The sequence below is a fragment of the Sediminibacterium roseum genome, assembly GCF_009939005.1.
GTDB lineage: Bacteria > Bacteroidota > Bacteroidia > Chitinophagales > Chitinophagaceae > Sediminibacterium > Sediminibacterium roseum.
In genome coordinates this window covers 1,572,437-1,803,122 of sequence record NZ_JAACJS010000015.1, presented here as the reverse complement: position 1 = coordinate 1,803,122, position 230,686 = coordinate 1,572,437, and the positions used below count along the sequence as shown (strand labels likewise).

Sequence of the window (230,686 nt, the reverse complement as noted above, 5' to 3'; positions counted from 1 at the left end):
TTGGGCGGCAACCATTGGGTTTGATATGGGTGCAGAACAAAAAGCAAAAGGTTCATCCGCTACAAACACATGGTACAGTCCTGTATTGATCGTTAAATATGCAGCAGGTAGCAGGTCCACGCTGGCCGCGCGGGCAGAATATTATCAAGACAAAAACGGGGTGATCATTGCTTCGGGTACGCCAAACGGCTTCCAGACCTGGGGTTTTAGTGCGAACTTCGATTATGCAGTTGCGGAAAACGCAACATGGCGTATAGAGGCCAGAACATTGCACAGCAAAGATCAAATCTTTGAAAAAAGAAACAATGGTTTAACAGCTGGCAATGCCAGTCTTACTACCACACTTGCGATAAGTTTTTAAACATGGAAAACAAACCGGCTGACGAGTGGTTGGAAACACCTGACCGGGAAAAAAAGGGCAGGCTGAAAATTTACATCGGTATGAGCGCTGGTGTGGGTAAGACCTACCGCATGCTGCAGGAAGCACGGCGGTTGATGGATGCGGGTGTAAATGTCAAGATCGGTTATGTTGAAACCCATAACCGCAAAGAAACCCATGCGTTACTCGACGGCCTCCCACTGGTTCCCCGAAGGGAAGTTTTCTACAAGGGTAAAAGGCTCGAAGAACTGGATGTGCAACGCATCCTCCTGTTGCAACCTTCTGTTGTGATCGTGGATGAACTGGCGCATACCAATATCCCGGGCAGCAAGAATGAAAAAAGATGGCAGGATGTGCTCGATATTGTTGATGCAGGTATCGACGTGATCACCGCTGTTAACATCCAGCATATTGAAAGCATCAACCAGGAAGTAAAGAAGATCACGGGTGTAGAGGTGCAGGAAAGAGTGCCTGATAAAATCTTGCAATTGTCGAACGAAGTGGTTAACATAGACCTTACCGCCGACGAACTGATCACCCGTTTGAAAGAAGGGAAGATCTACGACTCCACAAAAGTGCAGCAGGCGTTGCAGAATTTTTTTCTTCCCGAAAAGATCCTCCAGTTGCGCGAACTGGCTTTGAAGGAAGTGGCCGGGCAGGTAGAACGAAAAGTGGACCATGAAGTAACCCGGGACAAATTGTTGCGGCACGAAAAATTTCTCGCCTGTATTTCGAGCAATGCAGAAACATCGCAGCACATCATACGAAAAACAGCGCGGCTTGCGAGTTATTACAACAGCAACTGGTATGTTTTATATGTTCAGACGCCAAAAGAAAGCCTGGACAGGATTCCCCTTGCAGCCCAACGGCATTTAAGTAATAACTTTAAGGCGGCAACCGAGGCAGGGGCGGAGGTGATACAGGTGAAGCATACCAATATCGCGGAAGCCATCATGCAAACCTGTATAGAGAAAGAGATCACAACGGTTTGCATCGGCAAGCCACATCTCAGTCTTTTCCAGGTGATCCTGAGCACAAGTGTGTTCAATAGATTGCTGAAGGAGTTAAGTGTTAATGACATCGATTTGATCATACTATCGTAGCGGTAATGAAACTGAAAACAAAAATTACGCTTGGGGTGATGTTTCTCTTTACGTTGCTGCTGCTGGTGGGCGGCACCGGTTTCTTTTACCTGAACCGATCCACTTCGGAACAGCGCGATATACTAAAGGAAAATTATGAAACACTCGACTATACCAAAGGTATGCTCGAAGCGATGGACAACCGCGATACCGACCCGGAAGGAAAGAAAGCAATGTTTGAACAAAACATGCGCGGGCAGGAATCCAATATTACCGAACCCGGTGAAGAATATGTAACACGTAAACTACGGCGCGACTTCAACGCGCTGCAGGATCATCCCGGATCATTGGAACATGAAAAGGCTGTGCGCAACGACATCAGTGCGATCATGCAGATCAACCTGTTGGCGATATCCGAAAAGAACAAGATGCTCAATCACAGTTCGGACAGCGCAAAATTCATCATAACCCTTTTGCTGACCTTGTGTGCGATCGTGGGCCTTGTGTTTGTATACAATTTCCCCGGGTACATTGCCAACCCCATCGTTACATTAACCGAAGGTATCAAAGCGATCGCCGGTAAGAAATACTCCGAACGGATACACCTGAACAGGAAAGACGAGTTTGGCGAAATGGCCGCGGCCTTTAACAACATGGCAGAAGAGCTGGATAAATTTGAACACAGCAATCTCGCCCGGATTTTGTTCGAAAAACAAAGGGCGGAGGCGGTCATCAATTCTTTGCAGGATGCCAGTATTGGCATAGGTAAAAATGGAACGATCCTTTTTGCAAACCCGCAGGCGCTCCAATTGCTGAATCTTCCCGAAACAGCCGTGATCGGGAAAAAAGAAAAACTGTTGCGGGAACAGAATGACCTGTTCAGGTTTTTGATGACCGAAGAAAGCGACCAGCCTTTTAAAATTGTAGTAGATACAAAGGAACAGTTCTTCACAAAAGAAACCATCCCCATCAATAACAGTGAAGGCACCATCGGGCAAATGACTGTTTTGAAAAACATCACGCCCTACAAAGAGCTGGATGTGGCCAAAACCAATTTCATGGCCACGGTATCTCACGAACTGAAAACACCACTTGCAGCGTCTGATTTTAGTTTGAAACTGCTGGAAGACGAACGCGTGGGCCCCTTGAACACCGAGCAGAAAGAACTGGTGCAAAACCTGAAAGCCGACAATCAAAGGCTGCTGAAAATTTTGAGTGAGTTGTTGGATTTATCCCAGGTAGAAAGCGGGAAAATACAACTGCATATCAAAGAGATCGATGCTTCTGTGCCCGTTAAGAGGGCGGTGGAAGCGGTTACCGCTGCGGCACAGCAGAAACAGGTTTTGATAGACACGCTGCTTGCGCACCAACCCCTGCTTTGCAAAGCGGATGAAGAAAAAGTAGCCTGGGTGCTGACCAATCTACTGACCAATGCAATTAAATATTCTCCTGCAGGCAGTACCGTTACCGTTCAGGTTTCAAGGGAAACGGACACCATGGTGATAAGTGTAACCGACAGGGGCAAAGGAATCGGGCATGAGCACCTGGCCAGGATCTTCGACCGGTTTTACCAGGTGCCGGGCACCGAAAAAACGGGAACGGGCCTGGGGCTTTCAATCAGCAAAGAATTTATTGAAGCCATGGGTGGTAAGGCTTGGGTAGAAAGTGAATTGGGGCAAGGGAGCCGTTTTTATTTTAGCCTGCCATTGGCATGACCACTTTCAAGATCGCAAACCCCGCACCGATACAATATTTGTTTCTGAAGTGAGAATAGTGGATGGGCTGCTCACGCTGTGTATTCCATTTCAATTAATTCAGGTTCAACCCCACACCAAGCCCTATCCAGGGTTTTCCCTGGTAGATCCAGAAGCGGTGATTTTTGTCGATCAGATGATCCACACCGTATGTGAGGCCGAAGGTAAATTTGTCTACGGCCAGAATTGCTGCCAGGCCGGAAGGGTTCACCAATCCGTCGTATTCAATGCTGAGGGCGCCTTGCGAGGGGTCGATCCTTGAGGCACCCAACCCTGTAAATACACCAAAACTGAAACCGTAATGCGTAACGGATCTTCGATAAGCACCAAAGGGCGTTTCATTGTAGTTGATCTTATAAAGGTCGGTCCGGTATCCGAGAAACAAGGCGCCGTTCAGGATCGAGGTATTTAACTGGTTGGGAAATCCGGAAATCGCGGGCCGGTATTTAAATAGTATCGACAGGATGTCAATATCGAACGTACCCTGTTTGAGAAAGTAATCCTGGGGTTTGACTGCCCGGACCACCCCGGGAAAAGCAATGAATAAAGATCCCGTGGAGTCAGTTGCATTGAAGTGCGGACTTTGCTTGCGGTATACTTTTATAGAATCTTCATCGGGAAATAAATATACGGGCACCGCATCACCTCCTTTTCTTTTAGCGGTGTAGTATCCTTCTGTAAGACCAAACTTGGACGATTTCTTAATGCTCTGGCACGAAAAAATACCGACCATAATCAAAGGCACAACAAGGCGTGGGTAAATCTTATTCATGCAGATCAATTTTTTTACAATACGAAGGTATACCCCACCCCAATAACGGGACGGTTTTTGTTGCGGATTTGTTTAGCTTTCCATCAGTTAATTCAATTGATGTGCCTGTTCAGAAATGCAGCATTGCCGGGCGAATGTGTTGCCCCATGTGTTGCGAATGGCCAATACGTGATATTGAATTGCTAACCACCGCTAAAAAAGCAGCCTAAACATGGCAAAAATCATAACACTTACGCTCAACCCCGCCCTCGATAAAAGCATTACCGTACAGGCCCTGGTTCCCGAAAAAAAGTTGAAAGCAAGCAATGTAAAGACAGAACCCGGTGGTGGTGGCATTAACGTATCCCGGGCATTGCATAAGCTGGGACAGGAAGCCGAAGCATTCTACCTCGCCGGCGGCTATACCGGCAAGGAACTCTCGAAACTTTTGGATGAAGAGCATGTTACCAGCCGCCCGGTTGAGATCAAAGGAAACACGCGTGAGAATTTCATTGTGCTCGACACCACCTCAACCAAACAATACCGTTTCGGTATGGATGGCCCAAACGTTGAACCGCTGGAGTGGCAGGAGCTGCTTAACAAAATCGGTGATGAAAAAAATGTTGATTATATAGTGGCCAGCGGAAGTTTGGCCCCCGGTGTTCCGCCGGCGTTCTATACAAAACTCGCCGCACTGGCGCGCGAAAAAAAAATTAAATTGGTCGTAGATACTTCCGGGCCGGCACTACAGGCAGTTGTTCAGGAAGGTGTGTTCATGCTTAAGCCCAACCTCGGGGAACTGGCCTCCTTAACCGGCAGTAAAGAAGATCTGAATCTTGAAGATGCGGTCAGCGCCTGTAAAAAACTGATTGAAAACCATGGCTGTGAAATGATCGTGGTTTCTATGGGTGCCGATGGAGCGGTACTCGTTACAGGCAATGGACATCATCACATCAAACCACCAAAAGTGGAAGTGCTGAGCACGGTAGGCGCCGGCGATAGTATGGTGGCTGGATTGCTGTACGCACTTGTTAACGGCTATTCCGAAAAAAACATGCTTGCCTATGGCGTTGCTGCAGGCACTGCGGCTACGCTGCATCCGGGCACGGAGTTGTGTAGTAAGGCGGATACGGAGCGGTTGTATAGCGTGATAGGGCAAGGGGGATGAATCAACCTGTAAAAAGCATCATCTTTTAAACTTATTCGGTATATTTGAAACACTGAAAAAGGCAACCGCGATATCATTTTTGCTCGTTTTCCTGTTTGCGAATACGGAACTGAAGCAGCTATTAAAGCTGCCTGTACTGATCCATCATTACATAGAACATCATAAGGATGATGCAGGTAAATCCCTGCTGGCTTTCCTGCATGAACATTATGCCGAAGAGCACACGCCATCCACATCTTCCCAGCATCATGCCAATGATCACCAGAACCTTCCTTTCAAATCTCATCACACGGGCATTTCACAGATACCTGTTTTTTGTTCCCTATCAACAGGGTTTGATTGCACCTTAGAGTCCATTTTACCTGTTACTGTAAAGAATCATTACACAGAGCAATCACATTATCCTTCCGCTCTTTCCAGGATCTGGCAACCTCCCCGTGCTTGTTAATCACTCTTGATTTTTATTCATTACCGTAAAGCGATGCCTTTACTGTTGCTGTTTATAGTACCCCATTGGCAGGGTGCTGTTCACTGTGCTTTCATGATTAACAAGATTTAACTATGCTCAAAAAAATAATTGAGTTTTCTGTCAAACAGAAACTCATCATCGGGCTGTTTATCATCGCCCTGATTGGATATGGTGGCTATGAAGTTACCAAACTACCCATTGATGCCGTGCCTGATATCAGCGACAACCAGGTACAGGTAATAACGATCACTCCGGCGCTCGGCGCACCCGACGTTGAACGGCTGATCACCTTTCCGATAGAACAGGTCAACAACAATATACCCGGCTTAAAAGAGATCCGGAGTTTTTCCAGGTTCGGCCTGTCGGTTGTAACCATTGTGTTTGACGATAAAACGGATGTCTATTGGGCGCGTCAGCAGGTTGCCGAACGCCTGCAGCAGGCACGGGACCAGATCCCGAACGGATTTGGTACGCCTACGCTGGCACCCGTTACCACAGGGCTTGGTGAGATCTATCAATATACGGTTCGTACCAAAAAAGGCTACGAAGGAAAATACGATGCCATGCAGTTGCGTACCATACAGGACTGGATCGTTCGCCGGCAATTGTTGGGCGTACAAGGTGTTGCAGAGGTAAGCAGCTTCGGAGGTTTTTTAAAGCAGTACGAGATCGCGGTTGATCCTGCCCGGTTGCTGGCCAATAACATCACCATCAATGATATTTTCAAATCCCTCGAAAACAACAACCAGAATACGGGTGGTGCCTATATTGAAAAAGGCCCGACCGTACTTTTTATCCGAACGGAAGGATTGGCCGGAAGCATCGAAGACATACAGAATGTTGTTGTGAAGAACATGAAGAACGGAGCGCCGTTACTTATTCGCGACGTAGCCACGGTTCAGTTCGGAAGTGCAACAAGGTATGGCGCAATGACGTACAACGGCGTACAGCAGGTTTCCGGTGCGGTGGTGATGATGCTGAAGGGAGCCAACAGTAATGAAGTGATCAGGAACATCAAGGATCGCATCGCGCAGATACAAAAAACATTGCCGGAAGGTGTGATCATCGACCCGTTTATCGATCGCACCAAAATGGTAAACCATTCCATCAGTACCGTTAGCAAAAACCTGATGGAAGGTGCATTGATCGTGATCTTTGTACTGGTTCTTTTTCTTGGAAACCTGCGCGCCGGGTTGATCGTAGCTTCTGTTATACCATTGGCATTGCTTTTTGCCATTATACTAATGAATCTCTTCGGGGTCAGCGGTAACCTGATGAGCCTGGGCGCGCTTGATTTCGGCCTGATCGTTGATGGTGCGGTGATCATCGTTGAATCCGTGATGCACAAACTCGCGTACAGTAAAAAATTTCAACTGCGCAATAAATTGTCGCAGGGCGATATGGATACCGAGGTTCAATCCGCAGCAAGCAGGATGATGAACAGCGCGGTGTTTGGGCAGATCATTATCCTCATCGTATATCTCCCGATCTTCACCTTGCAGGGCATCGAAGGAAAAATGTTCAAGCCAATGGCGCAAACGGTTGCCTTCGCATTGCTTGGTGCATTCATACTCTCATTGACTTACATCCCGATGATGAGTTCACTTTTTCTTTCAAAAAAGATAAAACACAAGAAGGTCTTTTCAGATCGAATGATGGAACGCGTGGAGCGTTCGTATAGGCATACACTGGAAAACGTTTTGAAAATACCCAAACTCGTCATTGGCGTTGTGATTGCCTTGTTTGCAGTTGCGGTATTTACATTAACCCGTTTGGGAGGTGAATTTATTCCGTCGTTGCCCGAAGGCGATTATGCGGTGGAAACCCGTGTGCTTCCCGGCAGTAGTGTGAATACTTCTATAGATGCTGTTTCCAAAGGTTCGAGGATCATACTTTCCAAATTTCCCGAAGTTGAAAAGATCGTTGGAAAAACAGGGAACAGTGAAGTGCCCACTGATCCGATGCCGATAGACGCGACCGACATGATGATCATTTTAAAGGACCGCAAAGAATGGACCTCCGCACATACGTACGAGGAGCTTGAAGCGAAAATGGCCAAAGAACTGGAAGCCGTGCCGGGTGTCACTTTCGGATTTCAGTATCCTGTTGCCATGCGTTTCAATGAACTCCTTTCCGGTGCAAGACAGGATGTGGTTTGTAAAATATTTGGTGAGGATCTTGATACACTCTCGATGTACGCCGGCAAGCTCGCTGACATCTGTAACACGGTGAAAGGAGTAAGCGGGATGTATGTTGAGGCCGTTACCGGAATGCCACAGGTAGTGATCAAATACAACCGGGCGCTGATTGCGCAATACGGTCTTAACATCAGTGATGTAAACAAAATTGTAAACACAGCCTTTGCAGGACAGAGCAGTGGTTTTGTTTACGAAGGCGAGAAACGTTTTGAACTGGTGGTCCGGTTGAGTGGCGAGAAGCGCAAAGATGTTACCGATATACAAAACCTTTTGATCGAAACACCACAAGGCTCGCAAATACCGCTCAATACCATTGCTAAAGTAGACGTGGTAGAAGGCCCCAACCAGATCCAGCGGGAAAACGCACAGCGGAGAATTATTGTAGGCTTTAACGTGCGCGGCCGCGATGTGCAAAGTATGGTTGAGGAACTACGGTTGAAAGCGGATCAACAACTCAAACTCCCTCCGGGTTATTACATCACATACGGCGGAGCATTTGAAAATCTTGTAGCGGCGAAAAAAAGATTGAGTATCGCGGTACCTGTTTCCCTGCTGCTCATTCTGCTGATGTTGTATTTCGCTTTCAAATCAATGAAGCAAGGACTATTGATCTATTCGGCCATTCCATTGTCTGCTATCGGAGGCATATTTGCACTTGCCATACGTGGCATTCCATTCAGTATTTCAGCGGGTGTCGGTTTTATTGCGTTGTTTGGTGTTGCGGTATTGAACGGCATCGTACTCGTTGCAGAATTCAACAGGCTGAAACGGGAAGACGCAGCGCGCGACCTGGGATCGATCGTCAAAGAAGGAACGGCTACGAGGTTGCGCCCGGTGTTAATGACGGCATTTGTGGCATCGCTCGGGTTCCTGCCCATGGCGCTGAGTACCGGCGAAGGTGCAGAGGTACAGCGGCCGCTTGCAACGGTTGTGATCGGTGGTTTATTGATTGCAACTTTCCTCACTTTGTTTGTATTACCAATCCTTTACATCATGTTTGAAAATGGCTTTTCATTCAGAAAAAAGAAACCGGTTGTTGTAGCAGCAGTGCTTTTACTCATTTCGGCAAGCTTTCTGCAACAGGCCCATGCACAATCAACCATTGGTTTCAATGCGGCAATCGATACTGCGTTAAAAAATAACCTGTCTGTAAAAAATGAAAGGTTGCGTTCGGCTTACAGGGAGCAGATGATCAAAACGTCTAAGGTTATCCCGGCAGCAGGATTGATGGGTGATTTTGGCCAGATCAACAGCGCCTACATCGATACCAAATTTGGCATCGCTCAAACCATAAGTTTCCCAAAAGTGTACGCCGCGCAAAAAGCATTTCTCACAGAAGAATGGAAAAGCAGTGTGCTCAATGTTAACGTAACGGAAGCCGTTTTGAAAAAGAAAGTGGCGCAAGTGTATTACAACCTGGTATACCTGCAGCAAAAGAAGAACCTCATGCAAAAGAACGACAGCCTTTTTGCGGAATTTTTAAGAAGGGCGACGCTCCGGTTTGATAAAGGAGAAAGCAATGTTCTTGAAAAGGCCACAGCCGAAAACCAACGCGGGCAGATCGCGCTGCAGCTATCGCTGTTGCAGCACGATATTGACCTGCAGCAATTGCAGTTCCAGGTGTTGCTTAATACGGATGTTGTTTTTGTACCGGATGAAAAAGAGTTCAAAGCAACAATTATTACAGCTGTTGACACCGCAGTACTGCGATCGCATCCTGCCTTACAATACTTAAAGCAACAGGAGCAGATCGCAATGGCCGCCACGGAGGTGGAAAGATCGAAGCTCTTACCGGATATCACGATCGGTTACAACATTACAAGTATCCGCGGTGTTGGTGCAAACAACAAAACATACAACGGTGTGCCGCAATTTCAATCTGTTCAGGTGGGTTTGGGACTTCCCATTTTTACCAGCGGTCAGCGCGCAAAGATCAATGCCGCGAAAACCAACGAGGTGCTTGTTGCCAATGATTACCAGTTAAAGGCCAAAGAGATGGAGTCGGCATACCGGTCGGCGTTCAGCCTTTACCAGAAATATGCCGAAGCCGTTCGCTATTTTGAAACCACCGGGTTGAAGAATGTGGAAGTGATCACCGGCACCGCAAACAAACAGTTTCTTGGCGGCGACATCAGTTACCTCGATTGGGTAATGCTGATCAACCAGGCCACGGCCATCCAGAGCGATTACCTGGAAGCGGTTAGAAACAGGAACGAAAGTATTATCGAGATCAATTCTTTTATCATCAAATAACAAAAACACAGATGAAACAGGTATTTATTATTTCAACGATGGCTTTGCTCTTATCATCCTGTGGCGGTGAAAAAAAAGAAGAAGCAAAAGAGCCGGATATAAAAGTAAATGGAAACACCGTTACACTCACAGATGCGCAATTGCAGAATACGGGCATACAGACTGCTAAACTTTCAACGCAATCGTTGTCTTCTGTATTGAAAGTGAGCGGAAAGGTAGACGTGCCTCCTCAGAACATGGTTTCGGTCAGCGTTCCGCTGGGCGGTTACCTCAAATCAACCAAACTCCTGCCGGGAACCCATGTGGTAAAGGGAGAGGTGTTGGCTGTGATAGAGGACCAGCAATACATCCAGATCCAGCAGGATTATCTAACGGCAAAATCACAATTTGCCTACAACGAAAGTGAATACAACCGCCAGCGTGAGCTGAACCAAAGCAAGGCTACGAGTGATAAGGTTTTTGAACAAACCAAAGCAGCGTACCAATCGCAGAATGTTTTGATGAAAGCATTGGAAGAAAAATTAAAACTGATTGGCATAAATCCGGCTAAGATTACCGCTAATACCATTTCACGAAGCATCAATATTTATTCACCGATAGCCGGTTATGTTTCTGCAGTAAACGTCAATATCGGGAAATACGTAACACCGTCGGACGTGTTGTTTGAACTTGTCAATCCAACGGATATTCACCTGGCGCTTACGGTTTTTGAAAAGGATATCGATAAGCTTTTCATTGGTCAAAAGCTGCTGGCGTATACAAATACGCAACCGGAAAAGAAACATCCCTCTGAAATATTGCTGATCAACAAGGACCTGTCGGCTGAAAGGAGTACGATGGTTCATTGTCACTTTGAGCAGTACGATAAAACGCTTTTGCCCGGCATGTTTATGAATGCAGATATTGAAGTTAAGAACAACAATGTAAAAGCGCTGCCCGAAGAATCAGTTGTGCGTTTTGCAAACAAGCAATATGTATTCATTGCGAAGAGTAAGCATCAATTTGAAATGGTGGAAATCCAGGCAGGTGTTACCGAGAAAGGGTTTACTGAAATCATTATTGATCCGAAGCACGAAAATGAGTCTTTTGTAACGAAGGGTGCGTATACTTTGTTGATGAAGATGAAGAATACGGCGGAGGAGTAGCGAGATGTAAAACACATTGTATTACTTCTCTGCAAAGCGTCGCCTTCATAAAAAAACGAGTGAACTGTTCTCCGCAAAGTCAACATTGGGAAACATTTGCGGAGAACGGTCATGTCCTGTTGGTTATGGAGGACACTGTGCGGAGACCAAAGTTTGGATTCATACCTCGGATCAACCTTGAAAAAAGATAATTATCTTACGCAACCGGAACCATCGCCGGAACCCATCTCAAGAAACAACCATCTATGCGTCTACTTTTCTTTTCTCTCTGTTTTATAGGTACACTGCAAGCACAAACCAAATGGAACAACCCTGCTGCTGCCGGCTTCCCGGTACTGCAAAACCAGGCCTGGGGTGCGGAAATCGGCAACCGCTTCGAGCGGTTTCCGGAACGGGCGGAGAAAACCGTTCGTAAGGCGGTATGGGAGCTGTCGCACCACACCGCAGGACTGGCCATTCATTTTTACACCAATTCTCCTGAGATCGTTGTAAGGTACAAAGTGAAAGGCAGCTTTGCCATGAACCATATGCCGGCCACCGGTGTTTCGGGTGTAGACCTGTACGCGGTAACCCCGGGCGGCGCCCTGAAATACGCTGCGGGAAGTTATCGTTTTGCAGACACGGTTCGCTACAGGTACCAACAACTGGTAACCAGCGCCGCATTGCCGAAAGGGTTTGAATACAGGTTGTTCCTGCCCTTATACAACTCGGTTGAATGGATGCAGATCGGTGTGCCCGACAGTTGTTCTTTTGAGTTCATCCCTGCGCGCAAAGAAAGGCCCATTGTTGTGTACGGCACATCCATTGCGCAAGGCGGTTGTGCATCGCGGCCGGCAATGGGCTGGACGAATATATTGTCGCGCAAACTCAATTACCCGGTGGTGAACCTTGCTTTTTCCGGCAATGGGCCATTTGAAAAAGCGGTGGTGGATCTCATCCAGGAAATAGATGCGAAGGTTTTTATTTTTGATTGTCTCCCCAACATGGGCAGTCTTTCCGATGAGGAGATTTATAATCGGGTGTTGAATGGCGTGCAAACGATCCGGTCGAAACATACCGCACCCATCATCCTGACCGATCATGCCGGCTATACCAACGACCAGACGGATACGGCGAAAGCAACGGCCTGGCAACGCATGAACCTGGCCCAGCAAAAAGCGTATCAGCAGCTGCTCAAAAACGGCGTTGCCAACCTGTACTACCTCGATCATGCCACCATCGCATTTCCCTCAGACGGCACGGTAGACTATACCCATCCAACCGATCTGGGTATGCAGGCTTATGCGGATGCGTATGAGAAGTTGTTGGGGAAGTTGTAAGAATTTATAAATGCCGGATGGTTTCCGGAGACAAAAAATCCGGTCGCGTTGATCAGGGCCAGGAATTCTTCAAAATCACGCAGAGGCAACGAAATGGATTTGGTATGAAATGCCGACTTGGGAGTTGGTAAAATCACTTTACATCCGTTTTTCAAGAAAATGCGGCGAATAAACGCAGTATTCGCCGCATCGGCGCGGCGAATAATTTTGATTATGCGGCGAATAAATGGTATATTCGCCGCAGAAAAGCGGCGAATAATGTATATCCATGAACACAAGGACTGGCCCAAATTCTCCTGGAACAGCGAAGCCCTGGCAAATCTACTGGCAGATGTACGCCACCGGCAGGGCAAAATGCTGGGCAGGATGGAGGCTTTGGGTTTTTCGGTTAGGGCAGAAGCGGCACTTGAAAACCTGACCCAGGAGGTGGTTAAATCGAGTGAAATTGAAGGCGAGATCCTTGATGTTGACCAGGTGCGCTCATCCATAGCAAGGCACTTGGGAATGGAAGTAAGCGGACTTGTACCCTCGGATCGTAATGTGGATGGCGTGGTTGAGTTGATGCTGGATGCCACCCAACATTTCGATCAGCCTCTTACAGAAGATCGTTTATATGGCTGGCAAGCGGCCTTGTTCCCAACCGGGCGAAGCGGTCTGTTCAAAATTACCGTTGGCGCGTGGAGAACCGGTCAAAACGGCCCGATGCGTGTTGTATCCGGCGCCATAGGCAAAGAAAAAGTCCATTTTGAGGCGCCCGATGCCAGGGCGCTTCCAAAAGAAATGGCCGCGTTTCTGGATTGGTTCAATGGTGAACAGAACCTTGACCCTGTTTTGAAATCGGCGATTGCTCATTTATGGTTCGTAACCATTCACCCTTTTGAAGATGGCAACGGCCGCATTGCGCGCGCAATTGCCGATATGCAACTTGCCCGCGCCGAGAAAACAACGCAAAGATTTTATAGTATGTCAGCGCAGATCCGCATCGAGCGAAACGATTATTATAATATGCTGGAGAAAACGCAGAAGGGCGCGTTAGATATTACCGAATGGCTTGAGTGGTTTCTTAATTGTCTCGGACGTTCACTTGATAAAGTAGAAAGCACATTGAAAGACGTAAATCGCAAAACGAAGTTTTGGGATCATGTGAATGATGCTGAGATCAATAATCGACAAAGGCTCATGTTGAACAAATTACTCGATGGCTTTGATGGAAAACTGAATTCATCGAAATGGGCAAGCATTGCAAAATGCTCTACTGATACAGCCTTGCGGGATATTCAGGATTTAATGGACAAAGGAATCCTTGTAAAAGAAGATGCAGGTGGTAGAAGTACGAGCTATGTGTTGAGGGATAATAACGAAAGGTAAATCCACAATGATCAACTGATTCGGATTCGGTCTGTATTTTATATCCACAAACATATTTGCCAAAGAAGTAAAACCAATAGGGACGAAGGGGCTTTTACTCTTAGTAAATTCACGAATATTCAGTAACGGATAAATGTTTCGGCGGCGGAATTCAACAACCAGCAAATATTTGTCAATAACAGGTAAAAGGATGTTACGGAAGAGTTGTAGTGCAAAAAAAAGCAGTTATGAAATCAATCTTCATAACTGCTTTTTTTCTGCGTGGGCCTACCCAGGCGCGATCCCGGAGCCCCCTGATCATGAGCTCCAGGATGTCACAGATAATTCCACTCCGATGACGGATGTGAAACCTGCAGCTGGTGAGCCTGAAAGCATCGGGCATTTACCGCTCTTGCGTTTCGGGAGTCGACAGTGCACACTGTGCTGATCTCTTTTCATTTGATGATGGCAATTGGCTATTTGGCTTTATATAACAACAGCATATGTTCCATCTCAAAGTGCGTGGACGCAGTAAATTCCTACTTGAACATCGCATTATTGATAATGATGGCCGGTTTGGCGCCCGGCAGAAAGCCAATAACCGCAATGGAATTATCACCGTTGGCCATCCTGATGTTTATTGTGTTTCCTTTGATTACATAAGTGCCTTTTTGTGCACTACCGGAAGCCGTCGCTCCTGCGGCGCCTGTGTTAATAGTAGCCTGCCCTGACAGCGTTAGCGTGCCATCATTATTGAATGTATAGGTTTGTTGTTTGCTGACATAGCCAATATGAAAGTTTGCAGAAAATTTTCCTTCCAGTTTGTAATTGGCCGGCAAGCCTGTTTGCGGGGCAACAAACCAGCCATCGATGGTATTGAGTTTGCCTTTGTCGTATTCCATGGCCCAGTTTTCTTTTTTACCGCTGTAATAAGTTACCGCTATAACATTGCCGTTTTTGGTGTAAGTGCCGGCATTGGCGGCATTGTGTTCTTTTTCCATCGCGGTGTTTACGGGGTCAACGCCAAATTTTGGATCGCGAACAAAAGTTCCATCATCACCCAGCCACAACCAACCAATACGGAGCCCACCCACGATATAGCTCTGCAGATAGAGTGTACCTTTGGAAGGAGCGGGTGCCTTGGATGCGCTTGAAGAGCAGGAAAAAAGCAGAATGCTTATACAGAATAAACCGAGCACTTTCATATGTAACAGTTTGTGTTAATTCAGTTATTAATTAATTACCGCCACCTGCAGCCACCATGTTGCCTCCCCCGGCTGCTACCATATTACCGCCACCTGCAGCCACCATATTACCGCCGCCGGCAGCCACCATATTACTTCCGGGGGATGATGTAAGCCCGGTTGCAATTCTCGCCTCTGCAGCAATACCTGCCGAAAGCGCAACTACAGAAAGATAACCAGAGCTGGATGATATCTCAGTCTTGCCGGATGTTTTCTGCGCACTGGGTGGATTTTTCTTTTTCCAATCCTCATGGCAGCCCACCAACATGGCGTAAGAAAGTACGCCTTGCCCCTTCCAATAGGTAATCTCTGCAGAAGACGGCTGTCGGTTCAGAACAAACTGGTATGAGTTTTTAATTACTTTCTCATACTCGGACGGATTACTGCTAAGCCATTGTACATGGTTTTTCATGAGCTCAGTATAAGTCTGGTTGTAGGCCGACCAGTATTTAATTTCATCGGCAGAAGGGTTGCGGCCTATTGCATCTATGTATGCCCTCCGTATAGCTGCGGTGCGGGTAGTAACGTCCTGGCCGATATAGGTTTTATGACTCCTTAAAAGATCGGCAATGCTGTTGGATTCATTTCGGCCTTGCCAGTAAGAAATCTCGCCATCCTGCGGTGCGCGGCCGAAGGCCAGCATGTACGCAGCCTGAATACGTTCGCGGCGGAGTTGGGTTGCATCCTGTGCGAAGGAAGCGACTGTGATAACAACAGTCATTAAACTAAGGATCATTTTTTTCATATGTGCGGTTTGTTTTAACACGGTAAACTAACGGCACAGCAGGGCAAGTCCCTCGGCCGTCATTATTAAATTGGCTATGTATAAATGGATATGTGGAAATCAGGAAAAATTCAGAATGCGGCACAGGAGTGCCAAAAAGTTTCCGGTAACTAAGCTATTGAAAGGAGCTGAATGGAAAAAATAAAGTTTAGTCATAGCAATACCCGCTGGCACTGGAATATTTTGAAACGGCTGGGCCCACCAAGGCATGATCCTGTGAATCGTGATAACGGGGGCTAAGGAGTGACGTAATTAATTGAATATTGCAGGACTCATGGCGACTTTTAGTGTGTTTATCATTATAGATTTATCCGGCAACCGCCTATCTCCCGCTTTAAAATTCCAGGATAAAACCAACCGACGGAATAAACGACGCATCGCTATTCGTAATACGCACGGGAATACCATTGCTGCCATTCGTTTTTATGGGCTGCCCATCGGAGGTTAGAAAACCACTGTTGTCTGCAGTGCGTTTAAACGCATAACTATCCGGTTCAGAACTTTTGGCACGGTACCAGTTGGTTACATCCAGGAAGAGATCGATTGTTGTTTTCCGAAAGTTCCATTTTTTATCAATGCGGATATCGCTGGAGTTGAAACTGTTCAACCGCAACGTATTCAGCTTGCTGTAATCTAAAATGCCCTGGCCCCGTGACAGGAAATTTGCCCGCGAAGCGGTTTCGTCAAAAGGTGTGTAAGGCGCTCCTCCCTGGAACCGGAACTTCAAGCCGATTTCCCAATTACGGCCCAGTTTGTATCCCATCGTGGCGCTCAACAGGTGCCGGTTGTCCCAACTGCTCGGAACATAATTCCCGTTCCGGCCACTATACTCCGAACGATAATACGTGTAGGAAAGAATACCAAAAAAACGATCGGACAGTTTTTGCTGTGCAAAGAATTCAAAGCCAAAAGCCCGTCCCCTGCCATTGGTAGTTACTGCTTCATTGCCCAATACGTTGAAGTCGGACCCAAGATTGGAAAGGGAGATTCCATTGCGTACCGATACGGGCACGTTGTCGTAATTTTTGTAAAAAAGTTCGGCGGTAAAACGTAAATCCCTGCTGGGTAAAAATTCAACACCAACAACATAATGATCACTGCGGAGATACTCGCTGGCCTGGTTAACCAGCAACCCATTGTTGTTGGCAAAACCTAAAATAGTATAAGGAGATATTTTGTAATACCGGCCAATAGAGGCATTGGCTGTCCAGCGTTCTGCCAATAAGTAGCTGAAAGTCACCCGGGGAGAAAGTGTTTTAAAAGGATCGTTCCCTCCTTTTGTAAATGTATTGATATCTGTACGCACACCTGCACTGATCCCCAAACGCGAGTCAAAAAAACGTTGGCTTACCTGCGCAAAACCGCCGAACCGCCAAAAATTTTTAAGCGGGCTGTTGAAGATGGCGCTTTCTTCGGGCTGTATAACGTTTCCTGCATTGTCCTTTAATTCGCGGCGTATCACACTGAACGTATTATTGCCGTATTCTGTCAATTGCGCAGACGCTCCATAGGCCCATTTCAAACCATTCCGGTATTTGTTCACATCGATCCGTAGTTTATTTTCGGTTTCGCGCGAGCGGTAATCCAATGTTTTTTCACTGGGCAATCTGGTTTCATTGTTTTCGTATTGCTGGATGTCGTTGTCGAAAGTGTTGCGGCTGATGGCCATGTTGATAAACCCGTTGTTGATCAGTCTTTTCAAAGTAACGCCAGCAGTATAGTTCCACTGGTTAATGAAAGGGTTTGAATTGAGAACATACAATTTTTCGGGGGTGGTATTTTTTAGCTTTGCAAAACTGAACTGGTCAATGGCCCCGAGCCCGATAAAAGAGATCGTTGTTTTCTCATTGACCCTGTGTGTAACCCGGGTTTGAAAATGCCAGTAGTTGGGACGTATGGGCAGGTCGATCAACGTAAAAAGCAATTGGAGATACGACCGCCGTGCCGAAGCGAGGAATGTTGTTTTTTTATTTTTTGATAAAGGCCCTTCAAGTGTAGTGGAAAGGTCGGTGGCGCTGAGGCGAACATTCCCCTGCAAGTGATCAGAATTGCCCGTACGCTGGCGAAACTGGAATACGGAACTCAAGGCATTATCGTAGCGGGCTTCAAAAGCAGAAGAGCTGAGTTTTACATCTTCGATAAACGAGATGTTCAGTATACCCTGTGGCCCCCCGGAGCTCCCTTGTGTCTGAAAATGATTGATCACCGGAATTTCAATACCATCCAGGTAGAAAACATTTTCATTGGGCGCTCCACCCCGTATGATGATGTCATTGCGAAAGCCACCGCCACCAATTCCGCCGCCTACGCCAGGTAAAGCCTGGATGACTTTGCTGATGTCGAAATTGCCGCCTGGATTGTTTTTGATCTCTTCGGAGGTTAAACGTTGTACGCTCAATGGCGACTCGATCGTAGCCGCCGCCGCAGTGCGGCGGTTGGAGCGAACCACCACCTCATCAAGCGATTTGATGGCGGGTTCGAGTTCGATGGTCAGGCTCGTTTCATTACCCGCATTGATGACAATATTGTTCCTTGTTTCCGATTGATAGCCTACACCAGTGAAGTTAATATTGTACGATGCAGGTAGTAACGATGCAAAACGAAAAGAACCCGAAGAATCGGTGGTTGTGCCAATAGCGGTGCCCTGCAACGAAACACTGATGCCCATTAATGGCATTTGCGTTGTACGGTCAATTACCCTGCCTGACAAACGGCCATTTGCCTGGGTATACGCCAGCAGGGCGTTAAAAAGTAAAACCAGCGTTAGCAGCAGTCGTGGTAGCTTAGTGATCGCGTGTCTCATATATTATTTTCAACCTGCAACGGCAGAAGTTTGGATGTAAAGGGCGATGATGATGGATAACACCCAAAGGGGTAAATTGTTTAACCGTATGAATGTTAACCAATCCTTTGTTCTGAAACCGTTTATTGCAGGTTTTATTGCGATAGCGGAAAAACAAAAGGATCCTAATTGCTTAGAATCCTTTGTACCGTTTGTGTGGGCCCACCAGGGCATGATCCTGGGACCCGTGATTATGAGTGGCTTATGAGTCATCTAATCAATTGGTTTAATGCCTTCTTTTTTAGAAAGATCATCAAAACGGCCAATAAACGAACCTGAACATTGCGACATTCGAACAAATTTGAATATTGTTGTTGATATATTAGATGTTTATCAACTTAAATAGTTAATCTGCAAATGGACAGTCACGAGTTAATTTGGGCATTTCAAAAAAAAATTATTGAGATATATAAGGAGCAACATCTTATACCATTAAGAGGAGAAAACGATGATTATAAAATTAGTGGAAGAGAAATTTTGACATGGTTTCATGAGGTTACAAAATCTAATGCTATAAAGCATAATCTACATAATACCTATTTCGACCTCCAAAATGATTTGTTCATCTGTTCTGATGAAATGATTTATTTCACCGCGCACTTATTCTTATACAAACCGCATATAAATAATCCTCTTAACGAGGGCCATTCATTCTATGGACGAGAAATATTTCCTAATCGCCAAAATATAGAAGCTAAAAGATATAACATGTTTGCCGACATAGTTAGTCAAAAGACTTATAACTTTTGGGACAGAATCGGTGATTTAATTGCCTCCTTTTTCCCTGACAGAATTAAATCACATCAAGTTTTTTTTGCTAAAGCACTTGACTGCGTTCCCGATGAGTTTCGTACAAGCGAACAGTTCATTTGGCTAAATGAGTTCAAAAAAACCGATTACGCAAAATTAAATTCGATTCGAAAACAAATTGTTCATTATACAACGACTGATACAGAATACAGACAAAAACATTTGCAAGTAAAAACGAGAGAGGAAATGGAAAGATTACAAACTGAAAGAGAAGCGCTTCCCGAGTACTACAAAACCCAGGTACAACTAACTCTTCAAGGATTTGAAAAAGCGATGTTTCTGCTGGAAAATTTTAATAGGACTTTATTCCCAAGTTGAGAGTCTTCTCAGACTAAATCGGAATCATTGATCAATTCAATCGGATTTTGCAACGCGTTAACTAACCGATTTAGATTTTATCGCTTCTTCAAAGGCAAACGTTGGAACAGAATGGACGGATTCGTCCGTATAGTTGGTTAAGATTTCAGGAAACCAATGCTGAAAGAGAACTCCGTTATGCTTAAACTCAACGAGCAATCCTTTCTCTGTTTTGTGAAGGACTTTTCCGTCTGCAACGGTCGTCATTTTGACCACATATTGTGAAAAGTCAATAGCCATGAGTTTGTCTTTACTTGATTCGTATAAGTTCAATTTACAAAATCTCAATTAAAATTCCTTTCGGGCCAATAGCTCAATTGGTTAGAGCACCTATTTGTCCCATTGCAAAAGCTCATTTCGGCCAAATCAGTGGACAAGTCTATTGAACCTGTTTATTGCGATAGCCTAAAAACAACAAGCGTCTCATTTTACTGAAACGCTTGCTATTATTGAAGTGGGCCCACCAGGGCATGATCCTGGGACCCCCTGATTATGAGCGCCAAAATTGCCCTTTTCTCAGGTTTATCCAACTTTACCTAAATTCAATGAAACTCTTTACTAGCAAGGGTTTTAGCGAAATTTTAGCATCGCATCAATACTCTTCGAAAACTGCCTTAATGTACTTTTGTTTGCAAATTGTTTGCACACTTTTTGGCATGCTTCCCTACGCACGACCACCGAATAAGGCTTTTTTGTTTGCAAATTTCACCCGTTTCTATTCACAAACCCATAGTCAAAAATCAGGGGGTCATGATTACAGTCAAATTATTCCACGATGCCAGGCGTAAAAAAGTGGCAGGTACTTACCCGGTCAAGGTCAGGATTACATACGATCGCCGTTCAAAATATTATGAAACCGGCGTAAGCCTTACAGAAGAAGAGTTTAAACGAATCTTTATGAACCGCATACCGGCGGACTTACTGCAAAAGAAAGAAATTCTTGCAGAAGCCGAGGCGAAAGCAGTGCATCTCTTAAAGGAAATCAAACCGTTCAACTTCCCGGTTTTCGAGCGGCGCTTTCTACAAAAATCTTTTGACGGGTCTTTTGTAGAGACCATATTTAACGAGGTGATGGACAGGTTTAGGCAACAAGACCGGATAGGTACCGCGGAGAGTTATAAAGTAGCCTTGCGAAAACTATTAAAATTTAAACCACGACTGAGATTTGAAGATGTGGATGCAACATTTCTCTACAAATTCGAAGAGTGGATGCTTGAAAAAGGTAACTCGATAACTACCGTAGGCATTTACACCCGTTGCCTTAGGGCTATATTTAATGAAGCGATAGAGAGAAATCTAATTTCGAAAGAGTATTACCCTTTCACAAAAAGACGCTACCAGGTTCCAACCGGAAGGAATGTCAAAAAAGCATTGGCATTAGTTGATATCGGAAGGATATACTATTACGAACCCAAGACACCGGAAGAGGCAAAAGCAAAAGCATACTGGCTATTTAGTTATTTCGCTAACGGCATGAATATGGCAGACGTTGCACGTTTAAAGTATAATGATATTTCAGGAGACTTTATTCATTTTGAAAGAGCCAAAACAATCAGATCCATGAGAGGCAATCCTAAAATTATCAGTATTGTTATGAATGATGACATCAGGGCTATCATGAAGAAATGGGGTAACTGGAACAAGGCAAAGGAAAACTACATATTTCCGGTGCTTGAAACTGGATTAACCTCACCGCAGGAACGAGAAAGAATCAAAGATCTGATCTGGCGGATCAATAAGGGGTTGAAAACGATCGCCAGCGAACTGAAATTTGAAAAGCCTCTAACAACCTATTCCGCCAGGCATTCATTTTCTACAGTATTAAAACGATCGGGCGCGAGCATTGAATTTATTTCTGAATCTCTTGGCCATAGTTCGGTTCAAACCACAGCGCATTATCTCGATAGTTTTGAAGATGACATGAAGAAAAAATATAGTGCGAATTTGCTGGGCTTTATAAAGAAAGAAGCTGTTGCAGGCGTTGAGAATGACAAAAATCTCGATGCGAGTTGACGCTGGCAGCAAATTGAAATTATTTTATTCCTTACTCAAAAAACAACATAGAATTTGCCGATGAATGAGTAAGCACCCTACCTTTGCAAAAAAACAATCGTTTTGCTGTTCAAACAATTCCTTTCTGCTATTGTCCTTCTGGCGATCTGCTGCCAGTTGTTCAACCGCACTGCGATTGTGACGAGCTATTACACCAATACCGCCGCGTACGAAAAAAATTGCGAGAACAAAGCCAAGCCGCAACTGGCCTGTCATGGCAAATGCCAGATGATGAAAAAATTGAAAGCGCAGGAACAGAAAGATCAGCAGAATCCGGAGCGCAGGTCTGATAATAAAAATGAAGTCGTGCTTTCTTCAAAATCTTTTTACCTCTCGGTAGACTTTATTGTTGCTGAGCATATTTTATTACACTCTGTTTACCAGCCTGGTAAAGAATCAAAGATGCCTCGTTCGGTATTTCATCCGCCATCCGTATAGAATACTTTTTGATGATTAATTGTCGTAACCATCAGGTTTCGATAGTGTATTCTATTGTCCCACCTTATTAAATATAAAAAATGAAACGCATTCTTTTTGCGTCTGTAATTCTTTTTGCCTCATGCAAAAAAGAAACAGTCGATACATATAAAGCTAATCTAACGGGCAACCTTTCTGTTGAATTTGATAATACTGCCGGTTCAAGCGATCTGCAACTCAATACAGCAACTTATACAAATGCTGCAAACGAAAGTTTTAAGGTTACTAAATTGAGATATTATGTAAGCAATTTTACAGTTACCAAAACAGACGGCACTGTCTACACCGTTCCGCAAGACAGTTGTTATTTTCTTATCGATGAAAGTGTTGCCTCATCTCTCAAGCCGGTCTTAAAAGTGCCGGAAGGTGAATACAAGACATTAAGTTTTGTCTTGGGCGTAGACAGTCTCCGCAATACAATGGATGTTTCAAAACGTATAGGTGTACTTGATCCTACCGCAGCGGCCTCTGATATGTATTGGGGATGGAACAGCGGTTACATTTTCTTTAAAGTGGAGGGAACGAGCGCATCAGCAGCAGGCGGCAGTTTTGCTTATCACGTTGGCGGATTCGGCGGATATAACGCTGCAACCGTAAACAACTTAAAGAAAATCACACTTGACCTGACTGCACGTGGAACTGCCAAGGTGGTCTCAACCCGTAATGCGAATATTCACCTGTTTGCAGACGTGTTGAAAGCATTCAACGGCAGCACCAACATGAGCTTTGCTTCTGTGACAATGATACATTCGGCTGCTGCCGGTACACCGGTTGCAAATAATATTGCAGCTATGTTCACGCACGATCATACTGAAAACTAACAGTATGAAACGCAACCATATCATCATTATATTTTTCCTTGCTGCGGCGCTATACGCCTGCAGCAAGGATGTTGTTGCAGATGCGTTCGCGGGCTTTACCCGGCCTGAAGGATTTCCAGAGCCTGCCTATCATTTCGCTTCCAACCCCGTAACCAAAGAAGGTTTTGAACTCGGGCGGAAACTTTTCTATGATCCCATATTATCAGCTGACAATACCATCAGTTGCGGGAGTTGTCATATACAAACTTCTGCTTTCACTCACCACGGACATATCGTAAGTCACGGTATTGCCGACAGAATGGGAACGCGCAACAGTCCCCCGATCATGAACATGGCATGGAACAGATCCTTTATGTGGGATGGCGGAATTTTCGATCTCGACCTGCAGGCGATAGCACCAATTACCAATCATGTGGAAATGGATGAAACGATGGACAATGTTTTAAAGAAAATAAAGGCAAGCCCGTCTTATCCTCAACTGTTTTCAAAAGCATATGGCGATCCAGAAATTAACGGGGCAAAGTTTCTGAAAGCACTTTCCCAATTCATGCTGATGTGTGTCAGCAGTAATTCCCACTATGACAGCGTAATGCGTAAGCAGGCGGTATTTACTTCCACCGAAAGTAAAGGCTACATTTTGTTCGCAGCCAAATGCGGTTCATGTCATAAAGAACCGTTGTTTACCGATAATTCATTCCGCAACAATGGACTGGTTCCTTCTTTGGTCAATGACGAAGGCAGGTATCTTGTAACACAAAAAAACGAAGACCGGTATCGCTTTAAAGTACCCTCGTTGCGCAACCTCGCGTTCACCGCTCCTTATATGCATGATGGCAGATTTCTAACGCTTGATGCGGTACTGGATCATTACAGCAACGGAATACAGGCTTCGGCTACACTGGACGCTTCTTTAGGAGCCGGAATCAGTCTTACTACGGATGAAAGGTCAGCCATTCTTGCTTTTCTGAACACGCTGAATGACCATGTTTTTGTAACCAACAAATTATTATCAGAACAATGAAGCATTGTTATAAAATAATAGTCTGCGTATTGATTATACTGTTGCCGGCCTTGGGCTTCGCCTGCGATATCTGCGGTTGCGGGGCGGGCAACAATTACATAGGCATTTTACCTGAATTTCAGAAGCATATTTTTGGGTTCCGTTACCGGAGTAATTCGATGTTAACCCACGTGGGCATAGGAGGCACAACAAGCTATCTTACCACCGAAGAACATTACAACACGCTTGAGGCCTGGGGCGGTTGGAATATTAGCAACCGCTTCCGGCTTATGGCTTCGGTTCCTTACGCATTCAATGAAAAATATAACCAGGGCGTTACCCAAACCAAGAGTGGCTTAGGGGACATCAGTGTTTCAGGATTGTACGAGCTTATTAATAAGCGCCACACTGTTTCAACCAAATTGGTTGTACAAAGTTTATGGGTTGGTGCCGGACTCAAATTTGCAAGCGGCAAGTATAGCCCAACTGATAAAGCAGCTGGTGGCCAAAGCACTAATCTATTCCAGCTGGGTACAGGTAGTTTTGATCTTAACCTAAACGCAATGTATGATCTAAGGATCCAGGATTTTGGCGTGAACCTAAATGCTGCTTATAAGATCAATACGGCAAACCAGCACCATTATCAATATGGCAACAAAGTAAATGGCAGTCTCCAGGGATATTACAAGTTCCGCATACAGAATAAATTACTGCTTGCACCCAATGCCGGTTTGCAATACGAACGCTCAGACCTGGACCGTGATGAAAACCTGTTGGTGAACGTTTCCGGAGGTAATCTTCTTTTGGGTACGGTCGGTCTTGAAAGTGGGATAGGCAAATTATCCTTCGGAATTAACTGGCAGACGCCTTTGAGCCAGAACCTTGCTAATGGAATTGTGCGGGCGCAGAACAGGGCTATGGTACATTTGGCAATAAGCCTGTGATCAATAATCAGTCGACGATTCCAAAACTGTAAGAGGCCCAAAAACTTTCCCAATCGCTGTCGGATTTATCTGGACATGGAATCATATGTGTTGCATGCAATACCCAGTCGCCCTTGCGAGTTATTTTGAAAGTACAATTGCCGTTTGCATCTGTTCTACCTGTAACTACGCTCGCCGGCTCGCTTCCGATCCGGTTTCTTGCAGTAATGATTTTACCTTTTATCGGAGATCCGTTAAAATAAGCCTTTGCGTGTAAGGTGCCGCCAACTGCGAGCTTATACGGGTTGTCGAGTAATACGATTTCAAATTTTTGGCCAATTACGGTTTTGTACATAGTGTCCGAATAATCCTTTTCACTTTGCACCAGTGATTTAATGTAGCGGGTATATCTTTCTTTCTGCTCCTTTTTTGTTTTGTCAACTTTACCCGCAATACCGTCAAGATGGTCCTCTATCAGGTAGTCAAAAAACTTATCTGTTGCCAGCGAAATGCGTGCATAGTTACGCTCGCTATGCAAAAGACCACCACCGGTGAAATCAACTTTCCTGGTCAAAATTGGCAACGTTCCGTTTTCCGAATTACTCAGATCCGTTTTTCCATTTTTGGTCAGTAACTCAAAACTGAGGGTTTGAGGTTTTTGGTATGGTCTTTCTATTTGAATGTTCAAGCCGTCTGCAACGAATAAATGCATCTCAAGAATGTCCCCTTCATTAACTCTGAACTTGGCGGCAAGTAATATGTACTCATGCGCAAAAACTGAGACAATCATAATACAGAATGCGATAGCTATCAGATACTTTTTCATTTTACGAATTCAATTGTTAAATATTATAGGATCAAAAAGAGTGCTGAAAGTAAAACACTTTACTCGATTTGCCGTCTCTTTACTTTAATTACCGCCAGTCAATTTCATTATCAAAAAATTTATCCATCAATTGTTAATGAATCAATATTTTGTTGTTGAAAAGTTGATTTTTGCAACTTTTTGTTCTAACGGGCCACTTATCTTTACTGGTCGATTGTGATTTTTTGATTGGATATAACGTGTAGAATGGAAACGACAAAACTGAACTGGTTTAATCCTCTTGCCATACCTGGCATTTATTTTATCTCCCTACATCCATCTGTATTACATCTTCACTCCGGTTATGGAACCGGCTTGGAAACTCCGGCTTTTTTTACTGGTAATTTGATCCATAATATTCAGCTATCCTTTAGTGAACAGATAAATCGTGATGTATGCAGGAAACCCCTATGTTATTTCCGGTAGCTCCTTCGGAGTTTTGGAAACAGATCAAAGTAGTCGTGTCGGAAGTTGTAGATGCCAAACTCGCCACAATGCAGAATGGAACTCCACAGTCTTGTATCGACATGCCGGAAAAAACCCTTCTCAAAGCAACGGAAGTCTGCGAAATTTTCCGGGTATCCAAGCCAACGCTGTATGCGTGGATCAGGCAGGATAAACTACGCAGTTTCAAGATCCGTTCCCGCCGGTATTTTTCCCGCGCAGACATTGAACTTGTCATCCGCCAAATGCAACCGCCTGTTAACCCGTAAAAAGCTGTCGTATGAATTGTCAACAAGCCAATCAAATTGACATGGTTGATTATATGGCGACCCTTGGATTCAAACCGGAGAAAATACGCCAGAACAACTATTGGTTCCTGTCACCCAACCATGCGGAGAAAACTGCCTCATTCAAAGTAAACCGCAATAAAAATATATGGTACGATCATGGAACTGGTCAAGGTGGAAATCTGGTAGACTTTGCGATGCTGTATTTTAAATGTGGCCTTACAGATGCATTAAGTAAAATAGAATCAGGAAGCATCCACCAACCCGACCCCATTTTCCAAGCGCATGTTACATCCCAGGTCGATGCCTCAAATTCCATCCAGATTATCCGTGTCGATCAATCGATCACCGATATGTTTCTTTTGCGTTATTTAAACCGACGTCAGATTGACAAATTAGTTGCTGCAAAATTCTGTAAGCAGGTGCTATATGAAAACGCCGGGAAACGGTTCGCCGCAATTGGTTTTAAAAACAATTGCGGTGGTTACGAATTGCGCTCCGAAAACTTCAAAGGAAGCAGCGCACCAAAATATGTAACCTGGTTTAATAATGTGGCTGATAATATTTCGGTGTTTGAAGGCTTCTTTGACTTTCTAACATGGCGCTCCATGCAGACCCCGCAACTCGTAAAACCAACGAACATTCTTGTACTGAACTCCCTTTCTTTTTTCACTCGCAGTTTATTGCTCCAGGAGAAATACGAACGAATTCATTTGTATCTGGATAACGACGCTGCCGGTAGAAAATGTGTACAGGCGATAGAGAAAAGAAGTCAAGGAAAAGTAATTGATGAGAGTCGCAGTTACAAAGATTATAAGGATCTCAATGAGTGGTATGTGAGCAAGATTCAGTCTCAGCATCAAAGCCAGTCAAGAAGAATAGGCAGATAGTTATTTTTTAAAGCAAGCGGTGTTTTTGTTGCACAAAAACGCTTCCGCTTGCTTTTTCTCCCGTTGGTCGCAAAAGAGAAATGACGCAGAAAACTGTGAGTAAAAATGGGTAACGGTAAAGGCGGTAGACCTAAGAAGGTAATAAAAAGAGAGGCAGCTACCGGTGTGAGATTTACGAAAGCCGAGTATTTTATTGTGAAACAAAAGGCAACAAAAGCCGGAATGAAGATCACTGTATATGTCCGGACAATGGCCGTTGAAGGATATGTAAAAGCAAGGCCACATCCAGTTGACAAGCAACTGGAAAAACAATTGGGAGGAATGGCTAATAACATCAATCAACTAACCAAACTCGCCCATCAAAAGGGCCTACTTACTGCGTTGCTATTTTTTGAAAAAGTGAAGGGTGAATTGCACCATATTTTAAACAGATTGCGCGATGATCAGTAAGGTAATTAAACCGGGTAAATCATTCGCTGGCGCTTGCAGGTATTTGTGCAGTAACCGCGAACGGGCAGAAGTGATATTTTCGGAAGGAGTCAGGGATTATGATCATGTCCTAATGGCTGAAGATTTGGAATCTCAGCGGCAATTAAATCCGGGTCTAAAATCACCGGTCCAACATATCATATTATCCTGGTGTGCCGGTGAGGACATCCAAAACGAAAAGATGTCTGAAATCGCATTAGAATATTTGAAAAGGATACAGGTTTCGAACACACAGTTTGTTGTGGTAAGGCACAATGATCGGAACAACCCACATGCACATATTTTGTTCAACCGGGTAGACAATGAAGGGCGTACAATCAAGGATAATTTTTTGGGACTTCGGGGAAAGAAAATAGCCCAACAATTGACACAGGAATACGGACTAGTTCCCGCGATTAAAAAAGATCTGGAACGGACACAGATGGAACGCATGAACGATTTCGATGCTACCCGTTATGAAATATTTCAGGCCATTACCGAATTGCTTCCCAAATGCAGATCGATGGATGAGTTGGCTGTGCTGTTGAAAGTAGAGAAAATCGGGCTGGTATATAAGTTCAAAGGCCAAACAAATGAGGTGCAGGGAATTAGTTTCACCAAAGGTAAATTCAAGTATAAAGGTTCAGAAATTGATCGTTCGTTTTCTTACGGAATGCTGAGTAAGAAATTGGAACAATCCAAGGCGAAAAAACAAATTCTTAATATGAGCCACTCAGGAACTAAGATTGATCTCAAAGCATGGGCTGTCGCACGTGCGATGGATATGGCCAGAGAATTGCTGAAACCTGAAGAGGAATACAATCAACTTCCTTCCGAGTTTTTGAAAAAGAAACGCAAACGACACCGATTATAATATGGATAAGAATGAATTAAAAATCAGGGATGATGATACGCAGAATTTACTTATGCAATCCGTAGTGGAAAGGTTTGAAGGAATGGAAATATTATTACATGCAGCCCTAGACCAAAGACCACAAATAGACTACTCAGCTATCACTAATGAAATAGCCAGCTTAAAAAAAGAGATACTCGCGAAGTTTTTGTTGGATAGAAATGTGGTTAAAGAGTTGAGCCAAAATATCGCAAGGCTGCATGAGGAGATATCAGCAATTAAAGACAATAAAATTGAACACAAGCACGTACTTCACAAAGGTGTTTGGTTATCCGTAGGTCTGGCTTTCATTACGCTATTGTTCGCCGGTGGTTGGATGCGTACATACGATAGATTAAGTTGGTATAATGAAAACAGTATTAAATACCGGTATCTAAGGGCGTTCGGTAATGAAGGTGTCGTAAAGTTAACCTACCGAATCGATAGTCTGTTTAATATAGATAATGACAATTTTAGAAATAACGTTGTGAGCGCAGAAAAACAGCTTCAACTTCTAACTGATTCAGTTCGGCTAAGCCTCCAAAAGAATGGAAAAAGTAAGCCGAAAAATAGAAATTAGGGGATATTTATTTATATTTGGGGTAAATTATTTCCAAAACGCAGACTTATGGGGTAAATTATTTCCATTTGCGTGGCTTGGTTGGGTTTTAGGAGACAAATATTACCATGAACAAATTGAAAGAAATACTTATCGGAACTGCCGAAAATTCGAAAGAAATCGGAAATCTGGAACGTGAGGGGTTGGTAAGAAAAATCGCACCAAGAATATATACCTCGAATCTTACTGATCCACCGGAAAAAATTATCCGGCGCAACTGGTATCACCTGGTCTCAGAATTATTTCCCGATGCGCAGTTGAGCCATCGCAGTGCATTGGATCATATACCGACTTCAAACGGGCATCTTTACCTTACCCGTAAAAGTAAAAATAGTATAGAGCTTCCAGGTCTCACTTTACACTTTATCAGCGGCCCAGGTCCATTACATGAAGATTCGCTATTCTTTGGAAATTTACGAATCTCCAGCCTACCACGAGCCTATCTTGAAAATCTTCAAAGAACCAAAGGAACTGGTGAAGAATCCAAAGCCCTGCCACGCCAGGAGCTGGAAGAAAAAATCGAAAAATTCATCCGGGTCAAAGGGGAAGAAGCACTCAATCAAATAAGAGACAAAGCGAAAGAAATTGCGCCAAAACTGGGCATGGAAAAAGAAGCGGAAGAATTGACCCGTTTGGTATCCGCCATGCTCGGCACCGGGATCTCTAAAAATCTTATAAGTCCCATCGCAAAATCAAGAGTGTTGGGCGAACCGGTAGATCCCGATAGAGTCGAATTGTTTGAATCCCTTTACCATGAACTGATTAAACGAGAATACCCAGATTATCCGGAAGAAAATCGAACAACGCAGGCATATCATAACTTTGCATTTTTTGAAGGCTATTTCTCCAATTATATAGAAGGAACCGAGTTTACGCTGGATGAAGCAAAAAAGATAATTACAACCGAAATGCCGATTCCGGCGCGCGATGAGGATTCGCATGATATTTTGGGAACTTACCAGATTGTTTCGAATCAGAAGGAAATGGCGGTAACCCCGACATCCCCCGATCATTTTCTCAATCTGCTAAAAGAAAGGCACGCAATACTTTTGAGCGCGCGAGCGTCAAAAAATCCAGGTGAATTCAAAGACAAGAATAACCGCGCAGGTAATACAGAATTTGTAGATAAAGAACTCGTACGAGGAACGCTTAAGAAAGGCTATGAGTGGTACAGTATTTTACGCCACCCGTTTGCCAAAGCAGCGTACATGATGTTCCTTGTAAGCGAAGTGCATCCCTTTCTGGATGGAAATGGAAGAATAGCGCGTGTAATGATGAATGCCGAACTCAGCTCACAACAACTGGCAAAAATCATTATCCCAACAGTTTATCGTGAAGATTATATGGGCGCGATAAAAAAACTGACCAAGCTGAGAGAAGGGGATGCTTACATAAGAATGCTTCAGAAAGCTTGGACCTTCAGCAGCCAGGTAAATCAGCAAAAATTCGATCAAATGGAAAAATTCTTAACTCAAAGCAATGCGTTTTTAACACACAAAGAAGGATATCTGAAACTCGATGAACAATCTCAAAAGCAAAGACGTTCACTTAGGCGATAACACTGCAATTAAAAAACCGCTATACAAGACTGAAAGCAAAGTGAATCCTTATTTATCCATGTTTTTTTGCTGGTGAAAAGAAAGCATCCCTTACTGGGCGTTATCAAACTGAAGTTTATCCTCCGGCTTTTTGATCAGCTTTCCAAAACGGTAACTCACTCCTAAATAAATCACTGGTTGATCTGCTCTGCGGATGCTGATTTGCTTCAAATAAGTAGTATTGAGTTCTGATTTCTGTTGCTGTGATTTGAGAACATCAGAGACAGCGAGGATGATGGAAACTTTTTTCTTAAAAACATCCTGTCGTATGCCCGTATTCATTACGAAGGAGGGATAGTTCTTGCCTTGCGGTGTCAGCCGCGCCGAACGGTAATTGGCGCTGAGTTGAATCATTGTTGTCGGCGTAAGCGTAAATGTACTGTTGAAGTTCGTGCTGAATGAGATAATCGTTTTTTTATCAAAATACCCTAAGTTAGAAGCATTGATCTGGTTGTAAAAAAAATTGGTACTAAGGTTGGAAGAAAAGAATTTACCGGCTTTTGCTGAAAAAATCAATTCCAGTCCAGCAGACTGATCGTTTGAAAGATTTTGCTGTGTAGTGAGTAGTACGCTGTCATTTAATGCAACAGTTACCTGCGTAAATCCATTTTGTTTATAGCGATAGTATAGGCTTGGTACAAAGGAAAAATTCTTATTCTGCCATTTGTATCCGAATTCAACAGAATGAATAATCTCTGGTAACAACTTGGCGTTACCCGCTCTTACATTATATGGATCCTGGTACTCAGGAAAAGGATTGATGTCATCGCCTTCGGGACGGTGTACCCTCCGGCTGTAGTTCAACTGCAGCTGACTTGTGCCGGTTAATTCGTATGCGAGGTGAATAGTCGGATACAATTTCAGGTAATCGTTTTTGATTGAAGTGTCTTTAGTAACCTGGTATCCTTTAACGATGGCTTCCTCCAGGCGCAAACCAAGTGAATAGCCAAACTTATTATAGTTCTTCTGATAAGTTCCATACAGGGCATGGATTGACTGGTTAAAAAGAAACTGGTTGGTTTTAATTTTATCCGCAAGGAACTTGCCGGCATTATTATCGTAATTTTCAAAATAGAAATTAAAGTCCTGCTGATTGAAGGAACCGGAATAGCCGGCTTCCAGTTTGGAGCTTTCATTGATAACATGAGAATAATCAACGGTTAATTGCTGCTGGTCATCGCCCTGGAAAATACGGTTGTTGTCAAGCGAGGTACTGTTACCCGGCGCATGATAAATATTTTTGTACGCATTGTTTTCCACTTCTTTAGAAGAAGACACATTAAACTCTACACGTAAGGTATGATCCTCACATGGAAAATTGTGCTCGTAAAATGCTGTAGCATCTTTTTCTTTTTCTGTTTCGGGATCTACGCGTAAGCGATCGAAGTAGCTTGTGTAAACGTGATTTTTATCAGAGAAAATCTTAGTGTTAATATCGTTCTTTAACTGATCGCGGTTCTGGTAGTTACCAGACAAACCGAAACTGTTGTTTTTATCCGGTGCATAAGTAAAACCCAATGTTGCCAAGTGTGTTAGCGGATTGGTAACCGAGCTTCCATCTTCAGAATAATAACCTGTTGTAGCATGCGTTGTAGCGTCAAGATAATCCCTGCTGGTAATGATGGTTCTGAGCCTGTTATCCTGCCTTATTCCATAATTGCCGAAAATATTCAGTTTGCCGGGTTTGTAATTCAGGGTTGCGCTAGCGTTATATCGGTCGCGGTTTCCAGCGTTGGCAGTTACACTGCCGTTCCATCCGCCTTTTACCGTTTTTTTCAAAACTATATTGATGATGCCGGAAGTGCCATCGGGTTTGTAACGTGCAGAAGGATTGGTGATTACTTCAATTCTTTCAATTGTATTGGCAGGAAATTGCTGAAGCACTTCCGCTTTATTTAGTTTGCCCAGCAATGGTGAAGTGCGTCCATTGATCAGGATCATCACATCGCCCGAACCGCGTAGGCTAACATTTCCTTCGATATCAACCTCAACAGATGGCACGTTTTTTAGCACGTCACTTGCCGTTCCGCTTTGCGCCATAATATCTTTTGTAACATCGTAAGATTTGCGGTCGATGGATGTATTGAGAAGCGGTTTACTTGAAGTAACAGTCACATTATTCATTGCCACGTTGAGCAAGGTAATGGGTAATGATCCGACATTGATTCGCCCTTTGTCAGCGGTAACCGCAATTACGGTCTTTTCATAACCAATGAAACTATAGCGGATCAGATAGGTGCCGTTTTTTACCTGATCAAATGAGAACTTTCCTTTATTGTCCGTAACCATCCCTTTGATCACCATACTGTCTTTGGGATTCAGCAATTCCACATTGGCAAATTCTATAGGAGATTTTGATGTTTTATCGACAATAGTTCCCAGCACAGTTGAAGTAGATTGTTGTGCTTCAACTGAAAGAACACTAAAGCACAATAATAAAACAGCGAGTAAATTTCTGGTATTCATATATTAATTTGTCGCACGAAAGTAAATGGTGAATCTGGAGAGAATTTGAATTGTTATCCATTATATAATAATGGACCAACGCGCTTCACATACATTTCACGTGCAGCCAAGACATCATAAAAGGGGCCCGTATTTACGGAACCCCTTCGTTTATCAAAACTACCTGTACATGAGACTATTTTTCATAAACAAGCACCTGGAAAGAACCTGGAATCATTTTGGCCCTGGTGTTCTTAGGTGCATCTGCCGGTACTGGCTCGTAATCGGCAGTTGGTAAATACAACCTGTGCGTTTTTTCATCAATTGTAATGGTGCGTGCACCTTTTTTTGTTTTCACTGTTTCGGTCACTTTGTATTCGTTTGCGCTGACTTCGCTAACTACTGTCATAGTACCCTCACCGTTAGAAGCAAAAACCGTTTTGGTAGCAGGATCGAAAGCGGCACCATCGCAACCATCACCGATGGGAACCTGCGCAACTATTTTTCCGTTGGTGCAATCCATCACCACCATTACTTTGTCGCAGGTAGCAAACAGCCTTTTTGTTTTTGTATCGATAGCAAGACCCGTCGGTCCTTCTGCAGAACCAAGTGACCAATGGGCGATCACCTCGTTCTTTACAATGTCCACCGCAACGATCTCGTTTTTATCTTCCACATTCACAAACAATTTACCTGCGTTGTCGCTGGCGATAGTTTCCAGGGTACCGGGAACAATGATAGTTGCCACCACTTTATCTGTTGCCGGATCAATCACCGTGAGACTTCCCGCAGAATGATCACTGGTAATGATCTTTTTTGAAAATGCATCATACATGATCCAGTCCGGATTTTTTCCCGTGGCAACCTGTCCCAGCATCGCATGTGTTTTCAGGTCGAACACGGTTACATTGTTGGTCCTTCCATTACTGGTGTATCCTTTGCCAAATGCATTTGCGAAAGCAATACCATGAACACCGGTAGTGCCTGTTATTACACCTACTGAATCTCCGGTTGTCTTATCCACGATGTTAACCTGCGAACTGTGGGAGAGAAATAGTTTATTGGATCCCGGATCAGAAGCAGGGTAGTCCCAGCCGCCGGGACTTGCAATATGAATGGTTTTCACAAGGTGGTAACCACTTTGGGCATTAACGGATGCAGTCAGTAAAGACAGCGCGAGTAAACAGAAGGTGCTGCGTTTCATGGTAGTAGTTGATTTAGGTGATATGAATGTGTTTAATCTTTTGCTTCCTTCAAAAATTTACCATTCGCGTCAAAGAGTACATCTTTTCCTTTTACTGCCGCTTCATAATTCACGCTGCCGTCTGCCTTGGTAATTTTGGCAGCACCTTTTACTGTAATGCCTTTGTAGTGTTCTTTCATGTAGGTCATAATGGCTGCAGGCAATTCATTTACTTTCATTTCCTGTTCTGATTCCTGCAATACACCTTTCGGGTTGTAGATAGCTGATAGTTCATTTCCACCCTGTACAAAAGAAACTTCATAATTTCCATCTTCTTTTTCCCATTTCACTTTTGTTGCATTTGGATATGCTTTTGCGAAAGCTGCTTTGGCTGCATCCGGAGCGCCGCCTGTTTTCTGTGCGATCACTGCGATGGTAACGATGAGGGCGAGTCCTAAGAAAATCTTTTTCATAATAGTATTTTTTTATTGTTTCTCAAACCTAAGTATCCATTTTGTAGAGATTCTGAATTTTACGTTTATAGGTCAATCTTATTAAACTCGGTAGTACAATCAATAGCAATGGCAGTGCAACAATGAACCCACTGATCACGGCAATGGCGAGCGGCTGGTGAAGTTGTGCACCCGTACCAATACCCAACGCAATGGGCATAAGCGCGATGATGGCGCCGAGGGCAGTCATTAGTTTGGGCCTGAGCCTGGTGGAAATGGAGTAGATGATGGATTGATCTGCGTCTCCCGATTCAGCCAGGGATTCCCTGAATTGCAGGAAGGTGAAAATTGCGTTTTCCCCAATGATCCCAACGATCATGATAAGGCCTGTATAACTGCCCACATTCAATGGTGTATTGGTAAAATACAAACCCATGTAACTTCCGCTGATACCCAGCACGGCGATAAGTAAAATGATACACGCGATCCTGAAATCTTTAAAAAGAAATAGTATCACACCGAATACCAATAAACTAGACGTTATCAAAATCATCAGCAATTCTTTAAACGACTGTTGTTGTTCCGCATAAGCGCCGCCATAAACAATTGCGTAACCTTGCGGCAATACTACTTTCTTAGATACTTCTGCCTGTATGTCTTTGATCACGCTGCCTAGGTCGCGGTTCTCAAGACGTGCGGTAACTACGCCCATTGATTGCAGGTCTTCACGTTCCACTTCAGCTTCACCAGTGTTGATGCGTACGTTTGCGAGTTGGTTGATCGGCATCAGTCTGCCGTTAGGCAAAAACACGGGAATCTTATCAATGTCTGCAACACTTAATGTTTTGTTGCCAGGGTACACCAGACGGATATTACTGAGTTGTTCCCGATCATAGACCGATCCCACAATATTTCCCTCTAGTGAAGACTGCAACTGGTACTGAAGAGCAGAAGGCGTAAGACCATACTGCGCCAGTGCCGTAGCATTGGGTTCAATATTGATGGACGGGCCCGCGATCACGATGCCATCGAACACATCTGCTGCACCTTCCACATGGGTTACCACATCGGAAACCTGTTTGGATAGTTCCTGTAATTTTGAAATGTCGTTACCGAATATTTTTACTTCAACCGGCTGCACTGATGTCATGAGATCACCGAGCATATCACCGATAACCTGCCCGAAATCTATACGGAGTGCGGGTTGCGAAGATTCAACTGCTTTGCGGATATCGGCGATCACATCGTCCGTTGATTTATCCCTTTCTTTTTTTAACTGTATAAGATAATCGCCGCTGTTGGGTTCAGTGATAAAGAAACCCATCTGTGTGCCTGTTCTCCTGCTGTAGGCCTCCACTTCTGGGATAGTGACAAGGATTTTTTCAACCTGTCGTAACATCCGGTCGGTTTCTTCCAATGATGTACCGGGCGGCGATGTGTAATCCAGAACAATGCTTCCTTCGTCCATTTCCGGTAAAAAACCTGTTTCCAGTTTTGGATAGATGAACCAGATCGAAAAGATGAGACCCAGTATCATCACCAAGCTGATCCATGGACGGCGTATAAAAAATCCAACCCAACGCTGGTTCTTTACATTATGCGGTTTGGCTTTCTGTTTAAATGAATTTACAATACCCGCTTTGCGTGTAAAGAAAATGTAGATGACAGGCAGTATAAGCCAGGTAACAAAAAAAGAACAGACCAAAGTGATGATCATCGTATCGGTCATTACTTTGAAATATGCGCCTGCAACGCCGCTCATGAGTACAAAAGGAAGGAAGATTACAATGGTGCTCAAGGATGAACCGACCATTGCCGGCAATAAATATTTGATTGCCTTTTGCACAAGTGTTGTAGTAGGTTCTCCCGGATGTTCTTCATGTGTCCGGTGGATCTGCTCCACAACAACGATCGCGTCATCGATGATGAGGCCAATGGCAGCGGCCAATGCGCCAAGTGTCATGATATTTAAAGTCTGCCCGTATGCAAAGAGGCATATAATGGACAGGCATAGGATAACAGGGATCGTGACCAGGATCACCGCACTGGCTTTGAAAGAACGCAGGAAGATGATCGCTACAATAATCGCAAGTGCGAGGCCGATCATCAAACTGTCTGTTACACTTTTGATCGAGTCTTTGACAAAAGCAGCCTGCTCATAAAAAGGGTTAATGGTAACATCTTTCGGGAGGATCTTTTTTAAGTCAGCGAGTTTGGCATCCATCTGATCACTTAATGCAACCAGGTTCGCATTGGGCTGCTTGATTACTGCAAGTAATACACCTTCTCGGCCATTTGCATTGATCTTGATGTATTCTTTCGCTTCCTGGATCTGCAGGTCCGCGATATCTTTTAGCAAAATCACGCGCCTGCTGTTGTTACTGATCACAAGATTGGCAAGCTGATCTTTGGAAGTAACTGCAGCATCTGTTACAGTGAGATACAGCAAACGGTAATCAGATAAATATCCGTTGGATTTAATAAAATTAGTCTGGCTGAGCGCTGTATTGATCATGTCCGGGGTAATACCGAGTGTGTTCATTTTCTGTACATTCAACACAAGCCAATATTCTTTTTCTTTTCCTCCGATCACGCGTATTTCAGATACGCCATCCACCTGCGATAAAAAAGGTTTGATGGTATACATCGCCAGTAATTTCATTTCTATTGGCGAACGTGTTTTGCTTTCAAGTGAAAAACCTGTGATAGGCAGGATAGAAGGATTCATCCGCTCCACTGTGATCTGTATGTCCGGTGGAAGCGTGTTTTTTATTTCATTGATCTTTGATTCAATGCGTTGCTGGCTGATATCAATGTTCGCGTTCCAGTCCATGTACGCTGAGATTTCACAGCTGCCGCGACTGGTGATGCTGCGGATCTTTTTTAAGTCAGGCACCTGCTTCACTGCATTTTCCAGTTGCCGTGTAACGGTGATCATCATTTTTTTTACCGGCTGCTGTCCCGCATCAGCGATGATCTTGATCTTCGGAAAAGTGATCTCAGGAAAAAGTGCCGTTTGCATTTTGCTGTAGGCAAATAATCCACCCATGATGATGATCACGGCCATCACGCTTAACGGGTTCTTGTAGGAAGTAAAGAAATTACGCATGTGGATTATTTGATGACGGTTACTTTTGCTGTGTCTCCTAAACCATAGTTACCGGTAAGTAGTATTTTATCGGTCGGCAATAATTTGGGAGAGAGGATCTCAACCTTATCTACTGATTCCATTCCCTTTGTTACGGGAACTTTTACTGCGGTAACACTGTCTATCATTTTCATGATCCAGAACTGGCTCTGAACTTCATCAGTTAGTACTGCTGATTTCAATAAGGAAACTGTATGCAGCCTGGATTGCTTAACGATATTTACTTTTGCGATCAGGTTCTCAGGAATCTGCCTTTCAGTATTCACCCTGATCACAAAATTCTGTGTCTGTGATACTGAATCTACCGTCGGCATCGCCATTTCCACATAACCATTCAGCAGGGTTTTATCCGGAAGCGTTAATTGTAAATTTTTATTGGAAGCGAGGTATGGCCGGAGTTCATAAGGAAGCGAAAGAATGAATACAAAGCTTTTGGTGTCGGTAATCGTAAGTAGCTGTTCTCCATCCTGCACATAATCGCCAGAGCGATAATTGATCTGCGTGATAAAGCCTGTGCCAGGTGATTTGATATGAATGGAGCCGTCGAAATGTAAGGATGTATCCAGTTTGGTAATGGTGTTGCCCAGGCTTTGCGATTCTTTCGTTCTTACGACGAAGAGTTCCTGCCCCTTAATAACGTAGCGCCCAACTTCTGCATTTACTAATTGCAAGTAACCGTTGGCACTTGATTTTACAAATGTCTTTAATCGATAGGAAGATACAGCGTTGAGTTCAACACTGTCCGACATATCGCCTGTCTCTGGTTCGGTAAGTGTCACAGGCGTTGCACCTCCTGCTGCGGCTTCTTCTGCCGCAGGTGCCGCTTCTTTTTTATCGCCGGATTTACAGGCAACCAAAAAAAGTAATGAAATAAAAACCGCCAAAGCATGTTTTACTAATCTCATGTTCTTTTATTTTTTATTCCAGTAATTGATCTGGTTAATGATCTGTAATTTGTTGGTATTGTTTTGCCTGATGGTGTTTTTCGCGTTGAGATAATTGCCGATGGCCAGGATATAATCCGCCATACGTGCATCGCCCGTTTCGAGTAATTTTCTATTCGCTTCCACCAACGTTTCGGTGTATTTGATCTGGCTGTTCAACTGGTCAATAAGAGCCTGCGTATTTTTTAACTGCTGGCTGAGTTGTGCAAGTTGTTGATCGTATTGTTTCCTGAAAAAATCACGATAGCCCTGTCTCGTTCTTTCGGAGATCGCAATTTTATCATGTTGCATTTTTCTTTGCCTACCATCGTAAATTGGGATCGCAATATTTAGTCCTACGCTAACACCGAAATTTTTATAAAAATCTGAAGGGAATGCGGTCAGGTAGCCTCCATCAGCATACGCGCTAATTTTTGGTTTGTAGGTATAGTCGATCAAGGCATCACTGTTACGCAATTTCAAACTGTCGATTGTGTATTGCTGGTAGAAGACAGTGCTTTGTGCATCAGGCAAGAGGGCCAGTTCAATTGACGGCGCAGGCAAGGGAAGCGTAGTGGTATCCGTGATGCCAGCGAGATAATTCAAGGTCGCAAAATCATTTTGGTATTGCAGTCTCGCCTGCGCAATCTGAATTTCCTGAGCCTGAACGGTGACCAGGAAACTTAAATAATCTGTTTGCCTGTACACACCTTTTTCGGTCAGATTTTTTAAGATCAATTCCTCTTTTTTGAAGAGGGCGAGCATTTCCGAATTAAAACTTACCTGCTGCCAATCACCGTAAGCGGTGATGTATTGTGCAGTTACGGATTTGATCAGATCCTGCGCAGAAATCTTACCCGTGATGGTTAATGATTCATTCAACAGGCGGATTGCTTCATATTGGCTGTTCAGGTAATCTTTTCTTGTAAAGTCTTTAGAAACTGTGATCAGTTGACTGAAATTTGCACCATTGGTTACAGCGCCATCATACCCGAAGCCGCCGAATGAAGGCGCGTAGCTGTTGGTACTATTGGCCGTGACCTGCGGCTTTGTTGCTGCCTGGATGCGTAAGCTATCGATCAGGTTGGCTAATTTCTGGTTGTTATAATCATTAAGAAGGGGACTGTTCTGCGCAGCCGCATTCAGGTAATATTCGAGCGAACGGTCTTGTGCATTTGCCAAAAGCGAGAATGATACAAAACAGATCGTGAAAAAAATATAATTCAGTTTCTTATTCATATCCTTGTTTAAAATAAATGATGAACTCGTGTTCATGGAATGCATAATTGTAGGCGATTGTAAATCCGGCAAGCGTACAAATTTCTTTTACAATTGCCAGCCCAAGGCCAGTACTTTCCGCTAATTGCTCTTCCTTGTAAAAACGCTGGAATATTTTTTCCTTATTCAGTGGGCCATCAGCTGCATAATTTTTGATCGAAAGTGAATAGTCATTCAAGCTGATGGCGACTGTTCCATGCATCGGTGTGTAACGGATCACATTGTTAAGCAGGTTATTGATCATTATCTCTGCCAGGTGCTTATGAAAACTTAAACAAACTTCGTCTGCTGTGACAGCTACGGTCAGCTCCTGCGCCTCGATCAACTCTTCCCTCTCCGCAAGTTTGGCCTGTAGTATTTGTGTCAGGTTGATGTTTTCGCTTAATTCAAACTGCCTGTTTCCCAGTTTGGTTAGCAGTAACAGTGACTGGTGAAGTTTTGATAATTTTAAGGTAGCATCTTCTATTGTAAGTAATTGCTGAATGAATAACTCTTTACCCTCTGCAAGCTGCAGCATAGATTCTACTTTGGACCGGATCACGGCCAGCGGTGTCTGCATTTCGTGGGAGGCGTTCTCTGTAAACGTTTTTAGGGCCACGTAGTCCTGGTAAATTCTTGTGGTCATTTTATTCAACGAATCGTTGAGGAGGTCCAGTTCATCAATGTCTTGCTTTGAAAGCTGCAGCGGTGTTTTTACAGCAAGCTGGTAATCTTTGATAGTGTCGATGGTCGTATAAAAAGGCTTCCACAGCCGCGTGATGAGTTTGCGGTTAATGAGGTAATTAGATAACAGGATAAATGCAATCATGCATACGGTTACAAGTATGATCAATTGCAAAAGATCCTCTGTTTCTGTTTTAGACTGATTGACAGAAACCATATATAGTTTGCCACCGGCATTTACTGTAAAAGACAATTGGCGTATGGGCTCTTTTTCATCTTCTAATTTATTATACGCTTTCGAAGTATGGGGTTTTGGATTTTCGATGGGTCTATTCGTTGGAACAGCTTCTATCCATTGATGCCGGGAAGCAAGTAATTCAGGTAACTGGTTATGTTCTTTCACAAAGTCAATTACCTCTTGTTGTTCTACCCGTAAGCCACGGTCAAGTTGTCTTGTCAAAACATAATCAAGCACAAAATAAAATGCCACGCTACCCACAACAAAGGTCAGGATCGTAGCTGTGATGTTGACACGGTTATACTTCGTAAATAATTTCATGGCAACTGCATTTTATATCCTTCACCGTACATCGATTTAATGGAATCTTCACCGCCTGCCGCAAGTATTTTTTTGCGCAGGTTCTTGATATGCGAATATATAAAGTCGTAATTGTCGGGGAAATCCATCTGGTCACCCCAGAGATGCTGCGCGATCGAGTTTTTAGAAAGGATGCGGTTGCGATTCACCACAAGGAACAGCAGGAGTTGAAACTCTTTCTGAGTAAGGTCGATGCTTTTCCGGTTAATAAGGACGGACTTGCTGGTGGTGTCTATTTGTATGTCACCTGCTGCAACAATAGACTGCCCATTGTAACTCTTGCGCCGAATGATGGCTGCGATCCTTACACTGAGTTCGGCGAAGTGGAATGGTTTGATGAGATAATCGTCCGCGCCTAGTTGTAGCCCTTCTATTTTATCCTCCAGGGATCCGCGCGCGGATATAATAATTACCCCATCATTTTTCTTATCCTGTCTCAGGTAGTTCAGCAGGTCGAGACCTGAGCCGCCTGGTAACATGATATCCAGCACAATGCAATCGTAACTATGGTAATCAATCTTTTCGAGCGCATCCTTGTAGGTGAATACAGATTCACACAGGTATCCTGCCGCCGCCAGGAAAGCTGCCATGCTCTGATTAAGGGCTGGTTCGTCTTCAATGATGAGGATCTTCAAGTGTAGCTGGTTTACAATAGCGAAGTTGCTCTATAATATTGGAGAGATTCTGTAGAAGCGGTATCTTTTTTCGAATTCAGAATTTCCTCAGAATCGGGGGTTTATTTTACATATGGCTATACCGCAAATCCGTTTGTTATTTGTGCTGTTGTTTATTTTTTGCACTGCGACCTGTATCTCACAGAACCTTGACATCAATATTTTAAAAGGGATCAATCCCGATGTGCCCAACAGTGGTGTCTGGCGCGGGTTTAGTTCTTCCGTATCACCGGTCATCATTGGCCTGCCGGTGGGCATGTACCTGGTCAGCCAGCTTAAACGCAATCAAAATGGTAAGGTCAAAGCCCTTCATATCGCAGGCGGGATCCTTACCTCGATGTTAATCACCCAAGCGACTAAATATACTGTTAATCGCGACCGCCCCTTTATTACCTACCCATTGGATGTTCATCCTTTTGATAATAGTGAGACTGGGTTGTCTTTCCCTTCACAGCATACTTCATTTGCTTTTGCTACGGCTATGACTTTGAGTATGCATTATAAGAAATGGTATGTTATTGTACCAGCTTTTGCATGGGCTGCTGGCGTTGGATATTCGCGCCTCTACCTCGGCCAGCATTACCCAAGTGATGTGGTAGCCGGTGCCGCACTTGGTACTGGCAGTGCCATTCTTTCTGAATGGTTGTGTAAAAAAATATGGCCCAAGAGTCACCAATCTTTGTGAGATAAGGAAATGGATTAGTATCTTTTTATTGCTTTTTTATTTACAAAACTTAACTTAGATAAACCGATGTTATCCGCGCATAACCATATCACACAAAATGAACCCTCAAGCGGTTTTGTTTGCAAATTGTTTGCACAACAAAAAAGCAGCTATGAGGTTTCCCTTCATAACTGCTTGATTATTAAGTGGGCCCACCTGGGCATGATCCAGGGACCCCCTGATTATGAGTCAGGTGCTCTAACCAACTGAGCTATAGGCCCATTGATCTGAAGCATCAGATCAACAAGGCGGCAAAAATAACAAAATCGGGCACACATTCAAAACCATTTCTCCTCGCTTACCTTTGGGGCTATGCTGAATCCTAAGAACATCATCTTCGACCTCGGCGGGGTCTTGCTCGATATCGACTTCGCCCGCACCGGCCAGGCCTTTGAAAAACTGGGCGTTCACAATTTTCTCTCGCTCTACAACCAATACCACGCCGATGCTTTTTTCTCCGATTTTGAAAAAGGCAAACAGTCAGACGAAGCCTTTTTCAACCACATCCAGGAAATCTGCAACTGCAGGCACCTCAGTCACAGCCAGGTACGCGATGCCTGGAACGCCCTGCTCATCCGCTTCCCGGAAGAACGGGTGGAATGGCTGTTTTCGATCGCGGAAAAGTACAGGATCTTTCTTTTTTCAAACACCAACCAGGTTCACTACAAATGGTTCGCTGCGGCGTTTGAAAAACAAACCGGTAAAGTTTTCAATGATGTTTTTGTAAAAGCCTATTACTCCCACGAAATGGGGCTCCGCAAACCAGACCCGGCATCTTACCAGTTGATTCTCGACGAGCAGGAGCTGGTTCCTTCTGAAACCCTCTTCATCGACGATACCGAAAAAAACACGATCGCCGCCGCCGAACTGGGCATGCAAACGGTTTTCCTGGAGAAACCAATGTCTGTGATGGAACTGGGCCTTTGAGTTTCTTTCCTGGGGGGCAGGATGGCTATTTCACCTCCTCAAATTCAATATAATCGCCTTTCGATGGCGCCGTAGAGGCCTGCTGTTGCTGCGCACGCGCCTGTTGCTGCTGCTGTTGCTGAAACTGCTCCTGCTGGCGTTGCTGCATCTGCTGCATCTCGCGCATTTTGTCTTTCACCTGCGAAGTGGCTTTGCCCACAGGAATAACCAGTTCGAAAATGAACTTGTACAGGAAATAAATAAGAAGGCCGTAAAAGATGTATTTCAGTAACATGGGTCAAAGATAATGGCTGATGATGGTGTTTTTTGTTAAGGTTGACGATCGGTTGGTCGTAATATTTTGACCAATATTAGCCAGGCACTGTGCCCTTAACAACATTTTGACAGTTTTGTTGGGTGAATACGGGCCCCAAATCTCCCTTGGCTTTCTTGGATTTCTGAAAAAAAGACCTACATTTGCAACATACAATGAATCGAAAGAAGGGAACGGAAGCGTTCCCTTCTTCTATTTTAACATGGCAAACGAAGCACAGATACAACAATTGGAGGCCTTTGTGGGCGAGATCCTGGCGGAAGAACCCGAGTTCTTTCTCGTATCCCTGCGCATCAAACCCACCAACAATGTAAAAGTGTTCGTGGACGGCGACCAGGGCATCACCATCGAAAAATGCGTGCGCATCAACCGCAGGCTGTATAAGGCGATCGAAGAAAGCGGGATGTACCCCGACGGCGATTTTTCGCTCGAAGTCTCTTCGCCCGGCCTGGATGAACCGTTGAAACTCACGCGGCAGTTTACCAAAAACATTGGCCGCGACCTGGAGATCACCTTCAACGACGACACCAAAAAAGAAGGCAAACTGCTCTCTGTAACCGACGCAGACATCATCCTCGAACACACCGAAGGAAAAGGCAAAAAAGCGGTAACCCAGCAGATCGTGGTTCCGTTTGCGAATATCAAGACAGCTGTTGTGCAGGTGAAGTTTTAAGCTTCGGGCACCGGCTACCGGAAGATCGAAAAAAAACAATTCAATCAATAGGTAAATCAGCCAAAGCGCGATTTGCCGCAAAACAAACATTCAATACCAAACTGGCTTGCAGCCGGGGAGCATTAGGCCCGCAGCTAAAACAGCCAACATAAAGTAAAAACAAAAACTATGGCCAGTATCAATCTCATTGAGGCGTTCCAGGAGTTTAAAGACGCAGAAAATATCGACCGCCCCACGATGATGAAAGTCGTTGAAGACGTATTCAAAACCTTGCTCCGTAAGAAATTCGGGAGCGATGATAATTTTGACGTGATCGTGAACGCGGAAAAAGGTGATCTCGAGATCATCCGCCGCAGGATGATCGTTGATGATGGTGAAGTGATGGACCCCCTGGCCGAAGTTGCCTACACCCAGGCCTCCAAGATCGAACCCGATTTTGAAGTGGGTGAAGAACTCTACGAAGAAGTAAACATTTTCGATTTCGGCCGCCGCGCCATCCTCGCCGCCAAACAAACACTGGCGAGCCGCATCAGCGACCTGAAGAAAAATGTACTCATACAGAAATACGGCGCACGCATCGGCGATATCATCTCCGCTGAAGTGTACCAGGTATGGAAAAAAGAAGTTTTGCTGCTCGATGAAGAAGGCAATGAGCTCATCCTTCCAAAGTCTGAACAGATACCGCAGGATTATTTCAAGAAAGGGGAGAACATCCGTGCCGTGGTGGCCCGTGTTGACCTGAAAAACAACTCGCCTGTCATCATCCTTTCCAGGACAAGTCCTTTGTTCCTTGCCAAATTGCTCGAGATCGAGGTTCCCGAGATCTTCGACGGGTTGATCGCCATCAAAAAGATCGTTCGCGACCCGGGAGAAAGGGCGAAAGTGGCCGTGGAATCTTACGACGACAGGATCGACCCGGTGGGCGCCTGCGTAGGTATGAAAGGAAGCCGTATCCATGGCATCGTACGCGAACTGAAAAACGAGAACATCGATGTGATCAATTTCACATCCAACATACAATTGCTGATCCAGCGTTCGTTAACACCGGCCAAGATCAGCTACATGGAGCTGGATAACGAGAAGAAACATGCTGAGGTTTACCTCAAGGCAGACCAGGTTTCACTCGCCATCGGCCGCCGTGGCGTGAACATCAAACTCGCCTGTGAGCTTACGGGTTATGAGATCGATGTGTTCCGCGAAGACGAAGAAGTGGCAGATGAATTTGACATCGATATGGATGAGTTCAGCGATGAGATCGAACCATGGATCATCGAAGAATTCAAAAAGATCGGTTGCGATACCGCCCGCAGCATCCTGAAACTCTCTGCAGAAGAACTCGAAAGAAGGACCGACCTCGAGAAAAATACCATCGACGAGGTAAGAAGGATCCTCCAGGAAGAGTTTGACAGGGAAGAATAGCAGGGTGAAGGGTTTGGAGCGGTTAGGGGATGTTTACTTCAAACTCCATACACCTAACGCCCCAAAGCAGCTTATAAGAGCATATCTTTGTCCGAGGGCTGAGGAATTTGCCTTTGGGAACGATTTTTGAAAAGAATACCGTCCATGAGCCATTGTCCATAGTTCATGAACGCCGACCCTAAAAGATGGACTAAAAAATACTGAATGTCAGAACTGAAATTACCGAGACTGTTAGCAGCCGCCAAAGAATTCAACATTGGCCAGGATACCCTGGTCGAATTTTTGGTGAAGAAAGGATTTAACCGCGATGACCTGAAGCCCACCGCCAAGCTCCAGGAAGACCAATACTATGCGCTGCAGGCAGAGTTCCAGAGCGATAAAGTTGCGAAGAACAAGGCCGACCAGGTAGAGATACCCAAGGGTGCGCAGGCAGAGAACAAGAAGAAAAGAGACGAGGAAGAAATCACTTTCAGGAAAGAAGAGAAGAAACCGGCCCCGGCCAAAGAAGAGCCCAAACCGGAGGTTGCTCCCGTTCCTGAACCACCCAAGCCAGAGCCGGTGGCAGAAAAACCTGCACCAACTCCTGATCCGGGCATCGTTAAAATAGAGGCGCCCGAACTGGAAGGCACCACGGTGATCAATAAAATCGACCTGTCGGCCATCGATTCTTCCACGCGTCCGAAAAAGACCGCGAAGAAAAAAGAAGAGCCTGCCGAAGAAACGCCTGCGGCAGAAACAAAACCTGCGGCCAAGAGCAAAAAGAAAGAAGCAGAACCCGTTGCAGAAGCACCGGCGCCTCCTCCTGCACCGGCTCCCGCGCCTGTTGTAGCCGCTCCGGAAGAAACGGCTCCCGTGATCACCAACATCCGGGCAGAAAAACTCGAAGGGCCAAAGATCCTCGGAAAAATAGAATTACCTGTGAACAGCGATACACGCCCCAAACCAATGGGCCGTGATGAAAAACGCAAACGCAAACGCATTCCTGTTGACAAGGCAGGCGGTCCCGGCCAACCCGGCGCGGCCCAGCCTGCACGCGATGCAAATGGCAAACCGCTTACAGGTCCGAACAGGCCGATCGTTCCTGCAAACAACAACACCGGTGGACGCGACAACCGCGGACAGGGTGGGTTTAACCGTGGCGGACAAGGCGGTCCAAACCGTGGCGGCAACCGCAGCGGCGGTCCGGCACAACGGCGCGAAGACAAAGAGATCGATCAAAAAGCGATACAGGAGAAGATACGCGAAACCCAGGCTAAGCTTGCCGGAACGGGTGGACGTGGTAAGAGCCTCAAGGCAAAATACCGCCGCGCCAAACGCGACGAAGCCGCTGAGAATATGGGCGATGAGGTGGTAGACAACAAGCTGCAGGTAACCGAGTTCGTTACCGTTAGCGAACTTGCCAACCTCATGGATGTAAGCTTTGCAGACATCATCGGGAAATGTATGAACCTCGGTATCATGGTATCCATCAACCAACGCCTCGATGCGGAAGTGATAGAGCTCGTGGTAAGTGAATTTGGTTACGAAGTGGAGTTCATTGGTATAGAAGACGCAGATGAGATGGACGACGATGATTACGAAGACAGCGAAGAAGAACTCGTGCCAAGACCACCGATCGTTACCATCATGGGGCACGTAGACCATGGTAAAACATCATTGCTCGATTACATCCGTAATGCGAACGTGGTAGCCGGTGAGGCCGGTGGTATCACGCAGCACATTGGTGCGTACGAGGTTACCTTGCCAAACGGGCAGGCCATCACCTTCCTCGATACACCGGGCCACGAAGCGTTTACCGCGATGCGTGCAAGGGGTGCCAAGGTTACCGATATCGCGATCATCGTGGTAGCGGCAGACGATGCGGTGATGCCGCAAACCAAAGAGGCCATCAGCCACGCACAGGCAGCGGGTGTTCCGATGATCTTTGCGGTGAACAAAATAGACAAAGACGGAGCCAATCCGCAGAAAATATACGAACAGCTTTCGCAGATGAACATCCTCGTGGAAGCATGGGGCGGTAAATACCAGAACCAGGAACTCTCTGCAAAACAGGGATTGAATGTTGACCTGTTGCTGGAGAAAGTATTGCTCGAAGCAGAAGTGCTCGACCTCAAAGCCAACCCGGAAAGGGAAGGCAACGGAACGATCATTGAAGCCTCGCTTGATAAAGGACGCGGTTACGTAGCAACCATTCTCGTACAGAACGGAACACTCCGCCAGGGCGACCTGATCGTATCGGGCCAGCATTACGGACGTGTAAAAGCAATGTTCAACGAACGTAACCAGCGCATCGAAGAAGCACCGCCATCAACACCGGTAGTAATATTGGGATTGAACGGCGCGCCGCAGGCCGGTGAAAAATTCCGCGTTTACGAAGACGAAGGCGAAGCAAAAGAAGTGGCCACCAAACGTGCACAGTTGCTGCGTGAGCAGGGACTGCGTGCAAGAAAACACATTACGCTTGATGAGATCGGCCGCCGTCTCGCACTCGGTAACTTTAAGGAACTCAACGTCATCATCAAAGGAGACGTGGACGGATCCGTAGAGGCTCTGAGCGATTCATTGCAGAAACTCTCAACAGACGAGATCGCGATACGCGTGGTACACAAAGGCGTAGGACAGATCTCCGAAAGTGATGTATTGCTGGCAACGGCATCGGATGCGATCATCATCGGGTTCAACGTTCGTCCGTCTATGCAGGCCAACAGGCTCTCGGAAACCGAAGGCGTGGAGATCAAGCTGTACTCGATCATCTACCAGGCGATCGACGAGATCAAGAGCGCGATGGAGGGTATGCTTGAACCGAAGATCCAGGAAAAGATCACGGCCAATGTTGAGGTACGCGAGGTCTATAAATTCGACAAGGCAACGGTTGCCGGCTGTTTTGTACTCGAAGGAAAGATCGCCCGCAACAGCAAGATCCGCATCATCCGCGATGGTATCGTGGAATATCCGAAAGGCGAGGGCCAGTCGGGCGAGCTGGGCAGCCTGAAACGCTTCAAAGACGACGCCAAAGAAGTTGCATCGAACATGGAGTGCGGTTTGACCATCAAAAATTACAACGACATCAAAGTTGGCGATATAGTAGAGGCTTTCGAAGAAGAGGAAGTGAAGAGAACGCTCTAGCAGCTACCGGCTGCGGGCGGGGCCATGGGCTTTTGAGGGGTATAAGCATCCGGTGTTTATACCCCTCTTTACAAAAAAGCCATATTCCAAAGCATGTGGGGACAGCCAAACAGCTAACACCTTGTTAAAAGCCATCCCCAAATAATATAACAAACTACTTTTGAGATTATGAAGAAACTGGTTTTACTCCTTATCGTGAGCTGTGCGGCTGTGGTTACGGTGTCGGCACAGGTAAAAAAAGTGTTGGCCGACGGGATCGTTGGGCAGGTTGGTGATAAGATCATTCTCCGCTCGGACGTTAGAAATGCGATCGAAGATATGAAACGCCGCGCGGCACAATCCGGACAGGAAAACGCGGTGTTGCCAACAGAGTGCCAGGTTATGGAAGGACAACTCATCCGCAAGGCGCTGGTATTGCAGGCCCAGAAAGATTCGCTTCATGTGAACGAAGATGAACTGGATGGAGAACTCGATAACAGGATCCGTTACTACATACAGGCTTACGGCGGTAAAGAAGTGCTCGAAGAGATTGAAGGAAAGACAGTATACCAGATCAAGGAAGATTTCCGCGAAAGCTTACGCGAGCAGAAACTGGCCGACCAGATGCAGCAGAAAATTGTGGAGCTGGTAAAGATCACACCAACAGAAGTAAAAGCGTTCTACGCAAGAACACCCAAAGACAGCCTCCCTTTTTATGAAAGCGAAGTAGAGGTAAGCGAGATTGTTGTGCATCCAAAAGCAAACAAGGATGTGGAAGAGTACGTTGCCAAACAAATGAGCGATTATAAAAAACAGGCAGAGGCACAGGGACCGAAAAAATTTGACCAACTCGCAAAAACATACAGCGAAGACCCTGCAGTAAAAGAGAACGGCGGCCAGTATACCTTGAACAGGAACGATAAAAATACCTGGGACCCTACTTTTCTTAAAACAGCATTCAGTTTGAAAGAAGGACAGATCTCCGCACCGGTAAAATCAAAATTCGGCCTGCACATCATTATGATGGTGAGCCGCGCGGGCGATGAAGCCGTGGTAAAACACATACTCCGCATACCGCCGATCGCAGACATAGAGATCAATGAAACAAAGAAGATGCTCGATTCGGTGCGCAAGAACCTTATCGATGGAACCATCAGTTTCGGCGCCGCAGTGAGCAAGTACAGCGATGACGAACAGAGCAAATTCACCGCCGGCTCAAAAACCGGCAGGGATGCCAATGGCCAGGCAACCACATTTCTTACCATCGACCAGCTCGATAAAGACATGGTTGTATTGCTGAAAGACCTGAAGCCAGGGAGCTATTCGGCACCACAGGTAACAAAAGATGAGCGCGGTTCAACAGTGGTAAGACTCGTATACCTCCGCAACCGCACAGAGCCACACCGCGAAAACCTGAAAGAAGACTACGACCGCGTTGCAAAAAGAGCGCTGGAAGAGAAAAAAACAGGTGCGCTGGAAAAATGGTTCAAAGAGCATATTCCAACTTATTTTGTTTCGATTGACAAAGACTTTGCATCCTGCAGCAGCCTGAACGAATGGAGCAAGGCGGCGGCCAATGCGGCACAGGCAAGAAACTAGGAAAAAAGAATACCGGCAAAAGGGTAAACAGGACGGGCAACCGGCACATCCTGTTTACCCTTTTTTTATTGCCCGCACCTTTCCCCAAAAAAAGATTTGGAAAATTACATGTATGTACATACATTTGTATTGTGAAATTAGAAAAGGCCATACAAAGTACAAAATTCAGAAGCGAAGTGCAAAAAGCGGGATTGAATATACTGTACACAGCCTGGTGGTTGAAAACAGTAATGAGCAGGGAAATGAAAGAGTTCGGGTTAACACATGAGCAGTACAATGTGTTGCGCATTTTAAAAGGCAAGTACCCGGAGCAGATGTGCGTAAAAGACATTGCCTGCAGAATGATAGAGAAAAACTCTAACGTGCCTCGTATCATAGACAGGTTGGAGCTGAAAAAACTGGTGAAACGCGCCACTTCAGCCATCGACAAAAGAGAAACGGTGATTACGCTTACGCAGAGCGGCATAGCCATTTTAAATGCAACAACAGCGGTGGTAGACAAACTCATGGACAGCATGCTTTCCATCAACGAAAAAGATGCAGCCGAACTCAACCACCTTCTTGAAAAAGTACGGACAACCGAAGACTGATTTTTTTTGAATAAATAGGTGTATATACACGCATTAAAAAGATAATTATGAAAACGATATTACACAAAGCAGATACAAGGGGCCATGCCAACCATGGATGGCTCAACAGTTACCACAGTTTCAGTTTCGCAGGCTATTACAATGCCGAGCGCCACAATTTTGGAGCGCTGCGTGTGTTGAACGATGATACGGTTGCCGCAGGAATGGGTTTTGGAAAACATCCGCACGATAACATGGAAATCGTTTCCATTCCATTGTCTGGCGACCTGCATCACAAGGACAGTACGGGCAGGGACGAGATCATACGCCAGAACGATGTCCAGATCATGAGCGCCGGCAGCGGTATCGCGCACAGCGAAACCAATGCAAACCGCGACAGGGAAGTAAAATTTTTACAGGTGTGGGTCTATCCGAAAGAAAAAAACATCGAACCCCGCTACGAGCAGAAAAATTTTGCGCCCGAAAACAGGCAGGACAAGATCGTGACCGTTGTTGCTCCCGATGATGCAAACGCAGTGTGGATCAACCAGGACGCATGGTTTTCGCTGGGCAAGCTTTCGGAAGGTCTCGCTGCAAACTACCAGCTGCACAAAGAAGGAAACGGTGTGTATGTTTTTGTACTCAACGGCACCGTTACCGTAAACGGCCAGGTTCTTGAGGCGCGTGATGGTTTTGGAATTTCAGAAACGGGTTCCATCAGCATAACCGCAACTACCGCCGCAGATATTTTACTCATCGAAGTTCCTATGCAAACACAAGGAGAATAATTATGAAAAACAGAACGATCAAAAGCATCTTGTACGCAACGCCAATGGATATGGGCGGAATGCCCATCAGGCAGCCGTTCCCTTCTGCAAAGGCCGAACAGATCGATCCGTTCCTGCTGCTTCACCACGCAGATATTAAAGTACCCACGCATGTTGAAACAAGGCATGCCGGTGTTGGTCCGCACCCGCACCGCGGCTTCTCGCCCGTGAGTTTTATTTTTAAAGGCGGTGTGCATCACCGCGACAGTCGCGGCAACAACAACATTGTTTACGCAGGCGGCACACAATGGATGAACGCGGGAATGGGTGTGATACACAGTGAGCGCCCGCCGGCAGACATTCATGAGATCGGTGGCAGGCAGGAGTTGATCCAGCTTTGGGTAAACACACCCGCCAAACACAAAATGGATGCGCCGCAATATCAACCGCTCACGGCTGAAGAAACGCCTGTTGTAAGATCGGGAGATGGATCAACATCCATCAACGTGATCGCCGGAGAACTGGATGGGGTGAAAGGGCCAATCAAAACATTGTCTGACGTGAACACCTTTACGGCAACCATCCGCAAGGGTGGGAAATATTTCTTCAACATTCCTTCATCACACAACGCATTTATTTATGTGATGGATGGAAAGCTCACCGTAACAGGCGATGGCGAAGTAGATGCGAAATATGTTGCCGTATTCAACAACGATGGCGATGGCTTTGAACTTGAGGCCACGGAAGACACACGCCTCTTCATCGGAACCGGTGAACCGCTGAACGAACCGATGGTTTCGCACGGGCCGTTTGTAATGAACAACCAGACAGAACTGATGGAAGCGTTCAGGGATTACCAGTTGGGAAAAATGGGCGTACTGATAGAAGACTGAGATACCGTATTTATTCAAACATCAATTATAAATTTTAAAAACCAATTTTATGTCAACTTACAAAATCGATGCAGCACACAGTGAGATCACTTTTAAAGTGAAACACTTAATGATCACCAATGTAACAGGTAGTTTTACCAGGTTCGATGCCACGCTTGAAAGCGATGCAGATGATTTCAGCGATGCAAAGATCACTTTTGAAGCAGATGTGGACAGCGTTACCACCAACAACGAGCAACGCGACGCGCATTTGAAAGGCGATGATTTTTTTGCGGCAGATAAATTTCCGAAACTGAGTTTTGTTTCGAAAAGCTTTACTAAAAAAAGCGATGACCAATACACGCTTACGGGCGATCTTACCATCCGCGACAATACGAAAACAGTTGAGCTCGCCGTTGAATACGGTGGAACGGTTACGGATCCATGGGGACAGGTAAAAGCCGGTTTCGAGATCAACGGGAAGATCAACCGCAAAGATTTCGGCTTAACCTGGGGCGCGGTAACAGAAGCCGGTGGTGTTGTGGTGAGTGATGAGGTGAAACTGCATTTTAACATAGAGATGGTCAGGCAATAAGTTGATGTAGGAATAAATACCGATCCCTGGTGTTGCCGCAGCCTGCGGGCAGCGGTAACACCTGAGGGATTTTGAAAGAATGTTCTTTTTCGATTTCCATGGTCGATATTCGTTCCTGATTCTTACCTAATTATTTACGATGACCACAGCCACGATCGGATCAACCAGCTACACCGTGTCTTTACAGAACGGGCGACACGAATTCTTATCAGACGAGCCACTTGAAAAAGGCGGTGCAGATGCCGGTCCTGACCCCGACGAATTGCTCGAGTCGGCGCTCGCAAGCTGCACCGCGGTAACGTTGCGGATGTATGCCGACCGCAAGAAACTGGCGGTGGCGGGTATAGAAGTAACCGTAAAGCTGCAACGCGTGGATAAGAAGACGATCTTCACCAAATCGATAAAAATACACGGGAACGTAGACGATGCCCAGCGGAAACGCTTACTGGAGATCGCGGAGCTTTGTCCCGTTTCGAGAACACTGATGAACGAGGTAGAGATCGCCGGAACAATATCCTGATGGGCGAACAAGGAGCGGGATTGTGTGTTATAGATGTTAGTGGTTGGATTGTTAAACGGTTACCATGCAGTACTGGTAACCGGTAAAACACCGGCCCATACAGGCAAATCAATCAACAATGAACATAGAGATCATATCAGGAAGCCCTAAAAAAGACAGCATATCCTTCCGGATCGCTGTTTTTCTGAAGCGCTTTCTATCAGAAAAAACGAATCACAACGTAGGCATCATAGATGTGCGTGAATGGAACCTGCCTTTGTTGCAACAGGTATTTTCATCCGATGAAAAAACGCCGGACCCGTTCAAGCCGCTGGCCAAACGCATGTTTGCGGCCGACGCATTTATACTGGTTTCGCCGGAATACAATGGAAGCTATTCGCCGGCGCTCCAGAATTTACTTGACCATTTCCCGAAGCAGTCGCACAAGCCATTTGGCATTGTAACCGCATCCGCGGGATCGATGGGCGGGATGAGATCAACACAGCAGTTGCTGCTTTTGGTACCGGCCCTGTTCGGCATCGCATCGCCGCATATGCTGGTAACCCCGTTTGCAGACAAGAAATTTGATGCGGATGGCAATCTCCTCGACGAGGCCTTCCAGCGAAACATAGATATTTTTGTTAATGAGTTTCTGTGGCTGGCCACAGCGCTCAGGCCGGAACTTGAAACAGCGTATAATTAACGAGTATAAAACGTGGCGGAGTTGTAACTTCGCCACTTCTTTTTAAACACCACCATGAGCGAAGACATCAAGCACGAGTGTGGCCTGGCCTACATCCGTTTAAGAAAACCCTTCTCCTTTTACCAGCAAAAGTATGGCGCAGTAACCTACGGCCTCAACAAGCTGTACCTGCTGATGGAAAAGCAACACAACCGCGGGCAGGATGGCGCCGGTATTGCAGCCGTTAAACTCAATGTTGAACCGGGCAATCCCTTTCTTCACCGCATGCGCAGTTGCGCGCCGCAGCCGATCGCCGATATTTTCTTTAAGATCGGTCAGGAGATAGCGGAACTGGAGAAGTACCAGCCAGACATCAAACAACACCCGGGGCTGATGAAAGGCCATCTTCCGTTCCTGGGCGAATTGCTGCTGGGGCATTTACGCTATGGCACGCAGGGTAAGAACAACGCTGAGTTTTGCCATCCTTTTATTAAAAGGGACCTGATGCCCGGAAAGAACCTCGCACTCGCGGGTAATTTCAACATGGTAAATACAGATGAGCTGTTCGACCTCATTAACATGGCGCCCGGAGATTTTCAGAAACAGAGTGACCTGGCGGCGATGATGGAAGTGTTTCATCATTTCTTATCCAAAGCCGACGAGGAGCACCCGAATGCCGCGGATATTATTCATGTACTGAAAAAGGCTACACCGTTGTTCGACGGGGGCTACAGCATCGGCGCATTGCTCGGCAACGGGCATAGTTTTGTGATGAGGGATGCGCATGGAATACGCCCGGCCTACTATTATATCAACGATGAAGTGATCGTTGCCGCGAGCGAACGAGCGGCCATCCGAACAACATTCAATGTGGGTGAGAACGAAGTGATGGAACTTATGCCGGGCACCGCACTGATCGTAGACGACACAGGTAATTACCGCATAGAACAAATTCTCGAACCAAAAGAAAGAAGGGCCTGCAGCTTCGAGCGCATTTATTTTTCACGCGGCAGCGATGAAAAGATCTACCGCGAACGGATCGCGCTGGGGCACCACCTCAGCCAGACGGTGCTCGACAGGATCAATTACGATCTTAAGAATACCATCTTCTCTTACATTCCCAATACCGCAGAAGTTGCTTTTTACGGGCTGGTGAAAGGCATGGAAGAATACCTGAACAAGATCAAAGTGGAGCGCATACTCAGCTGGGGCAACGATTTTACCCCGGAGAAACTGGAGGAGATGGTAACGAGAAAGATCCGCCAGGAAAAGATCGCTATCAAGGATGTGAAGCTCAGAACATTCATAACCGAAGATGCGAACCGGAACGAAATGGTTCAGCACGTTTACGATGTTACTTACGGAACCGTTCGCCGCAATGAAGATACGCTGGTGGTGATAGACGACAGCATCGTTCGGGGAACAACGCTCAAAGAAAGCATCATCCGTATGCTGGCCCGTTTGCAGCCGAAAAAGATCATCGTGGTTTCGTCGGCACCGCAGATCCGCTATCCTGACTGTTATGGAATAGACATGAGCAAGCTCGGCGATTTCATCGCGTTCCGCGCGGCCATCGCATTGCTGAAAGAACGCAACATGGAACACGTGATCACCGATATCCAGGAAAAAATAAAGGAATTGCAGCGCAACAACCAACTGCACACAGAAAATATGGTGCGCCATATCTACAAACCTTTTACTACGCTTGAGATCTCAGACAAGATCGCACAACTCATCACGCCTTCAGAACTCAATATTGATGTGGAAGTGATCTACCAGACCATCGAAGACCTTCACGATAGTTGCCCTACCAACACCGGCGACTGGTACTTTACCGGCAACTACCCGACAGCGGGTGGAAACCGCGTGGTGAACAAAGCCTTTTTGAATTACATGGAAGGAAAGAATGTGCGGGGATATTAGCGCAACATCGGACACTAAACACCGGGTTGAAGACCGATATTGTTTCAATAACAGGAAGACCGATGATTTCAGCATCGGTCTTCCTGTTTATAGTATGTAGGTCAGGTTTTACAGTTTGGTTTCGCTGTTGGTTATACCCTGTAGCAGATCGCATTGATGTTCATTCCCGCGCCCACAGAGGCAAACATTACGATATCGCCGGGTTCAAGTTCGTGGGAGCCAAAGCATTCGTGCTTAACCAGGTCGTAGAGCGTAGGAATGGTTGCCACAGAGCTGTTCCCGAATTTATGAATGCTCATGGGCATGATGTCTGTGGGAACATCCCTGAGGCCGTAAAGTTTATAAAGCGCTTTTACAAAACCTTCATCCATTTTTTCATTCGCCTGGTGGAGAAAGAATTTTTTTACGTCTGTTACGTGCAGCCCGCATTTATCGAGGCAGGCCTTCATCGCAAGCGGTACATTCCTGATGGCGTACTCGTATACTTTGCGGCCCTTCATTTTCATATAGCGAACATCGGGATCGGCGCCGGGGAAGTTTGATTTTCCATAACTGAGGTAAAAAGCTTCGTCTACACAATGGCTCTGCACACTGGCGGCAAGGATTCCGCTGCCTGTTTCATCGCCCTCTACTGCTTCTATCACCGTGGCGCCCGCACCATCGCTGAAGATCATGCTGTCGCGGTCGTATTTATCAATTACACGGCTGAGGGTTTCGGCGCCTATTACCAGGCATTTCCGTGCAATGCCGGCTTTGATGTATGCGTCGGCCTGTATCATGCCCTGGATCCATCCCGGGCAGCCGAATAAAATATCGTACGCCACACAATCGGGATTGCGTATCCCCAAAGATTGTTTTACGCGTGATGAAAGCGCGGGCAATGCATCTGTTTGAATGGTGTTGCTGAGAACGTTTCCAAAATTATGGGCAACGATAATCTGGTCGAGCGTTTCAGGATCAACACCCGAATCCGCAATGGCTTTGCGTGCGGCAAGGGTGGCCATGTCGGAAGTGTTCATGTCGGCATCGGCATACCTTCTTTCTTCAATACCGGTGATGTCTTTGAACTTGTCAACGATCTCGTTGGGTGGTGTAACAATGGGTTCATGGTCCTCGCCAAAAAACGGCTGGTCAATAAAATCCCTGTTTGTTTTTATGTTGGGGGGGATATAGCTTCCGGTACCGGTGATAACAGTTCTTATCTGCGACATGTTGCTCTCTGTAGTTATTCCACAATGTAGTAAAAAACGGGCAAGCGATAATCAATGTGTTTCAGCATAAAGATCGGGTAACTAACAATAGTTATTTAACGGGCCCGTACAACTTACAAATAACGATCGCCTTTACTGCGTTTTACTTCCGCCACGTATTCTTTGATCTGTTGTTCTTTTTCTTTTTTACAGATCAGCAGCACATCTTTTGTGTCTACTACGATAAAATCGTCCATACCCTGCAGCACAACCAGTTTTTCGTTGGGTGCGGATACCATGCATTTGGTAGCGTCTATCACCACTACATTTTCGCCTGCAACGGCATTGCCGAGGTAGTCTTTTTCGAGGTTATCGTATGCGCTGTTCCAGGTTCCGAGATCGCTCCAGCCAAAGGAAGAGGGGATCACGTATACATTCTCGGCTTTCTCGAGAATGGCAAAATCGATAGACACGTTTGTGCACAAGGGATAGATGCGGTTGATGGCCTCTTTCTCCCGCGGTGTGTTGAAGTTTTCTTTCTCGCCATCGAACAGCTCAAACATTTCAGGCTGGTGGTTCTCGAAGGCTTTCACTACGGTCTTCACTTTCCAGACAAAAATACCTGCGTTCCATAAAAAATCGCCGCTGGCGAGGAAGGTCTTGGCGAGTTCGAGGTTAGGCTTTTCGGTAAAGGTTTTTACTTTATAAATGCCCTCTGCAACGGCCAATGGCTCATGCTGGATATAGCCGTAGCCGGTATTGGGATGGGTGGGTTTGATACCCAGGGTTACAAGCGATTTGATGTGTCCTGCAAAATCAAGGGCCTGCATGGTTATTTTGCGGAACGCTTCATTGTCAAGGACCATATGATCACTCGGCGCAACGATCAAAGAAGCTTCGGGATCTTTTTGCAGGAGCTTGAAAGAAATATAGGCCACGCAGGGCGCCGTGTTTTTGCGGCTGGGTTCTGCCAGGATATTTTCGGGGTTGATCTGCGGCAGCTGTTTCTGCGTAATATCGATGTATTCTTCAGAAGTAACGATGTAGATATTTTCAACAGGGATGAAAGCAGCAAAACGATCGAAGGTCCATTGGATGAGCGATTGCCCGGAATTCAATATGTCAAGAAACTGTTTTGGAAAACCTGTGCGGCTGCTCGGCCAGAAACGGCTGCCGATACCACCTGCCATGATCGCTACGTAGTGATGCTTGTTCATTACTTCAATTAATTAAGAATGGCTGTTGCGCTGCAATATTACAGGCTTATTCATTGCCAACCGCTATTTCGCCGTTAAACAATTCCCTCCCTTACAAGATCATGTATGTGTAGAATTCCCAGGTATTTGCCGTTTTCAGCCACCACCAGCTGGCTTATGTTGTGGTTGCGCAGCATATCCAGCGCCTCTACCGCCAACACGCCGGGCGCGATGGTTTTCGGGTTTGCGGATAAGATGTCTTTTGCCGTAACGGAGCCCAGCTCCCCGCTTTTTTCCAGCATGCGCCTAAGGTCCCCATCTGTAATAATACCTGTTACCTGTTCGTGCTCATCGGTTACTGCCGTTACGCCCAGCCGTTTTGCCGTGATCTCTACGATCACTTCTTTGAGTGTGGCGCCGGCGCGCACCTGTGGTTTCTCATTGCTGGTATAGAGATCGGCCACACGCAGGTACATCCGTTTGCCCAGGTTGCCGCCGGGGTGGTAACGCGCAAAATCCTTACCGGTAAAGCCGTTCAGCTCCATCAGGCAAACGGCAAGCACATCACCCATCACCATCTGCGCCGTAGTGCTGCTGGTGGGGGCCAGGTTATTGGGACAGGCCTCTTTGCTTACCGTGGTATTTAAGACGATATCTGACCGCGATGCGAGGAAACTCTCCGTATTTCCTACCATCCCTATCAATGTATTACCAAAATTCCTGATAAGAGGAACCAGTACCTTGATCTCCGGGCTCTCGCCGCTTTTGCTGATGATCATCACCACGTCTGCTTCCTGTATCATACCCAGGTCGCCATGAATGGCATCCGCCGCATGCATGAAAAGCGATGGCGTTCCGGTAGAATTGAGGGTAGAAACGATCTTTTGCCCCACGATGGCGCTTTTACCAATGCCGCTGATCACCAGCCTGCCCCTGGATGCATGCACAGTAGTAACGGCTTTTTCAAAATCTGCGTCTATAAAAGCGGCAAGTCCCGACACTGATTGCGCCTCCAGTTCAATGGTGCGCTGTGCGGTTTGATGAATGGATGAGCTCATGGTAAACAAAGGTAAACTTTAACAGCAAACCGGGGGTATTGCGCGCATAATCGTTAACTTCGCTGTCCTTTTGTAAGGCTTCCCGCTGACCGGGGAACGTGAATCGTGCGTGTTCTGGGGTGAGAGATGCGTTGTGCTTTGCCGGGTTACCTGCAAAACACTCCACTGGCTGCTTGCCGCCACCACGCCAAATTCACGATTGACGATTTACGATTACGATCGATCTGCCCGCATTTTCCGAACCGGCCTGGATTTTAGCTGACCGTTTCCGGTAAAAGAAGTAAATTATTACGTGTTTGAAAGTACTCCCGCCTGCGGGAAGAAAATTGATTTTTAATACATGGCTACAACTGCAAAAAAAGCGGCTCCTAAAAAAGCGGCTTCCCCTAAAAAATCCACCGCCGCCAAAACTGCGGCCCCGGCAAAAACCGCCGCACATACGTATGATATATACGGATCACTGGAACAATATTTCGGCTTCCGCGAATTCAAAGGCACACAGGAAGAAGCCATCAACAGCGTACTCAACGGGCAGGATACTTTCGTGATCATGCCAACCGGCGGCGGCAAAAGCCTCTGCTACCAGCTTCCCGCTATGATCATGCCCGGCTGCGCCATCATCGTGTCGCCACTCATCGCTTTGATGAAGAACCAGGTTGACCTTGTAAGAGGCTACAGCGAAAATGATGAGGTGGCGCACTTTCTGAACTCTTCGCTCAACAAAGGACAGATCAAGGCCGTTAAAGACGACCTCACCAGCGGAAAAACAAAACTGCTGTATGTGGCACCCGAAACATTGACCAAACAGGAGAACCTCGAATACTTCAGCGATCTGAAAATTTCTTTCTTTGCCGTTGATGAGGCACACTGTATCTCGGAATGGGGCCACGATTTCAGGCCCGAATACCGGAGATTGCGCGAGATGATGGACATCATCAATCCCGATGTTCCGGTTATAGCGCTTACCGCAACCGCAACACCCAAAGTAAAAAGCGATATCGTAAAAAACCTCGCGCTCCGCGAACCCAATATTTTTCTTTCTTCATTCAACAGGTCCAACCTGTATTATGAGATCCAGCCCAAGATCGAAAAAGAACAAACGATCAAGAGCATTGTAAAATTCATTACCGGTCACAAAGGGAAAAGCGGCATCATCTATACACTCAACCGCAAAACCACAGAAGAACTTGCGGAAATACTGATGGCCAACCAGATAAAGGCAGTGGCCTATCATGCAGGGCTCGACCAGAAATTGCGCGCAGAAAGACAGGACCAGTTTTTGAACGAAGACGTGCAGGTGATCGTTGCCACCATTGCGTTTGGAATGGGTATCGACAAACCGGATATCCGTTATGTGATCCATTTCAACATCCCCAAATCCATCGAAAACTATTACCAGGAAACAGGCAGGGCCGGCAGAGACGGGATGGAAGGCATTTGCGTGTTGTACTATTCGCACAAAGATGTTTCAAAGCTGGAACACCTCATGCGCGACAAACCCCTCAGCGAACGCGAGGTGGGAGCACAGCTCATCGACGAAACCGTGGCCTACGCAGAAAGCGCGGTATGCAGGAGGAAAATATTGCTCCACTATTTTGGAGAAGACTGGGAAACGGCGAACTGCGGTAACTGCGACAACTGCAAACATCCCAAAGAAAAAATTGAAGCGAAGGACGACGTGGTTAAAATGCTGAAAGTGATCAAGGCGCTGGATGAAAGGTTTACTACGGATTATGTTGTGAACGTGGTAATGGGCAAGCTCACCCCACAGATCAACCTGTACCGGCATGATGCGCTACCGGTTTTTGGCATCGGCAAAGACAAGGAAGCGCATTTGTGGAACAGCCTTGTAAGACAAATGCTGCTCGAAAACCTCATCAAAAAAGACATTGAAGAATACGGGCTCCTGAAGCTTACCGATAAGGGGGAGAAGTTCATCAAAAAACCGGCATCGTTTAAAATTGTGCTGAACAATCTGTTTGAAGATGCGCAGTTTGATGAAGATGAGAACGAGAACGCAACACAAAGCGGCGCAGCGGCAGACGAAAAATTGTTCGAGATGCTGAAGGAGCTTCGCCAGAAAGAGGCGAAGAAAAAAAGCCTGCCGCCGTTTGTGATCTTTCTTGAAAACTCGCTGCAGGATATGGCCACCATTTACCCAACCACGGTAGAGGAAATGGAGCGGTGCCAGGGGGTGAGCAAAGGGAAAGCGATCAAATACGGCCGCCCGTTTGTAGAGCTTATTGCCAAATACGTAGAGGAGAACGACATAGAAAAGCCCGATGATTTTGTGATGAAGAGCGTGGCCAACAAAGCCAATAATAAGATCTACATCATCCAGAACGTAGACAAAAAAATACCGCTGGAAACCATCGCCAAAAACAAAAGCCTGCGGCTCGATGAGCTCCTGGAAGAAATGGAAACCATCGCCGCCAGCGGCACCAAGCTCAACCTCGATTACGCTATAGACGAATGGCTTGATGAATACGACCAGGAAGAGATCATCGAATACTTCAAAGGTTGCCAAACCTCGTCACTGCAGATTGCACAGGAAGAACTGAGTGAGAACAATTATACCTGGGAGCAGTTGAAGATCATGCGCATCAAATTTTTGAGTGTGTATGGGAATTGATTGATCAACACAGACGTTGAATTAAAACATAAACCGCGATCCGGTTGGTTATAAAACCAGCCGGATCGTTTGTTTTAAGGGGTCAACCATCCAACAAAATTTCATTTCAAACATGGTGGAGCGATACTTATCAAAAGGGCCGGGGATGAATTTTTTCAAACTGTCGTTTAACGACGTAATTCACTATTACGACACTAAAAACAGGAAAAAATGTAATGATAGTTCAACAAAAGCTATTTAAACGACGATAACTGTACTTTCAGAATAGTAAAATATTTTTAAATGTTATGAATTTTGTCATGTGAAAAAACTCATCGGAACGCGGATCAGAAAGCTCAGGGAAAGCAAGGACCTCACGCAGGAGAACATTGCATCGGAGCTTGACATTACCGCCGGTGCGTATGCCAAGATCGAACGTGGTGAAACCGATCCTTCCATTACCCGGATCAAACAGATCGCTGATATTCTGAAAGTGGATGTTACCTTTTTCTTCCAGGAGCAACCTGCAGGGCTAAGCCTGGTGGCCGAACCCGAAAGCAATAAATACAGTACCTACGCCAGCAGGGAGGATGTAGAAAATCTTGCGCAACTCATCCGCCAGATCAATACCAAACTCGAAAAACTCGAGTCGCAGATCGAAAACAAAAACACAGGCTCCGGCCGGTAATTTCCCCGCCCACTCCACAATCGTTCCTTTCCCTTATGGAATTTCAAGGTGCCGCGTATCTCATTGAAAAGAACGCTTATGGCCGAGATCCAGCAAAAGGACAACCGCAACAAGAGGGGCGGTATCCAAAGCAAAAAATTATCTACCCGTGTTGATCTTACGCCGATGGTTGACCTCGGCTTCCTGCTCATCACTTTCTTCATCTTCACCACTACCATGACGCAGCCAAACGGGCTGGGCCTTGTGGTGCCGGCAGATCCGGAAGACAACGATGCGGATGTTACAGCGGAGAGCAAAACGCTTTCGCTTGTATTGAGTGGTAACGATGTAATTCATTATTACGAAGGAATGGATCCTGCAACATCGAAACCCACCCATTACGCGGTGGGCGGTTTGCGCGCAGTGATCCGGCAAAAGCTACGGCAGGTACAGCAGCGTTCGGGTAAGAACGATGCCGTTGTACTCATCAAGCCCACCGACCTGGCCACCTACAGGAACGTGGTGGCTGTGCTGGATGAAATGCGCATCAACGATGTAAGGAAATATGTACTGATGGATGCATCCCCGGCCGAAAAAACCCTGTAACCACCACGGGAAATTCCCCGTTTCTGGGCTGGCCCGAAATTTTATGGCATCATAGTTGTGATATTTGAGCAGCGATCACTACAATTAACGTGTCTATTCACTACCCGGTGCACAGGCATATTAAAACAGCTTAAAAGAAACAACTATGTACATACAGAATTTACAACCGGGCCTGGTAGACAATCTTAGTTATGTTACCGTAATGGCAAACAAAACAGGCAGGCTGATCCTGAAAGTGCTGGATATTGAAGGCCGCATTGCAAAAACGGTTGTGGCCAACATCAACGAGGGCAAACAACAGCTCGAACTGCAGATGGGCGACCTCAACAGCGGCCGGTACGTAATGAACGCCTTCAGCGGCGACACCTTCATCAAATCGATAAGATTTGTGAAGCAGTAATTCTTGTTTTCAATTGGGGGTATATAACGGGTCTCGTCGGTTTCGGCGGGACCTACTTTTTTAAGGGAACCGGGGCGTTGATCCGTTTGTTTCCAGGTTGATAAAAAGCGGTAAGAACCTCATCTTATCTACACCCAGCCTCAATTCCAACATCTTTCGTAATTTTCCAAACGGATCAGGCGCCAGCGTTATCATTTGTGGCCTGTTCCTTCACATTTAAATCTAACGACTATGTCAATTCCAGTTGTTGACCTCGCCGATTTCCTGAGCGGGGATCAGAAACGCAAAGAAGCTTTTGTTCAGTCATTGGGCAAGGCCTACGAAGAAGTAGGTTTTGTTGCCGTTAAGAACCACGGTGTGCCCGATGAACTGATCGCCAACCAATACGAATACGTTCAGCAGTTCTTCGCACTTCCTTTGGAGAAAAAACTCGAGTACGAGATCCCGGGTCTTGCCGGCCAGCGTGGCTACACCAGCTTTGGCCGCGAGCATGCGAAGGGAAGTGATGCACCGGATCTGAAAGAATTCTTTCAATACGGGCAAACGGTGGAAGACAATGACCCCATCAAGGCAGAATACCCGGATAATGTTTCTGTTGACGAGATCAAGCCCTTCAACAAAACACTTTTCGATGCGTACCGCAATTTTGAAAAAAGCGGAACGGCATTGCTCCAGGCCATTGCATTGTATTTAGGATTGGATGAGCACTATTTTGACCAATACGTGCACAATGGAAACTCTATCCTGCGTTGCATACATTATCCACCCATTACCAATGAACCCAAGAGCGCGATCCGTGCAGAACAACACGAAGACATCAACCTCATTACCTTACTGGTGGGCGCCTCTGCAGATGGATTACAGATATTGACCAAACAGGGCGAATGGGTAAACGTAACCTCGCTGCCCGAACAGATCGTGGTAAATGTGGGTGATATGTTGCAGCGCCTTACCAACAACAAGCTGCGCAGCACCACGCACCGCGTGGTTAACCCGCCGAGAGAATTGTGGCATACCAGCCGTTTCTCTATGCCCTTCTTCCTTCACCCGCGCAGCGAAATGAACCTCGCCTGCCTCGAAGGATGCATAGATGCCGAACACCCGAAAGCCTATCCCGATGCAACCGCAGGAGAATACCTGGACGAAAGGTTGCGGGAGATAGGGTTGAAGAAATAGATAACTGTCATTTCAGCCATCTCAAAAACACAAGTTTAGAATTTACATAGAGGGACGTACTTAGGGGTATGTCCCTTTTTTATCGCCACAATCCGCAGCACCGAAGGGCGCTGCGCTGCAGCTTAAAAGACCGCACATAAATTTTTTTCACTAATTTCAATTAAACCAAACCGCCCCCTTGGTTCTAACGCGCCATATCCCATTTTTGCGGGCAGTGTTCCTGCATAGTATTACTGCCGTGGGCGGTCCGCAGGGGCATATGGGCATGATGCTGAAAACGTTTGTTCAGCAGCGCCGCGATGTTACGGAGAAAGAGCTGATGGAGTACAATGGTTTTTGCCAGCTTCTTCCCGGCGCATCATCTACCCAAACACTTACACTGATCGGCTACAAACGGGGCGGGCTATGGCTTGCCGTGCTTACGCTGCTCATCTGGATCACACCGGCATGTGTGCTTATGGGCGGCATTTCTTTCCTGCTGGATTATATGGATGATATGGGTTTGAAAGCCGGCGTATTCAAATTTGTACGGCCGATGGCGATCGGTTTCATTGCCTATTCAACGTTCCGCATTTTTAAAGTGGCGGTCAACAATACCATCACCAAAGTGATCATGGTAGTGGCCACGGTAGGCACTTTCCTGTTTTTTAAAACACCGCTTGTTTTTCCCGTTGTTATTGTTGCGGGCGGGATTGCCACCAATTTCAGCGACAGGCGCATCCCGCAGAAAGATGTTCCGCCGAAGAAGATCAAGTGGGGCAATATCCTCATCTTTTTTGCGCTGTTCGGTCTTGCGGGTTATCTCTCCGAAACCGCCAGCGCCAACGACTGGAAGAACCGCAAACCCATCAACCTCTTCGAACACTTTTACCGTTTTGGCAGCCTTGTGTTTGGCGGCGGCGATGTATTGATGCCGTTGATGTACGAACAATATGTAACCCACCCCGAGAACCGCAGTGTTAAAGAAACCAAACGCGAGGTGCTGCGCATGAACAAAGAGGAATTCCTGACGGGGTCAGGAATGGTACGCGCCATCCCGGGGCCCGTGTTTTCCATCGGGGCCTTTACAGGGGGAATGGTTCTGCGCGATGAAGGGCCGGCCATGCAGTTGCTCGGCTGTATCATCGGTTCGATCGCTATTTTCCTGCCAAGCGCATTGCTGGTATTGTTCTTCTTTCCCGTGTGGCACAACCTGAAAAAATACGCCGTTATTTACCGGTCGCTCGAAGGCATCAACGCCGCTGTAGTAGGTATTATGGCCGGCGCCACCTGTTACCTGGTGCAGGATACCTTTCTTGCCAATCTTATCGATATGCAGGCGATCGGCTGGTGGGACCTGCTCATCGTGGTGGTTACCTTTCTCCTGCTGGGAAGCAATAAAGTTGCGGCGCCTTTTATTGTACTGGGCTGCCTGTTGCTGGGATGGTTTGTTTAGCGTACCAGGCAGGCAAGCGCACATCGGAGTTCTATACCCTTAACAAATTCCATGACCCCGGTCCCCGGCGGTTTACAACTAAATACGTATATTAGACTATGGTCACACTATCACTTTACAACCTGAAAGGTGGAGTAGGTAAGACGGCTGCCACCATAAACCTGGCGTATTTAGCTGCCAAAGAAGGCTATAAGACCCTGATATGGGACATGGACCCGCAAGGTTCCTCTTCCTTTTACATGGGTGCCAGGGCGGGATCAAAGAATGAATCCCGAAAATTGCTCAACAGCGAAATGGAACTGCTTGATGCTGTTCAGCACTCGCCCTATGAGAACCTCGATATCATTCCGGCCGATCTTTCTGCACGGCAGGCAGATATATTGCTGAACGAGATGAAGCAGTCGAAGAAAAAGATCTCATCCCTGTTGTCGACCCTTAAAAAAGACTACGATATCGTGATCCTCGATTGCCCGCCCGGTATTTCGATATTGCACGATGCGATATTCAGTGGTGTGGACTGGATATTGATGCCCAACATCCCCACAACATTGTCCATCCGCTCTTACGAAACCGTGGCAGCCTATTTTAAAGAAAATGGGTTGGATCTTTCCAAGGTAAAATGTTTCTTCAGCATGGTAGACCACAGGAAGAACCTGCACCACGAGGTGATGAACGAGTTTTACAAGGATAAATATTTCCTGAAAAGCTATATCCCCTACCTGAGCGATGTAGAAAAAATGGGGATCAACGAAGCACCCCTCGAAACATTTGCCCCCAGCAGCTATGCAGCGCAATGTTACAGGGATCTTTGGAAGGAGATCAAGAAGAATTGCATTGAATAACAACAGTTGGGAATATCTAACACATTCTAACGCTCAAACCTGCGCATGAACAGAGAATTAACTTCCTGGTACAGTCCCGCATTGGGAAAAGAAATGCCGATCGCTTCTTATGGGCATTTTGGTTTTGCCCTGCTGCTCATCCCTACGGCTGCGGCAGATTACCTGGAGTATGAGCGGTTCCAGATGATGGATTCGCTTGCGCCTTACATAAACGGGGGAAAGCTGCGGGTGTACAGCATCGACAGCATGAACAAGGAAAGCTGGATGAACAACGAGATGGAACCTGCGCACAAAGCCATTCGCCAGAACCAGTTTAATGAATATGTATTTAATGAAGTGATCCCTTTCATACGCAATTCAACCAGCGACGATATCATGATCTATACCTGCGGCGCGTCGTTCGGCGCCCTGCATGCGATGAACCTGTTCCTGAAGCGCCCCGACATCATCAATGGGGCCATCAGCATGAGTGGCGTATACGATCTGACCGAATACACAAAGGGGTTCTTCGACGACCAGGTGTATTACAACAGCCCGGAACACTACCTTCCCAATCTTACCGACCCCTGGTACCTTGAAAAGATCAAGGCGAGCCATCACATTCATATTTATACCGGCAGCGGTTCTTACGAGGATCCCAACGCATCGAAACGTTTTGCGGGCGTGCTTTACAACAAAGGCATCTGGTACGATCTTGATGTGTGGGGTGCAGACATAAACCACGACTGGCCCACATGGCGCACGATGTTGCCCTATATAATCGATACGAAATTTTAGGTATTGTCCGTTCCGTTTTTGGTCCGGGGTAGTTTGCAAAAGCCGCGTTAATTCCAACCACATCCCTTGTACTCTGCGCGTGCTGTTATAATATTACAGCCTAAATCATGGATTTGAGAAAAAGGTTACCTATCGTGGTTCTTGTACTGGCGCTTGTGGGAGGGGGCTTACTGCAGAAAGTGAGTGCGCAGCAGGTTACCATCAGCGGTACCGTTTACGACATCAGTGCAAAGCGGCCGCTCGAGGCAGTGGGTGTGATCAGCACATCGGGCAGGGGCGTGATTACAGATTCGCTGGGTAAATACACCATCACCGTACATCCCAAAGACTCCATCTGGTTCACGCTCATCGGCAAGACCACGATGAAATACCCGGTGGATACGATCAGCAATCTTGAGAATTTTAACGTGATGATCCATGTTCGCGCCAACGAACTGCCCGAAGTAAAAGTGCGCAACAGTTACTACAAACTCGATTCCATACAGAACCGCCAGGATTATGCGAAGGTGTTCAATTTCAAAAAACCGGGGATCGGTCTGAGCCGCAGCTCGACTGGTTACAATCCCGGTGGCCTTACCGTTGGTTTCGACCTGGATGAGATCATCAACATGTTCAGGGTAAAAAGGAACCGCAGCATACTCAACTTACAGAAACGGTTGCTCGACGAGGAGCAGGAGAAATACGTGAACCGCAGGTTCAGCAAGGCTTTTGTGCGCAAGCTCACCAAGCTGCAGGGGCCGGAGCTCGATACGTTCATGACACGTTTCCGCCCGGATTATGCGATCGTAACCTTGCTGAGCGATCTTGAGCTTGGCTACTACATCCAGCAAAACTTCATCGAATACCAGGCGCAGCGCTACAATTGGAAAGGGGCTTTGCGCAAACGGGAGTAGCAGCCGCTGAAAGAGACCGTTACGGTCAAATATTCATTAAATCTCACGCTACGGTATGCTCATCATTTGCCTGTGAAGGATAATTGACCGTTGTTTTACATTGCCCTTCAACAATATTCCCGAAAACAGCTCTCTGCCGATCCAGATTTCGTTCTGCCCGATTAAATGATTGTGTAGCGGCAGATGCTAAATATTTTTATCTTTAGCAGCCTTTAAAAATCAGCCTTTGAAACCTCTCTATTTCCTTCCGCTTGCTTTGCTTTTGATGACCGCATGTAAGAGCAAAAAAGAACAACCCGCTAACGCAAAAAAAGACGGCGGCCAGCAGGCCGTGGTGGTTGATGTATTGATAGCCGCCGCACAGCCCATTACCACATCCATTGAAGCCAACGGAACCGTTGTGGCCAATGAATCTGTTGAGCTGCACCCCGAAGTGAGCGGTCGCATCACTTACCTCAATATTCCCGAGGGAGGAACGATCAAAGCCGGTACCGTGATCGCCAAACTGAACGATGCAGACCTGCAGGCGCAGCTGAACAAATCGAAAGTGGCGCTCGACCTGGCGGAGAAAACGGAGACAAGGCTCAAGAAACTGGTTTCTATACAGGGCATCAACCAGGCAGATTACGACCTGGCGGTGAATACCGTAAATGGTTACAGGGCCGACATCGCCTATACCCAATCCCTGATCGACAAAACGGTATTGCGCGCGCCGTTTACCGGCGTGGTGGGATTGCGCCAGGTAAGCCTCGGGGCGTTCGTATCGCCCACCACCGTACTGGCCACATTGCAGCAACTCGATAAAGTGAAGATAGATTTCACCGTTCCCGAAGAATACAGCGAACTGATACAGAAAGGAAAAACGGTGGATGTACAGATAGACGCCAACAAACAGACAACAGCAAAAGCCGTGATCATTGCCACGGAACCTACCGTTAACCTCACCACACGCAACCTCAAAGTGCGCGCGGTTTTGCAAGACAACCGCGTGAACCTTGGCGCTTATGTAAAAGTAACCGTTCAGTCGGGCAAAGATGCCAAAGGCGTTCTCGTTCCAACCAATGCGATCATACCAGACGACAAGAACAAGCAACTCGTCCTGGTTAAAGGAGGCAAGGCTTCCTTCGTAAACGTGGAAACCGGGAAACGCCAGGCGGGCAACGTAGAAGTGACCAAAGGCGTGAACGAAGGCGATACCGTGGTGGTTACCGGGGTATTGTTTGCAAAACCCAAGGCCGCACTCAAGGTACGCAGTGTGAAAACACTCGACCAGTTAGCGAATTAATTTGTTGCAACGGATCTCAAAAAGAACAGAAGCCCAGTATGAATATTTCCGAACTATCGTTGAAGCGCCCGGTATTGGCCACGGTGATGAACCTGATGATCATCCTCTTTGGCGTGGTCGGATTTACATTTCTCGCTGTGCGCGATTATCCAGCCATCGATCCGCCGATCATCTCCATCAGCACCAGTTATACAGGTGCGAATGCAGACATCATCGAGAGCCAGATCACAGAACCGCTGGAAAAACAGGTGAACGGCATCCCGGGCATCCGCTCTATCTCGTCTTCGAGCTCTCTTGGAAGCAGTAACATTACCGTAGAGTTCGACCTGGGTGTTGACCTGGAAGCGGCGGCGAGTGATGTGCGCGATAAAGTAGGACAGGCACAAAGAAGTTTACCGCAAGACATCGACGCCCCACCCATTGTTTCAAAAGCAGATGCGAACAGCGATTTTATCCTGATCCTTGCCGTACAGAGCCATACCAAAAGCCTGATGGAACTGAGCGACTACGCCGAGAACGTTTTACTGCAGCAATTGCAAACGATCAAGGATGTAAGTTCTGTAAACATATTCGGGCAGAAACGCTATTCCATGCGTTTGTGGCTGAACCCTGATAAACTGAATGCGTACAATGTTGCCTTCACCGATATCAGGACCGCCATCAGCCGCGAAAACATAGAATTACCGCCGGGAAAAATTTATGGGAACAACACAGAGCTCATCATCCGGGCGCTGGGGCGGTTGCAGACAGAAGAGCAGTTCCGCGATCTCATCATCCGCGAAGATGAAAACGGGATCGTTCGCCTGGGCGATGTGGCCAAGATTGAACTCGCGCCCGAACAACTGGAGCAGTCGTGGAAATACAATGGCGTAAACGCCGTGGGCCTCGCCATCGTTCCGCAGCCGGGTGCGAACAACATCGAGATCGCCAATGAGTTCAACAAGCGTCTTGAGCAGATCAAAACAACAAACAAGGCCGATATCGATTTCAAGGTGCTGATCGATAACACCGTTAACATCCGCCGTTCATTGAGTGAAGTAAAAGAAACATTGCTCATTTCATTCGGGCTCGTGGTATTGGTGATCTTCTTTTTCTTCCGCAACTGGCTCGTGGCATTGAGGCCATTGATCGATATCCCGATCTCGCTGGTGGCCACGTTCTTTATCATGTACATAGCGGGTTTCTCCGTAAACATCTTAACACTGCTCGGTATCGTACTTGCCACGGGACTGGTGGTGGATGATGGGATCGTTGTTACGGAAAACATATTCAGGAAGCTCGAAGAAGGGTTGCCCATACACAAGGCCGCGCTCGAAGGAAGTAAGGAAATTTTCTTTGCGGTAATTTCTACTTCCATCACATTGGCGGTGGTTTTCCTGCCGGTGATATTCCTTGAAGGATTTGTAGGAAGGCTTTTCCGCGAGTTTGGCGTAACGCTTGCCGCGGCTGTATTGATATCGGCATTCGTATCACTCACCATTACCCCGGTACTGAACGTTTACCTCAGCTCTAAAAATGTACACGAAGGATGGTTCTATAAAAAAACAGAGCCGTTTTTTGTTGGCATGGAAAACGGTTACAACCGCATGCTCAAAGGGTTTATGAAGGTAAGATGGTTTGCCTGGATCATTGTGCTGATCTGCGGTGGTATGATCTGGTTCATCATCGGCGGCTTGAAAAGCGAGATCGCGCCGCTGGAAGACAAGAGCAGCATCCGTTTTTCCATTACCCCGGCAGAAGGTACCAGTTTTAATTATTTATCACAGCTCACAGATAAAGTATCAAACTATCTCTACGATTCTGTAAAAGAAAGGGATTTCGTTTTTGCACGTGTGGGTGGCGGTTTTGGCGGCGCCAACTCTTCGCAGCCGAGGATCGGGTTGGTAGATCCTTCCGAACGTACGAGGAGCCAGAACGAAATTGCACAGGACCTGCAGAAAAAATTATCGCGGTTTAACGATGCACGTATTTCCGCCATACAGGAACAAACCATTTCTGTGGGATTGGGATCGCGCGGTTCATTGCCCGTACAGTTCATCCTGCAGAACCAGGACCTTGCGAAACTAAAAGAAGTGATCCCTAAATTCCTGGATGAGGCGCGCAAGGACAAAACATTTTCTACCGTAGACGTTAACATCAAATTCAATAAACCCGAGGTTCAGCTTACGGTTGACAGGATGAAGATCAAAGACCTGGGACTTTCAACAGAAGATGTGGTGGCCACGATACAGGCTGCCTTCAGCGGCGGGCGTCTTGCCTATTTTATCATGAACGGTTTCCAGTACCAGGTGATCGCGCAGGTTGAGAGAGAGAAACGGAACAATCCCGACGACATCAAAAACCTTTACGTAAAAAATGCTTCCGGCGAGAACATACCGTTGGATGCGGTGGTGCATTTAACGGAAAGCAGCAATCCTTCTACACTCTATCACTTCAACCGTTATAAGGCCGCTACCATTTCTGCGCAGCTTGCAGAGGGTAAAACGATCGGCGATGGTATTGATGCGATGAATGCGATTGCCGCAAAACTGCTGGATGAAACTTACCAGACCTCACTCAACGGTCCTTCGCGCGATTACGCAGAGAGCTCATCCAACATCATGTTTGCATTTGGCCTTGCATTGATACTGATCTACCTCGTACTTGCCGCACAGTTCGAAAGTTTCCTTGATCCGTTCACCATCATGCTTACGGTGCCGCTTGCATTGGCGGGTGCGTTGTTGAGCCTGTATGTGTTCAACCAAACCTTGAATATCTTTTCAGAGATCGGTATGATCATGCTCATAGGGCTCGTAACCAAGAACGGTATCCTCATTGTAGAGTTCGCCAACCAGAAACGCAAACTGGGCATGAACAAACGCGAAGCGGTGGTAGAAGCCGCCACACAAAGGCTGCGCCCGATCCTGATGACGAGCCTTGCAACATCGCTCGGCGCCCTGCCCATTGCCCTGAGCCTCGGCGCCGCAGCTACAAGCCGCATCCCACTGGGTATCGTGGTGGTAGGCGGAATCCTGTTCTCACTTATCCTCACCTTGCTGGTGATCCCCGCTGTGTATACGTTTGTATCGGGAAAGCATAAGAAGAATGAGCTGGAAATAACCGAATAATTAGGAATTAGGAATTAGGAATTGTTGGCTTCTTCTTTGTATTCATCGCTGAAAGCGCATTGCCAATTGCTTGGGTTCCGGCGCTGCATCTACACGCGTATCCGTGAGAACCAAATAATTCCTAATTCCTAATTACTAATTCCTAATTGTGATTGCTAGTTCCCAATTATCTCCGATTTTTGCACTCAACCTTTCACTATGGTTCCATCCATCGCCGATATACGTATTGATTACCGCTTGCGGTCTTTGAATGAAAATGAGGTACACGCAGACCCGGTTGTCCAGTTCAAACACTGGTGGGATGAAGCCGTCAGAAGCGAGATCACCGAAGTAAATGCGATGACACTGGCAACCGTTACACCGGAAGGCCGACCATCGGCGCGTATTGTTTTGCTGAAGGGGTTTGATGAGAACGGTTTTGTATTCTTTACCAACTACCAGAGCCGCAAAGGAAAAGAACTGGAGGAAAACCCGCACGGCGCCATTGTTTTTTTCTGGAAGGAACTGGAAAGACAGGTGCGCATTGAAGGCGGTATTGAAAAAGTAAGCGAACAGGAGAGCGACGAATACTACCATTCACGCCCCACAGGAAGCCAGATCGGTGCGTGGGCATCCCCGCAAAGCGACGTGATCGCAAGCCGCAGCGTGATCGAAAACAACTACAGCGCCCTCGAGCAAAAATTCAGTACAGGCGAGATACCAAGGCCCGGCCACTGGGGCGGATACGTGTTGCGCCCCTCCATGTTTGAATTCTGGCAGGGGAGAAGCAGCAGGCTGCACGACCGCATTTTGTATTCTTTGGAAAACGGCAACTGGAACATTTCACGATTGGCGCCTTAGCGCACTGCGTGGAACGAAGCAATGTATCAATCGGGCACTTCTTACGTTCGCTCCTAAGCAGAACTGTACCTTCTTAATAAATTGCTTCGGCCTCTGCAGGCTTACCATTGTATCGTGGCGCTGTCTTATCTTATTTACCGGCAACGCGGTATCTCACCTGTTTCGCATCCATCACTTCTTCGTAATAGACATTGTCTGCAGACAGGAAATATTTCTTGTTGTTGATCACAATGGTTTTGCAACCCGCCGGTAATGTATCAAACACTTCACCAATGGAAGGACGCGTATCCGCAGGCGGGGGTGTCGGATAGTTGTTTGCGTTGGTGTTTTTGTCTGTGTTTAATACGCCGTGTTTACCCTCAACCGTATACCACAATTCGCCATTTGGTTTGATGTAGTCTTTGAAATACGTTCCATTGTATTCATAATATTTTTCTCCATCGATCACCATTGCTTTTGCATCGCGTGGTATGAAGGGCACTTCTGCGCCAACAGGCGCCTGCACCACTTCGTAATCGCGGTTGGTTTGGCGGTAAAAAATTCCATTGTGGTAGTAATACGGGTAGTTGCCCATCCGCAAAGGCCAATAACCCCTTGGCAAAACGTTTACATGAAGGCCGAACGGCGGTACGGTTACAGAAAAGTACGCACCATAGGGACGGTAATACGCTCCTCCTGAATAATAATAAGGGTTGCCGCCAAAGTTCAGGCTTAGGAACATGCCCGGCAAACGGCTGAAGAATTGCCCGCGCACCGGGTAATAACCGCCGCCATAGCTGTAATGACGGCCACGTTGCGCCTGCGTGGCAACGGAGACAGAAAGGCACAGGATCAGGCAAACTTTCCAATAAGTAGATTTCGTTTTCATGGTTGCTGATTGAAATAAACAATACATTTCTTTACACTTCTCAGCAAAACTCATGCTGTTTTTTGGAATAACGGGGTTAAAATCGGTGAATCCGGGGATGGTGGTCCACTGGCTGTTTACATGGGCAGGTAAATATCAAACCTCGCGCCCTTCCCAATTTCGCTGGTAGCCGAAATGGCGCCGTTGTGGTTGTCTACGATCTTCTTAACGATGGCAAGGCCAATGCCGGTGCCGGAGTATTCGTCTTTTCCATGCAGGCGCTGAAACACTTCGAAGATGCGGTTGCGGTATTGCGGATCGAAGCCGATGCCGTTATCCGTAACCGTGATATGGCAATAGGTGAGCTTCGGGTTTAATTTTTCTGTTTTAACGTCTGTGCCCTTCACCGTTTTGCTGCTGATCACCACATGTGGCGCCACGCCCGGTTTGGCAAACTTGATGGCATTGCCCACCAGGTTATAAAGCAACTGCCTTATCTGGAAAGGGATCACACTCACCTCACACATATTGCTTACGTCGATCGTTACATTTTTTTCAGGATTTGTTTCCTTGATGTCCATTTTTACTTCTTCCGCGATCTTGCCAAGGTCCGTTTTTTCAAACACCCTGTCTGTAGTGCTGGTGCGTGAATAAGCAAGAAGATCCTGTATAAGGGTCTGCATTCTGCCGGCGGCATCCTGCATGCGTTTGAAGTAATCTTTGGCGTTTTCCGACAGGTTCTGTGCCTCTTTCGAAAGAATGCGTGACGCAAAGGTTTGAATCTTCCGAAGCGGTTCCTGGAGGTCATGGCTCGACACATACGCGAACGATTGCAGTTCTGCGTTCATTTTTTCAAGATCCTTGTTCTTCTGCGCAAGCTGCTCTGCATTGAGCCTGATCTTATCTTCGGCCGCTTTTTTGTCTGTCAGGTCGTGTGTAACTTTTGAAAAGCCGATCACGTTTCCTTCGTCGTCGTGCACAGCTGTGATGGCAACACTTGCCCACAACAAGGTTCCATCTTTGCGTATGCGATAGCCCTCGTGCGTGGCCTTGCCTTCTGAGGCGGCGCGTTGCAGCAATGTTTCCGGCAGTTTATTGATGCGTTCCTGTTCGGGATAAAAAATGCTGAAGCTTTTTCCAATGATCTCTTCTGCCTGGTATCCTTTGATCTTCTCCGCTCCTTTGTTCCAGTTCTCCACAATGCCTTCGCGGTTGAGGTAGAGGATGGCGTAATCTTCTACTTCCTCTACCATGAGGTGGTAACGCTGCTCGCTCTGCGCAAGCGTTTCATTGAGGTATACAAGTTCGCGGGTGCGTTCCTCCACCTGTTTCTCCAATTCAGATGTAAATATTTTCTGGTCCTCAATATCGGTACTGGTACCTACCCACATCTGTATGTTCCCTTTCTCATCACGCTGCGGTATTGCGCGGCTGAGCTGCCAGCGGTACTCGCCATCGTGCCGGCGAAAACGGTGTTCGAAAATAAAATCGTTGCCTGTGCTTATGGCTTCGGTCCATGCAGCTATATTGGCGGGGCGGTCGTCCGGGTGAACGATGTCGAGCCACCCTTTTTTCACCATTTCGTCCTGCGTAAAACCTGAATAATCAAAAACAGATTTGTTGAAATAATTGAGATTGCCCTCCGTATCTGCCGTCCATATGTGTTGCGGCATTGAATCTGCAAGCAGGCGAAAACGTTGCTCGTTCTCGCGAAGCTCCTGCTCCCGGTTTTTATCGTTGGATATGTCGCGGATGGTGCCGATCATTTTTACCGGCTTTCCTAACGCATCGTAAAAAACCTTTCCTTTTGCTTCCATCCAGTGTGTTGAGCCGTCTGCCCAGATGATGCGCGCCTGGTACTGCAATGCGCCTGTTTCCAGCGCAACACGCATTGCTTTCTCGCGCGTTGGTTTATCGTCGGGATGAATGTGCGCCAGGTGTTTTTCGTGCTGAACCATCGATGGATCATCGTGGTAGTTGAATATTTCCAGGTATCTTTTTGAGTAGGTCATCTCGTCTGTAACAAGATCCCACTCCCAGGTACCCAACTCGCTCGAGTCGATCACTATGTTCAGCCGCCGTTCGTTCTCTTCTATTTTCAGCCTGGCTTCTACGCGTTCGGTTACGTCGTTTACGGTAATGATCAATCCCGCCACTTTTTTCTCCGTATCGAACAGAGGGGCGTATTCAAAATCGAGGTAGAACTTTTTCAAACCGTCGTTGCCCTGGATATAGGCAACCGATTCTATTTCGGTATGCGCCTTGCCTGTTGTATAAACCCTGTTGAGCAGTTCTTCGTACTTCTGGGTTTTCAGTTCAGGAAATACTTCCAGTATCGATTTGCCGAGTACTTCTTCTCTTTTCTTCCGCCAGATTTTTTCGAACATGATCGAGTTGGCCATTTCAACCGTAAAATCCGGCCCCATAAAAATGGTCATTGGTATGGGCGATTGCATCACGAGGTTGCGGAACTGTTTCTCGCTTTCTGTGAGCGCATGTTTTGCTTTCACAGATTCCGTTACCTCGGTTGCTACCACCATAATACCGGTCACCTCGCCGTTCTCCTCTCTTAAAGGGTGGTATACAAGGTTGAAATAACCCAGCGCTTCCTGGCCGTATCTTTTCAGGCTTACCGAAAGTTCCGATGCATGAAACGTGGTACCCGTATCCATTACGCCGTTGAGCAATGGCTCAACAATGTCCTTTACTTCGGGGAGCGATTCAAACAGGGGTTTGCCTACGAGTTCTTTTTCTGTTCTATCAACCAGTTGCAGGTAGGTTTCGTTGGCCAGCTCGGGAACAAAATTCCTTCCCCGCAAAATGGTAATGCCAAGCGGCGCCTGCTTTACGGTGTTGCGGAAACGTTTATCGCTTTCTTCCACCTGGTGAAGTGCATCGGTCAGGTTTTGTTCACGCTCCGCGGCCTGGCTCAGTACACGCACTTTTTCGGTGGTTTCGTTGCAGGTTACCAATACGCCGGCAACCTGGTTGCTTTCGTCGTTCACCGGGCTGTAACTGAACGTCCAGTACACGTCTTCCAGTTGGCCGTTCCGGTAAATGGGAATGAGCTGGTCTTCGCTCCAGGTGGCTTCTCCGCCCTCGAGCACCTGGTCTATCAATGGTTTGATGATCGGCCATATTTCGGCCCACGCTGTTTCAGCGGCTTCCCCGAGTATCGATGGGTGCTTTCCGTGCTTTCCCAGGCTGGGCCTGTAGGCATCGTTGTAAAAACAGGTGAGCTCTTTTCCCCACCACAAAAACATCGGGAACTTTGAATGCAGGATGATGCTGAGCGTGGTACGCAGGCTTTGCGGCCAGGTAGAAGGATCGCCCACAGCAGTCTGGCTCCAGTCTTTTTCGCGCATGAGCCTGACCATCTCCCCGCCACCGGAAAGAAACTGCAGGCCAGGAATTGTGTTGCGCTCGCTCATTCAGAAAAGGTCTTTTAAGATCGCAGCTCGAAATTTTCTCGTTGCGGTTGGATCGTATCGTTTTGTGCTACCGAAGACAATGCCTGGTGAATCACGTCCTTCAGTTTATCAAACTCGTTTGGCTTGCTGATGTAAAAATGCGCGCCTTTTGTATATAACAGGTTAACGATGTCGCGATCATATGAAGTGGAAAAAATAACCACGGGAAGATCTTTCAATGCGTCGTTTTTTTTTATCTCTGAAAGACATTCAAACCCGTTTTTCCGCGGCATGTTCAGGTCAAGAAAAAGCAATTGCGGGAGCGGGTTTTTTTTAGAAAGCAGCTGCATCAATTGCTCGCCATCATGTACCGTCGACAGATCTGCCGTTACCGGAAGTTCATCCAATGCCTCCCTGAAAAGATCGCAATCGTCTTTGTCGTCATCAGCCAGTAAGAGTTGGATCGTTTTTTTCATGCAAAAAAAATCGGGTCAAAATGGCAATAAATATACAAAAAAAGCCGTGAACGTTGGTATAATTGAGATTGGACAACGATGGGTGATCAGAAACTGTGCCGCTTCGTTTATTCTTTCTTCTCCGTTTTCAAAACTTCCAGCAAGTTCTCGATGGAGCACGGTGAGAAAAACCTTGCGCCGGTGGCCGGGTCTACCGTGCTGTTCGACACAAGTCCCACAAGAAGGCCCTGCCCGTCTACAACCGGCGCGCCACTCAATCCGCCGAAAGTTTCGGGAACGATCTTTTCTTTGAGGAGCATGCGGTGGCCGATGGTTTTGTAATACTCAAACTCGTACACCCGCTGCGCACCTCCTTCCATTTTGCGCGTCCAGCCGATCACGTATAATTTTTCACCGGGCTCAAGCGGCGTCGTTCTCGGTTCCAGGGGCGTTACGGTGCTTTGGTTGCGGTGGATGGAAAAGACAAGGAAGTCGTTTTCGTAGATAGATTTGTCCGATAACAATTCACCTGCGTTTTCATTGATGAGTTGGTGCATGGTCACCGTTTCGCTGTTGTTGTCTGGGCGGAACATCGTCCATAGCCTGACCCTATTTTCAAATACTACCGTTTTCATTTCCTGCGGGTGAATGATCTGCAGCAGGTGCTTGGCGGTAACGGCAAATGTATCTTTCTGGTATTTTAATAAGAACCCGCAGCTGAATCGGGGTTGATCAAACTTTTGGTTTTCAAACCTGATGTCGTTCATCAATGCGATCGCAGGAAATTTCTTGTCCGCGGTTTTTTCCTGCGCCGCAGCCTGGAGGCAAAACAGCAACGCCAACACATAAACAGTTTTCATAAAAGAAAATAAAGGGTTTGCCACGATCTTCGACTTTACTTTTCCGTCACCGATCCTTCAAACAACAAATTACAATTGGGGTCGAGCCTTATGCCTGTTGGTTTTGTGGCCGAAGAAAAACGAAAGTTCCATTTCCTGTTGTCTACCCTTGCCTGGTGTATGGTGGAAGTTCCATCCGCTCTGCGCGATTCCACTTCGAGCGGGAAGACAAAGGTATGGGCCGTTTTTTGTTCAACCGTTACCGAAACCATCCGGGTTGCTTCGTTGTAATTCCAGCTTACATCAAGTGTTGGGTTTTCGGGTTGGTACAACCATTGGTTGAAAAATACTTCCAGGTTTTTGCCGGATGTTTTTTCAAAAATGTTCTGAAGATCTTTTGTATATGCGTTCCTGTTGCGGAAGCTTGCATAATATTCGCGTATCGATCTCCAGAAAACATCATCGCCCAGTTCGCGGCGCAGCATGTGCAATACCCATCCGCCTTTCTGGTAGGAGTTGGTGTTGAGCAGTTGCATGATGTTGGTGCCGGCGCTGGTATCTACCACGGGAACTTTTTTCTTTTTTGTGAATTCGATCACCGCTTTCCTGTCGGTCTGCAACGATTTTACAAGCGTATCGATGCCATACCTGCTTTCGAGGTAGAGATGCGTCATCTCTGTTGCAAACCCTTCACTGAGCCAGATGTGTGGCCAGTCAGCTTCGGTGGCCGCATCGCCAAACCACTGGTGGGCGATCTCGTGTGCGAGCAATGCCTCTGATTTCCGGGTGCCGGTAACGCTTCCCTCGTAGTAAAAAATAGCGCCCGCATTTTCCATTCCGCCGAATATGGTTTTGGATTGAACATTCGCTAATTTTTTATAAGCATACGGCCCTACATTTTTTATAAAATAAGGAAGGATCTCCAGCGCCTGCGCGTAATCCCGGAACCCTTTTTCCTTTACTTCGGGAAAGATCCAGCTTGAAACCGGGATGCCATCAACGGCACCGGGATGATCAACCGCAAAATCCGCAACGCCGATCACCATTACTTTTGTAGGCAGCGGCGCCTCTTCTTTCCAATGCGTCTGGTGTAAATGACCGGGCAGATCTTTTTCCCCGGTTTTAATTCCGTTGGCCACTACTTTGTAATGATCGGGTGCGGTTACGATAAAATCAACGGCGGCCTTATCAGACAGGTGGTCTTTACACGGCAGCCAATTGCGTGCGCGGTTGGGCCAGTTGTCGCCAAAAAAGGTCCTGCTGCCCCATTTGTTTTTGCTGATGATCAACCCGTCTGCGGGCACGCCCTTGTAACTGATCTCAAATGCGCGGACCTCATTCGCCAAAGCGTTTTTATCCAGCCTGATCGTAACCACATCGCCCCGGTGTGTGAACGATAGTGTTTTGCCCTTCTCTTTTACACCTGTAACCATCATTCCACGCGTAGTATCGGTATTGTTGATGAGGTCGAAATAAACCGCATCCGATGGTTTTGTAAAACGAACGGTGATCGTTGCGCGGCCAAAAAGGCTGTCGTTCGCATCAGAGATCTCCAGGTTGAAACCGTAATGCTGAACATCAATGGCCGGGTTGTAAGGCGCCTTTTGCGCAAAAGCCGCTGCTGTTACAAAAAGAATAAGCGCAGTGAAGATGGTTTTTTGCATGCGATGAAGATACGGCGCTTAGCTGTAAGCTTTCAACACTTTTACCGGATTGTAGCGGGTGGGCAACTCAATAAAAAGCCGCCGGTCTTCCGATCGGCGGCTCTCCATTGCCCGGTATATGGCCGTTACATTATTTCGTAAAGGTATGCGCCATCCCGTCTGCGACATTGTAATCGGAGAGCACAAGTTTGCCGTTGCTGACCGTTGCGCTCACTTCTGCGTTCATCGCGAAATTATCAACTGTGATGGCGCTTTTGAATTTGATCACCTGGACGTTGTTTTCAACCCTGCTTTCGAAGGAATCGCTTACCACGGTTTGCCCGTTCTTCTCTATCCGGTACGTATTGTTGTTCGACAACACCAGTACCACGTTCGTATTGGCCTGTGGTAAAACCGTAGTGGCGCCAACGCCACCGAAAGATTTTTCCCATAGCCAACGGTCGGTCAATTGACCGGGATCGTCCTTTTCGCACGAACTGAAAATGGCAACACATAGGAGCGACACAAATAAGATCTTTCGCATGTTTTCACGTTTTGTTTTACATGGATATTACACGCGAAAACAAATTTTCGTTGCATGCAAAGCGTTATTTTTTGAAGGTCAGCCCCTTTTCCTGCAATGCTTTTTTCAATACCGGGATGGCTGCCGGCCCGACGCCGTGCAACGCAAGGATCTCTTTTTCGGTGCATTGCGACAACTGTTTTTCGGTCTGTATGTTTTTTGAAGCGAGGGCCCGCCTGGCAGGCGCGGATAACAACGACAGGAATCCGCCTGCAGGTTTTTTCACTGCTTCGCAAACCGGGCAGGTGGGGCAGTCGCTGGTTTTGTAATAGGTGTGCCCGTTCGGGCAGGTGCGTTGGGATCGCATGGTGGTCGGGTTGAGTGCAGCAGGTTTTTTGTTCAGGATAATGGAGCGTTGTGTTTTTGGAACGTTCGGAAGAAGGCGAAGGTTATCCATTCCCATTTTTCTCATAAGACAAAACAACAACGCCGCTCTTGAACACTTTAGAGTTAACGAGTTTTAGTTCCAGCGGTTCTTTGAGGCCGTTGAACATAGGGGTGCCGGAACCGATGGCGATGGGGTCGATCATGATCTCGTATTGGTCTATCAATCCTGCATCAGACAATTGAGTAACGAGGGAGCCGCTGCCCAGGATGGTGAGGTCATTGCCGGGTTGCTGTTTTAGTTTTTTGATCTCCTCAATGAGATCGCCGCTCACCAGGGTTGTGTTGTTCCAGTCGGCTTTTTCAAGCGTTCTGGAGAAAACGATCTTTTCCGATTCGTTCATGCTTTGGGCCATTTGTGGGTTTTGCCTGGCCGCCTCGGGCGAGGGCCAGTACCAGGCCATCATCTGGTAGGTAACGCGGCCGAACACCAGCACGTGTTGTGAGCGGGCTGCGTTGCTCGTGTATTCTTTTTCGTCTTCACCGGGGTCCATTTGTTTGTGCCAGCCGATGTTGCCATTTTCATCATTCAAGAAACCATTAACGGTTGTGAAGTTGAATACCGTGAGTCTGCGCATACAATAAATTTGATACAAATTAGAATTTGTATGGTAAAGAAAGGTTGGTTTGCTGGACAAATCGCGGGCCGGATCAGACATTTTACCACTGTCCGTAGTTCCATTTGACTTTGAGTAACAGGTATGCCCAAACAAAAACCGCAGCCAAAAGCTGCGGTCAGGTAAAAATATCAATGGGGTCTTATTTTCTTTTGATCACTTTCTCTACCGCCTCAACTATGAATGGCGTATCCAGGCCATATTTGGTAAGCAGTTCGGTTGGTTTACCGCTCTCGCCAAAGGTGTCATTGGTGCCGATGTATTCGATTGGAATGGGAAGATGTTTCGCCGCTACCTGCGCAATGGCATCGCCGAGGCCGCCGATCACGTTGTGTTCTTCTACGGTTACGGCACATTTTGTTTTGGTGATGGATTTGAGAACGGCCTCTTCATCCAGCGGTTTGATGGTATGTATGTTGATGAGTTCTACGCTGATGCCTTTTGCTTCCAGTAACCGTCCGGCTTCTATGGCTTTCCAGACCATGTGGCCGCAGGCAAAAATAGAAACATCGGTTCCTTCGCTGAGTTGCTGTGCCTTACCGATCACGAAGTCGCTGCCATCTTCTTTTGTAAAGTTGGGCCATTTGGGCCTGCCGAAACGCAGGTAAACGGGCCCCTCATATGAAGCGATCGCCTTGGTGGCTGCTTTGGTCTGGTTGAAATCGCAGGGAACGATCACGGTCATGCCCGGCAACATTTTCATCAGGCCGATGTCTTCGAGGATCTGGTGCGTGGCGCCGTCTTCGCCCAGGGTAAGGCCGGCGTGCGATGCACAGATCTTTACATTCTTGCCGCTGTATGCAACACTCTGGCGGATCTGGTCGTATACCCGCCCGGTACTGAAGTTTGCGAAAGTTGTGGTGTAGGGCACCTTTCCACCAATGGTCATACCGGCAGCAATACCGATCATGTTTGCCTCGGCAATACCCACCTGTACAAAACGGTTTGGAAAATCTTTGATAAAGGGCCCGAGTTTCAATGAGCCGGCGAGATCGGCGGTGAGTACCACCACGTTCTCATTCTCTTTCCCGATCTCATGGATGCCTTCGCCAAAACCACCGCGGGTTTCTTTTTCATTCAATACCTGGATATCAGTCAGTTTCATTGCGTGTTTATTAGGAGTTGCAAAGTAAGGGAAAAGTCGTGAATGGTGCGTGGGCCATTCCCTATTGGCTATAGACTTCTTAAGCAGCCTCCATCCCTATATCCCTCACATTACCGGTTCTCTTCAACACCCCCCAGTGCTGCAGTTCGCCTTTGATGGCGCGTTTATAGGAGCGGAAAAGAACGATGAGCATGAGCCAGCGGTAGATCAAACGCTGTGGTATCAGCCAAAGCAGTTTCCACGGCCGTTCCTTTTCGAAGAAGAAGGCCACCCCGGCGATCATTGCATCGAAGATCAGGAAAACAAGATAGTAGAGCCCGATCTTGCCCCGGTTTTCAGTAAACAGGCCGAGAACCATGAGCAGGTCGCCTATCGGGCTGAAAAACGGGATGATGTATTTAAACAACAGGATATCCGGCAGGGCCACCCATGCCAGCGCCTTGTACCTGAGGTTGAACAGCGCGTCTTTGTGTTTCCAGAAGGTTTGCATAACCCCGAAGGTCCAGCGGTAACGCTGTTTAAAGAACTGGCTGAGTTTTTCGGGGGCTTCCGTATAGGCAAATGCGTTGGGCTCGTTGGCAACGGTGTAGCCGGCGCGCAGGATGCGTATGGTGATGTCGCAGTCTTCGGCCAGCGTATCGCTCGTAAATCCACCGGCTTCTATGATCACCTCTTTTCTGAATGCGCCGATCGCCCCGGGTATAACGGTGATGGCATTGGGATAGGCGAATCCTTTCCTGTCGAAATTCTGGCTGATCGTATATTCTATGCTCTGCCATCTGGTGAGCCAGTTCACTTCGTTGCCCACTTTTACCATGCCCGCAACCGCACCGGTTTTTTCGTTGCCGAAATTTTTCATCAGTTGCGAAACGGCATCGGGCAGCAGTTTGGTGTCGGCATCTATGCATACAACAAACGAAGCATCGGTTTTATCGATGCCAAAATTGAGGGCCGAAGATTTTCCTCCGTTCGCCTTGGTAAACACTTTTACTTTCGGATGAAATTCAAATGCGGTAAATACTTTTTTGTAAGTATTGTCGGTACTTCCATCATCCACAAAAATGATGTTGAAGTTCGGGTAATCGCAACGCAGCAGGTTTTCGAGCGAGCTCACCGCATTCACTTCTTCGTTGAATGCCGGTACGATGATGGATACCAGCGGATCGCCGGGCAACGGCTGCTTTTTCAACAGCCGTTCCTTTTTTCTTTGTTTGAAGGCGAAGAAGCCGAGCACAAAGATGCGGATCGCGCCCAGGATCATGAATACAAGGAACAATGCATACAGCAAATGGCTTACCACGTAACCCGACGCTGCCACAAAATAATTGAAGTTGAGCAGCGCATAGCCCATACCGGGTTCTACCGGTGGCATCATGTCTTCGGGCTTTTTGTTGAGCAGCCCCGCAACCGTAACAAACTCGTAACCCTGCGCCTGGAAATAACGGATGATCTTGCCCGTGGCCTCTACGGTTGCACTCCTGTCGCCCCCGGCATCGTGCAGCAAAATAATATTGGCGCTGTCGTTGTTGCTTAAATGAAAATTATAGATCCGGATGATGCGGTTGAGGATGCTGTCTCCATTCAGTTCAGGAATATCGGCCTTCTGCCAGTCTTCGGGATCAATGCTTTCGCCGATGGTGATGTAGTTTCTCGTTCTGCTTAATGCCACCGGCACCATCTCTTCCGATTTTTCGGGGTCGCTGTCTGCGTTGTAAGGCGCGCGGAACATGACCGTACTCCTGCCGATGATGCATTCGATCAGCAGGCGCGTTGCATCGATCTCCAGCAACGCGCGCTTGCGGCTCACCTCGGCCATATTGGGATGCGTAAACGTATGGTTGCCGATCTCGTGCCCTTCCCTGAAGATGCGTTTTACCAGCGGGATGTTGTTCTCTGCCTCAATGCCCACAAGAAAGAAACTCGCGGGCACCTTGTAATATTTGAGTGTATCGAGGATCTGTTTGGTGTACAAAGGGTCGGGGCCGTCGTCATAGGTAAGCACCAGTTTTTTATCTGAGCGCTTGCCATATTTTTTTACAACGTAGGAGGATGGGAGCTTTTCATAATCCTGCTCGGCAATCAGCATGTCTACGGTGTCTATCTCTGTAATGATGTGCCCGTCTGATGGCGTGGCCAGCATATCGAGCACCTCGCCTTCGCCGATAAAATCGGGGGTGCTGCGACTTTCCACTTTATCAAATTCCTTGAAGTTGAATTTTTTCAGCGCGTCTTTCGTCATTACAAGGTTGTAAAAATCCCAAAGGCGGTCGTCTTCGCTGCCCAGGCGCCAGATGGCTGTTCCCGCCAACCCGTATTCGGTTGCAAAACGAAGTGTGTTGAAATTGGTGGCGGCATCGGTAAAATAAACATCGTGAATCTTATCCTTCCCGTCGTAGTAGCGGTAGTTGAGGTTGTAAGTGTCGTTGTCGAACTTCACTTTCACTTCGCTCTCCCGTGCAACCGTAAGCGCCTCCTGGTAGGTGAGGGTTTCGGTGGTGTCTTTGCTCCAGTCGTAACCATACGCCGCCAGGTTCAAAACGATCTTTTGCGGCGGCACTTTTGCGGCGAGGTGGTTTACCGCGGTCTGAATCCAGCGTTGGTCGGATATAGGGCCGGGCTTGCTTTCTTCGTGGTGCTGGTCGTAAGCCATCAGGAAAATATAATCGTTGTACTTCGCCAGCTCCGAGTAATTATAATCGCTGTTGAAGGGAGAAACGTTCTGTGTTACCAGCATTCCATATTTGTGCAGCGAATCGTAGAGTTTTCTTTCGAAGTTGATGAGCACTGCGTCGTTGTCTTCCTGCAGTTCTTCAAAGTCTACATTGATACCGTTGAAATTGTGTTTCCTAAGAAATTTTACAACATCGCTGATGAGCCTGTCTGTTTTTTTCGGATCGTTAAAAATGCGGTGCAGCGCGGCGCCATTGAATTTGCCGTTGTCGCTGTTCGATAGCATAGGCATCACACGCACACCCGATGCTTTGATGAGATCGTATGCGCGCTGGTCTTTTTCCATTTTTGAAAGAAGGGTATCGGCCTTGGGATCAACAAACAACCATTCGGGCAACACGAGGTTCATTTTGGAAATGTTCTTGCGCAGCGAGAAAAAAGACTGGTTGTCCCATGCCACGTAAAAAGCTGCGCGTATCCCGGTTGAATCGCTGAAGAGGGCCGAGTTGGAAAGATTGAGCACGGCGTTGTTCTGCCCGATGCCCCTTCCGCGGGCCCAGCGATCCTCGATCTGTTTGCGGAACCCCCGGTATTTTTTTCCCAGCTCGCTGGCGCGATATTCGGGCTGGTCCTCGTTGAGCACTTTCTTCATGGCCCTGCCCTCAAGGGGAACATCCGGGTTTTCCATGCTCGAAATGGTAATGCCCACCACCACGATGGCCAGCAACAGCAATACCCCAAGTACACGGAAACCCCACTTGACACGTTGCCAACGGGTGGGGGTGCTGGTCTGGAATACTTGCGAACGCATGGATGAGTTAATAATTGGTAATTAATAATTAATAATTAGTAATTGTTGGTGCGTGGACTTACAAAAATAGAATAAAAGCTTTGTTAGTGCAGAAGGTTAACTGTTATTTAAGTGGTGCCTTTGCACAATAGCTGAAGGAATGCGATTCCACTTTTTTCGTGGCAGTACATGAAAAAGGCTGTCCCGAACCTTTGAGACAGCCTCTTCCAAATTATTAATTCCTGATTACTAATTCCTAATTCTCAAACGTGCTGTAGAAGTAAGGTGTTTTTGCTTCAAACTCAGCGCTGCAGGTATCCACCATTTTGTAAACGCGTGTGATGCCGAGTGCCTTGCGTTTTTCATATACCTGGTCCTCTGTGCAGTTGCCATCGAGAATGCGCGAGATCTGCAGATCGCCGAAGCCGTTTTTCTTGGCTTCTTTCAGCAATTGGTCGGGAATGGTTTCGAGGGTGTATTTCATCATCTCTTTTTCCATGTTCGCAATGATCTGGATCTGGTAGATGAACCACCGGTCGATGCGCGTTGCCTGTGAAATTGATTTTACGGTAGAGCCCTGCATCAGCGCATCCTTGATGCGGAAGATGCGGTCCCATTTCGGGGTCTTTATGTATTCAACAAGCTCTTCGCTTTTCATCAGGCTCTTTCCATAATAGCCGAGGCCGATGGCTTCGTTCTCAAGGCTCTGGCAGGCTTTCTGGATCGCTTCGGTAAAGCTCCTTCCAATCGCCATCACCTCGCCAACGCTCTTCATCTGCAGGCCGAGTGTGTCGTTTGCACCTTTGAATTTATCGAAGTTCCAGCGTGGTACTTTTACAATCACGTAATCGAGCGCCGGTTCGAAGTAGGCCGAGGTGGTCATGGTGATCTGGTTCTTCAGTTCATCCAATGAATAACCGATAGCCAGTTTTGCTGCAATTTTTGCGATCGGATAGCCTGTTGCTTTAGAAGCAAGCGCCGAAGAGCGGCTCACGCGCGGGTTGATCTCCACGGCAATCAGTTCTTCTGTTTCGGGGTTCTGCGCAAACTGGACATTGCATCCACCCGCAAAATTTCCGAGTGAGCGCATCATCAGGATGGCTTTGTTGCGCATGTCCTGGAACGATGTATCGCTCAGTGTCATTGCCGGCGCAACAGTAATGGAATCTCCCGTGTGAACACCCATCGGGTCGAGGTTTTCAACGGTACAGATGATCACCACGTTGTCGTTCTGGTCCCTCAGCAATTCAAGTTCATATTCTTTCCATCCCAACACAGCTTTTTCAACAAGCACTTCGTGAATGGGTGATGCTTTCAATCCTTTATCGAGTGCGGCATCCAGATCGTCTTTGGTATGAACAAAACCGCCGCCGGTACCGCCTAACGTGAACGACGGGCGAATCACCAGGGGGAAACCGATCTCCTGTGCAAACTCCTTTCCCTCTAGAAAGCTGTTTGCCACGCGGCTCGGCGCAACCTGGATACCGATCTTTACCATAAGCTGGCGGAATTTCTCCCTGTCCTCCGCAGTATCTATCGCAGCCACATCCACACCGATCATGCGGCAGTTGTATTTTTCCCAGATGCCCAGCTCATCTGCCTCTTTACAGAGATTGAGCGCGGTTTGTCCGCCCATGGTAGGCAATACGGCATCGATCTTGTTCTCTTCCAGGATCTGTTCGATGCTTTCTACGGTAAGGGGCAGGAGATAAACACGGTCGGCCATCATGGGGTCGGTCATAATGGTGGCCGGGTTGCTGTTGATCAATATCACCTCGATACCCTCTTCGCGCAGGCTTCTGGCGGCTTGTGAACCTGAGTAGTCGAATTCGCAGGCCTGGCCGATGATGATCGGGCCTGAACCAATGATCAGTACGGATTTGATGGATTTGTCTCTGGGCATAGTTGCAAAAAAATAAATTGTGCAAATGTAAGGCTGATGAGGGATAACGCTTGTTATTTTTTGAAAAAATGTGATCCCTGTTTTCCCCAGCCCGCACGCGCCGGGAGAAGAGCGGTTGAGTTTTTGTAAGTTTGCCTGTTTACAGGCCACCATAGCAATAATTCATCATACTTACACAAACGAACAACATGGCAGTTCTAAAGGAAGGAAGCAAGGCGCCGGTTTTTAAGGCGGTTGACCAGGACGGGAAAGAGGTTTCGCTGGCAGATTACAAAGGCAAAAAACTGGTGCTCTATTTTTACCCGCAGGATGATACCCCTACCTGCACGGTGCAGGCCTGCAACCTGCGCGACAACTATTCTTTATTGAAGAAAAAAGGCTACCAGGTACTGGGCGTGAGCCCGGATTCGGTAAAAAGCCATAAAAAGTTCGGGAACAAATTCGACCTGCCTTTTCCCCTGCTGGCCGATGAGGATAAAAAGATCATCAACAAATACGGCCTCTGGCAGGAGAAACAACTCTTCGGCCGCAAATACATGGGTGTTGTGCGCACTACTTTTTTGATTGATGAAGAGGGGAAGATCTTTAAGATCATCGACAGGCCGGTGAGTAAGAACCACGCGGAAGAGATCGTGGAGGCCTGGGAATCCTAATCAAACCACGCATGACTTAGGTAAGGGAACCAATAAGAAAAGCCGGTCTGCTAAACCGGCTTTCCTGTTAAAATAATATCCTTTAGTTTTTTATTTCTTCGTCTCGAGCAATTTAAAGAACTGGTCCAGCTGCGGCAGGATCACGATCCTTGTTCTGCGGTTGGCTGCGCGGCCCTCGGCGGTGCTGTTGTCCATTAAAGGAGAATACTGGCTGCGGCCGGCGGCTGTCATCCTTTTTGGATCGAGGCCATAGGTATCCTGCAAGATCCTTACAATGGTGGTTGCGCGTTTTACGCTCAGGTCCCAGTTATCGGCAATGCCCGCACTGCGTATCGGCAGTGAATCGGTATGGCCCTCCACCATGAATTCGATCTCCGGCTGCGCATTCAATACTTTGGCCACTTTGCCGAGCACTTCCTTCGCGCGGTCGGTTACCTCGTAGCTGGCGCTTTTGAAAAGGAGCTTGTCGGAAATGTCTACGTATACCACACCTTTGTCTACCTTGATGTTGATGTCCTTATCGTCGAGGTTCCCGATGGCGCCTTTCAGGTTCATCACCAGGGCCATATTCAAAGAGTCCTTGCGTGCGATGGATCCCTGAAGGTCCTTGATGTAAAGGTCTTTTGCCCCGATGTTTTCCAATGATTTCTTAATGCTCTCTGCCTGCGATCCCGTTACCACGGAAAGGTCCTTCAATTGGTTCAGCACCGTATTGTTGTTGGCTTTCAGGTAATCGATCTGTTTGTTCAGGTCGGCGATCTGGCCTTCCAGCGCGGTTTTCTGGTTATTGAGGTTCACCATATCACCCTTGCCTTTGTCAACGGCATTGTTACATCTTTTCAATTCATCTTCCAGGTCGCGGTACCTTTTCTGAAGATCGAGATAGGTATTGCCGAGTTCCGCATATTTCGCTTTCTCTGCTTCCAGTTTTTTAGGGCTCACGCAGGAAAATACAGCGAGCGAAACAAGGGCAATGCTTAGGTAAACATTCAATTTCATAATGATATGATTGGGAGTTGTGTAAAATCCCCCTTTGAACGCTGTAAGAAACTAAAAAATTGTGTGGCAGCTGAATTTTGCCTGTTCTCGGTGCTGAAAAATAATATTTACAATCGCCGGGGAGCCGGGTTTACACAAAAATGACCGTCTCTGTTCTTTTGATCCATGCTTCGTAATGTTCCCCAAACCTTGCATCGATCATTTTCCGTCTGATCTTGAGCGTGGGTGTGAGCAGTTCGTTTGCAACCGTCCATTCTTCTGCAAGCACAATGATTTTTACGAGGTGCTCATGTTGCTCCAGGTTGGTGTTTACGGTGTGAAGCATTTTTTTCAATGCGCTGTGACGTGTTTCGGGATCGTGTTGGGTTGCCATTTCGGATAAATTGCAAAGCGCCATGGCGCCCGGCATTCCCGAACCCACCACGCAGACCTGTGCCACAAGGCCGGTTTCGAGCAGGCGCGCCTCTACTACAGCGGGCATGATGTATTTGCCCTTGCTTGTTTTGAACTGGTCTTTGATCCGTCCCGTGATCGTGAGATAGCCATCGGCGTCTATCGATCCCTCATCACCCGTTTTCAAAAACCCATCTTCAAAGCAGGCTGCGCTCATCGCAGGCTCTTTGTAGTAGCCGATCATGGAGGCAGGACTTTTTACCTGTACTTCGTTGTCTTTGCCCAGGCGAACCTCAACACCCAGGTACGACTGGCCAACCGTGCCGAAACGAACCGCGTTTTGCCGGTTTGAGTGGGAGAGGGCAAGGTTCTCCGTCATGCCATAAGCCTCCTGTATTACAATACCGATGCGCGCGTACCATTGCAGCAAAGAAAGTTTGATGGGAGATGCGCCGGTATAAATAAACCTGGCACGGCCCAGCCCCAGTTTCTTTTTGATCATGTGTTTGATGAGGGAAGAGACCACTGGTATTGATAAAAGCCGGTCGAGTTTTTTCTGCGGTATTTTTTTGAGGATGTTTTCCTGGATCTTTTCCCAGATCCTTGGTACAGCGAGGAACACGGTTGGTTTTGTATCGGCGAGGTTCTTTGCAAACGTTTCCATTGATTCAACAAAATAAACCGAGCTGCCGGTGAAGATCGTTCCGCATTCCACCAACATACGCTCCGCAACATGGCAAAGGGGCAGGTAAGAAAAAAAGACCTCTTCGCCAACAGTAGGATTGGTAAGCAGGAACGCCTGCACCGCAAAGCCGATGGCATGAAAGGTATGCATCACGCCCTTGGGTTGCCCGGTGGTTCCGGATGTATAAACGATACAGGCGAGTGAATATGGGTCGATGGCAGGTTTGCCTGTAATGGGCGCATGCGCAGCCACCCATTCGTTCCAGTTGATGCAATCCTTGTTGGGATAAAAGGGAAAAGTGATGCGTACCAGGTTGCCGGGAACGCCTTTGCATGATTCTTCGGGATTGTCGAGCTTGCCGATAAATACCGCTTTGCATTCGCTGTGCGCAAAGATCTCGCGCAGCGCATCTGTTGTTACATTGGGGTAAAGCGGAACGCAGATGCAACCCGCCATCGCGATCGCGAGATCGGCCATCACCCAGTGTGCGCAGTTCTTGCTGAGTATGGCAACCTTATCTCCCTTTTGCAGCCCGTTTTGTTGCAGCGCGGCGGCCATCCGCCTGATCTGGTTTCCGGCCTCGCCCCAGGTAAAACGCTGGTAAACGCCCTTTACGGGTTCGGCAAGAAAAAGCTTACCCGGACGTTCTGCTTCGAACTCGCAGAATTTGTCGATGATGGTGGCAACATTTTCGTTCATAAGCAAGCCAGTCTTTTAATGGTCTCTCCTCAAAATCTTATCCGTTCAATATTCAAATGCGTTGTTACTGTCCGTTGTACAGGTGCTGCATTCCCTGGGATGGATTTTTACCTCTGATATGGGCATAAAAGCGGTGAATGCGTTCCAGGTCGGCCCGCTCATCGGCCGTAACAAAAAAGGGTTCGGAGAAGGAGGCCTGTTTTTTTTCAAAATCCATTCCTGCCATCACGATCGGAACATTGGCCTTGCGCGCAATATGGTAAAAACCGGTGCGAAGGCGGTCCACTTTTTTCCGGGTGCCTTCGGGCGAAAGCGCCAGCACAAAAGAATCGTGGCTGTTAAAAAGCGCCACTACCTGTTCAACCATATTGTGTTTCTCAGACCGCTCCACCGGGAAACCTCCCAACTTCCTGAACAGGAAGCCGAACGGCGGCCTGAACAATTCTGCCTTGCCGAGGTACTTCACATGGCCCAGGTTGAGTTTGCTTCTCCAGGCCAGTCCGGTTACAAAATCCCAACTGCTCGTATGCGGGCCCACCAGCAGTATGCATTTCTTCAGCTCATACGGAAACCGGCCCTTGACGGTCCACCCAAGCAAATGAAGATACAGGCGCCAGAACAATTTCATAACAGTAAGGTAATAAAATTTAAGAACCCGTGGCAGTGGCGGCGGGTAAAGCAATTTTCTAAATCGAATCAGCGTTATTATAAAAAACCAACCCTCATGGCTTCTTTCCGGAGTTTTGTTGCGAGCGAATTGATGTCTATCAAACAGAATATTGCAGCGGTACGCAATATGGTGCCCAACAACATAAAACTGAAGCCGAGTGAGCGGAGAAGCATGTTCAAGCTGAATACAAAACGGCATGAGTTCGTGGAAAAGGCCGTTCAGTTCATGCGCAAGAACCCAAACACGGTACCTTCTTTTGTGGATGTGATGGAATGCAACAACTATGTTCACCTCTACGCCCAATATTCGGAACTGATAGATGAGATAGACCAGGTAAAGACCAAGCTCGAAGATGCCAAGCTGGTGATCGGCAACGAGATCCTGAAACAAACACGGGCCTATTTTCAAAATTCAAAGAATGCTTCTGAATCGGGCAATGAACTCCTGGGTAATATTTACAGGGAGTTGAAACCCCATTACGCAGTGGGCAGGAACAGCAAGAAGAAAGCGGAATAAGGTGCACGCGCGGTTGCTACTTCAGCAATCCTATCGCATAATCTTCCACCAGCTGGAACAGCATAAAAAATGCTACGGTCAGGAAGATGTTCTTAACAATAACTACCCCGCGTTTGGAATCGTTGTAAAAATGCACCGCCGTAAAACTGCTGTACAGCACAAACAAGGGCAGGTCTATATACGCCGTGTCGAGCGTGTGAAAGATAAACTTCAGCAAAGGGATCACTGCAGTTGCCGCCAGGAGAAAAGAAAGCATATACAACTGCATCACCCCTGTTTCTGCATAATTGTATTTCCTGCTCCTGAACACGAGCCATGCCAGCAGTGTAAGTACCGGCACCAGCATCACGAAAGAAACAAACTGGAGCTCATGGCGAAACCGCGCCTCTGCCGCAAGTCCGGGATCATTGAAGAACCTGATGAGCAGTTCGTCAATAAAATACCGCAACAGCCCGTTGAACGTTAAACAAACAAAGAACATGGAGAACGGTTTCTGGTAACGGTGCCGGTTGCCTTCCACGTATTCTCTTTGCATGGTGCCCGGGGCAGTTACCAGTCGTTTGAGCGTGTAACCAAAACCCTTTTCAAGGTGCGTGAAAAAATGGAACACATCATGCAGCAGGCCTTTTACCGTTATGCGTTTTACATCATAGGACTGCCCGCAGCTGCCACAGAATTTTCCTGTGCCCGCTTTGCCGCATGATTTGCAATACCGGATGGCTTCGTTTGTTTGCATGTGCAGGGTTCGTTTTGCTAACTTATATTAAATCGGCTAAATTATTGCCGGAGATTTGCTTTGCTGTATTTTGCTGCCGATGACCGCTCCCTTCCCACATACCTATCCCTGCGGCGATTCGGCCCTTACGGTTGTATTGGGTGATGGGATCAGTGCAGACACCCATCAAAAGGTGATGGCGCTGTTTGCCTGTATTAAAAAGGATCCGCCTGCGGGATTGCGTGATGTGATCCCCGCCTATCATTCCCTCACACTTGTGTACGATGTGGTTGTTTTGAAAAAGAAAGACCCATCGCTGCATGCGTATGAACAAATGCGCAGCTACGTTGATGCGGCATTGCAAAAGACAAGCGATGTGAATCGTACGTCACGAACGGTAAATATTCCTGTTTGCTACGATGCTTCGCTTGCGCCGGATCTTGGCTCACTCGCAGCATCGCACGGAATTGCCGTGGAAGAGGTGATCAGGCTGCACACATCAAAAACATACCGTGTTTACATGATCGGTTTCCTTCCCGGTTTTGCCTATATGGGTTCGGTAGATGAAAAGATCAATACGCCGCGCAAAACAACACCCAGAACACTGGTGCCGGCAGGAAGCGTTGGTATTGCCGGCGAACAAACAGGCATCTACCCGTTCGATTCGCCCGGCGGATGGCAGCTCATCGGGCAAACGCCATTGAAGATGTTTGATGCCGGAAAAGAAATGCCCTGCTTTCTGCAGCCCGGCGACGAAGTGTGTTTTCATCCCGTTCCCCTCCATGAATTTTATAAAATCAAGAACGCATGAGTATCCGGATACTGAATAATGGGGTGTTGGATACGGTGCAGGACGCTGGCCGGGAAGGATACGCACACCTCGGCATCAACCCCGGCGGCGCAATGGATGTTGCAGCGATGAAGGTTGCCAATATTTTAGTGGGCAACGATCCATTATCCGCGGTAATGGAAATGCATTTTCCCGCGGCAGAGATCCTGTTTGAAGAAACAGCAATGCTGGCGCTGGCCGGGGCAGATGTGGCTGCGTATGCAGATGGCGAAGAAGTGCCGGTACTTCACCCCTTCGTCATCAGGGAAAACACAACACTCTCTTTCAAAAAAATAAACAGGGGCGCGCGGATTTACCTGGCGGTGAAAGGCGGTTTTGCCCTAAGCAAATGGCTCAACAGTTACAGCACCAACACAAAAGCAAAAGCGGGCGGATACCACGGAAGGCAGTTGCGGAAAAACGACAGGCTCTTTTTCAAACAGCAATACAAACATGAATTCTCAAACGCGCAATGCGTTTCTGTTCTCCCATGGTCTGCAAACCTTGCCGGGTTATACACAGGAAACACCATCCGCTTTGTACCGGGAGAGGCATTTGCGTTGTTGCGCGAAGCCTCAAAAACGGCACTCGCCACAAAACCGTGTACCATCAGCCGGGAGAGCGACCGCATGGGTTTTCGTTTGCAGGCCGAAAACTTACAATTAACGGAACAAAAAGAAATGATCTCTGCTGCGGTAACACGCGGCACAATTCAATTGCTGCCCTCCGGGCAAATGATCATACTCATGGCCGATCACCAGACTACCGGCGGTTACCCGGTGATCGGTTATGTGATCAGCGCTGATTTTCCATCGCTCGCGCAATTACAGCCCGGCGAATCTTTCCTGTTGCAGCAAACCGATCTTCAAACGGCAGAGGCAGCCATGCTCAAACAACAAATGAACCTGCAGGTGCTGCGGGATGCGTGTGAATTGCGGGCGAGCGGGAGTCAGGAATGGAACGTGTGAGAGGCAGCGAAAAAGCATTTGACCAAAACCATCTACATTTAATCAATTATTACTCCAAACCACTTACTATACTTTATGGATCTGAACTGCGACGTGGGCGAAGGGCTTTCAAACGACGGGTTGCTTATGTTCTACATCAGCAGCGCCAACATTGCCTGCGGTTACCATGCGGGTGACGAGGATACCATGAAAAGAACGGTTGCGCGCGCCGTAGGGCACGAAGTGGCGATAGGTGCACACCCGGGGTTTGCTGATAAAGAGAATTTCGGAAGAACCGAGATGCATCTTTCTGCGGAGGCAATCAGGGAACTGCTTTCTGAGCAGATCTTTTCCCTGCAGACGGTTGCGGGCACATTCGGGGCCAGGATCAAACATGTGAAACCGCATGGGGCGCTGTATAATATGTCTGCACGGGATGAACAACTTGCCGCAATCATTGCACAAACGATTTACAACATCGATCCTTCCTTATTGCTTTATGGCTTGAGCGGGAGTTTTTCCATCAGTGAAGCAAGGAAGGCGGGGTTGCAAACGGTAAGCGAGGTGTTTGCAGACCGCACGTATCAAAGCAACGGCTCACTTACGCCTCGCTCACAGCCAGGTGCACTGATTGAAACAGAGGAGCAGTCTATACAACAGGTATTGCAGATGATCAACCGGCAAACGGTAACCAGTGTCAGCGGTGAGGAAGTGCCGATTGTTGCCGAAACCATTTGCCTGCATGGAGATGGGGATCATGCCGTTCGTTTTGCAAAAAAGATATTCAACACGCTTAAGGAAAATAATATTGAGATCAAAAGTTTCTAAATACGGCCTTTTCAGCGGCGCTTCGCTGGGCGCGGCATTCCTGATGGCAAACTCGTCTATCGGCCCGGGCTTTCTCACACAAACAACTGTGTTCACGCAGCAGTTAATGGCGAGTTTCGGGTTTGTGATACTGGTTTCTTTTCTGCTCGATATAGGTGCGCAACTCAATACCTGGCGCATTTTAACCGTGAGCGAACTGCGCGCGCAGGACCTCTCTAACAAATTATTACCGGGCCTTGGTTATCTCATCGCTGCGCTGATCGTAATGGGTGGTTTTACATTTAATATCGCCAACATAGCGGGTTGCGGGCTTGGTGTTAATGTACTTACGGGCTTGTCGTTCCAGTCGGGCGCCATCATCAGTTGCATCGCGGCGCTGCTGCTTTTCTGGATAAGGGAGATGGACAAAATGCTGGATAATTTTACGCGCATCGCCGGCACTGCAAAAATAATATTGACCCTCGTCATCGCCATCAGCTCGCACCCACCGGTGTTGCAGGCGCTGCATCATACCTTCGTTCCCGAAACGTTGAGCACACAGGCCATCGTTACGATTGTGGGCGGTACCGTGGGCGGATACATTACTTTTTCCGGTGCACACCGTTTGCTCGATGCAGGCATCAAAGGAAAAGAGAACATCAAACAGGTGAACAAGAGTGCCATCAGCGGGATCGTGATATCAGGACTGATGCGTTTTATTTTGTTCTTCGCTGTGCTGGGTGTGCTAACACAAGGTGCTGTGCTGGATCATGATAACCCGCCCGCCAGCGTGTTCCGTTTTGCAGCGGGCGAATTCGGTTTTAAAGTTTTCGGGATCGTTTTGTGGAGCGCCGCCATTTCATCCGTAATAGGGGCGGCCTATACATCTGTATCATTCCTGAAAACATTTCATCCCCTGTTGGTAAAACACGAGCGCTTGTGTATTTCAATCTTCATCATCATCTCAACACTCGTTTTTGTTTTCATCGGCAAACCCCGACAGCTCCTGCTTTTGGCGGGGATGGTAAACGGGTTGATACTACCGCTTGCACTCGCTGTGCTGCTCATCGCCTCTACCAAATCCCGCCTGATGAACGGGTACCAACACCCGCGCTGGATGCAAATGGCCGGCTGGATCGTTGTATTGGTGATGGGATGGATGGGATCGGTGGCAATTGTGGAATGGATGAAAGGATAGGAGATGAACCATCAGCGAACGGGAATCATTTTCCGGCATTTTATTTGGATAACTTTTTACACTTAACAAAATTGATGGCTTACAACTAAAAAATATGAAACAACTACTCATCATCCGTCACGCAAAAAGCAGTTGGGCCGTGGCCGGACAAGACGATTTTGACCGCCCCCTCAACGAGCGCGGCATGCGCGATGCGCCGGTGATGGCGCAGCGGCTGATCGATAAAGGTTTGCAGATCGACGCGTTTATTGCCAGCCCCGCAAAAAGGGCGCTTACCACCGCAAATCTTTTTGTTGAAACCTTTGCCGCACCGGGAAAACTCAAAACGATGCAGAAACTTTACCACGCCGCGCCACCGGTGTTTTATGAAACCATTGCCGCCATCGACGATGGCGTTGAAACAGCAGCCGTGTTTTCGCACAACCCCGGCATCACTGCGTTTGTAAACGAGCTCACGGCCACACGTATTGATGACATGCCTACCTGCGCAGTGTTTGCCGTACAGGTAGCCATCGACCATTGGAAAGATTTTAAACAAGCCCAAAAAACGGTCTGGTTCTTTGATTACCCCAAGTCCTGATCGGCCTGTTTCCTGAAATTGGCAAGGTATACACCGGTAAAGATCAAAATGGCGGCGATGAGTTTTACAAGACTGAACTGCTCGCCGGCAAAAATGATGGCAATAACGGCGGCAAAAACCGGCTGCGTGTAAATATATGCCCCGGTGGAAGAAGCGCCGATCACCGATATGCCATACACATTGAAGAGATACGCCAGGAACGTTGCACCCACGCCAACAAATGCAAGCGCCAGCCATTGTGTAAGGTGAAAAGCCTGCCAGTCGGTAGCCAGGAATTTGTTCATCCCGAAGGGCAATATCACCAATGCGCCGAAGGTGAAGATCCAGCGCAATACCTGTATGCCGGTATAGGTCTTCATGAGCGGCCTCACCAATACCAGGTAGAATGCATAAGACACTGCGTTGATCAGCACCATCAGGTCGCCCAGTAGAATATTATTGCCGCTGTGCGTGCTGTCTTTCAGCAGCACCAATATGGCAGCCCCTGCAATACCGAGCACAAGACCGGAAAATTTCAAAAACGTAAACCCTTCTTTCAGCAGCCATGCAGCAATCAGTGTAATAAATATCGGTGTTGCAAGCGAAAGCAGCGAGCTGTGAATGGGCGTGGTAAGCGATACGCCGGTAATGAAAAAGATCTGGTTGATCACAACCCCCGTTAAGGCACACAACAAAAACCGCGGAAGGTGTTTGCGCTGGATCTTTGTTACGGCGGGTTTGAAAAGAAAAAGGATCCAGAACAAAGAAAGGCTCACCAATATCCGCACCACATTCAGTGCAAACGGATGCAGGTAACCGGGTGCAATGTATTTTACCAACGCATAATTCGTTCCGAAGATAAAATTGGCGGAGAGAACGGCGGCATGGGCTTTGGTGTTGCGGGTCATTCGTTTTTTTGCTGCAGGCCCTGGGGCTTGGTTTGTGAATGGAAGTTGTGGAATCGAAGTCACAAAGATCGCCCGATCAGGTTTACCACATCACTTTCATCAAAACATTTGAATTGTTTTGCCTGGTAAGGGAACGATCTCGCCTCTTTGAAATGTTTTGCGCAATCTATTTCGTTTTGCGATACGCTCATGCAAATATTTTCCTGCTGCAGTTTTTGTGCAAGGTATTCCTGTTCTGTTTGCCCGGGTGTGGGAATAAGGATTGCTTTTTTCTGCAACGCAATGATCTCCATCGCCGTTGTATAGCCGCTTCTGCATACAATGTATTCGCTTTGCTGAAGCGCCTGCTCCAGCTCGTTGCCGGGCAAATGATTTTTAATGGTGATGTTTGGGCGCGATGGAAGTACATCCTCACTTCCCGGCTTTCCCCTCACCAGCAATATTTTTCCCTCAACATTGCTAAGGCCGGCGAGCAATTTGTTTTCCAGCATGGTTCTTTGTGGCTCGGGCCCCGATAACAAAATGCAGTAATCGTATTCCTGCACAACCGCTTTCTTTTCAAAACGCGAGAGCAGTCCAATGTATTCCAGTTTTGTTTTGGGAAGCAGGGCGGGGTGCGACAAAACGCCGGCGATGTTTTGTTTACCGGCTACATCCGGCACCCAGCAGCAATTGTAGGTGTTGATGTACCGGTACAATGTTTTCCGGATCATTTTTTCTGCCCAGCCAAACGGCGCCTTAACCGTAAGCTGGTGCGTGATGAATATGCAGGGAACATTTGGGGAAGAAAATCCATACCGGTTATCAGAGATCACAAGACCGGGCCGGTGTTCTGAGATGATCTTTTCGAGCCATCGTTTTTCGTTCTTTATTATGCTGCGCAGTCGCGGCAGCTGCATCAACAGCCGTAATGCGAGCGTCCATTTGTTTTTACTGTACCGCACCCGGTAGCCTTCCAGTGGTATGATCTGCAACCCGGGAAACTCCTTTTGCAGCAAATGCGCCTGCGCACCCTCCGCGGCCACCAGCACCTCGCAACCATTGGTTTTCAGCGACCGTATGATGGGAATACAGCGTGTTGCATGGCCCAACCCCCAATCAAGCGGGGCGAGGATCACTTTTTGTATGTTAAAATTCAGGGGCAATCAACAGGTTTGTTTACAGATAAACCGTAAAGTAGTACTTTAGTTTACGATATGAAGCTGAAAATAAACCAAATAATCGTTTTGTTGTTACTTGTTGCCATGGTAGGCACCACTTCCTGTGGTGTGTTCCGCAAGAACAACGGCACTAAATTTTGTGGTTGCCCCAGTCACAAATAACAAAAAATAAGGCATATGCCTGGTGCGAACAGAGATTTATTGGTGCTTACAGATGCCGGGCAACTCAGCCCCGCCGCCCTCGAACGCGAGCTCCTGTTTTTAGATTCCGTACTTTTTCACGTAGAGAACTGGGAGGCTTTCTCCATTGCAAATGAGGTCATCGACATCAACCGCAGGAAAATCGTGCGCAAAACCTTCCTGATCCAAAAGATCCTCAGCGAGCGGAAGGTGAAATCGTTTGTGTTTGTTTCCAACAAAAATTGAAAGATGCGCCGGAGGCGCTTCGATAGTCGTCACTCGGCGGAGCCGAGCGACTGCTTCTTTGCGTTGCCACATACCAAAACCTCGTTGAACCTGGCAGTGTGACTTACATGATCAGTCGCTCGGCTCCGCCGAGTGACGACTATCACACCGCCTCCGGCGACCGCTGCTGACTGCTTCTTTGCGTTGCTCTAACGAACCCTCGTTGAACCTCGCAGTGTGAATTACACGATTAGTCGCTCGGCTCCGCCGAGTGACGACTATCACACCGCCTCTGGCGGTCCCTGCCGGTAAGCTTCAAAATTCAGCAACCAATGATTCCCAAACTTATCTTCCAGATCGCCAAACAAAGCGCCCCAGAAAGAAACCTCAAGCGGATGCGTTGCCTCGCCGCCTTCTGACAGTCTTTCGTAACAGGCCCTGATCTCTTCTTCACTATCGCAATCGAGAACCATCGACACATTGTTTCCCTTGTTGAGCCCTTTGTCGCCAACCATGTCAGAGCCCATCAGCACCAGCTTATCCCTGGAAAGCGTTCCGTGTAAAATATATGCTTTCATTTCTGCGGGCATTTTTTCCGCCAGCGGCGAATCGCCGATGGTTTGAAGGGTAAGTTCGCCGCCGATACAATCTTTGTAAAAACCCATTGCCTCGCGGCAGTTACCATTGAAGGTTAAATAGGTACTGATCTTCATAGCTGTGATTTACAATTTGTTGACCGGGAAAATAAGAAACCGGCATCGCGGTTCCCCGGTTACAAAACTCCGGCTTAATAACGCGTCAAACACGGTGCAAATACGACATTTCGGGGGGTTGATTGCGACTGTAACGTTGCTTATCTTTAGCCAATGAAAAACGTATCCATACTGGTTCCCGAAACCGCGGTTATCGAAGCCGTTGCCGATCCGCATTACATGTGTAAGGCCGTAAACCAGTTCCTCGAGGCATCGGGCAAACAGGCTTTGTTCAACGTGGAGCTGGTGGGTTTGTCGCGCGAGATCAGGTTGGAGAACAGTTTGTTTTCTGTTCATACAGACAAACTTTTGAACGAGGTAAAGAAGACCGACCTTATTTTCATCCCCGCCATCAGCGGTGATATTAAAACTGCGCTGGAGCTGAACAAAGAAGCCCTTCCGTGGATCGTTGATCAATACAACAACGGCGCCGAAGTGGCTTCACTTTGTATCGGGGCATTTGTGCTGGCATCAACAGGATTGCTCGAAGGAAAAAAATGTTCCACACACTGGTTGCATTCGGGTTTGTTCAGAACAATGTTTCCCGGTGTTGAGCTGGTAGATGGAAGCATCATTACCGAAGAACAGGGACTCTACTCCAGCGGCGGCGCCAACTCCTACTGGAACCTTTTGTTGTACCTCGTAGAAAAATACACAGATCGCGATACGGCCATCCTCGCATCCAAATATTTTGCGATCGATATAGACCGCGACAGCCAATCTGCCTTTATGATGTTTGAAGGGCAGAAAGACCACAGCGACGATGAGATCCGCAAGGCGCAGGAATTCATTGAAGCGAATTACATGGAGAAAATGACCGTGGATACACTTGCCGATATGTTCAACATCGGCCGCAGAAGTTTTGAAAGGCGTTTCAAAAAAGCGACAGACAATACCGTTGTAGAATACATCCAGCGCGTGAAAATAGAAGCCGCAAAACGCAGTTTCGAATCAAGCCTTAAGAATGTGAATGAAGTGATGTTCGATGTAGGATATACCGATACCAAAGCTTTCAGAACCATCTTCAAAAAAATAACGGGCCTGACGCCGGTTGAGTACCGCAACCGCTACAACAAACAGGCGGCGTAGCAAAACATCGCATACCTCACCTGTTAGCGAAGTGCCTCCAGGGCGGCTTCCAGTTTGCCCAGCATCTCGCCGATCTCTTCTTTCCTGCTCGTTCCTACGCTCAGGCGGTACCACGGGCTTTTGCTTCCTGCGCCAAAGGCAGAGAACGGCACAACCGCCAGTTTTGCTTCGCCTAAAATATAAGAAGTAACATCAGCCTGGGTGGCCAAAGCATGCCCTTCTGCGGTTGTTTTTCCAACCAGGTCGATCTTGATGGTGAGGTAAATCGCCGCCTGCGGTGAAACAGAATCCACACGGTATCCTTTTTCTTTCAACGCAATGAAACCTGCATGAATGCTGCGTAACCTCTCTTCGATCTCTGATTTGAAATGCACCAGGTATTTTTTGATGGCATCTGTCTGCAAAAGGTATTTTGCCACCGCTTTCTGTTCTGCCATGGGCGCCCAGGCTCCGAGGTGACTAAGGATCGCTTTCATTTTTGCGATCACGGCTTCCGGCCCCAGGGCCCAGCCCACACGAACGCCTGTTGCTGCAAACACTTTGGAAATACCATCCACGAAAATCGTGTACGCTTTCATTTCAGGCCGCAGCGAAATGGGGTTGTAGTGTATGGTGCTGCCAAAAGTAAGTGTCCAGTACATCTGGTCAAACATGAGGTACAACTTCTTCTCATCTTCGCCCCGTTGTTTGTTCTCTTCTATGATAAGATCGCAGATCTGCGTAAGCGCATCCTTTGAAAGCGTTGTGCCCGTTGGGTTTTGCGGTGTACAGATGCAGATGAGCGTGGCGCCTTTGATGTTTTTCCTGATGTCTTCGGGTGTTGGCATGAAATCATTTTCAGGCGCACAATCGATCACGCAATGCTCGCCGTCGGTCATGTGCACGTAGTGATTGTTGTTCCACGATGGCACGCCGTAGATCACTTTATCGCCTTTGTCAACGATGGCTTTGAAAATCGTATAAATAAGCGGCCGCCCGCCGGATGCGATCTGTATTTCGTTGGGCGCGTATTCGATCCCTTCCCATTCTTTGATAAAGGAACTTACAGACCTGCGCAGGTCAAGCACACCTTCAGCCGCAGGGTAGCTGGTGTTTTTTTCCTGGTAAGACTCGATGACCAGGTTTTCCAGTTCTTTGGGAATAGGGAAAACATGCGGGTCAAAATCCCCGATGGTAAAGTTGTATATTTTCTCGCCGTTGCGGATGCGTTCGCTGATGGCGTTTCCGAGTTTAACGATCTCACTGCCAATCAGTGTTCCTGCGAGGTGGCTAAGTTTGGGTTGGTTCATATAAAGGGAGTTCAAAAATGGATGCGGCTGCAAAAGTATCGCGGATTTTACAGATTTACGTATGATTTACAGGATGATTGTTGCGATTGCAGTTGTTTTTCTATTTTTAAACAGGATATCCGGGAAAATACATCGTACTTGTTGTGCGGGAAACACCTGTGGTGTTAGTTTTTTCTTTTTGTAAATACGGCAGCATCAAAACTCATCTCATACCAATCATACTGAATCAGTGAAATCAACGATCAAGACCGGGCTCTACGCAGCCGTTGCCGCCTTTCTCACCTACACCATGATCTTCGGTTTCAGGAAATCGTATACGGTATGCACGTTCGACGGGCTGCGGTTTTTCGGGATCAATTATAAGATCCTACTCGTGCTGAGCCAGATGATCGGCTACCTCGCGGCAAAATTTTACGGCATCAAATTTATCTCTGAGCTGCAGCGGTTGGGCCGTTACAAGATCATCCTGCTGCTGGTTGGAATTGCGTGGGCAGCGTGGCTGTTCTTTGCCATTGTTCCTCCGCCTTACAACGCCGTATTTTTATTCATCAACGGCTTTCCGCTGGGCATGCTATGGGGCGTCGTGTTTTCTTACGTGGAAGGAAGAAGGAGCACCGATTTCATAGGAGCCGCGCTGGCAGTGAGTTTCATCTTTGCATCGGGGTTTGTAAAATCGGTTGGCGCCTGGCTGCTGCAGGCATTCAGCCTGTCTGAATTCTGGGTGCCGTTTGCAACCGGGCTCGTATTTGCAGTACCGCTTTTGTTTTTTATATGGCTCATCGAACGCATACCTCCACCCGATGAACAGGACATTGCCGCACGCATGAACCGTACACCCATGGATGCGGCCGACCGTAAAAAATTTGTGCGTAGTTTTTTGCCGGGGCTCGTTGCCTGCATCATCATCTATGGTTTTGCAACGATCTTCCGCGACATACGCGATAACTTCAGTGCAGACATGTGGAAGGAGATGGGCTATCTGAACCAACCCGCCATTTTCGTAAAAACAGAAACGACCATCACCCTGATTGTACTGGTGTTGATAGGCAGCATGGTGCTCATCAAAAACAGTTTCAAAGCGCTGATGGTTGCGCATGGGTTTATTGCAATTGGCTTTGTGCTCGCAGGTATCTCAACTTTTTTCTTCGTGCAGCAAAAACTGGATCCTGTGTGGTGGATGACGATGGTGGGACTGGGATTGTATATGGTTTACATTCCTTTCAACTCCGTTTTTTTTGAGCGACTGATCGCCGCGTTCCGTTTTACAGGCAATGTGGGGTTTCTTATTTACCTCGCGGATTCATTTGGTTACCTGGGAAGCGTGGGCGTTTTGCTGAGCAAAGAGATCTTCAAAGTAAAACTGAACTGGGTTTCTTTCTTTTCGAACAGCGTAATGGCGCTCTCGGTGATCGGCGTAATGGCAACGGTGTTTTCATTGGTCTATTTCAAAAAGAAAAAAGCAACACAGGAACGCACCGCATAACCTTGCGCTGCATCTTAAAGAAGCCGGGTAAGGACCACGCAAAAAAAATCGCGATCATCGTACCCGTACAGATACAACAACCACGACTTTCTGCTTTGTAAATCTTGTATAACGAAATACTGTTCCAGCCCGGCGCCTATTTACCGCCGGAATATTTTTTCTCCGCCTCTTTTGCTTTTTCAAAATCCAGCACTACGCCGTTGATGCAATAACGCAGACCGGTGGGTTTAGGGCCGTCTTCAAATACATGACCCAAATGGGCCTTGCATCTTCCGCATTCTACTTCTGTTCTTTTCATGCCATGCGAATTATCAGGCAGGTAGATCACGGAACTTTTGGAAATGGGTTCGTAAAAGCTGGGCCATCCGCAGCCGCTTTCAAATTTTGTATCGCTTTTGAACAACGGGTTACCACAGGCCGCACAATAATACGTGCCTATCTCTTTCGAGGTCTCGAACTTGCTGGTAAAAGGGCGCTCCGTTCCTTTCTGGCGCGCGATCTGGTAAACCTCGGGCGAAAGGCGTTGTTTCCATTCTTCATCGGAAAGTACAAGTCTGGAAGAATCGGTCCTGGAGTACGAAGGATTGTTTTTTTGTTCCATGCTGTCTGTTTTCTGGGCTTTTGTGTCAGATTTATTATTATAACAACCATACCACAGGAAGGTTGAAACGAGAAATGCGACCGGAAGTATTATATTAGTTTTTGTCATATCCATTGGTTTTTTATTAAAACAAGCTAAAATGAGCACGGGTTACGGGTTGGAAAACACCTTTTAAACTTACAGGCGATCGTTTCTAAAGGTTTTCCGCGTTTGTTAAATGTTTTTTAAAGTCAACGTCTTATATTTGTTCTTCACTCAAGGTAAGTAAGTACATGTTTAATATTATTCTGTTTGGTCCCCCGGGCAGCGGGAAAGGTACGCAAAGTGAAAAACTCATCGCGGCGTATGGATTAAAACATTTATCTACCGGTGATATTTTGCGGAGTGAGATCGCGAAACAGACTGCATTGGGACTCGAAGCAAAGAGCATCATGGACCGCGGGCAACTCGTTCCCGATGCCGTTGTGGTAGGAATGATCGCTTCTGCGCTCGATGCCAACCCGCAGGCCAAAGGATTTTTGTTTGATGGCTTCCCCAGGACCGTGGCCCAGAGCGAGGCACTGGATGCCCTCTTGAAAGAAAAAAATACCGAGATCGGCATCGTGCTTGCACTCGAGGTAAGCGAAGAGGAACTGGTTAACCGCCTGCTCAACCGCGGCCTCACCAGCGGCAGAAGCGATGATACCAACGAATCGGTGATCAGGGCGCGCATCAAAGAGTACCAGGACAAAACAATGGTGGTTTCAGACCACTACAACCGCTTCGGCAAAGTTGTGAACGTAAAAGGTGAAGGAAGTGTGGATGAAATATTTGCCTCGCTTTGCAGCGAAATAGATAAAAGGATGTCTTAATTAATAGCCACAACGTATTACAACCAACAACCAACTGCGAATCCCGCTTTTTTTTGCGGGATTTTTTTATGCCCCAAGCCAGGGAGTTCTTTGATTATTGGCAGGTAAATAGCACCCAATAAACCAAAAACAGTTCTACATTTAAGCCATGAACGATTTCAGGTCCTTTCTGCAGAACGATTACATCCCTTTGCTGCAAACACTGCAACCGCACCAGCAACCCAAATGGGGCAGGATGGATGCGCAGCAGATGGTAGAGCACATGCGTGATATTTTTAAACTGGCCAATGGCAGCATCAAAATGCCGTTGATGGACAAGAATCCGACGCACGTTGAAAAAAAGCGGGCGTTCCTGCTCACAGACCTGCCCTTTCCGCAACTGGCAAAGGGGCCAGGATTACCCGAAGACCCCATACCTCACCGCGCCGCGGGTATGGAGGAGGCATTGAAAAAATTAAAACCGGAAATAGATGCCATGTTTGCGGCATACGATGCCGATCCAGCCCTGCAACTGATGCATCCCGCATTTGGCGAGCTGGATTACGATCTGCAGATGCGGTACATGCAGAAACACGTGTTCCATCATCTCCGGCAATTCGGCCTGATAGATTAACTACCAATCGTTAGCTTTGTGTTTCATCCTCCGGGTTTTTGACGGCTGCGGTTGCCGCACGCCATTCCGGGATCTTTCAATTAAAAAATGAAATAGTCACATGCCCGCTCTAGAAAATTATATCCTCGGCAAATGGATCAAAGGTGATGGCGAAGGGCAATCGCTCTACAACGCAGTTACCGGCGAAGCGATCGCAACGGCTTCTACAAAGGGGCTCGACTTTGCCGCCATCCTGCAATACGCAAGAGAAAAAGGAAACCCCGCCTTGCGCAACATGAGTTTTCACGAACGCGGTGTAATGCTTCGTGCGCTCGCACTTTATTTGCGGGAGCATCTCGAAGAATTTTATAAGATCAGTTACCAGACCGGTGCAACAAAAGCAGACAGCTGGGTAGACATTGAAGGCGGCATCGGCAACCTTTTTTCCTACGCATCGCTACGCAGGAAATTCCCGGATACGCCGTATTGCCTGGATGGAGAAAACCACCCGCTTGGCAAAGCGAATACTTTTATGGGACACCACCTGCTTATCCCGAAAGAGGGCGTGGCGGTGCACATCAATGCATTCAATTTCCCGGTATGGGGCATGCTTGAAAAGATTGCAGTGAATTTACTCGCCGGTGTTCCGGCTGTGGTGAAGCCGGCAAGCGTTACTTCCTTTTTAAGCGAAGCAGTTGTAAAAAAGATAGCCGCATCGGGCATTCTACCCAACGGCGCGCTGCAGCTGCTTTGCGGGAGCGCAGGGGATATGCTCGATCATGTAACCTCGCAGGACGTGGTTACGTTTACAGGATCCGCTTCAACGGGCCTGATGCTCAAATCAGGCAAGCGCATCCTGGAAGAGAACGTGCCCTTTACCATGGAAGCAGATTCGCTCAACTGCATCGTATTGGGCCAGGATGTGGTTCCCGGTATGCCCGAGTGGGATCTTTTTATCAAAGAGGTGCGCAAAGAAATGACCACCAAATGTGGGCAGAAATGTACCGCCATCAGGAGGATCTTTGTTCCGGAAAACAAGATCGAAGACGTACAGATCGCATTGGGCAAGGCCCTTGCGCAAACAACCATCGGCAACCCGCTCAATGAAAAAGTGCGCATGGGATCGCTCGCCGGCGAATCGCAAAGGACGGAAGTAAAAGAACAGGTACAGAAACTGCTCGCATCATCGCAAATCATTTACGGCTCGCTCGACAGTGTTGAAGTAATTGATGCCGACGCACGCAAAGGGGCTTTTATGAGCCCGCTGCTCTTGCTCAACCATGATCCCTTCAACACAACCGAGGCGCATGAAGTAGAAGCGTTCGGCCCTGTATCAACGCTCATGCCTTACCGGTCCACAGCAGACGCCATAGCGCTTGCAAAAAAAGGGAAAGGCTCACTGGTGAGCTCCATCGTTACGGCAGACCCATCCATCGCCAAAGAATATGTGCTTGGCGCAGGTATGTACCATGGCCGTATCCTGATACTGAACGATCAGTGCGCCAAAGAAAGTACGGGCCATGGCTCACCGCTTCCTTTGCTGGTGCATGGCGGCCCTGGCCGTGCGGGCGGTGGCGAAGAAATGGGCGGCCTGCGTGGGGTAAAACATTATATGCAACGGGTGGCCATCCAGGGTTCGCCCGATATGATCACCGCGGTGAGCAATGTTTACCAGCCGGGCGCCACTGGAAAGAAAGACGGTAAACATCCGTTTAAAAAATATTTTGAGGAACTGGAGATCGGAGACCAGTTGGTAACAGAAAAAAGATTGATCACATCAGAAGACATCAACCGGTTTGCCGACCTGAGCGGCGATCATTTCTACGCCCATCTCACCAGCACCAATTTTGAAGGCACCATGTTTGAGCGCCAGGTGGCGCACGGCTATTTTATAATGAGCGCAGCGGCGGGATTGTTTGTTGACAGTTACGAGAAGAACCCGGTACTGCTGAATTATGGCATCGATGAACTTCGTTTTACAAAACCGGTATATCCGGGCGCAGAGATCTATATCCGTTTTTCATGCAAGGAAAAAATAGGACAGGAACAGAAACTCGACACCGATATTCCACGCGGTATCGTAAAATGGCTGGTGGAGATCTTTGATGAAACAGATGAAACGGTTGGTGTGGCCACTATTCTTACAATGGTGCAGAAAAAAGACGCGTAACAAAACGGCCGCGTCAGGGGCGAGGGTCCGCCGTACCGGAAGATCGCTGCACAAACGATGCAACCGCGATCAAACTCACGAACGAAGAAGTGTAAAACAAATACAGGTAAGGCACATCAATAAAACAATAAAAAACCACCAGGCTCAATTTGAAGACCGCGATGGGTAGATTGCGATCAGGAACTTTGTATTTCTTCCGCGCAAGAAGCCCTGAAATCATTGCCAGTAATGGCAGGCAGAAGGTAAGCACGATCAACAGGTAATGCAGCGTTTCTATTTTACCCGGCCCGAAAAACTTTGCAAGCCCGGGGCCCGTTGAAAAAACTTCGGGAGAATCGTTCCAGACGCGTGCGGTAAATGCTATGTAGGCGCCGGGTAATCCCATCATCGAATGAACAACAGCCGTTCCGAAAGGAAGCAGTACCAGCAATAAAAAACAAGCCAACCCCGTGAACGTAAAACGCAACAGGTTCTTCCACTCTTTTCTCCAGGCAAAATAAAGAAGCATCGCCGGCAACCAGCCGATCAATGCATACCTGCTCAGAACGCAAAGCGATGTGCAGATCCCGAGCAACCATATGTTTTCCTTATTTCGAAGCAGTACCATCGTAAGCAGCACGTAATAAAACACCACGATGCCTTCTTCGGTGTAGGCAACCAGTCCGGGTTTCTCATCAGTAAACAAAAAACAGAAAAGAAGGAACCCGCATAAAAAAACGAGCCAACTCGTTTTTTGCCTGAACGACACGCGCCACAGGAAGCATCCCAGCACAATAAAAAACAACAGTACGGTGAGCCAGCGCAGGTCTACCCGTAAAAATTCGGGCAAGCTGAAAGGCAGCCACATGGCCGGCAGGTAGATGGGAACCGTTCCGTTCCAGATCTCCTGTATGGGTGCGTAAACCTGCAACCAGTGGCCTGCTAAAAACCGCTGGCACATGACCTGTATGATGGGGAGCATGTCTGCAGAACGGTAGTCGGGCGGCTCTTCCGCCATTGTTTTTGCGCCGGCGTAACACATGGCCACCAATGCTGCGATGAGGATGACCCAGCGATAGCGGTTGGCCGTTGTTTTGAAATCAAAAATACGGCCCGTGTTGTTTTCATTTCCGGGTTTGGTGAACAGCAATACATACGAGATCGCAAAACCCGCAAGCGTATGTACCACGCTTGCCACTGCAACCAGCCATGGCAGGTGCAATGCATAGGTAACACAAAGCGTCTCCAGCAAAAATGCGGTCAGCAGGATGTTCTTTGTATTTTTCATTCAATACTAAGATAAGGAGTTTGGATTTGTGCCTGCAACACGGTGCATGCGTTAAGGCTTCTATAAAACAACGGATCACTTTTAACGGTTGCGTTCAAACGCCTAACTTAGTCGCATGCTTCAATTCAACACCGTACAAAAATTTTACGGAGATTTCCTGGCGATGGATATTCCCTCTTTATCCATTCCCAGCGGCGTGTATTGGTTGAAAGGAGAGAACGGATCGGGCAAAACAAGTTTCCTGAAAATGATCGGGGGACTTCATCCTTTCAACGGCGATATTTTACTGGATGGAACGAGCATCAAACGAAACCGTGTTTCGTTTTTACAAAAAGTAAACTATGCAGAGGCGGAACCTTTGTACCCGCAGTTTCTTACCGGAAAAGACATGGTGAATCTATACTGCAAAACGAAAAAGGCAGCTGAAAAAGATGCACTGCAGCTGCTTGAGCAATTGCATATTTTAGACGCCTGTCAAAGGCCCGTTGGCACTTACTCAAGCGGTATGCTGAAGAAACTGAGCCTGGTGCTTGCCTTCATCGGTAACGCCGAATGGATCTTGCTCGATGAACCGCTGATCACCGTAGACAAAGAAGCCGTTGCCGTGATCTGCAAGCTCATCAACGACCTGCATGCGGAAAGAAATACCTCGTTCATCATTACATCCCACCAGCCTTTCCAGCACGATGCATTGATGCCAACGATACCCATGATCGCTGCCAACAAAACGATACTGATCGGGCATGAATAAAATTGTATTGTCCATATTGCAACGCGTACTCGTCAATCATTTTTATAAGATCAATGCGGGATTCTTTCTTTTCTGGTTTTTTGTTTTGTTTGGTGTGGTGAGCGGCGGACAACTCATCAGCTATCATCTTTCCCTGATGCACGGCATGGTGCAGAGTCCTGTTTTTCTTGCCTGTGTTGTTGTGATCTGGTTGTTGTATACATTGAAATGTGTGAACTACATCACCAACCAGCTCAATAATCCTCGGCAACATTTTTTAGCTGTACTCAACAGGTTGCCGGATGGGCGGCAGTTTCTCTATATGCTTTATGTACACGCAATGGTGTACCTGCCCGTGCTGGTATACGCCGTTTCGGTAGCGGCTGTGGCGGCCAAAGAAAAATATTTTGTTTCGATGGCCGCGATTGCTGTATCAAACCTGCTGATGATCATTGGCGCTGCCTGGGTGTACTTTTCCTGTCTGCGGAAAAAAAATACCGGCATCCGCATTCGCCTCCCGCGCATACCGGTGCCCCGGCCGTTTTTTTCATTGTCGCTTTGGTTTATCCTGGATGAGAGAAAGCAGATGCTGCTTGTAACAAAGATCTTCTCTTTCCTGCTGCTGTATGCATTCATCGGTTTATACGAACCCGACAGGCCGGATCTGCGCCCGTTGTTGCTGATCATGTCTGTGGTAGCGGTGGCGCATGCGGCCATTGTTGCGCAGATCAGGGCGTTCGAAGAGGAGCGGCTCGTGTTCATCAAAAACCTGCCCGTAGCTTTCCTGCGGCGGCTGGGTATGATGTGGCTGCAGTATTTTGTACTTCTTCTCCCCGAATTCGTTTTTATGTGGAAGGGCTTCCCGGTTCATTTTCAAGCCGCAGATGTTCCCCAGGTAATGCTGCTTTCCATTTCCATACTTGCTTTTTTTCATGCTTTGTTATTGATGAAAGACACAGACATGGAGTCTTACTACAAGACCGTATTTGCAACCTGGGCGGTTTTGTTTTTTGTGTTGTTGTATGATCCGGGCATCGGTTTGGCCCTTTTGCTGCTTGTTGTTTCATCGGCCATTTATCAGTCGCATTTATACGATTTTGAGAAAAAAAGCCAATGACTTGTTGCCGATAGCTAACGGCTAACAGCTACATTTGCAACAAAACCACACACATGAAATTACTTGCAGGAAAAGTATCCATTGTAACCGGTGCCGCCCGTGGGATCGGCGCAGCCATCGCTTTAAAACTGGCGGAACATGGCAGCGATGTTGCCTTTACCTATGTGAGCGAAAGCAGCGCCGAAAAAGCAACGGCACTGGAAGCGCAGCTACAGCAGCTCGGTGTAAAAGCCAAAGCGTACAAAAGCAACGCCGGTATTTTTGAAGAGTGCGAAACATTTGTAAACGATGTGCTGAAAGAATTTGGTAAAATAGATGTATGCGTTAACAACGCCGGCATCTCTAAAGATAATCTCCTCCTCCGCCTCACGCCAGAGCAGTGGGATGAAGTGATGGACATCAACCTCAAAAGCATTTTCAACATGACCAAGCAGGTGATCAGGCCCATGATGAAAGCAAAGAGGGGGAGCATCATCAACATGAGTTCGATTGTTGGCGTGCGCGGCAATGCGGGGCAAAGCAGTTATGCAGCGAGCAAAGCCGGGATCATCGGTTTTTCAAAATCAGTGGCGCTCGAGCTGGGCAGCCGCAACATCCGTTGCAATGCGATTGCTCCCGGGTTTGTTGAAACAGACATGACACATTATTTGAAAGACGGCGATGGCGCAACCGAGTTCCTCAAAAAAATTCCGCTTGGCCGTTTTGGTAAAGCAGAAGAGATCGCCGATACCACGTTGTTCCTTGCCAGCGACATGTCGTCGTATGTTACGGGCCAGGTATTGAGCGTTTGCGGGGGGCTGAATATTTAAGCCTGCACTTATTTGGCCATAATCCTTTTTAATATTTTCCTTAAGCCGTCGACCGAAAGTTGACGGCTCTTTTTTAACCGTAACACAGTCCCGCCTCATTTCTCCAGCAGCAGGGTTTTGCGCGCAGGCGAGGCAATTGTTAAAGATTTGTTTACTTGCATTTCAAATAATCAATCCACTTATTTTTGCGTTCGTTCACCCTATCAATCAAGTAGATTTGGATGGACGGACTGAAAAAACTATCTTCACGCAAATGAGAGCACGGCGCAAAAAAGACCTTACGGCCCGTTATATTTCCTGCATCTTTATGATGCTGGCGCTCGCATGGCTTACCATCAGCTTACCAATTGTTTACTCCGCACAACAGATCACGCAGGAGAAAACATCAAAGACACAGCAGACTACGCAGGACGAAGAGTCTGACAACCCGCTCACCAACACCACCGAAGAAAAGACGCCAGGCAACTCAAATTCTTTTTCCGAAGAGTACCTGCACGATTCAAATCATACGGACCATTTTACCACAGAGCTTTCTATCAAGTACCATATAGAGCACTACGCTACTTATGTCGCATTTTACGGCGACCTGGAAACACCTCCACCCGACCAGGCTTAATTCCATCGGACATTACCATTTGTTACATGTTTAATTGTGCCATCGCGTTAGCGTGATGCATCATCCATGTGCCTCCGCATGTTCATGCATTGAACACTGCGTATGTAATGCCCGTGAAATAATCCTCCTTTACAAAATTTATTCAATGATGTACTGTAACGATGCCGTGTGCAATGCGCATACGTGTATCAATGCAGTGCCATAAATTATCAGTATATGAAATCGACATATGAAAAGCTTTTTGACGGAAACAGGAAATGGGTAGAAGACATGCTGGAAATGGATCCGGGGTTTTTTGAAAAACTTTCCAAAGGACAAAAACCGCCTGTATTGTGGATCGGTTGCTCCGACAGCCGTGTGCCTGCCAACGAGATCACCGGAACATTGCCGGGCGAAATATTCGTGCACCGCAACATTGCCAATATGGTTGTGCATACGGACCTGAGCATGCTCAGCGTGGTAGACTATGCTGTAAATGTATTGGGCGTAACAGATGTGATCGTTTGCGGCCACTACGGTTGTGGCGGTGTGATGGCGGCGCTGGGCAACAAACCAAACGGGCTGGTTGACAACTGGCTGCGCAACATCAAGGATGTGTACCGCCTTCACCAGCGTGAAATGGATTCGATCAGGGACGTTGATAAAAGAGCGGCGCGTCTTGTTGAATTGAATGTGATCGAACAGGTTTTCAACCTTACCAAAACAACCATCATCCAGAATGCATGGAGCAGCGGCAAACAACTCGCGGTTCACGGACTGGTATACGATATCGCGAACGGTGTTCTCAACGACCTGAAAGTTTCTGTTTCAGACAAAAGCGAACTGCCCAAGTTTTACGTAATGGACCCTGTTGTAAACTAAACCGTAAGCATCGGTGCACATGAAACGGTAAGGTTGTTTGATAAAGCGCAATGTCCGGCACGAATAAAAAAATTGTTTCTCCACAAAAGAGATAAAATATTCCGCGCCTTTCAAACTTCTTATTCCCTTCGTGTGCCGTAGTGGAATGTACAGACTTCGTGTGGATACGGACTTTCTAGTCCAACCTCTCCCGTCCAAGGTTCTTAGTAGTTACTTGGACCAGGGAATCCTCTTTCGGGGATTCCCTGCCGGAGATGGTTTCTGCACTTTGAATAATATCAACAACAAACGTTTAAAAAAACACGAAGACGCCAGGCGCGGCTGTTTGCCGGATGCCGGGTGAAAAACTAAAAACTAAAATGAAATCAAATCATCTTTTCAAAGAAATAAAAAGCGATCTGCCCGCGAGCATCGTGGTATTTTTTGTTGCGTTGCCATTGTGCCTCGGCATCGCCCTTGCATCGGGCGCCCCATTGTTTTCAGGGATCATTGCAGGCATCATCGGCGGAATAGTAGTAGGCGCAGCAAGCGGATCCAGGCTTGGTGTAAGCGGCCCCGCAGCGGGTTTAGCAGTGATTGTTCTGGGAGCGATCAATGTAACATTCGGCGGCGATTACAAAACTTTTTTACTCGCTGTTGTTTTATCCGGCGCAATACAAATGGCGCTCGGCTTTTTAAAAGCGGGTTTCATAGGGTACTTTTTCCCTTCTTCTGTGATCAAGGGCATGCTTACAGGTATCGGTTTGCTCATCATTTTAAAACAGATACCGCATGCATTGGGCTGGGACAAAGACATTGAAGGCGATGATGAATTTTTCCAGGCAAACGGGGAAAATACTTTTTCTGCCATAGGCAAAGCCTGGGAGTTTGTAACGCCGGGCGCTGTTTTGATTGCGGCGATCTCCCTTGCCATCTTGATCTTCTGGGATAAAGTGCTCTCCAAAAAACACAGGTTCTTCCAGATCTTACAGGGACCGATCGTTGTTGTGGGACTTGGTATACTGATGAATTATCTTTTTCAGAACGGCACGCTCAATTTTTCGCTGAAGCCCGACCAGGTGGTGAAGCTTCCCGTTCCCGGGAGCGTTGCGGATTTCTTCGGCCAATTCACTTTTCCTGATTTCACGCAGTTTACAAACCCGGCCGTGTACCAGGTGGCGTTTGTGATCGCCATTGTGGGAAGCCTTGAAACATTGCTGAGTGTAGAAGCAACAGACAAACTTGACCCGCTGAAAAGGATCACGCCAACCAACCGCGAATTAAAAGCCCAGGGACTTGGAAACATCATCTCGGGTTTGATCGGTGGACTTCCTATCACACAGGTGATCGTTCGCAGTTCGGCCAACATCACCTTTGGTGCAAAAACAAAAATGTCGGCGGTTATGCATGGTTTCTTCCTGCTCATCAGCGCCATCTCCATCGCTGGTGTGCTGAACATGATACCGCTGGCGAGCCTTGCCGCCATCCTGTTGATGGTGGGATACAAACTTGCCAAGCCATCCCTCTTCAAACAGATGTACAAACTCGGGTGGGAACAGTTTGTGCCGTTCACTGCAACGGTTGTGGCCATTCTGGCAACGGACCTGTTGAAAGGAATTACGGTAGGTATACTTTTCGGGATCTTCTATACACTCCGTCACAGCTTCCGGAACTCGCATCATATGAAAGATGTGGTTACTACACAAGACGGGCAGGAGCAACACCACATCGTACTCGCGGAAGAAGTTTCGTTCTTTAATAAGGCGAGCGTTATGAATGCGCTGGATAAAATTCCAAACAATTCAAAAGTGGTGATCGATTGCAGCAATTCAAAATCGATCGCATACGATGTTGTTGAACTGATACAGGAATACAAAACCAATGCGCTCAATAAAAACATACAGGTGCAAACCATCAATTTTATTGAACCCGGTTTCGCGGCATCTCCGCACTAGCGTTGGACCAAAGATGTTTGTTTAGGCGACATGCCCCCCCCGGTTGATTGAAACGTCCCTGCGAAGGGGCGTTTTTTTTGTGTATTGAAAAGCGCCAACAGGCTCGAAAACAGAGGGCTGGCGGAAGGATCTGCGGGGTAAGGTTTAAAAAGGCTTCCGGCCTTACGGTAAACATGCTACCTTCATGTATCATGAAAACATACGAAGTACTTCTCCAGGAAAACAAGGAATGGGCCAAAGGGAAAACCGATCTCGACCCGGAATATTTCCAAAGGCTGTCGCTCCTGCAAACGCCCGAGTTTTTATGGATCGGTTGCAGCGACAGCCGTGTGCCTGCCAATGAAATAACCAATACGCAACCCGGTGAGATTTTTGTACACCGCAATGTTGCCAACATGGTGGTGCATACCGATGTGAACCTGCTCAGCGTTCTTGATTACGCCGTATCGTACCTGAAAGTAAAACACGTGATCGTATGCGGCCACTATGGATGCGGCGGTGTAAAAGCGGCCATGACCAACCACGATTACAGGCAGGTGCTCAACATGTGGCTGCGCAACATCAAAGATGTTTACCGGTTACACAAGGATGAGCTCGACAACATCGGCGATGAGGAAAAAAGATGCGACCGCCTCGTGGAGTTGAATGTAAAGGAACAGGTACAACACCTCGCTAAAACATCCATCATCCAGCGCGCGTGGAAAAACGAACAGCGGCCCGATCTGCATGGATGGGTATATGGCCTGAAAGACGGTATCATCAATCCCGTATTTGAAATGAAGGCGGGAACGCATATTGACCCGTTGTATGAATACGATGACCTGTAACTGGTTGAACTGCTGCCATCTTCTCCGCCTAATACCTGCCGGGAATAAACGAGCAGGATCTGCGAAGGAATTCAATAATTGATGTTCTTCCGTTTGATATACGCGTGCCAGAATACAAATGCCGCTACCGTCCTGTTTGGCCGCCACGCCTCTGCGAGCGCAAGGATCTCATCGCGCGTGGCATTGGATATTGTTTTTACATGACGTACACTGTTCATCAGCGCAATATCGCCCGTAGGAAAAAGATCTGTGCGGTGGAGCACCATCATCAGGAAAACATCTACCGTCCAGTTGCCGATGCCCTTGATCTTTGTAAGCGCCTCGCGGATCTCATCGTCGGGGAGATGCTGTAATTTTTTCAACGACAGCTCCCCGTTCTCTATTGCAGTTGCCAGTGCGCGGGCATAGCTGGTTTTCTGGCGACTGAAATAGCAGGCCTTTAATTCTGCATCAGACAATCCCAGTAATTTTTTGGGTGTTACCGTTCCGATCTTTTCTTTCAGTTTTACCAGGGCCGCCTTTGCTGAGGCGAGCGAAACCTGCTGCTCGAGAATGATGTGGATCAATGTTTCAAAACTGGCTTTCCTGCTCCATACCGGCGGATAGCCATATTCTTTGAGAATGGCGGCGATGTGTGCATCTTGTTTGGCGAGATGATCGCACAACAAATAAAAACTGGTTTCATCGAATGAAGCAGGCCTGCGTTCGGGCATAAAACGGTTATGGCTTTTTTGCCTTGAATTTTTTGATGAATTCCCTGCTGAAATCACTCAATATCAGTTTGCCGCTGATGGCCGCCCTTTCCGGCAACAGCTCGTCCCAATGCTCTGTTCCTTTCCACAACACCTGTTTCAGTTCGTGCATGGCAGCCGGCGATGAGTGGGAGAGCGTGTTCGACAACCGCGCGATCGAATCATCGGCCCCTGCAATATCTGCGTGCAGCTCCGCGAACAATCCTTTGCGCCGCGCCCAGTCTGCCGATCTCCACATGGAGGCATCTATGGCGAGTTGTGAGAATGCAGAGAGCCCCAGTTTTCTCTCCACCGCGGGCCCTACCACAAACGGGCCGATGCCTACGGCGAGCTCGCTCAGTTTTATGTCTGCGCCCTCTGCCGCGATCGCATAATCCGCAGCAGCGGCGAGCCCCACGCCGCCCCCGATGCATTTGCCCTGTATGCGTGCAATGATAAATTTGGGGGCCTTGCGCATTGCATTGATCACATCGGCAAAGCCGGAGAAAAATTTCAGTCCCTGTTCTTCCGTGCCGATGGCAGCAAGCTCATCAAACGAGGCCCCCGCACAGAATATTTTCTCGCCGGCGGAGCGCAGGATGATCAGTTTTGTGTCTTCGTTCAACCCCTCACTGTGGATCGCTTTGGCGAGTGCATTCAATAGTTCGCCCGGAAGCGAATTGCTTTGCGGGTGAAAAAATTCTATCGTGGCAATGTTGCCGTTTCTTTCGGTTTTTACGTAGCCTTCTTTGCGTTCTTCGATCATCCTGCGAAGTTATTGAATCGTTTGCGAAGGAGTTTAAAAGCGGCCCATAATTATGCGGCGGATATTCCGGCCAACCTTTGATAGAAATGGGATATTTTATTTCACGAAGGAAAGGATCTCTTCCAGGTAAGTGCGGTCATTGCTCAACCGTGGAATTTTATGCTGTCCGCCCAGCTTGCCCTTGCTTTTCAGCCAATCGCGGAAAACGCCTTTGTAAAGGGAGCGAACGTGCGGAAGTGTGAGTGCAATGTCTTTGTAACGTTTTGCCTCGTAATCGCTGTTGAGCGATTTGAGTGCGCAGTCCAGTTCGTAGGCAAACTGTTCTGTGTGCTCAGGCGCTTCGTCAAACTCGATGAGCCATTCGTGTGCGCCTTTCTGGTTGTCGCCGAAATAAACGGGCGCCGCCGTATAATCGTTAACGATCAACCCCGTTTTTTGTGAGGCGATCGCGATGGCCTTGTCTGCATTATCAGAGATCACTTCCTCGCCAAACGCGTTGATGTATTGTTTCAACCGCCCGCTCACCTTGATGCGGAACGGGAACCTGGAAGTGAACTGCACCGTATCTCCCACCAGGTAGCGCCACAAACCGCCATTGGTGCTGATCACCAGTGCGTAGTTCTTTCCTGTTTCCACTTCTTTCAAACCAATGGTGCGTGGATTGGGTTTGCCGTATTCTTCCACGGGCATGAACTCGTAGAAGATGCCGTGGTTCAAAAACAACAGCATCCCGTCTTCATCCGGGTGGTCCTGCGCAGCAAAAAAACCTTCGCTTGCATTGTACATCTCGAGGTAATTGCATCCTTCGCCGATGATCTTTTCAAACTGTTCGCGGTAAGGAACAAACGATACGCCGCCATGAATGTACAGTTCCAGGTTGGGCCATACTTCTTTCAATGTTGATTTGCCGGTGATCTCAAGGATGCGTTTGATTAGGATCATCGTCCAGGTAGGAACGCCCGATATTGAGGTTACATTTTCTGAAATGGTAGACTGTGCGAGCATTTCAATCTTTCCTTCCCATTCATCCATCAATGCGATCGAAAGTTCCGGCGTGCGTATCCAGTTGGCCCACATGGGTGTGTTCTGCAGCAATACGGCGCTCAGGTCGCCATACTGCATCTCATCGTTCACCTTGCTGATCTGGTGGCTGCCCCCGATCACGAGCCCTTTACCTGTTAACAGGTCGCTGTCTACGTTGTAATTGTAATACATCGTAAGCACATCTTTCGCGCCCTGGAAATGGGTGTCTTCCAGGCTTTCCTGTGTAATGGGGATGAACTTGCTTTTATCGCTTGTGGTGCCGCTGCTCTTGGCGCACCAGTTAACGGGTGTGTTCCAGAGCAGGTTCTCTTCGCCTTTCATGAGGCGGTCGATATAGGGTTTGAGGTCGTTGTACTCCTGTATCGGCACATGTTCCTTGAACTTGCGGATGTTGAACAGCTCGCGGAAACCATATTTGCGGCCAAATTCGGTGTACTGCCCGTGGGTAACGAGGTCCTGTAATACCTCGCGCTGCGAATCAATGGGATTGGAGATCCATTGTTCGATGCGCCAGTGACGGAACCTGGCCAAACGGGATATTGCCGGACTCAACAGTTTCATAAGGGGAACCATAGCAAAATAAGGAAAGAGATCGAGATTTGCAATGAAATTAGCGGGAATCGTAAGCCGCGAATCCTGCATGGATGGCCCGCCCGTTGCAGTATTGCCCTAATTTTGCACCAATGACAAAAAAGATATTTGCGCGCCAGCAGGAGATCACCGCCGCTTTTCTGGAAGAGATCGATAAACACCTGCTCGACATCGTGGAGGGGCGCGCCACCGAGATGTTCGAGATCAGGGACCTGGCGCAGTTGCTGCACATTCACCCCACGCATCTTGCCAATACCGTTAAACAGGCAACCGGAAAATCGGCCTGTTACTTTTTTGAAGAAAAGATCCTCACCATCGCAAAACGCATGCTCGGGGAGAATACGATGCCGATCAATGCCATCGCTTCCCTGCTAACGTATGATCCGTCCAATTTCACCAAATTCTTCAAACGCTTTACCGGCGAAACGCCGAAAAATTACCGCAACCGCGTTCTGGCGCAACAAATGGCCCAAAAAACTGAAACTGTCACCATTTAACCTGTAACTATCACCATTCCCGGTGCCCTTCCCGGTCTGAACTTTGTGGCATTGATTATTAAAAGACAAAAAAATGACACAAACGAAAATTGCCCTGGTAACCGGCGGTAGCCGCGGACTGGGAAAGGATATGGCCATCAACCTCGCAAAAAAAGGGCTTGCTGTGGTGCTCACCTACAACAGCAGGAAAGATGAAGCAGATGCGGTTGTAAAACAAATTGAACAATCCGGGCAGAAAGCCGCGGCGCTTCAACTGAATGTGGGCGATGCAAAAAGCTTTGACGCATTTGTTGCGCAACTGGCGGAAGTACTGCCCGCTGTTCTTGGTGCAGGCAAGATCGATTTCCTCATCAACAATGCAGGTATCGGTTACCATGCATCTATTGCTGAAACGGAAGAGGCGCAGTTCGACAGTCTCGTGAACATTCATTTCAAAGGGCCGTTCTTCCTCACACAAAAATTACTGCCTTTGATGAACGATGGCGGCGGTATCGTGAACATCTCAACCGGTCTTGCACGGTTCAGCCTGCCTGGTTATGCTGCATATGCATCTATGAAAGGCGCCATGGAAACACTTACCAAATACCAGGCAAAAGAACTCGGCGCAAGAAAGATCCGGGCCAATATTGTAGCGCCCGGTGCCATTGAAACAGATTTCAGCGGGGGCGCTGTGCGCGACAATGAAGCGCTGAACAAAATGATCGCATCAGCCACATCGCTGGGCAGGGTTGGGCTGCCGGAAGATATTGGCAGTGTTGTAGCCTTCCTCTGCACAGACGATGCACGATGGATAACGGCACAACGGATCGAGGTTTCGGGTGGACAGATGTTGTGATGGCAACACCCCAACCCTTACAATCAAAAAGGCCGATGATCTTAACATCGGCCTTTTTGATTGGTGTTGGTTGAATGCTTATTGTTCAAGTTCGCTGTTCGCCGTTTTTGGTTCCGTGTTCGAAAGGATCCAGTCTTTCCGTTTCAATTCAAAATTGGTTCCAAGGTAGAGCCTGCGCACTTTTTCATCGTCTGCGAGTTCCTGTGCAGAGCCATGTTTAAAGATCTTTCCTTCGATCAATAAATAGGCGCGGTCGCAGATAGAGAGCGTTTCATTTACATTGTGATCGGTGATGAGGATGCCGATGTTTTTCAATTTCAGCTTTGCCACCACGCTCTGTATGTCTTCTACCGCAATAGGATCCACACCGGCAAAAGGTTCATCAAGCAGGATGAATTTGGGGTCAACGGCCAGGGCCCTGGCGATCTCCGTTCTTCTCCTTTCACCACCGCTCAAACTGTCACCGTTGTTTTTGCGCACATGGTGCAGGTTGAACTCATCGAGCAGCGATTCCAGTTTCTGTAAACGCGCCGCCTTGTTGAGTTTCGTCATCTCCAGCACGGCAAGGATATTGTCTTCTACCGAGAGTTTCCTGAACACGCTTGCTTCCTGCGGCAGGTAGCCAATGCCCATCTGCGCACGTTTGTACATCGGGAGTTTGGTGATGTTGAGCTCATCCAGGAAAACACTTCCTTCATCGGGTTTGATCAACCCCACCACCATATAAAAAGTGGTGGTTTTGCCGGCGCCGTTCGGTCCAAGCAAACCAACGATCTCGCCCTGTTTCACATTGATGGAAACATTGTTTACAACGGTTCGTCCCTTGTAACTTTTTTGCAGCGATTGCGTGGTAATGGTAAGACTCACGGGAAAGTGTTTAGGCAAATGTAGCAGTTATGCTGTTGAAATAGGTGGAGGCGGTTCATCTTAACACATGTTTTTCTTGAGAGATGGCGTATATTGCAGGGGTTTTTACGTTTTGGAACCAGGGATGTAAGGGGGGAATAAATCTTACTGATCCTGGTATGATCTCAACACCCGGCAAACAAAACCGGAGGAACAAAGGCTTACAAAATCACCACATGAAACTGACAGAGCACATACAACAGGCAAAAGACACACTTATTTCGTTCGAAGTATTGCCACCATTGAAAGGAAAAACGATCAACTCTTTATACGACCATCTCGATCCGCTGATGGAATTCAAACCCTCATGGATCAATGTTACCTACCACCGCAGCGAATCGATGTTCAAAAGAAAAACGGATGGCACTTTTGAAAAAGTGGAGGTGCGCAAACGTCCCGGAACGGTGGGCATCTGCGCCGCCATTATGAACCATTACCAGGTTGATGCGGTGCCGCACATCATCTGCGGCGGTTTTACAAAAAGAGAAACGGAAGATGCGTTGATCGACCTCGATTTCCTGGGCATCGACAACCTGTTGGTGCTGCGTGGCGACGCTGCCAAAAACGAAGCGGCGTTTGAACCCGAAGTGGGTGGCAACAACTACGCCATCGAACTGCTGCAGCAGGTAAACAATATGAACAACGGGATCTATCTCGATGAAGACATCAAGAACGGCGGTAAAACGAAATTCTGTATGGGTGTTGCCGGGTATCCCGAAAAACATTTTGAAGCGCCAAACCTGGAGGTAGATTTGCTCAGGCTGAAAGAAAAAGTAGACGCAGGTGCAGAATACATTATGACGCAGATGTTCTTTAACAACGAGCGTTTTTATGAGTTTGTAAAAGCCTGTAAAGACATGGGCATCAACGTTCCGATCATCCCGGGATTGAAACCCATCACCAATAAAAAACAATTGTCGGTGCTGCCCAGGATATTTCATGTAGACATCCCGACCGATCTTTCAAACGCCATCAACAAATGCAAAACCGACCAGGAATGTGAGCAGGTGGGTACAGAATGGCTGATCCAGCAAAGCAGGGAACTGAAAAAATTCGGCGTGCCCGTATTGCACTATTATACCCTGGGGAAACCGAAAGTGATCTGGAACGTGGTGAAAGAGATCCGGTAGGAAAAAGGCCAATTTGTTTTAACCAGGAGAAAGAAATACTGACAAAAAACGATCATGAGCAATCATGATCGTTTTTTGTTTATCGGTCTTCTTAAAAAGGTCAGTTCTTCGCCGATGCTTTCCGCTTCGTTTCAATCAGGTCGTCGAACTGCTCGAGGCTAAGTTGTTTCGCGATGATGCGTTTGTCTTTGTCCAGTAGGTAAATGGTTGGTGTTTTCTGAATATCGTAAGCCTGGCGGTAATTGATCTTTCCTGCCCGTTCGCCTGCTGTGCGGGCCTCGGTGGTTTCGTAGGCATGAACCCAGCCGCTCAGGTTTTTTTCGCCGATGAAACGTTTCCACTCGGGAAGGTTGTTGTTGTAAATATCAACCGAATAAACAGCTACGCCATACCCTTTCCATTTAGCCCTGTAAAAAGAATCCAGGCGGGGAATTTCTTCTTTGCAATGGCCGCAATTGGGATCCCAGAACGCCACTACGGTAAACGGCGCCTGGAGGTTGTAGAGCGATGCCGTTCTTCCTGTTGTATCTGTAAGATCGAGCGGCGCCGCAGGTAAACCGATCTGGTTCGCCATCAGGCTGTACGCCCTTTCCGTAATGGCCTTACGTGAGGCCGGGTTGAGCAACATCGTATCTCCCTTTGCATAAAAATTTTCATAGAGCCATACAAATACTTTGTCCTGGCCCATGTATTCGGGGTTCATGTATTTGTTGGTGAACTTGGTAAGCAGGTATGGATAGATCTCTTTGCCGCTTCTTGCCGAAAGCAGGAAATATTTTACTTCTTTGATAATGGAATCGGGTTCGGGCGATACCATTGTTTTCATGTATTCGTTCAGCTTCGGCTCAAAGAACGGGGTGCGGAGAAGGCGGTCGTCGTTAAACAGCACATCATCCCAATAATGTTGTTTTACATAGCGGTAAGGATAGGTAGAATCGGGTTTGCCGTTTACCACCGGAATGGCCGGTGTTTCGGGTCTGCGCATAGCCGTAAGCAGAAACGCGAGCAGGGAGTTTGGGTTTTTTTTGATCGTTTCGTTCCAGTAATCTTTGATCTCCTTATCTGTTTTGATGAATTCTGCGCGGTACTTCGCCGAATCCTCTTTTGTTTTCGAATTGACAAAGCCCTGCTCCGCCTGCGCATGCCGGCGGCCCTTGTCGTCCATAGCAGCCGAGTAGGCCTTGAACAGGTCGTTATCGGGCGAGCCCATGATCACTTCCCGGCCTTTCAAAGCGGTATCGGCAACAATGCTGAACTGCTGTTTGTTATCCATCAGCAACTGGAACAACATGGTTTTTTGCGGGGAAACCACGAAATAAATCCCCCCCGTAAGTTTGGTACTGCCTTTGAAAACGCCCCTGCTGTTCCCGTCAAGGATAGCAGAATCCATCAGCGCCATGCTCTCACCATAAAAACTGCCCAGGTAGATCTTTGCGTTCTTGATCGGCGTTAAAGTAATGCTGATGTTTCGTCCTTTCGGAGCCGCCGGTGCGGCCGTTTTCTGCGCCGATGCACCGAGTGTACAGAATAAAACGAATGCAGTAAAAATAGATCGCCTCATATGATTGAATTGGTGGTAAAATTAGGGTGATTGAAGTTAACCTGTTGTAAAAACTGGCCGCAAGCCAACCGCATTAAGCAAGGAAGGCCCCGGGGTTTAACCGGTTTGTGCGAACGTTTTCTGCCCGACGAATAAAAAAGCCGTGATCCGCGGCAATAGCTCACTGCTGAAAAGCTACCTTTGCCGCCGTGAGAAAACAAAAAAAACAAGTTGTTTTGGAAAACCTGGCCGTGCTCGATTACGCGGCAGAGGGCAAATCGCTGGCAAGGGTTGATGGGAAAGTCGTGTTCATAGAAGGCGCCGTACCGGGTGATGTGGTGGATGTACAGTTATCGAAGAACAAAGCCGATTGGGCGGAAGGGCATACCGTAAAGATCCATTCGCTTTCGCCCGACAGGGTCACGCCGTTTTGCCAGCATTTCGGCGTTTGCGGCGGTTGCCAGTGGCAGATGTTGCCCTATGAAAAGCAACTCTTCTACAAACAGAAACAGGTGAACGATAACCTGTCACGCATTGCCAAAATACCTTTGCCCGAAATGAGCCCCATCATCGGCGCAGCACAAACAAGGGAATACCGTAACAAGATCGAGTACACCTTTGCCACTTCCAGGTTCATACCCGCCGAAGCGTTCAGGAAAATGAAGGCAGAGGGCGTTTTTCCGCAAGACCAGCCGGGCGCAGGCGGTTTTCATGTGCGTGGTTTTTTTGATAAAGTGGTAGAGATAGACACCTGCCACCTGCAGGCCGAGCCAACCAACCTCATCCGCAAAGCGGTGGCGAAATTCGCGGTAGACAACCACCTTCCTTTTTACAATGTACGCAGCCACCAGGGCTGGCTACGAAATATGTTCATCCGCAACAGCACCACGGGCGAATTGATGGTGAATGTGATCCTGGGGTACGAAGATGAAGAGAACCGGACCAGGCTGCTGAACCAGTTGTTGCAGCAGTTTCCTGAGATCACCACATTGCTGTATACCATCAACACAAAAAAGAACGACAGCCTTACCGACCTTGAGCCGCAGGTATACAGTGGCAAAGGGTACATTACCGAAAAGCTGGAAGATTTTTCTTTTGTGATCAGCCCGAAATCCTTTTTCCAGACAAACACAAAACAGGCAGAGAAACTTTACCAGGTAACACGCGATTTTGCGGAACTCGATGGCAGCCAGGTGGTGTACGACCTCTATTGCGGCACCGGAAGCATCGGCATTTTTGTGAGCAGGCTCGCCAGGAAAGTGATCGGGGTGGAGGTTATAGAAGACGCCATCACCGATGCGAAGAAAAATGCCGCGCTCAACGGCATCACACACGGTTCTTTTTTCGCGGGCGATGTGATCGATATCTGCGATGATGCCTTTTTTGCGGAGCATGGCCGCCCCGATGTGGTCATCACCGACCCGCCACGCGCCGGCATGCACGAAAAGTTGGTTAAAAAACTGCTCGACATTGCCGCGCCAACCGTTGTTTATGTAAGTTGCAACCCGGCAACACAGGCCCGCGACCTGGCGATGCTCGATGAAAAATACAAAGTAGAAAAGATCCAGCCCGTAGATATGTTTCCGCATACGCTGCATATAGAAAATGTGGTGCAGTTGAAACTGAAGACGCCTCTCTGAAACAGCGTTACCTTTTGCGTGGGGGAGAAGATTAACGGCCGATGAAATAATGTTACCGGTAACACGTTCTTAAGATATGAAAATGAAGAGCCCAGTATTTATAAAAAAAAGTAAACAACCCCTGTCACAATTCCAATCAAGGGAGCAGGGGACCGGGAGGGCAGGCATATGACAGAGTTCCGTCCCTCCCGTTTCCAGATCCTTCCGCCTGTTATCAAAAACCTGTTGATCATAAACGGGTTGGTGTTTTTAGCGCAGAGCACATTTCCCGAAGCTACCAACGGGTTCTCGATCGATGATACATTTGCCCTGCATGCATGGCAAAGTGAGCTGTTCAAACCCTGGCAAGTGCTTACGCACCTGTTCATGCACGGGGGCAACCTGTTCAAACTGGAGATCGGCCATATCTTTTTTAACATGCTCGCCTTGTGGATGTTCGGCTCGGTGCTCGAAAACCTATGGGGATCGAGAAGGTTCCTTACGTTTTATCTTGCCAGCGGACTGGGTGCGGCGCTTATACACCTGTTGTTTTTAAGCTGGGAGCTTGCGCCTGTGATCAGCGATTACCAGCGGATCGCTCAGCTGCATATGTCGGGAAGGATCGAAGAAGAGGCGCAGTTGATGGTTCGTTTTCTTGAGAAATATAATTTAAGACCGAGTTTCAGTTTTTACCAGCAGCAACACCCCAACTCGGTAACAATGGATACCGTTTTTGAAGACTTTACCCGGGCCTACCAGGATGTTAAACTGAATACACCAACCGTAGGCGCAAGCGGCGCGGTGTTTGGCATTCTTGCCGCATTCGGTTATCTCTTCCCCAACACTTATTTATATGTTTATGCGCTGATCCCGATCAAAGCAAAATGGTTCGTGCTGATCTATGGCGCAATTGAACTGTGGCAGGGCATCCAGAACTCAGCCGGCGATAACGTGGCTCACTGGGCCCATATTGGCGGGGCGGTGGTTGGATTATTAATTGTGATCACCTGGAACAAAACGAATAAAAAAACGTTTTATTAATAAGCTGCGGGCCAAAGGCTCCCTGCCCGGGGAACCGCAGCTTACCATAACCTCAACAATAAACAACACCCAATGACCAATCGCAAAATTCTACTCGGCCAGGACAACAATGCCCTGGTGTTGCTTTTTGCAGTGAACGCTTTGGTGTTTGTGTTTATCAATTTCATCAAGATCATTTACTATTTGTCTGATATACCCGTAGAGTTCTTTTACAGGCAGATCCTCAACTGGTTTACCCTGCCTGCGCAGATGGATGTGTTGGTGTCGCGGCCCTGGACAATCTTCGTTTACATGTTCACGCACCACAGTATCTGGCACCTCATCAGTACCAGTTTATGGCTCTGGTGCTTCGGGTACATTTTGCAGGATCTTGCCGGCAACAACAAGCTCATTCCTGTATACATCTACGGCGGCCTGGTTGGCGGAATGGTGTTCCTGCTTGCCAATAACCTGGTACCCGTTCTCGAACGAAACATCGCAACCACGGAACCCATGCTGGGTGCGGGCGCCGCGGTAATGGCCGTTGCGGTGGCCACTACAACCCTGGCACCCGATTACCGGATCTTCCCGTTGATCAATGGCGGCATCCCGCTCTGGGTACTTACCGCCATTTTCGTGGCCATTGATTTTGCAACATTGTCGGGCGCAAATGGCGGCATTGCAGCGGCACATTTATCGGCGGGCGCCATCGGCTATTTCTTCATCAGGCAGCTTCGCCGGGGTAGCGACTGGGGTGCATGGATGAACAACCTGGTGGATTGGTTCAACGATCTTTTCAACCCGGAAAAAAAACACAGGAAATCATCTGCCAAAGACAAACTGCATTACAACGCCGGTAAAAAACCATACGAAAAGATCTCCAACATAACCCAGCAAAAACTGGATGCCATACTCGACAAGATCAACCAGCAGGGCTACCAGTTCTTAACGGAAGAAGAAAAAGAATTTCTGAAAAGAGCGGGCAGCGAGGAGTTGTAGTAATACAAATGGGAAAGCGTAAATAAGTTTAACCATTTTAAAGCCTTTAACCCTTTAAACCCATCACCGATTTTACGTAAATTTACGCATGTCAAGAACCGTTGTGCGCCGCGTTGCGAAAGTGATAATGATCACGGCAAACCTCATCGTGGTAGTGCTTTTTTTGCTTGCCTGTATTTCGCCGTACATCAATCCTTCCAAATGGTGGTTCAGCGGGTTTACCGGGTTGATCTTTCCTTTTTTATTACTCGCACTCATATTCTTTACGATACTATGGCTGTTTGCAAGGCCAAGACTTGCGCTGATCCCGGTGATCACTTTACTCATCGGCTGGAAGCAGATCAGCGTAATATTTGCCTGGCACCCGCGCGCCGGTTTCAGCAAGGAACACCCGGCTGATGTGCTGCGCCTGGTTGACTGGAACGTACACGGCTTCAATGGAGCGGATGTGAGCGATGTGAAGCGGAACATAGTGCACGAACTCTCCTCCAGCATCATCCGGCTCAACCCCGATGTGGTTTGCCTGCAGGAGTTCAATACCGCCGAATCGGAGGATCATATAAAACCCTTCCTAAAGGATTTCCCCTTTTACTTCTTTTCAGATGATGTGGATGGTAATCGTTCTTACCAATCGGGTTGCATTATTTTTTCAAAGTACAGGATCATTAATTCGGGACGCATCAAATATCCCTCGCAGGAGAGCCTTGTTTTTGCAGACATTGTACGGGGAAACGACACGCTGCGTGTTTATACAACACACCTGCAATCGTTCAAGTTTGGAAAAACAGATTACAGCAATCTTGCCAAGATCAAAAACCAGGAAGACGAACACCTTGCGGCCTCCAAAAGCATTTACAGGAAAATGAAGACCGCTTTTAACCTGCGCGGCGGACAGGCAGATGTTGCGCACGATGAGATCGCGAAAAGCCCGTATCCGTCCATCATCTGCGGCGACTTCAATGATGTTCCCAACTCCTATACTTATTTCAGGATCAGGGGCAACAGGCAGGACGCTTTTCTTAAAAAAAGCTTCGGCATTGGCAGAAGTTTCATCGCGCTTTCGCCAACACTGCGCATCGATTATATTTTGCCGACCGACCATTTCGAGGTAAAACAGTTTGATATGGTGGACGAGGACCTCAGCGATCATATTATGCTTGTAACCGACCTTGTATTGAAAAAATAAAATACCTTCGCCCTTCATGACACACCCACACCTGCATACCTGCTGCTGTTGTTGATGCAACCGTTTTACAGTCAGCCTGTGCTGATGTGTTGTTCCCCATTTTCAAAAAAGTAATCACAGATCAATGCCACTTAAAGTATATAATTCATTAACGCGACAGAAAGAAACCTTCACACCCATCAACCCGCCCTATGTTGGCATGTATGTGTGCGGGCCTACCGTAAGCGGCGAAAGCCACCTCGGTCATGCGCGCCCTTACGTAACGTTTGATGTGCTCTATCGCTACCTGCTCAGCAACGGGTACAAGGTACGCTATGTGCGCAACCTTACAGATGCAGGGCATTTTGAAGAGGAAGGGCGTGAGGCCGAAGACAAGATCAGCAAGAAAGCCATTCTCGAGAAACTCGAGCCGATGGAACTGGTACAGAAGTACACCAACCTTTACCACTGGGCAATGAACCGCCTGGGCAACCTGGCACCGAGCATCGAACCTACAGCAACTGGGCACATCATTGAACAGATCGAAATGATCAAAAAGATCATTGCAGACGGGTATGCCTACGAGGTAAACGGGTCGGTTTATTTTGATGTGGAGAAATACAATACCGATTATTCGGCCAAGGGCCAACCATACGGGATCCTGAGCGGGCGTGTGCTCGAAGACCAGATAGAAAGTACGCGGGATCTCGACAACCAGGATGAAAAGCGCGCCAAAAGCGATTTTGCCCTCTGGAAGAAAGCGCCGCGCGAACACATCATGCGCTGGCAGAGCCCATGGGGCGAGGGTTTTCCCGGATGGCACATCGAATGCTCGGCCATGGCAACAAAATACCTGGGAGAAGAATTCGATATACACGGCGGCGGAATGGATCTCCAGTTTCCGCACCACGAGTGCGAGATCGCACAGAGCACGGTGTGCAATCACAAAATGCCCGCGCGTTACTGGATGCACAACAATATGATCACCATCAACGGGCGGAAGATGGGAAAAAGTTACAACAACGTGATCAAATTAAGCGAACTGTTCAGCGGCGAAAACCCTCTGCTCGCACAGCCCTATCACCCGATGACGATCCGTTTCTTTATTCTTCAAAGCCATTACAGGGGCACGCTCGACTTCAGCAACGAAGCATTGCAGGCATCCGAAAAAGCATTGAAACGGTTGATGGAAGCCTATGAATGGATGAGCGCACAAACCGCCGTTGGAGCGGCTTCTGCGGGCGACGGGGCGCTGGATGCCAAAGTGCAGAAGCTCGTTAATGAGTTTGAAGAATTTATGGACGATGACCTGGGCACCGCAAAAGTGCTGGCCAATATGTTTGAACTGGTATCGGTGATCAACTCCATCAAAGACAAACACATTGCGGCGGGCGCGTTGAGCCAGTCGACGGTAAAACTGCTCCAGGAGAAATTAAAAAAGTTCATCGAAGAAATTTTCGGCCTCACCAGCGAGCGGAACAACAACGATGGCAAGCTCGATGGTGTTCTCCAGCTCCTCATCGATATCCGCAAGGAGGCCAAGGGCAGGAAAGATTTTGTAACCAGTGATAAGATCAGGAATGAACTCGCTTCGTTGGGCGTGCAGTTGAAAGATGAGAAAGACGGGGGGATGAGTTATTCTATTGCCTGAACAAGCCAATAACAACCATCAGATCTGAACCTGCGCCAAATATGCGCTTGAGCAAGTATAAAAAAAGGCCGATGCAAAACGCATCGGCCTTTTGTATGGCTTTCATTCTCTGTCGATAGATGTTTGTTGTTCCCTCTAATGATCACAGTCATCTGTATGCCCATGATCGTGATGCCTGCACAACCTGTAGTTGAGAAAGTGCGACACAACAATGCAAACCACGGCGGGGGCGAGCAGCCATAAGCGCCATTCGTGCCAGCCCATTTTGGCAAAAAGGAAAAGGATACCGGCGGCAAAAATGAAAAGCGGCCACCAGCTGTGGTGGTGCTTTTTGCGGCCATGGTACAAAGAATACGCACCAATCAGGAACGATATGCCGATCATGATGAACTCAAAAACGGTGTTCTCTATTATGTTGTAGCCAAACAGCGGCAAACTCGTTAAAAACAAAGGCAGCAACGCACAATGAATGGCGCAGGCCACCGATGTCGCAATCCCCAATGCATCCCAATTGATCTTTACCTTCATAAAAAGCAAAAGTACAACAATGCAACATTGTTGCAAAATATAAATTATGCCTCCTGGCGTTCCCCGGTGGGCCAACTCCAATCTCAACTCCTTCGTTCTTTCGTACCTTTGCACCGTCAATTCAGATTATGAGTAAGAAATCCATCTTTTACCTGGTATTTGCGGTCGTACTTGTGCTCGCATTTTATTTTTTTCTGTTCAGGGGAACGGATTCGTGGAAAAAGAAAATGCCGGTGATCAGTTACGTAAAACCTTTTCATTTTACCACGCAGGACGGACTTCCGTTCACCGATCGCGATATGCTGGGCAAAGTCACCGTGGTTGAATTCTTCTTTACCAACTGCCCAGGTATCTGCCCAAAGCTGAATACGAACATGAAGGCCATTTTCGAAGATTTCAAATCGGAGCCCGATTTTATGATCCTTTCACATACCTGTGATCCCGACCGCGATTCTGTGGCGCGTTTGAAAGTATATGCAGATTCGCTGAAAGCAGATACGAGGAAATGGATTTTTGTTACCGGCAGGAAAGACAGCCTTTACCAGGTTGCCAGGAGCGCCTATTTACTGGATGATCCCAAAAACAATGTAGAGAAAATAGAGGACCAGTTCCTGCATACACAGTTTTTTGCGTTGGTAGACAAGGACGGCAAAGTTCGCGGACAGGTTTACGACGGCCTGAAACAGAAAGAGCTTGAGCAACTGCGCAAAGACATCAGAACCTTATTGGCAGAGAAAGCACATACAAGTAATTTTGTGAACGGGGTTTTCAACAACAACCCACAATAGTATACGATGTACAGCATCCTAGAAACATTAAAGAAGAACCAGTTGAGTGTGACCGATAGCAGGAAAAAAATTCTTGAACTGTTCGTAAAATCAAAAGGCGCGCTCGAGCATTCTGATATTGAGCGCCAGAGCGGTACCGAGTTCGACAGGGTAACCATCTACCGTACCTTGCAGACCTTTGTAGAGAAGGGCATCATTCATACGATCCCTACATCAGATAATTCTGTTCGCTATGCCCTTTGCAAAGACAGTTGCGGTGCCGGCCATCACCACGATAACCATGTGCATTTTCTTTGCGACGAATGTGGTACCACCTATTGCCTCGAAAGCATCACCATATTGCCCGTAACATTACCGGAAGGGTTTAAAGCAGATAAAACGGATGTGGTAGTGAGCGGGAAATGCAGTAAGTGCGCGTAGCCTGCATGAGTTGTTCTTATTCAAATAATATTTCGAATATCATCACCAAATAAAAAAGCCCGCGGCGGATAGCCGGCTACGGCCCACAAAAATCTACAATGATCCTAATCACCGGAGCAAGCGGTTTGGTCGGTTCGCATCTCGCGCAGGCGCTGGTGGCCAGGGGTGTACCCGTGCGCGCGTTGTATCGTTCTGCAGTTCCTTCTTTTCCCGGGGCGGAGAAAGTTGACTGGGTGAAGGGAGACATTCTCGACGTGATCTCTTTGGAAGAAGCGATGGCCGGCGTTACCAGGGTTTACCATTGCGCGGCGGTTGTTTCCTTCAATCCAAAGAAGAAGAAAATGCTTCAGCATGTAAATGTTGAAGGAACGGCAAACGTTGTAAATGCATGCCTGGCCGCCGACGTTGAGAAATTACTGTTCGTAAGTTCGGTTGCCGCACTCGGAAGGATCCGTGAGAATGTGGCGATAGACGAAACCATGAACTGGTCTGAAGAAACCAGCAACAGCGAATACGGTAAGACCAAATATTTTTCCGAAATGGAAGTATGGCGCGGCATGGGCGAAGGGTTGGATGCGGTGGTGGTGAACCCCGTGATCATTTTAGGTTCCGGCGATTGGGAGAAAGGTTCCTCGGGCCTGTTCAAAACCGCGTACGATGAATTTCCCTGGTACACAGAAGGAACAGGTGGTTTTGTAGACGTGCAGGATGTGGTAAGGGCCATGATACAGATCATGGACAGCGATGTAAGTGCGGAGCGGTTCATACTTTGCGCCGACAGCCTTTCGTACCGGTCTGTTTTTACGCAGATGGCGCAGCACTTTGGCAAACGCGCGCCCCATAAAAAAGTAACCTCTTTTCTCGCAGCGCTTGTCTGGCGCTGGGAGGCCATCAAGGCCAGGTTCACAGGGAAAGATCCCATCCTTACAAAAGAAACCGCGCGTACGGCCGCTGCAAAAGTGCGGTTCAACAACAGCAAGCTGAAGAAATTTTTTCCGTCGTTTGCGTATACGCCTGTTGAAGAATCCATACAGCGCATTTGCGGCGAGTTAAAAGAATTGCATAACTTGTAACGGTAAACCACCAACGCTGAAACCGCTTATCACCATCCTGCTGGCACTTTCGCTGTATGCGCCGCACCTGGCAAAGATGCTCGCTTACGCAGACTGTTCCGTTATAGCCATAGCGAATGGAGATCCGCTGTTGTGTGATTGTAACAAGATCGTGGAAACAGCGGCCATCCCAGATTTCCCGGCGCAGCAAGACAAACAAAAAGACATTTCTCTCAAAACAGACTGGAAATACTTCGGCGAAACGGCTTATCATTTTTATTCGCCGGTTCAAGCAGAGAAAGACAAAAAACTTCCTTCCTCAACAGATCTTGTACAGGATCAGTTCCCGCGTTCTGTTTTTCATCCTCCACAGGTGTAGGGTTACATATCATTTTTAAAAAAGACCGGTTAGTTAATTGATTGGTGTACCTGTTGCATTTCGGCAATGCATTTGTGCGTGCGCATGAACGCGGCCATGCAACAAGTCAAAATCAATGAATTGACTAACCTGACCCTAATCAAACACCTAAACCAATCAACATGAAAAATATATTCATGGTTGCTGCCATTGCTGTAATGGCTGCAGCCTGCCAGCGCGCATCTGTTCCTTCAAATGCAACACCATCATCGTCACCGGTTATCCTGAACCAGGAGATCAGGAACGAAGCGGGCCAGACCATTCTTGCCGGCCGCGCTTCTATTTCCGCCATGCAGATGCCTGCGTATAAAACATGGTACGATGATTCCTATAAAAATTATACAGTTGATCCAACCGTTGCATCGCAACTCAAACCTTTGTTACCGAACAAACGAATGGAGGTTTTTCTGGGCTCGTGGTGCGGCGACAGCAGGCGGGAGGTTCCGCGGATGATCAAAGTATTGCAGCAGGCGGGAATGGATACCACGAAACTTTCCATCGTGTTTGTAGACAACAGCAGCGCCCATTACAAACAGAGCCCGCAACACGAGGAGCGTGGCAAGAACATTCACCACGTACCCAGTTTTATTGTGTATGATGGCGACCGGGAAATGGGGCGGATCATTGAATCGCCGGTCACATCTTTGGAAAAGGACCTGCTGGCCATTCTTCAGCAACAGCCTTATCAACCCAATTACAGGGCGCTTGAGTACTGGCACAGGAACGTTGCTGCAAAAGAAGATCCTATGATGGATGAAGAACTATCCCGCGCCGCGCAAACCATCCGGCCGCTCAGCAGGCATTATGGCGAGTTCAACTCTTATGGAAACCTTTTGCTTGCCGCAAAAAAGAACACCGAAGCCATTAATGTTTTCAAGCTGAACACATTTATTTACCCCGAGCAGCTCAGCACATTCGAGAGCCTCGCCGATGCCTGGGAACGCACAGGAAACAAAAGCGGTGCGATCAACACCTACGAGAAAATACTAAAACTGAAACCCGGGCACGAAAAAGCAACACGGAAACTGGCGGAGCTCAGGAACAGTGAACAGCGCGCACCCGGCAATGACCGTGAGAGATGATTTTTAGACAAAGCAATGCATAAAAAAAGGCCGGTGCTCCATCATCGGCCTTTTTTGCATCACACCCGGGCTTACTACTGCCGGGTTATGTTCAAAATGCTGTTCGTTGTTATGGTTCATTGTTGGGTGCCCGCTGTTCAATGTTCAGCACTTTTTGCCACAGTTCAGGGATCCGTTTGATCCAAACCAGTTCCCTTCTTTTTAAAGAAGCGTCTTCAGCAGGATAACCAAAATAGGTTTTGCCCCCCGCAAGCGATGAAGGCACACCGCTTTGCGCAAGCACCACGGCATGCGCGCCAATGGTCAGGGTTTTGCTCACGCCAACCTGTCCCCAAAGCGTAACACCATCTTCAACAATGGTTCCGCCGGCAATGCCTACCTGGGCGGCGAAGAGACAATTCTTTCCAACCGTTGTATCGTGCCCGATGTGCACCATATTGTCCATTTTAGTTCCGCGCCCTATGCGTGTTTCGGCGGTAACGCCGCGGTCGATGGTGCAGCCGGCGCCGATCTCCACATCGTCTTCGATCACCACATTGCCACAGCTCTGCATTCTTTTGAACCACACGTCGCGGTCCTTTTTGGTATTGTAATAAAAGGCATCGCTTCCGATAACGGTGCCCGCCTGTATCACCACGTTGTCGCCGATGATCGTAAAATCAAGCAGCGAAACATTCGGATGGATCACACAATTTTTCCCGATCGATACTTCGCGGCCGATGAAAACATTGGGCATGATCACGGTGCCTTCTCCAACACGAACATCATCGCTTACCGGCTTGACCGCCGGCACAAACGGGCGGAAATGATTAACGATTTTCAGGTACGCCTCAAAAGGTTGCTCAACAACGAGAATGGTTTTTCCTTCCGGCACCGCAACGTCTTTTGTGTTGATGATGATGAGGTCGGCCGCACTTTTCAAACACGTGTCGTAATACTTCGGATGATCAACAAACACAAGATCACCACGTTCCACTTTGTGAATTTCGTTGATGCCGGATGCAGAAGCATTCACATTGCCTGCAAGCTCTGCGCCGATCAACTCGGCTATCCAATTTGCTGAAACGGGTGCTGGAAACTTCATAAGACGCGTTTTTTAGAAAAATCAAAGGTAATATTAGTCTTTCAGCAGAAATTTTTTTTAACTCTTTTTGCCAGTTTCCCGGCCGTTTTTTTCAGCCCGGTTGTTGTGTTGCAAACAATGATGCAGTAAAAAATAATTTTAAACACATGCTCTGAAACCCTTTGTTCATCAATGTTTCAGGGGTTTGTATTTTTTTGTGATGAAGAAATCGTTCCGTTGATTGCATGATAACGCTATTAAAAACAGTATAAAAAAAACCGACGCAATCCACATCCCGGCCCAAAATGTTAATAAAATTGTTTAAAAAAATTTTTGCATTCGGTAAAAGGTTTTTTAATATTGTGTAGGGAAATTTATTTCCCGGTACTTACTAACCCATCCATATACAAAGTCTCGCTTCTGCGGGACTTTTGTTTTTGTATGAATTACTACTTCATCATCTACAAACCTTATCTCGTTCTCTCGCAATTTTCTCCGGTAGAAGAAAAGAAAACGCTTGCAGATTTTTTTGATGTGCCGAAAGATGTTTACCCGGTGGGAAGGTTGGATCACGACAGCGAAGGCTTGCTTTTGTTGACCAACGACAAGCAGCTCAATCACCGTTTGCTCGATCCGAAGTTTGCACACAAAAGAGAATACTGGGTACAGGTGGATGGTGCCGTTACAAACGAAGCGATCAACCGGTTGCGCAAAACAGTTGCGATCAACGTAGACGGAAAATTGTACAACACCAAACCCTGCGAAGTTTTTTTGTTGGATGAAGAACCGCCGCTTCCCGAAAGAGAGCCGCCCATCCGTTTCCGGAAAGAGATACCGGCGCCGTGGCTGCGCATGATCCTGGCGGAGGGAAAAAACAGGCAGGTAAGAAAGATGACAGCCAAGGTCGGATTTCCTACTTTGCGCCTGGTACGCTACCGGGTGGAAGGGTTATCCATAGACGGCATGCAGCCGGGGGGCTTGAAGCAGCTCGACCAGCATTTTGTATACGAACAATTGTTTTATGGAAATAAGAAATGAAGCCAGCCAGGGCGATTACACGATCAGTACCGATAAATCGAAACTGGACCCCACGGTTATTCACGCGTATTTGGCCGGGGAATCTTATTGGGCAAAGAACATCCCGATGGAAGTGGTGCAGCGTTCCATCGACCATTCCTTGTGTTTTGGACTGTATCACAAGGATGCGCAGGTTGGTTTTGCGCGCGTGGTTACGGACAGGGCCACTTTTGCGTACCTGGCAGACGTGTTTGTATTGCCCGGGCACCGCGGAAAAGGTTTGTCGAAATGGATGATCGCCTTCATACACGAATACCCCGAACTGCAGGGGCTGCGCCGCTGGTTGCTCGGTACCCTCGATGCGCATGAGCTGTACAAACAGTTTGGCTGGCAGGCGCTCTCCCCGGAAGTTGTACCGAGGTTTATGCAAAGACATTTCCCGGACGTGTATAAGTAAGTTGTGAGCAGGAAGTAAGGAGCCATGAACCCGCATCGCGGCCGGTGAACCTTTTGCCAGCTCGCCGCTATGCGCTAATTTCGCAGCAATCTGAAAATTATGAGTGTAACACATTTGTCTGAACAGGAACTGGTGCGCCGCGAAAAACTGGCAAAGCTGCAGGAAGCAGGAATAGATCCTTATCCCGCGCCTTTATACCCGGTATCGCATTTCTCTACTGATATCAAAGAAAATTATACCGAAGAAACAAAAGAACAATTCGCTTCTGTTTGTGTGGCGGGAAGGATCATGAGCATTAACGACAAAGGAAAGGTTTTCTTTATCAAGATCCAGGACAGCAAAGGCATCATTCAGTTGTATGTGAAGAGAGATGAGCTGTGCCCGGGTGAGGACAAATCTTTCTGGGACAACGTCATCAAACATGGCCTCGATCTTGGCGACATTATTGGTGTTACCGGTTATGCGTTCATTACAAAAACCGGCGAAACATCCATCCATACCCAAACGCTTACGCTGCTTACCAAATCGCTGAAGCCATTACCGGTTATCAAAAGGGATGAGGAAGGAAATGTTTTCGATGCCGTAACAGATCCCGAGTTCCGCTACCGCCAGCGTTATGCGGACCTGATCATCAACCCCGATGTAAAAGACACATTCGTAAAAAGAACCAAACTCATCAACACCATACGCGAGTTCCTGAACGAGCAGGGTGCATTGGAAGTGGATACGCCGGTGTTGCAATCCATTCCAGGTGGCGCTGCGGCGCGGCCGTTTATCACGCACCACAATGCATTGGATACACGGTTCTATATGCGCATCGCAAATGAGCTTTACCTGAAAAGACTGATCGTGGGTGGGTTCGACTGGGTGTACGAGTTCAGCCGCAACTTCAGGAACGAGGGCATGGACCGGACACACAACCCGGAATTTACCGTGCTTGAGTGGTACACCGCATACAAAGATTATTTCTGGATGATGGAAACCACGGAACAGCTCTTCGAAAAGATCGCCATTGCCTTGCACGGAACAACCGATGTGGTGCTTGGTGACAAGATCATCAATTTCAAAGCGCCATTCAAACGCGTTACCATACACGATGCGATCAAGGAAAACACAGGCATCGATGTAAGCGAAATGGATGAAGCGGGACTGCGCGAGGTTTGTAAGAAATTACACGTAGACGTACCCGGAAACATTGGCAAAGGAAAACTGATCGATGAACTGTTCAGCGCAACAAGCGAACATACTTTTATACAGCCCACATTCATCATCGACTACCCTGTAGAGATGAGCCCGCTCACCAAGAAGCACCGCAGCAAGCCCGGGCTGGTGGAGCGCTTCGAGCTGATGGTGAACGGAAAAGAACTGGCCAATGCGTATACCGAGCTCAACGATCCGATAGACCAGCGCGAGCGTTTTGAGGAGCAGGTTAAGCTGATGGAACGCGGCGATGACGAGGCGATGTTCATCGACCACGATTTTCTCCGCGCGCTCGAATACGGGATGCCGCCAACCTCGGGAATCGGCATTGGTATAGACCGCCTGTGTATGATGATGACCAACCAGGTCTCTATCCAGGATGTTTTGCTGTTTCCGCAGATGCGGCCGGAGAAGATGGACTAACAGGGCCGGGTAGGCGTTTGTTGTTGGCATTGCTGCACCGGAATGGTGCATGTGTCGCCATTACTTTGCTTCCTCACGTAGCCCGCTCAATCACGCCGCTTTTCCGTAGATTGCCTCAAACTTCTGCTGATGAAATATCTCAAGATATTATACATACAGGTACTCATAGGCATTGCATTGGGCGTATTGGTGGGATCGCTTTTTCCCGGTTTCGCTCCAACGGCAAAGTTGATCAGCGAATCGTTCATCAACATGATCAAAATGGTGATCACCCCGGTGATCTTTTTAACCATCGTACTCGGCATTACCGGCGCCGGCAGCCTCAAAAAAGTAGGAAGGGTTGGAGGGAAGGGCTTATTGTACTTCGAGATCGTAACCACGTTTGCACTTGTCATCGGCCTGGTGGTTGCCAATATCCTTAAGCCCGGAGCAGGCATTGCAACGGACCATCTGCCCAAAGAAAACCTCGAGAAATATACCAGTGGCGCAAGCAACATGAATTGGGGCGAATTCTTTTCACACATCATTCCAACCAATATCATCGATTCGTTTGCGAAGGGCGATCTTTTACAGATCCTTTTCTTCGGTATCATCTTCGCCATAGCGGTTACCAAAATGGGTGCGGCCGGGCAAAAACTCGTTGCCACTTTCGAAAACCTCAACAAAGCATTTTTCAATGTGATCCATATTGTAATGAAGTTCAGTCCCATCGGCGCTTTCGGCGGTATGGCATTCACCATTGGGAAGTTTGGGTTCGGGAGCCTTCTTGTGCTGGGCAAACTACTGACGGCCTATTACATCACATCGCTGTTCTTCATTTTTGTTGTGCTTAACCTCATCGCGCGGTATTATGGTTTTAGCTTGTGGAGGTTGCTGGTTTACATCAAAGAAGAACTGCTGATCGTACTGGGTGCCAGCAGCAGCGAGGCGGTGCTTCCTGCCATCATGGAAAAACTGCAGGCGGCGGGGTGTGAGCGGAGCGTGGTGGGACTGATCATTCCCACAGGCTACAGCTTTAACCTCGATGGCAGCACCATTTACCTGAGCATGGCAACTATATTCCTGACACAGGTATTCCAGATAGACCTCTCCCTTACGCAGCAACTAACCATCATTGGTATACTGATGATCACCAGCAAAGGCGCAACGGGCGTTACCGGTGGCGGTTTTATCGTACTCACCTCAACACTTACCATACTGAAAATTATCCCGGTAGAAGGACTTGCATTGCTCATTGGCGTAGACAGGTTCATGAGCGAGGGCCGCGCGCTCACCAACATCATCGGCAACACGGTTGCCACGGTGGTAATTGCCCGCAGCGAAAAGGCGGTTGATATGAATGTTTACCGTGAAGTGGTTGAAGGATGATACCCCACCTCCGCTTTTTTACTTTTCCGTATGTGCTTCGTCACTCTATACAAAAAGATCGGGGTACAATTGCCCGCCCGGCACAACAGCATATTTATCAAGATCGGTGATGCCTTCCGCGGCGAGCACTTCTTCGTCGATAAAAGTATGGCCGGTGCATTGATGTGATGGTTTGGTAACAATGTAGTAAACACAATCTGCCAGTATATCTGTGGTGCGGCTCATTTTCGCAAGTGCCTCGCCACCCAGTAGGTTCCGTACGGCCGCAGTGTCGATGGTTGTGCGTGGCCACAACGCGTTGGAGGCAACACCGGCACCTTTGAGCTCTGCGGCCCATCCCAGTGCGAGCATGCTCATGCTGTATTTGGTAATGGTGTAGGCGATGTGCCCGCCCATCCATTTCGGGTTGAGGTTGATGGGAGGAGAAAGTGTGATGATGTGCGGGTTGTTCCCTTTTTTCAGGTGTGGGATGCAATATTTGCCCATAAGAAACGTGCCGCGCACATTGATGCTTTGCATCAGGTCGAAACGCTTTGATTCCGTTTGCTCCGTTGGTGTGAGTTGGATCGCCGAAGCATTGTTGATGAGTATATCGATGCCGCCGAATTTATCTACTGCCTGTTGAACGGCCGACTGGATCTGTTCCTCGTGCCTTATATCGAGCTGAACCGCGAGGGCCTGTCCGCCGGCATCTTCCACTTCTTTTGCCGCCGTAAAAATGGTGCCGCCGAGCCTCGGGTCTTCTTCAACGCTTTTTGCCGCGATCACAATATTCGCGCCCTCTTTGGCCAAACGCAATGCCATCGCTTTGCCAATTCCACGGCTTGCGCCCGTGATGAAGACTGTTTTGTTTTTGAGCATATCGTTTTTTTTAAGCGGTGAGATCCGGCGCGGGCCAGGGATGTTGCTTTACAATTGTAACATTACAAAGAAATCCGGTGCGGCGTTCATGGCCTGAGGCTGTCTCCTAAAAAAGAACAGATCACCTCCTCGGTTTCCCTGCAGGCTTTGTCGAGATCATCGTTGAGGATGGTTTTGTTGAACTGGTGACTGAACGACATCTCGTAAGCGGCTTTGTTGACGCGGGTTTCGAGGCTTTCTTTTGTTTCGGTGCCACGGCCCTCGAGACGGCGGCGGAGTTCTTCGATGGATGGGGGCTGGATAAAAATGGAAAGGCAATCGCCCGCGAACCTTTGCTGTACATGCACGGCGCCCTGCACATCAATGTCGAGCATAGGCACCTGTCCTGCGATCCACATGCGTTCGAGCTCGCTTTTGAGTGTGCCGTAATATTTGCCCTCGTACACCATCTCCCATTCTATAAAAGCTTTCTTGTCGATCTTCTGTTTGAACTCTTCCACACTCAGGAAATAATACTCGACCCCGTTTTTTTCCTGGCCCCTTGGCGCGCGCGTTGTTGCAGAAATGGAAAAAGCAAGCTTAGGGTATTTATTGATCAGGTAACGCGTAATAGAGGTCTTGCCCGATCCCGAAGGTGCAGTAATGATGATCAGTTTTCCCTGGGAAGCGAGCTGCATGCTTTTTTATTTGTGCCACAAGATACGGGAAACTGCACATTGAACAGCGCCCGTGAACCGTGATCGTGAACGGTGAATAGTGAACAGGAACACTGCCGGAATTTACCTGTTGGCAACAAGTAAAGGCAGGCAGTGTCGATGCCCATTGTACCTGTTACTTCCACTGCGTTTTTTCTTCCGCCGAAGAATTTCGTTTGCCTTCTTTTGCCGGCTCATCGGTGTAGCCCATATAGAGCAGCCCCATCATCACATCCTGTTCACCCAACCCTAAATAATTTTTCATGGATGGATGATGCGTCATTCCACCGGTGCTCCACAAAACAGCAATACCAAGCGCCTGTGCACCGAGCAAAATGTTCTGTACGGCCGCGGCCACTGCGGCAATGTCTTCCGTTACCGGGATCTTTGCTTCGGGTAAACGTTTCATGTAAACGGCTACCACGTGCGATGCATTGTCGGCGGTATGCAACAGTCCCTCGTATTTGGCATCGGTATATTTGTCTTCGGGTGTGTGGGCCTTGTACAAATCGGCATGGTCTGCCGAAAACTTCCCGATCCCGTTGCCGCTGAACACCACGAAGCGCCAGGGTTCGGTGCGCGCATGGGTAGGCGCCCAGTTGGCGAGTGCAAGCAGATCGCGGATCTGCTGGTCATCGATCTTCTTCCCGTTGAGCAAAGCGGGTTTGGTGCTCCTGCGGTTCGCTACCAGCTCCTGTAAAACATTGAAATGATTCATAGCGCAAAAGTAACGTTTCGCATTTTCGATTGCGGGAAGAGTTTGCATTACCCCCGGGGGAGAGACAGGATTTTTGCCTGCTTTTTAACAGGCTGCTCTTCTTGATGAAATAAGTTCTATTTTTACAAACCCAAAAATGGTCTTGTAGCTCAGTTGGTAGAGCAGCTGACTCTTAATCAGCGGGTCCAGGGTCCGAGTCCCTGCGGGACCACCGTACAAAAGCCTTGTAACATTGCGTTGCAGGGCTTTTTTGTTGTTGGAGCTGTCGTCAATTAAATGGAAGCATTATCGAACGCCTTTGTTTTCATTCACTGGTATTTTCAAAAATGACTGCTGAAACAACCACATAAAAAAACAGCCACCCGCAAGGATGGCTGTTGTCATTCAAACTATTTTTATTACTGGTTATTATCGTCTTCAACAATATCTACCACTTCGTATCCTTCTCTTCCATTGATGGAAATGGGCTGATAATAATTGCCATTGTATTCGAGGTAAGTAACATCGTCTACCCTCATTTCCCTTGCACCTTCTGGAAGATCGTATACGATCGCACCGGGGGGCGCTGCCACGATCTCAAATCCGCCGGCGCCTGTTACATAGAACGTTCCGGCAAAGTAATAATAGGTGTCGTTATCTACCTGTACCGTGGTATATCCATTAGGCAATGCCCTGATGGTGGCGCCTGTTGGTGCGGGCACTACCTGGTATCCGCCGTTGTACGGTGCGTAGTAAACGCCCTGGTCGTAACCATAGTATTGATCGTTCCATGAAAACATGATCGCCGCCGTACTCAATGTTCCTAAGTAAAAACCAAACGGGTGAAAGAACGATCCATAATAATAGGGCCTGTAGGGATGGTAGTAATAATTATAATGCGTGTAAAACCTGCGCCCCTGCCAGATCACCGGCGGCCTGCTGTAATGTGGGCGCGGACGGTAATAGTTGGTGCTTCCACGGTAATAACCGTTCACGCTGGTTGGCCTCGGCCTGTTCACCGCAACGCGGTTGTCGAAGTTGGGCCTGGTACGGTTGTTCCAGTTGTTGTTGTTCCTGCCGCGGTCGTTGTTGTTCCAGTTGTTGTTCCTGTTGCGGTCGTTGTTGTTCCAGTTATTGTCCCTGTTCCGGTTGCCATTGTAACGGTCGCTGTTGTTGCGTGCATCGTTCGCACGCACATCGCCGGAAGGTGTGGTTGCAGGTGGCGTTGTTATTTGTTGGCGCTCCCTTCGCTGAAAGCCTGGATTTGATCTCGCAGGCTGATCCGCCGTCGGGCGCTGAATGGTTGGCCTTTCCCTTTCTATGGAAGGGCGTTGCATTGCCTGTGCGGGCCTGTCGCTGCCCGGGCGCTCAATACGCATTCTTGACCCGCTGGGCGCACCCGGACTCATCATGGAACGTTCAGGGCGCTGCTGTCTTATTTCCTGCGGACGGCCACCGGCTTGTCGCTGCGGTTGCCCCTGCCCGCGGTCTCCGCCACCATGCCGCTGTGCAAAAGCGGTGGTGCCGCCGGCCAAAAGAAGCAGGGCAAAACTCATTTTATATAGGGGTGACAAAATTCTCGTTTTCATATCTCACGGTTTTAATTGATATATAGACAAGCAAGACCCGTGCCTGTTAAATCAAAACCGGATTTTTCACCGATAAAAAATCAGGATATACCGCCATTAACAAAGCGTTTGGGGGTATTTGAAAGCTGTCAATGGAGATCGCGGTGGTTCCGCCGGTGCGATGGGCTTAATTAACCCTTTTGATATCTGCACCCAAATGCCTTAGCCTTTCATCTATGTATTGGTAACCCCTGTCTATCTGTTCAATGTTCTGGATCACACTTTTTCCTTCTGCGCTGAGTGCGGCGATCAGGAGGGCCTGCCCGGCGCGTATATCAGGGCTGCTCATGGTGATGCCGCGGAGGTTGTGTTTTCTCCCGAGGCCGATCACGGTTGCACGGTGCGGATCACAGAGAATGATCTGCGCACCCATGTCTATGAGCTTATCGGTAAAGAACAAACGGCTCTCGAACATTTTCTGGTGAACCAATACGCTGCCGCGCGCCTGTGTGGCAACCACCAATACGATGCTCAACAAATCCGGTGTAAAGCCCGGCCATGGATGATCGTAGATGGTTAAAATGCCGCCATCCATAAAGGTCTGGATCTCGTAAACATCCTGCGCAGGTATATGAATATCGTCTCCCGTAATGTTGAATTGTATACCGAGCTGCTGGAATTTATCAGGGATCACGCCAAGGTGCTCAACACCGGCGTTTTTTATGGTGATCTCGCTTTGCGTCATGGCCGCAAGACCGATGAAGCTTCCGATCTCGATCATATCGGGCAGCATGCGATGTGTTGTTCCGTTCAACACGTTTACGCCTTCTATTACCAGCAGGTTGCTGCCGATGCCGCTGATCTTTGCGCCCATGCAGTTGAGCATCCTGCAGAGTTGCTGCAGGTAGGGCTCGCAGGCTGCATTGTAAATGGTGGTTGTGCCCTCTGCGAGTACGGCCGCCATTACAATGTTTGCCGTTCCCGTTACCGAAGGCTCATCAAGCAGCATGTAGGTGCCTTTGAGTTGCGGGGATGATAGTTTGAAACAACCCGCAACATCATCATACTCATACCTTGCACCCAGTTTCTCAAAACCGATGATGTGCGTGTCTAACCTTCTCCGGCCGATCTTGTCGCCACCGGGTTTGGGAATGTACGCACGCTTGAAACGCGCAAGCATGGGCCCTGCAAACATCACGCTGCCACGCAGGCGGCCGCCTTTTTTCCTGAACGCCTCCGATGCGAGGTAATCAGCATCAATATCATCGGCCTGGAACGTGCAAGTATCGCGGGAAGTACGCGTAATTTTTACGCCGATGTCTTCCAGTAATTCGATCAACAGGTTTACATCGAGTATATCGGGGATGTTCGAGATGGTAACCGGTTTGGCCGTTAACAGCACGGCAGAGAGGATCTGCAGCGCTTCATTCTTCGCACCTTGCGGCACAATCTCGCCATGCAGTTTGTTTCCGCCGATCACTTCAAAAGAGCTCATAGAAATGGGTTTGTTACGAAGATAAAATGGTTTGCCAGTTTATTGGATTTATTGCCTTATTTGTTTAGCGGCCAAACAAAAAAGCACCGGAAAGATCCGATGCTTCGATATATTGATGATCGCAGGTAATTCCTGCAATTGACCAAACTAGTACCTTTTCTTGAACTGTCCGCCGCCGCTGTTCCTTCCGCCGCCTGCGTTGTTGCTCCGGTTGCCGCCGCCATTGTTGTTGCCGTTGCTGTTGCGGTTGCCGCCCTGGTTGCCATTGTTTCGTCCACCACCACCATTGTTGCGGTTGTTTTGCCCGCCGCCGCTGTTTCTTCCGCCGCCGCTTCTGCCACCGAAGTTCTGCTGCCATCTTCCGCCACTGCGTGATGGGTATTCGTCGCGCTCAAAATTCTGGTTGCGGTGCTTGATGTAAGGCGTATTGCTAAACTCGAGTTGTCCGCCGGTGATGCTGTTCAGCTCTGTGCGGATTGTATCATCGTGCACGAGTTCTTTGTGCCAGTTGCTGTAGGCAAGCTTCATGTAATAAGCGATGGCGTGTGCAAAACCTGCTTTCTTCTCGGGATCTTCTTCTGCCAGCGCCTTATCGATCACCACTTCCAGGTTCTTACCAAGATGCGCATATTTGGGATGGCGTTTTGGATAAGGGATCGGGTCGGGCTTTTGTTTGTACGTTTCTCTTTGCGGGATAGGGTACGGGCTGTCAACATCCAGTTTAAAATCACTGATGAAGAAAAGGTGGTCCCAGAGTTTATGCCTGAAATCTTCTACATTCTTCAGGTGCGGGTTCACAAAACCCATAAGTTCTATCACACAGTGTGCCTGTTGCTGGCGTTTTTCTTTGTCTTCTATCGTCAAAAGATATTCCACCATCCGCTGAACGTGGCGGCCATATTCTTTCATTCCAAGGTGGTTTCGCTCTGTATTGTATTCCATAAGTAGCATCAAATATACCACAAATAACAGAACTGCCGCTCCGGCGGGGTTGGATGGATCGTTTATGCGAAGAAAAACACAAAAAATAACGTATCGTTCTGACCGCGAGCATGGCCCGGGCCTGCACCGCGTTTTTTGGTTCAGCCCGTAACGATTATTACGGGCTCCATCCGCTGATTTCACGCGCTTGTTCTATCTTCGCCCCATGGAACAGATACTCCAACAGATCGATACGCACAAAGAAGAAATCACCGCTTTTTCTGCCCAAACACCGGAGCAGGTAGAGGAATTCCGTATCAAATACCTGGGCACCAAGGGGCTGGTAAAGGCCATCATGGGCGAAATGCGCAATGTGCCGAACGAGCGCAAAAAAGAATTCGGTCAGGTGCTCAACGATTTCAAGTTGTTTGTGGAAGAGAAATACGAATCGCTCCGGCAAAGCAATACCAGGGAGGCAAAAGGAACGTCTGCACAGATCGATTGGAGCCTACCCGGCGACCCCATCACGGCCGGTACGCGCCATCCGTTGAATATTGTAAGAAACCAGATCGTTTCTATTTTCAAACGTCTTGGTTTTGCAGTGGCAGAGGGGCCGGAGATAGAAGACGACTGGCACAACTTTGGCGCGATGAACCTTCCGGAGGACCATCCCGCGCGCGATATGCAGGACACGTTCTACATCAGCCAAAACCCATCCTGGCTCCTGCGCACGCACACCAGCAGCGTACAGGCGCGCGTGATGGAAACACAGAAACCGCCGATACGCGTGATCTGCCCGGGAAGGGTATACCGCAACGAAACCATCAGCGCAAGAGCGCACTGCTTCTTTCACCAGGTGGAAGGGTTGTATGTTGATGAGAACGTGAGCTTCGCCGATCTCAAACAAACCCTTTATTTCTTTGTGCAGGAAATGTTTGGCAACGATGTGAAAGTAAGGTTCCGCCCCAGCTATTTTCCTTTTACGGAGCCAAGCGCAGAAATGGACATCAGCTGCCTGATCTGCAAAGGAAAAGGCTGCAACATCTGCAAACACACGGGTTGGGTAGAGATCCTCGGAAGCGGGATGGTACACCCTAATGTGCTTGATAATTTCGGGATCGATTCCAACAAATACACAGGCTTCGCTTTTGGTATGGGTGTGGAGCGCATTACGCAGCTTAAATACCAGGTGAACGACCTGCGCCTGTATTCACAAAACGACGTGCGGTTCTTAAAGCAGTTTACGGGTGTAGTGTAACCGCTTTTTAGATCATATTACAGGTAAACACCGCTCGAGGGCCGTGCAGTTGTTTAATCGACACCAGACAAAACTTCCAACTACCACTGCCAATGGTTCATGCAACAAAAGGCATCGTTCTGCGTACTGTGAAATATGGTGATACAAGTATCATCACCACAGTATATACCGAGCTGTTCGGTATACAGAGCTATATCGTAAAAGGAGTGCGGCAGAGCAGTAAAACCTCCTCGGGAAAGGCAAGTTTTTTCCAGCCTTCGGCGATGCTCGAAATGGAAGTGTACCACAACGAGCAGAAACAACTGCAGTTCATCAAGGAATACCAATGGAGCTATCTCTATGAAAAAGTGTTGTTTGATGTAGTACGCAACACCGTGGCCATGTTTGTGATAGAACTGCTGCAGCACAGCCTCAAACAACCCGAGGCCAACCCTGAACTGTTCTATCTTATCGAAGACACGCTGAAGCAGCTCGACCGCGGCAACGATACGCTCACAGGTAACCTCCCGCTCTATTTCACACTACACCTGGGCAGCGAGCTTGGGTTTCAACTGCATGGAACCTACTCAGCTAAAACACCGGTGCTCGATCTGCAGGAGGGAATGTTCACTGCCGAAAAACCCTCGCACCCGTACTATCTCGATCAAAGTCTCGCACAGATTACATCACAACTGGCAGGACTGCAGTTTTACAACGAACTTGAAAACATCCAACTCAACAGGGGCACACGTAGAGAATTGCTGCAGGCATACCAGACCTATCTTTCGCTACACATTGCAGATTTCGGGGAGATGAAAAGTTTTGAGATACTGCAGGAAATTCTCGCATGACCTACCTGCACAGTACCTGTGTTGTTGATGCAGCGGCAATATCGCCGTTTACCAGCCCGCTGATCAACTGGATGCCCGGTGTCTTTCCTTTTTCAAAAGAACCCAGTGAGGCATCGAACTGCAGGGCACGCGCGCCGTTGCTGGTGGCCCATTGCAATTTTTCCTGCAGGGGAATATGCGGGAAATACCTGGTAATTGTCTTTAATTCATCGAGCACACTAAGGCTGTGGTTGCTGGCCAGGCTGTCTGTACCTACCACGATACCGCAGTTGTGTTTGCGGAACAGGTCGATGGGGGGAAGGGCTTTTTCTATGTAAAGATTTGCGTTTACACAAACACACCAGTTCAGGTTTTGCGATCCTTCGCCTGCATACACTACATCTTCTTCTTTTGTAAAGGTATTGTGCACCAGCAGCACCTGTTCTGCAGCCAGTAGTTTTGAAAAATAGGATCGCAGGCTGCTTTTACCGGTTGGTTTGAAAAAGGAAATGTCCATCTTCATCAACTCATACATGCGCCTGAAATCGCCCTCGCCTTTTTCGAACAGGAGGTCTTCGAAAGCAGTTTCCTGGTTGTGTATGGTTACGGTTTTGTTTTCGAAGTAAGGCATCATGTGTTGCCATAATTCTTCAGAAACCGAATATGGCGCATGCGGGCAAATGGAGGCACGCTGCCTGGCGTTTGGTGTATGAAGCTGGTTGAAAGCATTGTAAAATGCGAGCGATTGTTCAAACCTGGTTTCTGCAACGGAAGGCATCCACCCGCTTGTTTCGATGAAATTATAGTAAGCGATGTTTTGCTTTTCTTTTTGGGCCAGCGTGGATGTGTTGTTGCAGATATCGCCCACGGCAACGATCCCGTTGTCGATCATGCCCTGCTCAGCATTGCTGATGGCTTCGGCAATGGCCTCATCGGAATGGTGGCGCCCGGTTACCACTTTGAAAACAAAATCGACCAGCCCAGTTTCTTCGGCGATCGCTCCTTTCATATGGCTCAGCTCCAGATGGCAATGACAGTTCACAAAACCGGGCGACAGTACGCCATCGAGCTGCCGGATACCAAGACCGGCATCCGCAGTTTTCACGATGTCTTCAATTTTTCCTTTTTCATCGGTGATCAGAACATGCCCTGGCCCGAGCAATTCGCTGCCGGTGAAAAGATGGGTGGGTTGAAATTTCAGGTAGTTCAAATGATTGGGCGTTGGTACTCTTTAAGGGTAAGGAACACTTATATGTTCAGGCAAACGCAACATGCGTTACTACGGCGTAAAAATACGGGGAGCCTGTTAAACGCGGGAAACCATTGTTGTTCCTGGATGATACAGCAAATCTCCCTATGAAATGCAGTAAAACCGCCTGTTTTCGCATCCTTTGAAAAATTTGTTCAAAATATTTATTGAAAATCAATCGATTACGAAGGTTCGGTTTAAAATAGTTTCAAAAATCCTTGGAAGATCGGACCGTTCGGGCCTACCTTCGCCGTCCATTTAAAATCCACGGGATAGCGTGGGTTTCATTAAAACAGAAATTATATGAGTAAACTTCATTTCACCACCAAGCATGCAAACGCGGCTACCGTACAGCACAACTGGTATGTGGTTGACGGTACTAATCAAACCGTAGGACGTATTGCATCTAAGATCGCCGGGGTTCTTCGTGGTAAGAACAAGGCTTATTACACACCACATGTTGATTGCGGGGATTATGTGATCCTGATCAACTGTGAGAAAGTTCTTTTCACCGGTAAAAAAGGTGAGCAGAAACAATACATCAACTATTCTGGTTACCCAGGCGGTAAGAAAGAAGAAGCTGCTGAAGACTTGCTGAAACGCCGCCCTGAAGTGGTTATGGAAAGAGCCGTAAAAGGCATGCTTCCGAAGAACCGTTTGGGACGTAAGATGATCAAGAAGTTCTTCGTTTATGCGGGCGGTACGCACCAGCACAGCGCGCAACAACCGAAAGAATTAAAATTCTAAGCAAACAAATTCTAAAAAATTAATTCCAACATAAATGGAAAAACAAAAAAATGCAGTTGGTCGCCGTAAAGAAGCCGTTACCCGTGTTTTTGTAAGCAAGGGAGATGGTAAGATCACTGTAAACGACAAAGATTACAAAGCATATTTTCCACTGGTTTATTTACAGAACCAGGTTGAGGCTCCACTGAAAACGGCTGATATGTTCGGCAAGCTGGATGTGGTGATCAACGCGCAAGGTGGTGGTTTGAAAGGCCAGGCCGAAGCTGCCAAGCTCGGTATCGCCCGTGCACTGCTCGAAGTAAATGCTGAGTTCCGCCCTGCCCTCAAAGCAGCCGGCCAACTGAAACGCGACCCACGTGGCGTTGAGCGTAAGAAATTCGGTCATAAGAAAGCACGTAGAAGCTACCAGTTCAGCAAACGTTAATGGCAGCTTTGGGTTTTGGCTACGGGCCGCGGGCTTTGCCCTACGCTCATGGTTCATGGCCCGCAGCTTAACTAAATTCAAATCATACAACAATCATAAGAAATGGAAAATAACACTTCATTACAACAACAACTCCTGGAGGCCGGCGTACATTTTGGTCACCTGAAAAAGAAGTGGAATCCAAAGATGTTGCCTTACATCTTTGCTGAGAAGAAAGGTATCCACATCATCGACCTGAACAAAACTGTTGATCACCTGCAGGAAGCTGCGGCTGCCATCAAACAGATCGCGAAGAGCGGTAAAAAGATCATGTTCGTGGCTACTAAAAAACAGGCGAAAGAGATCGTTAGCGAATGCGCCAAACGTGTAAACATGCCTTACGCCACAGAACGCTGGTTGGGTGGTATGCTTACCAACTTCAACACCGTTCGCAAGAGCGTTAAGAAAATGCAGAGCATCGAAAAAATGCTCGCTGATGGCAGCGCTGAGAGCCTGACCAAAAAAGAACGCCTTACTTTAACCCGCGATAAAGACAAAATGGAAAAAGTACTGGGCGGTATCGCACAGCTCGGCCGTCTCCCGGCTGCTTTGTTCCTCGTCGACATCGGTCACGAACACATCGCCCTGTCTGAAGCAAAACGTTTGGGTATCACAACTTTTGGTATGGTAGATACCAACAGCGATCCCAACAAAGTTGACTTTGCGATCCCTGCGAACGACGATGCAACAAAATCGATCGCTATCATCACCAACTACATCATCGCTGCAATTGCAGAGGGCTTGACAGAACGCCAGGCTTCTAAAGATGAAGAAGAGTCTGATGACAGCAACAACGAAAACGAAACAAGGGCACGCCGCCTCGAAGCCGAAGCGCAAGCTGAAGCCGCACGTGGTGGCCGCCGCGGTGGTGGTACAAGCGCAGCAGGTGGTCCTGGTGCAGGCGCGCCAAAACGCCGTGTTCCGAGCAACCGTCGCCCTGCAGGTGGTGGTGCGGGTCCTCGCTAGTTTCAAGTCGTACTAATATCTTAATTGGTAACTGGTAATTAATAATTAATAATTTGATCGCAGTAAATCGTGATGCGTTATTAATTATTAATTGCTATTTGCCAATTACCAATTACTAATTATTAATTCCCAATTATAATGAGCACTGTAACAATTACAGCCCAGGATATCAACAAACTGCGCCAGGCTACCGGCGCAGGAATGATGGATTGCAGAAAAGCTTTGACAGAAACCAATGGCGATTTTGAAGCTGCCATTGACTGGTTGCGCAAGCAAGGACAAAAAGTTGCTGCTAAACGCAGCGACCGTGAAGCGAAAGAAGGCGTGATCATCGCGAAAACATCGGCCGACAACAAAGTTGGATTTGTTGTGTGCATCAGTTGTGAAACAGACTTCGTTTCGAAGAATGCGGAGTTTGTTGCATTTGCACAGAGCATCGCCGATGCTGCTGTTGCCAACAACGTGAAAAGCGCGGAAGAACTGAACGAAGTGGTGATCAATGGCGCGAAAGTGTCTGATATGATCAACGACAAACTCGCTGCCATCGGGGAAAAGATCGGCATCGCTAAATTTGAAAGGATCGAAGCGCCATACGTTGCTTCCTACATTCACGGTGCATACCGCATGGGTGTATTGGTAGGAATGACTGCGCCCGCAGAAGAAGCCGGTAAAGACATCGCCATGCAGATCGCAGCGATGAACCCGTTGGCGGTTGATGCAGACAGCATTTCACCGGAAGTGGTAGAAAGAGAAAGAGCGATCGTAGTAGATACCATGAAAGCCGATCCTAAAATGGCCGGCAAACCGGAAGATATGATCGCAAAGATCGCAGAAGGAAAACTCAACGCGTTCTTCAAGGAACAAACCCTCCTCGCACAGGCCTTTGTAAAAGACGGCGGACAAAGCGTGGGCGATTACCTGAAAAGTGTAGGTGCTGACCTGAAGGTTACAGAATTTAAAAGAGTAGCACTGGGATAATAATATTCCGGCTTCTGATATTGAAAAGGGAACGCAAGCGCGTTCCCTTTTTTTAGTGTAAGATCGCGGGGATACATGCCTGTTGACACAGGGGAGCGCTGGCTGATTTCCTATTTCAGATACCCGGCACATCGTATTGCCCGTTTCCGCAAACCTGGTTCTGTTCATTTTTCCTTTCCTTTTGGCAACTCCTTAAAAAATCGTGTTATTTGCATTCAAATCAACCATCCACATGCTCCCTAAATTCAAACGCATCCTGCTTAAATTATCTGGTGAGGCTTTATTGGGCGACCAGCGCAATGGCGACCCGTTCAACCCGCAGATCATCGAACAATATGCCCACGACATCAAACTCGTTACCGATCTTGGTGTACAGGTGGCCATTGTAATTGGCGGCGGTAATATTTACAGGGGTATGAACGAGGCCGACAGCGGCATTGAACGCGCCCATGGCGATTACATGGGTATGCTCGCAACCGTGATCAATGCCATGGCCATGCAGGCGATGCTGGAGAAAATTGGTGTGTATACCCGTCTGCAAAGCGCCATCAACATGGAGCAGGTGGCAGAACCCTATATCCGCCGGAAAGCGCTGCGCCATCTCGAGAAAGGCCGCGTGGTGATCTTTGGCGCCGGAACGGGTAATCCTTATTTCACCACCGATACGGCAGGCTCCCTCCGCGCAATCGAGATGAAAGCCGATGTGATCCTGAAAGGAACACGCGTGGATGGCGTATATACCGCAGACCCGGAGAAAGATCCTTCCGCAACCAAGTTCGAAACCATCAGCTTCCAGGAATGTATTACCCGGAACCTCAAAGTGATGGACATGACCGCCTTTACCCTCTGTATGGAAAATAAACTTCCTATTATTGTATTCGATATGAATAAACCCGGTAACCTGCTCCAGGTGGTTCAGGGATCCAGTGTAGGCACCATGGTGGGCTAGTGGCCCGTTCATAAAAAAAGAAAGACGGTTTTTACCGGTGTTGGTAATTTCAATGCACATGAAAAAAATAGCATTCCTCTTTTCTCTCGCAATTGCCGTTACGGGGTTTTCCCAGGAAAGGGTATTGACATTGACAGAAGCAGTTAACGCTGCACTGAAGAACAGCTACGATATCCAGCTCGTAAAAAACAACCTCGAAGCAAGCAACATCAACAACAGCTACGGCGTTGCCGGTGGATTGCCCGTGGTGAACGGAACCGTTTCTGACCAGGAACAACTTACCACCATCAAACAGGAATACAGCGATGCCTCACGCAACGCCACCCGCAGCAATGTAGGGGCCAACAACCTGACCGTTGGCGTTACCGGAAGCATACTGATCTTTAACGGCTACCGCGTTGTGGCCACCAAGAAAAGGCTCGAAGAACTGGTGCTCCAGAACCAGGAATACATCAAGGCACAGATCCAGAATACGATCGCGGGGGTAATGACCAAGTATTACGACATCGTTCGCCAGCAAAGCCTGCTCAAAACAATTTTATTGTCGATAGATGTTGCTAAAAAAAGGCTCGACATCCTCAACATCCGCCAGGAAGTGGGCCTTGCCAACAACGCAGACACCTACCAGGCCCAACTCGACCTCACCGCCCTCGAACAATCGCTGAAGAGCCAGCAGCTGGTGATCGCGCAGGCAAAAACAGACCTGCTCAACCTTTCTTTCATGAACCCCGATTCGAAGATCGCGGTAAGTGATACGATCATTGTAGACAGGACCATCAACATAGACAGCATACGCAGCAACCTCACCAAAAACCCGTTGCTGGTTGCAGCAGACCGCCAGGTGCGCATTAATGAACTGATCGAAAAAGAAACAGCGGCGCTGCGCTGGCCATCGCTTCGCGGAACAACAGGTTTCAACTTCCAGAGCAGCAAAAGCGCCGCAGGGTTTACTTTGCTGAACCAGAGCTATGGGCCGTTCATCGGGCTGAGCCTTGCCATACCCATTTACAACGGCGGCATCTTCAAGAAACAACAACAGGTAGCGGAGATCAATACAAGAAATGCGGTTCTCCAGAAAGAGACCATCGCACTTACCAACGAAACGGGAATGGTTCGCACGTATCAATCCTACACCAATACACTCTCACAGCTGGAAACAGAACAGAAAAATTACGACCTGGCAACCAAACTGCTCGATCTCGTGCTGCAGAAATTCCAGCTTGGCAATGCAACCATCGTTGACGTAAAAATTGCCCAGCAAACTTTTGAAAACGAAGGCTACCGCCTTGTAAACCTCAACTATGCGGCAAAAGTTGCAGAGATCGAATTGAAGCGCCTCGCCTCGCAGCTCATTTTTTAAGCGGCATTTATTTCTATCTTAGTGTGGCAACCTGCAACAGGGTTGCTGCTTTTTGCCCGGGCAACTGCACGTTGAATCATTCCATAAATCATTCCATGATACAATCCAAACTCCCTGATGTAGGCACCACCATTTTTACGGTGATGAGCGTGCTCGCTGCAGAACACAAAGCGGTAAACCTCGGACAGGGTTTTCCTGATTTCCAGATGAGCGATGCACTTACTTCGCTCGTGGACAAAGCGATGAAGAACGGGTTCAATCAATACACGCACATGAACGGCTATCCTTTGCTGCGCGAAAGATTGTGTGAGAAGGCCCATAAACTGTACAACGCCAGCATCGATCCCGAAACACAGGTTACCGTTACGCCCGGCGGCACCTACGCGATCTATACCTCACTCACAACCGTGTTACGGCCGGGTGATGAAGTGATCGTTTTTGAGCCGGCCTACGACAGCTACATACCCAACATAGAAATAAACGGCGCCACACCGGTTCTGATCCCGCTGCAGTTTCCCGATTATTCCATTCCATGGGATGAAGTGCGCGCGAAAGTGAACGGCAAAACAAAAATGATCATGATCAATACCCCGCACAACCCAACCGGAATGGTGCTGCGCGAACAGGATATTGAACAACTGCGGAGCATTGTGGCCAATACAGGCATCCTCATCCTGAGCGATGAAGTGTACGAACACCTGATCTTCGATAACATACCGCACCAAAGCATGCTCCGCTACCCCGACCTGATGGAAAGGAGTTTCGTGTGTTTCTCTTTCGGAAAAACATACCACTGCACCGGTTGGAAACTCGGTTACTGCATTTCTTCCCCTGCATTGATGAAAGAATTCAGGAAGGTTCACCAGTTCAATTGCTTTTCCTGCGATACGCCCAAACAGGTAGCCGTGGCCGAATACATCCGTAATGAAGAAGCGTATTTAAGCCTTCCTTCTTTTCTGCAGCAGAAAAGGGACCTCTTCCGTGAACTGATGAGCGCCACACCATTTGAGTGCATTCCATCGCACGGAAGTTATTTTGAATGCTATAGTTACAGGAACTTTTCCGATGAACCGGATAAGGACCTCGCCATCCGCCTCACAAAAGAATACGGTATCGCAACCATACCCATGTCTGCCTTCTATAAACATGGCCAGGACAATAAAGTACTGCGTTTTTGTTTCGCAAAAAAAGAAGAAACCTTGCGCAAAGCGGTTGAAAAACTTACAACGCTGCGCTGAACCTGAAAACGGTTCGCCAACCTGGTATGTGAAGAAACAAGCTGAAACAAAAAGACCGGTGTAGAAGATCACCGGTCTTTTTTATACAATGTAAATCGTTGTCTGTATGCCTGGTTCAAATCAGCGCCCTATCTCCATCCATCTCCATCCAATAAATTACCCAATCCGCCGAGTACGCTTCCTTCTTCTCTTCTTGAGGTGGTGGCGTATTGCAGGATCCTTCCGGCCAGGCGGCTGATCGGCAAGGTCTGTATCCATACGGTGCCCGGCCCGGTAAGGTTTGCAAAGAACAATCCTTCTCCGCCGAAGATGGTGTTTTTGATGCCCCCCACAAACTGTATATCATAATCAACGGTTGCTGTAAAACCAACGATACAACCGGTATCAATTTTCAATGTTTCTCCTGCGCGGAGCTCTTTCCTGAGTACATGTCCGCAGGCGTGTAAGAACGCCATACCATCACCTTCCAGTTTTTCCATGATAAACCCTTCTCCACCGAACAAACCTGTACCCAGTCTGCGCTGGAACTCGATGCCTACGCTCACGCCTTTGGCGGCGCAGAGGAAAGCATCTTTCTGGCATATCACTTTGTTGCCCAGTTGCTGGAGGTCTATCGGGATGATCTTACCGGGATAAGGCGAGGCAAAGCTCACATGGCGTTTGCCTGTATCGATGTTCGTGAATGCCGTCATAAACAGGTTTTCACCCACCAGCATTCTTTTACCGGCACTCACCAGCTTGTTCAGGAAGCCGCCTTTCTGCTGGCTGCCATCGCCAAACAGGGTTTCCATGGTAATGCCATCGTCCATCATCATAAACGCGCCCGGTTCTGCAATGGCGGTTTCGTTGGGATCGAGCTCTACTTCAACATACTGCATCTCTTCTCCGAAAATACGGTAGTCTATTTCGTGGTTGCTTATCATGTAGGTTTGTTTTGTGTGAAATTAAGGTTCTTTTTTGTGTATGATTGGTAGCAGGAGAAATGTTTTTATTACATAACCCCCTGTTCAATCTTTATTGATTCCGTTAGGTTTAACGAAACGGTTACAAAACATATCTCTTTACCTGCAGCGAAGTTTCTCCAAAATTCAGGATCAGGCCTACTTTGCAGCCCGAAGTCTTCAAATAATTTAAGGTCTGTGCCACATTTTTTTCTGCGATGCCGTTTTGTGATTTTACTTCAAGGATGACTTTGTCAAAAACGACAAAATCTGCGTGGAACCTGTGTTTCAAAAAAATGTCCTTGTATTTTATTTTGTATTCGTTCTCCCGGGAAAAAGGTATGCCTCGTTGGTGTAATTCATATTCAAAAGCGTCTTTGTAAACGATTTCCAGGAAGCCTGTGCCCAATATCCTGTGGATTTCGAAGGCGATTCCGATTAGGGTTTTGGTTTCGTGTTCGAGGGGGAAACCGTGGTTTGGAGTTGCTGACATATTCATTTTTTTAATTGCCACAGATTACACAGATTTTCACAGAGAGGGGCGGTATAAATACTCAGTGTTTTCCTTTCCGTGTAAATCCGTGTAATCTGTGGCAACAAAAAAAGCCGCCCCACAAAACGGGGCGGCCCTGAAATATAAAACCCAAAATTCAACTGTCTATTTTCTTACCGGGCTGTCTTTCATTTTTCCCAGCCAAACTTTCTTGCCCTGTATGGCTCTCACGAGATACATGATGCCCACGGTGATGAAGAAGAACGGCCCGAGGAAGCCTAACAGCGCCACGTATTTGGTTCCGTAGAATTTCTCCATCGGCCTTCTCAGTCGTTCACTGATGAGGTACATACTTGGCACCATCACCAATGTTAAGAAGAAGGCGAAGACCAATCCGAAGATGATCGTCCAGCTCAATGGACCCCAGAACACAACGCTGTCTCCACCGAAGAAGATGTGCGGGTTGCCGGTCTGGAACAACGATACGAAGTTGATGTTGAAACCCACTGCGAGCGGTAACAATCCAAGCATTGTTGCCAGTGCTGTAAGCATTACCGGGATGATACGGATCTTACCCGCTTCAATCGCCGCTGCCCTTGTTCTGTAACCGCGACCGCGCAACTCATCCGTGAATTCGATGAGGAGGATACCGTTTTTGATTACGATACCCGCAAGGCCGATGATACCAACGCCCACCATGATCATCGCCATCGACATACCCGTTACTGCATAACCGATGAATACACCGATGATGGAGAAGAAGATCTCCGTTAACACGATGAACGGTTTACTGAGGCTGTTGAACTGCAACACGAGCAACAGGAAGATGATCAGCAAAGCGGTGATCAACGAGGTTCCGAGGAAGCTCATCGTTTCAGCCTGCTGTTCGCTCTCACCGGTTTGTTTGATGGTAACATCTGCAGGGATCTTCGTTTTCGTTTTGAATTCTGCGATCTTGCTGGCAAGCGCCGCATTCACAGGCCCCACCAGGGATGGGTCGGTTACATCAGACTGGATCTGTATCGTACGTTTTACATTTTTGCGTTTGATACCGCCCGATGTATTCGTGTAATCAACCGTTGCCACTGCATTCAGCGGAACCTGTTTGATGCCCATGGTAGCCATGTCGCGGAAGGTCAAACGCATGTTCATCAGGTCGGCGATGTTGTTGCGTTGCAGCATGTCGTAGCGGATCTGGATCTTGTATTCGTCCTCACCATCTTTCAGCTTGCTGGCTTCTTTACCAAACACCGCGGAACGTATTTCCATACCGATCTGTGCAGTGCTGATGCCTTCGCGCAGCGCACGTTCGCGATCGATGTTGATGGTGATCTCGGGGTTCTGAAGATCAACATCCATTTTCAAACCATCGATACCTGCAATGCGGTTTGTATCAAGGTGGTTCTGCAGGTCATACGCCACTTTCGCAATCTCGTCAAAATTATCGCCCGAGATCTCGATGTTTACCGGTGGATCTGTTGGCGGGCCACCATCTTCCTGTCCAACCTCTATCACCGCACCCGGAATGCCATTCATCTGCGAACGGATCTCTTCCATGATCGGCGCTGTTGATTTACCGTTTCGTTTTTCATATTCAACGAACGATACCTGTATCCTGCCTAAATTACTTTGAGTGCTCCTGTTGTTATCCCTTGGGTTGTTGGCGCTCACCGCCACGTTCGTGATCACACTCTCCACAATAGAACCTGGTGTGCCCGGTTTTTCTTTTGCGAGGATCTTGTGCACGCGTTCTTCCAGTACCCTTGTTACAGAATCTGTTGTTGCTGTTTTTGTACCGATCGGCATTTTCAGGTACACATATACAAAATGCGGGTCGCCGCTCGGGAAGAATGGTTTCGGGTTGTTACGCACAACGAGCATGATCAACGAGATCGGGAACAGGAGGAACAGCCACAGCATCAAACGCGCCGGCCTTTTTCCTTTCAATACCCAGTGCAGTAATTTTTCGTAACGGTTCATCAGTCCAGGTAAAATCCTTTCCTGGAACACATGGATGATGCCACGCAACACATAACGGTTCAGGATCATCAGCAGCGCCATCGTTAAAAGGAAGTTCCCCAAACCATGAAACCCTGCAAGGTTCAACAGCAAACCGAATGCGATCACCGTCCAGAACAAAGGCTTTTTGAAGATCAGGCTTTTCTTCTCTTCGTATTCCCTTCCTTCCGGATGCATAAAGCTTACGGCAAATACGGGGTTCATGATAAACGCTACGATCAACGATGCTGCAAGGGTAAGGATCAGCATGGTAGGGAGATAGATCATGAACTTACCGATCAACCCCTTCCACAACAGCAACGGGAAGAACGGCGCGAGTGTGGTTAATGTTCCCACCAATACCGGGACAAAGACCTCGCCCGCCGCTTCTTTTGCTGCACGCTGCACTTTTACTTTTCCATTGTTATAGATACGGTGCGTATTCTCGATCACCACGATCGCATCATCCACGATGATTCCCAAACCAAACAGCAAGGCGAAGAGTACGATGAAGTTCAAGGTTACGTGCGTACCCACGATCCCATCTGCGATTGGTAAGAACATAAACGCCACAAACACGCTCAACGGTACGCTCAGCGCCACAAAGAAGGCGTTGGTAACACCCATGAAGAACATCAATACAACCAATACCAATATAAAACCGATGATGATGGTATTTACCAGGTCGTTGAAAGATGTTTTGGTCTGCACGCTTTGGTCGCCCGTAATTACCACGTTCAGGTTTGGCGGCAGTTCTTTTTTCTCTTTCATGTCTGCAATGATGGCCTGTACTTTCTCAGAAGTTTCGATCAGGTTCTCTCCACTGCGTTTTACGATGTTAAGGGTAACCACATTCTTTCCATCGAGACGTGCATAGTTCTCTGTTTCTTTAACGGTGTCTACGATGTTTGCGATATCACGCAGGTAAATGGGCGCGCCATTCGGGTTTCTTACAACGATGTTCTGCATATCCAGTGCAGTATTGAACTGCCCTTTTACGCGGATCGTTCTCTTCATTTCGCCCACTTCGACCAGGCCACCGCTGATGTCGCGGTTCTCGTAGCTGATGGCGTTGGAGATATCGGTGAACGATAATTTTGCGGCCTGCATTTTAAACGGATCCACGTTGATCTGGATCTCTCTCTCCGGCGCACCTACAATATCTGCACGGTTCACCTCGGTGAGTTCTTCAAAACGGTCCTGCATTTTATCTGCGTATCGCTTCAGCGTCATTCCGTCAAATTCTCCGCTTACGTTCACATACATGATCGGCATTTCGCTGAAATCGAATTCCTGTACATTGGGCAGTTGGGTCAGGTCTGTAGGAAGATCGGTCTGCGCCTTATCGAGCGCGTCCTTTACTTTCTGTTTGGCCACTTCGGTCTTTACATCCGTATCAAACTCAACGATGATCAATGAGAAATCCTGTTGTGAAGTAGACTGGATCTTGTTCACCTTCGCGCCGCTGATCCCTTTTAATTGTTTTTCGATGGGCCTTGTAACAAGGTTCTCCATGTCTTTGGGAGAGGTACCGAAATACACGGTGCTTACACTGATCGTAGGCACCACGATATCAGGGAACTGCTCTTTTGGCAACGTATTGAACTTGGTAAGCCCGTACAACGATATCAATATCGTAATGATATAAATCGCCGTCTTATTATCAACAGCCCAGCTTGTTGGCTTGAACTGTTTGAATTTTTTGGCTATGCCTTCTATGAATTGATGCATATGGATTAATTAATAATTAGTAATTGATAATTAATAATCAAGAATCAGCAGTTAGTAATTGGCGAAAATGTAGGAACCTCGTAATTACTAATTACTAATCATTCATTACTAATTTATTTTTTATTGTCTGTCTTCAACAACTGGCCGTCGTAAATATTCTGGTAACCATCGTTGATGAGCTGGTCGCCTGCTGCGAGGCCGCTTTTCACTTCGATCTTGTCGCCGTACAATTCTCCCACAACGATCTGTTTTTTGCGTGCCACCATTTTACCGCCTTCGTTCACTGCTACGTAAACGTATTTGCCTTTCTCATCTGTGGCAACGGTGTTCACCGGTACCGCGATTGCGCTTGGTGCATTGTAGTCAAGGATCTTCACCTGAGCGATCTGGTTCGGGCGGATCGCCGCATCTTTCGGAAGCTTTCCTTCTACGCGGAACGAACGGCTGTTCGGGTCGATCACTTTCCCTGAAATGTTCACGGTTGAATTGAAGGTTTTGTTCACATCCGGCAGGTTTACGATGAGCGTTGAGCCCTGTCTTACTTTACCGCTGTAATTTTCAGGGATATCGGTAACCACTTTCAGGTTGCTTGTATTCACGATCTTGATCTGCGGCAGGTTGCCTGAAAAACCGGTGAACATTTCGCCCACCCTTACATTCACTTCGTCGGCAATACCATCTACATCGCTGTAAACATTTGCACCGCTCTGCTGCTCCTGCTGTACCTTGATGTTTTCGTTGGCGGCAGCAAGTTGTTTTTCGAGCGACTCAACATTTGTTCTTGCAGTGATCAGTTCGATCTCTGTGCCGATACCCTGTTTCCACAAATTGTTTCTCCTGTTGTAAACATCCTTCGCAAGTGTCAATTGTGTTTTGATGGTTTCTGTGCTTTGTTTAGAAGCCGCCACCTGTTGCTTTACGATCGCATCGTCCAGTTTCAAAAGCAACTGGCCTTTTTTCACGTAGTCACCTCTCTTCACATATACCGCGCGAACCTGTCCGCCGCCCAGGCGTGGTGAGATGTAGGAAATGTCTTCGGCTTCCACACGGCCCTGGAGGTCGATGTAGTGCGAGAAGTTCTGCAGCGCCACGGGCTCTGTGCCTACGAGTTTGGCCACATCTTCTTTAACCGCGGATGTATCGAGCTTCGCGATCTCTTTTTCAAGCGCCTTGATCTTGTCGTCGTTGGCAGCCTGTTCTTTTTTCAGTTTCTCCAGTTCGGCTTTCTTACCGGCGAGTGAATTATCTCCGCCCTTGTTACCGCACGATGCGAGGGTAAGTGTGGCCGCGATAAAAAGCACGTTTATGATCTTTTGCATATACTGAGTTTTAAGAGTGTTTTGTTTTGGTGATTATAATTTTCCGGTGGCCTTTAAATAATCCACTTTCGCGATAATGGCGCTGTACAACGAATTGATGTAATTGGTCTGCGCCGTTACCAGGTCTGTCTGCGCCGCGGTGATCTCTGTGTTCGATCCCGTACCCGCTTCAAATTTCTTCTTGGTCTGGTTGTATACGGTTTCGGCGAGCTGCATGTTTTTCTTCTGGAAATCCATGGTTGCCATTGCAGATTTGAAGCTGATCTTCGCCGCTTCCACATCGTTGTCGATAGAAAGTTTCAGGTTATCGATCTGGTTCTCCGTCTGCTTCAACTCAATCCTCGAGCGTTTGATGCGTGCATTTCTCGCAAAACCATCAAAGATGGGCACCGATAAATTCAAACCAATGAACGATGTGGTGAACCATTGCCCGCCTTTCGCAAAGAAATCAAACGTATTGCGCTGTGCATTCTTTGCATAGTTACCTGTGAGCGATAAAGTTGGGATATAACTCAACTGGTAACGTTTGATGTTGAACTCATTCAGTTTTTTGTTGAGCGATAACAGCTGGAACTCTTTCCTGTCTGCATAATTATAGGCAGTATCATTTGAAAAATCTTCCCTGATCTGCTGCTCGTCTATTTTATCAACCAGTACCAATGAATCCTTCACCGGCATCCCGATCAGTGTTTTCAGGCCAAGATAGCCGATGCTGATGCTGTTCTGCGCCTTCAATTTTTCAGTACGCAGGTTGGCGAGCTGAACGGATACTTTGTCGATGTCCAGTTTTTCTGCAAAACCGTTCTTGAACAGTTCTGTTGCATCGTGTTCCAGTTTTTCAAGGCGTGCAATGTTTGCATCCAGCAGGTCGATCTGCGTTTTGCTCACCACCAGCTGGTAATAGATCTTGTAGATGTTTGTTTTGATGGCCTCTTCCGTTACTTCCGCATTTTTTGTTTGAAAGTCGATGGAAGTTTTCCTGGCCTGCAAACCCACAAATACCTGCCCGTCGAACAAGGTCTGCTGCAGCTGTACGCTGGCAGTAGAATTGTATTTTGTACCAAACTGAACGGGGATATAGGTTCCCGCCGGCTGGCCAAACACTTCACCCGGGATGAGCGAGGTAGGGATGTCTATGTATTTTGTCAAGTTCGCGCTTCCCGTAATATTCGGTAAAGCCTGTGCCGTGATCTCACGGTTGGTCTGCTTCTGGCTCTCTATCGCCAGCAAAGCATTCTTCACCTGCACATTGTGTGCATGTGCATACTCAACAGCCTGCTGAATAGTAAACTCATGCGTTGTACGTTGCTGCGCGGTAACCGAAAGCGTTACCAGCAACATGCACAACAGCGATGCTATTCGTGTTGATTGCTTTTTCTTCATAGGGTTGTGGTTTTTAGTCTTTGTTGCTTGTATTTCTGTATCAATTTCTGGCCTTTAACAGAGGCCAGTCCGTATAAAAAATTATCTGTGATCTCCGAAACCAATGTGCTTGTCGAATGCTTCGAATTCGGAAAGTTCTCGGGGTTAAAGATCAGGAACACCGAGGCCAGCCTGAATCTTGCCATTACATCCGACATCACCTCGTCGCGGTACAAACCTTCCCTTTTCCCCCAATCAATGTTTTCCCTGATGAGGGTATATAAAAAAGAATTTTTGTGTTCATTGTATTTTTTAAAAGCGGCCGGATGGTATTTTTCAAGGTCAAAGATCAGCGCCGGGTTCATGTGGGTAAGCAGTTCAAGCAGCATATCCGTAGCCATGAAGATCTCGTGAATGGCGTTCTCGCTGCGTTGGCGGTGCATTTTACACTCTACCTGTTTTTCGTTCACTTCAATATTGATCACATCCGCAACCAATGCATCCTTATCCGCATAAAACTGGTAAATCGTTTTTTTACTCATGCCGAGATGATTGGCCACCTCATCCATGCTCACGCTCCGTATGCCATACCGCATAAACAGCTCATGGGCCTTGCTCACTATTCGTTCCTGTGGTTCCATAATTTTCATAATCGGCGGCAAAACTAGGGAAACTTTATTCGTAACCAAAGTTTCCATGGTTTTTTTTGTAATATTTTTGTGTTGAATGGTTTTTAGGGCGGATGAGTGATTTTTTGGCTTTTTACGTTTTCAATCGTTGACGAATGAGTTACTTTCATATTGTCTGCCAGGCCATTAATTTCTTTTCACCCTGTATAAACCGCCCAAACACAAGCCAACTGCCAATAGGTAACGGCTAAAAGCTATCTTTGCACCATGGACCCGCTCAAACCAAAATTGACCCTACGCGCCTACCTGAAAAGACTGCTCCAGTATTTTTTCCAGGGTTTGATCGTGCTTGCGCCCATTGGGATCACCATCTGGGTTGTGTTGGGCCTTTTTAATTTTGTAGATGGCATTCTTCCCAACATTGTTCATACCGTAGCGCCCGATTACCTGTCGAAAGACGCAACGGGCCGTTTTCCCGGGCTCGGTTTTGTTGTTGTGATCGCGCTTGTATTGCTGGTAGGATGGATGTCGTCCTTATTTGTGGGTGTCCGCCTCGTAGCCGTTCTCGATTCGCTGCTGGAGCGAACACCGGGCATCAAGTTCATCTACTCCTCTGTAAAGGATTTTCTCGAGGCCTTTGCCGGTAACAAAAAGAAATTCGACAAACCCGTTCTCGTAAATGTAGATTCTGCCGATGTATGGCGCATCGGGTTCATCACGCAACCCAACGCACACGAGTTCGGCCTGCCCGAACACGTAACGGTATATGTGCCACATTCCTACGCCATCTCGGGCATTACTTACATTGTGCCCCGCGACCGCATCAAACCCCTCAACAACATCAGCGCCGCCGAAGCCATGAAGTACACGGTATCCGGCGGTGTAACAGACGTGAGCGAATAATCCTGTCATCCCCGCAAATCATCCCGATTTTTTTCCGGTTTAGTTGCCATGGATTTTATTGGTAAAATAAATCGCCCGCTCAATCGTCAACCCTAAAAGCTAACGCTCAATAGCTTGACGGCTAACAGCGAATTCGGCCGTTTAAAAAATCAACGGCGCATCTGTAAACCAAAATGCTCTTACTTTGCGCCTTCAATCAATCTTATGAGTGTCCATAATTTCAATTCGGGCCCGTCTATCCTGCCAAAAACGGTAATGGAAGAGGCTTCCCGCGCGATCATCGATTTTAATGGAACGGGTTTGTCGGTACTCGAGATCGGCCACCGCACCCCGCTGTTCCAGGATGTTTTGCAGGAAGCCATCGGCTCGGTAAAAAAATTAATGGAACTCGACGATGCCTACGAGGTGCTCTTCCTCCACGGCGGCGCCACCACGCAGTTCATGCAGGTGCCGATGAATTTACTGGACAACAACGAAACGGCGGCCTATTGCGACAATGGCATCTGGGGTAAGAAAGCAGCGAAGGAAGCTTCGTTGTTCGGTAACGTGAATGTAGTGGCCGATACATCAGACAGGTCGCATACATATATAAAGAAGGACTTTGCGGTTCCTGCCGATGCAAAATATTTACACATCACCACGAACAATACAGTGGAAGGAACACAATGGCACCAATACCCGGAAGTTGCCGTTCCACTGATCGGCGACATGAGCAGCGATATTTTCAGCAGGCCGGCCGACTTTAAAAAATTCTCACTTATCTATGCCGGCGCACAAAAGAACATGGGCGCAGCGGGTGTGAACATGGTGGTGGTAAAGAAAGACATCCTGGGAACCATCAAACGCAGCATCCCAACCATAATGGACTACCGCAAACACATTGAAGCGGGCTCGTTGATGAACACACCACCGGTTTTTGCCGTATACGTGAGCATGTTAACCCTTCGCTGGATCATCGCCGAAGGCGGATTGAAAGAAATGGAGCAACGCAGCAATGCAAAATCAGCTCTCTTATATAATACCATCGATAGCTTGCCCGTGTTTACATCACGCATCGCGAAGGAAGACCGCAGCCAGACCAACGCCGTATTTTTTCTCAGTGACCCCCAACTGGAAGCGCCGTTCCTGGATCTGTGTAAAAAAGAAGGAATGGTTGGCGTAAAAGGCTACCGCACCATCGGAGGCGTTCGCGTTAGCATGTACAACGCCTTACCGATCAGCAGCGTGCAGGCCTTCTGCGACCTGATGAAAGAATTTGCAACCAAAAACGGTTAAAATTGTTAAAACAGTGGCCACGCATCTGTTTTGACCTAATTTTGGACCAAAATACGAATTTGGTCGAAAAATATGATACCAACAAAAGACGATATAGTTAAAGACGACATACTGAAGGAAGCCCAAAAACTCTTTCAGCAGTTCGGCATCAGGAAAACAACCATGGAAGACATCGCCAGGGCGATGGGTAAGGGCAAGAGTACGTTGTATTATTATTTCTCCAGCAAAGAAGAGATTTTTGACGCGGTGGTGATCAAGGAAATGGATGAGGTGTTTGACCGTGTAAGACAGGCAGTGGAAAAAGCGGAAAGCGCCGAAGACAAACTGAGAGCGTACACCCTTACAAAAATCAGGGCCGTACAGAAACGCGCAAACTTATACAAGATCGTTAAGGGCGAGATACAGGAAGGCCTGCGTTGCATGAAGCACATCCACACAGAATACGATGCGCAGGAAGTGAAGCTGGTAAAGAACATCCTTCGCTTTGGCGTAAAGAACGGCGAGTTCAGCAAAGCGGTAGCGAAAGAAATGGACCTGCTGCCTTCGGTGATCGTGAGTTCGCTCCGCGGGCTGGAAAGAGATATGGTGATAGATGCACGTTATGTAAAACTGGAACCGAGGCTCGACTCCATTGTTTCGATACTGATCAAAGGGTTAAGCAGCAATTAATATTCAAATAACATTATACCACACGAGGGGAGCAAACAAAAAATAAATGAAAAGAATAAATAGACGGGTAGGATTTATAGTTTTCTTGTTGATCGCCGGCATTGTTAACGGCATGGCACAAACGGTTGTGCAGGGCGTTGTAACAGATGCGGTAAACAACCAGCCATTGCAATATGTAAGCGTTGTTTTCAAAGGAGGACGGGGAACGGTTACGGATAGCCTGGGACGATATACATTGCGTTCATCCGGTTCAAACAATACGATACAGGTTACGTATGTAGGTTATAGAACGATCACCAAGATTATTGTGCCCGGTACCACGCAGACATTTGATGTAGCATTGGAAACCGATCCGAAGGCGATCAACAATGTAACGGTAAGCTCGAACAAGCGGGCGCCGTACCGTAACAAAGGCAATCCGGCAGTAGAGTTGATCAGGAGAGTGATCGAGAACAAACCGATCAACCGGATGGAACATTACGATTACGTGCAGTACGACCAGTATGAAAAACTGGAAGTGTCCATCAGCAACGTAACGGAAAAACTAACGAAGAACAAACTCCTGAAAAATTACCAGTTCATTTTCGAGAACCGGGATACAACAAAAGTAGAGGGCAAATCTTTGTTGCCTGTTTACCTCGAGGAAACCCTGTCGAAAAAATATTACCGGAGAAAACCGGAGAAAACAAAAACCATCATCACCGGTGAGAAGCGGGTGAACTATGGCGAGTACATAGACAACCAGGGTGTGAGCAGTTACCTGAACAGGCTGATCATGGATATTGATATTTACGACAACGATATCCCCTTGTTCACCTACCAGTTTTTGAGCCCGATCGCTGACCTGGCGCCTACTTTTTACATGTTCTATATCCGGGATACGATCACGGAGCCGAATGGTCAGAAACTGATCAAACTGTATTTTACACCACGTAATACAAATGACCTTCTGTTCAGGGGAAACATGTGGATCACGCTCGACGGGAATTATTCGGTAACAAAAATGGTGATGTCGACCAGCAAGAATGCCAACCTGAATTTTGTGCGCGAGCTGCACATCAATCTTGATTTCGAAAAAAGCGAAGACAACCGTTACCACCTCAGCAAAAGCAATGTGGCCGCAGAAGCCGCTGTTACAAGAAATGCGGCGAGTGGATTTTTTGGCGAGCGTACCGTTTCCTTCAGGAATTTCCAGATCAACAAAATGTTGCCGGATTCGGTATACAATGGCGACGCGACCGTGAAGCTCGACAAATCGGACCAGCTCGCTGATACTTTCTGGTTAAGCAACAGGCACGATACGCTTACCAAAACAGAAGCGAAGGTTTACAGCAACATTGATAGCCTGGAGAAAATGCCTTCGTTCAGAAGAACAATGGCCATCGCCACTTTTCTTTTGGCCGGTTACACTTCCGTTGGCCCGTTTGAGATAGGGCCCGCAGCGGCATTCTACAGCTTTAACCCGGTAGAAGGGTTTAAGCTCCGTTTGGGTGGAAGAACAACAACAAAATTCAGCAAGCGCATTTATTTTGAAACCTATGGTGCGTATGGTTTTAAAGATGAGCGGTGGAAGTATTTTTTAAGCTCCACCTATTCGCTCAACAACAAATCGATCTATGCGTTCCCTTTGAATTACATCAAGGTAAGTTACCAGCACGATACAAAGATCCCGGGGCAGGAGCTGCAGTTTGTAACGGAAGATAATTTCCTGCTTTCTTTCAAAAGAGGGCAGAACGACAAATGGGTTTACAACAGCAACTTCAAATTAGATTATGTGCATGAGTTGCCCAATCACCTTTCTTATACCCTTGGTTTCAAGAACCTGAAACAGGAGCCCGCGGGATCCATCGTTTATACAAAACGGGAAAACGGGGTGGATGTAAATGTTACCAAGCTCATCACTACAGAGTTTTCGGGCGAGTTGAGATGGGCGCCGCACGAGCAGTTTTACCAGGGTAAAGTGTTCAGGATCCCGATCATCAACAAATACCCGATCATTACGCTGCGTTTTATTGCAGGGGTGAAAGGCATATTCAACAGCCAGTACAATTACCAGAATGTAAACATGCGGTTTGAAAAACGCGCCTATTTATCACAACTGGGTTATAGTGATGTAGTGGTTGAAGGCGGGTATATTTTTGGGAAGCTCCCTTACCCGTTGATGACGATCCACCGCGCCAACCAAACCTATGCCTACCAGTTGAATTCGTACAACCTGATGAATTTCCAGGAATTTGTGAGCGATCATTTTGTAGGATTGAACATCGACCATCATTTCAACGGCTTGTTCTTTAACCGCGTGCCGCTGCTGAAAAAACTGAAGCTGCGCGAAGTGGTTGCGATGAAGCTTCTCTACGGCGGGGTGCGTGCAGAAAACAAACCGGCCAACGACCCAACGCTGATCCGTTACCCGTTGCTGAACGGCGAACCCACTACGTTCTCACTCGAAGACAAACCTTATCTCGAGGGAAGCGTGGGTGTAACAAACATTTTCAAACTGATCCGTGTAGACCTTGTGAAACGTTTCAATTACCTGGATCATCCTTATGTTACGCCTTTGGGTGTGCGTGTGCGATTCAGGTTTGATTTTTAATTTTGTTGAGCAATATTTGAATACCAGATGAAACCAACCAAACTAACGCTGCACCTGCATGCAATGGGAAAAGTATTGCTTGCAGCAGTAAGCATTTTTGCAGCCAGCATTTCCTCTTTTGCACAGCAGAAAAAAAACGTTGTGGTAAAAGATCCGCAAGACACCTTCCCTGTGCCTGTAACGCCGAACCAGTTGTTTTACCTGCAGCGAACGGCCAATACCAATACCGTTGTTTACGAGGCCAACCTGGATAGTAAAGGAAAGATCGACGAAAACAACCCCGTGCGCGTGTACTGGATCCGTTATCCCGAAGGGGGGATGAAGAAGGACCTCAATTACATTCAACGTGTTTTTGCGTATGGAATAAAAACGGAGAAACAATCGCCCGATGTATTTGCCACGCATGTGGTTTCCTATAAAAAGGCACAACTCACGGTAAAGCGTTCGGCAAAAGACGGGAAGTACCACGCTTACGCTACCATCAATAAAAAAGAGGCATTGCTCACCCGGATCTTTATCAAGATCGATGGCGGCGCGTTCTGGTCGCCCAACGTGATCTATATTGAAATGAAGGGAAAAGACGAAGCAACAGGAGAAGAAGTGATGGAGCGGTTTAAACCAAAAACAGATCAGTAAGTATACAACTTTTGGAAAGTTCTAAACTTTCCAAAAGTTGTATGCTTTTTGCAACGACCGGATAGCGGCGGGTGTTTCTAAGAAGTCTTTGATCTCTGCATCCGCTTTGTAACCATCCTGGGCGATGGTGTGGCGGTCTTCTTCCCAACCCTTTGCATTGAGCCAGATGGCGGCACAGCCACATTGTTTTGCGGGAACGATGTCTTTGCCAAACGAGTCGCCGATCACCACACATTCACCAGGCGGCAACTGTAAGGCTTCAACACCAAGTTGGTAGATTTTTGGATCCGGTTTTCTCACCCCCACTACGGCCGACTCCACCACGTGCCGGAAAAGATGCGCAATGTTGAAATCTTTGAGAACGGTGTTCAGGTTGCCGTAAAAATTGGAAACCATTACCAGGGGAAATGCGTCCGCCAGCTGTTCCAGGATAGGAGTCGCTTTTGCGATGGTTGCTTCTGCAAAACCGTTGCATTGTGCGGCGATGTTCTCAATGTTCTCATCGCGCAGCATACATCCTTTTTCTTTGAGAAAATTAAATTGCTGCGCTACTTTCAGACGAAGTATATCAAAAAAATTGTGCGATGGTTTTACGAGCGGGTTGATGGCAAGGCTTCGTTCGCCAAACACGTATGCATCTGCAAACAGCTGGTCGCCCACCGTTGGTTCGTATTGCGCGTAGCTGTCCTTCAACACATTTGCCCAATGAAGCCCGTTTGTATCGATGGTGCCGCCGTAATCTATGAGTATGCCTTTGATCATAGTTGTTTTGTGAATGAGTGTATCGTGAACAACTGGCAATGTGTCAAAAAAAATTAATGACTATTCACCGCCGGGGTTACTACGCCTAAACGTTTTGATCAACATCAACCCGATTGCAATCCAGACCAGCTCCCTGACGCGGGTGATCAGGCCGATGAATATTCCCGAATCGCCAGGGAAGCGCATGCTTTTCAGCGCGAGCACCAATCCACCTTCCCTTGTTCCCAGTTGCATGGGCAGGAAAAAGATGAGGTTTGCAAAGAGTGATGAAGCAGAGCTGATGATGAGTGAATCCATGAACGACATGTTCAGCCCGATCGCCAGCGCAGCAAAATATATTTCAAGACAAGTTACTATGCGTGACAGTATTTCGAGTATTAAAGAATTGTAAAATGCTGTTTTCCTTTCGGTGTACAATATGCGGATCTGCTCATCGATCTCTGCCAGCGATGCGGCCTTTGCTTCTGCAAACGGCTTTGCCCACCTGCGCACATAAGGGATGCGCTGCAGCAGCCTGAAGGTGCTGATGGTAAACCCGTTCTTGTAAACTTTCAAAAACCACAGCATTACCAGGATACCGATCAGAAACGCGATGCCGCAACCGAAGAGCAGCATGTTGTCGAGCGGAACGATAAAAATGATGAGTATGATAGACAGCAGCCAGAAGATCAGGTGCGAGAACATGTGCATCAACCCATACAGTAATACGGAAGAGGTGGCTTTGTTTGTGCCTACAAACTTTTTCAGTTCCATAATGCGGTAGGGTTCTCCGCCGAGCGCAACAAAGGGTGTGATGTAATTGATGGCGTAGCCGCTGATGGTGATGCGCAGTACGGTAAGAAAAGGGATGTTGCTTTCTTTCAACCCCGGTTCATGGATGATGATCCTGAATGCGAGTGCATTGAAAATATATACAATAAGCCAGATGCCCGTGATGGGGATGAACCACCAGCCTGTTTTCAGGATGTTGTGCCAGATTACATCGTACCCGATCACATGAATCATGTAGCCAAGTGTTGCAATACCGATGAGAAGGAATACCGCTTTGTACAGTTTACTGTTCATTACGCTTCTGTTGAAATGCGTTTGTAGAAGGTTTTACTGATCGATTCCTGGCGTCGGTTCATGTAGATGAGGAACGCATTGAGCACAAACATATCGAACATAAAGTACAACCACGATTGGTTCATGAACAGCCACACAAACAAAAAGATCACCCTTGTGTTGAACTGGATGATGTTGGTAAAACGCATCAGCGGTTTGTTCTGCTGCCTGAAATCGGCCACCAGCGCATCCGGCATTTTACCGTTCGGGAATTTCCGGTGAACGGCGCGCAGCAGTTTTTGAAGATTGGGAGAAAGGTTTTCCTGCAGTTTGGTATAGTTGAGGTAGCTGCGCGACATAAACTTTTTCACAAAGTTTTTAGACCAGCTTAGTTGGTCGTATTCTTTTTGAAGGTGCGCGCTGTTGTCGAGCTCACTGCCATCCGTTCCCTTGATAAAGAAGAGGTGAACGTTGCGGTAGTAATCGCCCAGCGCGGATTGCAGCACATGCGATGCGCCGGCTATCACACCCCATACCCAGATCCATGCGCTCCAGCCTTCGTTTTGAGAGCGAAGGCAGATGGCCACGTGGATGGAGAAGAACCAGAAATCGCCCGCCAACCCATCCAGTATTCTCCCGATGCGGCTTTTGTTATTGGTCATGCGCGCGAGCTGCCCGTCGGCGCTGTCGAGGCTGTTTGCAAAAACAAGCAGCAGCATGCCAATCACATTGATCCACAATTCAGGATAGTAAAAAAGAATACCCGCAGCAACGCCAAAAAAAATGCTGATGATGGTAACGGTATTGGGTGTGATCTTGACAGCCGCACAAAAGAGGGCTATCCGGTAGCCGATGGGGCGGTAAAAAAGTATGTCCAGTTTTTCCTCGGTATCACTTGATTTGAGCGTGCTTTCAAATGTTACTTTTTGTAGGGGTATAGGGTCCTGGGCCATGGTTTATTTGTCTGTGCAAAGATAGGGTTTAGCTTTTGGCTGTTGGCTTTTTTATCAAACTGAATGTGGACATTCAGCGCGGGCCCACGGTAGGAAACCTTTATGGTTTAGGTGCGCCGGAACCAGTCAACATCCCTTGGCCGCCGCACCTAAGCGTTGAAATAATTGTATATGCACGCGGCAATCTGTGGCACCGCCTCTTCACGGCAGGGCGCAAAACTTGGCCAGTCGTTCATATCGATGATGTGAAAATTGCCGTTCTTGTCAACGATCGCATCGCCGCCAAACACATGAATGTTGAGTACTTCGGCCGAGCGGAAAGCGGTTTCCTGCAATTTATTTTTATCGAAAGGGTAGTGTGCGGTTTGCCCGTTTACCGATTCGTGTTCAGAATATTTCAGGTGGTTGTGATCGTAGGGATAAAAGGAAAAAAAGAAATCGGTTCCGCTCACACCGTAAAATTTCACCAGGTCGCCAAAGAGATGTTCGGAAACCACGGCATCGGGTATATCGCGCAGCGCAAACTCGTTGAGGATGTTGTTGCCTTGCTGTATCGATTCAACAAAGGTGACGTCTTCTTTGTGTATCGCGTGAAAATCGCCGCGTTTGATCCAGAATCCCTTGCCGGTAAGTTTTTCAAACACAGCATTGCCGGGCTCGGAGGTAGATACAATATAGCTTTTGGGGTAAGGGATGTTGTTGCCCACCAGTGTGGTGGTCATGTTGTGCCTGAAACAATTTTCAATGCCATGGCCGGAGTTGATGATGCGTTTTCCCTCCGCCTCCAGTTTTTTCAGCTTGGCAACCACTTGTTTTTCGCGCGCCATGGTGAAGATGAAGGGCTGTTCAATATTTTCCAGCGCAAGGAACTCATCCTCGCGGCAAAGGGTTACTTCGCAATTTTTTTCCCTGAGTGCCGCGGTCACGAGGCTGAAGATCGAATCGTCGTTTACAACATGGTTTGGAGAAAACCTGCTTCCTCTTTTCACGCCAAGAACTTTCAATTTATCCATTAATGCTGTATGAGTGGTTTTGTAATGCCGCTTCTTTTAAAAAGGCCTCGGCTTTTGTGATGTCTGTAACGTGATCTATGTCTATTATTTTCCCGAACGCGAAAGCTTCCAGCCGCAATCCTTCCGTGATCATGAGTTTCTGAAAGTTTCGCATTCTTTCTATCCCTTTCTCCATGGCTACCGGAACAAGCGCCAATGCTTTTTTGCGAAGGCAATAGATGCCGCCCGATACGGTAGGCGCTTTTGAAACAGGTTCGTCTGCTATGGATGTGATGAGATTTTCAGGATCCGCATTTACATACAAAGGCTTTTCGTCGTCTACATAAGAAGTAACAGCAAGAAGGCCATCGTTGTTGTGGTTGTTGCGAAAATCTTTTATGTATTCGCTGAACGTTTTTTCATCAAAAACCGAATCGGTGGTGGTGAGGCAAACCTCTTCTGCCCCGGCGCCGCCCTGTTTCATCAGTTCGTAAAAGCTGTGAAAAGAGCTCGGTGTTGTTTTTACGAATACGTTGAGGGGAATTTCCAGGGCCAGGTTGTTCAGATGGGCCTCCAGTTCCTGCGACTGTTCGTTGATGAGTATGATGATGGAGCTGGCATTGTTATCAAGAAAGATCCGGATGAGCCGGTCGATGAGCATCTCCCCGTTCACACGAACCATCGGCTTAAGGCCTTTGAACCCCTCCTGTAACAACCGCGAACCTTCACCGGCCGCGATGATCGCATACATCATAGTCAAATCAACTTAAAAAATCATCATATTAAAATAACAATCGGCAAAGATAACGGTAAAACAGGTGAGGCTACGGGCCGATTTTAAGCTTCCCTTAATAGGGATACGAATGAGCGGGCGAAATATTGTATTTAATGTCAACAAATATGATAAATTATTGAATATGATCCATTTGCTGTGGATGTTCTTACGCGCAACTAAAAAATCTGACCCGGTTGCGGAATGCAGTTTGTAAAAAGCACCGATTGTTCCGGGATAGACAAGGATTGTTGTAACAATGTCTCTCCGGTTTTTTCAATAACATCACTCTTATTAATATCTTAAAATTCCCTTCTCACCATGCATTTATAATTAATTGCAGATATTTGTTTCATGGCAATCATAAAACCGTTCAAGGCGCTGCGCCCGCAACCCCAGTTGGCAAAGCAGGTAGCGAGCCGCCCGTACGATGTATTAAGTTCGGCAGAAGCAAAACTGGAAGCGCGCGGCAACCACAGTTCTTTTCTCCACATCACCAAAAGCGAAATCGATCTTCCGGATACAGTAGATGTTCACGACGCTGCCGTTTACGAGCAGGCCAAAGAAAACCTGGCCGCTTTTATACAGCGCGATATTTTGTTCCGTGAGAACAAGGCGTGTTATTATATCTATCAACTGGTCATGAACGGCCGTGCACAAACAGGACTGGTTTGCGTGAGCAGTGTGGACGATTATGAGAACGACATCATTAAAAAACACGAATTTACCAGGCCGGAGAAAGAGCAGGACAGGATCAACCACATCAAAACCTCGGGTGCGCAAACAGGGAATGTTTTCCTGGCCTATAGAAACCATGCATCGGTTGATGCATTGATCGGTGACTGGAAAGAGACCAAATCGCCGGTATACGATTTTGTAGCAGACGATGGCATACAACATACGATCTGGATCGTGAACAACGATGAAACGATCGAAAAGATCTCAACTCTGTTTGAAAAAGAAATCCCGGCAACTTATATCGCCGATGGACACCACCGCGCGGCATCGGCTGCAAAAGTGCGCAAGGCTTTGGGTGCGGAAGCGAAAGAGGGCGCGGATTATTTTTTAACCACGCTGTTCCCCTCGAACCAGCTTTACATTATGGATTACAACCGCGTGGTGAAGGATCTGAATGGACTGACGCCGAAAAATTTCATCAAAGAGCTGGGCAAACATTTCAAAGTGGAAGCGGTTGCCACGGGTGCCGTTCGCCCGGAGGAACTGCATGTATTCGGCCTCTATATTGATAAGAACTGGTACAGGCTCACATCAAAAAAAGGAAGTTATACAACCGACCCGATCGGGGTATTGGATGTTACGATTTTACAGAACAATGTGCTGGACCCGGTTCTCGGCATCAAGGACCAGCGTACCGATAAACGCATCGATTTTGTGGGCGGCATCCGCGGGTTGGGAGAACTTGAGAAAAGAGTAGACAGCGGGGAAATGGCGGCGGCATTCAGCCTTTATCCTGTAACCATAAACCAGCTTTTCGACATCGCCGACAGCGGAAACGTAATGCCACCCAAGAGCACATGGTTTGAACCCAAACTGAGGGACGGATTGTTGACGCACCTGATCTACGAATAACCGGCGGCATGCAGATTGCTGTGTTTACACAACCAGGTTCACTCACCACAAAAAAAACCTCATGAAATACATCCTTACCCTGTTTTTATTGGCAGCGCTTACTGCAAATGCCCAGCAGCAAAGCGTTTCGGAGATGCAGCAAACGGCCCGGACGCTTTTGCAGAAAGGTGATTTTGACAACGCCACGGTGATGCTTGAACGCGCGCGCAAACAGGACCCAACCAACCTGGAACTCATGCGCGATCTTTCTTACGTAAGCTACCTGAAAAGGGATTTCGCAAAAGCAATGGAAGCCGGGAAGGAATTGGTGGAACATCCCAATGCCGATGCACAGGCGTTCCAGTTGCTGGGGCTCACCTACAAAGCCACCGCAGCTTACAAGGAATGCGGAAAACTGTACCGCACCGGCCTCCGCAAATTTCCAAACAGCGGTGTGTTGTATAATGAATATGGCGAGCTGTTTGCGCTGGAGAATGAACTGGACGAGGCCATCACCCAATGGGAAAAAGGAATTGAGAACGACCCTACCTACAGCGGAAACTATTACAATGCCGCACTGTACCACGCAAGGAACAACAACTGGATCCGCGCCGTATTGTATGGCGAACTCTTCCTCAACCTGGAAAGCTACACCGCACGTACACAGGATGTAAAAAACCAGCTGCTCACCGCGTGGAGGAACATGCTCACACCATCAACCCTGCAGCAGCTGAAAAATGCAAAAGCTACTTCGGCATTTGAAAGAGCCGTTCTGGACCAGCTTTCTAAAACAATGCAGGGTTCAAAAGGAACAGGCAGCATCGACGATCTCATCGCGGTACGCACAAAATTTATTGAAGAATGGATGAAGAACGATGCAAAAACCTACCCGTTCCACCTGTTCAACCACCAGCAATACCTCATCAAACAAAATACGTTCGGCGCCTATAACTACTGGCTCTTCAGCTCGGGCGCAGACATGTACCAGCTCTGGCAGAAACAGCACGAAAAAGAAGCGGCAGATTTTACCGCGTTCCAGCAAAGCCGCGTGTTCAAGTTGCCCGCAGGCGAGTATTACTTCTCAAAATAGCGCACAGGAAGGCAGTACGCAACAACACAAGGCACAGGAATAAAAAACTTGTGCCTTGTGTTGTTGTGTACTGTGTCTTTTTTCCCTAATTTGAAAGTCTTAACCCCCGTACAAACGATTGCAAATGACCATCAAAAGACTTTTCGACTGCCTGGATCACCAATTAAAACATTTTCCTAAAAAGGATATGCTTGCGGCGAAGGAGAACGGGCAGTGGAACGCGTATTCTACACAGCAGGTTGCGGATACGGTGAACCGTTTCAGTGCCGGCCTCCTCAAACTCGGGGTGAGCGGGAACGATATGAGCGCCGAAGGAAGCGATAAGATCGCCATCATCAGCAACAACAGGCCCGAATGGGTGTTTACCGATCTGGCCACACAACAGATCGGTGCGATACTGGTTCCGGTTTATCCCACTACCAATCCCCTGGAACTCGAGTTCATCCTGAACGATGCAGCCGTGAAATACATTTTTGTGGCCAACAGCGAGTTGCTGCAGAAAGTAAAAGGCATTGTTGCAAAGGTTCCTTCGATCAAAACGGTATATACATTCGACAGGATCGAAGGGGCAGCGCACTGGAGCGAGATCACTGCTATGGCCGATGATGCTTTGCTGCAGCAGGTGGAAGCCATCAAGCCAACCATTCCTGCTTCACACCTGGCAACGATTATTTACACGTCGGGAACCACGGGTACGCCAAAGGGTGTAATGTTGAGCCACAAGAATATCTACACCAATGTAATTTTTTCCAAAGAGAGTTTCCCTTTCAACGATGCGCCCGAAAGCAAAGTGTTGAGTTTTCTTCCTTTGAATCATATTTTCGAAAAGACCTGTACCTATATTTATCTCTACAGCGGAATCAGCATCTATTACGCCGAAAGCCTCGAAACGATTGGCGATAACCTGCGCGAAGTAAAACCGAACGGGTTCACAACCGTTCCGCGTTTGCTCGAGAAAGTGTTTGAACGGATCATGATGAAAGGCAATGAGCTAACGGGTATCAAAAGAAAATTATTTTTCTGGGCGGTTGATCTCGCAGAAAAATACGACAACCGCATTAGCGGCGGCGCCTTGTACAACATGAAACTCGCCATCGCCAACAAACTTATTTTCAGCAAATGGCGCGAGGCGCTGGGTGGCAATGTTTCCTTTATCGTTACCGGTGGTGCGGCATGCCAGGTCAAACTCCTGCGCATCTTCAATGCAGCCAAAGTGCCTGTTTACGAGGGTTACGGCCCTACAGAAAACAGCCCGGTGATCAGCGTAAACCGCCAGGAAAAAGGCGGCACCAAATTCGGAACCGTGGGGCCGGTCATCAACGGCATCGAAGTAAGGCTGGAAGAAGACGGTGAGATCTGCGTAACGGGCCCGTGCGTGATGGAAGGGTATTACAAACGCCCCGATCTTACTGCGGAAACCGTGATCGATGGCTGGCTGCATACGGGCGATATTGGTGTATGGGACGAAGGGAAATTTTTAAAGATCACCGACCGGAAAAAAGAACTGTTCAAAACCAGTGGTGGAAAATATGTGGCGCCGCAACCGATCGAAAACAAATTCAAGGAGAGCCCGTTCATTGAACAGATGATGATCGTTGGCGCAGAGAAAAAGTTTGTGGGCGCATTGATCGTTCCTTCTTTTAATACCCTTCGCGACTGGATGAAAGAAAAAGGGTTGACCTATACAACAAACGAAGACGTGGTACATCACCCCAAAGTTTTGGAACTGTACAGGGATCTCGTAGAAAGCTTTAACCAATTCTTTAACCACGTGGAGCAGGTAAAGAAATTTGAACTGTTACCCCGTGAATGGACGATAGAAACCGGTGAAATGACACCCAAACTCAGTTTGAAACGAAAAGTGGTGATGGAGAAGTACAAAGACGCCATTGAAAGGATCTATTCGTAAAGCTTAAATCTTCCTTTAAACGCAACAAATCTTGGATGTGTTGCAAATCTTCGCGATATTGGTTTGCCGCAAACTACATAACCAAGAACCCCTGCGCAAATCGTTTTCCTGAAACAGCGTTTGTTGCCCGGAATTGCGGGTTATGCAGAACGGAGGCGTTTACAAAATATCCACCAGCTTATCATGATCCACCCGCTTGTCTATGAATCTTTTTTTGAAAACTCGCTCAATGCGCTGTTTATTTTAAAAGACGACGGCACCATAGTAAGGGCCAACCGCAGTGCAGTAGAGATGTTTGGGTACACAGAGGGAGAATTCAAACAATTGGGCCGCCCGGCCTTTATTGATACCACGGATCCCGAGTTTATAGAAATGATCGCGCAACGTTCTGCCAGGGGCAAAGGGCGCGCTGTTATTACCGGCATCCGCAAAAACGGCGAGAAGTTTCCTTTGGAAATCTCTTCTGTAGTGATCAAAGACGAAACAGGCGAAGAGCTCACCAGCGTAATTGCAAAAGATGTATCGCAACAGGTTGGCCAGGAACAGAAACTGAAAGTGCTGCTCGATCAATCACAGAAGCTCCATCAGAAAGAAGAAGACAGCCGCATGTTGCTCGAGAGCGTACTGGACAGTATTACCGATGGCTTTTTTATCGTAGACAGGAACTGGAAAATATTGTTCTGGAACAAGGCCGCCGAAAACATCATGCGCAGGAAGGAAGCCGAACTGATCGGTAAAGACGTTTGGGAAGAATTTCCCGATCTGAAAGTTTTACAGGAGCACATCGATTTCAAAACATTGTTTGAGAAAAACCAGTCGGTACGCTTCCGCGAATACTTCCCCGCATACCGCATCTGGGCGGATGTGAGTGCATACCCATCGGAAAAGAACATCTCAGTTTATTTCAAGGATGTTACCGAAGTCAAAAACCTGCGCACGCTTGAGCAGCTCGAACGCGAAGTGCTTGAGATGAATGCACGGCCCGACAGCGACATCGGCGACACGCTTAATTTTTACCTGCGCCAGTTGCAGGAGATCCACAAGGGAATGATCTGTTCGGTTCAGCGCATCCGCAATAACAAAATATACAATTGGGCCGCTCCATCGTTGTCGGATCGCTTTGCGACGATGATCGACGGATGCGAGGTGGGCGAAGGCGCAGGCTCCTGCGGAACCTCAGCTTTCAGGAGAGAGAAAGTGATCGTGGTAGATATTGAGAATGACCCTTTGTGGAGCCAGGTGAAAGAAGCTGCTGCAGCAGAAGGCGTTAAAGCATGCTGGTCGTTTCCACTCATCGACTCGCGCAACGAGGTGATGGGCACATTTGCCATCTACTACAAAAGAATAAAGGCACCAACAAAAGAAGAAGAGAACACACTGGAACGCGCGAAGAACCTGTTGATGATCATCCTTGAAAACAGGCTCTCGATGGAAGCCGTGCAATCGAGCAACCAGAATTACGATATGGTGGCGAAGGCAACCAATGATGCCATCTGGGACTGGAACGTGGAAACCGATCATGTGAACCGTACCGGCAACGGGCTCGAGGTTTTGTTTGGATACAAGTTTGAAGACGCAGAGAACGAAGATAATTTCTGGAACGCCAGGATACACCCGGAAGACCTGCCCAGGTTTTTGAAGAAGCAGGCAGACACCATTCGTGATCCGTCAAAATTGTATTGGGAAGATGAATACCGCTTCCGGAAGAAGGACGGTACTTATGCGTATGTGTTCGACAAAGGCTACATCATCCGCGACAAGAACGGGAAGGCAGTAAGGCTCATCGGCGCCACGCGCGATATTTCGGAAAGAAAAGAAAGCGAGGCCCTGCTGCTTGAATTGAATAACCGTTTGAAACAGCGTGCAGATGAGCTTGCCGCATCCAATGTGGAACTCGAGCGCTTCGCCTACATCGCATCGCACGATATGCAGGAACCCTTGCGGATGATCACGAGCTTCCTGCAGTTGTTCAAGAAAAAATACGAAGATCATATTGATGAAACCGCCGAACAGTACATCCATTTTGCAGTGGATGGTGCAGACAGGATGAAAAAACTGATCATGGACCTGCTGGAGTATTCGCGTGTGGGATCGAACAAGGGCGATATTACAGAAGTGGATACAAATGAGCTGCTGAAAGAAGTGGAGAATGTTTTTCTCACGAGGATAGAAGAGATGAAGGCGACGATCGTGATCGGCGACCTGCCCGTGATACGCGCCAACAGGACACAGATGTTCCAATTGTTCCAGAACCTCATCGGCAACGCATTGAAGTACCATACCGGCGAATCGCCGCGGGTAGAAGTGGAAGGAAAGGAGGAAGCAAATCATTTCACGTTCAGTGTGCGCGACAATGGCATTGGCATTAAACCCATCTTCTTTGAAAAGATCTTTGTGTTGTTCCAGCGGCTACACCACAAGAATGAGTACAGCGGAACGGGCATTGGATTGGCGATCTGTAAAAAGATCGTAGATAAACACGGTGGCCGCATCTGGGTAGAATCAGAACCGGGCAAAGGAAGTTGCTTTTATTTTACCATTAGCAAATCAGTTGATGATTACCGGCTTCCATAAGTTACTTTTGCATTTCAAAACACTAAAAATCCATACCGGTAAACAGGAAATCCAATAACCAGAAGCACACAACACAATGGCAATACCCGAAAATACCCCTTTGTTATCGATACTGATCGTTGAAGACAATCCCGGTGATCTTTTTTTGCTGGAAGAAACACTCCGCCTCACACGGCTCCCGATAGAAAATGTTTTTAAGGCATCGAGCGCGGCAGCAGCTATTGAAACATTGCAGAAACACGATGTAAACGTTGTACTGCTCGATCTTTCATTGCCCGATAGTTCGGGGTTCAACTCTTACAGCCAGGTAGAAGCGCATGCATCGGCTATCCCCATCATCGTACTAACCGGCTTGTCCGATACAGAACTTGCATTGGAAACCATGGCAAGCGGCGCGCAGGATTACCTGATCAAGGGAGAGTTTGATGAACGGCTGCTCGCCAAATCCATTCAATACAGTATTGAAAGGAACCGGATCCGTTTGAGCCTGATAGAAAGCAATGAGAGTTACAGGAACCTGTTCTTCAACAACCCCTTGTCCATCCTGATATGGGACATGGAGACACTTGAGATCCTCGAAGCCAACGATGTTGCCCAGAAAGAATATGGTTATACGCGCGAAGAACTGCTGGGAATGAATGTGACCGCGCTTTGGCCTGCGGCAACCCACACGAAAGGAAAACAGTTCATCAAAGATTTTAAAGAAAGCGGCGCTACAAAGGCCTCGGGCATAGGAGAGTTTGTAACCAGGAGCGGGGAAACGGTGATCCTCGATATTTCTTCCCACAAGATCGATTACAAAGGAAGGCCCTCCGTACTGGCCATTCACAACAACATCACGGAAAAAGTAAGACTGGAAGAAAAGCTTGCTGAAGAAAAATTATTAAAACAGAAAGAGATCACGGAAGCGATGATACAGGTGCAGGAAAAGGAGCGCTACGAGATCAGTACCGAACTGCACGACAATGTGAACCAGCAGTTGACCGTTGCAATGATGTACATCGCGTCTGCACAACAAAAACACCCGGAGGATGCAGAGGTGCTGAAACAATCATCCGGCTTTATCCTCAACGCCATTGAAGAGATCAGGAAACTGTCGCAAACGCTTGTATCGCCGATGATCAAACACTTCGGCCTCAGTAAAGCGGTGGAAGGTTTGCTGGATGATATCTCTGCCGTTAACACATTACAGATAGAACTCACAGCCGATTCGTTTTTTGAAGACGACATCAAATATGATTTCAAACTGAGCGTGTTCCGCATTGTGCAGGAGCAGATGAACAACATCATCAAACACGCCAAAGCCACGCACGTGAACATAGAGCTGAAACGCGATGAACAGTTCATCTACCTCAACGTTCACGATGATGGTGTTGGATTTGATGTGAACCAGCAACGGCGCGGGATCGGTTTGTACAACATCATCAGCAGGTCAGATCTCTACAACGGCACGGTGGATATCCAGTCTGAACCCGGCAAAGGATGTAAGATCGATATCAGGTTCCCGATCGAAAAAGATATTTTACAGTAGAAAGAATGACGAAAAAAAATAAGCAGGATACATTTTATCCTGCTTATTTTTTTGTCGATGGTATCATTCTCCCGGCGCCGATCCCTCAAGGTATTTTTTCCTGATCACATCCTGCACGTGCTGGTTATTGATCTTGCTTTCCAGCCAGGAAATAATATCCAGGTACATAAAGGCCCTGCTTTCATTCCTGCTTTTCTCCAGCGGTTTCAACTCCTCGAGCAACTTTTCAAACTGTGGTTTCAATTGCTTTGGTGAAAGGCTGAACGAATTGCGCAGGAACGTAAATATTTTTTCTTCCACCGTGCTGAGGTTCTGCATTTTGTACATGAATCGGTAAACCGATTTCAACAGGTATTCAAGCAGGTCAAAATTACCCAGCTCGTAGTGTGCGATGAGGTGCAGCAACCGGGCATAGCATTGCAGGTCGGTGCGCAGGTCCATTTTCCAGTTGATGATCTTGTTGAGGTAATCGATGCTTTTATCATAATCACCACTGCCAAAATAAAGCGATGCGATCTTGTAATAAAATACAAGGATGCGGTGGCGGTCCATGTAGATCTCATACTCGTTCAGCTTGTCTTCAATATAAGGAACCAGCTCAAGCCCTTCGCTGAACGTGCCCTCCATAAAATGTTTGTTGAGCCGCGCTATGTTGAGATAGATAAAGGTTTGGATGAGGTTGTTCCTGTTCTGCTGTATCACCGGTGTTTCGATGAACTGCTCCAGCCGGTGGATCGTATCGTTGAACTTCTGGTAATTGCGCAGGTCGAAATGCGCGCTCATCAGGTTGTGCAGTCCCTTGATGTAGTGCGCCGTTTCTATTTCTATCATTTTCGGCTCCGCATCAAAAAGATCTACCCATTTCTGGCAGTACCTGTAATACAATAAAAAATTCTGCGTAATGAACGCGTGCCAGCAATAACACTGGTACAAATACAGGCGCTCGTAAAAACCTTTGCATTCCTGCGCCTGCTGAATGGCATCGGTGTGTAAGAATGCATCTACGGTTGCAATGTCGCCGGCATTTCTTGCATGGCCGTTTTTGATGTACCAGCTGTAAAGCTGCAGTGATAAATTAGACAGGGAGCCGATCAGCGCAAGCCTCGCATTGATCTCATCCGCTTCATTGCCCAGGCGGTCCGCCCTGTCCTGCATGCTCCGCGTAATGTGCAGCGCCTCTATTTTTTTCTCGAGAAACAATACCTGCAGAATATAAGTGACCTGGTTGTTGGCCCGCGCCATGTCTTTGACCCGGTCCAGGATCTTTAAACTCTGGTGGTAGAGGCCCTTGTTGTAAAGCAACCGCGCAAAATCCAGTTGCTCTGTCAAAAACAGGTCGATGTTCTCTTCCTGGTTCAGCAAACGCAGGCTCGCGAGGATCTCGCGGTACAAATGGGCCTTGAGGTTCGACAATTGCTGTTTCTGGATGGATGGATTTTTAACTAACAACTGTTCTTCATCGTACTCCTTCATTTTATCCAATCCATCAAACAACTGCACCACTTTAAGGTCGCCCGAGCCCGAATTACGGGTCATGTAAAGCTTAAAGTTCCGTTTTTCAGACCTTTCGAGTGAACGAACCAGTTGGAACAAGGCATCTGTGGAACGGTTGGGCATCGTAATTTATTTATACCAAAAGCCAATACCAGTAAGGGTTTTAGCTGTTTTAGGCTGATTTATAGAGTGTAAAATACCATCAATTTTGATTACCACAAGCCTGTGTTGCAAAGTATATTCGGTAATGGCAGGCTATTGCGTTTGTTGTTAAAGGCAATCGACGACAAATGTAAATAGCCTGCTTTTTCATCGGAACCTAAAAAAAGGAATTTTCATGGATCAGAAGGTCTTCATATTCGACACAACCTTGCGCGATGGCGAGCAGGTGCCCGGCTGTAAACTCAATACCAAGGAGAAGCTGGAACTCGCGCTTAAACTGGAGGCGCTGGGTGTTGACATCATTGAAGCGGGTTTCCCGATCTCGAGCCCGGGCGATTTTGAATCGGTAACGCAGATCTCCAAGCACATCAAAAATGCCACCGTATGCGGGTTGAGCCGCGCGGTTCAGAAAGACATCGAGGTAGCGGGCGCATCGCTGAAATATGCGGCAAGACCGAGGATTCATACCGGAATAGGTACTTCGGATTACCACATCAAGGCAAAGTTCAACGCAACACGGGAGGAAATACTGCAGCGCGCCGTACAGGCCGTTACCTGGGCAAAGAATTTTGTGGATGATGTTGAATTCTATGCAGAAGATGCGGGCCGGACCGATAACGAATACCTCGCACAGGTGATCGAAGCCGTGATCAGGGCGGGCGCAACGGTTGTAAACATCCCGGACACAACGGGATATTGTTTACCGCACCAGTATGGCGAGAAGATCGCTTTCCTGAAAAACAACGTGCCGAATATCGACAAGGCGATCATTTCATGCCATTGCCACAACGACCTGGGGCTTGCCACGGCCAATTCAATTGCGGGGGCAATAGCCGGTGCAAGGCAGATCGAGTGCACCATCAACGGGTTGGGCGAACGCGCGGGCAACACATCGCTTGAAGAGGTGGTGATGGTGCTGAAACAACACAAACACCTGGGTTTATATACCGATATCAATACACCAATGCTCAACCCCATCAGCCGCGAAGTATCCGATGTGATGCGCGTGCCTGTTCAGGTAAACAAGGCGATCGTTGGTGCCAATGCATTTTCGCATTCATCGGGAATTCACCAGGATGGTTTTCTGAAAGATTCTTTAACGTACGAGATCATCAACCCCGAAGAAGTAGGCGCAGAAGGAAGCCGCATCGTTCTCACCGCACGCAGCGGAAGAAGCGCACTGGCACACCGCTTCCACAAACTGGGTTATGAATTCAACCGCAACGATATAGATGTTCTCTATGAATCATTCCTGCAGGTAGCCGATAGAAAAAAAGAAATAGAGGAAGAGGATCTGCACCAGCTGGCAAAGGCCTATAAGCCCGAGCTGGCCATCGCTTAAGGATTTTCTCATCAGTATAGTTTTAGTTTGAGTAGCGTGGTGCTTCTGCACCACGCTTAATTAAATCGCAGTATGGCAAAGACATTATTTGACAAGATCTGGGACAAACACGTGGTTCAAAAAATTGAAGACGGCCCCTCTGTTTTGTACATCGACAAACACTTTATTCACGAAGTAACCAGCCCGCAGGCATTTGCCGGTATTGAAAAAAGAGGACTAAAGGTGTTTCGCCCGCAACAGGTGGTTGCAACCGCCGATCACAATGTGCCCACGCTTAACCAGCACCTGCCCATCAAAGACGAGTTATCGCGTTTGCAGGTGCAGCAGTTGATAGAGAACTGTAAAAAACACGATATAGAATTGTATGGCCTCGGCCATCCGTTCCAGGGCATTGTGCATGTGATCGGGCCGGAATTGGGCATCACGCAACCCGGGATGACGATCGTTTGCGGCGACAGCCACACATCCACCCACGGTGCATTTGGCGCCATAGCTTTTGGGATAGGAACGAGTGAGGTTGAAATGGTGTTTGCATCGCAGTGCATCCTGCAGACAAAACCGAAGCGCATGCGCATCAACATAGAAGGTGAATTGCAGAACGGCGTGGTATCAAAAGACATAATCCTGTACATCATCGCAAAAATAACAGCGAGCGGTGCCACAGGATTTTTTGTTGAATATGCGGGCTCGGCCATCCGGGCCTTATCTATGGAAGCGCGAATGACCATCTGCAACATGAGCATTGAAATGGGTGCGCGCGGTGGAATGATCGCGCCGGATGAAACAACTTTCGCCTACATGAAAGGCAGGCAGTTTGCACCAAGCGGCGAACAATGGGAAAGAAAAGTGGCAGAATGGAAAGAATTGTATACTGATGCAGATGCAGTATTTGATGAAGAGATCCATATCAATGCATCCGATATAGAACCCATGATCACCTATGGAACCAACCCGGGACTCGGCATCGCCATCAACGGTTCGATACCGGTTACAGACACGATCCCCGACGAGGGCGAAAGAAAGAACATCATCAAAGCGCTTCAATACATGGGCCTTGAACCCGGCAAACGATTGATAGGGATGCCGGTTCAACATGTGTTCATCGGCAGTTGCACCAATTCGCGCATCGAGGATCTGAGACAGGTGGCCAATCTTGTGAAGGGAAGAAAGAAAAACGCAAACGTGCAGGTGATGATCGTGCCCGGCTCGCAGCAGGTATCGCGTCAGGTGCAGGCAGAAGGCCTCGACAAGGTTTTTTTAGAAGCAGGATTCGAGATCAGGCAGGCGGGCTGCAGTGCGTGCCTGGGTATGAACGAAGATAAAATTCCCGCGGGCGAGTACTGCATCAGCACGAGCAACAGGAATTTTGAAGGAAGACAGGGCGCCGGCGCGAGAACATTGCTGGCGAGCCCGTTAACCGCAGCAGCGGCAGCGATCACAGGCGTGGTAACCGATGTGCGCGAACTGCCATCGGTACACGAATAAAAAACAGCAAAACCCCAAACTGAAAATGCAGGCACTACAAAAAATACAAAGCCGTTTTGTTCCGCTCCCCATCGAGAATGTGGATACGGACCAGATCATTCCCGCACGTTTTTTAAAGGCAACAACACGAGATGGATTCGGGAAAAACCTGTTCCGCGACTGGCGGTACGAGAACAACGACGAAACAAAACCAAAACCGGATTTTGTTTTGAATCAACCACAATACAGCGGGGAAATACTGGTGGCCGGAAAAAATTTCGGTTGCGGCTCCTCACGCGAGCATGCTGCCTGGGCAATATTGGATCATGGCTTCAAAGCAGTGGTGTCAAGCTTCTTCGCGGATATCTTTAAGAACAATGCATTGAACAACGGTGTACTGCCGGTGATCGTGAGTGATGAATTCCTCGCAAAGATATTCGCGCTCGGCAACGAAGCAACGCTATCGATCGATGTTGAACAACAGACCATAACGATCGATGCAAGCGGAGAGAAAGAAGTATTCGACATCAATCCCTATAAAAAAACATGTTTGTTAAACGGGTACGACGATATCGACTACCTCATCAACCACAAACCGCAGATAGAAGCTTTCGAGGCGCAGTTGATTGCGTAAACCAGGAAAATGAAAACAGCAGCCCTTCTAGAAGTTAACGACCTCACGGTGCAGCTTTCCGGTAAAACGGTGCTGAACGGCATTTCGTTTTCTGTATTGGAAGGCGAGCGGCTTGCGATCGTTGGCGCATCGGGTAGCGGCAAATCAACATTGATACAAACCATCGCCGGCAAACATTTTGCAAGAGGCAGCGTTGCATTTGCAGGGAAGCCCGCCATGGCAACGATCTCACAGCAACACCAGTTCAGGAACTTATCCAATTTAAATTCGTTCTATTACCAGCAACGTTTTAACTCGAACGATTCTGAAGATGCGGTAACCGTAATCGAAGCGCTGAAAGAGACCAGCGACGCACCACGCATTGATGAGGTGCTGGAACTGTTGGGCATCGGCCACCTGGAACATACAAGGTTGATCCAGTTGTCGAACGGCGAACACAAGCGTTTCCAGATCGCGCAGGCAATGCTCGGCAATGCGGAGTGGCTGCTGCTCGACAACCCTTACACCGGGCTCGACATTGCCGCCAGGAAAATGCTTAATGAAATACTCGACATGCTCGCTCTGCGTGGTGTACATTTTCTGCTGGTTACTTCGCCGGCAGATATGCCTTCATCCATTACCAAAGTTGCGCTGCTGAAAAACGGATCGATCGAGGCGATCTTGCCGCGTGTTGCGTTTGAACAGGAAAAAAATATTTTGTTGCGTGAAGATCCAGCGGCTGTGTTGTTTGATGATCCGATCGAGTCGGTTCCGCCTGCGTATGCTTATCCCGATTTTTCAGTTGCCATAAAGATGACAGGCACAACTGTAAGCTACAACAACCGGAAGATCCTGGACAACATCAATTGGGAAGTAAAAAAAGGCGAATGCTGGAATGTGTCGGGCCACAACGGCTCCGGCAAATCTACTTTGCTGAGCCTGGTGAATGGAGATAACCCGCAGGCATTTGCCAACGACATCTATCTCTTCGACAGAAAGAAAGGAAGCGGCGAAAGCATCTGGGATATCAAACAAAAGATCGGCTACATTTCGCCTGAACTGCATCATTATTTTGAATCTTCCGCTTCCTGTTTTGAAGTGGTGGCCTCGGGCTTGTTTGATACGATCGGCCTGTTCAGGCAGTTGTCTGCATCGCAGAAGAAAATAACGGAACAATGGATGAGCCTGCTGCAGGTAGGATCGTTGTCCAAAAAAACATTCAAACAATTGTCGAACGGCGAACAGCGCATGGTATTGCTTGCGCGGGCGCTTGTAAAAAATCCGCCTTTGTTGATCCTGGACGAACCCTGCCAGGGGCTGGATAAAGAGGTAGCCGTACGGTTCATCACATTGATCAACGAGATCTGCGTGAAGTTGAAAAAGACACTGGTGTATGTTAGTCATTACGAAGAAGAGATCCCGCCCTGTGTAACACACACTTTAAAATTGGTACAAGGAAAAATCGCCGCATAAAAAAACAAACTGATGGAAAAGAAGATCGCAGTAATATTAGGAGATGGCATTGGGCCGGAAGTAACGCAACAGTCTATCAAGGTGCTGAATGCGATCGCGCAGCGTTTCGGGCATTCGTTCAGCTACAGCTTCGGGCTGATGGGCGCAGATGCCATCGATAAAACAGGAAACCCTTTGCCCGACGAAACGATAGAGACCTGTCTGCAGAGCGATGCCATTTTATTTGGCGCAATAGGCCATCCCAAATACGACAACGATCCTACGGCAAAAGTGCGTCCTGAACAGGGTTTGCTCAGGTTGCGCAAGGAGCTGCAGTTGTTCGCAAACATCAGGCCCATCAGTACTTATTCATCGTTACAGCATTTGTCTCCTTTAAAGAGCAAGCAGTTAAAAGGCGTCGATTTCATCATCTTCCGCGAGCTTACCGGAGGCATTTATTTTGGTAAGAAGGAACTGAGTGAAGACGGCTCATACGCTTCCGACCTTTGCTCGTACAGCAAAGAAGAAATAGAACGTGTATCGCACCTCGCATTTCAATATGCACAGAAAAGAAGGAAGAAACTGACGTTGGTAGACAAGGCAAACGTGCTGGAAACTTCGCGCCTGTGGAGAAAGATCGTACAGGAGATCGCGGCGCAATACAGTGATGTAGCGGTCGATTACATGTTTGTTGACAATGCGGCGATGCAGATCATCTTAAACCCGGCGCAGTTTGATGTGGTGCTTACCGAAAACATGTTTGGCGACATCGTCAGCGATGAGGCCAGTGTGCTGAGCGGATCGCTGGGCCTGCTTCCATCTGCATCGGTGGGGAACAAGACCGCTTTGTTTGAGCCGATACATGGTTCTTACCCGCAGGCTGCAGGCAAAGACATTGCCAACCCGCTGGGTTCTATTTTATCAGCCGCCATGTTGCTCGATCATTTCCAGATGAACAAGGAGGCGGCAGCGGTGAGAGAGGCGGTTGGCTGGACGCTTGCGAACGGCTTTGTATCAAAAGACATCGACGCGATCAACAACTATTCAACAACAGCGATCGGCGACCTGATCATGGATCATATTGAAAGAAATGCGGATAGCGACAACAGCAATGACAATGCGACGTTGAACAGGTCTACGATCATATAAGCGGCGTACACTAACTGACGTTTGTAAAATAAACCAACGAGTTCTTTGTTTTTTAAAAAGGTGGGAGTATTTTCGTTTCAACAAATCATTCATGTTGAAGAGCAGAATAAATAATGTCAATACGGTTATCACGGTAATTATTATTGTGATCGTCATTATTATTCCTGCCCTGCATGGAGGATGAGTTTATACACGCTGAAAAATACCTAGCATATAAGCCCCGCCTCTGAAACAGGCGGGGCTTTTTTTTCGCCGGCAGGGAACAGGCATTCGAGTAATAAGTAAAAGAAAATTATGGCAAGCTATTATAACAACGACACACTGATCTACCTGAATGGATCTTTTGTGAAAGCTGCTGAAGCAAAAATGGATTTTTACAGCCAATCGCTTCACTATGGGTATTCTGTTTTTGAGGGCATCCGCTCTTATAAAACCGCAAGTGGCCAAACGCGTATTTTCAAGGCAGAGGAACACTATAACCGTTTGAAAGCATCTGCGGAAGCGTTGAATATGCCGTACACCTATTCAACAGATGAATTGATTGAAGTAACGTATGCATTGCTTGATAAAAACAATTTCCAGGATGCTTACATACGCCCTGTGATCTACGCGCCCGCAAACATGAGCTTTAACCTGAACACAGAATCTTTTATCGTGATTGAAGCGTGGCAGATGGCCCCGTTTCTCGGCGATAAATTATTGCGTGTGATGACCTCGTCTTTCCAGCGCCCCAATCCAAAAGGGTTCAAGATACACGCAAAAGCGGGCGGGCATTACGTCAACTCTATTCTTGCGAGCCAGGAAGTAAAGGCCCTCGGATTTGATGAGGCGCTGCTCACCGATATGCACGGTTGTGTAGCAGAGGCGCCCGGTGCAAATGTTTTTTTTGAGAAGGATGGAAAACTGGTAACACCGGCACTGGGCAATATTCTTCCGGGCATCACCAGGGCAACGGTGCTTGTGTTGTGTGATGAATTGAACATCCCGGTAGAAGAGAAGCAATTTACCAAAGAAGAAATGTATGGAGCAGACGCTGCGTTCTTCTGCGGAACGGCTGCGGAAGTGATCGGCCTGCATTCACTCGATGATGTGGATTTTACGATGGATTGGGACAATACGGTGAGTAAATTGATACAGTCGGCATACAAAAACCTCGTCGTTGAAAAAAGACAGGAATTGGTGAATGAAATTTCAGGGATAGAATAATTGAACCATAGAATGGAAGATATACTCAACGCAAACATTTGCAAATAAAAGGAACATGACAAACGAGATAAATAAATACAGCAAGATACTTACGCAAGACATCACCCAGCCCGCTGCGCAGGCGATGTTGTATGGGATAGGTTTAACAGACGATGATCTGAAAAAAGCACAGGTAGGCGTGGTAAGCATGGGCTACGATGGCAATACGTGCAACATGCACCTCAACGACCTTGCGAAACTGGTGAAGCAGGGGGTGTGGGACAATGATCTCGTGGGCCTGATCTTCAACACCATCGGCGTGAGTGATGGAATGAGCAACGGAACCGATGGCATGCGCTATTCACTGGTGAGCCGCGACATCATTGCGGATTCCATAGAAGCGGTTTGCGGCGCACAGTATTACGATGGCGTGATCGCCTTGCCGGGCTGCGACAAGAACATGCCCGGCGCACTGATCGCCATGGGAAGATTGAACCGCCCGGCTATTATGGTGTATGGAGGAACGATCGCACCGGGACATTACAAAGGACAGGACCTCAACATCGTTTCAGCATTCGAAGCGCTCGGGCAAAAACTTGCGGGCAACCTGAACGACGAAGATTTCAAGGGCATTATACAGCATGCTTGCCCGGGTGCCGGCGCATGCGGCGGAATGTATACCGCGAACACGATGGCATCGGCGATCGAGGCGTTGGGAATGAGTCTGCCTTATTCATCGTCGAACCCCGCGTTGAGTGAGGACAAACAGAAGGAATGTTTTGCCGCGGGAAAAGCGATCAGGGTTTTGCTGGAGAAAGACATCAAGCCGAAAGACATCATGACAAGAAAGGCATTTGAAAATGCGATCACCGTTGTGATGATACTAGGAGGCAGCACAAATGCAGTACTGCATTTGATAGCGATGGCGAAGAGTGTGGATGTTGATTTAACACAGGATGATTTTCAATCCATCAGCGACAGGGTTCCCATGCTTGCGGATTTTAAACCAAGCGGAAAATATTTAATGCAGGATCTGCACCAATACGGTGGTGTTCCTGCGGTGATGAAATATTTATTGCAGAAAGGATTTCTGCATGGCGATTGTTTGACCGTAACCGGGAAAACACTCGCAGAAAATTTAGCCGATGCACCGGACCTGGATTTTGATCAACAGAAAATCATTCTCCCACTGGAAACACCGGTGAAGGCGACGGGCCACCTGCAGATCTTGTACGGCAATCTTGCCGAAGGGGGAAGCGTAGCCAAGATCACAGGAAAAGAAGGTGAATTGTTTGAGGGCCCGGCAAGGGTTTTTGATGGAGAACACGATCTGATCAATGGCATCAACAGCGGAAAAATAAAACATGGTGATGTGGTGGTGATCAGGTACGTTGGACCGAAGGGCGCGCCCGGTATGCCTGAAATGCTGAAACCCACATCGGCATTGATTGGTGCGGGTCTTGGCAAATCGGTGGCGCTGATTACGGATGGAAGATTCAGTGGCGGTACACATGGCTTTGTTGTAGGACACGTAATGCCGGAAGCGTACAATGGCGGTCTGATTGGCCTGGTGAAGGATGATGACCGGATCGAACTGAATGTTTCCACGAAAAAGATGACGTTGAAAGTAAGCGAAGAAGAGATTGCGCAAAGAAGGGCCGCATGGAAGCAGCCAAAGCCGAACGCAACAAAAGGAATATTGTTCAAATACGCACAATGTGTGAAAGACGCATCGCAGGGATGTGTAACAGATGAGGCATAAAAAAATTCAATAAAAACAGTTGATCATGGAAGCACTCGACCTTGAGAAAGAGAACACCGCAACAGCACAAAAAGAAAGTTTATCCGGTTCGCAAGCCGTTCTGGAAGCACTGATCTGCGAAGGAGTGGATACTGTTTTCGGTTATCCCGGCGGCGCCATCATGCCGATCTATGATGCGTTGTACGATTACAATGATAAACTCAAACACATCCTCGTGCGCCACGAGCAGGGCGGAATACACGCTGCACAAGGCTTTGCACGTACATCGGGTAAAGTGGGTGTTGTGTTTGCAACCAGCGGCCCGGGCGCAACCAACCTTGTTACCGGTCTCGCAGACGCCATGATCGATAGCACCCCACTGGTTGCCATCACCGGCCAGGTATTTGCACATTTGCTGGGAACAGATGCTTTCCAGGAAACAGATGTGATCAACATCACCACACCGGTTACCAAATGGAACTACCAGGTAACAGATGCAACAGAGATCCCATCGGTGCTCGCCAAAGCATTTTACATAGCCAAAAGCGGCAGGCCGGGGCCCGTGCTGATCGACATCACCAAGAATGCACAGATCCAGAAATTTGATTTCGAAGGATACACCAAATGCAACCGTGTACGCAGTTACCGCCCCAAACCGATCATCCGCAAAGAATACATTGAACAGGCGGCCGAACTTATCAACAAAGCCGAAAAACCTTTTGTGATTTTTGGCCAGGGCGTGATACTAGGGAAAGCGGAAAAAGAGTTCAGGGCATTTATCGAAAAAGCGGGCATCCCATCTGCCTGGACAATACTGGGGTTAAGCGCTTTGCCCACCGACCATCCATTGAATGTAGGGATGCTGGGCATGCATGGAAATTACGGCCCGAATATCATGACGAATGAATGCGATGTGCTCATTGCGATAGGCATGCGTTTCGATGACCGTGTTACCGGCCGTCTCGATAAATATGCGAAGCAGGCGAAGGTGATCCACCTCGACATCGACCCCTCCGAGATCGACAAAAATGTAAAGGCCACAGTTGGCGTTTGGGGCGATTGTAAAGAAACCCTCCCGATGCTTACCAGGCTCGTTGAAACAAAAGTATACCCGCAATGGCTCGAACGTTTCCGTTCGTATGAGGAAGAAGAGAACAAAGAAGTCATATTTGAAGAGCTGCACCCATCTACAGAAAAACTGACGATGGGCGAAGTGATCCGCAACCTCAATGAACTGACCGGCGGCGACGCAGTGATTGTAACAGATGTGGGCCAGCACCAGATGGTGGCATGCCGTTATGCAAAATTCAACCAGAGCAAAAGCAATGTAACATCAGGCGGGTTGGGCACCATGGGCTTTGCCCTGCCTGCGGCCATCGGTGCAAAATTTGGCGCGCCCGAAAGAACGGTTGTGGCGGTGATCGGCGATGGCGGCGTACAGATGACGATACAGGAGTTGGGAACGATCATGCAAACAGGCATCAACGTAAAGATCCTGATCCTCAACAACGAGTTCCTGGGAATGGTGCGCCAATGGCAGCAACTGTTTAACGACAAACGCTATTCTTTCGTAGACATCGCGAGCCCCGATTACGTGATCGTAGCAAAAGGCTACGGCATAGAAGGGCAACGCGTTACAGACCGGACAGACCTGAGAGATGCATTGAAAAAAATGCTTGCACACGAGGGCTCCTTCCTGTTGGAGGTGATGGTAGGAAAAGAAAACAACGTGTTCCCGATGGTGCCGCAGGGATGCAGCGTAAGCGAGGTCCGCCTGAAATAATCGGCCCACAAAAAAAGAAACCCAAACCGCCTGCAACCCATCCCATCGGGCCGGAGCTGCAGCCAAAAAAAGAAACCATGAAGCAGGAGTTTACGATAACCGTTTACACAGAGAACCACATTGGTTTGCTGGTGCGTATTGCAACGATGTTCTCCCGCAGGAAGATCAACATCGAAAGCCTGAACACATCGCCATCAGAGGCGGAAGGCATTCACAGGTTCACCATTGTGATCAATGAAACGGAGGACGTGGTACGCAAGCTGGCGCGCCAGATTGAAAAACAGGTAGAGGTATTGAAAGCCTATTACAACAACAACGAAGAAATTGTTTGGCAGGAACTCGCTTTGTACAAAGTGCCTACAGATGAGATCGCAGAAAAAGTGAAAGTGGAGCGCTTGCTTCGCGAGCATGGTGCAAGAGCGGTGGTGATCAGGAAGGACTATACCATTTTTGAGACCAGCGGCCACAGGGAAGAAACGGATAAGCTTGTTGAAGTACTTGCCCCCTACGGGCTCATCGAGTTCGTGAGAAGCGCACGCGTGGCCATCATCAAGGAAAGCAAGGGCTTTCATGAAAAGCTGAAAGAGTTTGATGAAATGCAGCCGGGCGAGGAAGTGGTGGAAAATGAATATTTAGGAAAACAGGATGAAGTATTTACGATGTAACAACACGGGAACGTTTAAAATGGTTCCGGGTGGTTATGCAATACAAATTAAAAAACAAACCAAAACCCAATAAACAAATTAAAAATGGCAAAACTAAATTTTGGCGGAACAGAAGAAAATGTTGTGACGCGCGATGAATTTCCGTTGGCGAAAGCACAGGAAGTATTAAAGGATGAAGTAGTTGCGGTGATCGGTTACGGCGTACAAGGGCCCGGACAGGCGCTCAACCAAAAAGAAAACGGGATCAACGTGATTGTTGGGCAGCGTAAAAATTCTCCGAGCTGGGATAAAGCGGTAGCCGACGGATTTGTTCCGGGCGAAAGTCTTTTTGAAATTGAAGAAGCGCTTCAGAAAGGAACCATCATCTGCTACCTCCTGAGCGATGCTGCACAGATAGCGATGTGGCCAACCGTTAAGAAATACCTTACCCCCGGTAAAGCATTGTATTTTTCTCACGGCTTTGGAATTACCTACAACGACCAGACCGGTATCGTTCCTCCACCGGATGTGGATGTGTTCCTGGTGGCGCCAAAAGGTTCGGGCACCTCGCTGCGCAGGATGTTCCTGCAGGGCCGTGGCCTCAACAGCAGCTACGCGATCTTCCAGGATGCAACAGGCAAGGCATTTGAACGCGTTGTTGCATTGGGTATTGCCATCGGAAGCGGCTACCTGTTTGAAACAGATTTCAAAAAAGAAGTATACAGCGATCTCACAGGAGAACGTGGTACGTTGATGGGTTGCATACAGGGCATCTTTGCGGCGCAGTTCCAGGTGCTTCGTTCCAAAGGGCATTCACCTTCGGAAGCATTCAACGAAACAGTGGAAGAGTTAACACAATCACTCATGCCGCTTGTGGCTGAGAATGGAATGGACTGGATGTATGCCAACTGCTCCACCACCGCACAACGTGGCGCCCTCGACTGGTGGAAAAAGTTCCGCGACGCTACATTGCCTGTATTTACTGAATTATACGAAAGCGTAGCGGCCGGTAAAGAAGCAGCAAAATCGATCGAAAGCAACAGCAAGGCAGATTACAGGGAAAAACTCAACGCAGAATTAAAAGAACTGCACGATAGTGAACTCTGGCAGGCAGGCAAAACCGTAAGGAGCCTCAGGCCGGAAAACCAATAAACTCGTCCCGCCCCTCCTCAAAAAGAGGGGCGGGTAGCTTGCTGCAATAAGCAATAAAACCAACAGATGCAATCAATAACCCATCACCCGCTGGATTTCTCAGCCGCCAAACAGCGTCTCGAGAAAATAGTGAACCGCACGCCGCTTACCTACAACCGCAACCTGTCGCGTAAGTACCAATGCGATGTCTTCCTGAAACGCGAAGACCTGCAGATCGTGCGTTCCTACAAATTGCGTGGTGCATACAACATGATGAGCAGTTTACCTGAACAGCAGCTGCAGCGCGGAGTGGTGTGCGCAAGCGCAGGCAATCATGCACAGGGGTTTGCATACAGTTGTAAAAAACTGAACGTGAGAGGCGTGGTATTCATGCCCATCATTACACCCAACCAGAAAGTGAAGCAGACGAACATGTTTGGCGAAGGCTTCATAGAAGTAAAACTGGTGGGCGATACGTACGACGATTGTGCGGTTGCAGCCAAACAATTCACTGCAGAGCATGGCATGACATTCATTCCGCCGTTCGACGACATCAGGATCATCGAAGGGCAGGCGACCGTGGGCATTGAGATCATGGAAGACAGGTCCGATATCGATTTTTTATTTGTACCTGTTGGCGGTGGCGGATTGAGCGCGGGTGTTGGTTCGGCATTCAAAACATTTTCGCCCAAAACAAAGATCATCGGCATGGAGCCCGAAGGCGCACCGTCTATGTACGAGGCGCTGAAGGCCGGTAAACCCGTAACGCTCGAAAACATAGAACGTTTTGTAGACGGCGCCTCCGTAAAACGCGTCGGCGATCTTACATTCGAGATCTGTAAAGAGGTGCTGGATGATATGCGGCTCGTAAACGAAGGAAAGGTTTGCTCAACCATCCTCCAGCTCTACAATGAAGATGCGATTGTTGTAGAACCCGCGGGTGCTTTATCCATCGCTGCGCTTGACGATTATGCAGAGGCCATCAAAGGCAAAACCGTTGTGTGTATCATCAGCGGAAGCAACAACGACATCGACCGCATGCAGGAGATCAAAGAACGGTCTTTGCAGTATGAGGGATTGAAACACTATTTCCTCATCCGCTTCGCGCAGCGCCCTGGTGCATTGAAAGAATTTGTGAACCATGTATTGGGCCCCAACGATGACATAACCCGTTTTGAATACATGCAGAAACACAACAAAGAAACCGGGCCCGCATTGGTAGGTATTGAGTTGTTGTCGAGAACAGATTATGAGATACTGGTGCAGAATATGGACAGGTTCAACATCAATTATACGGAGCTGAAACAAAACGATAATTTATTTGGTTACCTGGTGTGAGTAAAGAAATTTTTCATTATCTTCATCCTGTTACCGCAATCCATGCAAACACGGCAGTTACATATCATCCCAACCATAGCAACAGCAACGCTGTTCACAACTGCTATTACAACCATTACGACCCTGTAAAGGGTTATCTGTATTTATATCACCACAGGGCTTTTGTAAGCTGCACTTCAGAAAGAATCAAATCATTTATTTCATATTTCCCCAGGGAAAAAGCAATCATTTATGCAGGTATTAAAATTCGGCGGCAGTTCGGTAGCCAATTCCGCCAACATACAGAAGGTAACAGACATCGTAGCATCAGCAATACAAAAAGAGCCGACCGTGCTCGTGGTTTCTGCATTGGGCGGCATTACTGATCTTTTGTTGAAGACAGGAGCCCTCGCATCGCAGGCGGATGAAACGTACAAAACAGTACTGAAAGAAATGGAAACCCGCCATCTTGATGCAGTGCGCGAGTTATTACCCATCCAGCAGCAAAGCGCAACGCTCAGCCTCGTAAAACAACAGTTCAACGAGCTGGACGGGATCTACGATGGGGTTTTTTTATTGGGTGAATTATCGCCGCGCACCAAAGACAGGATCGTTAGCTACGGGGAATTGTTGTCATCGATGATGATCTCGGCGAAATTTCAATCCCTGAACATCGATCAATTGTGGGTGGATTCAAGAAAATGCATCACCACCAATTCCAACCACGGAAACGCTGCAGTGGATTTTGCCGCGACGGAAAAAAACATACAGTCCCATTTCGCACAAAAGCCGCACCAGCTCTATGTTGTACCGGGTTTTATCGCGAGCGACGTAAATAACAATACAACCACATTGGGCCGCGGCGGTTCAGATTATACGGCTGCCATTTTTGCGTCGGCCGTTCGCGCAAGTGCCTTGGAAATATGGACGGATGTGAGCGGAATGATGACCGCCGACCCACGCCTTGTGCAAAATGCAAAACCCATCAGCCGCATCTCATACCAGGAAGCAATGGAGCTTTCCCACTTTGGTGCAAAGATCATTTACCCGCCAACCATACAACCGGTGATGAGCAGGAACATACCGGTATGGGTAAAAAATACGTTTGCGCCCAATGAATACGGCACGTTGATTGAAAACAATTCTGCCGTAACCGATAGTTTTATCCGTGGTATTTCCAGCATCAGCAGCATCAGCCTGTTGAGCCTTGAGGGCAGCGGTATGATCGGTATTCCCGGGTTTTCAAAACGTTTGTTCGAGGCGCTGGCCAATGAAAGCGTTAATGTGATACTGATCACACAAAGCTCGTCCGAGCATTCCATCTGCGTAGGCATCAATGAGGTCGATTCGGCAAAGGCCAAACAAACCATCGACAACGTGTTCAGCTACGAGATTCAAACAGGTAAAGTAGAACCTTTGAAAGTAGAATCAGGCTTGTCGATCGTTGCCTTGGTAGGCGAACAGATGAAAAGTCACCCGGGCGTAAGCGGCAAAATGTTTGGCGCACTCGGAAAGAACGGCATCAACGTTCGCGCGATCGCACAGGGCTCATCGGAAAAAAATATTTCTGCGGTGCTCTCGGCTTTTGATGTGAAGAAAGCCATCAATGTATTGCACGAAGAATTTTTTGAAACGAGCTACAAACAGCTCAATGTATTTATTGCCGGAACCGGAAACGTTGGCGGTAAACTGATCGGGCAGATCAAAAAACAGTTCCAGTACCTGCAGGACGAACTGCACCTGCAAATTGAAGTGGTTGGACTTGCCAACAGCAGGAAGAATCTTGTTAACGAGAACGGCATTGACCTGGGAACCTGGAAAGAACAACTGCAACAGGCGCCCGACGGCTCTATCCATGATTTTGTAAGAACGATCATCAGCAAGAACCTCCGCAACAGTGTGTTTGTGGATGTGACCGCGAATGCGGAAGTGGCCACTGTTTATGGATCGTTGCTCGAAAAAAGCGTTTCGGTTGTTGCGTGCAACAAGATCGCATGTTCGTCTTCTTACGAATCGTACCTGAAACTGAAATCACTCGCGCGCGAATACAATGCCATGTTCCTTTTCGAGACCAATGTGGGAGCGGGTTTGCCAGTGATTGGAACGTTGAACGACCTGCTGCGGAGTGGCGATAAAGTGAACAGGATACAGGCGGTATTATCGGGCACGCTCAATTTTGTGTTCAACAATTACGACGGTTCGAGGTCATTTGCCTCTGTTGTAAAACAGGCACAGGAGGAAGGTTACACGGAGCCCGATCCACGACTCGATCTCGGCGGCACCGATGTGATGCGCAAGATCATGATCCTCGCGCGAGAAGCGGGGCAACAACTGGAGATGGACGACATCAGCAACGAATACTTTTTGCCACAGTCCTGTTTTGAAGGATCCGTTGCAGATTTTTACGACGAAATGGAGAAGCAGGAGGCACATTTCAGGTCCATTTACGAGGCCGCAGCAAAGCAAAACTGCAAACTGAAGTTTGTTGCACAATATGAAAATGGAAAAGCTTCTGTGGGCCTGCAGCACATACCTGCCGAATCGGATTTTTATCATCTGTATGGAAAAGACAATCTCGTTTTATTTTATACCGACCGGTATCCTGAACAGCCATTGGTGATCAAAGGCGCCGGCGCCGGTGCGGATGTAACTGCGTCGGGTGTTTTTGCAGATATTCTGCGGGCGCGTTGATCGATTTCCTGATCAGGATTATCAGACACAATAAACAACTAAAAAAAACATGGAGCAGGGCCAAAACGCAGACAGAAAAATGAAAGGCACTTCGTTGAGCGGGGTTGAGCGTGATGCATTGCGCGGCAGGAGCATCACCATTCACTCCCCCGCCACGGTAGCCAATATGGTTTGCGGCTTCGATGTGTTGGGTTTTGCGGTGCAGGAGCCTTACGATATAATGCGCATCGGTTTTTCGGAAAACAAAGGTGTAACCATCATCAACGAAGACGAATACGATCTTCCTACAAAACCCGAAGACAACGTGGCCGGTGCAGCATTGCTGGCCATGATGGAGGAGCTGGAGGAAGGGATCGGTTTCGAGCTACGCATCAACAAACAGATCAAACCCGGTAGTGGCGTGGGTTCCAGCGCGGCAAGCGCTGCGGGTGCCGTTGTTGCCGCAAATCGTTTGCTGGGAGAAAGGTTTACAAAAGAAGACCTCGTTCGCTTCGCGATGAACGGGGAAAAAGTAGCCTCGGGTGTTAAACATGCAGATAATATTGCGCCTTGTATCTATGGTGGTGTTACGTTGATCCGTTCCATTTTCCCGCTCGATATCGTCCCGCTTCATGCGCCGCCGTTGTATGTGAGCATTGTACATCCCCAGATCGAGGTACGCACCTCCGATGCGAGGGGTATTTTGAAACAGCAGGTTCAACTGAAAGATGCGATAAGGCAATGGGGCAACATTGCGGGCCTTGTTGCGGGTCTATTAAAAAACGACTACGCACTTATCGGCCGTTCCCTGGAAGATGTTTTGATCGAACCCGTGAGAAGCATACTGATCCCGGATTTTGAAGAAATAAAAAAGAGAAGCAAAGACGCCGGTGCACTGGGTGGCGGCATCTCAGGATCGGGGCCGTCCATTTTTATGCTGAGCAAAGATGAGCAAACAGCAAGACTGGTGGAGCAGGAGATGAAAGCCGTATATGCAAGGTTGTTATTGGATCACCACACCTATGTTACCACGATCAATATGGAAGGAGTAAAATTCATCGGTTAACCCTCACGTCAATATGAAGTATTACAGTCTCAATAAACAAGCACCATCCGTAAGCTTCCGCGAAGCCACTGTAAGGGGGCAGGCGCCCGACAAAGGTTTGTACTTTCCCGAAAACATTCCAACGGTTGATGCAGCGGTGATCAGGAATATAGAGAAATACCCGGCAGAAGAGCTTGGCTACATCATCATGCAGCCTTATGTTGGCGATGAGATCGACGAAGACTCGTTGCGGCGCATTGTTTCGGAAACCGTTGATTTTTCTTTTCCGCTTGTTCCAGTATCGCCTTCGATAGCGTCGCTTGAATTGTTTCATGGCCCTACACTTGCGTTTAAAGATGTGGGTGCAAGATTTATGAGCCGTTGTCTCGGTCATTTTTCAAAACAGCAAAACGGAAGGATCACAGTGCTTGTTGCCACCTCAGGCGATACCGGCGGGGCAGTGGCCAATGGATTTTTGGGTGTGGAGGGTGTGGAGGTTGTTATCCTTTATCCATCGGGTAAGGTAAGTGATGTGCAGGAGCTGCAGTTGACCACCTGCGGACAGAACATCACCGCCCTGGAAGTACAGGGAAGTTTTGATGATTGCCAGGCGATGGTAAAAGATGCGTTTATGGATGTTGACCTTACCCATAAACTGCAGCTTACTTCTGCCAACTCCATCAATGTGGCGAGGTGGTTGCCACAACAGCTGTATTATTTTTTCGCCTACCAGCAATGGAAAGATAAAAACGCGCCGCCTGTGATTTCGGTGCCCAGTGGTAATTTTGGAAACATCTGCGCCGGTTTGCTTGCGCATGTAAGCGGGTTGCCTGTTCAGCATTTTATTGCCGCCTGCAACGCGAATGATGCTGTTGCCGCATATCTCGATAGTGGAACCTACCAGCCCAAAACAGCGGTGCCCACCATTTCCAACGCGATGGATGTGGGCAACCCGAGCAATTTTGTTCGGGTTCTTGAACTTTTCAAGGGCAGCCATAAAAACATCACCGAAAAAATTTCCGGGTATACCGTCAGCGACGATACAACGCGTGAAACGATCGCAAATGTTTATAAACGTTTCAACTATACGCTGGATCCACATGGCGCAGTTGCATTTTATGCGCTCGAAAGATACCTGTCCGATCACCCGCAGCAGAAAGGTATTTTCCTGGAAACGGCCCATCCCGTTAAGTTCCCTGAAACAGTAGAAGCGGTAACGGGGAGCAGGATCGCAGTGCCCCTTTCTGCTCAACCTCTTTTTTCCAAAGAGAAGAAAAGTATTTTAATGGACCCATCGTTCGGTTCATTGAAAGAATGGCTGATGAACAGGTGAAAAAGAAAAGGGGCCGGAAAATAGTTTCCGGCCCCTTTTCTTTTTTATGATCTTTTATACCAATTTCCACGGCGCACGGATGTTTGCTTTTACATAACCGTTTGCTTCCTTGTCGTTTTTAAATTCTTCTTTCCTGGGGTTCCATTCAAGCGGGCGATTGAGCCAGTATGCAATATTGGCAAGGGCGCAAACGCTACTGGTTCGGTGTCCCGTTTCCACATCGCAGATCGGGTCTTTGCCGCTTTTGATGCAGTTCAGGAAATCTACGTAATGGCTCGGGCTGTTGTATACTCTTTTATCACCCGCCGCCAATGGCGTGGTGGCAATGCTTACAGGGTCGCTGTCGATAAAGCTGCGGCTCACATCCAGCCTTCCCTTCTCTCCAATGAAGCGAACCGCGTAGTTTCTGCCGAAGTCTTCGTGCTTCATCACGATCCCGTTATCATAGATCATCTGCAATCCGCGTTTTGCAGAAGGATCGCTTGGGGGTATGAATTTAACCGGGCCGCTCCTGTCCATATCCAATCCCCACTGCGCAATATCAAACATGTGCGCGCCCCAGTCGCTTAAGAGTCCGCCGCCGTATTCGCGGTAGTTGCGCCAGTTGGGGTATATGTCTTTTTCTACGGGCGGTGCGAGCTCCGGGTTGAAAGGGTTCATTACTGCCGGGCCAACCCATTCGTTCCAGTTCAATGCTTCCGGCACGGGCATGCCGGGCAGGTCGTCTGGTTTGCCGGGATCGCCAACACTTACAAGAACTTCTTTGACCTTGCCAATGTATCCGTTGCGGACGAGGTCAACCGCGTTCCTGAATTTATCCTGCGAACGCTGCATGCTTCCTACCTGTAGCGTTACTTTGTTTTTGCGAACGGCGTTTACCATGGCGCGGCCCTCTTCAACCGTGTGTGCCATTGGTTTTTCGCAATAGATGTGTTTGCCGGCATTGGCCGCCATCACGGTCATTACTGCGTGCCAGTGATCGGGTGTGGTGATGGCAACTGCATCGATGTCTTTCCGCTCGAGCATCTCCCTGAAATCGGTATAGGCAGTAAAGCCTTTGTAGTTTTCTTTCTGTGCAATACCTGCGTAATATTTTTCCGTGTTGTTTTGAAACAGGGCAAGTTTCTGTTTGTCAACATCAGCGCCCGCAACAGTGTACACGAGTTCTTTAAAATAGCCGGAGAGGATGCGCCCCTGTTTACCCGTTCCGATAAAACCCATTTGGATACGGTCGCTTGGTGCGAGGTAACCACGCCCCAGTACAAAACGCGGAACAATGGTAAAGGCAATGGCGGCCTGCAAACCCTGTTTAACAAATTTGCGGCGGCTGTTGGATGGTTGGCTCATAGCAGATCGATTGTTTGTTCTGAAATATACAAACTTCTATCCCATCACCGCATTAAAAAACGCCTCCAGTTTAGCGGGATCCAGTTTTTTACCGGTGCGCACACCACTGCACAGATCGAGCCCGAAAGGTTGAACGGTATCTATTGCCTGCTTTACATTTTCAGGGTTCAATCCACCTGCCAGGAACACCGGAACTTTGGATTGTGCAACGATCTGCCTGCTCAATTGCCAGTTGTGTATCCGTCCTGTTCCACCCAATAGTTTTACAGCGAGATTGGGGTTGTCGCTGTCGAGCAGCAATGCATCCACCTGTTCCGAAAGAGCGATCGCTTCTTCAACGGAACGTTCATCGATCACATGAATTACCTGGACGATGCTGGTGCCCGGCAATGCTTTTTTGATCTCTTGATAAGAACCTTCCTGTAATGTATCAACGATTTGAACGGTGGTTGTAAAAACTTTCTGGTGATGCGCAACGATCCTGTCTGCAGCGGTTTCGCTTGTTAATAAAAAAGTTCCAACGGGTGGCGGCACCTGTTGGGCGATGGTGCGGATCAACTCATCGCCGATCACACCGGGCCCGCTGGGCATATGCCCTACGAGCCCCAATGCAGAAGCGCCGTACCGGATGGCTTCGTGGGCCTCACTCACGGAACTGATGCAGCAGATCTTGATCCTGGGATGGTTCATGGTGCGAATTTAACAGGTAAAAAAGACGGTAATGTTTATCTTTATACAGTTGGAAAAAGATACGATGCGCGACCGTTACATCAAAGAAGACGGTTGCAGGCTGCAGGTTTTTTATTTGTTTTCACAACCTTCCCGTATCGTTTTCCGTACATCTTTACAAAGAAAAAATTTTATGCGATATTCAAAGAGTTTGTTTGCTTTTCTTTTTGCGGTGGTGTTTTTGCTGGCCGCCGGCAGCGGACGCGCGCAATCCAAATCAACAAAATACCCTGATCCGCCAACGGCTACAGAAAAGACCGTATGGCCCATGCGCTTAACCGACGCAGAGTGGAAAGCACGTCTTACCCCCGAACAGTTTTATGTGCTTCGCGAAGAAGGTACGGAACGTGCGGGCTCGGGTAAGTACGATCATTTTTACGAAAAAGGAACCTATTATTCGGCTGCATCGTTGCAACCCGTGTTCAGCTCAACTGCCAAGTTCAATTCAGGAACGGGATGGCCGAGTTTTTATGCGCCGATCAGTCCCGATGCCGTGCGCCTGATCAAAGACGACAGTTATGGGATGGTTCGATGGGCGGTGGTTGACAGTAAAAGCGGCTCTCACCTCGGACATGTATTCGACGACGGCCCTGCACCAACGGGCAAAAGATATTGCATGAATTCTGCCGCACTCATCTTTGTTCCCGAAGGAGGCAAGCCGCCGGTTTCTTCTAAGAACTAAACTGTTGCTCAAAATCCCAATACCAAACCGGGGTAATACCTGCATACCATCTCCCTTATCTTTTCAACGTCGGTACGTATGGACCCGGGGTTCGTGTCTCGGTTGCTGTCGTCGTTCAGGCCGAGCCAGGCTTCGGTTACGGGAAGGCCGTCTTTTTTATAACAGATCACTTTCCAGTAATAATCCGGCTCAAATACATCGTTCATCTTCTTGGGATGTTCGTTGTTGATGAGTACGCCGGTCCATACGTGGATGCTGTCTATAGGAGCCTCGGTTTTTGTTCCGCGCGATAATTTCAAAACATACTGCTCAACGCGCTGCCATTGGTGTTCGTTGAAGTATTTGGCCTGCGGACAGGTATTTGAAAAATACATACTCTCCAGCGCAGCATCTTCCGCAAAATCAAATGCGGTAAATGGATTGATGTGTCCCCTGTCGCGCGCCCGCTGCGGATTTTTTTTGTTCCAGTCACGGTAGGTTTTGTCGTTTGCCAGCACCTTTCCTGCAAGCAACGGATCGTTGGTAAATTTTGAGAACCTGCCTGTCCGCGGCATGCGTGGCCACGCAGTAGAATGGGCGGTTGTCTGAATATAATAACCGAGCAGCTCTGCAGATTGAATGGTATCGAACTGCATCGTGTAGTATTTGTGTTTGATCTCGATGGTATGCTGCGCGAAAGACGGGGCGGCGTACAGAAGAAAGCAAAAAAATATTTTCCGCATGCGGGATCGTTTTGGGTGTGTAAACTACCGATAGTTTTTATAAATAAATCAAACCGCAGGTTGATTTCGGAGCTGAAAAAATGATATAATATTGGGCATGCAAAACCTGAAGATCCGCAAAGCCATTTCTTCCGACCTGCCCCTTCTCCGCCTGTTTGAACAAGGTGTGATTGAAGCAGAGAGGCCCTTTGATAAAACATTGAAGCAGGACCCGATCCAATACTACGACCTGGACCTGATGCTCATCGCCAAACACATCCATCTTGTTGTTGCAGAAGTAGACGGCCAGCCTGTGGCATCCGGCTATGCACGCATCGAAGATGCAAAACCTTACAACGCGCACGCGAAGCATGCGTACCTCGGTTTCATGTACACCGTTGCCGAACACCGCGGCAAGGGCATCAACCAGGAGATCATAAAAGAGCTGAAAAGATGGGCGAAGGAGCAGGGGATCGCCGAATTGAGGCTGGATGTTTATTATTCCAATGCATCCGCCATACGCGCCTACGAGAAAGCAGGGTTCAGCAAACACATGGTGGCTATGCGCGCTGATGTCGGTTAACCGCACTATTTTCCGCTTATAATATTTCCGGTTTTAAATTGCAACTTTTGGCCGAACATGGTGTCTTTAGCCAAACCCTTTGCTGTGAGATACTTTATTACCGGGATTTTTTCCCTTGTTTTTTCCCTTACCCTGCAGGCGCAAACCGGCGCTGCTGTTACCAGCCGTGGTGTGGTCGCGGATTCTTCAACACAAAAACCCATCGCGCTGGCCAGTGTTGTTTTGCAGAATGCAGAGGGTAAAACATTGAAGAGTACCACCACAACAGACAAAGGTGTTTTTGTGATACCTGTGGCCGCCAATGTTAGTGGAAACAAACTTGTGATCAGTTATGTAGGATATGAAAGCAGGATCATCCCGCTGCCTGCCTCAAACGAATTGGGAACCATACTGCTCGCATCCGCTGCCGCGGCGCTGGGCAACGTAACGGTAAACGCCACCAAACCGCTTGTAAAACAGGAGATAGACAGGCTGGTATACGATGTACAGGCCGATGCAACCGCCAAAGGGCAAACCGCTATGGATATGCTGCGCCGTGTGCCTTTGATCACGGTTGATGGCGATGACAACATCCAGTTGCAGGGAAGCGGCAACTACCGCATATTCATCAACGGGAAACCATCCGCATTGGTGACCAGCAATCCGAAAGATGTGTTGCGGACGATGGCTGCCAACCTCATCCAGAAAATTGAAGTGATCACTACACCGCCGGCCAAGTACGATGCAGAAGGGCTGGCAGGCATCATCAATATTGTTACCGTTAAAAAAACAGCCGATGGTTACAACGGAAGTGTTACGCTTCGCGAATCGTTGCCGTTCGGGCCGGGAGTGAATGTAAACCTCACGGCTAAAAGAGATAAGTTCGGCCTTTCCCTTTTCGCCGGCGGAAACCTGCGCGTGGGTATTACTACGCGTAATGAAAATCTCCGGAAAACATTCGGTACAAGCACGGAAACATTGTACCAGGACAACCATGTACGCAACCGTGGATATGGCGCCTATGCAGGATCGGAACTGAGTTATGAAGCCGACTCATTGAACCTGCTTACCGCATCGGTCAATTATTTTTTCAACCCGGTCAGATCAACGGTCAATCGCAACTCCTCCTATTTTGCGCAATCGGGCGCCGTTCTGCAGTCGTACGACATGCGCAACGAAGGCGAATTCAATTTCAGCGCGGTAGACCTGGGGTTGAACCACCAACTGGGTTTCAAAGGAAAAAAGGAGCAGCTGCTTACCTCTTCCTACCGATATTCCTATTCACTGGCCAGCCAGCTCGGCGATATTGTTTCCACCAACAAACTCAACTACACGCAGCCTGATAACAAGCAATTGAACGATGCAGGTTTCAGGGAACATACATTTCAGCTGGACTACGTAAACCCCATAAAAAAGTTTACGGTGGAGGCCGGCGCAAAAGCCATCCTGCGCACCAACTACAGCAATACTTCGGGCGAAGTTTTTGTATCCCCTTCGGCGGGGTATGTGAACGATCCGCTGCGCAGCAATGTATTCGATTACCAGTTGAATGTATACAGTCTTTACAATTCTTATTCGCTGAAGCTTGCCAAATGGACGTTCCAGGCCGGGTTACGGGCAGAACATACAACCGTGGATGCGAACTTCACATCAACCTCCACAAAACTCGACCAGGGCTATACCAATTTTATTCCGTCTTTCCTCGCCTTGCATTCTCTCAAGAACGGCAACACGATCAGCTTCGGCATCACCAACCGTTTGATGAGGCCCGGCATTAACCAGTTGAACCCGTTCATCGATAAAAGCAATGTACAGATCATCAACACGGGAAACCCGAACCTGCGGCCGGTGATCAGTCATTTGTTTGAACTGAGCTATAACAAGATCGGTAAAAAAGGATCGGCCAATTTTCGGGCAAGTTATATGTACATCAATAACAGTGTTGAATCTGTAACAAATGTTGTGAATGATACGGTAAGTTATACAACGTTTGAGAACGTAGGGCAGAACAGGATCCTTCGTTTTAATGTAAATGGAAACTATGCAATTTCTCCAAGGTTCAGCCTGAATTTCAATACCGGTATTTTTTATGTATGGATAACCGGGACATACAATGGCCGCATGTACAGCAATTCGGGACCGAGAACAAACACTTTTTTAAACACGGTTTACAAACCCAACAGTACATGGCAGTTTGGTTTGAGTGGCGGATACAACAGGAGGTACATCAACCTTCAGGGTGGTTCAAACGATTATTACTATTATTCGCTGAGTGCGACCTGTAATGTCAAAAAATTTACTTTTTCCGCTGTGTTCAACAACCCGCTGTTCAAGTTGTATGAGTTTACGCAGTACAACGATTCGCCTGATTTTTACCAGTCCAACAAACAATACCTCATTTACCGCAACGTGAACCTCTCGTTCACCTATAAGTTTGGAAAACTGAGTTCGGGATTGAAGAAGAACAAGCGCGGGATCAATAACGATGATGCGCCTTCATCGAACTAACTTCATGGTTGCGGGAAAAACGTTGCGGTGTTGTTCGGAATTTGTCCGAACTTGTAAGAATTAAACGGATTGTATGAAAAACATCACCACGTCTTTCGTTCTTGTTTTTTTCTTCAACCTTATTGCGGCAGCGCAGGGCACTTTGCTGGTGGGCAATAAAGAGGACAATACACTGAGTTTTATTGAGCTGAAGCAATACAAAGTGGTTGCAACCATTCCCGTAGGTGCTGGCCCGCACGAAGTAGCGGTTTCTCCTTCGGGTAAAATGGCCGCCGTTGCCAATTACGGCAACAGGGCGGGTGCCGGTAAAAGCGTTTCGGTAATTGATGTGGCGGGTAAAGAAGTGGTTAAAACCATCGACCTTGGCGAGTACCTGCGTCCACATGGAATGGAATTCATAAACGAAGAAGAATTGCTGGTTACCAGCGAAGCAAACAAAGTTCTCCTGCGTGTGAACATAAGATCGGGTGCAGTGAGCGAGGTGGCGAAAACAGACCAGCTTACTACCCATATGGTTACTTACTCGGCCGCCGATCAGCGCGCATATACCTCCAACATCAATTCGGGAACGGTTAGCGTGATAGACGTGAAGAACAACGCACTCATCCGGCACATCCAGTTAAAACCCGGTGTGGAAGGATTGCATGTTTCCCCGGATGGAAAAGAACTATGGGTTGCCAACCAGAAAGAAAATACAAACACGGTGATCGATACAAGAACATTTGAGACGATGCATGTTTTCCCCGCACAACCCGTTGCTTATCGTGTTGGTTTTTTACCCAATGGAAAGTACGCTGCAGTAAGCAACGGCGGTGCAGGCAATGTGAGTATTTATGATGTGCCCGCAAAAAAATGGATAAAAGACATCGACCTGGTTACTGAACCCGGTAAACAACCCGTTCCGGGCGGGATTACCGCGAGCGCCGACAGCAAATGGATGTTCATCTGCACAACCGGCATGAACCTGGTTGTGGTGATCGACACAAAAACCTGGACCGTTGCCCAACGCATCGACACAGGCAGGAACCCCGATGGTATTTATTATTCGAAGGTCAATGTTCAATGATCATTTCATCGACCCGAACTCGCTGGTGTAGATCTTTAACAGCAGCAAAGAATAGCTGATCAATAAAGGGCCGAAAATAAATCCCCAGAAACCAAACAGCTGCAACCCCACGATCACACCCAGTACAGTGGTGATGGGGTGCACATCGCCTATCTTTTTCAGTAAACTGATGCGCGCGAGGTAATCGACATTGCCCGTAACAATGAGGCTGTACAGCATCAAACCTGTTCCGTTGAAATTATTGCCCGTGGAGTAAACATAAATCACGAGCGGCACCCAGATCATCATCGTTCCCACAACAGGAAAAAACGCGAAGATGCCGGTCATAAACCCCCAAAGCACATAGTCGTTTACACCAAAGATCCAGTAGCCCAGCAAGGCAACCAGCCCCTGTATCAGCGATATCAAGGGAATACCGATCGCATTGGCACGAACCATATTCTTTGTTTCCTCGGCAAGCAGGTTGATGTTCTTGCTTTGCAGCGGTATAAATCGCTGGATGGTTTTTTCCATCTGCGCAGAACTGGTGAACATGAAATAGGCAACAAACAGCAGCATCGCGATATTGGTAATGATCATCAACGTGCTGTTGAGAAAAGATGGAATGAGCGCCGTTGCTTTTTTCTGTATGTTCTGGATGTTTGCATCCGTAAGCAGTTCCTGGCCCGTCCAGCGGTGAATCTGGTTGGAGATGGATTTGAGGCTCGTCATCACCTGGTCCTGGTTGTTGATGAGAGAGGTTACGCGCGATGACAAAATATCGATGGCCAGGTAAATCGGTATTCCTATGCATACCAAAAAGATCGTCATGAACAACAATGCCGTCCAACCCGGTTTCCATTTTTTTTTCGTAACAAGGTGATTGTATTTGTCGCGGCCCAAGATGTATAAGGTGATTGCGCCCAGGAACCCCGGAAAGAAATGGTACAGTTCCAGCACCAGTAAGATCATCAATGCGAGCACGAGCATCAGCAATAATATCTGCCGAACCTTGTTGTTGAAATCGGTTGTCACTGTGATTGTTTGTCTGAAGATTGAAAAAATTGTGCCGTCGCATTGCAGGCAACCGCATTTATAATTACACCGTTGCCTCCAATGACAGCTAAAAGTTAAAAAGAATTCTCAGGGAAAGCGAAGTATTCTTAAAAAAATCATTGAACAACAGTGCCGGTTCAATAGAAATGCGTTTGCTGGCGAGAACGGGAAGCCCGAGGCGGAATGTATTCTTCTCATACAGCGAACTGTTTTTGGTGAGCAGGTAACTAAGGCTCAGGTTGGCGGCCAGCTCAAGTTTGTCGGACAATGGCTTGTTGTATTGCCGCAGGTGCAAACCGATAAAGCGGTTTACTTCTACTTTTACCTTGTTGGTAACGGGATCCCTCGGAAAATTGAATTCGGCCTCTGTTACAAGCCGCAGGCTTGTCCTGTTGTAGTAGCCGCGTGAGAAATTGTAATTGAAGCTGGCCTGCAGTCCCGTTGTAAAGGAGCCGCGGGCAAAACCAAACGTAGGGGCAACAGAAATGGTTGTTTGCGGTTCACCTGAATACAGCACCGACATATTGGTTGGTGAAACCATCTGGCCGCCCATGTTCATGTTAAAGCTCGCGCGGTAATTGAGCGCATTCACATTGTAACTGTTACCCTTTGTATATTTCTGTACTTTCGGGCGAAGCACGTCGAGGCATTTTTTGAGTTGCCCGGGTTCTATTTTCGCGATATCCCCAACATTGTCTGTAATGATCGATACGGCGAAGGCCGCACCCAGCGGTGTCCGCGTGAACACGCCATCTTCTTTCCTTCCATATTGCAGCATGCTCTGCGCGTAGCCAATGAGGCGAACGGTGTCCTGGTTTACTTTCAGTTCCATCAGTTCGTTGTCTTTGATGGTGTAGGTGTTTGAAAGTTCCGGGTGCGTGATGATCCTGATCTTGGGCAGCTCGTTCCGCAGCACAACATCAACCCGCCGTACCACGCCGTCGGAACGTAGGGAATCCTGCAACGGTTCGAGCATTTTTACGGCAACCTGTAGCATCGAATCAAGATCGGGTAACCGCTCAACCTGTGAAATAAAGGCCAGGTCAAGCAATATTCTTGTATGCGACGAAAGGAAGAAGGTGAATGTGATATTACTCCTGCTTGTCTTCGGCGTATTAAAGGTGATATCCGTAGGGTCCGGCAGATCGAGCTGGGCATGCAAAACATTTCCCGTTCCTGCAAGCAGCAGGAAAAATAAGATCATTTTTTTCATAGCGTTCAGTTGTTTTCTACAATGGTGTTGGTGGAAGTGTTGGAAGGCCGGGTCTTGAAGAAAAACAGCGACCGGGTATTGTTTTCAGTGGGTTGCGACAATTCTTTTTCCTCAATTTGCTGGTTCATCATTTTCCTGAACTCAGATTTTGTGAGATTGCCCGATGCAGGCGCAACGGGCATTGCGTCAAGCTCATTGATATGGATAACCCGGTATCTTTTTACAACAGGTTTTTTGACGGCGCTTACAACCGGCTTCTTTTTCTCTTCTTTGCTGGTGATGGGTTCGGTTACCGCAACGGTTGCCGGCAGTGTTTCTGCAGCTGATGTTACCAGTGTTTCCTTAGGGTCGGTATTTTCTTCTTCTTTTAGTACAGGTGATGATACGGCCGTTTTGTTCTTTGTGATGTTTGCTTTTATCGGGCTGCGTGCAGCTGAAACGGATACATGGCCCGCCGTACTGTTTTTATTTTCTTTTGGCAACGTAGAAAATACTGGTTTTACGGTAACGGCAAACCCCGTCGATGCATTATTGTTTCCGGGCGATGTTTTGAAATAGAAGAAAGAGGAAATGCCCGCCAGCAATGCAATTGCAGCGGCTGCGTAATACCATGCAGTTGTTCTTTGTTGTTTACCCGGAAGTTTCTCTTCAATCTTCGCCCAGGTATGCCTGCTGTTGAAGTTGAACCCATCGGGCAGTTGATCCAGCTCTTCTATGGCTGACCGGACCTGGTTATTTTGCTTGTCGTTCTGCATACAGGTTGTTTTGCGTAACAGCGTGCTGTAATGTTTTTTTCGCTTTGTTCAACTGACTCTTGCTTGTTCCTTCCGAGATGCCGAGTTGTGTTGCTATTTCTGCGTGACTGAACCCTTCGATCACGTACAGGTTAAAAACCGTTCTGTAACCGATGGGGAGTTGGGTAATGAGCCGGTAAATTTCGTTGGCAGATAATTTTGCGTACACATCGTCCTCAACATTTACTTCGGCTGCGAGGTCTTCGGCAACGAGCAGGAAGCTGTTTTTTCTGCGCAGTTCCTGCAGGCATTCGTTTACCATGATCTTCTTCATCCAGGCCACAAAACCCGCATCTGAAACATAGCTGAACCGGGAAAGGTGATCAAAGACCTTCACAAAACCATTCTGCAGTATTTCCTCTGCTTCCGCATCCGTTCTCAGGTACCGCCTGCATACAAGGAAGAATTGCGTTGCGAAACGGTCGTACAGGTATTTCTGTGCCGTTATCCGCCCTTCTTTACATTCCCTGATGAGTTGCAGTAGTTCCATCCGGTGCCGGTGTTTGTAGGTTAAATGCAGTTTTGGATGGAAGGGTTGCCCGGAACGTAAAATTCCCGGAATACGGGTTTATTTCGCCGGCCATTCAAACTTCCGATCCTTTATTTCTTTCGCCCAATCGCTGGCATCCAGGCGTGGTGCGCCAAAAATGTTTTCCTTGGTGTATTTCACTGCTTCATCATCGCTGAGCTGTTTGATCCATTTTGCACGTTGGGATGTGTTGGCGCCCGGGCCGGTGTTTTTGTATTCTGCGTAGAATACCGTTTTCTCATTGTCGGGATTGCCCCAGTTGTCCCATCCCTGCGGTGCTATTTGTGCGGGCATGGTGCAGTTCAGGAACACCGTTTTCGCATGCGCCCGCCAGGGCCGGCCGAGCATCATTTTGGTTACTTGCGAATCAACTTTTATCTCGCAATCCTTGAACACATAACCAAATGCTTTCCCCGGCGTTGTACTTGCAGCGGTAATGTAGGAGTTTGTTTTGCAACGGATGGTACATGCTTCAAACAACGCGGTGGCCGGTCCAAAAATAAAATCCGTTGTTCCTTCAATGTAGCAGTTTTTAAAATACTGGCGTGATGATTCGCCGCCGGTATAAATGGTATCCTGGTTGCCCAGGAAACGGCAGTTCACAAACACCGCCTTGTCTGCATCTACATACAAAGCAACCGCTTGTCCTACGGCGCCGGCCGTATTCGCAAACGTAATATTCTGCGCGGTAAATCGGTTGCCTGAAATTTTTGCGGTATAGGAAGTGAACGTAGTGAGCTTACCCCTACCAGAATAATCGTTGAAGCTGATGATCGTTTTTTCTACGCTCTCTCCAATAAAAACAACATCGGTGTTGTTTTCCGGCAACTCTATTTTTTCGTTGTATACCCCATTCTTAATGTACAAAGTAATGGGCGCCAAAGGAAACACCCGCATCGCATCGATCGCATCCTGGATATACCTGTAATCGCCAGACCCATCCTTTGCCACTGTAAATACATATTTGTACTGCTGCGGATTACCTGTTTGGGCACAAACGCTCACAAACGAACAAAGGAGAAACAAAAAAAAGAATATGGTTTTTTTCATAAGACACCCATCGATAATGAACAATGATCTGCAACTGCATGCGCTTACCTGAACACCTTTTTCAAAAACCCGTCGATATAATTCACCATTGGTTCAAACCAGGGCTCAAACAAGGGAAACCCGTGCGGGGCGCCTTCGAAGGTGTGAACTTCGGTATAGGTGTTATAGCCGTTTAGTATTCTGATATAGTCTTCGCGGCCGGCATGCATCCTGTCTACGCTACTGTTGAGGAACAATGTTGGCGGCGTGCTGCTGCCGGCATAGGTTAACGATGACCCGGTTTCCCAGATCTTTTCATTTCCTTTTCTTGGGTAGCCAAACCAGTAGGTTGCGGCCGATGTGCGTTTGCTGTCGTCTCCCTCGCCCGATTCGGGATGGGTAAACGACAGGATGCCATCCATATCAACCACGGCATTTACATGGGTAGGCACGCTGCTTCGCTCCCCATCGTTTCCTTCAAACAAAGGAAGATTGCCCGTAACACCCAGGAATGCCGCGAGTTCCCCACCGGCCGAAAAGCCCATGGCCACCAGCTTTGCGGTGTCTATATGGTAGGTTGATGCATTGCGCCTGATAAACCGGATCGCCTCCTTCAGGTCATAAACCGCAGCGGGGAAAAGGGCCTCGGTTGAAAGCCGGTATTCGGGCGTAAAGACAACATAACCCAGCGCGGCCAGTTTTTGCGCAAGGGGGTAGTGTTGCGTCCGGTTGCCGGTTCTCCACCCGCCGCCATGGATCATGATGAGCGGGATGCGTTTGTGATTGCTTTTCTCCTTTGGATAAAAAGCATCCATCAACAACTGCCTGTTTGCAGAAGTACGCTTGTATACAATGTTCTTCTCTTCCGCTACCGAAGGGATCACAAAATCTGTAATGAGTTTGATATCAGGATGCGTCTTCTTCGTACTCTCATACGCACTGTAATTGCCATACGATGTATCCCGCTGCCCGGTAAGCCCGGCATACGATTGGGCACGCATTTTTATGCAGCACAACAGCAAAACGATACAGATCAGCTTGTATTTCATACCGGTCAATTGGGCTATAAATTACTTACAATCCCTTTACCGTAAAAATCTTTAACAACCGCTAAGCCTGATGGCATAGATTTTTTATAGTTTTTGATACAAATACTACTGTGACCATCACTTTACAACTGATCTATCTTTTTGTACTGGCCATACCCGTGGCCTGTATTGCCTGGACCTTTACCCACGAGGAAGTGTTCAGGGAGATCCATGAATATTGCGTGGACAAATCAAAGAGCTGTAAAACGGTTCTTCAACGGAAATTCTTTTACCTGTTTACCTGCGAGTACTGTTTCAGCCATTATGTAACCGCGTTGATGCTGGTCATTACGCATTACCAGTTATTGTACAGCGATTGGCGCGGGTATCTTGTTGCCGGTTTCTCCATCGTCTGGATCGCAAACATTTACATGAGCCTGTATGTATTGATCCGCATGGATATCAAAAAGGAGAGGGCCGAGGCCACGATCAAAGAAGAACAGGCAGAGAAAGTAAGCAATGAGCAGTGAGCCATGGATCCTGGATTGAAGAAGGGCTTGCAAATTTGTATTGTACGCATTACTTTTATAAGTCTTTACAAACTCCAGACTCATGTGGTGGACCTACGCGCTTCTTTCAGCACTCTTTGCCGCCCTTACGGCCGTATTTGCAAAAATTGGTATCGAACATGTGAACACAAACCTGGCAACCGCCATCCGAACGGCAGTGATCCTGGTGATCGCCTGGGGAATTGTATTTGCAAGAAGCGAACAACGCGGGCTTGCCACCTTATCGCGGCACAACCTGTTTTTCCTCGTTATTTCGGGTATAGCCACGGGCTTGTCGTGGATCTTTTATTTCAAGGCCATGCAGTTGGGAAAAGTATCGCAGGTTGCGCCCGTTGATAAACTGAGTGTGGCGCTCACGATCATACTCTCCGTTGTTTTCCTGAAAGAAGTGCTGACGCTGAAAATCATTGCAGGCGCCCTGCTGATCATTGCAGGAACGATCGTATTGATATTGTGAGCATAGATCTGGGAAAGTTTACTCTTTCTCCAGTTCCCTTATATCCCTGATCAGTTCACCGATCGAAGCAACATTTAGCCCGTTGTAGATACCGCGTATGTGGCGTTGTTTATCAACCAGCACAAAATTTTCCGTGTGAAGGAACGTCGCCGTGTCCCTTTTCTCTCCAAGATCCTCTTCCACAAAATAGAATTTACGGCCGAGGTTGTAGATCTCCGACCTGTTGCCCGTGAGCAGCAGCCATCTTTTGCTGTCAACTTTTTTTGCACCGGCATATTTTTGAAGCGTGGGCACATCGTCTGTTTCCGGCATCACCGAGTGAGAAAGGAGCTGGATGCGGTCATCGGTTAAAAAACTATCCTGCAATGCTTTCATATTGATCGCCATTCTGGGGCAGATACCCGGGCACGATGTGAAGAAGAAATTCACCACGCTGATCTTTCCATCCATGTCTTTTTCTGTAAATGCCTGGTTCGTATGCGTTGTCAATGCAAAAGACCGCACCTTGTGAAAGTCTTCCGGCGCTTTTTCAAGAAACTGTGGTGTAAAGCTTGCATTGTTGTAATAGGGCAATCTTCTTTCCGGGCCTTCTTTACACGAAACGAGAAAGGCCGACAAGAAAAAAAACAGAAAGACGCCTTTTCTCATTTGATGATGTTTCCTTCGTTGAGTTTGTAACAAAGCATGGACTCCTGTAAACCATAGCGGTGCCCATCTTTGACCACATAGTTGATGAATAATTTACCGTTGTCGCGCCATCCCTGTTGCAGCCCTTCTTCCTTATCGTCTTTGTAATGAAGAAAAAGGTAGGGTTTACCGTTGTCGTACCAGCGTTTCATATCGCCTATCTTTTGATCCCTGAAATAGAGGTAATCGAACTGCATGTTTCCATTGGGCCAGTAGCCATAGTGCCTGCCGGTGCTTTGGTTTTCTTTGTACTGCCTTACTTCATGCAGGGCGCCGTTCTCAAAATAGCTGCGCGATATGCCATGGAGCATTCCTTCGTAAACAGAGCTGACCTGTTTTATTTTGCCACCATGGTAAAGGCCTGCAACATAACCTGAGAATTTTTTATTGTTGTGCAATAGCAGCCCGTTCCTGGTTAACTGCACCGCGTTTGCCATCACGGTATCTTTCGGGATCATACCGGTGTCTGCCGAAAGGTCTTTTGCGGTAACAGCTGCCTTTTGTTCCGTAGCTTTTGACACGCACGAAGACATAGTGGTCGTCACGCAAGCCATCGCAAGAAAAAATATAAAAATGCTGTTGGGCATAGGCCGCATTTACTAGTAAACAAAGGTTCCTTTTACGCCATAGTAACTTCCTGATTTCAGGATGTAGTATCCTGTGTTCAGGTAATTCTCATTGCGCGTATGATAGTGATAGATACCAGACGGGAACTCTGTTGTTGCCGCTGTGTGCCCATTGTAGGCATCCAGGTTTGATGGGTAGCTGCCGTCCATGTCTCTCCGGCCGTATATCGGGAAACCGTCTCTCAAAAAGCCGACGAGTTTTGCATCGTCAAGCGTGGTATAGGTTCCGGTAACATGGTAGTGGTAGTCGCCCTTCTGTGCCGGGTGCGCACCGGCTCCATCGAAAGACGTGAGCGTGCCCGCGTCGAGTGCAACATTGCCCATTTCGTTGTTGTTGAATATCGCCACACCGTTCAGCGCCATACCGATCGGCCCGAGCTCCGTTGCCTCGTGCGTAGTGGCCGCACCGGGCTTCGAAGGGATCGTCATGGTGTAGGCCTGCACAGAGATGGTACCATTGGGGTTGCTCTGGTGCCCCGCAGGAAACGGCTCATACAACGCATTGCCAACGCCCCAGTAAGGCGTTTTGTGGTTGGTGGGCCTTCCATCGCTTTTTAAAACAAGGTTGGATCCGCTGGTAGTAACCGTTACGGCGCTTAAATATTTAGACGTGACCACAGATGTGATGTCTACTGTACCCGTTGTTACGGTGCCGGTATTAGTGCCGTTGTCGCTGCTTTTGCTGCAGTTGATAAAAAGTGCGGCCACGATAAAAGGCAGTGCCCATTTCGCCGGTCCCGGTATTTTCTTCGCCATAATGGAAGGATTGAATGGTTTAAAAATACTTTAGACGTTGGCGCAATGAATAAACCTTCGGCCTTCGTAAAAATTTTTACGGGCCATTTTCAGTTGTGTTTTTTGGTTTCGATTAAAATACGCTTAACAAAGGGCTCACGACTGCAGAAACAAGGGCTTTGCCTTCAATACTTTCTTATACACCGGGCACCCGGTAGCATGTGCGCCTTCGAGATGGCCGATGCTTTGGAGGAATTCGTTCACAATTTCGCCGCCGGTAAAACGGAATGTTTTTTTAAACAGCTTTACCCATTCGTCTTTTGTTTTGGGATGGTGATGCGCCAGCCATTTTTCAAACGACCCGAACTCTTTCTGTAACCGGAGTATGGTATTCGCGTTCTCAATTGCCGCATTAATCTTTAAACGGTTGCGGATGATGCCGGGATCGTTCATCAAACGTTCCCTGTCTTTCTCTGTATAAGACGCTACCTTTTTAATATTAAAATTGTGGTACGCTTTCCTGAACCCCGCTTCCTTCTTCAATATCGTTTCCCAACTTAGTCCCGCCTGGTTGATCTCCATGATGAGCCTTCCGAACAGTTCATTGTCGTCGTGCACAGGAAACCCATACAACAGGTCGTGATAAGGTTTGTGGATCGCTTTCTTTTCATCAGGCATTGATTCGATGGCGCGGCAGTATGACATTGTAGTTGGGGTTAAAGAAGTTAAAACAAAAATAATTCATATCTTACTCCTGCCAAAACTGTTCAAGCCAACTGCCTTATGCAACCTGGTTCTGCCCCGCTTACCAATACCGCTGCTTCTGCGTTGCCGCATGCCGTGCGTGATTACAAGCGGTATTATTACCTGTTGCTGATCGTTTCCGGCTTGCTGCTGCTCAGCATCTTTACTTATATATGGTTATGGAAAAGAGAATCGGGCCATGTTCACCACGCGCTCAACGGCAATAGCAGGCTGCGCGGTGTAATGGCGGTTGACGATTCATCCGGCCAGTTCATCGCTGCGATTGCAAGAAATGAGGTTGATTCTGTTGTTTCCGTATTGGTGAGCGAAGACGGCGGAACAAATTTTGAAGAATGGGGCACATGGAAAATTGCCGCCGGGGAAAAGCGCGACATCCATAAAATATTCATCGCACCCGATCACAGGTCCATTGTTGCAATGGATGATCACAACATTTACATAAAAGGCGCAAATGCAGACAGCTTCGTTGTGCTCAAGGCAACAACGGATCTTGAAACCATGCGCGGCGCCGTTTTTTCAGCGATATCGGACAGCGTTTTTGCTTTTTCAAACGACAGCATTTATGCGTTTGATTACAAGAAATACGATTCGGTAAGCGTAGGATACCTGAACGGCCTGGCCAGCATTTCATCGCTTACCATTGCGGCGGAGACCAATCACCTGGCGGGTATTGCGGTGTCGAGGTCCGCAGCTTATGCACAGGGAGCGTTTGCCAATTACCGGGTCATCTACCGGCGCACGTCGGCATTTGGATCTTTTCAGAACGGGGTAACCAATGAACCCGCATCTACGGGCCCTCCACCGGATACAAGCCTTCCTTCACCTGCCACGTCAACCCCTAAAATGTGAAGCAACTGAAAAAAATACCGTTGCTTCTCGTATTGCTGTGCTGCGGCGCTTTTGGCCTGCAGGCACAGGAGCGGTTTGTGCCTTTCCCTCAATTTTTTTACGGCAACTACATCTTCAATTACAACGAGGTTTCCCCGGACGATTCGGATGGGTATGTGGGAGTGATGGGCCGCTACATTTACAATAGCGAACGCACCATTGCTGCGTCCATAGGAAATACAACCGGCACACACCAATGGAAGAGGACCTTTGTAAACCCGTCGTGCCATTACGAACAGCTGTTGCAATCGCGCCAGCAACACGGCGCTGATTTTTATTTTTTCAGCGATACGCTTCCCTATTACGAATACATGTCGGGTTCATTGGAAGACTCCGCATCGCTGCCGCTCGACTCGATCAGGAACGCATACGGCATCGCCGGTCTTTTTCCTGTAAACGATACCCTGATGTATGCGATGATCGACAACGGCGATCATGGCGTTTACCAGAAAAGTTTTTACATCGCAAAAAAGAAAGGCCGCGCCGGTTGGCAAACGGTGCCGGTTGTTGTGCGTGAAAACGGGCACCGCCCTTGGTTGCGCAACAGTATCCTGTGGGTGGCCGGTTCTTTGTTGTACCTGGCCGTGATGCTCTTTATCCTGTTCCGCAGGAAAGCAAAACTGATCCGGATGATACAGGAAGGCGGGCAGGAGGTGCAGGATCTGAAACTGCGCGCCGACCGACCGCTCGATAAGAACCAGCTGGCGGAAGGCGATATGAAACAGGCCATCACGGCAATCGCCGATGTGATCGCGAACAGGAACACGCCGCTGCCAATGACCATCGCCATCAATGGCGCCTGGGGAAGTGGCAAATCATCCATCATGAACTGCATCAGGCAGATGCTTGAAGAGAACAAGGACCAGCGCTTCATCACCACCTGGTTCAATGCATGGCACCAGGAATCGGAAAGCAGCTTGCTGAACGCATTTTTGTTAAAGGTGATCAGGCGCTGCGAGCAACCCTTCTTCAGGAAAAACATATGGGACTCGTTTTTTGCATCGGTCAAATTCAGAACACGGCTCGCGACAACAAGGTTTGTTAAACAACCGGGCTACCGGAAGATACTCACCGGGTTTACCGTTGTATTGTTTGCGGCAGTGATACTGGACCTTTGCGTGTCGTTGTACTATATGAACCCGAAGCACGAATGGCGTGCTGCGGACCTGCATTTGCTGGGGCATACGATCGACTGGAGAAATCTTTTTTCGATAACCAATGTTACCACCAGCGTGATCACGGTATTGCTGCCCATTGTGAGTTTCTTCTTCCTGCAATCGGAGAAATCGCCTACGCTCGGCGCATTCGCCAACATCATCTACAAAAAGAATTTCGCGCTGGATGCGGAAAAAAAGGTACCGGATATGCGCGAGAAATTCCGTACCGAATACTGGGAGATCATGGGCGCTTTGGGCGATAAAACACTGATTGTTTTTATCGACGACCTCGACCGTGTAGGCGGCAAAAAAATATTTGAGATGCTGGAGGCGTTGAATTTTATCAGCGACGTAACATCCAAACCGGATGATTCGCAGCAGGAAAGTTTCCGTGCGGTGTTTGTGCTTGGGTTGTATGTAGACCAGGTTGCGGAAAACCTTGGCAGCTATTTGATCGACAGCAAGGAAACGATCGCATCTTCATACAACAACGATCCATCCAAGCTCGGGTTGCAATATTTGGAGAAAATGATACAACTCAATGTGCCCGTGCCTTTGAGCCCGAACGATATTTCAGAACCAACAGACGCGCCCAAAAATGCCAGCTAAAAAATACTATAACCTTTCGCGTTCCATACTTGCGGTAGTGTGCCTGTTGCTCGGCGCCTACGGTGGCTGGTATGTGTTTGCGAAGGTGCTGGGGAAAGAAGTAACGGAAGAAAGCTTTAGGCATACGGTTGCAGAGGAGAAGGCAAAGAAAGATACGGTGTATGTAAAAGTGGTGAACCCATCTTTCAACGGCCCGTCAACTACGTTTACACGGGCAGCCAGGCAGGACACCGCCCGAACAACAGACCGCAGCGGCGAAACCCTGAAGCGGCGGCAACGCCCGGCCAATGAAGAAGAACTTCCACCGCAGTCGGGCGCTTACCTCGAAAAGCGCCAGCAGCCGAATATTTCCTCTATTGTTGCCAATGCCGCCGATACGGCAAGCGGTATGCGGAACAAGGAAACATTCAAAGCCGTTTTCAGCAGTTGGCCCATATGGGCGGCTTCGGCAGTAGCGGTCCTGATCCTGCTGGTTGCCTTTTTTATGAAAGACGATTCGCTCGCCAATGCAACCCTGAAAGATGTGCCGCCGGCCATTCTCGAGCAGTTGTTTGCAGAGCTTCACGATGAGATCAATCTTTTCAGGAACCCGAGAAAAATATTGCGTTACCGCAACGCGGTGAGCTATCATTACTTCTTCTTTAAACAGAAAAACCTCGACACGCCCGACAATGTTCGCAAGATGATGAACCTGCTCCTCGCCATCCACCGCAGCCCGGCCATTGTAGACACCCGCGATGTAGACGATGCTGCACTTTCAGAACCAGGCTGGTTTGTGGAACGTTTCGCCCAATCACCCCACAAAGGGCTCACGCAAATCAACCTCCCGGAAGACAGGGAAATGGTGATGCTTGTGTTGAAGCTGAATGCGGATATGGGATGATGATGTTTACCGGGTTACATTCGCCTGCCCTCCCTGCGGCTTTGTGCAACATTCTTGTCTTTACCGGTAAATCCTCGATCAATGTCGCCCCGCTGATGTAAAAATCAGCCCATACCTCGGCCTTTGTTAAAAAATCATTACGTTTTTGTAAAATTTTCTAAAAAAGGCACTATCTTAAAACGAATTTTTTAAATGATTATTCAACAGAGTCAGCTAAAAACAGCAGGCTATATCGGCAAAAAAACGCATAGAGATAAAATGTCAATATCCATTATTAAACGCTAATGCTAAAACTCCCGCTATGAAGAAACACTTCCCGTTCATGCTGTTTGCATTGCTTGCCTGTTGTTTTGCGGCGCATGCACAGTCCAGTGTAAGAGGTATCGTTACCGATTACATAACCAAGGCCCCCATTGCCGGCGCTACCGTGCATGTGAAGGGTACTTCCTCCCGCGCTGCATCGGCCAGCGATGGCAGTTATGTTATTTCCGTTCCCGCCAATGCCACTGCATTGGTGTTCCAGATCGTTGGCTATCAGGACCAGGAAGTGGCCATCGGCGGGAGAACCTTGATTAACATGGCGCTCCAGCCGAATGTGGAATCGTTGAACGATGTGATCGTTGTTGCTTACGGCACCGCCAAAAGAGCGAGTTATACGGGAGCAGCCGCTACGATCAACCAGGACGCTATCAAAGACAATCCCTTTACCTCCTTCCAGAATTCATTGACGGGCCGGGCAGCCGGTGTGCAGGTAACAACAGCGAGCGGAGAAGCAGGGGCCACACCGAGCATCCGCATCAGGGGCATCGGTTCGATGAACGCGAGCAACGAACCTCTGTATGTGATCGATGGCGTACCGGTGATCTCGGGCGACCAGGGCACACTCAGCGGATCGTACATCGGTTCCAACAACGTAATGAATACGCTCAACCCTTCAGACATTGAAACCATCACCATCCTGAAAGATGCAGCCGCTTCGTCGCTGTATGGTTCAAGGGCCGCAAACGGTGTTGTGGTGATCACCACCAAAAAGGGTAAAAAAGGAAAACCAAAAGTGCACCTCAACTCGTCTATCGGTATAACACCTTCATGGGCCACAGACAACTATGAGACGGCCAATGTGCAGGAACAGATCAATATGCTGTACAGGATCTTGTATGATAACAAAACTTCTGCAGGACAAACCGCCGCACAGGCCAATACCTATGCGCTCGGACAGTTGAACACTAAGTTCAATAAACATGGTTACAAATTTGCAACGGCAGGAACGGCGCTGAACGATAATGTGAACATCACCGGCATGACCGATGGTATTGTGAACCGGGAAGGAACTTACTTCGACTGGGACAAGGCTTATTTTGGAACCGGTATTTACCAGACCAATGACCTTTCTGTAAGCGGTGGTGATGACAATACAACCTATTATACATCGCTCAACTATACAAGGGATCAGAACAGGATCCACATCAATAAGCTCGATCGTATTTCGGGCCGTATGAACCTCACGCAAAAAGTAGGAACGCT

Annotated in this window: 204 protein-coding genes and 2 tRNA genes (2 of these 206 cut by a window edge); 126 read left to right on the top strand and 80 right to left on the bottom strand. The window is 47.8% G+C overall.

The features are described from left to right. The 3 genes in view from GWC95_RS19025 to GWC95_RS19015 are tightly spaced (at most 5 nt apart) and all read left to right on the top strand, a layout consistent with a single transcriptional unit that may run on beyond the window. Positions 1–361 carry the final stretch of a porin gene (locus tag GWC95_RS19025; protein ID WP_161820290.1) on the top strand. It extends 722 nt beyond the left edge of the window, so 361 of the gene's 1,083 nt are visible here — the last part of the coding sequence; the start codon falls outside the window, past its left edge; its stop codon occupies positions 359–361. A gap of 2 nt (positions 362–363) precedes the next feature. Next, entirely contained in the window at positions 364–1,482 is a 1,119-nt protein-coding gene (locus GWC95_RS19020; RefSeq protein WP_161820289.1) for a universal stress protein, read from the top strand. A gap of 5 nt (positions 1,483–1,487) precedes the next feature. After that, the gene (locus GWC95_RS19015; RefSeq protein WP_161820288.1) at positions 1,488–3,176 is read left to right on the top strand and encodes a HAMP domain-containing sensor histidine kinase; all 1,689 of its coding nucleotides are present in this window, start codon (positions 1,488–1,490) and stop codon (positions 3,174–3,176) included. 94 nt (positions 3,177–3,270) lie between these two features. On the opposite strand, the gene GWC95_RS19010 is transcribed toward GWC95_RS19015, so the two are convergent. Beyond that, the gene (locus GWC95_RS19010) at positions 3,271–3,987 is read right to left on the bottom strand and encodes a hypothetical protein (RefSeq protein WP_161820287.1); all 717 of its coding nucleotides are present in this window, start codon (positions 3,985–3,987) and stop codon (positions 3,271–3,273) included. A 211-nt stretch (positions 3,988–4,198) separates the two neighbouring features. Between GWC95_RS19010 and GWC95_RS19005 the strand changes: the two genes are divergently transcribed. Further along, entirely contained in the window at positions 4,199–5,134 is a 936-nt protein-coding gene (locus GWC95_RS19005; RefSeq protein ID WP_161820286.1) for a 1-phosphofructokinase family hexose kinase, read from the top strand. Between the two features lie 121 nt (positions 5,135–5,255). Here GWC95_RS19005 and GWC95_RS19000 read toward each other — a convergent pair whose 3' ends face one another. Continuing rightward, positions 5,256–5,420, bottom strand: a complete 165-nt coding sequence (locus GWC95_RS19000) for a hypothetical protein (protein ID WP_161820285.1) — start codon at positions 5,418–5,420, stop codon at positions 5,256–5,258. A 275-nt stretch (positions 5,421–5,695) separates the two neighbouring features. Between GWC95_RS19000 and GWC95_RS18995 the strand changes: the two genes are divergently transcribed. From GWC95_RS18995 to GWC95_RS18980, 4 genes are all read left to right on the top strand, one after another. Beyond that, a complete protein-coding gene (locus GWC95_RS18995) occupies positions 5,696–10,054 on the top strand; it encodes a CusA/CzcA family heavy metal efflux RND transporter (protein ID WP_161820284.1) in 4,359 nt (1,452 codons plus the stop codon). An 11-nt stretch (positions 10,055–10,065) separates the two neighbouring features. Beyond that, complete coding sequence (locus tag GWC95_RS18990; RefSeq protein WP_161820283.1) at positions 10,066–11,199, top strand: efflux RND transporter periplasmic adaptor subunit; 1,134 nt, start codon at positions 10,066–10,068, stop codon at positions 11,197–11,199. 245 nt (positions 11,200–11,444) lie between these two features. Continuing rightward, positions 11,445–12,518 carry an SGNH/GDSL hydrolase family protein gene (locus GWC95_RS18985; RefSeq protein WP_161820282.1) on the top strand — a complete coding sequence of 358 codons (1,074 nt, stop codon included), beginning with the start codon at positions 11,445–11,447 and terminating at the stop codon, positions 12,516–12,518. A 258-nt stretch (positions 12,519–12,776) separates the two neighbouring features. Next, positions 12,777–13,886: a Fic family protein gene (locus tag GWC95_RS18980; RefSeq protein WP_202630315.1), complete on the top strand. Its 1,110-nt coding sequence runs from the start codon at positions 12,777–12,779 to the stop codon at positions 13,884–13,886. 518 nt (positions 13,887–14,404) lie between these two features. Here the strand turns inward: GWC95_RS18980 and GWC95_RS18975 are convergent. The 3 genes from GWC95_RS18975 to GWC95_RS18965 form a co-directional block, all read right to left on the bottom strand. Further along, positions 14,405–15,070, bottom strand: a complete 666-nt coding sequence (locus tag GWC95_RS18975; RefSeq protein WP_161820281.1) for a hypothetical protein — start codon at positions 15,068–15,070, stop codon at positions 14,405–14,407. A 31-nt stretch (positions 15,071–15,101) separates the two neighbouring features. After that, a complete protein-coding gene (locus tag GWC95_RS18970) occupies positions 15,102–15,854 on the bottom strand; it encodes a hypothetical protein (protein ID WP_161820280.1) in 753 nt (250 codons plus the stop codon). A 373-nt stretch (positions 15,855–16,227) separates the two neighbouring features. After that, on the bottom strand, positions 16,228–18,696 hold the full coding sequence (locus GWC95_RS18965) for a TonB-dependent receptor (protein WP_161820279.1): 2,469 nt from the start codon (positions 18,694–18,696) through the stop codon (positions 16,228–16,230). Between the two features lie 396 nt (positions 18,697–19,092). Here GWC95_RS18965 and GWC95_RS18960 point away from each other — a divergent pair, with 396 nt between their 5' ends. Beyond that, the gene (locus GWC95_RS18960) at positions 19,093–19,863 is read left to right on the top strand and encodes a Cthe_2314 family HEPN domain-containing protein (protein ID WP_161820278.1); all 771 of its coding nucleotides are present in this window, start codon (positions 19,093–19,095) and stop codon (positions 19,861–19,863) included. Positions 19,864–19,920: 57 nt separating this feature from the next. On the opposite strand, the gene GWC95_RS18955 is transcribed toward GWC95_RS18960, so the two are convergent. Continuing rightward, entirely contained in the window at positions 19,921–20,142 is a 222-nt protein-coding gene (locus tag GWC95_RS18955) for a hypothetical protein (RefSeq protein ID WP_161820277.1), read from the bottom strand. Between the two features lie 510 nt (positions 20,143–20,652). Between GWC95_RS18955 and GWC95_RS18950 the strand changes: the two genes are divergently transcribed. From GWC95_RS18950 to GWC95_RS18930, 5 genes are all read left to right on the top strand, one after another. Further along, positions 20,653–21,915, top strand: a complete 1,263-nt coding sequence (locus GWC95_RS18950) for a site-specific integrase (RefSeq protein ID WP_161820276.1) — start codon at positions 20,653–20,655, stop codon at positions 21,913–21,915. A 102-nt stretch (positions 21,916–22,017) separates the two neighbouring features. Then, positions 22,018–22,392 carry a hypothetical protein gene (locus GWC95_RS18945; protein WP_161820275.1) on the top strand — a complete coding sequence of 125 codons (375 nt, stop codon included), beginning with the start codon at positions 22,018–22,020 and terminating at the stop codon, positions 22,390–22,392. An 80-nt stretch (positions 22,393–22,472) separates the two neighbouring features. Then, positions 22,473–23,252, top strand: a complete 780-nt coding sequence (locus GWC95_RS18940) for an MbnP family protein (RefSeq protein ID WP_161820274.1) — start codon at positions 22,473–22,475, stop codon at positions 23,250–23,252. 4 nt (positions 23,253–23,256) lie between these two features. Then, the gene (locus GWC95_RS18935) at positions 23,257–24,273 is read left to right on the top strand and encodes a cytochrome-c peroxidase (protein ID WP_161820273.1); all 1,017 of its coding nucleotides are present in this window, start codon (positions 23,257–23,259) and stop codon (positions 24,271–24,273) included. Then, the gene (locus GWC95_RS18930) at positions 24,270–25,196 is read left to right on the top strand and encodes a transporter (protein WP_161820272.1); all 927 of its coding nucleotides are present in this window, start codon (positions 24,270–24,272) and stop codon (positions 25,194–25,196) included. Before GWC95_RS18935 ends, GWC95_RS18930 begins: the two co-directional genes overlap by 4 nt. Positions 25,197–25,203: 7 nt before the next feature. On the opposite strand, the gene GWC95_RS18925 is transcribed toward GWC95_RS18930, so the two are convergent. After that, entirely contained in the window at positions 25,204–26,001 is a 798-nt protein-coding gene (locus GWC95_RS18925) for a DUF4198 domain-containing protein (RefSeq protein WP_161820271.1), read from the bottom strand. A 434-nt stretch (positions 26,002–26,435) separates the two neighbouring features. On the opposite strand from GWC95_RS18925, the gene GWC95_RS18920 reads away from it, so the two are divergent. The 6 genes from GWC95_RS18920 to GWC95_RS18895 all read left to right on the top strand — a co-directional run bounded on the left by GWC95_RS18920 (position 26,436) and on the right by GWC95_RS18895 (position 31,199). Then, complete coding sequence (locus tag GWC95_RS18920) at positions 26,436–26,753, top strand: helix-turn-helix domain-containing protein (RefSeq protein WP_161820270.1); 318 nt, start codon at positions 26,436–26,438, stop codon at positions 26,751–26,753. Between the two features lie 11 nt (positions 26,754–26,764). Further along, a complete protein-coding gene (locus tag GWC95_RS18915; protein ID WP_161820269.1) occupies positions 26,765–27,661 on the top strand; it encodes a toprim domain-containing protein in 897 nt (298 codons plus the stop codon). 105 nt (positions 27,662–27,766) lie between these two features. Next, positions 27,767–28,111, top strand: coding sequence for a plasmid mobilization protein (locus GWC95_RS18910; protein WP_161820268.1), 345 nt, complete (start codon positions 27,767–27,769; stop codon positions 28,109–28,111). Next, positions 28,101–29,003 (top strand): relaxase/mobilization nuclease domain-containing protein, encoded by a 903-nt coding sequence (locus GWC95_RS18905; RefSeq protein ID WP_161820267.1) that lies wholly within the window; start codon positions 28,101–28,103, stop codon positions 29,001–29,003. The genes GWC95_RS18910 and GWC95_RS18905 overlap by 11 nt, the downstream gene beginning before the upstream one ends. Before the next feature lies 1 nt (position 29,004). Further along, positions 29,005–29,601 (top strand): hypothetical protein, encoded by a 597-nt coding sequence (locus GWC95_RS18900; protein WP_161820266.1) that lies wholly within the window; start codon positions 29,005–29,007, stop codon positions 29,599–29,601. Between the two features lie 107 nt (positions 29,602–29,708). Then, a complete protein-coding gene (locus GWC95_RS18895) occupies positions 29,709–31,199 on the top strand; it encodes a Fic family protein (protein ID WP_161820265.1) in 1,491 nt (496 codons plus the stop codon). 90 nt (positions 31,200–31,289) lie between these two features. Here GWC95_RS18895 and GWC95_RS18890 read toward each other — a convergent pair whose 3' ends face one another. The 8 genes from GWC95_RS18890 to GWC95_RS18855 all read right to left on the bottom strand — a co-directional run bounded on the left by GWC95_RS18890 (position 31,290) and on the right by GWC95_RS18855 (position 42,563). Continuing rightward, a complete protein-coding gene (locus GWC95_RS18890; protein WP_161820264.1) occupies positions 31,290–33,704 on the bottom strand; it encodes a TonB-dependent receptor domain-containing protein in 2,415 nt (804 codons plus the stop codon). A gap of 175 nt (positions 33,705–33,879) precedes the next feature. Further along, complete coding sequence (locus GWC95_RS18885; protein WP_161820263.1) at positions 33,880–34,887, bottom strand: YncE family protein; 1,008 nt, start codon at positions 34,885–34,887, stop codon at positions 33,880–33,882. A 32-nt stretch (positions 34,888–34,919) separates the two neighbouring features. After that, the gene (locus tag GWC95_RS18880) at positions 34,920–35,339 is read right to left on the bottom strand and encodes a PepSY-like domain-containing protein (RefSeq protein ID WP_161820262.1); all 420 of its coding nucleotides are present in this window, start codon (positions 35,337–35,339) and stop codon (positions 34,920–34,922) included. A 28-nt stretch (positions 35,340–35,367) separates the two neighbouring features. Then, positions 35,368–38,427 carry an efflux RND transporter permease subunit gene (locus GWC95_RS18875; RefSeq protein ID WP_161820261.1) on the bottom strand — a complete coding sequence of 1,020 codons (3,060 nt, stop codon included), beginning with the start codon at positions 38,425–38,427 and terminating at the stop codon, positions 35,368–35,370. 5 nt (positions 38,428–38,432) lie between these two features. After that, positions 38,433–39,371, bottom strand: a complete 939-nt coding sequence (locus tag GWC95_RS18870; RefSeq protein WP_161820260.1) for an efflux RND transporter periplasmic adaptor subunit — start codon at positions 39,369–39,371, stop codon at positions 38,433–38,435. A 6-nt stretch (positions 39,372–39,377) separates the two neighbouring features. Next, positions 39,378–40,628, bottom strand: a complete 1,251-nt coding sequence (locus tag GWC95_RS18865) for a TolC family protein (protein WP_161820259.1) — start codon at positions 40,626–40,628, stop codon at positions 39,378–39,380. Beyond that, the gene (locus GWC95_RS18860; RefSeq protein WP_161820258.1) at positions 40,621–41,889 is read right to left on the bottom strand and encodes a sensor histidine kinase; all 1,269 of its coding nucleotides are present in this window, start codon (positions 41,887–41,889) and stop codon (positions 40,621–40,623) included. Before GWC95_RS18860 ends, GWC95_RS18865 begins: the two co-directional genes overlap by 8 nt. Further along, complete coding sequence (locus GWC95_RS18855; protein ID WP_161820257.1) at positions 41,886–42,563, bottom strand: response regulator transcription factor; 678 nt, start codon at positions 42,561–42,563, stop codon at positions 41,886–41,888. The genes GWC95_RS18860 and GWC95_RS18855 overlap by 4 nt, the downstream gene beginning before the upstream one ends. A 112-nt stretch (positions 42,564–42,675) precedes the next feature. Here GWC95_RS18855 and GWC95_RS18850 point away from each other — a divergent pair, with 112 nt between their 5' ends. Next, positions 42,676–43,287 (top strand): phosphatase PAP2 family protein, encoded by a 612-nt coding sequence (locus GWC95_RS18850; RefSeq protein WP_161820256.1) that lies wholly within the window; start codon positions 42,676–42,678, stop codon positions 43,285–43,287. Between the two features lie 186 nt (positions 43,288–43,473). On the opposite strand, the gene GWC95_RS18845 is transcribed toward GWC95_RS18850, so the two are convergent. Then, positions 43,474–43,547, bottom strand: a tRNA-Ile gene (locus tag GWC95_RS18845). 91 nt (positions 43,548–43,638) lie between these two features. On the opposite strand from GWC95_RS18845, the gene GWC95_RS18840 reads away from it, so the two are divergent. Further along, positions 43,639–44,253, top strand: a complete 615-nt coding sequence (locus GWC95_RS18840) for an HAD family hydrolase (RefSeq protein WP_161820255.1) — start codon at positions 43,639–43,641, stop codon at positions 44,251–44,253. A 25-nt stretch (positions 44,254–44,278) separates the two neighbouring features. On the opposite strand, the gene GWC95_RS18835 is transcribed toward GWC95_RS18840, so the two are convergent. Further along, positions 44,279–44,527, bottom strand: coding sequence for a hypothetical protein (locus tag GWC95_RS18835; protein WP_161820254.1), 249 nt, complete (start codon positions 44,525–44,527; stop codon positions 44,279–44,281). Positions 44,528–44,768: 241 nt separating this feature from the next. On the opposite strand from GWC95_RS18835, the gene GWC95_RS18830 reads away from it, so the two are divergent. The 11 genes from GWC95_RS18830 to GWC95_RS18780 all read left to right on the top strand — a co-directional run bounded on the left by GWC95_RS18830 (position 44,769) and on the right by GWC95_RS18780 (position 57,269). Then, a complete protein-coding gene (locus GWC95_RS18830; RefSeq protein WP_161820253.1) occupies positions 44,769–45,239 on the top strand; it encodes a ribosome maturation factor RimP in 471 nt (156 codons plus the stop codon). Between the two features lie 168 nt (positions 45,240–45,407). Continuing rightward, on the top strand, positions 45,408–46,658 hold the full coding sequence (nusA, locus tag GWC95_RS18825) for a transcription termination factor NusA (protein WP_161820252.1): 1,251 nt from the start codon (positions 45,408–45,410) through the stop codon (positions 46,656–46,658). Between the two features lie 204 nt (positions 46,659–46,862). Then, positions 46,863–49,784, top strand: coding sequence for a translation initiation factor IF-2 (gene infB, locus GWC95_RS18820; protein ID WP_161820251.1), 2,922 nt, complete (start codon positions 46,863–46,865; stop codon positions 49,782–49,784). A 168-nt stretch (positions 49,785–49,952) separates the two neighbouring features. Then, positions 49,953–51,362: a peptidylprolyl isomerase gene (locus tag GWC95_RS18815; protein ID WP_161820250.1), complete on the top strand. Its 1,410-nt coding sequence runs from the start codon at positions 49,953–49,955 to the stop codon at positions 51,360–51,362. 131 nt (positions 51,363–51,493) lie between these two features. Then, positions 51,494–51,952: a MarR family winged helix-turn-helix transcriptional regulator gene (locus tag GWC95_RS19860; RefSeq protein WP_161820249.1), complete on the top strand. Its 459-nt coding sequence runs from the start codon at positions 51,494–51,496 to the stop codon at positions 51,950–51,952. Between the two features lie 47 nt (positions 51,953–51,999). Beyond that, positions 52,000–52,719: a pirin family protein gene (locus GWC95_RS18805; protein WP_202630314.1), complete on the top strand. Its 720-nt coding sequence runs from the start codon at positions 52,000–52,002 to the stop codon at positions 52,717–52,719. Positions 52,720–52,721: 2 nt separating this feature from the next. Next, a complete protein-coding gene (locus tag GWC95_RS18800; RefSeq protein ID WP_161820248.1) occupies positions 52,722–53,591 on the top strand; it encodes a pirin family protein in 870 nt (289 codons plus the stop codon). Between the two features lie 49 nt (positions 53,592–53,640). Further along, the gene (locus GWC95_RS18795; RefSeq protein WP_161820247.1) at positions 53,641–54,165 is read left to right on the top strand and encodes a YceI family protein; all 525 of its coding nucleotides are present in this window, start codon (positions 53,641–53,643) and stop codon (positions 54,163–54,165) included. A 139-nt stretch (positions 54,166–54,304) separates the two neighbouring features. Further along, a complete protein-coding gene (locus GWC95_RS18790) occupies positions 54,305–54,685 on the top strand; it encodes an OsmC family protein (RefSeq protein WP_161820246.1) in 381 nt (126 codons plus the stop codon). A 118-nt stretch (positions 54,686–54,803) separates the two neighbouring features. Continuing rightward, a complete protein-coding gene (locus tag GWC95_RS18785; protein WP_161820245.1) occupies positions 54,804–55,367 on the top strand; it encodes an NADPH-dependent FMN reductase in 564 nt (187 codons plus the stop codon). Positions 55,368–55,421: 54 nt separating this feature from the next. Beyond that, entirely contained in the window at positions 55,422–57,269 is a 1,848-nt protein-coding gene (locus GWC95_RS18780; RefSeq protein ID WP_161820244.1) for an amidophosphoribosyltransferase, read from the top strand. A 131-nt stretch (positions 57,270–57,400) separates the two neighbouring features. Here the strand turns inward: GWC95_RS18780 and GWC95_RS18775 are convergent, their stop codons facing one another. The 3 genes from GWC95_RS18775 to GWC95_RS18765 all read right to left on the bottom strand — a co-directional run bounded on the left by GWC95_RS18775 (position 57,401) and on the right by GWC95_RS18765 (position 60,713). Beyond that, positions 57,401–58,480, bottom strand: a complete 1,080-nt coding sequence (locus GWC95_RS18775; protein WP_161820243.1) for a 3-oxoacyl-ACP synthase III family protein — start codon at positions 58,478–58,480, stop codon at positions 57,401–57,403. Positions 58,481–58,593: 113 nt separating this feature from the next. After that, entirely contained in the window at positions 58,594–59,676 is a 1,083-nt protein-coding gene (locus GWC95_RS18770) for a mannose-1-phosphate guanylyltransferase (RefSeq protein WP_161820242.1), read from the bottom strand. A 74-nt stretch (positions 59,677–59,750) separates the two neighbouring features. Further along, positions 59,751–60,713 (bottom strand): KpsF/GutQ family sugar-phosphate isomerase, encoded by a 963-nt coding sequence (locus GWC95_RS18765; protein WP_161820241.1) that lies wholly within the window; start codon positions 60,711–60,713, stop codon positions 59,751–59,753. A gap of 340 nt (positions 60,714–61,053) precedes the next feature. On the opposite strand from GWC95_RS18765, the gene recQ reads away from it, so the two are divergent. From recQ to pdxH, 12 genes are all read left to right on the top strand, one after another. Next, on the top strand, positions 61,054–63,345 hold the full coding sequence (gene recQ / locus GWC95_RS18760; RefSeq protein WP_161820240.1) for a DNA helicase RecQ: 2,292 nt from the start codon (positions 61,054–61,056) through the stop codon (positions 63,343–63,345). A gap of 301 nt (positions 63,346–63,646) precedes the next feature. Further along, a complete protein-coding gene (locus GWC95_RS18755; RefSeq protein ID WP_161820239.1) occupies positions 63,647–64,012 on the top strand; it encodes a helix-turn-helix domain-containing protein in 366 nt (121 codons plus the stop codon). Positions 64,013–64,090: 78 nt separating this feature from the next. After that, positions 64,091–64,597 (top strand): ExbD/TolR family protein, encoded by a 507-nt coding sequence (locus GWC95_RS18750; RefSeq protein ID WP_161820238.1) that lies wholly within the window; start codon positions 64,091–64,093, stop codon positions 64,595–64,597. Positions 64,598–64,742: 145 nt separating this feature from the next. After that, complete coding sequence (locus GWC95_RS18745; RefSeq protein ID WP_161820237.1) at positions 64,743–64,997, top strand: hypothetical protein; 255 nt, start codon at positions 64,743–64,745, stop codon at positions 64,995–64,997. Between the two features lie 231 nt (positions 64,998–65,228). Beyond that, positions 65,229–66,173, top strand: a complete 945-nt coding sequence (locus GWC95_RS18740; protein ID WP_161820236.1) for an isopenicillin N synthase family dioxygenase — start codon at positions 65,229–65,231, stop codon at positions 66,171–66,173. Between the two features lie 214 nt (positions 66,174–66,387). Next, positions 66,388–67,608 (top strand): chromate efflux transporter, encoded by a 1,221-nt coding sequence (chrA, locus tag GWC95_RS18735; RefSeq protein WP_317164143.1) that lies wholly within the window; start codon positions 66,388–66,390, stop codon positions 67,606–67,608. A 98-nt stretch (positions 67,609–67,706) separates the two neighbouring features. Continuing rightward, positions 67,707–68,450: a ParA family protein gene (locus GWC95_RS18730; RefSeq protein WP_161820234.1), complete on the top strand. Its 744-nt coding sequence runs from the start codon at positions 67,707–67,709 to the stop codon at positions 68,448–68,450. A gap of 45 nt (positions 68,451–68,495) precedes the next feature. After that, positions 68,496–69,227: an esterase family protein gene (locus tag GWC95_RS18725; protein ID WP_161820233.1), complete on the top strand. Its 732-nt coding sequence runs from the start codon at positions 68,496–68,498 to the stop codon at positions 69,225–69,227. A 113-nt stretch (positions 69,228–69,340) separates the two neighbouring features. Continuing rightward, positions 69,341–70,120 (top strand): peptidase associated/transthyretin-like domain-containing protein, encoded by a 780-nt coding sequence (locus GWC95_RS18720; RefSeq protein WP_161820232.1) that lies wholly within the window; start codon positions 69,341–69,343, stop codon positions 70,118–70,120. Positions 70,121–70,346: 226 nt separating this feature from the next. Continuing rightward, positions 70,347–71,405, top strand: coding sequence for an efflux RND transporter periplasmic adaptor subunit (locus GWC95_RS18715; protein ID WP_237722212.1), 1,059 nt, complete (start codon positions 70,347–70,349; stop codon positions 71,403–71,405). Between the two features lie 38 nt (positions 71,406–71,443). Next, positions 71,444–74,512, top strand: a complete 3,069-nt coding sequence (locus GWC95_RS18710; RefSeq protein ID WP_161820231.1) for an efflux RND transporter permease subunit — start codon at positions 71,444–71,446, stop codon at positions 74,510–74,512. A gap of 198 nt (positions 74,513–74,710) precedes the next feature. Then, the gene (gene pdxH, locus GWC95_RS18705; protein ID WP_161820230.1) at positions 74,711–75,352 is read left to right on the top strand and encodes a pyridoxamine 5'-phosphate oxidase; all 642 of its coding nucleotides are present in this window, start codon (positions 74,711–74,713) and stop codon (positions 75,350–75,352) included. Between the two features lie 130 nt (positions 75,353–75,482). Here pdxH and GWC95_RS18700 read toward each other — a convergent pair whose 3' ends face one another. The 11 genes from GWC95_RS18700 to carB all read right to left on the bottom strand — a co-directional run bounded on the left by GWC95_RS18700 (position 75,483) and on the right by carB (position 90,598). Beyond that, positions 75,483–76,220, bottom strand: coding sequence for a DUF6515 family protein (locus GWC95_RS18700; RefSeq protein WP_161820229.1), 738 nt, complete (start codon positions 76,218–76,220; stop codon positions 75,483–75,485). Positions 76,221–76,336: 116 nt separating this feature from the next. Further along, positions 76,337–79,630, bottom strand: coding sequence for a PAS domain-containing protein (locus tag GWC95_RS18695; RefSeq protein ID WP_161820228.1), 3,294 nt, complete (start codon positions 79,628–79,630; stop codon positions 76,337–76,339). Between the two features lie 14 nt (positions 79,631–79,644). Next, entirely contained in the window at positions 79,645–80,085 is a 441-nt protein-coding gene (locus tag GWC95_RS18690) for a response regulator (protein ID WP_161820227.1), read from the bottom strand. Between the two features lie 107 nt (positions 80,086–80,192). Next, complete coding sequence (locus tag GWC95_RS18685; protein ID WP_161820226.1) at positions 80,193–80,924, bottom strand: trypsin-like serine protease; 732 nt, start codon at positions 80,922–80,924, stop codon at positions 80,193–80,195. A 35-nt stretch (positions 80,925–80,959) separates the two neighbouring features. Continuing rightward, positions 80,960–82,567, bottom strand: a complete 1,608-nt coding sequence (locus tag GWC95_RS18680) for a M1 family metallopeptidase (protein WP_161820225.1) — start codon at positions 82,565–82,567, stop codon at positions 80,960–80,962. A gap of 130 nt (positions 82,568–82,697) precedes the next feature. Next, positions 82,698–83,090 (bottom strand): hypothetical protein, encoded by a 393-nt coding sequence (locus GWC95_RS18675; protein WP_161820224.1) that lies wholly within the window; start codon positions 83,088–83,090, stop codon positions 82,698–82,700. A gap of 64 nt (positions 83,091–83,154) precedes the next feature. After that, positions 83,155–83,526, bottom strand: coding sequence for an RNA polymerase alpha subunit C-terminal domain-containing protein (locus GWC95_RS18670; RefSeq protein WP_237722211.1), 372 nt, complete (start codon positions 83,524–83,526; stop codon positions 83,155–83,157). Next, positions 83,519–84,091, bottom strand: coding sequence for a dihydrofolate reductase family protein (locus GWC95_RS18665; protein WP_161820223.1), 573 nt, complete (start codon positions 84,089–84,091; stop codon positions 83,519–83,521). The genes GWC95_RS18670 and GWC95_RS18665 overlap by 8 nt, the downstream gene beginning before the upstream one ends. 181 nt (positions 84,092–84,272) lie before the next feature. After that, the gene (locus GWC95_RS18660) at positions 84,273–85,235 is read right to left on the bottom strand and encodes a transketolase family protein (protein ID WP_161820222.1); all 963 of its coding nucleotides are present in this window, start codon (positions 85,233–85,235) and stop codon (positions 84,273–84,275) included. Positions 85,236–85,314: 79 nt separating this feature from the next. Further along, on the bottom strand, positions 85,315–88,716 hold the full coding sequence (locus tag GWC95_RS18655; protein WP_161820221.1) for a glycosyltransferase: 3,402 nt from the start codon (positions 88,714–88,716) through the stop codon (positions 85,315–85,317). Positions 88,717–88,951: 235 nt separating this feature from the next. Continuing rightward, complete coding sequence (carB, locus tag GWC95_RS18650) at positions 88,952–90,598, bottom strand: carbamoyl-phosphate synthase large subunit (RefSeq protein WP_161820220.1); 1,647 nt, start codon at positions 90,596–90,598, stop codon at positions 88,952–88,954. A gap of 188 nt (positions 90,599–90,786) precedes the next feature. On the opposite strand from carB, the gene bcp reads away from it, so the two are divergent. Beyond that, the gene (gene bcp, locus GWC95_RS18645) at positions 90,787–91,251 is read left to right on the top strand and encodes a thioredoxin-dependent thiol peroxidase (protein WP_161820219.1); all 465 of its coding nucleotides are present in this window, start codon (positions 90,787–90,789) and stop codon (positions 91,249–91,251) included. A 90-nt stretch (positions 91,252–91,341) separates the two neighbouring features. On the opposite strand, the gene GWC95_RS18640 is transcribed toward bcp, so the two are convergent. The 3 genes from GWC95_RS18640 to GWC95_RS18630 form a co-directional block, all read right to left on the bottom strand. After that, complete coding sequence (locus GWC95_RS18640; protein WP_161820218.1) at positions 91,342–92,250, bottom strand: OmpA family protein; 909 nt, start codon at positions 92,248–92,250, stop codon at positions 91,342–91,344. Between the two features lie 130 nt (positions 92,251–92,380). Beyond that, positions 92,381–94,027: an AMP-binding protein gene (locus GWC95_RS18635; protein ID WP_161820217.1), complete on the bottom strand. Its 1,647-nt coding sequence runs from the start codon at positions 94,025–94,027 to the stop codon at positions 92,381–92,383. Positions 94,028–94,091: 64 nt separating this feature from the next. Next, positions 94,092–94,655 carry a 1-acyl-sn-glycerol-3-phosphate acyltransferase gene (locus tag GWC95_RS18630; protein WP_161820216.1) on the bottom strand — a complete coding sequence of 188 codons (564 nt, stop codon included), beginning with the start codon at positions 94,653–94,655 and terminating at the stop codon, positions 94,092–94,094. Positions 94,656–94,751: 96 nt separating this feature from the next. Here GWC95_RS18630 and GWC95_RS18625 point away from each other — a divergent pair, with 96 nt between their 5' ends. Then, positions 94,752–95,213 (top strand): hypothetical protein, encoded by a 462-nt coding sequence (locus GWC95_RS18625; RefSeq protein WP_161820215.1) that lies wholly within the window; start codon positions 94,752–94,754, stop codon positions 95,211–95,213. Positions 95,214–95,229: 16 nt separating this feature from the next. On the opposite strand, the gene GWC95_RS18620 is transcribed toward GWC95_RS18625, so the two are convergent. After that, complete coding sequence (locus GWC95_RS18620) at positions 95,230–95,949, bottom strand: DUF3667 domain-containing protein (RefSeq protein ID WP_161820214.1); 720 nt, start codon at positions 95,947–95,949, stop codon at positions 95,230–95,232. A 79-nt stretch (positions 95,950–96,028) separates the two neighbouring features. Between GWC95_RS18620 and pxpB the strand changes: the two genes are divergently transcribed. The 5 genes from pxpB to GWC95_RS18595 all read left to right on the top strand — a co-directional run bounded on the left by pxpB (position 96,029) and on the right by GWC95_RS18595 (position 100,289). Next, complete coding sequence (gene pxpB / locus GWC95_RS18615; RefSeq protein ID WP_161820213.1) at positions 96,029–96,739, top strand: 5-oxoprolinase subunit PxpB; 711 nt, start codon at positions 96,029–96,031, stop codon at positions 96,737–96,739. Then, positions 96,736–97,725, top strand: coding sequence for a 5-oxoprolinase subunit C family protein (locus GWC95_RS18610; protein WP_161820212.1), 990 nt, complete (start codon positions 96,736–96,738; stop codon positions 97,723–97,725). Before pxpB ends, GWC95_RS18610 begins: the two co-directional genes overlap by 4 nt. 75 nt (positions 97,726–97,800) lie before the next feature. After that, positions 97,801–98,532 carry a 5-oxoprolinase subunit PxpA gene (locus GWC95_RS18605; protein WP_161820211.1) on the top strand — a complete coding sequence of 244 codons (732 nt, stop codon included), beginning with the start codon at positions 97,801–97,803 and terminating at the stop codon, positions 98,530–98,532. Beyond that, positions 98,513–99,709 (top strand): NRAMP family divalent metal transporter, encoded by a 1,197-nt coding sequence (locus GWC95_RS18600; RefSeq protein ID WP_237722210.1) that lies wholly within the window; start codon positions 98,513–98,515, stop codon positions 99,707–99,709. Before GWC95_RS18605 ends, GWC95_RS18600 begins: the two co-directional genes overlap by 20 nt. Before the next feature lie 94 nt (positions 99,710–99,803). Next, positions 99,804–100,289 (top strand): SixA phosphatase family protein, encoded by a 486-nt coding sequence (locus tag GWC95_RS18595; protein WP_161820210.1) that lies wholly within the window; start codon positions 99,804–99,806, stop codon positions 100,287–100,289. Here the strand turns inward: GWC95_RS18595 and GWC95_RS18590 are convergent. Together GWC95_RS18590 and GWC95_RS18585 are read right to left on the bottom strand one after the other, a co-directional pair. Continuing rightward, positions 100,274–101,176, bottom strand: coding sequence for a DMT family transporter (locus tag GWC95_RS18590; RefSeq protein ID WP_161820209.1), 903 nt, complete (start codon positions 101,174–101,176; stop codon positions 100,274–100,276). The genes GWC95_RS18595 and GWC95_RS18590 overlap by 16 nt on opposite strands. A 59-nt stretch (positions 101,177–101,235) precedes the next feature. Next, on the bottom strand, positions 101,236–102,321 hold the full coding sequence (locus GWC95_RS18585; RefSeq protein WP_161820208.1) for a glycosyltransferase: 1,086 nt from the start codon (positions 102,319–102,321) through the stop codon (positions 101,236–101,238). 192 nt (positions 102,322–102,513) lie between these two features. On the opposite strand from GWC95_RS18585, the gene GWC95_RS18580 reads away from it, so the two are divergent. Further along, positions 102,514–102,762, top strand: coding sequence for a hypothetical protein (locus GWC95_RS18580; protein ID WP_161820207.1), 249 nt, complete (start codon positions 102,514–102,516; stop codon positions 102,760–102,762). Positions 102,763–103,022: 260 nt separating this feature from the next. On the opposite strand, the gene GWC95_RS18575 is transcribed toward GWC95_RS18580, so the two are convergent. Continuing rightward, positions 103,023–103,454: a VOC family protein gene (locus GWC95_RS18575; RefSeq protein WP_161820206.1), complete on the bottom strand. Its 432-nt coding sequence runs from the start codon at positions 103,452–103,454 to the stop codon at positions 103,023–103,025. A 153-nt stretch (positions 103,455–103,607) separates the two neighbouring features. Here GWC95_RS18575 and GWC95_RS18570 point away from each other — a divergent pair, with 153 nt between their 5' ends. Continuing rightward, entirely contained in the window at positions 103,608–104,582 is a 975-nt protein-coding gene (locus GWC95_RS18570; RefSeq protein WP_161820205.1) for a GlxA family transcriptional regulator, read from the top strand. A gap of 23 nt (positions 104,583–104,605) precedes the next feature. Here GWC95_RS18570 and GWC95_RS18565 read toward each other — a convergent pair whose 3' ends face one another. Next, the gene (locus tag GWC95_RS18565; protein WP_161820204.1) at positions 104,606–105,871 is read right to left on the bottom strand and encodes a pyridoxal phosphate-dependent aminotransferase; all 1,266 of its coding nucleotides are present in this window, start codon (positions 105,869–105,871) and stop codon (positions 104,606–104,608) included. A gap of 229 nt (positions 105,872–106,100) precedes the next feature. Here GWC95_RS18565 and GWC95_RS18560 point away from each other — a divergent pair, with 229 nt between their 5' ends. Then, positions 106,101–107,354, top strand: a complete 1,254-nt coding sequence (locus GWC95_RS18560; RefSeq protein WP_161820203.1) for a DUF5690 family protein — start codon at positions 106,101–106,103, stop codon at positions 107,352–107,354. Between the two features lie 136 nt (positions 107,355–107,490). Here GWC95_RS18560 and msrB (GWC95_RS18555) read toward each other — a convergent pair whose 3' ends face one another. Next, entirely contained in the window at positions 107,491–107,955 is a 465-nt protein-coding gene (gene msrB, locus GWC95_RS18555) for a peptide-methionine (R)-S-oxide reductase MsrB (RefSeq protein ID WP_237722209.1), read from the bottom strand. Positions 107,956–108,227: 272 nt separating this feature from the next. Between msrB (GWC95_RS18555) and GWC95_RS18550 the strand changes: the two genes are divergently transcribed. From GWC95_RS18550 to paaZ, 3 genes are all read left to right on the top strand, one after another. Further along, positions 108,228–108,806, top strand: a complete 579-nt coding sequence (locus tag GWC95_RS18550) for an adenylate kinase (protein WP_161820201.1) — start codon at positions 108,228–108,230, stop codon at positions 108,804–108,806. 148 nt (positions 108,807–108,954) lie between these two features. Further along, on the top strand, positions 108,955–109,419 hold the full coding sequence (locus GWC95_RS18545; RefSeq protein WP_161820200.1) for a DinB family protein: 465 nt from the start codon (positions 108,955–108,957) through the stop codon (positions 109,417–109,419). A 100-nt stretch (positions 109,420–109,519) separates the two neighbouring features. Beyond that, positions 109,520–111,568: a phenylacetic acid degradation bifunctional protein PaaZ gene (gene paaZ, locus GWC95_RS18540; RefSeq protein ID WP_161820199.1), complete on the top strand. Its 2,049-nt coding sequence runs from the start codon at positions 109,520–109,522 to the stop codon at positions 111,566–111,568. Between the two features lie 13 nt (positions 111,569–111,581). Here the strand turns inward: paaZ and GWC95_RS18535 are convergent, their stop codons facing one another. Further along, positions 111,582–112,835 (bottom strand): hypothetical protein, encoded by a 1,254-nt coding sequence (locus GWC95_RS18535; RefSeq protein ID WP_161820198.1) that lies wholly within the window; start codon positions 112,833–112,835, stop codon positions 111,582–111,584. Between the two features lie 115 nt (positions 112,836–112,950). Between GWC95_RS18535 and GWC95_RS18530 the strand changes: the two genes are divergently transcribed. From GWC95_RS18530 to GWC95_RS18500, 7 genes are all read left to right on the top strand, one after another. Beyond that, the gene (locus GWC95_RS18530; protein WP_161820197.1) at positions 112,951–113,586 is read left to right on the top strand and encodes an ABC transporter ATP-binding protein; all 636 of its coding nucleotides are present in this window, start codon (positions 112,951–112,953) and stop codon (positions 113,584–113,586) included. Then, positions 113,579–114,682, top strand: coding sequence for a hypothetical protein (locus GWC95_RS18525; RefSeq protein ID WP_161820196.1), 1,104 nt, complete (start codon positions 113,579–113,581; stop codon positions 114,680–114,682). Before GWC95_RS18530 ends, GWC95_RS18525 begins: the two co-directional genes overlap by 8 nt. A gap of 53 nt (positions 114,683–114,735) precedes the next feature. Next, positions 114,736–115,491 carry a 3-oxoacyl-[acyl-carrier-protein] reductase gene (fabG, locus tag GWC95_RS18520; protein ID WP_161820195.1) on the top strand — a complete coding sequence of 252 codons (756 nt, stop codon included), beginning with the start codon at positions 114,736–114,738 and terminating at the stop codon, positions 115,489–115,491. 253 nt (positions 115,492–115,744) lie between these two features. Continuing rightward, positions 115,745–116,107 carry a hypothetical protein gene (locus GWC95_RS18515; RefSeq protein WP_161820194.1) on the top strand — a complete coding sequence of 121 codons (363 nt, stop codon included), beginning with the start codon at positions 115,745–115,747 and terminating at the stop codon, positions 116,105–116,107. A gap of 216 nt (positions 116,108–116,323) precedes the next feature. Next, complete coding sequence (gene can / locus GWC95_RS18510) at positions 116,324–116,968, top strand: carbonate dehydratase (protein ID WP_161820193.1); 645 nt, start codon at positions 116,324–116,326, stop codon at positions 116,966–116,968. A gap of 359 nt (positions 116,969–117,327) precedes the next feature. Further along, positions 117,328–118,902: a SulP family inorganic anion transporter gene (locus tag GWC95_RS18505; RefSeq protein WP_161820192.1), complete on the top strand. Its 1,575-nt coding sequence runs from the start codon at positions 117,328–117,330 to the stop codon at positions 118,900–118,902. A 191-nt stretch (positions 118,903–119,093) separates the two neighbouring features. Beyond that, entirely contained in the window at positions 119,094–119,729 is a 636-nt protein-coding gene (locus GWC95_RS18500) for a carbonic anhydrase (RefSeq protein ID WP_161820191.1), read from the top strand. Positions 119,730–119,800: 71 nt separating this feature from the next. Here the strand turns inward: GWC95_RS18500 and GWC95_RS18495 are convergent, their stop codons facing one another. From GWC95_RS18495 to GWC95_RS18485, 3 genes are all read right to left on the bottom strand, one after another. Continuing rightward, positions 119,801–120,442: a DNA-3-methyladenine glycosylase family protein gene (locus GWC95_RS18495; RefSeq protein WP_161820190.1), complete on the bottom strand. Its 642-nt coding sequence runs from the start codon at positions 120,440–120,442 to the stop codon at positions 119,801–119,803. 7 nt (positions 120,443–120,449) lie between these two features. Then, complete coding sequence (locus GWC95_RS18490) at positions 120,450–121,226, bottom strand: enoyl-CoA hydratase/isomerase family protein (RefSeq protein WP_161820189.1); 777 nt, start codon at positions 121,224–121,226, stop codon at positions 120,450–120,452. 96 nt (positions 121,227–121,322) lie between these two features. Next, positions 121,323–122,831 carry a GH3 auxin-responsive promoter family protein gene (locus tag GWC95_RS18485; RefSeq protein WP_161820188.1) on the bottom strand — a complete coding sequence of 503 codons (1,509 nt, stop codon included), beginning with the start codon at positions 122,829–122,831 and terminating at the stop codon, positions 121,323–121,325. 122 nt (positions 122,832–122,953) lie between these two features. Between GWC95_RS18485 and GWC95_RS18480 the strand changes: the two genes are divergently transcribed. Then, on the top strand, positions 122,954–123,358 hold the full coding sequence (locus GWC95_RS18480; protein WP_317164131.1) for a helix-turn-helix domain-containing protein: 405 nt from the start codon (positions 122,954–122,956) through the stop codon (positions 123,356–123,358). A gap of 73 nt (positions 123,359–123,431) precedes the next feature. Further along, positions 123,432–124,193, top strand: a complete 762-nt coding sequence (locus GWC95_RS18475) for an SDR family NAD(P)-dependent oxidoreductase (protein ID WP_161820186.1) — start codon at positions 123,432–123,434, stop codon at positions 124,191–124,193. Between the two features lie 78 nt (positions 124,194–124,271). Here the strand turns inward: GWC95_RS18475 and lptB are convergent, their stop codons facing one another. Next, entirely contained in the window at positions 124,272–125,060 is a 789-nt protein-coding gene (gene lptB / locus GWC95_RS18470) for an LPS export ABC transporter ATP-binding protein (protein WP_161820185.1), read from the bottom strand. A 215-nt stretch (positions 125,061–125,275) separates the two neighbouring features. Between lptB and metF the strand changes: the two genes are divergently transcribed. Beyond that, complete coding sequence (gene metF / locus GWC95_RS18465) at positions 125,276–126,229, top strand: methylenetetrahydrofolate reductase [NAD(P)H] (RefSeq protein ID WP_161820184.1); 954 nt, start codon at positions 125,276–125,278, stop codon at positions 126,227–126,229. 100 nt (positions 126,230–126,329) lie between these two features. On the opposite strand, the gene GWC95_RS18460 is transcribed toward metF, so the two are convergent. Continuing rightward, a complete protein-coding gene (locus tag GWC95_RS18460; protein WP_161820183.1) occupies positions 126,330–127,790 on the bottom strand; it encodes a DUF5106 domain-containing protein in 1,461 nt (486 codons plus the stop codon). A 215-nt stretch (positions 127,791–128,005) separates the two neighbouring features. On the opposite strand from GWC95_RS18460, the gene rlmD reads away from it, so the two are divergent. The 5 genes from rlmD to cysS all read left to right on the top strand — a co-directional run bounded on the left by rlmD (position 128,006) and on the right by cysS (position 134,223). Continuing rightward, complete coding sequence (gene rlmD / locus GWC95_RS18455) at positions 128,006–129,409, top strand: 23S rRNA (uracil(1939)-C(5))-methyltransferase RlmD (protein ID WP_202630312.1); 1,404 nt, start codon at positions 128,006–128,008, stop codon at positions 129,407–129,409. Between the two features lie 168 nt (positions 129,410–129,577). Continuing rightward, the gene (locus tag GWC95_RS18450) at positions 129,578–130,429 is read left to right on the top strand and encodes a rhomboid family intramembrane serine protease (RefSeq protein WP_161820181.1); all 852 of its coding nucleotides are present in this window, start codon (positions 129,578–129,580) and stop codon (positions 130,427–130,429) included. A 72-nt stretch (positions 130,430–130,501) separates the two neighbouring features. Continuing rightward, on the top strand, positions 130,502–131,407 hold the full coding sequence (locus GWC95_RS18445; RefSeq protein WP_161820180.1) for a rhomboid family intramembrane serine protease: 906 nt from the start codon (positions 130,502–130,504) through the stop codon (positions 131,405–131,407). Positions 131,408–131,495: 88 nt separating this feature from the next. Then, positions 131,496–132,593 (top strand): endonuclease/exonuclease/phosphatase family protein, encoded by a 1,098-nt coding sequence (locus GWC95_RS18440; RefSeq protein ID WP_161820179.1) that lies wholly within the window; start codon positions 131,496–131,498, stop codon positions 132,591–132,593. Between the two features lie 124 nt (positions 132,594–132,717). Next, the gene (gene cysS / locus GWC95_RS18435) at positions 132,718–134,223 is read left to right on the top strand and encodes a cysteine--tRNA ligase (protein ID WP_161820178.1); all 1,506 of its coding nucleotides are present in this window, start codon (positions 132,718–132,720) and stop codon (positions 134,221–134,223) included. Positions 134,224–134,358: 135 nt separating this feature from the next. Here the strand turns inward: cysS and GWC95_RS18430 are convergent, their stop codons facing one another. Beyond that, entirely contained in the window at positions 134,359–134,751 is a 393-nt protein-coding gene (locus GWC95_RS18430) for a MerC domain-containing protein (RefSeq protein ID WP_161820177.1), read from the bottom strand. Between the two features lie 128 nt (positions 134,752–134,879). Between GWC95_RS18430 and GWC95_RS18425 the strand changes: the two genes are divergently transcribed. From GWC95_RS18425 to GWC95_RS18405, 5 genes are all read left to right on the top strand, one after another. Continuing rightward, complete coding sequence (locus tag GWC95_RS18425; RefSeq protein WP_161820176.1) at positions 134,880–135,539, top strand: SCO family protein; 660 nt, start codon at positions 134,880–134,882, stop codon at positions 135,537–135,539. A 6-nt stretch (positions 135,540–135,545) separates the two neighbouring features. Further along, positions 135,546–135,959, top strand: a complete 414-nt coding sequence (locus tag GWC95_RS18420; protein ID WP_161820175.1) for a Fur family transcriptional regulator — start codon at positions 135,546–135,548, stop codon at positions 135,957–135,959. 98 nt (positions 135,960–136,057) lie between these two features. After that, entirely contained in the window at positions 136,058–137,032 is a 975-nt protein-coding gene (locus GWC95_RS18415) for an NAD-dependent epimerase/dehydratase family protein (RefSeq protein WP_161820174.1), read from the top strand. Positions 137,033–137,108: 76 nt separating this feature from the next. After that, positions 137,109–137,390 carry a hypothetical protein gene (locus tag GWC95_RS18410; RefSeq protein ID WP_161820173.1) on the top strand — a complete coding sequence of 94 codons (282 nt, stop codon included), beginning with the start codon at positions 137,109–137,111 and terminating at the stop codon, positions 137,388–137,390. A 161-nt stretch (positions 137,391–137,551) separates the two neighbouring features. Continuing rightward, positions 137,552–138,511, top strand: a complete 960-nt coding sequence (locus GWC95_RS18405; RefSeq protein WP_161820172.1) for a tetratricopeptide repeat protein — start codon at positions 137,552–137,554, stop codon at positions 138,509–138,511. Positions 138,512–138,620: 109 nt separating this feature from the next. Here the strand turns inward: GWC95_RS18405 and GWC95_RS18400 are convergent, their stop codons facing one another. Then, complete coding sequence (locus tag GWC95_RS18400; protein ID WP_161820171.1) at positions 138,621–139,595, bottom strand: UDP-3-O-(3-hydroxymyristoyl)glucosamine N-acyltransferase; 975 nt, start codon at positions 139,593–139,595, stop codon at positions 138,621–138,623. A 420-nt stretch (positions 139,596–140,015) separates the two neighbouring features. On the opposite strand from GWC95_RS18400, the gene GWC95_RS18395 reads away from it, so the two are divergent. From GWC95_RS18395 to dctA, 4 genes are all read left to right on the top strand, one after another. Further along, on the top strand, positions 140,016–140,612 hold the full coding sequence (locus GWC95_RS18395; protein WP_161820170.1) for a pseudouridine synthase: 597 nt from the start codon (positions 140,016–140,018) through the stop codon (positions 140,610–140,612). Next, positions 140,596–141,048, top strand: coding sequence for a GNAT family N-acetyltransferase (locus GWC95_RS18390; protein ID WP_161820169.1), 453 nt, complete (start codon positions 140,596–140,598; stop codon positions 141,046–141,048). The genes GWC95_RS18395 and GWC95_RS18390 overlap by 17 nt, the downstream gene beginning before the upstream one ends. A 99-nt stretch (positions 141,049–141,147) precedes the next feature. After that, positions 141,148–142,671 carry a lysine--tRNA ligase gene (lysS, locus tag GWC95_RS18385; protein WP_161820168.1) on the top strand — a complete coding sequence of 508 codons (1,524 nt, stop codon included), beginning with the start codon at positions 141,148–141,150 and terminating at the stop codon, positions 142,669–142,671. Positions 142,672–142,800: 129 nt separating this feature from the next. After that, entirely contained in the window at positions 142,801–144,039 is a 1,239-nt protein-coding gene (gene dctA, locus GWC95_RS18380; RefSeq protein ID WP_161820167.1) for a C4-dicarboxylate transporter DctA, read from the top strand. A gap of 45 nt (positions 144,040–144,084) precedes the next feature. On the opposite strand, the gene GWC95_RS18375 is transcribed toward dctA, so the two are convergent. The 3 genes from GWC95_RS18375 to GWC95_RS18365 form a co-directional block, all read right to left on the bottom strand. Further along, complete coding sequence (locus tag GWC95_RS18375; RefSeq protein ID WP_161820166.1) at positions 144,085–144,900, bottom strand: SDR family oxidoreductase; 816 nt, start codon at positions 144,898–144,900, stop codon at positions 144,085–144,087. Positions 144,901–144,986: 86 nt separating this feature from the next. Beyond that, positions 144,987–145,577, bottom strand: a complete 591-nt coding sequence (gene gmk, locus GWC95_RS18370; protein WP_161820165.1) for a guanylate kinase — start codon at positions 145,575–145,577, stop codon at positions 144,987–144,989. A 154-nt stretch (positions 145,578–145,731) separates the two neighbouring features. Then, positions 145,732–146,313 carry a nitroreductase family protein gene (locus GWC95_RS18365; RefSeq protein WP_161820164.1) on the bottom strand — a complete coding sequence of 194 codons (582 nt, stop codon included), beginning with the start codon at positions 146,311–146,313 and terminating at the stop codon, positions 145,732–145,734. Between the two features lie 138 nt (positions 146,314–146,451). On the opposite strand from GWC95_RS18365, the gene GWC95_RS18360 reads away from it, so the two are divergent. Continuing rightward, positions 146,452–146,524 (top strand) — tRNA-Lys (locus tag GWC95_RS18360). A gap of 187 nt (positions 146,525–146,711) precedes the next feature. On the opposite strand, the gene GWC95_RS18355 is transcribed toward GWC95_RS18360, so the two are convergent. The 3 genes from GWC95_RS18355 to GWC95_RS18345 all read right to left on the bottom strand — a co-directional run bounded on the left by GWC95_RS18355 (position 146,712) and on the right by GWC95_RS18345 (position 150,297). Further along, on the bottom strand, positions 146,712–147,881 hold the full coding sequence (locus tag GWC95_RS18355; protein ID WP_161820163.1) for a DUF6515 family protein: 1,170 nt from the start codon (positions 147,879–147,881) through the stop codon (positions 146,712–146,714). Between the two features lie 166 nt (positions 147,882–148,047). After that, positions 148,048–149,355, bottom strand: a complete 1,308-nt coding sequence (gene murA / locus GWC95_RS18350) for a UDP-N-acetylglucosamine 1-carboxyvinyltransferase (protein WP_161820162.1) — start codon at positions 149,353–149,355, stop codon at positions 148,048–148,050. 147 nt (positions 149,356–149,502) lie between these two features. Beyond that, the gene (locus tag GWC95_RS18345) at positions 149,503–150,297 is read right to left on the bottom strand and encodes a DUF4290 domain-containing protein (RefSeq protein WP_161820161.1); all 795 of its coding nucleotides are present in this window, start codon (positions 150,295–150,297) and stop codon (positions 149,503–149,505) included. A 205-nt stretch (positions 150,298–150,502) separates the two neighbouring features. On the opposite strand from GWC95_RS18345, the gene pheS reads away from it, so the two are divergent. Both pheS and recO read left to right on the top strand, forming a co-directional pair. Beyond that, positions 150,503–151,534 (top strand): phenylalanine--tRNA ligase subunit alpha, encoded by a 1,032-nt coding sequence (pheS, locus tag GWC95_RS18340; protein WP_161820160.1) that lies wholly within the window; start codon positions 150,503–150,505, stop codon positions 151,532–151,534. Between the two features lie 92 nt (positions 151,535–151,626). Further along, positions 151,627–152,364, top strand: a complete 738-nt coding sequence (recO, locus tag GWC95_RS18335; protein ID WP_161820159.1) for a DNA repair protein RecO — start codon at positions 151,627–151,629, stop codon at positions 152,362–152,364. Position 152,365: 1 nt separating this feature from the next. On the opposite strand, the gene GWC95_RS18330 is transcribed toward recO, so the two are convergent. Then, positions 152,366–153,553: an amidohydrolase family protein gene (locus GWC95_RS18330; RefSeq protein ID WP_161820158.1), complete on the bottom strand. Its 1,188-nt coding sequence runs from the start codon at positions 153,551–153,553 to the stop codon at positions 152,366–152,368. 342 nt (positions 153,554–153,895) lie between these two features. Between GWC95_RS18330 and rplM the strand changes: the two genes are divergently transcribed. The 7 genes from rplM to GWC95_RS18295 all read left to right on the top strand — a co-directional run bounded on the left by rplM (position 153,896) and on the right by GWC95_RS18295 (position 160,293). After that, entirely contained in the window at positions 153,896–154,339 is a 444-nt protein-coding gene (gene rplM / locus GWC95_RS18325) for a 50S ribosomal protein L13 (RefSeq protein ID WP_161820157.1), read from the top strand. A 34-nt stretch (positions 154,340–154,373) separates the two neighbouring features. Continuing rightward, positions 154,374–154,763 (top strand): 30S ribosomal protein S9, encoded by a 390-nt coding sequence (rpsI, locus tag GWC95_RS18320; protein ID WP_161820156.1) that lies wholly within the window; start codon positions 154,374–154,376, stop codon positions 154,761–154,763. 102 nt (positions 154,764–154,865) lie between these two features. Continuing rightward, positions 154,866–155,768 carry a 30S ribosomal protein S2 gene (gene rpsB, locus GWC95_RS18315; RefSeq protein ID WP_161820155.1) on the top strand — a complete coding sequence of 301 codons (903 nt, stop codon included), beginning with the start codon at positions 154,866–154,868 and terminating at the stop codon, positions 155,766–155,768. A gap of 138 nt (positions 155,769–155,906) precedes the next feature. Next, positions 155,907–156,746, top strand: coding sequence for a translation elongation factor Ts (tsf, locus tag GWC95_RS18310; protein WP_161820154.1), 840 nt, complete (start codon positions 155,907–155,909; stop codon positions 156,744–156,746). Positions 156,747–156,978: 232 nt separating this feature from the next. Continuing rightward, on the top strand, positions 156,979–157,695 hold the full coding sequence (gene pyrH / locus GWC95_RS18305; protein WP_161820153.1) for a UMP kinase: 717 nt from the start codon (positions 156,979–156,981) through the stop codon (positions 157,693–157,695). A gap of 58 nt (positions 157,696–157,753) precedes the next feature. Continuing rightward, positions 157,754–159,055, top strand: coding sequence for a TolC family protein (locus GWC95_RS18300; protein ID WP_161820152.1), 1,302 nt, complete (start codon positions 157,754–157,756; stop codon positions 159,053–159,055). Between the two features lie 95 nt (positions 159,056–159,150). Then, on the top strand, positions 159,151–160,293 hold the full coding sequence (locus GWC95_RS18295; protein ID WP_161820151.1) for a methionine aminotransferase: 1,143 nt from the start codon (positions 159,151–159,153) through the stop codon (positions 160,291–160,293). 128 nt (positions 160,294–160,421) lie between these two features. Here the strand turns inward: GWC95_RS18295 and GWC95_RS18290 are convergent, their stop codons facing one another. The 6 genes from GWC95_RS18290 to GWC95_RS18265 all read right to left on the bottom strand — a co-directional run bounded on the left by GWC95_RS18290 (position 160,422) and on the right by GWC95_RS18265 (position 168,778). Then, on the bottom strand, positions 160,422–161,216 hold the full coding sequence (locus tag GWC95_RS18290; protein ID WP_161820150.1) for a TIGR00266 family protein: 795 nt from the start codon (positions 161,214–161,216) through the stop codon (positions 160,422–160,424). A 121-nt stretch (positions 161,217–161,337) separates the two neighbouring features. Then, on the bottom strand, positions 161,338–161,748 hold the full coding sequence (locus GWC95_RS18285) for a GxxExxY protein (protein WP_317164130.1): 411 nt from the start codon (positions 161,746–161,748) through the stop codon (positions 161,338–161,340). A gap of 144 nt (positions 161,749–161,892) precedes the next feature. Further along, the gene (locus GWC95_RS18280; protein WP_161820149.1) at positions 161,893–165,456 is read right to left on the bottom strand and encodes an efflux RND transporter permease subunit; all 3,564 of its coding nucleotides are present in this window, start codon (positions 165,454–165,456) and stop codon (positions 161,893–161,895) included. A 113-nt stretch (positions 165,457–165,569) separates the two neighbouring features. Beyond that, the gene (locus tag GWC95_RS18275; protein WP_161820148.1) at positions 165,570–166,775 is read right to left on the bottom strand and encodes an efflux RND transporter periplasmic adaptor subunit; all 1,206 of its coding nucleotides are present in this window, start codon (positions 166,773–166,775) and stop codon (positions 165,570–165,572) included. A 33-nt stretch (positions 166,776–166,808) separates the two neighbouring features. After that, positions 166,809–168,158 carry a TolC family protein gene (locus GWC95_RS18270; RefSeq protein ID WP_161820147.1) on the bottom strand — a complete coding sequence of 450 codons (1,350 nt, stop codon included), beginning with the start codon at positions 168,156–168,158 and terminating at the stop codon, positions 166,809–166,811. After that, positions 168,155–168,778 (bottom strand): TetR/AcrR family transcriptional regulator, encoded by a 624-nt coding sequence (locus GWC95_RS18265; protein WP_161820146.1) that lies wholly within the window; start codon positions 168,776–168,778, stop codon positions 168,155–168,157. Before GWC95_RS18265 ends, GWC95_RS18270 begins: the two co-directional genes overlap by 4 nt. A 255-nt stretch (positions 168,779–169,033) precedes the next feature. On the opposite strand from GWC95_RS18265, the gene GWC95_RS18260 reads away from it, so the two are divergent. The 5 genes from GWC95_RS18260 (at position 169,034) to GWC95_RS18240 (ending at position 174,842) form a co-directional block, all read left to right on the top strand. Continuing rightward, positions 169,034–169,669: a DUF502 domain-containing protein gene (locus GWC95_RS18260; protein ID WP_161820145.1), complete on the top strand. Its 636-nt coding sequence runs from the start codon at positions 169,034–169,036 to the stop codon at positions 169,667–169,669. Positions 169,670–169,873: 204 nt separating this feature from the next. After that, positions 169,874–170,944, top strand: a complete 1,071-nt coding sequence (gene serC / locus GWC95_RS18255; protein WP_161820144.1) for a 3-phosphoserine/phosphohydroxythreonine transaminase — start codon at positions 169,874–169,876, stop codon at positions 170,942–170,944. Between the two features lie 72 nt (positions 170,945–171,016). Then, a complete protein-coding gene (locus tag GWC95_RS18250) occupies positions 171,017–171,613 on the top strand; it encodes a TetR/AcrR family transcriptional regulator (RefSeq protein ID WP_161820143.1) in 597 nt (198 codons plus the stop codon). A gap of 46 nt (positions 171,614–171,659) precedes the next feature. Beyond that, the gene (locus GWC95_RS18245; protein ID WP_161820142.1) at positions 171,660–174,206 is read left to right on the top strand and encodes a DUF5686 and carboxypeptidase-like regulatory domain-containing protein; all 2,547 of its coding nucleotides are present in this window, start codon (positions 171,660–171,662) and stop codon (positions 174,204–174,206) included. A gap of 27 nt (positions 174,207–174,233) precedes the next feature. Beyond that, on the top strand, positions 174,234–174,842 hold the full coding sequence (locus tag GWC95_RS18240) for a DUF4833 domain-containing protein (protein WP_161820141.1): 609 nt from the start codon (positions 174,234–174,236) through the stop codon (positions 174,840–174,842). A gap of 21 nt (positions 174,843–174,863) precedes the next feature. Here GWC95_RS18240 and GWC95_RS18235 read toward each other — a convergent pair whose 3' ends face one another. The 5 genes from GWC95_RS18235 to GWC95_RS18215 all read right to left on the bottom strand — a co-directional run bounded on the left by GWC95_RS18235 (position 174,864) and on the right by GWC95_RS18215 (position 179,347). Further along, the gene (locus GWC95_RS18235; RefSeq protein WP_161820140.1) at positions 174,864–175,604 is read right to left on the bottom strand and encodes an HAD family hydrolase; all 741 of its coding nucleotides are present in this window, start codon (positions 175,602–175,604) and stop codon (positions 174,864–174,866) included. A 60-nt stretch (positions 175,605–175,664) separates the two neighbouring features. Continuing rightward, positions 175,665–176,669 (bottom strand): lysylphosphatidylglycerol synthase transmembrane domain-containing protein, encoded by a 1,005-nt coding sequence (locus tag GWC95_RS18230; RefSeq protein WP_161820139.1) that lies wholly within the window; start codon positions 176,667–176,669, stop codon positions 175,665–175,667. After that, a complete protein-coding gene (locus GWC95_RS18225) occupies positions 176,669–177,601 on the bottom strand; it encodes a CDP-alcohol phosphatidyltransferase family protein (RefSeq protein ID WP_161820138.1) in 933 nt (310 codons plus the stop codon). The genes GWC95_RS18230 and GWC95_RS18225 overlap by 1 nt, the downstream gene beginning before the upstream one ends. Positions 177,602–177,750: 149 nt before the next feature. Beyond that, positions 177,751–178,614, bottom strand: a complete 864-nt coding sequence (locus GWC95_RS18220; protein WP_161820137.1) for an ATP-grasp domain-containing protein — start codon at positions 178,612–178,614, stop codon at positions 177,751–177,753. Next, a complete protein-coding gene (locus tag GWC95_RS18215) occupies positions 178,607–179,347 on the bottom strand; it encodes a nucleotidyltransferase family protein (RefSeq protein ID WP_161820136.1) in 741 nt (246 codons plus the stop codon). The genes GWC95_RS18220 and GWC95_RS18215 overlap by 8 nt, the downstream gene beginning before the upstream one ends. Positions 179,348–179,719: 372 nt before the next feature. On the opposite strand from GWC95_RS18215, the gene GWC95_RS18210 reads away from it, so the two are divergent. The 5 genes from GWC95_RS18210 (at position 179,720) to GWC95_RS18190 (ending at position 188,038) form a co-directional block, all read left to right on the top strand. Next, positions 179,720–180,955 (top strand): DUF1015 domain-containing protein, encoded by a 1,236-nt coding sequence (locus tag GWC95_RS18210; RefSeq protein WP_161820135.1) that lies wholly within the window; start codon positions 179,720–179,722, stop codon positions 180,953–180,955. Positions 180,956–181,016: 61 nt separating this feature from the next. Then, positions 181,017–182,024 (top strand): tetratricopeptide repeat protein, encoded by a 1,008-nt coding sequence (locus GWC95_RS18205; RefSeq protein ID WP_161820134.1) that lies wholly within the window; start codon positions 181,017–181,019, stop codon positions 182,022–182,024. Positions 182,025–182,148: 124 nt separating this feature from the next. Further along, positions 182,149–183,933: an AMP-dependent synthetase/ligase gene (locus GWC95_RS18200; protein ID WP_161820133.1), complete on the top strand. Its 1,785-nt coding sequence runs from the start codon at positions 182,149–182,151 to the stop codon at positions 183,931–183,933. Between the two features lie 183 nt (positions 183,934–184,116). Further along, positions 184,117–186,507 (top strand): PAS domain S-box protein, encoded by a 2,391-nt coding sequence (locus tag GWC95_RS18195; RefSeq protein WP_161820132.1) that lies wholly within the window; start codon positions 184,117–184,119, stop codon positions 186,505–186,507. 76 nt (positions 186,508–186,583) lie between these two features. Next, positions 186,584–188,038: a hybrid sensor histidine kinase/response regulator gene (locus GWC95_RS18190; RefSeq protein ID WP_161820131.1), complete on the top strand. Its 1,455-nt coding sequence runs from the start codon at positions 186,584–186,586 to the stop codon at positions 188,036–188,038. Between the two features lie 63 nt (positions 188,039–188,101). Here GWC95_RS18190 and GWC95_RS18185 read toward each other — a convergent pair whose 3' ends face one another. After that, complete coding sequence (locus tag GWC95_RS18185; protein ID WP_161820130.1) at positions 188,102–189,655, bottom strand: hypothetical protein; 1,554 nt, start codon at positions 189,653–189,655, stop codon at positions 188,102–188,104. A gap of 214 nt (positions 189,656–189,869) precedes the next feature. Here GWC95_RS18185 and GWC95_RS18180 point away from each other — a divergent pair, with 214 nt between their 5' ends. From GWC95_RS18180 to thrC, 14 genes are all read left to right on the top strand, one after another. Continuing rightward, positions 189,870–191,036, top strand: a complete 1,167-nt coding sequence (locus GWC95_RS18180; protein WP_161820129.1) for a 2-isopropylmalate synthase — start codon at positions 189,870–189,872, stop codon at positions 191,034–191,036. Positions 191,037–191,108: 72 nt separating this feature from the next. Next, positions 191,109–192,521 (top strand): 3-isopropylmalate dehydratase large subunit, encoded by a 1,413-nt coding sequence (gene leuC / locus GWC95_RS18175; protein ID WP_161820128.1) that lies wholly within the window; start codon positions 191,109–191,111, stop codon positions 192,519–192,521. Positions 192,522–192,546: 25 nt separating this feature from the next. Continuing rightward, positions 192,547–193,134 (top strand): 3-isopropylmalate dehydratase small subunit, encoded by a 588-nt coding sequence (gene leuD / locus GWC95_RS18170; RefSeq protein WP_161820127.1) that lies wholly within the window; start codon positions 192,547–192,549, stop codon positions 193,132–193,134. A 9-nt stretch (positions 193,135–193,143) separates the two neighbouring features. After that, the gene (locus GWC95_RS18165; protein ID WP_161820126.1) at positions 193,144–194,586 is read left to right on the top strand and encodes an ATP-binding cassette domain-containing protein; all 1,443 of its coding nucleotides are present in this window, start codon (positions 193,144–193,146) and stop codon (positions 194,584–194,586) included. 12 nt (positions 194,587–194,598) lie between these two features. Further along, on the top strand, positions 194,599–195,714 hold the full coding sequence (gene leuB / locus GWC95_RS18160) for a 3-isopropylmalate dehydrogenase (RefSeq protein ID WP_161820125.1): 1,116 nt from the start codon (positions 194,599–194,601) through the stop codon (positions 195,712–195,714). 294 nt (positions 195,715–196,008) lie between these two features. Continuing rightward, positions 196,009–196,920 (top strand): branched-chain amino acid transaminase, encoded by a 912-nt coding sequence (locus GWC95_RS18155; RefSeq protein ID WP_161820124.1) that lies wholly within the window; start codon positions 196,009–196,011, stop codon positions 196,918–196,920. Between the two features lie 55 nt (positions 196,921–196,975). Next, entirely contained in the window at positions 196,976–198,661 is a 1,686-nt protein-coding gene (gene ilvD, locus GWC95_RS18150) for a dihydroxy-acid dehydratase (RefSeq protein WP_161820123.1), read from the top strand. A 25-nt stretch (positions 198,662–198,686) separates the two neighbouring features. Continuing rightward, on the top strand, positions 198,687–200,423 hold the full coding sequence (gene ilvB / locus GWC95_RS18145; protein WP_161820122.1) for a biosynthetic-type acetolactate synthase large subunit: 1,737 nt from the start codon (positions 198,687–198,689) through the stop codon (positions 200,421–200,423). A 77-nt stretch (positions 200,424–200,500) separates the two neighbouring features. Beyond that, positions 200,501–201,088, top strand: coding sequence for an acetolactate synthase small subunit (gene ilvN / locus GWC95_RS18140; RefSeq protein WP_161820121.1), 588 nt, complete (start codon positions 200,501–200,503; stop codon positions 201,086–201,088). Between the two features lie 84 nt (positions 201,089–201,172). Then, on the top strand, positions 201,173–202,219 hold the full coding sequence (gene ilvC / locus GWC95_RS18135) for a ketol-acid reductoisomerase (RefSeq protein ID WP_161820120.1): 1,047 nt from the start codon (positions 201,173–201,175) through the stop codon (positions 202,217–202,219). 66 nt (positions 202,220–202,285) lie between these two features. Beyond that, positions 202,286–203,536 carry a threonine ammonia-lyase gene (gene ilvA / locus GWC95_RS18130; protein WP_161820119.1) on the top strand — a complete coding sequence of 417 codons (1,251 nt, stop codon included), beginning with the start codon at positions 202,286–202,288 and terminating at the stop codon, positions 203,534–203,536. A gap of 231 nt (positions 203,537–203,767) precedes the next feature. Beyond that, a complete protein-coding gene (gene thrA / locus GWC95_RS18125; RefSeq protein ID WP_161820118.1) occupies positions 203,768–206,206 on the top strand; it encodes a bifunctional aspartate kinase/homoserine dehydrogenase I in 2,439 nt (812 codons plus the stop codon). Between the two features lie 49 nt (positions 206,207–206,255). Next, positions 206,256–207,251 (top strand): homoserine kinase, encoded by a 996-nt coding sequence (locus GWC95_RS18120; RefSeq protein WP_237722208.1) that lies wholly within the window; start codon positions 206,256–206,258, stop codon positions 207,249–207,251. A 13-nt stretch (positions 207,252–207,264) separates the two neighbouring features. Beyond that, positions 207,265–208,563 carry a threonine synthase gene (gene thrC / locus GWC95_RS18115; RefSeq protein ID WP_161820117.1) on the top strand — a complete coding sequence of 433 codons (1,299 nt, stop codon included), beginning with the start codon at positions 207,265–207,267 and terminating at the stop codon, positions 208,561–208,563. A gap of 54 nt (positions 208,564–208,617) precedes the next feature. On the opposite strand, the gene GWC95_RS18110 is transcribed toward thrC, so the two are convergent. Together GWC95_RS18110 and GWC95_RS18105 are read right to left on the bottom strand one after the other, a co-directional pair. Beyond that, entirely contained in the window at positions 208,618–209,910 is a 1,293-nt protein-coding gene (locus tag GWC95_RS18110) for a Gfo/Idh/MocA family protein (protein ID WP_161820116.1), read from the bottom strand. 36 nt (positions 209,911–209,946) lie between these two features. Continuing rightward, positions 209,947–210,600, bottom strand: a complete 654-nt coding sequence (locus tag GWC95_RS18105) for a phosphoribosylanthranilate isomerase (RefSeq protein ID WP_161820115.1) — start codon at positions 210,598–210,600, stop codon at positions 209,947–209,949. Positions 210,601–210,631: 31 nt separating this feature from the next. On the opposite strand from GWC95_RS18105, the gene msrB (GWC95_RS19855) reads away from it, so the two are divergent. After that, positions 210,632–211,321, top strand: coding sequence for a peptide-methionine (R)-S-oxide reductase MsrB (msrB, locus tag GWC95_RS19855; RefSeq protein WP_237722207.1), 690 nt, complete (start codon positions 210,632–210,634; stop codon positions 211,319–211,321). Positions 211,322–211,329: 8 nt separating this feature from the next. Here msrB (GWC95_RS19855) and GWC95_RS18095 read toward each other — a convergent pair whose 3' ends face one another. Beyond that, a complete protein-coding gene (locus GWC95_RS18095) occupies positions 211,330–212,043 on the bottom strand; it encodes a DNA/RNA non-specific endonuclease (protein WP_161820114.1) in 714 nt (237 codons plus the stop codon). A gap of 97 nt (positions 212,044–212,140) precedes the next feature. Here GWC95_RS18095 and GWC95_RS18090 point away from each other — a divergent pair, with 97 nt between their 5' ends. The 3 genes from GWC95_RS18090 (at position 212,141) to GWC95_RS18080 (ending at position 216,158) form a co-directional block, all read left to right on the top strand. Continuing rightward, positions 212,141–212,605 (top strand): GNAT family N-acetyltransferase, encoded by a 465-nt coding sequence (locus GWC95_RS18090; RefSeq protein WP_161820113.1) that lies wholly within the window; start codon positions 212,141–212,143, stop codon positions 212,603–212,605. Between the two features lie 84 nt (positions 212,606–212,689). Continuing rightward, positions 212,690–215,092: a TonB-dependent receptor domain-containing protein gene (locus GWC95_RS18085; protein WP_161820112.1), complete on the top strand. Its 2,403-nt coding sequence runs from the start codon at positions 212,690–212,692 to the stop codon at positions 215,090–215,092. Positions 215,093–215,165: 73 nt separating this feature from the next. Beyond that, the gene (locus tag GWC95_RS18080; RefSeq protein ID WP_161820111.1) at positions 215,166–216,158 is read left to right on the top strand and encodes a YVTN family beta-propeller repeat protein; all 993 of its coding nucleotides are present in this window, start codon (positions 215,166–215,168) and stop codon (positions 216,156–216,158) included. Here GWC95_RS18080 and GWC95_RS18075 read toward each other — a convergent pair whose 3' ends face one another. The 6 genes from GWC95_RS18075 to GWC95_RS18050 all read right to left on the bottom strand — a co-directional run bounded on the left by GWC95_RS18075 (position 216,159) and on the right by GWC95_RS18050 (position 221,807). Continuing rightward, positions 216,159–217,172 (bottom strand): AI-2E family transporter, encoded by a 1,014-nt coding sequence (locus GWC95_RS18075; protein WP_161820110.1) that lies wholly within the window; start codon positions 217,170–217,172, stop codon positions 216,159–216,161. It lies immediately after the preceding gene. Between the two features lie 88 nt (positions 217,173–217,260). Further along, positions 217,261–218,406, bottom strand: a complete 1,146-nt coding sequence (locus GWC95_RS18070; protein WP_161820109.1) for a hypothetical protein — start codon at positions 218,404–218,406, stop codon at positions 217,261–217,263. 5 nt (positions 218,407–218,411) lie between these two features. Next, complete coding sequence (locus tag GWC95_RS18065; RefSeq protein WP_161820108.1) at positions 218,412–219,161, bottom strand: hypothetical protein; 750 nt, start codon at positions 219,159–219,161, stop codon at positions 218,412–218,414. After that, positions 219,139–219,690, bottom strand: a complete 552-nt coding sequence (locus tag GWC95_RS18060; protein ID WP_161820107.1) for an RNA polymerase sigma factor — start codon at positions 219,688–219,690, stop codon at positions 219,139–219,141. The genes GWC95_RS18065 and GWC95_RS18060 overlap by 23 nt, the downstream gene beginning before the upstream one ends. A gap of 78 nt (positions 219,691–219,768) precedes the next feature. Then, positions 219,769–220,779 carry a pectinesterase family protein gene (locus tag GWC95_RS18055; protein WP_161820106.1) on the bottom strand — a complete coding sequence of 337 codons (1,011 nt, stop codon included), beginning with the start codon at positions 220,777–220,779 and terminating at the stop codon, positions 219,769–219,771. A gap of 44 nt (positions 220,780–220,823) precedes the next feature. Further along, positions 220,824–221,807 carry an alpha/beta hydrolase gene (locus GWC95_RS18050; RefSeq protein ID WP_161820105.1) on the bottom strand — a complete coding sequence of 328 codons (984 nt, stop codon included), beginning with the start codon at positions 221,805–221,807 and terminating at the stop codon, positions 220,824–220,826. 110 nt (positions 221,808–221,917) lie between these two features. Here GWC95_RS18050 and GWC95_RS18045 point away from each other — a divergent pair, with 110 nt between their 5' ends. Continuing rightward, positions 221,918–222,316, top strand: coding sequence for a hypothetical protein (locus GWC95_RS18045; protein ID WP_161820104.1), 399 nt, complete (start codon positions 221,918–221,920; stop codon positions 222,314–222,316). A gap of 82 nt (positions 222,317–222,398) precedes the next feature. Continuing rightward, positions 222,399–222,812 (top strand): EamA family transporter, encoded by a 414-nt coding sequence (locus GWC95_RS18040; protein ID WP_161820103.1) that lies wholly within the window; start codon positions 222,399–222,401, stop codon positions 222,810–222,812. Between the two features lie 18 nt (positions 222,813–222,830). Here GWC95_RS18040 and GWC95_RS18035 read toward each other — a convergent pair whose 3' ends face one another. From GWC95_RS18035 to GWC95_RS18020, 4 genes are all read right to left on the bottom strand, one after another. Beyond that, positions 222,831–223,460 (bottom strand): SCO family protein, encoded by a 630-nt coding sequence (locus GWC95_RS18035; protein ID WP_161820102.1) that lies wholly within the window; start codon positions 223,458–223,460, stop codon positions 222,831–222,833. Further along, the gene (locus tag GWC95_RS18030) at positions 223,457–224,020 is read right to left on the bottom strand and encodes a toxin-antitoxin system YwqK family antitoxin (RefSeq protein WP_161820101.1); all 564 of its coding nucleotides are present in this window, start codon (positions 224,018–224,020) and stop codon (positions 223,457–223,459) included. Before GWC95_RS18030 ends, GWC95_RS18035 begins: the two co-directional genes overlap by 4 nt. Before the next feature lie 78 nt (positions 224,021–224,098). Next, a complete protein-coding gene (locus GWC95_RS18025) occupies positions 224,099–224,881 on the bottom strand; it encodes a YHYH protein (protein ID WP_161820100.1) in 783 nt (260 codons plus the stop codon). Between the two features lie 135 nt (positions 224,882–225,016). After that, complete coding sequence (locus tag GWC95_RS18020) at positions 225,017–225,565, bottom strand: DNA-3-methyladenine glycosylase I (protein WP_161820099.1); 549 nt, start codon at positions 225,563–225,565, stop codon at positions 225,017–225,019. Positions 225,566–225,643: 78 nt separating this feature from the next. Here GWC95_RS18020 and GWC95_RS18015 point away from each other — a divergent pair, with 78 nt between their 5' ends. From GWC95_RS18015 to GWC95_RS18000, 4 genes are all read left to right on the top strand, one after another. After that, positions 225,644–226,474, top strand: a complete 831-nt coding sequence (locus tag GWC95_RS18015; RefSeq protein WP_161820098.1) for a hypothetical protein — start codon at positions 225,644–225,646, stop codon at positions 226,472–226,474. After that, entirely contained in the window at positions 226,471–228,279 is a 1,809-nt protein-coding gene (locus GWC95_RS18010; protein ID WP_161820097.1) for a KAP family P-loop NTPase fold protein, read from the top strand. Before GWC95_RS18015 ends, GWC95_RS18010 begins: the two co-directional genes overlap by 4 nt. Beyond that, positions 228,269–229,162 carry a hypothetical protein gene (locus GWC95_RS18005; protein WP_161820096.1) on the top strand — a complete coding sequence of 298 codons (894 nt, stop codon included), beginning with the start codon at positions 228,269–228,271 and terminating at the stop codon, positions 229,160–229,162. The genes GWC95_RS18010 and GWC95_RS18005 overlap by 11 nt, the downstream gene beginning before the upstream one ends. Positions 229,163–229,463: 301 nt before the next feature. Beyond that, positions 229,464–230,686, top strand: the 5' end (the start) of a protein-coding gene (locus GWC95_RS18000) for a SusC/RagA family TonB-linked outer membrane protein (RefSeq protein WP_161820095.1). The gene runs 1,942 nt beyond the window's last position; only the first 1,223 of its 3,165 coding nucleotides appear in the window; the start codon lies at positions 229,464–229,466; its stop codon lies off the right edge, out of view.

Excerpts from the sequence above, each read along its gene's own strand:
- GWC95_RS18605 (WP_161820211.1), top strand. The coding sequence starts at position 97,801 with ATGGATCTGAACTGCGACGTGGGCGAAGGGCTTTCAAACGACGGGTTG.
- metF (WP_161820184.1), top strand. The coding sequence starts at position 125,276 with ATGAAACTGACAGAGCACATACAACAGGCAAAAGACACACTTATTTCG.
- GWC95_RS18740 (WP_161820236.1), top strand. The coding sequence starts at position 65,229 with ATGTCAATTCCAGTTGTTGACCTCGCCGATTTCCTGAGCGGGGATCAG.
- GWC95_RS18290 (WP_161820150.1), bottom strand. The coding sequence starts at position 161,216 with ATGATAAGCAACCACGAAATAGACTACCGTATTTTCGGAGAAGAGATG.
- GWC95_RS18450 (WP_161820181.1), top strand. The coding sequence starts at position 129,578 with ATGACAGAGTTCCGTCCCTCCCGTTTCCAGATCCTTCCGCCTGTTATC.
- GWC95_RS18905 (WP_161820267.1), top strand. The coding sequence starts at position 28,101 with ATGATCAGTAAGGTAATTAAACCGGGTAAATCATTCGCTGGCGCTTGC.
- GWC95_RS18060 (WP_161820107.1), bottom strand. The coding sequence starts at position 219,690 with ATGGAACTACTGCAACTCATCAGGGAATGTAAAGAAGGGCGGATAACG.
- GWC95_RS18580 (WP_161820207.1), top strand. The coding sequence starts at position 102,514 with ATGCCTGGTGCGAACAGAGATTTATTGGTGCTTACAGATGCCGGGCAA.
- GWC95_RS18065 (WP_161820108.1), bottom strand. The coding sequence starts at position 219,161 with ATGCAGAACGACAAGCAAAATAACCAGGTCCGGTCAGCCATAGAAGAG.
- GWC95_RS18220 (WP_161820137.1), bottom strand. The coding sequence starts at position 178,614 with ATGGATAAATTGAAAGTTCTTGGCGTGAAAAGAGGAAGCAGGTTTTCT.
- GWC95_RS18195 (WP_161820132.1), top strand. The coding sequence starts at position 184,117 with ATGATCCACCCGCTTGTCTATGAATCTTTTTTTGAAAACTCGCTCAAT.
- thrA (WP_161820118.1), top strand. The coding sequence starts at position 203,768 with ATGCAGGTATTAAAATTCGGCGGCAGTTCGGTAGCCAATTCCGCCAAC.
- recQ (WP_161820240.1), top strand. The coding sequence starts at position 61,054 with ATGGCTACAACTGCAAAAAAAGCGGCTCCTAAAAAAGCGGCTTCCCCT.
- GWC95_RS18505 (WP_161820192.1), top strand. The coding sequence starts at position 117,328 with ATGAAATCAAATCATCTTTTCAAAGAAATAAAAAGCGATCTGCCCGCG.
- GWC95_RS18395 (WP_161820170.1), top strand. The coding sequence starts at position 140,016 with ATGAATTACTACTTCATCATCTACAAACCTTATCTCGTTCTCTCGCAA.
- GWC95_RS18815 (WP_161820250.1), top strand. The coding sequence starts at position 49,953 with ATGAAGAAACTGGTTTTACTCCTTATCGTGAGCTGTGCGGCTGTGGTT.
- pheS (WP_161820160.1), top strand. The coding sequence starts at position 150,503 with ATGGAACAGATACTCCAACAGATCGATACGCACAAAGAAGAAATCACC.
- GWC95_RS18750 (WP_161820238.1), top strand. The coding sequence starts at position 64,091 with ATGGCCGAGATCCAGCAAAAGGACAACCGCAACAAGAGGGGCGGTATC.
- can (WP_161820193.1), top strand. The coding sequence starts at position 116,324 with ATGAAATCGACATATGAAAAGCTTTTTGACGGAAACAGGAAATGGGTA.
- GWC95_RS18725 (WP_161820233.1), top strand. The coding sequence starts at position 68,496 with ATGAACAGAGAATTAACTTCCTGGTACAGTCCCGCATTGGGAAAAGAA.
- ilvA (WP_161820119.1), top strand. The coding sequence starts at position 202,286 with ATGCAATCAATAACCCATCACCCGCTGGATTTCTCAGCCGCCAAACAG.
- GWC95_RS18205 (WP_161820134.1), top strand. The coding sequence starts at position 181,017 with ATGAAATACATCCTTACCCTGTTTTTATTGGCAGCGCTTACTGCAAAT.
- GWC95_RS18990 (WP_161820283.1), top strand. The coding sequence starts at position 10,066 with ATGAAACAGGTATTTATTATTTCAACGATGGCTTTGCTCTTATCATCC.
- msrB (WP_237722207.1), top strand. The coding sequence starts at position 210,632 with ATGTTTATCTTTATACAGTTGGAAAAAGATACGATGCGCGACCGTTAC.
- recO (WP_161820159.1), top strand. The coding sequence starts at position 151,627 with ATGGTTCATGCAACAAAAGGCATCGTTCTGCGTACTGTGAAATATGGT.
- GWC95_RS18625 (WP_161820215.1), top strand. The coding sequence starts at position 94,752 with ATGGCTTCTTTCCGGAGTTTTGTTGCGAGCGAATTGATGTCTATCAAA.
- GWC95_RS18800 (WP_161820248.1), top strand. The coding sequence starts at position 52,722 with ATGAAAAACAGAACGATCAAAAGCATCTTGTACGCAACGCCAATGGAT.
- GWC95_RS18155 (WP_161820124.1), top strand. The coding sequence starts at position 196,009 with ATGGCAAGCTATTATAACAACGACACACTGATCTACCTGAATGGATCT.
- msrB (WP_237722209.1), bottom strand. The coding sequence starts at position 107,955 with ATGGAACAAAAAAACAATCCTTCGTACTCCAGGACCGATTCTTCCAGA.
- GWC95_RS18545 (WP_161820200.1), top strand. The coding sequence starts at position 108,955 with ATGAACGATTTCAGGTCCTTTCTGCAGAACGATTACATCCCTTTGCTG.
- tsf (WP_161820154.1), top strand. The coding sequence starts at position 155,907 with ATGAGCACTGTAACAATTACAGCCCAGGATATCAACAAACTGCGCCAG.
- GWC95_RS18410 (WP_161820173.1), top strand. The coding sequence starts at position 137,109 with ATGCTCGCTTACGCAGACTGTTCCGTTATAGCCATAGCGAATGGAGAT.
- GWC95_RS18970 (WP_161820280.1), bottom strand. The coding sequence starts at position 15,854 with ATGAAAAAAATGATCCTTAGTTTAATGACTGTTGTTATCACAGTCGCT.
- GWC95_RS18185 (WP_161820130.1), bottom strand. The coding sequence starts at position 189,655 with ATGCCCAACCGTTCCACAGATGCCTTGTTCCAACTGGTTCGTTCACTC.
- GWC95_RS18445 (WP_161820180.1), top strand. The coding sequence starts at position 130,502 with ATGACCAATCGCAAAATTCTACTCGGCCAGGACAACAATGCCCTGGTG.
- GWC95_RS18925 (WP_161820271.1), bottom strand. The coding sequence starts at position 26,001 with ATGAAAAAGTATCTGATAGCTATCGCATTCTGTATTATGATTGTCTCA.
- rpsI (WP_161820156.1), top strand. The coding sequence starts at position 154,374 with ATGGAAAAACAAAAAAATGCAGTTGGTCGCCGTAAAGAAGCCGTTACC.
- carB (WP_161820220.1), bottom strand. The coding sequence starts at position 90,598 with ATGCCCAGAGACAAATCCATCAAATCCGTACTGATCATTGGTTCAGGC.
- GWC95_RS18515 (WP_161820194.1), top strand. The coding sequence starts at position 115,745 with ATGAGAGCACGGCGCAAAAAAGACCTTACGGCCCGTTATATTTCCTGC.
- GWC95_RS18790 (WP_161820246.1), top strand. The coding sequence starts at position 54,305 with ATGACCACAGCCACGATCGGATCAACCAGCTACACCGTGTCTTTACAG.
- GWC95_RS18025 (WP_161820100.1), bottom strand. The coding sequence starts at position 224,881 with ATGGCGAAGAAAATACCGGGACCGGCGAAATGGGCACTGCCTTTTATC.
- GWC95_RS18980 (WP_202630315.1), top strand. The coding sequence starts at position 12,777 with ATGTATATCCATGAACACAAGGACTGGCCCAAATTCTCCTGGAACAGC.
- leuB (WP_161820125.1), top strand. The coding sequence starts at position 194,599 with ATGGAAAAGAAGATCGCAGTAATATTAGGAGATGGCATTGGGCCGGAA.
- GWC95_RS18590 (WP_161820209.1), bottom strand. The coding sequence starts at position 101,176 with ATGACCCGCAACACCAAAGCCCATGCCGCCGTTCTCTCCGCCAATTTT.
- leuD (WP_161820127.1), top strand. The coding sequence starts at position 192,547 with ATGCAGGCACTACAAAAAATACAAAGCCGTTTTGTTCCGCTCCCCATC.
- GWC95_RS18865 (WP_161820259.1), bottom strand. The coding sequence starts at position 40,628 with ATGAATAAGAAACTGAATTATATTTTTTTCACGATCTGTTTTGTATCA.
- GWC95_RS18270 (WP_161820147.1), bottom strand. The coding sequence starts at position 168,158 with ATGAAGAAAAAGCAATCAACACGAATAGCATCGCTGTTGTGCATGTTG.
- GWC95_RS18375 (WP_161820166.1), bottom strand. The coding sequence starts at position 144,900 with ATGCTCAAAAACAAAACAGTCTTCATCACGGGCGCAAGCCGTGGAATT.
- GWC95_RS18070 (WP_161820109.1), bottom strand. The coding sequence starts at position 218,406 with ATGAAAAAAATGATCTTATTTTTCCTGCTGCTTGCAGGAACGGGAAAT.
- GWC95_RS18105 (WP_161820115.1), bottom strand. The coding sequence starts at position 210,600 with ATGAACCATCCCAGGATCAAGATCTGCTGCATCAGTTCCGTGAGTGAG.
- GWC95_RS18400 (WP_161820171.1), bottom strand. The coding sequence starts at position 139,595 with ATGAAGTTTCCAGCACCCGTTTCAGCAAATTGGATAGCCGAGTTGATC.
- GWC95_RS18080 (WP_161820111.1), top strand. The coding sequence starts at position 215,166 with ATGAAAAACATCACCACGTCTTTCGTTCTTGTTTTTTTCTTCAACCTT.
- GWC95_RS18655 (WP_161820221.1), bottom strand. The coding sequence starts at position 88,716 with ATGCGTTCGCAAGTATTCCAGACCAGCACCCCCACCCGTTGGCAACGT.
- GWC95_RS18835 (WP_161820254.1), bottom strand. The coding sequence starts at position 44,527 with ATGTTACTGAAATACATCTTTTACGGCCTTCTTATTTATTTCCTGTAC.
- GWC95_RS18620 (WP_161820214.1), bottom strand. The coding sequence starts at position 95,949 with ATGCAAACAAACGAAGCCATCCGGTATTGCAAATCATGCGGCAAAGCG.
- gmk (WP_161820165.1), bottom strand. The coding sequence starts at position 145,577 with ATGCAGCTCGCTTCCCAGGGAAAACTGATCATCATTACTGCACCTTCG.
- GWC95_RS18805 (WP_202630314.1), top strand. The coding sequence starts at position 52,000 with ATGAAAACGATATTACACAAAGCAGATACAAGGGGCCATGCCAACCAT.
- GWC95_RS18040 (WP_161820103.1), top strand. The coding sequence starts at position 222,399 with ATGTGGTGGACCTACGCGCTTCTTTCAGCACTCTTTGCCGCCCTTACG.
- GWC95_RS18985 (WP_161820282.1), top strand. The coding sequence starts at position 11,445 with ATGCGTCTACTTTTCTTTTCTCTCTGTTTTATAGGTACACTGCAAGCA.
- GWC95_RS18875 (WP_161820261.1), bottom strand. The coding sequence starts at position 38,427 with ATGCGTAATTTCTTTACTTCCTACAAGAACCCGTTAAGCGTGATGGCC.
- GWC95_RS18265 (WP_161820146.1), bottom strand. The coding sequence starts at position 168,778 with ATGGAACCACAGGAACGAATAGTGAGCAAGGCCCATGAGCTGTTTATG.
- thrC (WP_161820117.1), top strand. The coding sequence starts at position 207,265 with ATGAAGTATTACAGTCTCAATAAACAAGCACCATCCGTAAGCTTCCGC.
- GWC95_RS18485 (WP_161820188.1), bottom strand. The coding sequence starts at position 122,831 with ATGAAACTGTTGAGTCCGGCAATATCCCGTTTGGCCAGGTTCCGTCAC.
- rplM (WP_161820157.1), top strand. The coding sequence starts at position 153,896 with ATGAGTAAACTTCATTTCACCACCAAGCATGCAAACGCGGCTACCGTA.
- GWC95_RS18860 (WP_161820258.1), bottom strand. The coding sequence starts at position 41,889 with ATGAAATTATTTACGAAGTATAACCGTGTCAACATCACAGCTACGATC.
- GWC95_RS19000 (WP_161820285.1), bottom strand. The coding sequence starts at position 5,420 with ATGAGATTTGAAAGGAAGGTTCTGGTGATCATTGGCATGATGCTGGGA.
- GWC95_RS18240 (WP_161820141.1), top strand. The coding sequence starts at position 174,234 with ATGAAACCAACCAAACTAACGCTGCACCTGCATGCAATGGGAAAAGTA.
- GWC95_RS18300 (WP_161820152.1), top strand. The coding sequence starts at position 157,754 with ATGAAAAAAATAGCATTCCTCTTTTCTCTCGCAATTGCCGTTACGGGG.
- GWC95_RS18690 (WP_161820227.1), bottom strand. The coding sequence starts at position 80,085 with ATGAAAAAAACGATCCAACTCTTACTGGCTGATGACGACAAAGACGAT.
- GWC95_RS18090 (WP_161820113.1), top strand. The coding sequence starts at position 212,141 with ATGCAAAACCTGAAGATCCGCAAAGCCATTTCTTCCGACCTGCCCCTT.
- GWC95_RS18210 (WP_161820135.1), top strand. The coding sequence starts at position 179,720 with ATGGCAATCATAAAACCGTTCAAGGCGCTGCGCCCGCAACCCCAGTTG.
- GWC95_RS18885 (WP_161820263.1), bottom strand. The coding sequence starts at position 34,887 with ATGAAACGCAGCACCTTCTGTTTACTCGCGCTGTCTTTACTGACTGCA.
- GWC95_RS19020 (WP_161820289.1), top strand. The coding sequence starts at position 364 with ATGGAAAACAAACCGGCTGACGAGTGGTTGGAAACACCTGACCGGGAA.
- GWC95_RS18190 (WP_161820131.1), top strand. The coding sequence starts at position 186,584 with ATGGCAATACCCGAAAATACCCCTTTGTTATCGATACTGATCGTTGAA.
- murA (WP_161820162.1), bottom strand. The coding sequence starts at position 149,355 with ATGAGCTCTTTTGAAGTGATCGGCGGAAACAAACTGCATGGCGAGATT.
- GWC95_RS18120 (WP_237722208.1), top strand. The coding sequence starts at position 206,256 with ATGGAGCAGGGCCAAAACGCAGACAGAAAAATGAAAGGCACTTCGTTG.
- GWC95_RS18570 (WP_161820205.1), top strand. The coding sequence starts at position 103,608 with ATGAAAAACGTATCCATACTGGTTCCCGAAACCGCGGTTATCGAAGCC.
- GWC95_RS18050 (WP_161820105.1), bottom strand. The coding sequence starts at position 221,807 with ATGAAATACAAGCTGATCTGTATCGTTTTGCTGTTGTGCTGCATAAAA.
- GWC95_RS18745 (WP_161820237.1), top strand. The coding sequence starts at position 64,743 with ATGTACATACAGAATTTACAACCGGGCCTGGTAGACAATCTTAGTTAT.
- nusA (WP_161820252.1), top strand. The coding sequence starts at position 45,408 with ATGGCCAGTATCAATCTCATTGAGGCGTTCCAGGAGTTTAAAGACGCA.
- GWC95_RS18670 (WP_237722211.1), bottom strand. The coding sequence starts at position 83,526 with ATGGATAACCTTCGCCTTCTTCCGAACGTTCCAAAAACACAACGCTCC.
- GWC95_RS18215 (WP_161820136.1), bottom strand. The coding sequence starts at position 179,347 with ATGATGTATGCGATCATCGCGGCCGGTGAAGGTTCGCGGTTGTTACAG.
- ilvD (WP_161820123.1), top strand. The coding sequence starts at position 196,976 with ATGACAAACGAGATAAATAAATACAGCAAGATACTTACGCAAGACATC.
- GWC95_RS18525 (WP_161820196.1), top strand. The coding sequence starts at position 113,579 with ATGAATAAAATTGTATTGTCCATATTGCAACGCGTACTCGTCAATCAT.
- GWC95_RS18055 (WP_161820106.1), bottom strand. The coding sequence starts at position 220,779 with ATGAAAAAAACCATATTCTTTTTTTTGTTTCTCCTTTGTTCGTTTGTG.
- GWC95_RS18345 (WP_161820161.1), bottom strand. The coding sequence starts at position 150,297 with ATGGAATACAATACAGAGCGAAACCACCTTGGAATGAAAGAATATGGC.
- GWC95_RS18200 (WP_161820133.1), top strand. The coding sequence starts at position 182,149 with ATGACCATCAAAAGACTTTTCGACTGCCTGGATCACCAATTAAAACAT.
- GWC95_RS18940 (WP_161820274.1), top strand. The coding sequence starts at position 22,473 with ATGAAACGCATTCTTTTTGCGTCTGTAATTCTTTTTGCCTCATGCAAA.
- GWC95_RS18180 (WP_161820129.1), top strand. The coding sequence starts at position 189,870 with ATGGATCAGAAGGTCTTCATATTCGACACAACCTTGCGCGATGGCGAG.
- GWC95_RS18770 (WP_161820242.1), bottom strand. The coding sequence starts at position 59,676 with ATGAACAAGCATCACTACGTAGCGATCATGGCAGGTGGTATCGGCAGC.
- GWC95_RS18020 (WP_161820099.1), bottom strand. The coding sequence starts at position 225,565 with ATGTCATACTGCCGCGCCATCGAATCAATGCCTGATGAAAAGAAAGCG.
- GWC95_RS18365 (WP_161820164.1), bottom strand. The coding sequence starts at position 146,313 with ATGAATCATTTCAATGTTTTACAGGAGCTGGTAGCGAACCGCAGGAGC.
- GWC95_RS18780 (WP_161820244.1), top strand. The coding sequence starts at position 55,422 with ATGAGCGAAGACATCAAGCACGAGTGTGGCCTGGCCTACATCCGTTTA.
- GWC95_RS18235 (WP_161820140.1), bottom strand. The coding sequence starts at position 175,604 with ATGATCAAAGGCATACTCATAGATTACGGCGGCACCATCGATACAAAC.
- GWC95_RS18390 (WP_161820169.1), top strand. The coding sequence starts at position 140,596 with ATGGAAATAAGAAATGAAGCCAGCCAGGGCGATTACACGATCAGTACC.
- GWC95_RS18935 (WP_161820273.1), top strand. The coding sequence starts at position 23,257 with ATGAAACGCAACCATATCATCATTATATTTTTCCTTGCTGCGGCGCTA.
- GWC95_RS18530 (WP_161820197.1), top strand. The coding sequence starts at position 112,951 with ATGCTTCAATTCAACACCGTACAAAAATTTTACGGAGATTTCCTGGCG.
- lysS (WP_161820168.1), top strand. The coding sequence starts at position 141,148 with ATGAGTGTAACACATTTGTCTGAACAGGAACTGGTGCGCCGCGAAAAA.
- GWC95_RS18610 (WP_161820212.1), top strand. The coding sequence starts at position 96,736 with ATGAGTATCCGGATACTGAATAATGGGGTGTTGGATACGGTGCAGGAC.
- GWC95_RS18660 (WP_161820222.1), bottom strand. The coding sequence starts at position 85,235 with ATGAAACTGACTGATATCCAGGTATTGAATGAAAAAGAAACCCGCGGT.
- GWC95_RS18785 (WP_161820245.1), top strand. The coding sequence starts at position 54,804 with ATGAACATAGAGATCATATCAGGAAGCCCTAAAAAAGACAGCATATCC.
- dctA (WP_161820167.1), top strand. The coding sequence starts at position 142,801 with ATGAAATATCTCAAGATATTATACATACAGGTACTCATAGGCATTGCA.
- GWC95_RS18565 (WP_161820204.1), bottom strand. The coding sequence starts at position 105,871 with ATGAACCAACCCAAACTTAGCCACCTCGCAGGAACACTGATTGGCAGT.
- GWC95_RS18095 (WP_161820114.1), bottom strand. The coding sequence starts at position 212,043 with ATGCGGAAAATATTTTTTTGCTTTCTTCTGTACGCCGCCCCGTCTTTC.
- GWC95_RS18870 (WP_161820260.1), bottom strand. The coding sequence starts at position 39,371 with ATGAGATTAGTAAAACATGCTTTGGCGGTTTTTATTTCATTACTTTTT.
- GWC95_RS18595 (WP_161820210.1), top strand. The coding sequence starts at position 99,804 with ATGAAACAACTACTCATCATCCGTCACGCAAAAAGCAGTTGGGCCGTG.
- GWC95_RS18685 (WP_161820226.1), bottom strand. The coding sequence starts at position 80,924 with ATGAAAACTGTTTATGTGTTGGCGTTGCTGTTTTGCCTCCAGGCTGCG.
- pxpB (WP_161820213.1), top strand. The coding sequence starts at position 96,029 with ATGACCGCTCCCTTCCCACATACCTATCCCTGCGGCGATTCGGCCCTT.
- GWC95_RS18165 (WP_161820126.1), top strand. The coding sequence starts at position 193,144 with ATGAAAACAGCAGCCCTTCTAGAAGTTAACGACCTCACGGTGCAGCTT.
- GWC95_RS18910 (WP_161820268.1), top strand. The coding sequence starts at position 27,767 with ATGGGTAACGGTAAAGGCGGTAGACCTAAGAAGGTAATAAAAAGAGAG.
- serC (WP_161820144.1), top strand. The coding sequence starts at position 169,874 with ATGAGTGTCCATAATTTCAATTCGGGCCCGTCTATCCTGCCAAAAACG.
- GWC95_RS18550 (WP_161820201.1), top strand. The coding sequence starts at position 108,228 with ATGTTTAATATTATTCTGTTTGGTCCCCCGGGCAGCGGGAAAGGTACG.
- infB (WP_161820251.1), top strand. The coding sequence starts at position 46,863 with ATGTCAGAACTGAAATTACCGAGACTGTTAGCAGCCGCCAAAGAATTC.
- GWC95_RS18110 (WP_161820116.1), bottom strand. The coding sequence starts at position 209,910 with ATGAGCCAACCATCCAACAGCCGCCGCAAATTTGTTAAACAGGGTTTG.
- pyrH (WP_161820153.1), top strand. The coding sequence starts at position 156,979 with ATGCTCCCTAAATTCAAACGCATCCTGCTTAAATTATCTGGTGAGGCT.
- GWC95_RS18890 (WP_161820264.1), bottom strand. The coding sequence starts at position 33,704 with ATGAATACCAGAAATTTACTCGCTGTTTTATTATTGTGCTTTAGTGTT.
- GWC95_RS18960 (WP_161820278.1), top strand. The coding sequence starts at position 19,093 with ATGGACAGTCACGAGTTAATTTGGGCATTTCAAAAAAAAATTATTGAG.
- GWC95_RS18575 (WP_161820206.1), bottom strand. The coding sequence starts at position 103,454 with ATGAAGATCAGTACCTATTTAACCTTCAATGGTAACTGCCGCGAGGCA.
- GWC95_RS18710 (WP_161820231.1), top strand. The coding sequence starts at position 71,444 with ATGAATATTTCCGAACTATCGTTGAAGCGCCCGGTATTGGCCACGGTG.
- GWC95_RS18950 (WP_161820276.1), top strand. The coding sequence starts at position 20,653 with ATGATTACAGTCAAATTATTCCACGATGCCAGGCGTAAAAAAGTGGCA.
- GWC95_RS18830 (WP_161820253.1), top strand. The coding sequence starts at position 44,769 with ATGGCAAACGAAGCACAGATACAACAATTGGAGGCCTTTGTGGGCGAG.
- GWC95_RS18245 (WP_161820142.1), top strand. The coding sequence starts at position 171,660 with ATGAAAAGAATAAATAGACGGGTAGGATTTATAGTTTTCTTGTTGATC.
- GWC95_RS18920 (WP_161820270.1), top strand. The coding sequence starts at position 26,436 with ATGCAGGAAACCCCTATGTTATTTCCGGTAGCTCCTTCGGAGTTTTGG.
- GWC95_RS18275 (WP_161820148.1), bottom strand. The coding sequence starts at position 166,775 with ATGCAAAAGATCATAAACGTGCTTTTTATCGCGGCCACACTTACCCTC.
- pdxH (WP_161820230.1), top strand. The coding sequence starts at position 74,711 with ATGGTTCCATCCATCGCCGATATACGTATTGATTACCGCTTGCGGTCT.
- GWC95_RS18035 (WP_161820102.1), bottom strand. The coding sequence starts at position 223,460 with ATGAGAAAAGGCGTCTTTCTGTTTTTTTTCTTGTCGGCCTTTCTCGTT.
- GWC95_RS18355 (WP_161820163.1), bottom strand. The coding sequence starts at position 147,881 with ATGAAAACGAGAATTTTGTCACCCCTATATAAAATGAGTTTTGCCCTG.
- ilvN (WP_161820121.1), top strand. The coding sequence starts at position 200,501 with ATGAAGCAGGAGTTTACGATAACCGTTTACACAGAGAACCACATTGGT.
- GWC95_RS18480 (WP_317164131.1), top strand. The coding sequence starts at position 122,954 with ATGACAAAAAAGATATTTGCGCGCCAGCAGGAGATCACCGCCGCTTTT.
- GWC95_RS18535 (WP_161820198.1), bottom strand. The coding sequence starts at position 112,835 with ATGAAAAATACAAAGAACATCCTGCTGACCGCATTTTTGCTGGAGACG.
- GWC95_RS18915 (WP_161820269.1), top strand. The coding sequence starts at position 26,765 with ATGAATTGTCAACAAGCCAATCAAATTGACATGGTTGATTATATGGCG.
- GWC95_RS18440 (WP_161820179.1), top strand. The coding sequence starts at position 131,496 with ATGTCAAGAACCGTTGTGCGCCGCGTTGCGAAAGTGATAATGATCACG.
- GWC95_RS18840 (WP_161820255.1), top strand. The coding sequence starts at position 43,639 with ATGCTGAATCCTAAGAACATCATCTTCGACCTCGGCGGGGTCTTGCTC.
- GWC95_RS18730 (WP_161820234.1), top strand. The coding sequence starts at position 67,707 with ATGGTCACACTATCACTTTACAACCTGAAAGGTGGAGTAGGTAAGACG.
- fabG (WP_161820195.1), top strand. The coding sequence starts at position 114,736 with ATGAAATTACTTGCAGGAAAAGTATCCATTGTAACCGGTGCCGCCCGT.
- GWC95_RS18930 (WP_161820272.1), top strand. The coding sequence starts at position 24,270 with ATGAAGCATTGTTATAAAATAATAGTCTGCGTATTGATTATACTGTTG.
- GWC95_RS18005 (WP_161820096.1), top strand. The coding sequence starts at position 228,269 with ATGCCAGCTAAAAAATACTATAACCTTTCGCGTTCCATACTTGCGGTA.
- GWC95_RS18700 (WP_161820229.1), bottom strand. The coding sequence starts at position 76,220 with ATGAAAACGAAATCTACTTATTGGAAAGTTTGCCTGATCCTGTGCCTT.
- GWC95_RS18775 (WP_161820243.1), bottom strand. The coding sequence starts at position 58,480 with ATGTCGCAGATAAGAACTGTTATCACCGGTACCGGAAGCTATATCCCC.
- GWC95_RS18675 (WP_161820224.1), bottom strand. The coding sequence starts at position 83,090 with ATGCGAAAGATCTTATTTGTGTCGCTCCTATGTGTTGCCATTTTCAGT.
- GWC95_RS18995 (WP_161820284.1), top strand. The coding sequence starts at position 5,696 with ATGCTCAAAAAAATAATTGAGTTTTCTGTCAAACAGAAACTCATCATC.
- GWC95_RS18405 (WP_161820172.1), top strand. The coding sequence starts at position 137,552 with ATGAAAAATATATTCATGGTTGCTGCCATTGCTGTAATGGCTGCAGCC.
- GWC95_RS18900 (WP_161820266.1), top strand. The coding sequence starts at position 29,005 with ATGGATAAGAATGAATTAAAAATCAGGGATGATGATACGCAGAATTTA.
- ilvC (WP_161820120.1), top strand. The coding sequence starts at position 201,173 with ATGGCAAAACTAAATTTTGGCGGAACAGAAGAAAATGTTGTGACGCGC.
- GWC95_RS18430 (WP_161820177.1), bottom strand. The coding sequence starts at position 134,751 with ATGAAGGTAAAGATCAATTGGGATGCATTGGGGATTGCGACATCGGTG.
- GWC95_RS18695 (WP_161820228.1), bottom strand. The coding sequence starts at position 79,630 with ATGAGCGAGCGCAACACAATTCCTGGCCTGCAGTTTCTTTCCGGTGGC.
- GWC95_RS18460 (WP_161820183.1), bottom strand. The coding sequence starts at position 127,790 with ATGAGGCGATCTATTTTTACTGCATTCGTTTTATTCTGTACACTCGGT.
- GWC95_RS18955 (WP_161820277.1), bottom strand. The coding sequence starts at position 20,142 with ATGGCTATTGACTTTTCACAATATGTGGTCAAAATGACGACCGTTGCA.
- GWC95_RS18495 (WP_161820190.1), bottom strand. The coding sequence starts at position 120,442 with ATGCCCGAACGCAGGCCTGCTTCATTCGATGAAACCAGTTTTTATTTG.
- GWC95_RS19010 (WP_161820287.1), bottom strand. The coding sequence starts at position 3,987 with ATGAATAAGATTTACCCACGCCTTGTTGTGCCTTTGATTATGGTCGGT.
- GWC95_RS18475 (WP_161820186.1), top strand. The coding sequence starts at position 123,432 with ATGACACAAACGAAAATTGCCCTGGTAACCGGCGGTAGCCGCGGACTG.
- GWC95_RS18850 (WP_161820256.1), top strand. The coding sequence starts at position 42,676 with ATGGCTATACCGCAAATCCGTTTGTTATTTGTGCTGTTGTTTATTTTT.
- GWC95_RS18975 (WP_161820281.1), bottom strand. The coding sequence starts at position 15,070 with ATGAAAGTGCTCGGTTTATTCTGTATAAGCATTCTGCTTTTTTCCTGC.
- GWC95_RS18665 (WP_161820223.1), bottom strand. The coding sequence starts at position 84,091 with ATGCGCAGACTCACGGTATTCAACTTCACAACCGTTAATGGTTTCTTG.
- cysS (WP_161820178.1), top strand. The coding sequence starts at position 132,718 with ATGCCACTTAAAGTATATAATTCATTAACGCGACAGAAAGAAACCTTC.
- leuC (WP_161820128.1), top strand. The coding sequence starts at position 191,109 with ATGGCAAAGACATTATTTGACAAGATCTGGGACAAACACGTGGTTCAA.
- GWC95_RS18765 (WP_161820241.1), bottom strand. The coding sequence starts at position 60,713 with ATGAGCTCATCCATTCATCAAACCGCACAGCGCACCATTGAACTGGAG.
- GWC95_RS18230 (WP_161820139.1), bottom strand. The coding sequence starts at position 176,669 with ATGAACAGTAAACTGTACAAAGCGGTATTCCTTCTCATCGGTATTGCA.
- GWC95_RS18630 (WP_161820216.1), bottom strand. The coding sequence starts at position 94,655 with ATGAAATTGTTCTGGCGCCTGTATCTTCATTTGCTTGGGTGGACCGTC.
- GWC95_RS18795 (WP_161820247.1), top strand. The coding sequence starts at position 53,641 with ATGTCAACTTACAAAATCGATGCAGCACACAGTGAGATCACTTTTAAA.
- GWC95_RS18640 (WP_161820218.1), bottom strand. The coding sequence starts at position 92,250 with ATGAAATTGAATGTTTACCTAAGCATTGCCCTTGTTTCGCTCGCTGTA.
- paaZ (WP_161820199.1), top strand. The coding sequence starts at position 109,520 with ATGCCCGCTCTAGAAAATTATATCCTCGGCAAATGGATCAAAGGTGAT.
- GWC95_RS18490 (WP_161820189.1), bottom strand. The coding sequence starts at position 121,226 with ATGATCGAAGAACGCAAAGAAGGCTACGTAAAAACCGAAAGAAACGGC.
- GWC95_RS18295 (WP_161820151.1), top strand. The coding sequence starts at position 159,151 with ATGATACAATCCAAACTCCCTGATGTAGGCACCACCATTTTTACGGTG.
- ilvB (WP_161820122.1), top strand. The coding sequence starts at position 198,687 with ATGGAAGCACTCGACCTTGAGAAAGAGAACACCGCAACAGCACAAAAA.
- GWC95_RS18260 (WP_161820145.1), top strand. The coding sequence starts at position 169,034 with ATGGACCCGCTCAAACCAAAATTGACCCTACGCGCCTACCTGAAAAGA.
- GWC95_RS18500 (WP_161820191.1), top strand. The coding sequence starts at position 119,094 with ATGAAAACATACGAAGTACTTCTCCAGGAAAACAAGGAATGGGCCAAA.
- GWC95_RS18015 (WP_161820098.1), top strand. The coding sequence starts at position 225,644 with ATGCAACCTGGTTCTGCCCCGCTTACCAATACCGCTGCTTCTGCGTTG.
- GWC95_RS18225 (WP_161820138.1), bottom strand. The coding sequence starts at position 177,601 with ATGGCCCAGGACCCTATACCCCTACAAAAAGTAACATTTGAAAGCACG.
- GWC95_RS18635 (WP_161820217.1), bottom strand. The coding sequence starts at position 94,027 with ATGAACGAAAATGTTGCCACCATCATCGACAAATTCTGCGAGTTCGAA.
- GWC95_RS18895 (WP_161820265.1), top strand. The coding sequence starts at position 29,709 with ATGAACAAATTGAAAGAAATACTTATCGGAACTGCCGAAAATTCGAAA.
- GWC95_RS18880 (WP_161820262.1), bottom strand. The coding sequence starts at position 35,339 with ATGAAAAAGATTTTCTTAGGACTCGCCCTCATCGTTACCATCGCAGTG.
- GWC95_RS18250 (WP_161820143.1), top strand. The coding sequence starts at position 171,017 with ATGATACCAACAAAAGACGATATAGTTAAAGACGACATACTGAAGGAA.
- GWC95_RS18280 (WP_161820149.1), bottom strand. The coding sequence starts at position 165,456 with ATGCATCAATTCATAGAAGGCATAGCCAAAAAATTCAAACAGTTCAAG.
- GWC95_RS18680 (WP_161820225.1), bottom strand. The coding sequence starts at position 82,567 with ATGCAAAAAACCATCTTCACTGCGCTTATTCTTTTTGTAACAGCAGCG.
- bcp (WP_161820219.1), top strand. The coding sequence starts at position 90,787 with ATGGCAGTTCTAAAGGAAGGAAGCAAGGCGCCGGTTTTTAAGGCGGTT.
- GWC95_RS18965 (WP_161820279.1), bottom strand. The coding sequence starts at position 18,696 with ATGAGACACGCGATCACTAAGCTACCACGACTGCTGCTAACGCTGGTT.
- GWC95_RS19015 (WP_161820288.1), top strand. The coding sequence starts at position 1,488 with ATGAAACTGAAAACAAAAATTACGCTTGGGGTGATGTTTCTCTTTACG.
- GWC95_RS18420 (WP_161820175.1), top strand. The coding sequence starts at position 135,546 with ATGTACAGCATCCTAGAAACATTAAAGAAGAACCAGTTGAGTGTGACC.
- GWC95_RS19005 (WP_161820286.1), top strand. The coding sequence starts at position 4,199 with ATGGCAAAAATCATAACACTTACGCTCAACCCCGCCCTCGATAAAAGC.
- rpsB (WP_161820155.1), top strand. The coding sequence starts at position 154,866 with ATGGAAAATAACACTTCATTACAACAACAACTCCTGGAGGCCGGCGTA.
- GWC95_RS18425 (WP_161820176.1), top strand. The coding sequence starts at position 134,880 with ATGAGTAAGAAATCCATCTTTTACCTGGTATTTGCGGTCGTACTTGTG.
- GWC95_RS18415 (WP_161820174.1), top strand. The coding sequence starts at position 136,058 with ATGATCCTAATCACCGGAGCAAGCGGTTTGGTCGGTTCGCATCTCGCG.